At 68.3% G+C, this 230686-nt stretch carries 198 protein-coding genes and 1 tRNA gene (1 of these 199 cut by a window edge); 135 read left to right on the top strand and 64 right to left on the bottom strand.

All coding sequences use genetic code 11. From position 1 onward, the window contains the following. A protein-coding gene (trpS, locus tag J4H85_RS00995; protein WP_208236035.1) for a tryptophan--tRNA ligase crosses the window boundary here: on the bottom strand, window positions 1-272 show its beginning. 739 nt of this gene lie to the left of the window's left edge; the window shows 272 of its 1011 coding nt (coding positions 1-272); the start codon lies at window positions 270-272; its stop codon lies beyond the left edge, outside the window. 63 nt (window positions 273-335) lie between these two features. Continuing rightward, window positions 336-1190: an exodeoxyribonuclease III gene (locus tag J4H85_RS00990; protein ID WP_208236033.1), complete on the bottom strand. Its 855-nt coding sequence runs from the start codon at window positions 1188-1190 to the stop codon at window positions 336-338. Between the two features lie 161 nt (window positions 1191-1351). Here J4H85_RS00990 and J4H85_RS00985 point away from each other — a divergent pair, with 161 nt between their 5' ends. The 3 genes from J4H85_RS00985 (at window position 1352) to J4H85_RS00975 (ending at window position 3887) form a co-directional block, all read left to right on the top strand. Next, complete coding sequence (locus tag J4H85_RS00985; protein ID WP_208236031.1) at window positions 1352-2833, top strand: DHA2 family efflux MFS transporter permease subunit; 1482 nt, start codon at window positions 1352-1354, stop codon at window positions 2831-2833. 71 nt (window positions 2834-2904) lie between these two features. Next, window positions 2905-3237 (top strand): thiamine-binding protein, encoded by a 333-nt coding sequence (locus tag J4H85_RS00980; protein ID WP_208236029.1) that lies wholly within the window; start codon window positions 2905-2907, stop codon window positions 3235-3237. A 56-nt stretch (window positions 3238-3293) separates the two neighbouring features. After that, a complete protein-coding gene (locus J4H85_RS00975) occupies window positions 3294-3887 on the top strand; it encodes a short chain dehydrogenase (protein WP_208236028.1) in 594 nt (197 codons plus the stop codon). Window positions 3888-3904: 17 nt separating this feature from the next. Here J4H85_RS00975 and asnB read toward each other — a convergent pair whose 3' ends face one another. Then, window positions 3905-5413, bottom strand: a complete 1509-nt coding sequence (gene asnB, locus J4H85_RS00970) for an asparagine synthase (glutamine-hydrolyzing) (RefSeq protein WP_208236027.1) — start codon at window positions 5411-5413, stop codon at window positions 3905-3907. An 85-nt stretch (window positions 5414-5498) separates the two neighbouring features. Between asnB and J4H85_RS00965 the strand changes: the two genes are divergently transcribed. The 3 genes from J4H85_RS00965 (at window position 5499) to J4H85_RS00955 (ending at window position 7426) form a co-directional block, all read left to right on the top strand. After that, window positions 5499-6725, top strand: coding sequence for a pyridoxal phosphate-dependent aminotransferase (locus tag J4H85_RS00965; protein WP_208236026.1), 1227 nt, complete (start codon window positions 5499-5501; stop codon window positions 6723-6725). 115 nt (window positions 6726-6840) lie between these two features. Beyond that, window positions 6841-7116, top strand: coding sequence for a DUF7218 family protein (locus J4H85_RS13855; RefSeq protein ID WP_307863297.1), 276 nt, complete (start codon window positions 6841-6843; stop codon window positions 7114-7116). 61 nt (window positions 7117-7177) lie between these two features. Then, entirely contained in the window at window positions 7178-7426 is a 249-nt protein-coding gene (locus J4H85_RS00955; protein ID WP_208237404.1) for a hypothetical protein, read from the top strand. 40 nt (window positions 7427-7466) lie between these two features. Here J4H85_RS00955 and J4H85_RS00950 read toward each other — a convergent pair whose 3' ends face one another. After that, entirely contained in the window at window positions 7467-7772 is a 306-nt protein-coding gene (locus tag J4H85_RS00950) for a DUF7882 family protein (protein ID WP_208236024.1), read from the bottom strand. Window positions 7773-7806: 34 nt separating this feature from the next. Next, on the bottom strand, window positions 7807-8157 hold the full coding sequence (locus J4H85_RS00945; protein ID WP_208236023.1) for a DUF7882 family protein: 351 nt from the start codon (window positions 8155-8157) through the stop codon (window positions 7807-7809). Window positions 8158-8269: 112 nt separating this feature from the next. Between J4H85_RS00945 and rlmH the strand changes: the two genes are divergently transcribed. The 7 genes from rlmH to J4H85_RS00910 all read left to right on the top strand — a co-directional run bounded on the left by rlmH (window position 8270) and on the right by J4H85_RS00910 (window position 16046). After that, on the top strand, window positions 8270-8728 hold the full coding sequence (gene rlmH, locus J4H85_RS00940) for a 23S rRNA (pseudouridine(1915)-N(3))-methyltransferase RlmH (protein WP_208236022.1): 459 nt from the start codon (window positions 8270-8272) through the stop codon (window positions 8726-8728). Window positions 8729-8998: 270 nt separating this feature from the next. Then, window positions 8999-9235 carry a glutaredoxin-like protein NrdH gene (gene nrdH / locus J4H85_RS00935; RefSeq protein WP_208236020.1) on the top strand — a complete coding sequence of 79 codons (237 nt, stop codon included), beginning with the start codon at window positions 8999-9001 and terminating at the stop codon, window positions 9233-9235. Between the two features lie 73 nt (window positions 9236-9308). Then, on the top strand, window positions 9309-9710 hold the full coding sequence (nrdI, locus tag J4H85_RS00930; protein WP_208236018.1) for a class Ib ribonucleoside-diphosphate reductase assembly flavoprotein NrdI: 402 nt from the start codon (window positions 9309-9311) through the stop codon (window positions 9708-9710). A gap of 35 nt (window positions 9711-9745) precedes the next feature. After that, window positions 9746-11851, top strand: a complete 2106-nt coding sequence (gene nrdE, locus J4H85_RS00925) for a class 1b ribonucleoside-diphosphate reductase subunit alpha (protein WP_208237256.1) — start codon at window positions 9746-9748, stop codon at window positions 11849-11851. A gap of 72 nt (window positions 11852-11923) precedes the next feature. Then, on the top strand, window positions 11924-12901 hold the full coding sequence (gene nrdF / locus J4H85_RS00920; RefSeq protein ID WP_208236016.1) for a class 1b ribonucleoside-diphosphate reductase subunit beta: 978 nt from the start codon (window positions 11924-11926) through the stop codon (window positions 12899-12901). A gap of 103 nt (window positions 12902-13004) precedes the next feature. Continuing rightward, window positions 13005-14246 (top strand): Fic family protein, encoded by a 1242-nt coding sequence (locus J4H85_RS14125; protein ID WP_279591997.1) that lies wholly within the window; start codon window positions 13005-13007, stop codon window positions 14244-14246. 90 nt (window positions 14247-14336) lie between these two features. Then, window positions 14337-16046, top strand: coding sequence for a bifunctional 3'-5' exonuclease/DNA polymerase (locus tag J4H85_RS00910; protein WP_208236014.1), 1710 nt, complete (start codon window positions 14337-14339; stop codon window positions 16044-16046). 22 nt (window positions 16047-16068) lie between these two features. On the opposite strand, the gene J4H85_RS00905 is transcribed toward J4H85_RS00910, so the two are convergent. Beyond that, a complete protein-coding gene (locus J4H85_RS00905; protein WP_208236012.1) occupies window positions 16069-16758 on the bottom strand; it encodes a TetR/AcrR family transcriptional regulator C-terminal domain-containing protein in 690 nt (229 codons plus the stop codon). 183 nt (window positions 16759-16941) lie between these two features. On the opposite strand from J4H85_RS00905, the gene J4H85_RS00900 reads away from it, so the two are divergent. Both J4H85_RS00900 and J4H85_RS00895 read left to right on the top strand, forming a co-directional pair. Continuing rightward, window positions 16942-18408, top strand: coding sequence for an APC family permease (locus J4H85_RS00900; RefSeq protein WP_208236010.1), 1467 nt, complete (start codon window positions 16942-16944; stop codon window positions 18406-18408). After that, a complete protein-coding gene (locus tag J4H85_RS00895) occupies window positions 18405-20072 on the top strand; it encodes an amidohydrolase (protein ID WP_208236008.1) in 1668 nt (555 codons plus the stop codon). Before J4H85_RS00900 ends, J4H85_RS00895 begins: the two co-directional genes overlap by 4 nt. Window positions 20073-20128: 56 nt before the next feature. Here the strand turns inward: J4H85_RS00895 and J4H85_RS00890 are convergent, their stop codons facing one another. Continuing rightward, window positions 20129-20392, bottom strand: a complete 264-nt coding sequence (locus tag J4H85_RS00890; RefSeq protein WP_208236006.1) for a GlsB/YeaQ/YmgE family stress response membrane protein — start codon at window positions 20390-20392, stop codon at window positions 20129-20131. A 118-nt stretch (window positions 20393-20510) separates the two neighbouring features. Here J4H85_RS00890 and J4H85_RS00885 point away from each other — a divergent pair, with 118 nt between their 5' ends. After that, window positions 20511-21056 (top strand): TspO/MBR family protein, encoded by a 546-nt coding sequence (locus J4H85_RS00885; RefSeq protein WP_208236003.1) that lies wholly within the window; start codon window positions 20511-20513, stop codon window positions 21054-21056. A gap of 7 nt (window positions 21057-21063) precedes the next feature. Here the strand turns inward: J4H85_RS00885 and J4H85_RS00880 are convergent, their stop codons facing one another. Continuing rightward, window positions 21064-22215 (bottom strand): RsbRD N-terminal domain-containing protein, encoded by a 1152-nt coding sequence (locus tag J4H85_RS00880; RefSeq protein ID WP_208236001.1) that lies wholly within the window; start codon window positions 22213-22215, stop codon window positions 21064-21066. Window positions 22216-22370: 155 nt separating this feature from the next. Here J4H85_RS00880 and J4H85_RS00875 point away from each other — a divergent pair, with 155 nt between their 5' ends. The 6 genes from J4H85_RS00875 to J4H85_RS00850 all read left to right on the top strand — a co-directional run bounded on the left by J4H85_RS00875 (window position 22371) and on the right by J4H85_RS00850 (window position 30126). Continuing rightward, complete coding sequence (locus J4H85_RS00875; RefSeq protein WP_208235999.1) at window positions 22371-23702, top strand: MFS transporter; 1332 nt, start codon at window positions 22371-22373, stop codon at window positions 23700-23702. Between the two features lie 47 nt (window positions 23703-23749). Next, complete coding sequence (locus J4H85_RS00870) at window positions 23750-25456, top strand: thiamine pyrophosphate-dependent enzyme (protein WP_208235997.1); 1707 nt, start codon at window positions 23750-23752, stop codon at window positions 25454-25456. Beyond that, on the top strand, window positions 25453-27114 hold the full coding sequence (locus J4H85_RS00865) for an amidohydrolase (protein WP_208235995.1): 1662 nt from the start codon (window positions 25453-25455) through the stop codon (window positions 27112-27114). Before J4H85_RS00870 ends, J4H85_RS00865 begins: the two co-directional genes overlap by 4 nt. After that, window positions 27111-28397, top strand: coding sequence for a M20 family metallo-hydrolase (locus J4H85_RS00860; RefSeq protein WP_208235993.1), 1287 nt, complete (start codon window positions 27111-27113; stop codon window positions 28395-28397). Before J4H85_RS00865 ends, J4H85_RS00860 begins: the two co-directional genes overlap by 4 nt. After that, window positions 28394-28684, top strand: a complete 291-nt coding sequence (locus tag J4H85_RS00855) for a cupin domain-containing protein (RefSeq protein ID WP_208235991.1) — start codon at window positions 28394-28396, stop codon at window positions 28682-28684. Before J4H85_RS00860 ends, J4H85_RS00855 begins: the two co-directional genes overlap by 4 nt. 104 nt (window positions 28685-28788) lie before the next feature. Beyond that, the gene (locus tag J4H85_RS00850; RefSeq protein ID WP_208235989.1) at window positions 28789-30126 is read left to right on the top strand and encodes a M20/M25/M40 family metallo-hydrolase; all 1338 of its coding nucleotides are present in this window, start codon (window positions 28789-28791) and stop codon (window positions 30124-30126) included. A 45-nt stretch (window positions 30127-30171) separates the two neighbouring features. On the opposite strand, the gene J4H85_RS00845 is transcribed toward J4H85_RS00850, so the two are convergent. Next, entirely contained in the window at window positions 30172-30651 is a 480-nt protein-coding gene (locus J4H85_RS00845) for a TFIIB-type zinc ribbon-containing protein (RefSeq protein WP_208235987.1), read from the bottom strand. 168 nt (window positions 30652-30819) lie between these two features. Here J4H85_RS00845 and rplK point away from each other — a divergent pair, with 168 nt between their 5' ends. From rplK to J4H85_RS00795, 10 genes are all read left to right on the top strand, one after another. Beyond that, window positions 30820-31248 carry a 50S ribosomal protein L11 gene (gene rplK / locus J4H85_RS00840; protein WP_208235985.1) on the top strand — a complete coding sequence of 143 codons (429 nt, stop codon included), beginning with the start codon at window positions 30820-30822 and terminating at the stop codon, window positions 31246-31248. A gap of 11 nt (window positions 31249-31259) precedes the next feature. Beyond that, window positions 31260-31946 (top strand): 50S ribosomal protein L1, encoded by a 687-nt coding sequence (gene rplA / locus J4H85_RS00835; RefSeq protein ID WP_208235983.1) that lies wholly within the window; start codon window positions 31260-31262, stop codon window positions 31944-31946. A gap of 303 nt (window positions 31947-32249) precedes the next feature. Then, window positions 32250-33383, top strand: a complete 1134-nt coding sequence (locus J4H85_RS00830; RefSeq protein ID WP_208235981.1) for a serine/threonine-protein kinase — start codon at window positions 32250-32252, stop codon at window positions 33381-33383. Next, complete coding sequence (locus J4H85_RS00825; RefSeq protein ID WP_208235979.1) at window positions 33380-39409, top strand: Ig-like domain-containing protein; 6030 nt, start codon at window positions 33380-33382, stop codon at window positions 39407-39409. The genes J4H85_RS00830 and J4H85_RS00825 overlap by 4 nt, the downstream gene beginning before the upstream one ends. A 60-nt stretch (window positions 39410-39469) precedes the next feature. Further along, window positions 39470-40483 (top strand): AAA family ATPase, encoded by a 1014-nt coding sequence (locus J4H85_RS00820; protein ID WP_208235977.1) that lies wholly within the window; start codon window positions 39470-39472, stop codon window positions 40481-40483. Continuing rightward, window positions 40480-41856: a DUF58 domain-containing protein gene (locus tag J4H85_RS00815; RefSeq protein ID WP_208235975.1), complete on the top strand. Its 1377-nt coding sequence runs from the start codon at window positions 40480-40482 to the stop codon at window positions 41854-41856. Before J4H85_RS00820 ends, J4H85_RS00815 begins: the two co-directional genes overlap by 4 nt. Further along, entirely contained in the window at window positions 41853-44381 is a 2529-nt protein-coding gene (locus J4H85_RS00810; protein ID WP_208235973.1) for a transglutaminase domain-containing protein, read from the top strand. The genes J4H85_RS00815 and J4H85_RS00810 overlap by 4 nt, the downstream gene beginning before the upstream one ends. Continuing rightward, window positions 44378-44635 carry a hypothetical protein gene (locus J4H85_RS00805; RefSeq protein WP_208235971.1) on the top strand — a complete coding sequence of 86 codons (258 nt, stop codon included), beginning with the start codon at window positions 44378-44380 and terminating at the stop codon, window positions 44633-44635. The genes J4H85_RS00810 and J4H85_RS00805 overlap by 4 nt, the downstream gene beginning before the upstream one ends. A gap of 151 nt (window positions 44636-44786) precedes the next feature. Next, complete coding sequence (locus J4H85_RS00800) at window positions 44787-46283, top strand: DUF5684 domain-containing protein (RefSeq protein ID WP_208235969.1); 1497 nt, start codon at window positions 44787-44789, stop codon at window positions 46281-46283. Continuing rightward, entirely contained in the window at window positions 46280-47092 is an 813-nt protein-coding gene (locus J4H85_RS00795; protein WP_307863296.1) for a PP2C family protein-serine/threonine phosphatase, read from the top strand. The genes J4H85_RS00800 and J4H85_RS00795 overlap by 4 nt, the downstream gene beginning before the upstream one ends. Before the next feature lie 90 nt (window positions 47093-47182). Here the strand turns inward: J4H85_RS00795 and putP are convergent, their stop codons facing one another. Together putP and J4H85_RS00785 are read right to left on the bottom strand one after the other, a co-directional pair. After that, the gene (gene putP / locus J4H85_RS00790) at window positions 47183-48679 is read right to left on the bottom strand and encodes a sodium/proline symporter PutP (RefSeq protein ID WP_208235967.1); all 1497 of its coding nucleotides are present in this window, start codon (window positions 48677-48679) and stop codon (window positions 47183-47185) included. A gap of 185 nt (window positions 48680-48864) precedes the next feature. Continuing rightward, entirely contained in the window at window positions 48865-52434 is a 3570-nt protein-coding gene (locus tag J4H85_RS00785) for a proline dehydrogenase family protein (protein ID WP_208235965.1), read from the bottom strand. Between the two features lie 121 nt (window positions 52435-52555). On the opposite strand from J4H85_RS00785, the gene J4H85_RS00780 reads away from it, so the two are divergent. The 3 genes from J4H85_RS00780 (at window position 52556) to J4H85_RS00770 (ending at window position 55094) form a co-directional block, all read left to right on the top strand. Beyond that, window positions 52556-53491, top strand: a complete 936-nt coding sequence (locus J4H85_RS00780; RefSeq protein ID WP_208235963.1) for a LysR family transcriptional regulator — start codon at window positions 52556-52558, stop codon at window positions 53489-53491. Between the two features lie 14 nt (window positions 53492-53505). Further along, entirely contained in the window at window positions 53506-54306 is an 801-nt protein-coding gene (locus J4H85_RS00775) for an MOSC domain-containing protein (RefSeq protein WP_208235961.1), read from the top strand. Between the two features lie 80 nt (window positions 54307-54386). Beyond that, window positions 54387-55094, top strand: coding sequence for an endonuclease/exonuclease/phosphatase family protein (locus J4H85_RS00770; protein ID WP_208235959.1), 708 nt, complete (start codon window positions 54387-54389; stop codon window positions 55092-55094). Between the two features lie 4 nt (window positions 55095-55098). Here J4H85_RS00770 and J4H85_RS00765 read toward each other — a convergent pair whose 3' ends face one another. Together J4H85_RS00765 and J4H85_RS00760 are read right to left on the bottom strand one after the other, a co-directional pair. Then, window positions 55099-55698, bottom strand: coding sequence for a MarR family winged helix-turn-helix transcriptional regulator (locus J4H85_RS00765; protein WP_208235957.1), 600 nt, complete (start codon window positions 55696-55698; stop codon window positions 55099-55101). Then, window positions 55691-57394, bottom strand: a complete 1704-nt coding sequence (locus J4H85_RS00760; protein ID WP_208235954.1) for a DHA2 family efflux MFS transporter permease subunit — start codon at window positions 57392-57394, stop codon at window positions 55691-55693. Before J4H85_RS00760 ends, J4H85_RS00765 begins: the two co-directional genes overlap by 8 nt. 202 nt (window positions 57395-57596) lie before the next feature. Here J4H85_RS00760 and J4H85_RS00755 point away from each other — a divergent pair, with 202 nt between their 5' ends. Further along, window positions 57597-58742: a 5-(carboxyamino)imidazole ribonucleotide synthase gene (locus J4H85_RS00755; protein ID WP_208235952.1), complete on the top strand. Its 1146-nt coding sequence runs from the start codon at window positions 57597-57599 to the stop codon at window positions 58740-58742. 42 nt (window positions 58743-58784) lie between these two features. Here J4H85_RS00755 and J4H85_RS00750 read toward each other — a convergent pair whose 3' ends face one another. Both J4H85_RS00750 and J4H85_RS00745 read right to left on the bottom strand, forming a co-directional pair. Continuing rightward, window positions 58785-60401 (bottom strand): molybdopterin-dependent oxidoreductase, encoded by a 1617-nt coding sequence (locus J4H85_RS00750; RefSeq protein ID WP_208235950.1) that lies wholly within the window; start codon window positions 60399-60401, stop codon window positions 58785-58787. Between the two features lie 248 nt (window positions 60402-60649). After that, window positions 60650-61144 carry a hypothetical protein gene (locus J4H85_RS00745; RefSeq protein ID WP_208235948.1) on the bottom strand — a complete coding sequence of 165 codons (495 nt, stop codon included), beginning with the start codon at window positions 61142-61144 and terminating at the stop codon, window positions 60650-60652. Between the two features lie 643 nt (window positions 61145-61787). Between J4H85_RS00745 and J4H85_RS00740 the strand changes: the two genes are divergently transcribed. After that, a complete protein-coding gene (locus J4H85_RS00740; protein ID WP_208235946.1) occupies window positions 61788-63350 on the top strand; it encodes a sunset domain-containing protein in 1563 nt (520 codons plus the stop codon). A gap of 59 nt (window positions 63351-63409) precedes the next feature. After that, window positions 63410-63925 (top strand): 5-(carboxyamino)imidazole ribonucleotide mutase, encoded by a 516-nt coding sequence (gene purE, locus J4H85_RS00735; protein WP_208235944.1) that lies wholly within the window; start codon window positions 63410-63412, stop codon window positions 63923-63925. A 43-nt stretch (window positions 63926-63968) separates the two neighbouring features. Here purE and J4H85_RS00730 read toward each other — a convergent pair whose 3' ends face one another. Next, window positions 63969-65294: a glycosyltransferase family protein gene (locus tag J4H85_RS00730; protein ID WP_208235942.1), complete on the bottom strand. Its 1326-nt coding sequence runs from the start codon at window positions 65292-65294 to the stop codon at window positions 63969-63971. Window positions 65295-65450: 156 nt separating this feature from the next. Here J4H85_RS00730 and galE point away from each other — a divergent pair, with 156 nt between their 5' ends. From galE to J4H85_RS00715, 3 genes are read left to right on the top strand one after another with little or no spacing between them, the layout of a single operon-like run. Next, a complete protein-coding gene (gene galE / locus J4H85_RS00725; RefSeq protein WP_208235940.1) occupies window positions 65451-66464 on the top strand; it encodes a UDP-glucose 4-epimerase GalE in 1014 nt (337 codons plus the stop codon). Then, the gene (locus J4H85_RS00720; RefSeq protein ID WP_208235938.1) at window positions 66461-67861 is read left to right on the top strand and encodes an LCP family protein; all 1401 of its coding nucleotides are present in this window, start codon (window positions 66461-66463) and stop codon (window positions 67859-67861) included. Before galE ends, J4H85_RS00720 begins: the two co-directional genes overlap by 4 nt. A 4-nt stretch (window positions 67862-67865) precedes the next feature. Continuing rightward, window positions 67866-69416 (top strand): sulfatase-like hydrolase/transferase, encoded by a 1551-nt coding sequence (locus J4H85_RS00715; RefSeq protein ID WP_208235936.1) that lies wholly within the window; start codon window positions 67866-67868, stop codon window positions 69414-69416. A gap of 19 nt (window positions 69417-69435) precedes the next feature. Here the strand turns inward: J4H85_RS00715 and J4H85_RS00710 are convergent, their stop codons facing one another. The 3 genes from J4H85_RS00710 to J4H85_RS00700 are packed head-to-tail and all read right to left on the bottom strand — an operon-like array spanning window position 69436 to window position 72160. Then, complete coding sequence (locus tag J4H85_RS00710) at window positions 69436-70647, bottom strand: amidohydrolase (protein WP_208235934.1); 1212 nt, start codon at window positions 70645-70647, stop codon at window positions 69436-69438. Window positions 70648-70667: 20 nt separating this feature from the next. Beyond that, complete coding sequence (locus tag J4H85_RS00705; RefSeq protein ID WP_208235932.1) at window positions 70668-71393, bottom strand: hypothetical protein; 726 nt, start codon at window positions 71391-71393, stop codon at window positions 70668-70670. Window positions 71394-71410: 17 nt separating this feature from the next. After that, entirely contained in the window at window positions 71411-72160 is a 750-nt protein-coding gene (locus tag J4H85_RS00700) for a DUF5058 family protein (RefSeq protein WP_208235930.1), read from the bottom strand. A 203-nt stretch (window positions 72161-72363) separates the two neighbouring features. On the opposite strand from J4H85_RS00700, the gene J4H85_RS00695 reads away from it, so the two are divergent. The 3 genes from J4H85_RS00695 (at window position 72364) to J4H85_RS00685 (ending at window position 77138) form a co-directional block, all read left to right on the top strand. Beyond that, complete coding sequence (locus tag J4H85_RS00695; protein WP_208235928.1) at window positions 72364-73773, top strand: amidase; 1410 nt, start codon at window positions 72364-72366, stop codon at window positions 73771-73773. An 83-nt stretch (window positions 73774-73856) separates the two neighbouring features. Continuing rightward, window positions 73857-74834, top strand: coding sequence for an Lrp/AsnC family transcriptional regulator (locus J4H85_RS00690; protein WP_208235925.1), 978 nt, complete (start codon window positions 73857-73859; stop codon window positions 74832-74834). A gap of 69 nt (window positions 74835-74903) precedes the next feature. Continuing rightward, the gene (locus tag J4H85_RS00685; RefSeq protein WP_208235923.1) at window positions 74904-77138 is read left to right on the top strand and encodes an ATP-dependent Clp protease ATP-binding subunit; all 2235 of its coding nucleotides are present in this window, start codon (window positions 74904-74906) and stop codon (window positions 77136-77138) included. Window positions 77139-77183: 45 nt separating this feature from the next. Here J4H85_RS00685 and J4H85_RS00680 read toward each other — a convergent pair whose 3' ends face one another. Further along, window positions 77184-77915, bottom strand: a complete 732-nt coding sequence (locus J4H85_RS00680; protein WP_208235921.1) for a TetR/AcrR family transcriptional regulator — start codon at window positions 77913-77915, stop codon at window positions 77184-77186. Between the two features lie 19 nt (window positions 77916-77934). On the opposite strand from J4H85_RS00680, the gene J4H85_RS00675 reads away from it, so the two are divergent. The 8 genes from J4H85_RS00675 (at window position 77935) to J4H85_RS00640 (ending at window position 85858) form a co-directional block, all read left to right on the top strand. Further along, on the top strand, window positions 77935-79497 hold the full coding sequence (locus tag J4H85_RS00675; RefSeq protein ID WP_208235919.1) for an MDR family MFS transporter: 1563 nt from the start codon (window positions 77935-77937) through the stop codon (window positions 79495-79497). A 103-nt stretch (window positions 79498-79600) separates the two neighbouring features. Then, window positions 79601-80068 carry a hypothetical protein gene (locus J4H85_RS00670; RefSeq protein ID WP_208235917.1) on the top strand — a complete coding sequence of 156 codons (468 nt, stop codon included), beginning with the start codon at window positions 79601-79603 and terminating at the stop codon, window positions 80066-80068. Window positions 80069-80201: 133 nt separating this feature from the next. Continuing rightward, window positions 80202-81572, top strand: a complete 1371-nt coding sequence (locus J4H85_RS00665) for an LCP family protein (protein ID WP_208235915.1) — start codon at window positions 80202-80204, stop codon at window positions 81570-81572. A 128-nt stretch (window positions 81573-81700) separates the two neighbouring features. Next, window positions 81701-82663: an aldo/keto reductase gene (locus J4H85_RS00660; RefSeq protein ID WP_208235914.1), complete on the top strand. Its 963-nt coding sequence runs from the start codon at window positions 81701-81703 to the stop codon at window positions 82661-82663. A gap of 109 nt (window positions 82664-82772) precedes the next feature. Continuing rightward, on the top strand, window positions 82773-83408 hold the full coding sequence (locus J4H85_RS00655; protein WP_208235912.1) for a TrmH family RNA methyltransferase: 636 nt from the start codon (window positions 82773-82775) through the stop codon (window positions 83406-83408). Window positions 83409-83853: 445 nt separating this feature from the next. Then, window positions 83854-84396 carry a winged helix-turn-helix domain-containing protein gene (locus tag J4H85_RS00650; protein WP_208235911.1) on the top strand — a complete coding sequence of 181 codons (543 nt, stop codon included), beginning with the start codon at window positions 83854-83856 and terminating at the stop codon, window positions 84394-84396. Beyond that, window positions 84393-85478, top strand: a complete 1086-nt coding sequence (locus J4H85_RS00645) for a serine hydrolase domain-containing protein (protein ID WP_208235910.1) — start codon at window positions 84393-84395, stop codon at window positions 85476-85478. Before J4H85_RS00650 ends, J4H85_RS00645 begins: the two co-directional genes overlap by 4 nt. Beyond that, window positions 85475-85858: a hypothetical protein gene (locus tag J4H85_RS00640; RefSeq protein ID WP_208235909.1), complete on the top strand. Its 384-nt coding sequence runs from the start codon at window positions 85475-85477 to the stop codon at window positions 85856-85858. The genes J4H85_RS00645 and J4H85_RS00640 overlap by 4 nt, the downstream gene beginning before the upstream one ends. A 42-nt stretch (window positions 85859-85900) precedes the next feature. Here the strand turns inward: J4H85_RS00640 and J4H85_RS00635 are convergent, their stop codons facing one another. Continuing rightward, window positions 85901-87106: an ROK family transcriptional regulator gene (locus tag J4H85_RS00635; protein ID WP_208235908.1), complete on the bottom strand. Its 1206-nt coding sequence runs from the start codon at window positions 87104-87106 to the stop codon at window positions 85901-85903. Window positions 87107-87203: 97 nt separating this feature from the next. On the opposite strand from J4H85_RS00635, the gene J4H85_RS00630 reads away from it, so the two are divergent. The 7 genes from J4H85_RS00630 to J4H85_RS00600 are packed head-to-tail and all read left to right on the top strand — an operon-like array spanning window position 87204 to window position 95183. Next, on the top strand, window positions 87204-88316 hold the full coding sequence (locus tag J4H85_RS00630) for a Gfo/Idh/MocA family protein (RefSeq protein ID WP_243893291.1): 1113 nt from the start codon (window positions 87204-87206) through the stop codon (window positions 88314-88316). Further along, the gene (locus J4H85_RS00625) at window positions 88313-89854 is read left to right on the top strand and encodes a sugar ABC transporter ATP-binding protein (RefSeq protein ID WP_208235907.1); all 1542 of its coding nucleotides are present in this window, start codon (window positions 88313-88315) and stop codon (window positions 89852-89854) included. The genes J4H85_RS00630 and J4H85_RS00625 overlap by 4 nt, the downstream gene beginning before the upstream one ends. Continuing rightward, on the top strand, window positions 89851-90918 hold the full coding sequence (locus J4H85_RS00620; RefSeq protein WP_208235906.1) for an ABC transporter permease: 1068 nt from the start codon (window positions 89851-89853) through the stop codon (window positions 90916-90918). Before J4H85_RS00625 ends, J4H85_RS00620 begins: the two co-directional genes overlap by 4 nt. Then, window positions 90915-92027: an ABC transporter permease gene (locus J4H85_RS00615; protein ID WP_208235905.1), complete on the top strand. Its 1113-nt coding sequence runs from the start codon at window positions 90915-90917 to the stop codon at window positions 92025-92027. Before J4H85_RS00620 ends, J4H85_RS00615 begins: the two co-directional genes overlap by 4 nt. Window positions 92028-92046: 19 nt before the next feature. Beyond that, window positions 92047-93246 carry a substrate-binding domain-containing protein gene (locus tag J4H85_RS00610; protein ID WP_208235904.1) on the top strand — a complete coding sequence of 400 codons (1200 nt, stop codon included), beginning with the start codon at window positions 92047-92049 and terminating at the stop codon, window positions 93244-93246. Window positions 93247-93270: 24 nt separating this feature from the next. Next, window positions 93271-94173 carry a sugar phosphate isomerase/epimerase family protein gene (locus J4H85_RS00605; protein ID WP_243893290.1) on the top strand — a complete coding sequence of 301 codons (903 nt, stop codon included), beginning with the start codon at window positions 93271-93273 and terminating at the stop codon, window positions 94171-94173. After that, on the top strand, window positions 94170-95183 hold the full coding sequence (locus J4H85_RS00600; RefSeq protein ID WP_208235903.1) for a sugar phosphate isomerase/epimerase family protein: 1014 nt from the start codon (window positions 94170-94172) through the stop codon (window positions 95181-95183). Before J4H85_RS00605 ends, J4H85_RS00600 begins: the two co-directional genes overlap by 4 nt. A gap of 25 nt (window positions 95184-95208) precedes the next feature. Here the strand turns inward: J4H85_RS00600 and J4H85_RS00595 are convergent, their stop codons facing one another. The 4 genes from J4H85_RS00595 to J4H85_RS00580 form a co-directional block, all read right to left on the bottom strand. Further along, entirely contained in the window at window positions 95209-96030 is an 822-nt protein-coding gene (locus tag J4H85_RS00595) for an ABC transporter permease (RefSeq protein WP_208235901.1), read from the bottom strand. Further along, window positions 96027-96941 carry an ATP-binding cassette domain-containing protein gene (locus J4H85_RS00590; RefSeq protein WP_307863290.1) on the bottom strand — a complete coding sequence of 305 codons (915 nt, stop codon included), beginning with the start codon at window positions 96939-96941 and terminating at the stop codon, window positions 96027-96029. Before J4H85_RS00590 ends, J4H85_RS00595 begins: the two co-directional genes overlap by 4 nt. Window positions 96942-97046: 105 nt before the next feature. Next, entirely contained in the window at window positions 97047-97517 is a 471-nt protein-coding gene (locus tag J4H85_RS00585) for a tRNA (cytidine(34)-2'-O)-methyltransferase (protein WP_208235899.1), read from the bottom strand. A 22-nt stretch (window positions 97518-97539) separates the two neighbouring features. Continuing rightward, the gene (locus tag J4H85_RS00580) at window positions 97540-98055 is read right to left on the bottom strand and encodes a hypothetical protein (protein WP_208235897.1); all 516 of its coding nucleotides are present in this window, start codon (window positions 98053-98055) and stop codon (window positions 97540-97542) included. A 194-nt stretch (window positions 98056-98249) separates the two neighbouring features. Here J4H85_RS00580 and J4H85_RS00575 point away from each other — a divergent pair, with 194 nt between their 5' ends. The 5 genes from J4H85_RS00575 (at window position 98250) to J4H85_RS00555 (ending at window position 107508) form a co-directional block, all read left to right on the top strand. Continuing rightward, on the top strand, window positions 98250-99449 hold the full coding sequence (locus tag J4H85_RS00575) for a sensor histidine kinase (protein ID WP_208235895.1): 1200 nt from the start codon (window positions 98250-98252) through the stop codon (window positions 99447-99449). After that, on the top strand, window positions 99446-100051 hold the full coding sequence (locus J4H85_RS00570) for a response regulator transcription factor (RefSeq protein WP_307863289.1): 606 nt from the start codon (window positions 99446-99448) through the stop codon (window positions 100049-100051). Before J4H85_RS00575 ends, J4H85_RS00570 begins: the two co-directional genes overlap by 4 nt. 101 nt (window positions 100052-100152) lie before the next feature. Continuing rightward, window positions 100153-100806 (top strand): hypothetical protein, encoded by a 654-nt coding sequence (locus J4H85_RS00565; RefSeq protein ID WP_208235893.1) that lies wholly within the window; start codon window positions 100153-100155, stop codon window positions 100804-100806. A gap of 352 nt (window positions 100807-101158) precedes the next feature. Next, window positions 101159-107095 (top strand): CLIPPER-2 domain-containing protein, encoded by a 5937-nt coding sequence (locus J4H85_RS00560; protein WP_208235891.1) that lies wholly within the window; start codon window positions 101159-101161, stop codon window positions 107093-107095. After that, complete coding sequence (locus tag J4H85_RS00555) at window positions 107092-107508, top strand: FxLYD domain-containing protein (protein ID WP_208235888.1); 417 nt, start codon at window positions 107092-107094, stop codon at window positions 107506-107508. Before J4H85_RS00560 ends, J4H85_RS00555 begins: the two co-directional genes overlap by 4 nt. A gap of 9 nt (window positions 107509-107517) precedes the next feature. On the opposite strand, the gene J4H85_RS00550 is transcribed toward J4H85_RS00555, so the two are convergent. Then, window positions 107518-108141 carry a class I SAM-dependent methyltransferase gene (locus J4H85_RS00550; protein ID WP_208235885.1) on the bottom strand — a complete coding sequence of 208 codons (624 nt, stop codon included), beginning with the start codon at window positions 108139-108141 and terminating at the stop codon, window positions 107518-107520. Between the two features lie 187 nt (window positions 108142-108328). Here J4H85_RS00550 and J4H85_RS00545 point away from each other — a divergent pair, with 187 nt between their 5' ends. Together J4H85_RS00545 and J4H85_RS00540 are read left to right on the top strand one after the other, a co-directional pair. Next, window positions 108329-109807, top strand: a complete 1479-nt coding sequence (locus J4H85_RS00545) for an amino acid permease (protein ID WP_307863286.1) — start codon at window positions 108329-108331, stop codon at window positions 109805-109807. Window positions 109808-109887: 80 nt separating this feature from the next. Continuing rightward, complete coding sequence (locus J4H85_RS00540; RefSeq protein ID WP_208235881.1) at window positions 109888-110772, top strand: ankyrin repeat domain-containing protein; 885 nt, start codon at window positions 109888-109890, stop codon at window positions 110770-110772. A 9-nt stretch (window positions 110773-110781) separates the two neighbouring features. Here the strand turns inward: J4H85_RS00540 and J4H85_RS00535 are convergent, their stop codons facing one another. Both J4H85_RS00535 and J4H85_RS00530 read right to left on the bottom strand, forming a co-directional pair. Further along, the gene (locus J4H85_RS00535; protein WP_208235879.1) at window positions 110782-111408 is read right to left on the bottom strand and encodes a response regulator; all 627 of its coding nucleotides are present in this window, start codon (window positions 111406-111408) and stop codon (window positions 110782-110784) included. Further along, window positions 111405-112583 carry a sensor histidine kinase gene (locus tag J4H85_RS00530; protein ID WP_208235877.1) on the bottom strand — a complete coding sequence of 393 codons (1179 nt, stop codon included), beginning with the start codon at window positions 112581-112583 and terminating at the stop codon, window positions 111405-111407. Before J4H85_RS00530 ends, J4H85_RS00535 begins: the two co-directional genes overlap by 4 nt. 150 nt (window positions 112584-112733) lie before the next feature. On the opposite strand from J4H85_RS00530, the gene J4H85_RS00525 reads away from it, so the two are divergent. Both J4H85_RS00525 and J4H85_RS00520 read left to right on the top strand, forming a co-directional pair. Next, window positions 112734-113297, top strand: a complete 564-nt coding sequence (locus J4H85_RS00525) for a GlcG/HbpS family heme-binding protein (RefSeq protein WP_208235875.1) — start codon at window positions 112734-112736, stop codon at window positions 113295-113297. Between the two features lie 155 nt (window positions 113298-113452). Beyond that, on the top strand, window positions 113453-114109 hold the full coding sequence (locus J4H85_RS00520; protein WP_208235873.1) for an ankyrin repeat domain-containing protein: 657 nt from the start codon (window positions 113453-113455) through the stop codon (window positions 114107-114109). Here the strand turns inward: J4H85_RS00520 and J4H85_RS00515 are convergent, their stop codons facing one another. Next, a complete protein-coding gene (locus tag J4H85_RS00515; protein ID WP_208235871.1) occupies window positions 114110-114826 on the bottom strand; it encodes a YceI family protein in 717 nt (238 codons plus the stop codon). Window positions 114827-115002: 176 nt separating this feature from the next. Further along, window positions 115003-117120 (bottom strand): S1 family peptidase, encoded by a 2118-nt coding sequence (locus J4H85_RS00510; RefSeq protein WP_208235869.1) that lies wholly within the window; start codon window positions 117118-117120, stop codon window positions 115003-115005. A gap of 264 nt (window positions 117121-117384) precedes the next feature. On the opposite strand from J4H85_RS00510, the gene J4H85_RS00505 reads away from it, so the two are divergent. Continuing rightward, the gene (locus J4H85_RS00505; RefSeq protein WP_208235867.1) at window positions 117385-117837 is read left to right on the top strand and encodes an META domain-containing protein; all 453 of its coding nucleotides are present in this window, start codon (window positions 117385-117387) and stop codon (window positions 117835-117837) included. A gap of 9 nt (window positions 117838-117846) precedes the next feature. Here the strand turns inward: J4H85_RS00505 and J4H85_RS00500 are convergent, their stop codons facing one another. Then, window positions 117847-119196, bottom strand: coding sequence for a class I SAM-dependent RNA methyltransferase (locus J4H85_RS00500; RefSeq protein ID WP_208235865.1), 1350 nt, complete (start codon window positions 119194-119196; stop codon window positions 117847-117849). Between the two features lie 29 nt (window positions 119197-119225). Between J4H85_RS00500 and J4H85_RS00495 the strand changes: the two genes are divergently transcribed. From J4H85_RS00495 to J4H85_RS00465, 7 genes are all read left to right on the top strand, one after another. Next, on the top strand, window positions 119226-119363 hold the full coding sequence (locus tag J4H85_RS00495) for a hypothetical protein (protein WP_208235863.1): 138 nt from the start codon (window positions 119226-119228) through the stop codon (window positions 119361-119363). Window positions 119364-119376: 13 nt separating this feature from the next. Continuing rightward, window positions 119377-119997: a hypothetical protein gene (locus J4H85_RS00490; protein WP_208235860.1), complete on the top strand. Its 621-nt coding sequence runs from the start codon at window positions 119377-119379 to the stop codon at window positions 119995-119997. 56 nt (window positions 119998-120053) lie between these two features. Further along, window positions 120054-120728: a Maf family protein gene (locus J4H85_RS00485; protein WP_208235858.1), complete on the top strand. Its 675-nt coding sequence runs from the start codon at window positions 120054-120056 to the stop codon at window positions 120726-120728. Between the two features lie 4 nt (window positions 120729-120732). Then, window positions 120733-121680, top strand: a complete 948-nt coding sequence (locus tag J4H85_RS00480; protein WP_208235856.1) for a LysR family transcriptional regulator — start codon at window positions 120733-120735, stop codon at window positions 121678-121680. Between the two features lie 219 nt (window positions 121681-121899). Then, entirely contained in the window at window positions 121900-123309 is a 1410-nt protein-coding gene (locus J4H85_RS00475) for an MFS transporter (protein ID WP_243893289.1), read from the top strand. Between the two features lie 50 nt (window positions 123310-123359). Further along, the gene (locus J4H85_RS00470; protein WP_208235854.1) at window positions 123360-124649 is read left to right on the top strand and encodes a M20 family metallo-hydrolase; all 1290 of its coding nucleotides are present in this window, start codon (window positions 123360-123362) and stop codon (window positions 124647-124649) included. Continuing rightward, on the top strand, window positions 124646-126184 hold the full coding sequence (locus tag J4H85_RS00465; RefSeq protein ID WP_208235852.1) for an amidase: 1539 nt from the start codon (window positions 124646-124648) through the stop codon (window positions 126182-126184). Before J4H85_RS00470 ends, J4H85_RS00465 begins: the two co-directional genes overlap by 4 nt. 6 nt (window positions 126185-126190) lie before the next feature. On the opposite strand, the gene J4H85_RS00460 is transcribed toward J4H85_RS00465, so the two are convergent. Further along, a complete protein-coding gene (locus J4H85_RS00460; protein ID WP_208235850.1) occupies window positions 126191-127888 on the bottom strand; it encodes a PucR family transcriptional regulator in 1698 nt (565 codons plus the stop codon). Between the two features lie 159 nt (window positions 127889-128047). Here J4H85_RS00460 and J4H85_RS00455 point away from each other — a divergent pair, with 159 nt between their 5' ends. Continuing rightward, window positions 128048-129532 (top strand): CoA-acylating methylmalonate-semialdehyde dehydrogenase, encoded by a 1485-nt coding sequence (locus J4H85_RS00455; protein ID WP_208235848.1) that lies wholly within the window; start codon window positions 128048-128050, stop codon window positions 129530-129532. An 18-nt stretch (window positions 129533-129550) separates the two neighbouring features. Further along, window positions 129551-130942, top strand: coding sequence for an aspartate aminotransferase family protein (locus J4H85_RS00450; protein ID WP_208235846.1), 1392 nt, complete (start codon window positions 129551-129553; stop codon window positions 130940-130942). A gap of 284 nt (window positions 130943-131226) precedes the next feature. Here the strand turns inward: J4H85_RS00450 and J4H85_RS00445 are convergent, their stop codons facing one another. From J4H85_RS00445 to J4H85_RS00435, 3 genes are all read right to left on the bottom strand, one after another. Then, window positions 131227-132765: a hypothetical protein gene (locus tag J4H85_RS00445; protein ID WP_208235845.1), complete on the bottom strand. Its 1539-nt coding sequence runs from the start codon at window positions 132763-132765 to the stop codon at window positions 131227-131229. Window positions 132766-132931: 166 nt separating this feature from the next. Then, window positions 132932-133567, bottom strand: coding sequence for an Lrp/AsnC family transcriptional regulator (locus J4H85_RS00440; RefSeq protein ID WP_208235844.1), 636 nt, complete (start codon window positions 133565-133567; stop codon window positions 132932-132934). A 62-nt stretch (window positions 133568-133629) separates the two neighbouring features. Further along, on the bottom strand, window positions 133630-133941 hold the full coding sequence (locus J4H85_RS00435) for an Lrp/AsnC family transcriptional regulator (protein ID WP_208235843.1): 312 nt from the start codon (window positions 133939-133941) through the stop codon (window positions 133630-133632). A gap of 194 nt (window positions 133942-134135) precedes the next feature. On the opposite strand from J4H85_RS00435, the gene J4H85_RS00430 reads away from it, so the two are divergent. Both J4H85_RS00430 and J4H85_RS00425 read left to right on the top strand, forming a co-directional pair. Further along, window positions 134136-134591 (top strand): MarR family winged helix-turn-helix transcriptional regulator, encoded by a 456-nt coding sequence (locus tag J4H85_RS00430; RefSeq protein WP_208235842.1) that lies wholly within the window; start codon window positions 134136-134138, stop codon window positions 134589-134591. A gap of 203 nt (window positions 134592-134794) precedes the next feature. Then, window positions 134795-135979, top strand: coding sequence for an MFS transporter (locus J4H85_RS00425; RefSeq protein WP_372440176.1), 1185 nt, complete (start codon window positions 134795-134797; stop codon window positions 135977-135979). Window positions 135980-135993: 14 nt separating this feature from the next. Here J4H85_RS00425 and J4H85_RS00420 read toward each other — a convergent pair whose 3' ends face one another. Beyond that, window positions 135994-137193, bottom strand: coding sequence for a pyridoxal phosphate-dependent aminotransferase (locus J4H85_RS00420; RefSeq protein WP_208235841.1), 1200 nt, complete (start codon window positions 137191-137193; stop codon window positions 135994-135996). A gap of 248 nt (window positions 137194-137441) precedes the next feature. Between J4H85_RS00420 and J4H85_RS00415 the strand changes: the two genes are divergently transcribed. The 5 genes from J4H85_RS00415 to J4H85_RS00395 all read left to right on the top strand — a co-directional run bounded on the left by J4H85_RS00415 (window position 137442) and on the right by J4H85_RS00395 (window position 140676). After that, window positions 137442-137514, top strand: a tRNA-Trp gene (locus J4H85_RS00415). Window positions 137515-137556: 42 nt separating this feature from the next. Continuing rightward, the gene (secE, locus tag J4H85_RS00410) at window positions 137557-137829 is read left to right on the top strand and encodes a preprotein translocase subunit SecE (protein ID WP_208235840.1); all 273 of its coding nucleotides are present in this window, start codon (window positions 137557-137559) and stop codon (window positions 137827-137829) included. Window positions 137830-137888: 59 nt separating this feature from the next. Next, window positions 137889-138698 (top strand): transcription termination/antitermination protein NusG, encoded by an 810-nt coding sequence (gene nusG / locus J4H85_RS00405; RefSeq protein WP_208235839.1) that lies wholly within the window; start codon window positions 137889-137891, stop codon window positions 138696-138698. 470 nt (window positions 138699-139168) lie between these two features. Continuing rightward, complete coding sequence (locus J4H85_RS00400) at window positions 139169-140530, top strand: L-lactate MFS transporter (protein ID WP_208235838.1); 1362 nt, start codon at window positions 139169-139171, stop codon at window positions 140528-140530. Further along, window positions 140527-140676, top strand: coding sequence for a hypothetical protein (locus tag J4H85_RS00395; protein ID WP_208235837.1), 150 nt, complete (start codon window positions 140527-140529; stop codon window positions 140674-140676). The genes J4H85_RS00400 and J4H85_RS00395 overlap by 4 nt, the downstream gene beginning before the upstream one ends. Here J4H85_RS00395 and J4H85_RS00390 read toward each other — a convergent pair. Then, entirely contained in the window at window positions 140666-141859 is a 1194-nt protein-coding gene (locus J4H85_RS00390; RefSeq protein ID WP_208237238.1) for a 4-hydroxybenzoate 3-monooxygenase, read from the bottom strand. The genes J4H85_RS00395 and J4H85_RS00390 overlap by 11 nt on opposite strands. 220 nt (window positions 141860-142079) lie before the next feature. Here J4H85_RS00390 and J4H85_RS00385 point away from each other — a divergent pair, with 220 nt between their 5' ends. Further along, complete coding sequence (locus tag J4H85_RS00385) at window positions 142080-142850, top strand: IclR family transcriptional regulator (protein ID WP_307863282.1); 771 nt, start codon at window positions 142080-142082, stop codon at window positions 142848-142850. Window positions 142851-142859: 9 nt separating this feature from the next. On the opposite strand, the gene J4H85_RS00380 is transcribed toward J4H85_RS00385, so the two are convergent. Beyond that, the gene (locus J4H85_RS00380) at window positions 142860-144659 is read right to left on the bottom strand and encodes a sugar phosphate isomerase/epimerase and 4-hydroxyphenylpyruvate domain-containing protein (RefSeq protein ID WP_208235835.1); all 1800 of its coding nucleotides are present in this window, start codon (window positions 144657-144659) and stop codon (window positions 142860-142862) included. Window positions 144660-144798: 139 nt separating this feature from the next. On the opposite strand from J4H85_RS00380, the gene pcaH reads away from it, so the two are divergent. From pcaH to pcaC, 5 genes are read left to right on the top strand one after another with little or no spacing between them, the layout of a single operon-like run. Beyond that, complete coding sequence (gene pcaH / locus J4H85_RS00375; protein ID WP_208235834.1) at window positions 144799-145623, top strand: protocatechuate 3,4-dioxygenase subunit beta; 825 nt, start codon at window positions 144799-144801, stop codon at window positions 145621-145623. Next, window positions 145623-146198 carry a protocatechuate 3,4-dioxygenase subunit alpha gene (pcaG, locus tag J4H85_RS00370; RefSeq protein WP_208235833.1) on the top strand — a complete coding sequence of 192 codons (576 nt, stop codon included), beginning with the start codon at window positions 145623-145625 and terminating at the stop codon, window positions 146196-146198. The genes pcaH and pcaG overlap by 1 nt, the downstream gene beginning before the upstream one ends. Further along, window positions 146188-147579 carry a lyase family protein gene (locus J4H85_RS00365; RefSeq protein ID WP_243893287.1) on the top strand — a complete coding sequence of 464 codons (1392 nt, stop codon included), beginning with the start codon at window positions 146188-146190 and terminating at the stop codon, window positions 147577-147579. Before pcaG ends, J4H85_RS00365 begins: the two co-directional genes overlap by 11 nt. A 20-nt stretch (window positions 147580-147599) precedes the next feature. Continuing rightward, complete coding sequence (locus J4H85_RS00360) at window positions 147600-148379, top strand: alpha/beta fold hydrolase (protein WP_208235832.1); 780 nt, start codon at window positions 147600-147602, stop codon at window positions 148377-148379. Next, entirely contained in the window at window positions 148376-148783 is a 408-nt protein-coding gene (gene pcaC, locus J4H85_RS00355) for a 4-carboxymuconolactone decarboxylase (RefSeq protein WP_208235831.1), read from the top strand. Before J4H85_RS00360 ends, pcaC begins: the two co-directional genes overlap by 4 nt. 15 nt (window positions 148784-148798) lie before the next feature. Here pcaC and J4H85_RS00350 read toward each other — a convergent pair whose 3' ends face one another. Further along, entirely contained in the window at window positions 148799-149290 is a 492-nt protein-coding gene (locus J4H85_RS00350) for a MarR family winged helix-turn-helix transcriptional regulator (protein ID WP_208235830.1), read from the bottom strand. Window positions 149291-149389: 99 nt separating this feature from the next. Here J4H85_RS00350 and J4H85_RS00345 point away from each other — a divergent pair, with 99 nt between their 5' ends. The 6 genes from J4H85_RS00345 (at window position 149390) to J4H85_RS00320 (ending at window position 155034) form a co-directional block, all read left to right on the top strand. Beyond that, complete coding sequence (locus J4H85_RS00345; RefSeq protein WP_208235829.1) at window positions 149390-149842, top strand: MaoC family dehydratase; 453 nt, start codon at window positions 149390-149392, stop codon at window positions 149840-149842. 69 nt (window positions 149843-149911) lie between these two features. Beyond that, the gene (locus J4H85_RS00340) at window positions 149912-150916 is read left to right on the top strand and encodes an ABC transporter substrate-binding protein (RefSeq protein ID WP_208235828.1); all 1005 of its coding nucleotides are present in this window, start codon (window positions 149912-149914) and stop codon (window positions 150914-150916) included. Between the two features lie 77 nt (window positions 150917-150993). Then, on the top strand, window positions 150994-152520 hold the full coding sequence (locus J4H85_RS00335; RefSeq protein WP_208235827.1) for an acyl-CoA synthetase: 1527 nt from the start codon (window positions 150994-150996) through the stop codon (window positions 152518-152520). A gap of 33 nt (window positions 152521-152553) precedes the next feature. Next, window positions 152554-153405, top strand: coding sequence for an ABC transporter permease (locus J4H85_RS00330; RefSeq protein ID WP_208235826.1), 852 nt, complete (start codon window positions 152554-152556; stop codon window positions 153403-153405). Then, a complete protein-coding gene (locus J4H85_RS00325; protein ID WP_208235823.1) occupies window positions 153402-154178 on the top strand; it encodes an ABC transporter permease in 777 nt (258 codons plus the stop codon). The genes J4H85_RS00330 and J4H85_RS00325 overlap by 4 nt, the downstream gene beginning before the upstream one ends. Beyond that, window positions 154168-155034: an ABC transporter ATP-binding protein gene (locus tag J4H85_RS00320; RefSeq protein ID WP_208235821.1), complete on the top strand. Its 867-nt coding sequence runs from the start codon at window positions 154168-154170 to the stop codon at window positions 155032-155034. The genes J4H85_RS00325 and J4H85_RS00320 overlap by 11 nt, the downstream gene beginning before the upstream one ends. Window positions 155035-155051: 17 nt before the next feature. Here the strand turns inward: J4H85_RS00320 and J4H85_RS00315 are convergent, their stop codons facing one another. Then, a complete protein-coding gene (locus J4H85_RS00315; protein WP_208235819.1) occupies window positions 155052-156095 on the bottom strand; it encodes a DUF418 domain-containing protein in 1044 nt (347 codons plus the stop codon). Window positions 156096-156360: 265 nt separating this feature from the next. On the opposite strand from J4H85_RS00315, the gene J4H85_RS00310 reads away from it, so the two are divergent. Next, entirely contained in the window at window positions 156361-156927 is a 567-nt protein-coding gene (locus J4H85_RS00310; protein ID WP_208235817.1) for a recombinase family protein, read from the top strand. Here J4H85_RS00310 and J4H85_RS00305 read toward each other — a convergent pair. The 4 genes from J4H85_RS00305 to J4H85_RS00290 all read right to left on the bottom strand — a co-directional run bounded on the left by J4H85_RS00305 (window position 156896) and on the right by J4H85_RS00290 (window position 160778). Further along, window positions 156896-157558, bottom strand: a complete 663-nt coding sequence (locus tag J4H85_RS00305) for a DUF998 domain-containing protein (RefSeq protein ID WP_208235815.1) — start codon at window positions 157556-157558, stop codon at window positions 156896-156898. The two genes, J4H85_RS00310 and J4H85_RS00305, sit on opposite strands and share 32 nt — an antisense overlap. 134 nt (window positions 157559-157692) lie before the next feature. Continuing rightward, window positions 157693-158910: an acyl-CoA dehydrogenase family protein gene (locus J4H85_RS00300; protein WP_208235813.1), complete on the bottom strand. Its 1218-nt coding sequence runs from the start codon at window positions 158908-158910 to the stop codon at window positions 157693-157695. A 13-nt stretch (window positions 158911-158923) separates the two neighbouring features. Continuing rightward, a complete protein-coding gene (locus J4H85_RS00295) occupies window positions 158924-159808 on the bottom strand; it encodes an amidohydrolase family protein (protein WP_208235811.1) in 885 nt (294 codons plus the stop codon). 43 nt (window positions 159809-159851) lie between these two features. After that, the gene (locus J4H85_RS00290) at window positions 159852-160778 is read right to left on the bottom strand and encodes an SDR family NAD(P)-dependent oxidoreductase (RefSeq protein WP_208235809.1); all 927 of its coding nucleotides are present in this window, start codon (window positions 160776-160778) and stop codon (window positions 159852-159854) included. A 215-nt stretch (window positions 160779-160993) separates the two neighbouring features. Here J4H85_RS00290 and J4H85_RS00285 point away from each other — a divergent pair, with 215 nt between their 5' ends. The 13 genes from J4H85_RS00285 to J4H85_RS00225 all read left to right on the top strand — a co-directional run bounded on the left by J4H85_RS00285 (window position 160994) and on the right by J4H85_RS00225 (window position 174496). Beyond that, window positions 160994-162622, top strand: coding sequence for an ABC transporter substrate-binding protein (locus tag J4H85_RS00285; RefSeq protein WP_208235807.1), 1629 nt, complete (start codon window positions 160994-160996; stop codon window positions 162620-162622). Next, entirely contained in the window at window positions 162619-163578 is a 960-nt protein-coding gene (locus J4H85_RS00280; protein WP_208235805.1) for an ABC transporter permease, read from the top strand. The genes J4H85_RS00285 and J4H85_RS00280 overlap by 4 nt, the downstream gene beginning before the upstream one ends. Continuing rightward, window positions 163578-164465 (top strand): ABC transporter permease, encoded by an 888-nt coding sequence (locus tag J4H85_RS00275; RefSeq protein WP_208235803.1) that lies wholly within the window; start codon window positions 163578-163580, stop codon window positions 164463-164465. The genes J4H85_RS00280 and J4H85_RS00275 overlap by 1 nt, the downstream gene beginning before the upstream one ends. Beyond that, window positions 164462-166252, top strand: a complete 1791-nt coding sequence (locus tag J4H85_RS00270) for an ABC transporter ATP-binding protein (RefSeq protein ID WP_243893286.1) — start codon at window positions 164462-164464, stop codon at window positions 166250-166252. Before J4H85_RS00275 ends, J4H85_RS00270 begins: the two co-directional genes overlap by 4 nt. After that, entirely contained in the window at window positions 166233-167384 is a 1152-nt protein-coding gene (locus J4H85_RS00265; RefSeq protein ID WP_208235801.1) for a serine hydrolase domain-containing protein, read from the top strand. The genes J4H85_RS00270 and J4H85_RS00265 overlap by 20 nt, the downstream gene beginning before the upstream one ends. A gap of 53 nt (window positions 167385-167437) precedes the next feature. Then, window positions 167438-168322 (top strand): TetR family transcriptional regulator, encoded by an 885-nt coding sequence (locus J4H85_RS00260; RefSeq protein ID WP_208235799.1) that lies wholly within the window; start codon window positions 167438-167440, stop codon window positions 168320-168322. A 52-nt stretch (window positions 168323-168374) separates the two neighbouring features. Next, the gene (locus J4H85_RS00255; protein WP_208235797.1) at window positions 168375-169271 is read left to right on the top strand and encodes a beta-keto acid cleavage family enzyme; all 897 of its coding nucleotides are present in this window, start codon (window positions 168375-168377) and stop codon (window positions 169269-169271) included. Then, window positions 169268-170257 carry a 3-hydroxyacyl-CoA dehydrogenase NAD-binding domain-containing protein gene (locus tag J4H85_RS00250; protein ID WP_243893285.1) on the top strand — a complete coding sequence of 330 codons (990 nt, stop codon included), beginning with the start codon at window positions 169268-169270 and terminating at the stop codon, window positions 170255-170257. Before J4H85_RS00255 ends, J4H85_RS00250 begins: the two co-directional genes overlap by 4 nt. Continuing rightward, window positions 170254-170697 (top strand): thioesterase family protein, encoded by a 444-nt coding sequence (locus J4H85_RS00245; protein ID WP_208235795.1) that lies wholly within the window; start codon window positions 170254-170256, stop codon window positions 170695-170697. The genes J4H85_RS00250 and J4H85_RS00245 overlap by 4 nt, the downstream gene beginning before the upstream one ends. A gap of 397 nt (window positions 170698-171094) precedes the next feature. Continuing rightward, the gene (locus J4H85_RS00240; protein WP_208235793.1) at window positions 171095-171847 is read left to right on the top strand and encodes a 3-oxoacid CoA-transferase subunit A; all 753 of its coding nucleotides are present in this window, start codon (window positions 171095-171097) and stop codon (window positions 171845-171847) included. Beyond that, a complete protein-coding gene (locus tag J4H85_RS00235) occupies window positions 171844-172521 on the top strand; it encodes a 3-oxoacid CoA-transferase subunit B (protein ID WP_208235791.1) in 678 nt (225 codons plus the stop codon). Before J4H85_RS00240 ends, J4H85_RS00235 begins: the two co-directional genes overlap by 4 nt. Before the next feature lie 4 nt (window positions 172522-172525). Then, the gene (locus J4H85_RS00230; protein ID WP_208235789.1) at window positions 172526-173695 is read left to right on the top strand and encodes a thiolase family protein; all 1170 of its coding nucleotides are present in this window, start codon (window positions 172526-172528) and stop codon (window positions 173693-173695) included. Between the two features lie 27 nt (window positions 173696-173722). Further along, window positions 173723-174496, top strand: a complete 774-nt coding sequence (locus tag J4H85_RS00225) for an IclR family transcriptional regulator domain-containing protein (protein WP_208235787.1) — start codon at window positions 173723-173725, stop codon at window positions 174494-174496. Window positions 174497-174515: 19 nt separating this feature from the next. Here J4H85_RS00225 and J4H85_RS00220 read toward each other — a convergent pair whose 3' ends face one another. After that, window positions 174516-175169 (bottom strand): TetR/AcrR family transcriptional regulator, encoded by a 654-nt coding sequence (locus tag J4H85_RS00220; protein WP_307863276.1) that lies wholly within the window; start codon window positions 175167-175169, stop codon window positions 174516-174518. Window positions 175170-175334: 165 nt separating this feature from the next. Here J4H85_RS00220 and J4H85_RS00215 point away from each other — a divergent pair, with 165 nt between their 5' ends. Together J4H85_RS00215 and J4H85_RS00210 are read left to right on the top strand one after the other, a co-directional pair. Next, a complete protein-coding gene (locus tag J4H85_RS00215) occupies window positions 175335-176228 on the top strand; it encodes a shikimate dehydrogenase (protein WP_208235783.1) in 894 nt (297 codons plus the stop codon). Continuing rightward, a complete protein-coding gene (locus J4H85_RS00210; RefSeq protein WP_208235781.1) occupies window positions 176225-177547 on the top strand; it encodes an MFS transporter in 1323 nt (440 codons plus the stop codon). Before J4H85_RS00215 ends, J4H85_RS00210 begins: the two co-directional genes overlap by 4 nt. 250 nt (window positions 177548-177797) lie before the next feature. Here the strand turns inward: J4H85_RS00210 and J4H85_RS00205 are convergent, their stop codons facing one another. Next, the gene (locus J4H85_RS00205; RefSeq protein ID WP_243893328.1) at window positions 177798-178496 is read right to left on the bottom strand and encodes an IclR family transcriptional regulator; all 699 of its coding nucleotides are present in this window, start codon (window positions 178494-178496) and stop codon (window positions 177798-177800) included. 214 nt (window positions 178497-178710) lie between these two features. Here J4H85_RS00205 and J4H85_RS00200 point away from each other — a divergent pair, with 214 nt between their 5' ends. Both J4H85_RS00200 and J4H85_RS00195 read left to right on the top strand, forming a co-directional pair. Further along, window positions 178711-179418 carry a CoA transferase subunit A gene (locus J4H85_RS00200; protein WP_208237228.1) on the top strand — a complete coding sequence of 236 codons (708 nt, stop codon included), beginning with the start codon at window positions 178711-178713 and terminating at the stop codon, window positions 179416-179418. Next, window positions 179415-180077: a 3-oxoacid CoA-transferase subunit B gene (locus J4H85_RS00195; protein WP_208235779.1), complete on the top strand. Its 663-nt coding sequence runs from the start codon at window positions 179415-179417 to the stop codon at window positions 180075-180077. The genes J4H85_RS00200 and J4H85_RS00195 overlap by 4 nt, the downstream gene beginning before the upstream one ends. Window positions 180078-180083: 6 nt before the next feature. Here J4H85_RS00195 and J4H85_RS00190 read toward each other — a convergent pair whose 3' ends face one another. Beyond that, on the bottom strand, window positions 180084-181316 hold the full coding sequence (locus J4H85_RS00190) for a metal-dependent hydrolase family protein (protein WP_307863273.1): 1233 nt from the start codon (window positions 181314-181316) through the stop codon (window positions 180084-180086). A gap of 89 nt (window positions 181317-181405) precedes the next feature. On the opposite strand from J4H85_RS00190, the gene J4H85_RS00185 reads away from it, so the two are divergent. After that, window positions 181406-182260, top strand: coding sequence for a MurR/RpiR family transcriptional regulator (locus tag J4H85_RS00185; protein ID WP_208235777.1), 855 nt, complete (start codon window positions 181406-181408; stop codon window positions 182258-182260). A 76-nt stretch (window positions 182261-182336) separates the two neighbouring features. Further along, window positions 182337-183776: a sodium:solute symporter family protein gene (locus tag J4H85_RS00180; protein WP_208235775.1), complete on the top strand. Its 1440-nt coding sequence runs from the start codon at window positions 182337-182339 to the stop codon at window positions 183774-183776. 5 nt (window positions 183777-183781) lie between these two features. On the opposite strand, the gene J4H85_RS00175 is transcribed toward J4H85_RS00180, so the two are convergent. From J4H85_RS00175 to J4H85_RS00165, 3 genes are all read right to left on the bottom strand, one after another. Then, window positions 183782-185527, bottom strand: coding sequence for a thiamine pyrophosphate-binding protein (locus J4H85_RS00175; protein WP_208235773.1), 1746 nt, complete (start codon window positions 185525-185527; stop codon window positions 183782-183784). A gap of 178 nt (window positions 185528-185705) precedes the next feature. Then, entirely contained in the window at window positions 185706-186482 is a 777-nt protein-coding gene (locus J4H85_RS00170) for an SDR family NAD(P)-dependent oxidoreductase (protein ID WP_208235771.1), read from the bottom strand. Between the two features lie 34 nt (window positions 186483-186516). Next, the gene (locus J4H85_RS00165) at window positions 186517-187815 is read right to left on the bottom strand and encodes an MFS transporter (RefSeq protein ID WP_208235769.1); all 1299 of its coding nucleotides are present in this window, start codon (window positions 187813-187815) and stop codon (window positions 186517-186519) included. 95 nt (window positions 187816-187910) lie between these two features. On the opposite strand from J4H85_RS00165, the gene J4H85_RS00160 reads away from it, so the two are divergent. After that, a complete protein-coding gene (locus J4H85_RS00160; RefSeq protein WP_208235767.1) occupies window positions 187911-188897 on the top strand; it encodes a glycosyltransferase family 2 protein in 987 nt (328 codons plus the stop codon). Further along, entirely contained in the window at window positions 188897-189739 is an 843-nt protein-coding gene (locus tag J4H85_RS00155) for a glycosyltransferase (RefSeq protein ID WP_208235765.1), read from the top strand. The genes J4H85_RS00160 and J4H85_RS00155 overlap by 1 nt, the downstream gene beginning before the upstream one ends. Before the next feature lie 584 nt (window positions 189740-190323). On the opposite strand, the gene J4H85_RS00150 is transcribed toward J4H85_RS00155, so the two are convergent. Next, window positions 190324-190806: a pyridoxamine 5'-phosphate oxidase family protein gene (locus J4H85_RS00150; protein WP_208235763.1), complete on the bottom strand. Its 483-nt coding sequence runs from the start codon at window positions 190804-190806 to the stop codon at window positions 190324-190326. 132 nt (window positions 190807-190938) lie between these two features. Here J4H85_RS00150 and J4H85_RS00145 point away from each other — a divergent pair, with 132 nt between their 5' ends. Both J4H85_RS00145 and J4H85_RS00140 read left to right on the top strand, forming a co-directional pair. Beyond that, window positions 190939-191259, top strand: coding sequence for a hypothetical protein (locus J4H85_RS00145; protein WP_208235761.1), 321 nt, complete (start codon window positions 190939-190941; stop codon window positions 191257-191259). A 164-nt stretch (window positions 191260-191423) separates the two neighbouring features. Continuing rightward, entirely contained in the window at window positions 191424-193643 is a 2220-nt protein-coding gene (locus J4H85_RS00140; RefSeq protein WP_208235759.1) for an NADP-dependent isocitrate dehydrogenase, read from the top strand. Window positions 193644-193720: 77 nt separating this feature from the next. On the opposite strand, the gene J4H85_RS00135 is transcribed toward J4H85_RS00140, so the two are convergent. The 3 genes from J4H85_RS00135 to J4H85_RS00125 form a co-directional block, all read right to left on the bottom strand. Further along, the gene (locus J4H85_RS00135; protein ID WP_208235757.1) at window positions 193721-194629 is read right to left on the bottom strand and encodes a cation diffusion facilitator family transporter; all 909 of its coding nucleotides are present in this window, start codon (window positions 194627-194629) and stop codon (window positions 193721-193723) included. A gap of 87 nt (window positions 194630-194716) precedes the next feature. Further along, on the bottom strand, window positions 194717-195460 hold the full coding sequence (hemQ, locus tag J4H85_RS00130; RefSeq protein WP_243893284.1) for a hydrogen peroxide-dependent heme synthase: 744 nt from the start codon (window positions 195458-195460) through the stop codon (window positions 194717-194719). A gap of 51 nt (window positions 195461-195511) precedes the next feature. Continuing rightward, a complete protein-coding gene (locus J4H85_RS00125; RefSeq protein ID WP_208235755.1) occupies window positions 195512-197170 on the bottom strand; it encodes a stealth family protein in 1659 nt (552 codons plus the stop codon). A gap of 166 nt (window positions 197171-197336) precedes the next feature. Between J4H85_RS00125 and J4H85_RS00120 the strand changes: the two genes are divergently transcribed. After that, entirely contained in the window at window positions 197337-198950 is a 1614-nt protein-coding gene (locus J4H85_RS00120) for a CDP-glycerol glycerophosphotransferase family protein (protein ID WP_208235753.1), read from the top strand. Window positions 198951-199001: 51 nt separating this feature from the next. Here J4H85_RS00120 and J4H85_RS14215 read toward each other — a convergent pair whose 3' ends face one another. The 7 genes from J4H85_RS14215 to J4H85_RS00085 all read right to left on the bottom strand — a co-directional run bounded on the left by J4H85_RS14215 (window position 199002) and on the right by J4H85_RS00085 (window position 205904). Then, a complete protein-coding gene (locus J4H85_RS14215) occupies window positions 199002-200123 on the bottom strand; it encodes an ABC transporter ATP-binding protein (protein ID WP_208235751.1) in 1122 nt (373 codons plus the stop codon). Between the two features lie 4 nt (window positions 200124-200127). Next, window positions 200128-200994 carry an ABC transporter permease gene (locus J4H85_RS00110; protein WP_208235749.1) on the bottom strand — a complete coding sequence of 289 codons (867 nt, stop codon included), beginning with the start codon at window positions 200992-200994 and terminating at the stop codon, window positions 200128-200130. Beyond that, window positions 200991-201737 carry an acyl-ACP--UDP-N- acetylglucosamine O-acyltransferase gene (locus J4H85_RS14210; RefSeq protein ID WP_307863268.1) on the bottom strand — a complete coding sequence of 249 codons (747 nt, stop codon included), beginning with the start codon at window positions 201735-201737 and terminating at the stop codon, window positions 200991-200993. The genes J4H85_RS00110 and J4H85_RS14210 overlap by 4 nt, the downstream gene beginning before the upstream one ends. A 28-nt stretch (window positions 201738-201765) precedes the next feature. Then, window positions 201766-202749, bottom strand: coding sequence for a Gfo/Idh/MocA family protein (locus tag J4H85_RS00100; protein WP_208235747.1), 984 nt, complete (start codon window positions 202747-202749; stop codon window positions 201766-201768). A gap of 91 nt (window positions 202750-202840) precedes the next feature. Continuing rightward, window positions 202841-204781: a DUF6541 family protein gene (locus J4H85_RS00095; RefSeq protein ID WP_208235745.1), complete on the bottom strand. Its 1941-nt coding sequence runs from the start codon at window positions 204779-204781 to the stop codon at window positions 202841-202843. Beyond that, window positions 204778-205191 carry a DUF2304 domain-containing protein gene (locus J4H85_RS00090; protein WP_208235743.1) on the bottom strand — a complete coding sequence of 138 codons (414 nt, stop codon included), beginning with the start codon at window positions 205189-205191 and terminating at the stop codon, window positions 204778-204780. Before J4H85_RS00090 ends, J4H85_RS00095 begins: the two co-directional genes overlap by 4 nt. Window positions 205192-205199: 8 nt before the next feature. After that, a complete protein-coding gene (locus tag J4H85_RS00085) occupies window positions 205200-205904 on the bottom strand; it encodes a glycosyltransferase family 2 protein (protein ID WP_208235741.1) in 705 nt (234 codons plus the stop codon). 411 nt (window positions 205905-206315) lie between these two features. On the opposite strand from J4H85_RS00085, the gene J4H85_RS00080 reads away from it, so the two are divergent. Then, window positions 206316-208406, top strand: a complete 2091-nt coding sequence (locus J4H85_RS00080; protein WP_208235739.1) for an LGFP repeat-containing protein — start codon at window positions 206316-206318, stop codon at window positions 208404-208406. 24 nt (window positions 208407-208430) lie between these two features. Here the strand turns inward: J4H85_RS00080 and J4H85_RS00075 are convergent, their stop codons facing one another. Continuing rightward, entirely contained in the window at window positions 208431-208862 is a 432-nt protein-coding gene (locus J4H85_RS00075) for a DapH/DapD/GlmU-related protein (protein WP_208235737.1), read from the bottom strand. Between the two features lie 134 nt (window positions 208863-208996). On the opposite strand from J4H85_RS00075, the gene J4H85_RS00070 reads away from it, so the two are divergent. The 9 genes from J4H85_RS00070 (at window position 208997) to J4H85_RS00030 (ending at window position 222377) form a co-directional block, all read left to right on the top strand. Beyond that, entirely contained in the window at window positions 208997-209959 is a 963-nt protein-coding gene (locus J4H85_RS00070) for a dTDP-glucose 4,6-dehydratase (RefSeq protein WP_208235736.1), read from the top strand. Next, window positions 209959-211065: a DegT/DnrJ/EryC1/StrS family aminotransferase gene (locus J4H85_RS00065; protein ID WP_307863267.1), complete on the top strand. Its 1107-nt coding sequence runs from the start codon at window positions 209959-209961 to the stop codon at window positions 211063-211065. Before J4H85_RS00070 ends, J4H85_RS00065 begins: the two co-directional genes overlap by 1 nt. 82 nt (window positions 211066-211147) lie before the next feature. Continuing rightward, on the top strand, window positions 211148-212290 hold the full coding sequence (locus J4H85_RS00060; RefSeq protein WP_208235732.1) for a glycosyltransferase family protein: 1143 nt from the start codon (window positions 211148-211150) through the stop codon (window positions 212288-212290). An 84-nt stretch (window positions 212291-212374) separates the two neighbouring features. Further along, a complete protein-coding gene (locus J4H85_RS00055; protein WP_208235730.1) occupies window positions 212375-213487 on the top strand; it encodes a DegT/DnrJ/EryC1/StrS family aminotransferase in 1113 nt (370 codons plus the stop codon). Window positions 213488-213502: 15 nt separating this feature from the next. Continuing rightward, window positions 213503-214699, top strand: a complete 1197-nt coding sequence (locus J4H85_RS00050) for a glycosyltransferase family 4 protein (protein WP_208235728.1) — start codon at window positions 213503-213505, stop codon at window positions 214697-214699. After that, window positions 214696-216501, top strand: a complete 1806-nt coding sequence (locus J4H85_RS00045) for an ABC transporter ATP-binding protein (RefSeq protein WP_208235727.1) — start codon at window positions 214696-214698, stop codon at window positions 216499-216501. Before J4H85_RS00050 ends, J4H85_RS00045 begins: the two co-directional genes overlap by 4 nt. Window positions 216502-216567: 66 nt before the next feature. Beyond that, a complete protein-coding gene (locus tag J4H85_RS00040) occupies window positions 216568-218808 on the top strand; it encodes a glycosyltransferase (RefSeq protein WP_208235725.1) in 2241 nt (746 codons plus the stop codon). After that, on the top strand, window positions 218792-220096 hold the full coding sequence (locus J4H85_RS00035) for a glycosyltransferase (RefSeq protein ID WP_208235723.1): 1305 nt from the start codon (window positions 218792-218794) through the stop codon (window positions 220094-220096). Before J4H85_RS00040 ends, J4H85_RS00035 begins: the two co-directional genes overlap by 17 nt. 76 nt (window positions 220097-220172) lie before the next feature. Next, the gene (locus J4H85_RS00030) at window positions 220173-222377 is read left to right on the top strand and encodes a glycosyltransferase (protein WP_208235721.1); all 2205 of its coding nucleotides are present in this window, start codon (window positions 220173-220175) and stop codon (window positions 222375-222377) included. On the opposite strand, the gene wecB is transcribed toward J4H85_RS00030, so the two are convergent. Then, complete coding sequence (gene wecB, locus J4H85_RS00025) at window positions 222360-223436, bottom strand: non-hydrolyzing UDP-N-acetylglucosamine 2-epimerase (RefSeq protein WP_208235719.1); 1077 nt, start codon at window positions 223434-223436, stop codon at window positions 222360-222362. The genes J4H85_RS00030 and wecB overlap by 18 nt on opposite strands. Before the next feature lie 78 nt (window positions 223437-223514). Between wecB and J4H85_RS00020 the strand changes: the two genes are divergently transcribed. Both J4H85_RS00020 and J4H85_RS00015 read left to right on the top strand, forming a co-directional pair. Further along, on the top strand, window positions 223515-224657 hold the full coding sequence (locus tag J4H85_RS00020; RefSeq protein WP_307863266.1) for a glycosyltransferase family 4 protein: 1143 nt from the start codon (window positions 223515-223517) through the stop codon (window positions 224655-224657). A gap of 10 nt (window positions 224658-224667) precedes the next feature. Next, entirely contained in the window at window positions 224668-225963 is a 1296-nt protein-coding gene (locus J4H85_RS00015) for a nucleotide sugar dehydrogenase (RefSeq protein WP_208235714.1), read from the top strand. Between the two features lie 89 nt (window positions 225964-226052). Here the strand turns inward: J4H85_RS00015 and J4H85_RS00010 are convergent, their stop codons facing one another. After that, entirely contained in the window at window positions 226053-229088 is a 3036-nt protein-coding gene (locus tag J4H85_RS00010) for a cell wall-binding repeat-containing protein (protein WP_208235711.1), read from the bottom strand. A 346-nt stretch (window positions 229089-229434) separates the two neighbouring features. Between J4H85_RS00010 and J4H85_RS00005 the strand changes: the two genes are divergently transcribed. Beyond that, window positions 229435-230686, top strand: a 1252-nt coding sequence (locus J4H85_RS00005) for a nucleotide sugar dehydrogenase (RefSeq protein ID WP_208235710.1), incomplete at its 3' end; no start/stop codon positions are given.

The following is a 230686-nucleotide window of genomic DNA, read 5'->3' as shown; positions in this document are numbered from 1 at the left end:
GCGGGCACGTGCGACTGGATGAACAGGGTCGACTTGGCGGGGTCGATTCCGGCGGCGATGTACTGCGCGGCGGTGCGGCGGGTGCGCTCGGCGAGTGCCGCCGGATCCTGCGGCACGGTGATCGCGTGCAGGTTCACGACGCAGAAGTACGCGTCGAAGTCTTCTTGCATGCGTGTCCACTGCGACAGTGCGCCGATGTAGTTGCCGAGGTGCAGCGAGTCGCTGGAGGGCTGCATGCCCGAGAAGATGACGGGCGTACCGGTGGTGCTCACAGAGGTTCCTTGGTTCGGGGCAGTTGAGAGATCAGGATCGCGCCCTGTCGGGCGCTGTGCCGCTCAGACGCGGTAGTCGACGACGACGGGTGCGTGGTCGGACCATCGCGCGTCGTAGGAGGGGTAGCGGTCGACCCGGTAGTCGGCGACCCGTTCGGCGAGCGCCGGGGTGACGACGTGGTAGTCGATGCGCCAGCCCGTGTCGTTGTCGAACGCCTGTCCGCGGTTCGACCACCAGGTGTAGGGGCCCTCGACCTCGCCGGCCCACGTGCGCCCGACATCGACCCAGCCGAGACCTGTGCCTTCGGAGTCGTCGACGCCCTGCACCGTCTCGCCACGCGCTCCGAAGATGCGGTCGAAGTAGGCGCGTTCGCGGGGCAGGAACCCGCTCTTCTTGCGGTTGCCCCGCCAGTTCTTGATGTCGAGCTCGCGGTGGCCGACATTGAAGTCGCCCACGATCGCGACGTGCGCCGAGTCGCTGAGTTCGTGCATGCGCTCGGTCATCGCGTCGAGGAAGGCCCACTTGGCGTCCTGCTTCGGCGTCTCGGCCTCGCCCGAGTGGGTGTAGTTGCTGACGACCGTGATGGTGTCGTCGCCGAACGCGAAGTCTGCCTCGAGCCAGCGGCCGGCCGACTGGATGCGATCCTGAGCGTCGTCGGCGCCGAGACCGACCCGGTGCGCGAGCGGGGCGACCCGGCTCGCGATCGCGACGCCCGCGCGTCCCTTGGTGAGCGACGGTGCGTGCAGGATGTGCCAGTCGGCGCCGAGCAGCTCGTCGACGTGGGAATCGTCGGCGCGCACCTCTTGGAGTGCGAGCACGTCGACATCGCGTGCGTCGAGCCAGTCGGCCATGCCCTTGCGGTACGCGGCACGGATGCCGTTGACGTTCACGGATGCGACGCGCAGGGATTCAGCCATGCGCACCAGTCTACTTCGCACCACTGACATGTACGGGGCGGGGCTGGGAGTCCGCCCGTACCGGCGCACCCCAACGTCAGAGGCCGGGCGTATGCTGTCTGGGTCCCGGCGCTCGAGTCGGGCAGCGGGCCCGCCAGCGGCCCCGATGAGAGAGGTCGTCCATGTCAGTGAACAGCGCCCCCGTCAGGCCGTGGGCCGCACTTTGGGCGATGGTGATCGGGTTCTTCATGATCCTGGTCGACACGACGATCGTGTCGGTCGCGAACCCGTCGATCATGAGCGGGCTCGGGGCGTCGCTGACCGCGACGCTGTGGGCGACGAGCGCCTACCTGCTGGCGTATGCGGTGCCGTTGCTCATCACCGGACGCCTCGGCGACCGGTTCGGGCAGCGCCGGGTCTACCTCATCGGCCTGACGGTGTTCACGCTGTCGTCGCTCGCGTGCGGGCTGGCGGGCGAGATCACCACGCTGATCATCGCGCGCGTCTTCCAGGGACTCGGCGCCGCGCTCATGACACCGCAGACGATGGCGGTCATCACGCGCATCTTCGGGCCGCGCGAGCGCGGTTCGGCGATGGCGGTGTGGGGGGTCACTGCCGGTGTGGCGACGCTGGTCGGCCCGATCCTCGGCGGGTTCCTGCTCGACGGGTTCGGCTGGGAGTGGATCTTCTTCATCAACGTGCCGGTGGGCGTCATCGCCTTCGCGCTCGCGCTGAAGTACGTGCCGAAGCTCGAGACGAGTGCGCACCGGTTCGACGGACTCGGCGTGCTCCTGAGCGCCGTCGGCATGTTCCTGGTGGTCTTCGGTATTCAAGAGGGCGAGGCCTTCGAGTGGGGGCGCATCTGGGGGCCGGTCACGGTCTGGATGCTCATCGCGGCCGGCCTCGTCATTCTGGCGCTGTTCGTCGTGTGGCAGCGGGTGCAGCGAGGGGAACCGCTCATGCCTCTGGTCCTCTTCCGCAACCGCAACTTCTCCGTCGGATCGGCGACGATCGTGACCGTGGGCGCGACCATCACGTCGCTCGGACTGCCGATCATGTTCTACTTCCAGCTGGTCGAGGGGCTCTCTCCGACTCGTGCGGCGCTGATGCTCGTGCCGACGGCGGTCGTGTCGGTGCTCATGGCGCGGCCCGTCGGCACGTACGTCGATGCGCACGACTCCCGACGCGTCTCGACGATCGGGCTCGGGCTCGTCGCACTCGGCTTGCTCGGGTACGCGGCGATGATGTGGGCGCAGGTGCCGGTGCTCTGGATGCTCGTGCCGAGCGCTGTACTCGGCTTCGGCAACTCGTTCATGTGGGGTCCGCTCGCGTCGATCACGACGTTCAGCCTCGACCGCTCGCTCGCCGGCGCCGGATCGGGTGTCTACAACACCGGTCGTCAGGTGGGTGCGGTGCTGGGCGCCGCGGCGATGGCGGCGCTCATGCAGGGGCGGATCACGGCCCAGCTCGGCGCCGGCGCCGGCGGTCCGGGCGAGGCCGCCGGGCAGCTGCCCGAGGCGCTGCGCGAGGGGTTCGGGATCGCGATGGGTCAGTCGCTGATTCTGCCCGTCTCCGTGATCATCGTGGGGCTGCTGCTGACGCTGTGCTTCGCGCCGCGACCGACGCGGACGCACACCGAAGCCGTGGCGGTCGCCGCGAAATAACGATCTCGACCGGTGCGGGCGAGCTGCGCCTACGCTGGTGGCAAGATCGTCCGTGACTCGAAGGGATTCCCATGCTGCTCGCATTCTCTGTCGCCCCGTCAGGAACCGGCCGCGCGGACGGCTCCGTCCACGACGCCGTCGCCGCTGCCGTGCAGGTCGTCCGTGAGTCGGGTCTGCCGAACCGCACCGACGCCATGTTCACCACCATCGAGGGGGAGTGGGACGAGGTGTTCGCCGTCGTGAAGCGTGCGACGGACGCCGTCGCCCCGTTCGGATCCCGCATCTCGCTCGTGATGAAGGCCGACATCCGCCCCGGCTTCACCGGTGAGCTCGACGGCAAACTCGAACGCATGGAGGCGGCGATCGACGGGGAACGCGGCGATGCCGGCGTCCGCGACGACTGAGGCCGACGCTTCGCCCGAACCCCGCACGTGAACCCGACTCGAGACAGGGAGACCTCATGAGAATTCTGATCGTCGGCGCCAGCGGACACGTCGGCTCGGCTGCCGCGGCCGCACTCCAGTCGAAGCACGACATCGTGGCGGTGAGCCGCAGCACGGATCCCGCGATCAACCTGCTCGATCCGCAGTCCATCTCGGCAGTGTTCGAGCGTCTCGGGCGTTTCGACGCGGTGATCTCGGCGTTCGGCTCAGCGCCGTTCAAGCCCGCTCCCGAGCTGACCCCGGACGACCTGACCGCCGCGTTCACCGGGAAAGTCCTCAGTCAGCTGAACCTGCTGCGCATCGGCCTCGACTTCGTGAACGACGGCGGCTCGTTCACCCTCACGACCGGCATCCTCTCGCGAGAACCGATCCCCACGGGTGCGGCCGCGGCGATGGCCAACGGGGCCGTGGAATCGTTCGTGCGGTCCGCAGCGGGTGAGCTGCCCCGCGGGATCCGCCTGAACGCCGTCAGCCCCACAGTGCTGGCGTCCGCGACCGGGTACCACGACGCGTTTCCCGGGTTCGAACCCGTCTCGGACGAGCGGCTCGGCCTCGCGTTCGTGCGATCGGTCGAGGGGATCGTGTCCGGTCGCACGTACACGGTGGACTGACGGCAGGCGCCCGCCCGCTACGCCGTCGCGAACCTGCCGAGCACGCGCTGGTCGATGCCGGCGAGGTGGTCGGCGAACATGCGCTGGTAGGCGAGCTCTTCGCGGCTGCGCGGTGCGGCGAGCCGGCTCACGCGCTGATCCGCCCAGTCGTCCTCCGGCGCCAGTTCGGCGGCGCGCTCGAGCATCACGTCCGCCGTGCCGCTGCCGTCGCCGAACTGCTCCTTCGGCCGCCACAGCAGGTCGTCGGGCAGCCACCCGGTGAAGGCCTCGCGCAGGATCGCCTTCTCCTGCCCGAGTTCGCCCGGCAGTAGCCACTCGATGGGCAGGCGGCCAGCGAGACCGACGAGGTCGCGGTCGAGGAACGGCACGCGCGCCTCGAGACCGTGGGCCATGGTGACACGATCGCACCGCTGCAGGTTGAGGTTGTGCAACCCGGAGACGCCGTCGATCAGCGCTTCGCGCAGGTCGGGAGCGTCGACGATGTCGCGGAAGTGCGCGTACCCGGCGAACAGCTCGTCGGCGCCCTCGCCCGTGAGCACGACTTTCACGACGGGTGCGGTCGCCTCGGCGAGCAGGTAGTTCGGCACGGCGCTGCGCACCAGCGAGGGCTCGTAGGACTCGATCGACGCGACGACATCCGGCAGCACCGAGACGACCTCGTCGGCGTCGTAGACGCGCTCGTGGTGCTCGAGTCCGAGGTGCTCGGCGACGCGGCGGGCCGCGATGAGGTCCGAACTGCCCGCCGTCCCGGCGGCGAACGAGTGCACGGGGCCCGGCACCTCGTCGGCGAACGACGCCATGATCGCCGCGACGAGGCTGGAGTCGAGGCCGCCGGAGAGGAAGACGCCGACCGGCACATCGGCCATCATGCGCCGTCGCACGGCAGTGATCAGCGTCTCGCGGATCTGGGTGAGCGCGGCGTCGCGATCCGTGATCTGGGTGCTCGGCACGTGGAGGCTGCGGAACCGCACGAGCCCCTCCTCCGGGGTCCAGCGGTGACCGGGAGGGAACTCCTCGACACGGGTGCGCATCGCCGGATCGAACGCCACGAGTTCGGAGGCGAAGTACGTCGCGCCGTCGACCCGTGCCCAGTAGAGCGGCTTCACGCCGAGTGGGTCGCGGACCGCGGTGACCCGCCCATCGGGGTGCGCGACGACGAATGCGTACATGCCGCGGAGGTCGGCGAGCGCCTCCAAGTCCCCGGCGACGGCCGCGGCGAGCGCCGCCTCGCTGTCGGAGTCCGTCGCGGATGCGAAGTGCAGGCCGGAGACCGTGCGCAGCTCTCGGTGGTTGTAGATCTCCCCGTTGACGACGGCCCAGTGGTCATCGGCCGGTCCGAGCGGCTGATCACCCGCATCGAGGTCGACGATCGCGAGACGCACGTGGCCGAGCCAGGTCGGTCCGACCGCGCGCTCACCGCGTCCGTCGGGGCCGCGATGACCGATCCGGTCGAGCATGGCCCTGCCGAGATCGAGGTCGGGACCGGTGGCGGATACGGGGTCATGGACTGCGACGATTCCACACATACCGTTCGATCTTAGGCCGCGGACCTGGGTGTGGCGCATGATCGCGGGTTTCGACTGAACGGCCGGGGAGTGCCAGAATCAGTGCATGCGTCCGATTACTCAGTCACGGAAGCTCAGCGGGGTGCGCTACGACGTGCGCGGTCCGATCCTGCAGGAGGCCCAGCGCCTCGAACGTGACGGTCACGAGATCCTGAAGCTCAACATCGGCAACCCCGAGCCCTTCGGGTTCGAGGCGCCGGCAGAGATCGTCGACGAACTCCGTCGCGTGCTGCCCACAGCGCAGGGGTACAGCGACTCCCGGGGGATCCCGGCGGCGCGGCAGGCGGTGGCGCAGTTCTATGAGGATGAGGGCGTCACCGCCGTCACCGAGGACGACGTGTTCATCGGCAACGGCGTGAGTGAGATGATCTCGCTCGTGCTGCAGGCACTGGTGGACAGCGGGGACGAGATCCTGGTGCCGTCGCCGGATTACCCGCTCTGGACCGCGCAGGTTACGCTGTCCGGCGGTCACGCCGTCCACTACCCGTGCGACGAGTCGAACGGGTGGATGCCCGATCTCGAGGCGATCGAACGCCTCGTCACCGACCGCACCAAGGGCATCGTGCTCATCAACCCCAACAACCCCACGGGCGCTGTCTACTCGCCCGAGCTGGTGCGCGGGTTCGCGGCCCTCGCCGAGCGTCACGGCCTGGTGCTCATGGCCGACGAGATCTACGAGCAGATCCTGTACGACGGTGCGGTGCACGAGCACGCCGCGCTGCACGTGTCGGACACCCTGTGCCTGACGTTCAGCGGTCTCTCGAAGGCGCAGCGGATCGCGGGATACCGTGCGGGGTGGGTGGCCGTGAGCGGTGACCGCGATCGGGCACGCGACTTCCTGGAGGGGCTGACCCTGCTCGCGAACATGCGCATGTGCGCGAACGTGCCGGCGCAGTACGCGATCCCGATCGCGCTCGGCGCCGAGAGCGGGGGCAGCTCGATCGCGGAGCTCTGCGCGCCCGGCGGGCGTCTGCGGGAACAGCGCGACGCCGCGCACGGCCTGCTCACGCAGATTCCCGGCGTCGAGTGCACGCTGCCCGGGGGCGCGATGTACCTGTTCCCGCGACTGGATCCGGATCGCTACCCGATCGCCGACGACCAGGCGTTCGTGATCGACCTGCTGCGCGCCACGCACGTCCTCGTGACGAACGGGCGCGGTTTCAACCTGCCGACCCCCGATCACCTGCGCTTCGTGACGCTGCCCGCGGTGCCGGTGCTGACGGAGGCCATCGGCCGGATCGGGGAGTATCTGACCTCGGTGCGCGAGGACTGACAACGGCGGTTCGCGGAGAACCCGAAACCGAAAACAGTATCGGGATTCGATGCACCTGTCGAGGGGTGGTCGCACGCATTCCGATCTCGTACGTTGGGGATCTGGAGGTGGCAGCGTGCCGAAGCAGCAGCGAGACGAGAATCCGTCCATCAAGGACCCCGAACTCTACGAGCGACTGACCGAGGAGGGCGCTTCGAAGGAGAAGGCCGCCCGCATCGCGAACGCCGCCGCGCGCGACGGGCGCGAGAAGGTCGGCGAGCGCGGAGGCGAAGCCGAAGACTATGAGGAACGCACGGTTCCCGAGCTGCGTCAGCGCGCCAAGGAACTCGGGCTGAGCGGGTACTCGGACCTGCGCAAGGACGAGCTCATCCGGCGGCTGCGGCAGCACTGATCGAGCTCGTTCTCACCGCGCGAACCGCGCACCGTATTTCGCAATCGAAGCAGGAGGCATGATGAACGACCAGCAGCACGATCGTCGGGACCCTGACGCGACGAGCGACCCCGCACGGTCCGACGAGACCGGAGCGGACTGGGCCGATGAGGGCGGAGCGACCCCTGAGGGGCCGGCGACCGCCGAATCGGCAACCGAGAATTCCGGAAGCTCTGAGGGGCGTCCGGAGGATACGGGCGGGATCGACGCCGTCGCCGCGACGGCCGAGGAGATCCCCTCGACGCCCATCGCGTTCGACCCGCCCGCCTGAGGTCCGTGCGTGTTCGGGTGACGGAAGGCCGCCGCCCGGATTACGCCCGGGTGTTCAGCTCCGCGGCCGGTTCCGGCGTGAGGACGAGTCCGCCGCGCCCGTTGGCGAGCCCCATGAGGTGTTCGAGCCAGGCGTGGTTGATCTCGTGATTCTCGGTCGAGTCGAATTCGAACGTGACCGGGATCGATGGGTGTAGCCAGATGGTGCGGCGCGTCCCGTCCGCGTCCCAGGTGAAGACGATGCTCTCCTGCAGTGTGAGTTTGACGACCACCACGGAGCGCAGGTGCGCGAGCGTGCGATCGTCGAACTCGAACGTCTGCTCGTGTCCGTAGTGCAGTCTGCCCACTCGTGCCCTCGATTCTGTGGTATCGAGACTGAGACTACTCGAACTGCGGCTGTGTACCGTCCTGCGCACGCTGCGCGGCGTACGCCTCCGCCTCTTTCTCGCTGAGCAGAACGAGTCCGCGCGACGTGTTCGAGAGATCGTGCAGCACGTTGACCCAGGTCTGATTGAGCTCGGGAACGCGGCTGCCGGCGAAACGGAAGACGAGTGGGATGTTCGGCGACAACCAGATCGAGACGCGTCCACTGCCGCGGGAGACCGGGTTGGGCCAGCTGACGAAGAATGCCTCGCCGCGGCGGAGCTTCATGCCGATCGCGACTTTGGCGTGTGCGAGGGTGCGGTCTTCGATGTCGTACTCGATGCCGCTGCCGTAGATGAGGTGGCCCATGGGTATCAGAGTCCCACGGTGATGCCCGGCCCGTGTGCGGGCGCGCCGTGTCGAGCCGGGGATCCGGGCGACTTTTCGAGATCGGTCGACGCGCACCTGCGAAGATGGACGGGTGGCGGTCAGGATCCTCGCGGTAGGGAAGAAGCACGAGCGCTGGGTCGCCGACGGCATCGGCCGGTACGAGCAGCGGCTGCGCAAGCCCTTCGATGTGTCGTGGACGCTGCTGCCGCACTCCGCGCGCTCGGAAGAGGCGGCGCGCACCGAGGAATCGGATCGTCTGCTCGCGAAGGTCGACCGCGACGATGTCGTGGTGCTGCTCGACGAGCGCGGCGATAACCTGACGTCCCCCGGCCTCGCGCAGGCGCTGCAGCGAGCCTTCGATCGCTCAGCGCGAGTCTCACTCGTGATCGGAGGAGCGTACGGAGTGGACGAGCGGGTGCGCGCCCGGGCGGATCTCGTGTGGAGTCTGTCGCGCCTCGTCTTCCCGCATCAGCTCGTGCGGCTCATCGTCACGGAGCAGCTGTATCGCGCGCAGGAGATCTCGGCCGGGCGGCCGTATCACCACGAATAGGGGGTTTCACGCCGCCGCGAAGGCCTCGCTGGGCGACACGCCGGGAAGGGGCGGTGGAGGAAATTTCTTCACCCCTCCCGACGTTGTGGATAAGTGAGAGCGAGCGGCGAGAAATCGCCGAAAGTTGTCCCCAGAATGGAGCTCATCGCGGTGGATATCGCGTGAAAAACTACAGGGGTGTAACTACAGCATCTTGTGGTTGTCTCTCGTGTGGTTCACTATATGTAGTGCCTCGGATGGGGCATTAAGGTTTTGATCGAAGGGCGTGAAATGGCAACCACGGTGTACACGAAGCCGTCATGCGTGCAGTGCACGGCGACGTACCGAGCTCTTGACAGCAAGGGCATCGCGTACGACGTGATCGACCTCTCGGAGGACGAGACGGCGCTGGAGACGGTGAAGGGTCTGGGCTACCTGCAGGCACCCGTCGTGGTCACCGATGACGAGCACTGGTCGGGATTCCGCCCCGACAAGATCTCGGAGCTCGCCGGCCGCCTCGCCGACTAGTCCTGCTCCGGGAGACGATTCGATGCATCCGCATCTCGAGTCGCCTCCCGGTCTGGTTCGACCGGAGGTGCGAATGGCGGATCTCGTCTACTTCTCCAGCGCATCGGGCAACACCCATCGCTTCATCGAGAAGCTCGGGCGCCCCGCGGCGCGGATCCCGCTCTATGCGCGGGAAGAGCCGCTCCTGGTCGATGAACCGTTCGTTCTCGTCGTGCCGACCTACGGTGGCGGGCCTGAGACGAAGGCCGTTCCGAAGCAAGTGATCCGCTTTCTCAATGATGAGCGCAATCGTCGCCACCTCCGTGGCGTGATCGCAGCGGGAAACACGAACTTCGGGGACGCGTACGGCATCGCGGGAGACATCATCGCCCGCAAGTGCGAGGTGCCGCACCTCTATCGATTCGAACTCTTTGGAACACCGGACGACGTCACCGCCGTCCGAGAAGGATTGGAACAGTTTTGGAAACTCTCGTGAGTGAGCCGGGCCTCGACTCGTCGAAGGTCAGCGACATGGACTACCACTCGCTGAACGCGATGCTCAATCTGTACGACGCCGACGGCATGATCCAGTTCGACAAGGATCGCGAGGCCGCGCGGCAGTACTTCCTGCAGCACGTCAACCAGAACATGGTGTTCTTCCACTCGTTCGACGAGCGGATGCGCTACCTGCTCGACAACGACTACTACGAGCGCGAGCTCATCGAGCAGTACTCGGTCGACTTCATCGAGCGGCTCACGAACGAGGCGTTCGCGCTGAAGTTCCGCTTCCCGACCTTTCTCGGCGCGTTCAAGTTCTTCACGTCGTACGCGCTGAAGACGTTCGACGGCAAGCGGTACCTCGAGCGCTTCGAGGATCGCGTCGTGATGGTCGCCCTCGGTCTGGCCCGCGGCGATCAGAACCTCGCCCGCGGTCTCGTCCACGAGATCCTCTCGGGTCGCTTCCAGCCCGCGACCCCGACGTTCCTGAACCTCGGCAAGGCGCAGCGCGGCGAACTCGTCTCCTGCTTCCTCCTGCGCATCGAGGACAACATGGAGTCGATCTCGCGTGGCATCAACTCGTCGCTGCAGCTCTCGAAGCGCGGCGGCGGCGTCGCCCTGCTCCTCTCGAACGTGCGCGAGGCCGGCGCTCCGATCAAGAAGATCGAGAACCAGTCTTCGGGCATCATCCCCGTGATGAAGCTGCTCGAAGACAGCTTCAGCTACGCCAACCAGCTGGGCGCGCGTCAGGGCGCCGGCGCCGTCTACCTGTCGGCGCACCACCCCGACATCATGCGCTTCCTCGACACCAAGCGCGAGAACGCGGACGAGAAGATCCGGATCAAGACCCTCTCGCTCGGCGTCGTGATCCCCGACATCACGTTCGAACTCGCGAAGAAGAACGAGGACATGTACCTCTTCTCGCCGTACGACGTCGAGCGCGTCTACGGGGTGCCCTTCGGCGACATCTCGGTCTCCGAGAAGTATCACGAGATGGTCGACGACTCGCGCATCAAGAAGACGAAGATCAACGCGCGCCACTTCTTCCAGACCATCGCCGAGCTGCAGTTCGAGTCCGGCTACCCGTACATCGTGTTCGAAGACACCGTGAACCGTGCGAACCCGATCAAGGGCCGCATCAACATGTCGAACCTCTGCTCCGAGATTCTGCAGGTCAACACTCCCACCACCTACACGGAGGACCTGGGCTACGACCTCATCGGCAAGGACATCTCGTGCAACCTCGGGTCGATGAACATCGCGATGATGATGGACGGGGAGCACTTCAGCTCGAGCGTTGAGCTCGCCATCCGCGCCCTCTCGGCCGTGAGCGACATGAGCCACATCTCGTCGGTGCGCTCGATCGAGGACGGCAACGACAAGTCGCACGCGATCGGCCTCGGTCAGATGAACCTGCACGGGTACCTCGCTCGCGAGCACATCCACTACGGTTCGGAAGAAGGCATCGACTTCACGAACATCTACTTCTACACGATCCTGTTCCACGCGCTCCGCGCATCGAACGCGATCGCGAAGGAGCGCGGCGAGCAGTTCGAGGGCTTCGCCGACTCGAAGTACGCGTCGGGCGAGTTCTTCGACACCTACACCGACCAGGTGTGGGAGCCGGCGACCGCACGGGTCCGTGAGCTGTTCACCTCGTCGAACGTCGACATCCCGACCCAGGACGACTGGCGTGAGCTCAAGGCCAACGTGCAGCAGTACGGCATCTACAACCAGAACCTGCAGGCGGTGCCCCCGACCGGATCGATCTCGTACATCAACAACTCGACGAGCTCGATCCACCCGATCGCGTCGAAGATCGAGATCCGCAAGGAGGGGAAGCTCGGCCGCGTCTACTACCCGGCGCCGTTCCTCACCAACGACAACCTCGAGTACTACGAGGACGCCTACGAGATCGGGCCGGAGAAGATCATCGACACGTACGCGGCGGCGACGCAGCACGTGGATCAGGGGCTCTCGCTGACGCTCTTCTTCAAGGACACCGCGTCGACGCGCGAGATCAACCGGGCGCAGATCTACGCGTGGCGCAAGGGGATCAAGACGATCTACTACATCCGCCTCCGTCAGCTCGCGCTCGAGGGCACGGACATGGAAGAGTGCGTCAGCTGCATGCTCTAAGCTCCCCCCGGAGCTTCCGACACCGCAGCTGACCAGGCCCAGAGGCCGACCAGGCCCCAGAAGAAGGAAACGATGAACGCGCAGCCGCTGAAACTCGTCGACCACGTGCAGGCGATCAACTGGAACCGGATCCAGGACGACAAGGACCTCGAGGTCTGGAACCGTCTGGTGAACAACTTCTGGTTGCCCGAGAAGGTGCCGCTCTCGAACGACGTGCAGTCGTGGAACACGTTGACGCCTGAGGAGCAGCTGCTCACCATGCGCGTGTTCACGGGGCTCACGCTGCTCGACACGATCCAGGGCACGGTCGGCGCGGTGTCGCTGATCCCCGACGCGATCACCCCGCACGAGGAGGCGGTGTACACCAACATCGCCTTCATGGAGTCGGTGCACGCGAAGAGCTACTCCTCGATCTTCTCGACGCTCGCGTCGACGCAGGAGATCGACGACGCGTTCCGTTGGTCGATCGAGAACCCGAATCTGCAGAAGAAGGCGCAGATCATCATCGACTACTACACCGGTGAGGATCCGCTGAAGCGCAAGATCGCGTCGACCCTGCTGGAGTCGTTCCTGTTCTACTCGGGCTTCTACCTGCCCATGTACTGGTCGAGCCACGCGAAGCTGACGAACACTGCCGACCTCATCCGGCTCATCATCCGCGACGAGGCCGTGCACGGCTATTACATCGGCTACAAGTTCCAGAAGGGGCTCGAGAACGAGACCGAGGAGCGCCGTCAGGAGCTCAAGGACTGGACTTTCTCGCTGCTGTTCGACCTCTACGAGAACGAGGTGCAGTACACGCAGGATCTGTACGACGGCGTCGGCCTCACCGAAGACGTCAAGAAGTTCCTGCACTACAACGCGAACAAGGCGCTCATGAACCTCGGGTACGAGCCGATGTTCCCGAAGGAGATGACGGACGTCAACCCGGCGATCCTGTCATCGCTGTCGCCCAACGCGGACGAGAACCACGACTTCTTCTCGGGATCGGGCTCGTCCTACGTCATCGGCAAGGCCGTCGCTACCGAAGACGAGGACTGGGACTTCTAGGCCGCCCGCGCGGCCGCATCTGTACTCAACAAGCGCCGAACAACCGTGGGTTCATGAGCAGCTTACCCACACTTAGCGCGTGAAGTGTGGGTAAGCTGCTCACATGCCCTCAGGTCCTGATCGCGCCAGCGTCCCGATTGAGCCGGTCTCCTTCGAAACGCTCGATTGGCATCCTCGCGCGCCCGAGATGTATTCGCGGGCTGAAGTCTCGCGGCAGACCGGGCCGTATCGGGCGGCACTGCCGGCCCTGATCGGCGACTGGTCGCCGCGCTTCGACGTCGAGGATTCGTCTGACATCGAAGACGCGACACGTCGTCTGGTGGAATTCGACTCGCATGCGCAACGCCACCTCGGTACGGACAGCCCTGCACTGGGGCCGATGACCGCGATCCTGCTCCGCACGGAGTCCGCCTCGAGCTCGCAGATCGAACAGTTGACGACGTCGGCGAAGCAGCTCGCGCTGGCGGAGATCGACGAGGGTGCGAAAGCCAACGCGCTCACGGTGATTGGCAACGTTCGGGCCATGGAGGCAGCGCTGCGACTCGCCGACGAGGTGAGTGAAGAGTCGATGCTCGCGATGCATCGGGCGCTCATGCTCCACCAGCCCGGATTCGATCCTGCTGCCGCCGGACGCTACCGGGCGGAACTCGTGTGGATCGGGCCGGGTGATGCCGGACCCCGTACCGCCGACTTCGTCGCACCGCATCACGACCGAATTCACGATGCCATCCGGGATCTGGTGCACTTCTCACGGCGCGAGGATATGCCGGTGCTCGCTCAGGTCGCGGTCGCGCACGCCCAGTTCGAGACCATCCACCCGTTCCCCGACGGCAATGGTCGCACCGGGCGCGCATTGGCGCAGTCGATCTTACGGAACAAGGGCCTCGTCGGTTCGACGGCCGTGCCGATCTCGGCCGGCCTTCTCGTCGATATTCGCCGTTACTTCGCGGCACTCAACGCGTTCCGGGCGGGCGATGCGGGGCCCATCATCCGCGAGTTCGCGAACGCGAGTCGCGTTGCAGCGACGACCGGAATGCGGCTCGTCGACGAACTCGCCACGCAGCTGGCGGAGTCGAGAGATCGGCTCGATGGGCTCCGCTCTGATGCCGCGGCCTGGCGCATCCTTCCGGCGCTCGTCGCCCAGCCGGTGATCAACACGAAGTATCTCGTCCGAGAACTCGGGCTCGGCGAGATGGCCGCGCTGCGATCGCTCAGCGCACTCACCGAGCGCGACGTGCTGATCGAGACGACCGGTCGCGCGCGCGGCCGCGTGTGGCAGCACCGCGGCATCCTCGGGGTGCTCGACGCGTATGCGGCCGAGATCAGACGCATGTCGATGCAGTAGCACGCGGCACACGTCGGTGGTCGCCGCTACGGTGAAGAGGTGACCGCACCGTCTTCTCAGCGCTCAGGGCCTGCGCGCCCGAGGTGGTGCGTGCTCGGCACGGTGGCGGGCGGCGGCATCGGTGCGGTCGATGTGGGGTCCGACGGTGCGACCGGTGAACCGGTCGAGCTCACTCTCGACGCGCTGCCCGACTACGTGCGCGCGCAAGAGGCGTCGCACGCGCCCCGCTGGGTGTGGAGCGATTCCGCCCACTGGCTTCCGGGCCTCCTGACGAGCGGGGTCACTGTGGCGCGATGTCACGACCTGCGCCTCTGCCACGGGATCCTCGCGCGATCCGCGTACACGGGGGATCGCGCGCCGCTCGTCACCGCAGAGGAGTGGCGTCGGGCGGTTGAGGAGCCGGTGGTCGCATCGCCGACGGCGACGCTGTTCGACCTCGAGATCGAGCACGCCGACCGCGCCACCGTACCCGCCGACCTCCCCGCCGCACTCGCCGAGTTCGCCCGCCAGCGCGCCGCGCTCGACTCGAGCGGCGCGGACGGGCGGCGGCTGCGCATCCTGCTCGCCGCGGAATCTGCGGGGGCGCTCATCGCGGCAGAGATGCGCTCGGCAGGGCTGCCGTGGAGTGCCGAGGAGCACGACCGTCTGCTCAGCGAGGCGCTCGGCCCGCGGCCCGCGAGCGGCATGAAACCGGCCGGGATGGTCGCGCTCGCCGAGCGGATCGAGGGCGCGCTCGGGGTGCGCGGGCTCTCGATCGATTCCGCGCCGAAACTGCTGCAGGCGCTCCGCGGCGCGGGCATCGACGTGCAGTCGACCTCGCAGTGGGAGCTCATAGAGCACGAGCACCCCGCGATCGCGCCGCTGCTGCAGTACAAGAAGCTCGCCCGCCTCCTCGCGGCGAACGGGTGGTCCTGGATCGACGAGTGGGTGCGCAACGACCGCTACCGCCCGGTCTATGTTCCCGGCGGGGTCGTGACCGGGCGATGGGCGTCGAGCGGTGGCGGCGCACTCCAGATCCCGCGTCGCCTGCGCCCCGCGATCCGGGCCGACGCGGGCTGGACGTTCGTGTCGGCCGATGTCGCTCAGCTGGAACCCCGCGTGCTCGCCGCCATGTCGGGCGACCGTGCCATGGCGATCGCCGGGCAAGGGAAGGATCTCTACGCCGGCATCGTCGAGAGCGGTGCCGTACCGTCGCGGCAGGACGCGAAGATCGCGGTGCTCGGCGCCATGTACGGATCGACGAGCGGCGACGCCGGCCGCCTCGTGCCACGACTGCGCCGCATCTACCCGCACGCGATGCGCCTGGTCGACGACGCCGCCGCGACAGGGGAGCGGGGCGGCATCGTCTCGACCTGGCTGGGGCGATCCTCTCCGGCACCCGACCCCGAATGGTTCGACCTGCAGGCACGGGCGCAGGCGAACGCCGCCACGGCGGCGGATGAGTCCCGGGCCCGCCGCGCCTCCCGAGACCACGGACGCTTCACCCGCAACTTCATCGTGCAGGGCACGGCGGCGGAGTGGGCGCTCGCCTGGATGGCCGACCTCCGGCTGCGCCTCGCCCGTTTCCCGGAGACGAGCGGCGATCGGGCTCCGGCGTCCGGGTCGGCGTTCGAACGCCGTGCTCACTTGGCGTTCTTCCTCCACGACGAGGTCATCATTCACGCCCCGCTCGACCAGGCGGAGGCCGCGGCCACGGCCATCCGTGACGCTACAGCGGCGGCCGGCCGGCTGCTCTTCGGCGACGCCCCGGTGGAGTTCGCGCTCGACGTGGTGATCGGACGCACGGCGACGAAGGAGTGAGCGCGGGCTCGGTCCGCGCTCCCTACCTGTCGTGCGCCACGCGGGATGCGGCGCGCGCGCTCCGCTGGGCTTCCAGGCCGGCGATCAGCAGATTCAGGCCGGCCTCGAACGCCTGGTCGGCCGGGCCGGCGCCGCTGTCCGCGGTCCGCATGTCGCGCTCCGCGTACGCCGCGGAGAAGTGGGGGATATCCGCGCGATCGCCGGGAGACATCATGTCGGCGGGAGCCGCCGCGTCGAGCGCCGATCCGAGGATGAACGACTCCATCGCGACCAGGATGTTCAGCGCTTCGGCTCGCTCCCAGCCCTCCCGATACAGCACCTCGATGACCTGCTCGTACGTGCCGAAGATCTCGGAATCCGTCTCGAATGGCATGACCGCCAGCAGGGCGATGGTGGGCGGGTGGCTGGCGAACACTTCTCGGTAGGAGTGCGCCCACGTGATGAGCGCCTCGTCCCAGCGCTGCGTCACGAACGGGGCGACCGTGATGCGCGTGGCGATGACCTCGCGGATGCCCCGGAAGACATCGTCCTTGCTGGCGACGTGGTTGTAGAGCGCGGACGGGCGCACACCGAGGCGGCGCGCGATGTCGCGCATGCCGAACCCGTCGCGGCCGTGCAGATCGAGCAGGTCGAGCGCGGTCTCGACGATCAGCACGCGGGAGAGCACGTTCTCGTTCGGTCTGCCGACCCCTCGCTGCCGTTCGCCTGCCATCGGAGTCCTTCCGTGTGCTTCATCGTCACATGCTGAGAAAAGTGCGTGGAGAACTCGCGCTGAGCCCTCGTGAGACTTATCCTAGTGAAGCTAAAAAGAACATTGTTCATTTTGCCGGTGGGATCCAACGATGGATTCTGCTGCTCACTCCCGGCGTATGCCGCTGTATTTCAGGAGTTCCCTGTGAGCCAAGCAACCGGTGCGCACCTCAAGCGCACTCTCGGCGTCTTCACCCTGACCCTCTTCGGGTTGTCGTACATGGCGGTCGGAACCGTCTTCACCACCTACGGCATCGTCAACCAGCTCACCGAGGGCCACCTCGTCGATTCCTACATCGTCGCCCTCGTCGTCATGCTGTTCACCGCCGGAAGCTACGCGGCGATGGTGCGGCGCTACCCGGTCGCCGGATCCGCGTACACCTACTCGCAGCAGGCGTTCGGCGGCACCACCGGGTTCCTGACGGGGTGGGTGCTCATGCTCGACTACCTCTTCATCCCGATGATCAACTTCCTGATTCTCGGTCTCTACGTCGGCACCCAGTTCCCGAGCGTGCCGAGCTGGATCTTCACCCTCGCCGCCCTCATCGGCGTCTTCGTCTTCAACGTGCTCGGCATCTCGCTCGTCGGCAAGATCAACACGGTCATCGTGGTCGTCTCCGTCGCCGCGGTGCTCGTCTTCGCGATCCTCGCGATCAAGGCCGCGATCAACGACCCCAACGCTCCGTCGCTGCTCGAGCCCTTCATTCCCGGTTCGGTCGGGTACAGCCCCATCTTCACCGGCGCTGCGGTGCTCGCCCTGTCGTTCCTCGGCTTCGACGCCGTCTCCACTCTCTCGGAAGAGGCGAAGCACCCGCGCCGCGATATTCCCCGCGCCATCATGCTGACGACCATCGTCGGCGGACTGCTCTTCATCTTCGTCTCGTACGTCGGTGCGCGGGCGTACTTCCTCGCCGACTGGAGCACCGCATCCGATGACCTCATCAACGCCGCCGGAGCCGTGCTCTTCGCGCACGTCGGCGGCGAGGTGCTCGCCGTGATCTTCGTGATCATCACCGTTGCCGGCTGCTTCGGCTCCGGTCTCGCCGGCCAGGTCGCGGTGTCGCGCATCCTGTACTCGATGGGTCGGGACGGGATCCTGCCCAAACCGCTCGGCACGCTCTCGAAGCGCTTCGGCACGCCCGTCGTCGCGGCGACCACCGTCTCGGTCGTCGCACTCGCCAGCCTGTTCGTGAGCCTCGACCAGGCCGCCTTCATGATCAGCTTCGGTGCGCTGGCCGCCTTCGCGATGGTGAACTTGTCGGTGATCCGCACCTACCTCTTCCCGCAGGGCGGGCGCACCGAACCCGTGAGCGCGTGGGGGTGGTTCCGCTACGGCGTGCTGCCGCTCATCGGCTTCGGGCTGACGATCTGGCTGTGGACCTCGCTCGAGGGTCTGACCTGGGTCATCGGCGGCATCTGGGTGGCGATCGGTGTCGTGATCCTCGCACTGAAGACCGGGTTCTTCCGGAAGCCGGTACCGAAGCTCAACTTCTCGGAGGAGATCCCGTCGACCGAGACGATCGACGCCCTGTCGGCCGAGTACCCGCTCGACGCGCACGCCGCTGCGGCGTCGGCGCAGGTACCGGGTCGCGCGGACGGAGCACAGCGATGACCACGACGCTCTACCGCAACGCCGTCGTGTTCACTGCCGATGCGACGCCGGGCCAGCCGGCGCCGGTCGCCGAAGCGTTCGCGGTCGCGGCCGGGCGATTCGTCGCCGTCGGCTCGCTCGACGACGTGCGTGCGGCCATCGGCGCGTCCGGAGACGCGGCGGGATCGCCGGGCATCGTCGAGGTCGATCTCGACGGGCGATTCGTCGCGCCCGGGGTGATCGACGCGCACACTCACCTCGTCGGGTTCGGCGATGCCCTCGCCCGCGTGCAGTTGCGCGACTGCGGCTCGCTCGCCGAGATGCACGAGCGCCTCGCCGCCGCGAGAGCGGCGGATCCGACCGCGGAGCGCGTGCTCGGCAGCGGGTGGCTCTTCGACGCGGTCGATGGCGGGCAGCCCACCGCCGCGATGCTCGACGCCGTCCTCCCCGACGTGCCGGTCTACCTCGACGCCAACGACTTCCACTCGGTGTGGGTCAACTCCGCCGCACTCGCCGAGATGGGGGTCGACGCGTCGACGCCGAACCCGGTGGGCGGAGAGATCGTGCGCGACGCCGCGGGACGGGCGACCGGCCTGCTGCTGGAGACCGCGGGCACGCAGCTCGCCGGTGCGTTCCTGAGTGCGCAGGCGACCGAGGACGATGTGGTGGCGGCCCTCGACCGCGCCTTCGCCGCGTACCTCGCCGTCGGCGTCACCGGCGCCACCGAGATGTCGCTGAGCGCGCCGGAAGTCGCCGGGCTGCGCGCCATCATCGCGCGCGACGGCGGGCTGCCGTTCCCGATCACGGCCCACTGGATTCTCGAGCCGACCGGGGACACCGGTCGCGACCTCGCGGGTGTGGACGGCATCGTGGAGCTGCGCGACGCGCTCGCCGCGGGACCCGAAGCGGAGTGGATGCGCGTCGCCGGCGTGAAGTTCATCATGGACGGCACGATCGACGCGTGCACCGCGACGATGATCGCCCCGTACGCCAACGGGACGAACGCCGAGCCGATCTGGACGGCGGGACGGATCATGCCGGTCGCCGAAGCCGCCGACCGGGCCGGCCTGCAGATCGCCATGCACGCGATCGGCGATCGGACGAGTCAGATCGCGCTCGACGTGGTCGAGCACTGCGTGCGCGCCAACGGCCCGCGTGCGCGGCGCCATCGCATCGAGCACCTCGAGAGCGTGTCCGATGACACGATCGCGCGCATGGGCGATCTCGGTGTGATCGCGTCGATGCAGCCGGTGCACTGTGATCCCGCGGTGCTCGACAACTGGAAGGCGCAACTCGGCGACGAGCGTCAGGAACGCGGCTTCCCGTGGCAGAAGTTCCGTGCCGCCGGGGTGCCGATCACGCTCGGCACGGACGCTCCGACCGCACCGCATGAACCGCTGCCGAACCTGTACATCGCGTTGACCGGCGGGTCGGTGCTCGCGCCCGAGCGCGACCCGTATCACCCGGAACGCGCGTTCACCCCGGCCGAAGCGCTGACCGCGCTGACGGCGGGCGGCGCGTACGCGGGCGGCATGGACACCACGACCGGCCGCGTGCGTCCGGGGCTCAGCGCCGACTTCATCGTGATCGACGTGAATCCGCTCGAGTCGGACCCGACAGCGGTGCTGACGTCTCGGGTGCACCGCACGTTCGTGCGGGGCGCCGAGCGCCACCGAGCCGTCTGAGCGCCTGCCGCGAGTGCCGGCACCCGAACTCGGGCGCCGGCACTCGCGGCACCGTCTCAGGCCTTCTTGCGGCCGAAGAGCAGTCCCCAGATCAGCAGGACCACGAGCGACCCGCCGATGGCGAGCGCCCAGGTCTGCAGCGACCAGAACTCCTCGAGCGGTGCGTCGAAGAGCAGCGACCCGAGCCACCCTCCCACGACCGCGCCGACGACGCCGAGGATCAGGGTGACGATCCAGCCGCCGGCCTGCTTGCCCGGCATGATGGCCTTCGCGATCGCTCCCGCGATCAGGCCGAGGATGATGAATGCGAAGAATCCCATGGTGCCCTCCTCAAAGAAACCGGTCGAACACTGGTATTACACCTGTTGAGGTTCGCGGAGGTCAAGGAGTCGAGAGGCGTGTCCGCCGCTCGTATCGGTGCCGTACAGTGAAGCGGACATGACTGCATCACTCGCCACACCGTCGACCGTCACGCCCCCGCGTGGCCGGCAGATCCTCGTGCTCATCGCGATGATCGCGGCCGTCGCGCTCGTCTCCGTTCTGGGGTCGCTCGCGTCGACCGCCAACGTCGAGGGCTGGTACCAGGACGCGAACAAGGTGCCGTGGAACCCGCCGGGCTCCGTGTTCGGCCCCGCATGGGGCGTGCTCTACGCGGCGAACGCGGTGGTCGGTTTCCTGCTGTGGCGCTCCGGGTACCGGGGGGCGGGCGAGCCCAATGCGTCGCGACGCGCCCTCACCGTGTTCGGGGTGCAGCTCGGCCTGAACCTCATGTGGACGCCCACGTTCTTCGCCGGATACCCGATCGTCGGTGAGCCGGCGTGGTGGGGCGGTCTCGTCGTCATCACAGCGCTCATCGTCGCGGTGATCTGGCTCATGGTGCTCGCGAAGCGTCGGTCACTGACGGCGACGATCCTGCTCGTGCCCTACCTGCTCTGGCTGCTCTTCGCGTCGACGCTGAACATCGGCATCATCGCGCTCAACTGACGCCGGTTCACGCCCATCCGACCACGAGTCGGGCCGCCTGCTGCGGCACGAACGGGTCGATGCCGGTGAGTCGGGCGAACCGTCCGAGCCGGTTCGTGAGCGTGTTGCGGTGGCAGTAGAGGCGCGCGGCCGAGGCGCTCACGCTGCCGGTGATGAGGTAGTCGCGTACCGCGTCGACGAGCCGTTCCCGCTCCGCGGGGCCGCACGAGTCGAGGGCGCGCTCCACATCGGCGATCACGGGGTGGCCGGCGTGGGCGAGCCGCTCCTGCGCGACACGCGCCCATCCGCGCTCCCAGGTCATGGCGCGCGTGTCGTCGAGGTCGAGCGCTTGGGCGAGCACGCGCGCCGTGGCGGCGGACTCCTGCACGTCGACGAGTCCGCGCGGTGCGGCGCACGCGCCGACCCGGTGGTCCGCGATGCCGCGGAGGAAGGTGGCGATCCGGGATCCCGGGTAGTCGACCGAGCGGGTGAAGGCGATCAGCGTGTCGCCGAGGTGGTGCGTCAGGATCGTCGCCCCGGCGCGTTCGCCCTCGGCGATGAGCGCGCGGAGCGGAGGCATGTCGTCGCCGATCGCGGCCGCCACCAGCAGTGGGGCGTCATGGGGGAGGCCCAGGTCGCCCCCGATCTGTACGAGCTGCACGTCGGTGGGACTCGGGGATTGGAACAGTCGCGCGATGAGTCCTTGCCGCACCGATGACGCCTCCTCGCGGATGCGGTGCAGCTCGGTCATGTACGCGCTCTGCGCCTGCCCCGCGTACTCGTCGACTGCGGCCAGGACGACGCCGGCCTGCCGCACGAGGAGGCCGGCGTCCTCGGGTTCGGCGATCTCGGAGATCGCGTGCCAGAGCACCGTGAAGTCGAGACGGATCGCGGTCATCAGCGACGTGATCGGGATCCCGGCGCGCGCACGGGTCACACCGACATCGCGCGCGGCGGGCAGGAACTCGGCGACGTCCTCGGAGCGCAGACGGTCGAGCAGCGCGGCGAAGGTGAGGGTGCCGGTGCGGAGGACCTCGGTCATCGGCACGGGCGGAGGGTCGTAGTCGGGTACGGCGGGCAGGAGCGAGGTGAATCGGTCCGCGAGCACTCGGGCGTCGAGTCTGTCGACGAGCGCGCACCAGCGCTCGTGAGTCGCGGACGCGCGGAGATCGGCAGGCATACGGACAGGATATGTGCAGATGCACTGTTTCGGTGGAACATGTGGCGAAGAATGCCCGGTCCACCGGGGCGAAGTTCCACCTAGGCTCGAATGCGCGGGCACTGCAGTTCGCGCACGGAACCGACCACGCACGATCACGAACTCGACGGAGAGACATGACCGAGACGACCCCGACTGCGGCGATCGAGTACGACGCCGCACAAGAATTGACCGTGAAGGACGCCAACAAGGTCGCCGTGGGAGCGCTGATCGGAACGGCGCTCGAGTGGTACGACTTCTTCCTGTTCAGCGCGGCCGCCGCACTGGTGTTCAACGTGCAGTACTTCGCCAGCGAGAACGCGACGGCCGCCGCCCTCGCGTCGTTCGCCACGTTCGGTGTCGGCCTCGCCGCCCGCCCGATCGGCGGCATCATCTTCGGAGCGATGGGCGACCGGATCGGCCGCCGCAAGGTGCTGATGATCACGATCGTCGGCATCGGACTCGTCACCGGTCTCATCGGCATGCTGCCGACCTACGCCGCGATCGGGATCGGGGCGCCGATCCTGCTCGTGCTCATGCGCATCCTGCAGGGTCTCTTCGTCGGCGGCGAGTGGTCCGGAGCGATGACCATCGTGGTCGAGAATGCGCCGCTCCATCTGCGGGCGCGGTACGCGGCCATCCCGCAGATCGGCTCGCCGATCGGCACGATCCTCTCGTCCGGCGGATTCTTCGTGATGACGCTCCTCTTCTCGCAGGACAACTTCGACGCGTGGGGCTGGCGCATCCCGTTCCTCGTCGCGATCCCGATGCTGCTGATCGCCCTGTACATTCGCAGCCGCCTCGAGGAGTCGCCGGTGTTCCGTCAGCTCGAAGCGTCGGGCGAGGTCGAGAAGAGCCCCGTGCTCACGACGTTCAAGAACAGCTGGAAGCACATCATCATCGGTATGGCCGCCGCGCTCCTCGGCGTCGGCGGGTTCTACCTCGTCACGGCGTTCTGCGTCTGGTACGGCGTGAACGTGCTCGGCTACAGTTCGCAGCTCATGCTGCTCGGCAGCATGGTCGCCGCAGCGGTCGAGATCCCGGTGCTCATCCTGGGCGGCCGTCTGGGTGCCCGGTTCGGCGCGAGCAAGGTGATCATCTACGGCGGGATCGCATCGGCGATCGTCGCGTTCCCCGCGTTCATGCTGCTGGAGTCTGGCGTCTCGGTGCTCGTCGTACTCGGCATGACGCTCGCGGTCTCGGCACTCTCGTTCCCCTACGCCGCGTCGGGGACGGTGCTCACGGGCCTGTTCCCCGCGAAGACGCGGTACACCGGCGTCGGCATGGCGCAGAACGCCGCGGGCATGCTGTCGGGCTTCATCCCGCTGCTCGCCACCGGGTTCGTCGCCGCGGCCGCGAATCACTGGTGGCCCGCGGCGCTGATGCTCGTGCTGCTGTCGGCGTTCACGGCGTTCGCCGGCGTGGTCGCTCCGCGCATGAGCGTGAACCTCCCGGGCTTCAAGCACTGACGCCGCACCGACCCCACTCGTCACTCCTCTCCGAAAGCAGCTGAGCCATGCCCAGATCCGCCGGTCACCTCATCGTTCGCACCCTCGAGTCGCGCGGGGTGTCGCGCGTCTACGCCGTGCCGGGCGAGAGCTATCTCGACGTGCTCGACGGCCTCTACGATTCCGCGATCGAGACGATCGTGTGTCGTCAGGAGGGCGGGGCCGGATTCATGGCGCTCACCGAGGGGCGCCTCACCGGAGTGCCGGGCATCGCGATGGTGACTCGGGGTCCCGGCGCCGCGAACGCCATGATCGCGGTGCACACCGCCTGGCAGGACGCGACCGCGCTCGTGCTCTTCGTGGGGCTCGTGCCGGTGGCGGATCGGGCGCGCGACGCGTTCCAGGAATTCGATCTCGCCGGGTGGTTCGGGTCGACGGCGAAGCGGGTCATCACCATCGACGACGCCGACCGGGCGGGCGAACTCGTAGCCGAGGCGATGCGGATCGCCGCCAGCGGGCGGCCGGGACCGGTCGTCGTCGGGCTCCCCGAAGATGTCCTGGTGCGCGTCACGGACGCCGAGGTGCCGCGGGTGCTGGGGGGCGCGGCACCGGCTCCCGCGAGCGCACAGCTGGCCGAGGTCGCCGAGCGTCTCTCGGGCGCCGCCCGCCCGGCGTTCCTCGTCGGCGGCGACGGGTGGGAGAGCGGTGCCGGGGCCGACCTGCTCGACATCGCCGAGCGTGCCGGGATCCCCGTCTTCACCGACTGGCGCGCCTACGACGCGGTTCCGCACCGCGGTGGCGCGTGGGCCGGGTGGCTCGGGTACGGGCGCGCCGACGCCGTCGCCGCCGGATACGCCGACGCCGACCTCCTGGTCTTCGTCGGGTGCGGACGATCCGACGTGCTGAGCGACGGGTTCACGCGAGGCATGGAGACCGAGACGGTGCTGGTGCAGGCGGATCCCGACGCCCGCATGCACGCCGGCCGCCTCGATCAGCACCTCATTGCGACCCCGGCGACCTTCACCGCCGCGCTGCGGGGGATCGAATCCGACGCCCTGCGCGGCGAGCGCTCCGACGACTGGATGCGTGCGTGCGCCGCGCAACAGGAGCGTTTCGCGGCGCACCGCGCCGACCGGTCTGACGACGCGACGGCGTCCGACCCCGGGCGCGACCTGGGCGTCGATCTCGGCACGGCGTTCGGCGTGCTCGACGAGCGTCTGGCGGGTGACGCGACGCTCACCTACGGCGCGGGCAACGCGACGATCTGGCCGCACCGCTTCGTGCGACATCTGCGGCACGCGTCGCTCGTCGGTGCGCGGAACGGGGCGATGGGACTCGCGGTACCTGCGGCGGTCGCGGCGGCGCTCGTGCACCCCGAGCACCGGGTCGTCGCGGTGTGCGGCGACGGCGACTTCTTCATGAACGGTCAAGAGCTCGCGACCGCGTTCGCGCACGGCGCCGCCCCCCTCGTCATCGTGGTCGATAACGGCGTCTACGGCACGATCGTGCAGCATCAGCAGCGCCACTATCCGGATCGCCCGTCGGGCACCGCCATGACGAATCCCGACTTCGCGGCGTGGATGCGCTCGTTCGGCGGGTTCGGTGAGCTGGTCGAGCGCACGGACGCGTTCGCGGATGCCCTCGACCGGGCGCTCGCCGCCGAGGGGCCGGCGCTCCTGCACCTGCGGGTCGACGCCTCGGTGATGCCGCCGGCGTCCGATGAGATCACGCGCCCCGACTGGGCGACCACCGACGAGAACGGGGAAGACCGATGAACATCGACCTCATCATCCGAGCACGCGAGATCCTCACGCTCGACGACGCACGACCCGTCGCGACCTCGGTCGGCGTCCTCCACGGGCGCATCGTCGGCTTCGACGACGAACTCGCCGGGGTCGTCGCGGACCGGGTCGAGGATTTCGGCGACGCCTGCGTGACCCCTGGGCTCATCGACGCGCACTGCCACACGGCCTGGTGGGGGCTCGGGCTGACGGCGGTCGACCTCAGCGTGATCCGCGGCCTCGACGACCTCTACGCAGCCATCGCCGCGGAGGTGGCCCGTCTCGACGCGGCCGGTGACGCCGACGGGTGGGTGCACGGCACGGGCTTCAACCAGTCGCACCACGGCGGCGCGTTCCCCGACATCGCCCGTCTCGACGAGATCACCGGCACCCGGCCGCTGTACCTGCGCCACACCTCGGGGCACGCGTCGATCACGAACACGGCGACGCTGCGCCTCGTCGGTGCACTCGAGGACGGTTTCGCGGATCCCGTCGGCGGCGTCATCGTGCGCGACGCCGACGGGCGTCCGACCGGTCTCGTCGAAGAGGCGGCGCAGGGGCTCGTCCAGGCCCTGCTGCTGCCGTACTCGGTCGAGCGACTGGCGGACGCGCTCGAAGCCGCGACCGCGCGCTACGCGCAGCAGGGCATCACGAGCTTCACGGAGGCCGGAGTCGGCGGCGGCTGGATCGGGCACAGCCCCGTCGAAGCCGCCGCATACCGGGCCGCGGTGCAGCAGGACCGCCTGCACGCGCGGGCGCAGCTCATGCCGGCGCTCGACGCCCTGCGTCCGCTCACCGCGCACGCCGCCGACTTCCACGCCGCCGGCGCGGGCGCCGGACTCGACCTCGGGGTCGGGTTCGGGTTCGGCGACGACCGGGTGCGCTTCGGCCACGTCAAGGTCTTCCTCGACGGATCACTGCTCGGCGCCACGGCGGCGGTCACCGAGTCCTACTGCGGTCACGACCACCGCACCGGATATCTGCTCGACGCTCCCGAGACCTACCGGGAGCGGGCGCTCGCCGCATACCGGGCCGGGTGGCCCCTCGCGCTCCACGCCATCGGCGACGCGGCGATCGATCTCGCACTCGACCTCATCGAGGAAGCGCAGACCACGTACGGCGCTCTCGGGGTACCGTGCCGCATCGAGCACTTCGGCATCGCGCGACCCGACCAGATCGAGCGGGCGGCCCGCGTCGGTGTCGCAGTGACGCCGCAGGCGGGCTTCATCGGCCCCCTCGGCGATCAGATGGCGCGACTCGTCGGCGACGAACGCGAAGGCTGGCTCTACCGCGGTCGCTCAGTGATCGACGCCGGAGTGATCCTCGCCGGCTCCTCCGACCTGCCCGTGGCCGACAACGACCTCCGCCGCGGCATGCAGGCCGCCGTCGATCGCCGCACCGACTCGGGGGCGGTGCTCGGCGGTGCCGAGGCCATCACCCCGGCCGAGGCATTGCGCACCCACACCGTCGGCGCGGCGCAGGCGACCGGCCTCAGTGCCGACCGCGGTTCGCTGGAGCGCGGCAAGCTCGCCGACTTCACGGTGTTCACGGCCTCGCCGATCTCGGCGCCCCGCATCGATGCCCTCGGCATCGTCGCGACGGTCGTCGGGGGGCGGTTCACGCACGACGCTCGAGAAGGGATCACCGCATGACGCACCAGGACGAGGCGTTTCTCGCCGATTGGGCGGTGCACTCGCGGTTCGGCGCCGTTCCCGGCACCTCCGGTGTCGACCGGCAGGCCGCGTCGATCGCGGACGGCGAGCAGCGCGCCTGGTTCGCCCGGCTGCTCGAGTCGCACGGCTTCACCGTGGCGCGGGATGCCATCGGCAACCAGTTCGGGCTGCTCGAACTCGTTCCGGGTGCCCCGTACGCGGTGACCGGGTCGCACCTCGACTCGCAACCGACGGCCGGTCGCTTCGACGGAGCGTACGGCGTTCTGGCGTCGGCGCACGCGTGCTTCCGGGTCGCCGAAGAACTGCGTGTCGATCCGACGCGGGCGCGCTTCAACCTCGCGATCGTGAACTGGTTCAACGAGGAGGGATCCCGTTTCAAGCCGTCGATGATGGGCAGTTCCGTGTTCACCGGCAAGATGGCCCTCGCCGACGCGCTCGCGACCCGCGACTCGCAGGGTGTCTCGGTGCGCGAGGCCCTCGACGCCCTCGGCGAGCGGGGAGACCTCGACGGCCTCGATGTCGCCTCGTACGCCGAGATTCACGTGCAGCAAGGGCGGAGCATGGAGGAGGACGGCGTCACGATCGGGTTGGTCGAGGCGACGTGGGCCGCCCACAAGTTCGACTTCCGGGTGACCGGTGCGCAGGCGCACAGCGGTTCCGCCCTCATGGCCGATCGGCGCGACGCACTGCTCGGGGCGGCTCGTCTCGTGGTCGCCGCCCGCGAGCTCGTCGACGACTTCGCGGAGGGGGAGCTGCACACGGCGTGCGGCGAGCTGAACGTGTACCCCAACTCGCCGGTGGTCGTCGCGAGCGAGGTGCAGCTGCTGCTCGACCTGCGCTCACCGAGCGCCGAGGTCATCGCGCGTGCGCACGCGTCGCTCATGCGCACCATCGAGCGGGTGCAGCGCGACGATCGCGTCGAGATCGAGATCGTCTCCGAGCACAGCTGGGATCAGAATCCGTACCCCGAAGCCGGCGTCGAGCTCGCGCTCCAGGTGGCCGACGACCTCGGCCTCGCGCGGGATCGGGTCATGACGGTCGCCGGCCACGACTCCACGAACATGAAGGATCGGGTGCCGACGGTCATGCTCTTCGTCCCCAGCGTCGACGGCATCTCGCATAACCTGGATGAGTACACCCGCGACGAGGATCTGGTCGCCGGCGTCGATCATCTCACCGGGGTGGTGCGACGTCTCGCGGCTGGCGACCTCGTGGCGGACGCGGGAGACGCGCGGGAGCGCGAGGAGGCGAGGCCGATATGACGGGCGCAGCGCACGGCGAGGTGCAGGTCGAGAACGAACGGATGCGGGTCACCCGCTGGACGATCGAGCCGGGCGGCACGATCCCGATGCACCGGCACCATCACGACTACGCGGTGGTCCCGCTGATGACGGGCACCATGGTCGCCGTCGAACCGGACGGCACCGAGATCGTCGTCGAACTGGAGCAGGGTCGCAGCTACGCGCGCGAAGCCGGCGCCGAGCACCGGATGGAGCACCGGGGCGACGGGGAGCCCATCGTCTTCGTGGAGGTCGAGCGGCTCGACTGAGATCGGCAACCTCGGGCCGTGCGCTGGCGCGACCGGCTCCGGGGGTATCGTGGGGGTATTCGAGCGAGAGCCCGGCCCCTGTGCCGGAGCAGAAGGAGTGTGCGGTGGCTGACGATCGGGATCCCGGGACCCCCGAGGCGGTCGCCCTCCTCCAGGCGCTCATCCGTGAGGCGTGCGTGAACACGGGTGATCCGCAGTCCGGCCAGGAGATCCGCAGCGTGCGGGTGCTCCAGCGGTTCTTCGCCGAGGTGCCGGTCGAGATGCAGGTGCTCGAGGCATCTCCCGGTCGCGCGTCGCTCGTCGTGCGCGTGCGCGGCACCGAGCCGGGCGCGCCCGCGCTCGGCCTGCTCGGTCATCTCGATGTGGTCCCCGTCGACGTCGCCGGGTGGACCAGGGATCCGTTCGGCGGCGAACTCGTCGGGGACGACACGAACGGCGAGGTGTGGGGCCGCGGCGCCGTCGACATGCTCTACCTCACCTCGGTGTTCGCCTGCGTGGTGCGCGAGGTCGCGCTCGCGCCGACGCCGCCCCGCGGCGACCTCGTGCTCCTGGCCGTGGCCGATGAGGAGGCCGGCGGCGAGTTCGGGCTGCGCTGGCTGCTGCGCGAGCACTCGGCGGCGGTGCAGGTCACCGAGGTCCTGTCGGAGAGCGGCGGCATGCGCATGGGCGACCACGTCGCCATCGGCGTCGCCGAGAAGGGATCGGCCGGCCGGCGTCTCGTCGTCAGCGGAGTGCCCGGTCACGCGTCGATCCCCTACGGGGCGAAGAGCGCGGCGTTCGAGGTCGCCGAAGTGCTGCAGCGGTTGTCGGTGGTGCAGCCCGCCATCCAGTTCGGCGAGCTGTGGGCGCCGTTCGTCGCGGCGCGGGTCGAAGACCCCGAGCTCGCGGAGCGCCTGCTCGACCCCGTGCGCGTCGACGCCGCGCTCCCGCAGATCGGCGGGATCGCCGGTTACGCCCACGCCATCTCGCGCAACACCATCTCACCGACGGTGATCAGCGCGGGACAGGCGCACAACGTGATTCCCGGCGAAGCCACGATCGACCTCGACATCCGCACCCTGCCGGGTACGACCGATGACGAGGTCGACCAGCTGCTCACCGAGATGCTCGGCCCGCTGGCCGGAAGCGTGCGCATCGAGCACCTGCACGGGTGGGCGGCGAGCGGATCCCCGATCGACACCCCGCTCTTCGCCGCCATCGAACGCGCCGTGCGCGATGTCGCCGGAGCCGCCGTCGTGCCGAACCTCGCGGCGGGCGGATCGGACGCGCGACTCTTCCGCGATCGCGGGATCCCCGCCTACGGGTTCGGCCTGCTCGAACCCGACTGGTCGTACGAGCGCTACCGGGCGCACATCCACGGCAACGACGAGCGGATCAGCGTCGGCTCCGTCGACCTCGCGCTTCGAGCGCTCAGGCAGATCGTCGCCGACCGCATTGGCTGATCGGCGGGGTCGCGCGTGCGCGACCCCGCCGCCGTCCGTCGGCACTCAATCGAAGAGGTCGCTGAGCCAATCGTTCCGCTTCCGCTTCCGGTACCGCGGGTCGTACCCGCCGTCGTGCCCGCGTCGGTCACGATCGTCGTATCGCGGCTGCCCGTACCGGCGGTCGTCGGAGCCGCGATCCCCATAGCCGCGGTCGCCGTACCCACCATTTCCGTAGCCGCGCTGCTCGAACCGGGGATCGAACCGCGGATCCTGGCCTGGCGCCGGCGCGGGGGCCGGCGGCGGCTGCACCGGCGGCTGCATGGGCTGCGCCGGAGGAGCGACCGACGGCGGGGTGACCAGCGCCGGCTGCGCGGGAGCGGGCGCGGCTGGCGGATCCTGCTCCTCCTCGGCGCGTGCGCGATCCAGAATCTTATCGAGCTCGCCCCGGTCGAGCCACACGCCGCGGCAATCGGGGCAGTAGTCGATCTCGATGCCCTGGCGTTCGCTCATGAGCAGGGTGGTTCCGTCTGCGGGACACTTCATGGGAGTCACGGTACCGGCGTTCGCCGAGTGCACGCCGGGAGATTATCGCGTATGATGGTGTGGTTTGCGGCATTTCGTGCGCCGCGAACATCGCACCGCGTTCCGGAACGGCCGGAATCGCGGGAGAGCTCGTGCGGAACCGCACGCGTTCGAGGAAAGGAATCACTCATGGCGAAAGTCAAGAAGGTCACAGGTCTGATCAAGCTTCAGATCTCGGCCGGCGCCGCCAACCCGGCACCCCCCGTGGGTCCTGCGCTGGGTCAGCACGGCGTCAACATCATGGAGTTCTGCAAGGCCTACAATGCGGCGACCGAGTCGCAGCGCGGCAATGTGATCCCCGTCGAGATCACGGTGTACGAGGATCGCTCGTTCACGTTCGTGCTGAAGACCCCGCCGGCAGCTGAGCTGCTGAAGAAGGCTGCAGGCGTCCAGAAGGGCTCCGGCACGCCGCACACCGTCAAGGTGGCAAAGGTCACGACCGAGCAGGTTCGCGCGATCGCCGAGCAGAAGCAGGCCGATCTCAACGCGAACGACCTCGACCAGGCCAGCAAGATCATCGCGGGCACTGCTCGCTCCATGGGCATCACGGTCGAGTAAGGGGCAGAACAATGGCAAAGTCAAAGGCATACCGCGCCGCTGCCGCGAAGATCGAGGCCGGCAAGTACTACGCTCCCGCTGAGGCAGTCGCCCTCGCGAAGGAGACCGGTTCCACCAAGACCGACGCGACCGTCGAGGTCGCCGTCAAGCTCGGTGTGGACCCCCGCAAGGCGGACCAGATGGTTCGTGGCAACGTCAGCCTGCCCCACGGCACCGGTAAGACCGCCCGCGTCATCGTGTTCGCGAACGGCGCTCAGGCGGAAGCGGCCATCGCCGCAGGCGCCGACGAGGTCGGTGGCGACGAGCTGATCGAGAAGGTGGCCGCAGGCTACACCGACTTCGACTCGGCAGTCGCGACCCCCGACCTCATGGGCAAGGTCGGCCGTCTCGGCAAGGTGCTGGGCCCCCGTGGTCTCATGCCCAACCCGAAGACCGGCACCGTCACCCCGGACCCGGCGAAGGCCGTGTCCGACATCAAGGGCGGCAAGATCTCGTTCCGCGTCGACAAGCACGCCAACGTGCACTTCATCGTGGGCAAGGCGTCGTTCTCGGCAGAGCAGCTCGGCGAGAACCTCGCCAGCGTGCTCGAGGAGATCTCGCGTCTGAAGCCGTCGTCGGCCAAGGGCAAGTACGTGCTGAAGGGTGCGGTTTCGACCACCTTCGGCCCGGGCATCCCGCTCGACGTCGCGGGTCTCTGACTCGCAACCGCGGTTCATCGATGGGCCCTCGCGCTTCGGCGCGGGGGCCCATCGGCGTGTGCGGGGCAGCCCGACGTGGCGCGGCGGTTCAGCGGAGCGACGCGACTCGGGAGGACGCCCGACCGTTACGCGACGGTGACCCACGGCGTCGGGCGCGGGATACACTGGAGGGGTGTTTGGGTTCGGCTCCTTGAGGGGACGCGGGCGGTCGGACGGCACGCTGAGAAGAGCCGTCCACGTGCGTCGATTCGGCGCGCCCGGGGCTCACGCGGCCGCGGCGCTCAACCTGACTCGTGCGGCCCGATGAGCGCGCGCACGCCCAGCCCCCCGCGCATCTCGGGGTTCACCTATGTTCGGCCACTCGGGTCGGGCGGTTTCGCGCAGGTGTACCTGTACGAACAGGACATTCCGCGGCGCGTGGTCGCGGTGAAGGTGCTCGGCGGAGGTGCGACCGAGCCCGCGGCGCTGCGGTCGGCGTTCGAGAGCGAAGCCGATGTGATGGCGCGCTTGAGCAGCCATCCGTCGATCGTCTCGATCTTCCAGGCGAGCATTTCGCAAGAGGGGTTGCCGTACCTGGCCATGGAGTTCTGTCCGGCGTCGATGGGCGCGCAGACGAAGGGCAGGCCGGCGCCGCTCGAGCAGGTGCTCGACGCCGGGGTGCGCATCGCCGGTGCGCTCGAGACGGCGCACCGTGCCCGCGTGCTGCACCGCGATATCAAGCCGTCGAACGTGCTCATCACGACGCTCGGTCGACCAGTCCTCTCCGATTTCGGGATCGCCCTCGTCGCCGACCAGGCCGCAGCGGCCGATGCGCGTGCGGCGATGTCGATCCCGTGGTCGGCGCCCGAGGTGGTGCAGCTCGACAGCACCGGCAGCGTCTCGAGCGAAGTGTGGTCGCTCGGGGCGACGCTCTACTCCTTCGCCGCGGGCAGGTCGCCGTTCGAGAAGCCCGAGCGGGAGCAGAACTCGCGTGAGAAGTTGACCGCGCGGATCACGCGCGCCGCGTACACGCCGGTGCCCGATGCTCAGGGGTACGAGCCCATCGACGCTGTGCTGCGGCGGGCGCTCAGCGGTCGGCCCGAGCACCGGTTCGGCTCGATGGCAGAGTTCGGTGAGGCGCTGCAAGAACTGCAGCGCGGGTACGGGTTCGACGTCACGCCGTTGGAGGTCGTGGCGGACGGGTGGATCCCGAGGTCGACGCCCGCTGACAGCGGGGTGCGCGGCCCGGCGGTGAGCGAGGTGGCCGGTCGGCGTCGGCGCTCCGACGTGCGGGCCGAGCAGCGCGCACAGCAACTGACGACCGATTCCGATGGTGTAGTGTTCGAACGACCGCCGATCTCACCGATGCGCGCCGGACTCATCGGTGCCGCGATCGGCGCCACCGGTTCGGCACTGGTGCTCATCGGTCTCTGGGCGATGCTCGGCGGTCTGGCATGAGCGGCGGCGAGACGTCGGCAGCGCCCGGTGCGAAGCGACGACGACGCGCCGCCAGGGTGTGGATCGCGGGGGGCATCTCTGCGGCGCTCGTCGCGACGATCGCCGTGATCGCGAGCGGATACGACGCGCGTGAGGTGCCGCGCGCCGAACCGGGCGTCTGGGTCGCCCGAGACGCGGGTCAGTATGCGCGGGTGAACACCGATACGGGCGAGATCGATGCGGTCAAGCGCGTCGAGAACCCGAGTGGGCTCGTGCAGTCGGATGATCGCGCCGCTGTGCTCACTCACGGCAACGGTCGGGCCTGGCCCGTGGACGCCGCCGCGCCCGAGGACCTCGGCACCGACGACGCCGGCACCGACGACGCCGGCGCCGATGCTGATGCTGAGGCCGACGACGCCCCTGATGCCGGCTCGGACGCCGCATCGGTGTCGACACCGGCGGAGGGCGGCGACGGTGCCGTGAACCTGCCCCAGGGTGCGCGCGATGTGGTGACCGCCGGAGACTTCGTCGCGGTGAGAACCGAAGCCGGGCAGGTCTACGCCGGCACGCTGCACGCCGAGGACGGTGCCGACCCGATCGGCGGGAACGGCGACGACCTCGTGGTCGACGCCGAGCAGCATGCCGCAGACCTCGGCAGCCGCCTCGCGGGTCTCACCCCCGTGGACGCCGGGTCCGCCGATGCCGTCGCGGAACCGGAGGACGCCGAGGGCGAGGCGGCCGACGGGTACGGCGCCGCCGCCGTTACCGGCGAACCGTTCTCCGCCGACGCCGTAGCGGTCTCACCGGATGGCGTGCTGGTGACCTACGCCGCCGAGACCGGGGTCGTCTCCACCTTCACCATCGCGCGCAACGCTCTCGAGGACGAGCACGAGCTGCCGCCTGCCGCTCGGGGGATCGAGCGGCCGCAGCTCGCCGTGGTCGACGGCGACTGGGTGCTGCTCGACACGCAGAACGCCGTGGTGCATCGGGCGCGCGGCGGTGAGACCGCGCTCGAGACGACCGGTGAACCGCGGCTCCAGGCATCCGGATCGTCCGGCGGCGTGTACGTCGCCGACACGGCGGGACTCATCCGGCTCGGTGAGGACGGCTCCGGCGAGCGCGTCGCGAGTGCCGACGGCGCGCCGGCTCAGCCGGTCCCGGTGGACGGCTCGATCGCCGCGGCCTGGCTCGGTCAGCAGAGCGGGGCGCTCTGGACCGGCGCGGGCGACCCGGTGTCGCTCGACTACGACGACTCGCTTGACGATCCGGGCGAACTCGCCCCGGTCTTCCGGGTGAACGGGGCCCGCGCCGTGCTCTCCGAGATGGGCACGGGCATGCTGTGGACGGTGCCGGACGGCACCGCGATCCCGCTGTCCCAGTGGGACATCTCGGATCCGCCGAAAGAGGACGAGGGCATCGTCGTCGTGGACGAGGTCACCGAGCAGGTGCCGCCGACAGCGCAGGACGACGACTTCGGTGTGCGTGCCGGGGCGCCGGCCCAGCTGCCGGTGCTGCTGAACGACTTCGATGCGAACCAGCGCGATGTGCTCACGATCGTTCCCGAGTCGCTCGAAGCGTCACCGCTGCCCGACGACTTCGGGTCGGTGGAGCTGCTGCCCGACGGGCAGGGGATCGCCGCAGAGATCGCGGACGGAGCGTCGGGCTCGGCGTCGTTCACGTACCGGGTGACCGATGGGGGGCTCACCTCCGACGCGGCGACCGTGACTCTCACCGTCGCCGACGCCGCGTCGAACTCGGGTCCGCAGTGGTGTCCCGTTATGGGCTGCCAGCGCGAGTGGGGCGTGCCGGCCATCGCGCCTGGCGGCACCCTCGTCGCTCCGCTGCTCGATGGCTGGGTCGATCCCGAGAGTGACGTCATGATGCTCGCGGGTGTGCGGGTCGTCGATGCCGACGCGCCGGTCACCGCCATCGTGACGGGGGACGGGCGGCTCGCCGTCCGCCACACGGATCCGAATGCCGGTGCCGCGGAAACGACGCTCGAGGTCGCGGTGCGCGACAGTCGGGGCGAGGAGACGGCGCGCGAGTTGACCCTGCGGGTGCAGCCCGACGCCCCGCCCGTGATGACGGCGGCGGCGACCTCGGCGCAGGTGGATGAACCGGCCGAGATCCGTCCGCTCGCGCGGGTCATGGGTGGATCGGGCGCCTTCGAGGTCACCGACGCCGCCGCTCAGGGGTCAGGATCAGGTCTGTCGGTCGCGCATCGCAGCGACGTGGTCGAGGTGACCGCATCCGAGGCGGGGTCGTCGCTCATCTCGGTGACGGTGCGCGACGTCGTCACCGGTCTTGAAACGACGGGCACGGTGCGGGTCACCGCGACAACGGAGGCCCCCGAACTGGCGTTTCCGCCGATGCGCGCGTTCATCCGCCCGCTCTCCGACGCCGTGGTCGACGTGCTCGACGCCGTGCCCGGCAGTACCGCGCGCACCCTTTCGGTCGTCTCGGCCGATCCGGTGGACGGCGAGGTGGAGGCCGATGTCATCGGGCATGAGCGGGTGAGAGTCGCCGGGGCCACGCCCGACGGAGGTGCCGGCCGGGTCGGCGAGGTCGACGTCACGGTCACCGACGGCTCCGAACAGGTGAGCGGGCGTCTCACGGTCTTCCAGGTGTCGGATTCCGACGCGGGCGGTACCGTGGCCGTGGCCGACACCGCGACGGTGCGCGCCGGATCCGTCGTGGACATCCCGGTGCTGCGGAACGACGTCTCCGCCGCGGGCGATCGCCTGCTGCTCGACCCCGAGGTCGTCGGCTCGGGCACGGAGGGGGAACTCGCGTTCGCGTCGGGGTCCACCCTGCGCTATCTGGCCCCCGATGAACCGGGCACCTACCGACTGAGCTATACGACCTCGGGTGCGAGCCAGCCCGATGCGACCGATGTGGGCACCGTGCTCGTCACGGTCGTCGCCGAAGGCGCGAACCGCGACCCCGCGCCGGCGACGCTCACGGCGCGAGTGGCGCCGGACGAGCAGACCGACGTCGCGGTGCCCGTGTCGGGTGTGGACCCCGACGGGGACCGCGTGCGGCTCATGAGCGTGGATCCCGGGGCGGACCCGCGCATCTCGGCGACCGTCGGCTCCGACGGGGCGAGCATCAGCGTCGCCGCGTCGGGAGGCGCGGAGCCCGGCGTGCACGAACTCGAGTACGCCGTCCGCGACGACGCGGGCGGGGAGGGTACCGGACGTCTTCGGGTGGTCGTATCGGATGCGGACGGCCAGGGTCGATCCCCGGTCGCGGCGACGGATCACATCAGGATGCCGCCTGGCGGGGATCCGGTGACGATCCGTCCGCTCGACAACGACGTGGATCCGGCCAGGGGGGCGCTCGCGCTCACCGCGATCGAACCGAACGTCGCGGGCGGAGCGGACAGCGCGGAGTACCGCCGACTCGCCGAGCGTCTCGACGACGGGGAGCTCGCGGAGGGTCGCGTCGCGATCGCTCCGGGCGACGACCTGGGCACGGTCTCCTACCGCTACACCGTCCGGTCGAGCGAAACGTCGAGCACGGCAACCGGCCTGATCGTCGTCCACACCTCGGAGCGGGTGGGCACGCAGGCGCCCGCCGTGTCGGACTCGGTGCTGACCGTCGGCGATCGGGCGGCACTCGAGGGCGACGGCATCGACGTGCTCACGGGCAAGGTGCGCTGGGCGACGGGCGATCCCGATGCGCTGCAGCTCTCGCTCTGGGGGGAGAGCGCGGATCGCTACGACGTCGACGGTTCACGCATCTCGGGGGAGTACGACCCCGAGGGCGATCAGGTCGTGTTCCGCGTCACGGGCACCGATGCGACGGGTGCCGATGTCACGACGTACGGGCTGCTCGTCGTCCCCCCGCTCGATGAACTGCGCCTCACCCTGAAACCCGGAATCCGTCCCCTGTCCGTTCTGGAGCGGCAGTCCGCCGACATGCGCGTGGAGACGCTCGTCGAGGTCGCGTCGTCGGATCAGATCGAGGTGCGCTCGGGCGCGCTGCGGGTGGGCCGCGAGCAGGCCTCATGCGCGGCGGTTTCGGGCACGACGGTGCGCTACACGGCGGGCGCCGGAGCCCCGTGGGACGACGTCTGCGTCGTCGACGTGCGGCTCGACGGGCAGGAGCGCTGGAGCTCGCTGCCCGTGCCGATCGCGGTGGTGCCGCGCGAGCCGGTGGCGGAACTGCAGTCCATCACGCGCACCGTCGCCCCCGGAGCGAGCGAGGCGATCGATCTCGCCGACATGGTGGTCTGGCGGGGCGAGCGCGAAGGATCGCCCGCTGCGCTCCGCTTCGAGGCCGGTGGCAGCGGCGGCCAGTTCGACACCCGACTGGAGGGCGGCGTGCTGCAGGTGGCTGCGCGGGCGGACGCGACACCCGGCAGGCAGCAGGCCGTGACGGTGCAGGTCACCGGCGCCGGCGACGCGCGCGGTTCGCTCACGCTTCGGGTCGGTACGACGCCGCGCGACCTGCCCCGGGGCGGAACGGTCGCGCTGCAGTGCACCGTCGACAGCGACTGCCGCACCGACCTGGTCGGCGTTGCCGGCGAGCACGACCCGTTCGCCGGCAAGAGCGGTGGGGGCTTGGAGCTGGTCTCGGTGAGCGGCGGATCCTGCGCCGTCGGCACGCTCGCCCAGCAGGGCGACCGCGGCGTCCGTGTCGCGTGGGGCGATCGCACGACCGGCGGCACCTGCACTGCCGGCTTCACGGTGCGCGACGCGCAGAACCGGGTGGGCGAGGGCACGATCGAACTCGACGCGCAGGGCGTGCCCGACGCGCCGGCCAGCATCGCGCAGACCGGGTACGACGCGACGAGCGCGACCTTCACGGTGACGCTCGGCCCGCGGGCCGCGCACCCCGCCGTCTCCGGTGTCGAGCTGTCGGGCGCGGGCTCGACGAGCTGCGCACCGCGCGGCGGATCCGTGTACCAGTGCGTCGCCTCCGGACTGCGCAGCGGCGAGCAGCACCGATTCACCGCTCGGGCGATCAACGATGTGGGACGCTCCGCGGCCTCGAGTGCGGTGACGGCCTGGGCCTATGAGGCACCGCGCATCTCGAGTGTCGACGCCACCGCGGTCAAGAACGCCTCCAATGCGGATCAGAGCCGGGGCGGCGTGCGGGTCAGCGTCGTCGGCTCGAGCGACGCGGCGTCCTTCGAAGTGCGGCTCGGGGGGTCGGTGCTCGGCACGATCAGCGGGCCGCGCGGCAGCGAGACCTACTCCGGGATCCCCGTCGGCGGGCAGACGTTCACCGTCACCCCCGTCACGCGGCACCAGGTGCCGAGCATCGGCGGGTCGTCCACCGGATCTGCAGCGCAGGCGAGCGTCACGGTGATCGGTGCACCGCGACTCTCGGGTGCGACACTGGTTCCGGATGGGAACACCGGTGCCGTCGCGACTGCTCAGGGTGTGGGCGCGCACGCGGGCGAGGCGCTCAGGACGACGTTCGCGCTCGGCGCGGTCGATCAGTGCGGGACCGGGAACACGTCGGGTCGCTTCAGCGATCTGACGAGGTACCAGAAGTACCGCGCCACCGCCTGCGTGTCGAGCGAGTACGGCTTCAGCCGGGCCACGAGCTCCGAGGTGCGCGTCGGCGGCCGCCTGGAGGCACCAACGGTCGACCGGGGATACGAGATCGCCGTCGCACCGTCGTCGAGCGGGGGCACCTCGGCGACCTACGGGCTCGTGAGCGCACCGAACGTGAGCACCGAGTCGGGCGCGACTCTGCAGTACCGGATCGACGGACGAGTCAACGTGCCATTCGCGGTCTCGCCCGACCGCGTCTCGGATATTGCGGTGCGCCAGTGCTTCGATACCGAGGCGAGCTGCTCCGACTGGGTGGGGGTGGCACCGCATACCGCTCCGGCGTCGGTCGAAGTGAGCACCACCGGAACGTGCTTCACCGGCGACAACGCGGCCGACCTCGTGAACATCTCGGCCGCGGCGCGCCCGTACGCGACCGTCACCGCGGGGGAGCCGGACGGCGATACTGTTCTCGTGACGATCACCTGGGGTGGGCGATTCGGCATGCTGGAATCTGCCACGCTGACGGCGTGCACCGAATGACCCCGCTCGCCGTGCCGCACCCGACCCGCACCCGACCACCCAGATGAAGGAGCCTCGCGCATGAATCCCGAGCCGCAGCCGTCCCCGGCCGACGACACCGTCCGTCGCACGGTCATCACGCCCGACCAGGCGCAGTGGGTGGCGCAGGTCTTCGACGCCTGCGCCGATGCCATCGCCGAGGTGATCCACGGCAAGCGTCGCGTCATCGAGCTCGTGTTCGCGAGCGTGCTCGCGGGGGGGCACGTGCTGCTCGAAGACGTGCCAGGCACCGGCAAGACCGCGCTCGCCCGAGCGCTCGCGCAGGTCATCCACGGGTCGTCGTCACGCATTCAGTTCACCCCCGATCTGCTGCCCGGCGATGTCACCGGCATCTCGGTGTACGACCAGCGTGCCGGGCTCTTCGAGTTCCACGCCGGGCCGGTCTTCGCGAACGTGGTGCTCGCCGACGAGATCAACCGCGCCAGCCCGAAGACGCAGTCGGCACTGCTCGAGGTCATGGAGGAGGGGCGCGTCACCGTGGACGGCACCTCGCACGAGGTGCCGAACCCGTTCCTCGTCATCGCGACGCAGAACCCGGTGGAGCAGGCGGGCACCTACCGCCTGCCCGAGGCGCAGCTCGACCGCTTCATGATCAAGACGTCGATCGGATACCCCGATGAGGCCGCGATGATGCGGATCCTGCAGGGGGCTCGCGGTCGCAGCGAACCGCTCGAGCCGATCGCGTCGACGAACGTCATCGAGCAGGCGCAGCGGTTCGCCGCGACGACCCACGTCGGATCGCTCGTCGCGGACTACGCCGTGCGACTCGTCGAGGCGACGCGTCGCGCGAGCGAAGTGCGGCTCGGCGCGAGCGTGCGCGGCGCCCTCGCGCTCGTGCGCCTCTCATCGGCGTGGGCCGCGGCGCACGGCCGTCACTACGTCACCCCCGACGATGTGCGCGACCTCGCGGTCCCCGCACTCGCGCACCGCCTCATCCTCGAACCCGAGGCGGAGTTCGACGGCGTGACGGCCGAGCAGATCATCGGTCAGGTGCTCATGGACGTCGAGGTGCCCCAGGAGAACGGCGGGGTGTGAAGGCGAGAACCACTCGCGCACCGGTCTCCGCGACCGGAACGCGCGGCCGCACCATCGGGACGACCCGGTGGGGCGATACGACGCGCGCCGGCGCCCGAACGGCGGGCGCGCCGTCGCGACGCACCCGGATGCGACGCTGGTGGCGACGCACCCGCGTGCGCACCGAGCGTCGGGTGCGCCGAGTCACGCAGACGGTGACCGCGCCCGGATGGTTCGTGATCCTCGCGACGCTCGGGGCGACGATCGCCGGGCTCGGCGCCGGGTGGGTCGAAGCGGCGTTCGTCGCGGTGGTCGGCGGGGTGCTCATCATCACCGCGATCCCGTTCCTGGCCGGGAACCGCGCATACCTCATCAGGATCCGCCTCGATCGCGACCGGGTCGTCGTCGGCGACGACGTCACCGCGGTGATCGAGGTCGAGAACGGCAGCGCCCGCCCGGCGCTTCCCGCGACCGCCGATCTGCCGGTGGGGGAGGCGCTCCGCGAGCTCGCGATCCCCGTCATCGGCCCGCGCGGCATCGCGCAGCTCCCGGTCGAGATCGCGGCTCCCGCGCGCGGAGTCTTCGAGGTCGGACCGATCACGCTGTCGCGGCGCGACCCGCTCGGGCTGCTGCACCGCGAAGCGAAGTGGCGAGACCGCCACCTGGTGCACGTCCACCCGCAGACGGTGGCGCTGCCCACAGGGTCGGCCGGTCTCGTGCGCGACCTCGAGGGTGCCGCGAGCCGTCGCCTTACGGACGCCGACCTCTCGTTCCACGCCGTCCGCGAGTATGCGCACGGCGACGCGCGGCGCAACATCCACTGGAAGTCCACCGCGAAGACCGGCGTGCTCATGGTGCGCCAGTACGAGGAGTCGCAGACGGCGCGCACGGCGATCCTGTTCGATGCGGTGCGTGCGGGGTACGCGAGCAGCGCCGAGTTCGAACTCGGAGTGAGCGTGGCCGCGTCGCTCTCGCTGCAGGCCGTTCACGAGGGGCGCGAGCGGTTCATCGCATCGCAGTGGTCACCCGGCCGTGTGCGCCCGAGCGTCGACGGACTCGAAGAACTGCCGGCTCAGACCGCGCCCCTGCTGCTCGACGCCTGGGCCGAGCTCGCGCACGCCGACGAGGAGGCGCGTTCGATCGATGCCCTCACGCGGCAGCTCGCCCGGTCGCGCCGCCCGCTCTCCGTCGTCTTCGCGGTGACCGGGTCGGCGGCCGGTACGGCGCAGCTGCGCCGCGCCGCGACGGCATTCGACGCCGGCGTCGCGGTCGTCGCCATCCGGTGCGACCTGCTGGCCGACCCGCAGGCGCAGCGCGCGGACGCCTGCACGCTGCTCACCGTCGGCATGCTCAGCGATCTCCCGCGGCTTCTGCTTCGAAGGGCGGCCGCATGAGCGCGGACGACCTGCGCGGCGCAGAGGCCGTGCCACCAGACGCACCGCTCGCCGGTCTTCCGAGCCGGCGGACGCGCGTCCCGGGATCGCCCCTCGGCGCCGGGCTGCTGGTGATCGCGGTGATCCTGCTCGCCGGGATCGCTGCAGAGCCGCTGTATCGGTCCGACTTCCGGTGGGTCACCGCGGGGGCCGGCGGTCTGCTCGCGGCGCTCATCACCTGGGTCGGGATCAGATGGCGCTGGGGCGTCTTCACGATTCCCGCGCTCATCGTGGCGTTCGCGGCGGTGGTGGTTCCACTCGCCGTACCCGACACGCCGCTCGACGAGCCCGGCGCGATCCTGCGCGGACTGACCGACGGGCTCGCCGCGGTCGCACTCGGGTGGAAGCAGCTGCTCACCCTCGAACTGCCGGTGGGCACCTACCAGGCCGTGCTCGTGCCCCTCCTCGTCACCGTCATGGTGTCGGCGGCCGGTGCGACCGCGCTGGCACTGCGCGGCGGCAGAGCGGCACCGGTCGCGGCGGTCGGCGTGATCCTTCCCGTACTCTTCGGCACCGGGTTCGGGGCACCCGAGGTGAGTGCGCCGCTCGTGCTCCCCGGCGTATCGCTGCCCGCCCCGCGCGAGCTCGCCGTCTGGTTCGTCGCGGGCGCCGCGGCGACCGCGTGGGTCGCGTGGTCGGCGGGAGCCGCACGACGTCGGGCGCTCAGACTCGGCCGCGCCTCCGCCCGCGCGAGCTCGCGTGTCGCGGCGCGACGGGTGCGCGGCAACCGGGTCGCGCGCGGTGCGGCCGCGACAGCACTCGTGGTCGTGGCGCTCGCCGCGGGAGCGGCGCTCGCCCCCGCGGTCTCCGCCGATACCCGGAGCGTGCCCCGCGACCGGGTCGATCCCGAACTCGTGGTCCGCGAGCAGACCAGTGCGCTGGCGGCGTATCGCACCTGGAAGCGCGACGGGGCGTTCGACCAGTCGCTGTTCTCCGTCGCCGTCGACGGGACCGAGCCAAATCGTCTGCGCCTCGCCGTGCTCGACCACTTCGACGGTGTGGACTTCTCCGTCGGCGATGTCGCCGAGACGGGTCGGTTCACGCGCTTCCCGACCGGTGACGCGGTCGACGCGCCGACCGAGGTCGAGGTGCGCTTCGACGAGGGGTACCGCGGCATCTGGGTGCCGCTCGCACCGCCCCTCGCGGCCCCGCCCGAGTTCTCGGGACCCCGCGCCGCCGACCTCACCGACGGCTTCTACCTGAACCGAGCGGCCGGGAGCGGGATCGTCGTACCGAACGGGAGCGGTGTGCGTGCGGGCGACGCATTCACCGCTCCGATGAGCGCGGCCGGTGACGCCGAGCTCGACGATCGCCCCGCCCGCACCGAACCCGGTGTCGACCTCGAGGCGATGCCGCAGCTCGACCGCTGGCTCCGGGCGCAGGCGCTCCCCGCGAGCGGTGCGGGTCTCACCGAGGCGATCGAGCGACTGCGCGACCGCGGCTACCTCAGCCACTCCTTGACCGACGGGGAGGGCGAGAACGACTGGCTCGCCCCGCTCGCCGACGAGTACGGCACCCGCTTCATCACGAGTCCAGGCGGACACTCCGTGGCGCGCCTGGAGACGCTCTTCGAACAGCTCGCCGAGCAGCAGAGCGCCGCGGGCGACGGCGCGACGTCCGAGATGCTCGTCGCCGGCATCGGCGACGACGAGCAGTTCGCCGCGGCGGCCGCGCTGGTCGCTCGCGCCATGGGGTTCGACTCTCGGGTCGTCGTGGGCGTGCGTCTCGACGACGGGGTGCCCGGAGTCCCGGCGTGCGCGTCCGCCTGCACCGGTGAGCACGTCGGCGCATGGGTCGAGGCGCGGGGCGCCGACGGAGTGTGGGCTCCCATCGACGTGACCCCCCAGGTGGAGACGCCGCCGCGCACGCTCACGGAGGGTGAGCGCTACCCCGAGTTCGCCACGGTTCCGGAAGACCGTGATGCCTCCGTCAGCGACCCGCCGATCGGGGCCAGCGACTCCGACACGAGCGAGGCCGAACGCGAGGAGACGGCGGACTGGGCATCGCTGCTCGAGGCGTTGCGCATCGCCGGATTGTCCTTCGCGACGCTGCTGCTGCTCGCACTGCCGTTCATCTTCATCCTCGCGGTGAAGGCGATGCGTCGCGCGGCACGACGCCGTGCCGCGATCCCCGAAGTGCGCGCGCTCGGCGCCTGGGACGAGCTCGTCGACGGGCTGGCCGACCTCGGGCAGACGGGGACCGTCGCCGCGCGCGGCGAGACGAGGCGCGATGTCGCGCAGCGACTCGCGGTCACGGACGGGACGCGACTCGTCGCGGTCGTCGACCGGGCGGTGTTCGCGCCGGAAAGCGTGACCGCGCCCGAGGCCGATGAGCTATGGGCCGGCGTGACCCGCGAGCTCGCAGCGCGCCGGACGTCGATCGGTCGGTGGGGCCGGATCCGCGCCGCCTGCTCGCTCGCCTCGTTCGGTGTGCGGCGCCCCCGTCGACCGCGCGGCGAACCGGGCAGCGACGGGGGTGCGTCATGAAACCCGTCTACGGACCGCGCTCGCCGCAGGTCGATACCCGTCGGCTCGGATCCTCCGAGGGGATCGCGCGCATCGGGCCACCGCCGGCACCGGACGCGTTCGCGTCGCACCAGGTCTCCGTCGTTCGGCCCGCGCGTCCGACCCTGCGACGCCTCCGAGCGCGGTACCGCGTGATCGCGCTCGGCGGGGGCGTGTGCGTGCTCGCCGTCTCGATCGCCGGTCTTTGGACCGTCGGAACGCTCGCGTTCGGCTGATGCGCGCCGGTCGCGAATGACACGCTAAGATGGCAGCGTAATGGTTTCGTGATGTACCCCAGCCCGTGAGGAGCCGATGCCGTGATGAGTCGTGTGCGACGTCACCGGCGATCGATCGCGCGCGCCCACCCGGGACCCGTGGAGTGACGCGGTGAACCTCACCGGGGTGCTCGCGCCGATCCTGACCATCTGGTCCCTTGTCGGGATCGCCCTGCTGGTCTGGTATCTGTGGGCGCTCGCGCGGCTCTTTCCGCGCATCGGACTCCCGGCATCGGCGGGGTGGATCCCCATCTGGAACCAGTGGCGCCTGATCGACCGCGCCGGTCTGCCGGGATGGCTCGCCGTCCTCCTCGTCGTGCCGGTGCTCGCGATCGTTCCGTACGTCTGCTCCATCATCGCCATGCACCGCGTGAACCGGGCCGCAGGTGTCGGGGCGGAATACACGGTGCTCGGGGCGTTCCTTCCGCCGCTCTGGGCGACGCTGCTCGCCGCGGAGCTGAGCGCGGACGCGCCGCTCACGCAGCCGGTGGTGCCGCAGTCGGCCCCCGCAGCCCCTGCACCGGTCGCACCCACCTACGCGCGCGCCGGGGGCGGGGCGACCGCGCCGCCGAGTGCAGCTCAGACTGGGCTCCCGGCGCTGCCGCAGCCGCAGCCGCAGGGACACCCCGATGCCGTGCCGCAACCGTACCGGTCCCAGCAGAGTACGCCGCCTTCGGTCGCTCCCGCGTACTTCGGGCACGCCGATCCGGGCGCTGCGCCTGCGGCCGCTTCGAATACCCGGGCGACCGGTGCGCCGGCCGACGATGCCGGGGCGAGCGGCGCCGAGGACGAGCCCTGGCGGCAGCTCGGGCACGGGGATCTGCCCGTCGCCCCCGACTCCCTGCGCCCGGAAGCGGACCGCCGGGCGGCACGCGCACGGAGCGGACCGGCCGGGTCGGACGAGTGGTGGCTCGGACTGACGACCGAGCAGGAGTACGCGCGGCTCGCCTCGGAGGAGCAGAGCCCCCAGCAGGCACCGCTGCGACCCTCCGCGCCCCCGCGCGCGTTCGCGTGGCCGGGCCCGGAGCCGACGACGCCGCACGACGCGGATGCGGCCGCGCACGCCGAAGTCGTCCCGCCCCTGCACCCGGTGGCGGAGTCCGTGCAGCCGGCCGCGCCGACGGAGACCACGGATCCCTCACGACGGTTCCGACCCCCGGTCGCGGCACCGCAGTCGGACGCGTCCATGACCCCGGACGGCCGGGCGCACGGGGAGACCGAGGACCTCGGTGGACTCGACGAGGACCTGGAACGGACCGTCGTCGCGCGTCGGCCTCGCACCACCGGATGGGTCATCGAACTCGAAGACGGCACGACGATCCCGCTCGCAGCGGATGACATCGTGATCGGACGGAAGCCCGCGTCGGACGAGGCGCTCGCGGTCACGATTCCCGATGTGACCCGGACCCTGTCGAAGTCGCACGCTCGCCTGCGACGCACCGCAGACGGTTGGACGATCGAAGATCTTGACTCCACCAACGGCGTTGCGCTGGTGCACGAGGACGGCCGCGAAGCCGATGTCGCACCCCGGACCGCCACGCTCGCGACCCGACGGCTCATCATCGGCACGATGCGCATCGTGCTGACTCGAGAGAGCAGTGCCGAGTGAGCGAGCAGGAACCACGGGTCACCGCCGCCGCCCGGTCGCACGTCGGCATGCTCCGCACCGTCAACGAGGATTCCGTGCTCGCCGAGGATCCGTACTACCTCGTCGCCGATGGTCTCGGGGGGCACGAGGCGGGCGATCTGGCGAGTCAGGCAGCGATCTCGGTCTTCACCGAGCATCTCGGACGACCGGCCGAACTGCCGGCGATCGAGTATGCGATCGAGCGGGCGCGCGCGGCGGTCATCGAGATCTCGCGAACGACGTCGCGCGGAGCGGGGACCACGCTGTCCGGGGTGATCCGATGCGTCCACGAAGGCTTCCCCTGCTGGTACGTGCTCAACGTGGGCGACTCCCGCGGGTATCTGCTGCGCGATGGCGTGTTCACGCAGCTCACCACTGACCACTCCTTGTACGCCGAGCTCGAAGCGGCGGGGCGGTCCGACGCGGCGGACGTGCCGCGCAACGTGATCACGCGAGCGCTCGGCGCCGGCGATTCGCGGCATGACTCCTGGCTGCTGCCGATGCAGACGGGGGACCGGATCCTCATCTGCTCGGACGGACTCACCAACGAGCTCACCGATGAGGAGTTGCGCGGTGCGCTGACGGTCGGGGGCCGGCCCGAGTCCGTCGCCGACGAGCTCGTGCAGCGCGCCTGCGATGCGGGTGGTCACGACAACATCAGCGTCGTCGTGGTGGACACGCTGTTCGCCGCGGAACCCGCGACCGAAACCGGCGGCACCGCCGCGCAGTCGTGGGATTCGTCCGTGGTGGACACCGCCTCCGATCCGACGCGGGACGAGTCCCGCCGCTGACCCGACCCGCAGGAACGTCGAGAGCCCGCCCGGGCTCACGGCTCCGGGCGGGCTCTCGACCTGTCGACGGCGTCTCCGCCGGCGTGACGGCTACTTGCGCACGACGAGCAGGCTCTCCGTCTCGGTGAACTCGGTCTCGATCTGCTCATCTCGACGGTACGTCGCGAGGCTCACGACGACCGCGGTCAGCGTCGCGAGGATGAAGCCGGGCAGCAGCTCGTACAGGTCGAAGAGTCCGCCTTCCAGGTTGCTCCAGACGAACACGGTGACCGCGCCGACGATCATCGCCGCGAGGGCACCCCAGTTCGTGAGCTTGCGCCAGTACAGGCTCAGGATCACGATCGGCCCGAAGGAGGCGCCGAAGCCTGCCCAGGCGAAGCTCACGAGACCCAGGATCGAGTCGTTGGGGTTCACCGCGAGCAGTGCGGCGACGAGTGCGACGCCCAGCACGCAGAGGCGACCGAGCAGCACGAGCGTCTTCTCGGCGGGCGGCGTCTTCTTCAGCACCTTGTAGAGGTCCTCGACGAGTGCCGAGGAGCACACGATGAGCTGGCTCGAGAAGGTGCTCATGATCGCCGCGAGCACGGCCGCGAGTACGAGGCCGGCGACCAGCGGGTGCAGGAGCGTCTGCGACATCAACAGGACGACGGTCTCGGGGTCGGCGAGATCGATGCCTTCGCGCGAGATGTAGGCGATTCCGACCAGACCCGACAGCACGGCACCCGTCAGCGAGACGATCTGCCAGGAGATGCCGATGCGACGGGCGCTCTTCGCCTCCTGCGGGGAGCGGAGCGCCATGAAGCGCACGATGATGTGCGGCTGGCCGAAGTAGCCGAGGCCCCAGGCGAGACCCGAGAGCACGCCGATCACGGTGACGGAGGTGAGCCCAGTGCCCCCGAAGACGTCGAAGTGGTTCGGTCCGAGCTCGCGCACGAGCGAGACGGCCTCGCCGACGCCACCGACGGCGACGACCGCGGCGACCGGCACGATGATGAGTGCGATCACCATCATGAGTCCCTGCACGACATCGGTGAGCGACGCACCGAGGAACCCGCCGAAGAGGGTGTACGCCAGCGTGACGACGGTGACGATGATCATGCCCCAGAGGTAGTCGCCGTTGAAGGAGCTCTGGAAGAACACCCCGCCGGCTACCATGCCCGACGAGACGTAGAGCGTGAAGAAGATGAGGATGATGATGCTCGAGACGACCCGCAGCAGGCGAGACTTGTCGCGCAGGCGGTTCTCGAAGTAGCTCGGGATCGTGATCGAGTTCTGCGCCACCTGCGTGTACGCACGCAGCCGCGGCGCCACGATGAGCCAGTTGAAATACGCGCCCAGGGTGAGGCCGACGGCGATCCACGCCTCGATCAGCCCGGCGAGGTAGATGGCGCCGGGAAGTCCCATGATGAGCCAGCCGGACATGTCCGAGGCTCCGGCGCTCAGCGCCGCGACCCACGGCGGCAGGTTTCGCCCGCCGAGCATGTAGTCCTCGTGGCTGGCCGTCCGGCGGTACGCCAGGTAGCCGATGAGGAGCATCGCGGCGAAATAGATTCCGAGCGCGATGAAGAGCCAGACTTGATTGGACATCAATGTCCCCTTTCTGAGGGTCCGTCAGGTGCTGTCCGGTGCCCCACAGGTGTGAGCGGCACCACTAGCGTGCCAGGAACGGCGAGGATTTCGGATTCCTCGGACCACGGGAATCGAAATCGAGTCTGTTTCGTGATGCGGGAGGGGTGGCGCTGCGGCCACCCCTCCCGAGTGTGCGTGCGTGTCTAGAGCACCCCCTCCGAGATGCGGCTCGGCGTGCCGAAGCGGTGCGCCGTGATCGAGACGGCCTGCTCGTGCAGGTGCGGCAGCATCTCCACGCGACCCGCCGAGACGACCTCTCCGCCGTAGACGGCGATGTCTGGCTTGCCGTTCGCGGCGCGGAACACCTGCGCGACCTGTTCGGCGCGGGAGTCGCCCGCGACGACGCGGATGCGCTCGCTCGCGTGCGGCCCGTCCTGCGCGGCCATCCGGGTGACGCGCTGCTTCCAGGCGTTCTCGTCCTCGAAGTGGACGGAGACGTGCGCAGTGCTGAGCGCCTCGAGCACCGGTTGCGGCAACGCGATGGGCGAGCTGACGGTCGGCGTCGCTCCGGCGGCGAGCCCCGCCGCGATCGCGCGCAGCGTGTGGTGCAGCGGCGCATCGGCGGCGATTCTGATGGTGACGGGAACGGCACGGTAGCGCAGCAGGTTCCGCTCGAGTCCGAGCTGCGACGCGTCACGTGCGATGCCGAACTCGTCGTCCCACGCGTGCGCATCCGAGCTCGCTGCGGCGCGCAGCCACTCGAGCTCGGCACCGCTCACGCCGGCCTGTTGCGCGGCGACCACGAGCGGGGCCGCGGCACGGCGCGGCGCTCGGAGCTCGCCGCGCACCGGCGCGTCGGTCCAGTCACCCAGACCGTGCAGGTAGTTGGGGCCCCCGGCCTTGGTGCCCGCTCCGATCGCCGACTTCTTCCAGCCGCCGAACGACTGGCGGCGCACGATAGCTCCGGTGATCCCGCGGTTGACGTACGCGTTGCCGGCCTCGATGCGCTCGAGCCAGTGGGCGATCTCGGTGCGATCGAGGGAGTGCAGCCCGCTGGTGAGGCCGTACTCGATCTCGTTGACGATGTCGATCGCTTCGTCGAGCGTCTTCGCCGTCATGATCCCGAGGATCGGGCCGAAGTACTCGGTGAGGTGGTACTCGGAGCCGCGGCGCACCCCGGCGCGCACGCCGGGCGTCCAGAGCTTCGGGGTTCCGTCGCGATCCACTGACAGCGGTCCGCCATCCGTGACCGGCTTCGGCCGGACAACCCACGATTCGCCCTCGCCGAGCGTGGTGAGACCGCGCAGGAGCTTGCCCGACGGTGCCGCGATGATCGGACCCATCTGGGTTTCGAGCTGGTCGGGGGTGCCGACCTTCAGCGACTCGACGGCGTCGATGAGCTGCCGACGGAAGCGCTTCGACGTGGCGACGGACCCGACGAGGATCACGAGCGACGCGGCCGAGCACTTCTGCCCCGCGTGACCGAAGGCCGATTGCGCCACATCCTTCGCGGCAAGGTCGAGATCGGCGTCGGGGGTGACGATGATGGCGTTCTTACCGCTCGTCTCGGCGAGGATCGGCAGATCCTTGCGCAGCTCGCGGAAGTTGACCGCCGTCTCGTACGCCCCGGTCAGGATCAGTCGGTCGACCCGCTCGTCCGCCACGAGCTTCGAGCCGAGCTCCCGACCCGCGAACTGCACGTACTGCAGCACGTCGCGCGGAACGCCGGCTTCCCAGAGCGCCTCGATCATGACGGCACCCGTGCGGGCGGATGCCGACGCCGGCTTGAAGATGACCGACGAGCCCGCGGCGAGCGCGGCGAGCGCGCCGCCCGCGGGAATCGCGGTCGGGAAGTTCCACGGCGGGATCACCGCGGTGAGCTTCTGCGGCTGGTAGGTGGCACCGTCGACCTGCGTCACGGCCTGGCCGAGCGCGGCGTAGTAGTGCGCGAAGTCGATCGCCTCGCTCACCTCCGGGTCGCCCTGGTCGAGGGTCTTGCCGCACTCCGAGCCCATGACCTCGAGCAGGTCGGCGCGACGCTCTTCGAGCTTCTCGCCGGCGCGGTGCAGAATGCGCGCCCGCTCGTCCGCCGAGAGCGCCTGCCACTCGTCGGCCGCCGCGATGCCGCGGGTGATGGCGGCCTCGAGTTCCTGCTCGTCCGTGATCCGCGAGGAGTCGACGAGGTCGGAGCCGAGCGTCGATCCGACCATGCGGTTCGCGATCTCGCGTCCCCAGGCACGGTTGCCCGGCAGATCCGGGTCCGTGTCCGGGGTGTTCGCGAAGGCGTCGTACCCGCCCTCGGTGAGGGCGGCGATGCGCGCCTCGGCGCCGTCGGCGTCGTACGCGCGGCGATCCTGATCGCGATTCGGCCGCGGCACGGAGTAGTGCTCGCGGTCGCCGTCCGCGGTGATGCCCGAGAGATCCTCGAGGGAGGCGAGGAAGCGCTCGCGCTCGCGCTCGAACAGTTCGGTGCTGTCGTTCAGTTCGAAGACCGCCGACATGAAGTTCTCCTGGCTGGCACCCTCCTCGAGACGACGAATGAGATAGGCGATCGCGACGTCGAACTCTTCGGGGTGCACGACGGGGGTGTAGAGGAGAAGCGAACCGACCTCGCGCTTCACGGCCTCGGCCTGGCCGGTGGCCATGCCGAGGAGCATCTCGACCTCGATGCCGCTCTCCGCCCCGCGAGCCTTCGCGAGCAGCCAGGCGAGGGCGATGTCGAAGAGGTTGTGACCGGCGACGCCGATACGGACGTTCTTCACACGTTCGGGAGCGAGCGCGAAGTCGAGCACGGCCTTGTAGCTGGTGTCGGAGTCCTGCTTCGACCCCCAGGTCGCGACCGGCCACCCGTGGATCGCGGCGTCGACCTGCTCCATCGGCAGGTTGGCGCCCTTGACGACCCGCACCTTGATCGGTGCGCCGCCGGCGGCGACCCGCTCGGCCGCCCAGTCCTGCAGATGGATCATCGCACCGAGCGCGTCGGGCAGGTACGCCTGCAGCACGATGCCCGCCTCGAGTTTCTGGAACTCGGGGCGGTCGAGGATGCGCGTGAAGACGGCGATCGTGAGGTCGAGGTCCTTGTACTCCTCCATGTCCAGGTTGATGAACTTCTGCGGGCTCGCCTGCGCGGCCTTCGCGAACAGCGGCACGAGCTGTTCCTCGATGTGGTCGACGGCCTCATCGAATGCCCAGTGGTTGTGCGGTGCGACGGTGGACGAGACCTTGATGGACACGTAGTCGACGTCGTCGCGGTCCAGCAGGCGGTGGGTGCCGGCGAGTCGTCGCTCAGCCTCGTGCTCGCCGAGGATCGCCTCGCCGAGCAGGTTGATGTTGAGCCTGACGTCGTCCTTCGTGATCTTCGCGATGGCCGGGCCGAGCTTCGAGTCGGTGGCGTCGATGATGAGGTGGCTCACCATCTGACGCAGCACCTTCCGGGCGATCGGCACGACGACCTGCGGCAGCGGCCGGGCGAACGCTCCGCCGAGCCCGATGGCGCCGCGGAGCGGACCGGCCAGGAACTTCGGCGTGAGCGGGACCAGCTCGTTCAGCTTCTTCGCCGCCGCCTTCAGGTCCTCCGGGCGCACGACGCCGTCGACGAACCCGACGGTGAAATCGAGTCCGTTCGGGTCGCGCAGCACGCCGGCGAGGCGCTCGGCCGACGCGTCGGCGGGGATTTCTGCTGCCTCCGCCAGCCAGCGGCGCACCAGGGCGATCGCGTCGTCCGCGAGGTCTTGCGGGCGGATGTGGGTGGCAGTGGGGACAACGGTGCTCACGAGGGCCTCTCAAGCGTTGATACAGGGAATCACCCCAGTGTGGAACCTGCAAACCCTCAAGTAAAGTAACCGATACTGCCGACTAAGATGAAGATGAACTACACGATCGGGAGGAGTCTGCGTGCTCGAGATGCGTCGTCTGCGGCTGCTCTGGGAACTCGACGCACGCGGCACCGTCGCGGCGGTCGCGGAGGCGCTCAACTACACGCCATCCGCCGTGTCCCAGCAGCTCGGTCAGCTCGAGCGCGAAGCGGGGGTACCGCTCTTCCGGAAAGTCGGTCGCACGCTCGAGCTCACCCCGGCCGCCGCTGGGCTCGTGGCCGAGACCGCCGAGCTGCTCGCCGGTCTCGAGCGCGCCGAAGCCGCGTTGCACCGCGAGCACTCCGAGTTGTCGGGATCGATGCGGATCGCCGTCTTCCAGACCGCAGTCCTCGCGATCATGCCGCGAGCGCTGCGGATGCTCCGCGACGCCTACCCGGCGCTGCGGGTGGAGATGGTGCAGTACGAGCCGGAGACTGCGCTGCGCGAGACGTGGGCCCGCTCCTTCGACCTGGTGGTGGCCGAGCAGTACCCGCACCACGCGGCCGCGCACTTCGGCGGCCTCGACCGCAAGATCCTGACGACCGATCCGATCAGGCTCGCCGTCCCGCGGCACGGCACCGTGGGAGCGGAGTTCGACCGGGTGACCCGCATCGAGGAGGCGGCGGGGCTCCCGTGGGTCATGGAGCCGCGGGGAGCCGCGTCGCGTCATTTCGCCGAGCAGGCCTGCCGGAACGCCGGTTTCGAACCCGATGTGCGGTTCGAGACCGCCGACCTGCAGGCGCACGTGCGCCTGATCGAGTCGGGCAACGCCGTCGCGATCCTGCCGGGGCTCGTGCACGCCGGCGAGCACCCGCGGGTGCGGCTCATCGACCTCGCGGATCGACCCTTCCGCGCGCTGTTCACAGCGGCCAGGGAATCGAGCGGGGGGCACCCCGCGTTGGCCGCCGTGCGCAGTGTGCTCGAGGCCGTCGCCGCCGACCTCGAGGCGTGGGCGGAGTCCGTCGCCGTCGAGTAGGGCAGAATAGCGCCATGGCTCGTGTGACTGCGCTGTTCCGCTACCCGGTGAAGGGGTTCACCCCCGAGAAGCTTCCGACGCTCGAGGTGCAGGATGACGGGCGGATCAGGGGCGACCGAACGCTGGCGTTCCGCTTCGCCGATGCCGCCGAGCCCGAGGACCGCGACGGCCTCGACTACTGGCCGAAATCGCAGGGCCTCGCGCTGCAGGACTTCCCGGCACTCGCCGAACTGCGACTCGCCTACGACGATGAAGCGCAGCGCATCTCCATCCGCCGAGGTGCAGACACGCTCGTCGAGGCGGGCCTCGACGCCTGCGGGCGCGCCGAGCTCGTCGACGCCGTCACCGCTTTCGTGCGCGACTCGGCTCAGGCGCGGCGCGTCGAGAAGCCGGGACGACTGCCGCTCGCGCTCGTCGGCGACGGTGAGACTTCGCGGTTTCAGGACGACCCGCGCGGATACGTGTCCCTGCACAGCGCCGCGAGCGTCGACGCGCTCGCGGAGGCGATCGGCGACGAGCTCGACGATCGTCGCTTCCGGTCCAATGTGGTCGTCGACGGATGCTCGGCCTGGGAGGAGCTCGGCTGGGAGCCCGGACAGGAGATCCGGATCGGAGACGTGCGCTTCCGGGCCGACATCGACATCGTCCGCTGCCTCGCCATCCACGCCGATCCGGATACCGGTGAGCGGAACGCTCCCGTGCTCACGACGCTGACGCGACGGCTCGGTCAGCAGGAGCCGACGCTCGGCCGCATGCTCCTGGTCGCCGAACGCGGCGGAACGATCCGCGTGGGGGATACGGTCAGCGTGATCTGAGTGAATCCGCAGGCAAAACCGCGTAACGTGAAACTCAGCGCGGCCGGGAACGCCGGTCGTGGGAAGGAGCCAGACTCGCGATGAAGGTCATCAGCTACAACCTGCGAAAGAACCGCGCCGTTACGGAGATCGGGGCGCTCGCCGACGATCACGATGTCGATGTGCTCTGCCTGCAAGAAGCCGAGGCGGTCTCGCTACCGAGTCGACTCGGTCATCTCCGTCTGCTGCACGCCACCGAGAAGAACCGTCTCGGCCTCGCGATGTACGTGCGCGAGGACCGATTCCATGCCCGGACGGCGCACACGTTCCAGCTCAAGAAGTCCCTGCACGACCGCCTGCTCGCCCCGGCGCACGAGCGCTTGCTCGGCGCGAGGATCCATGATGCCGAACTGGAGCGCGACATCATCGTCGCGTCGTTCCACGCGGCGCCGCTGACCGCGCTGAACTCGCTGCGGCGCCATCAGATCCACGCGGCGCTCGCCGAGCTGAAGCTGCTCGGACCGGGGCTGCCGGCGCTCATGGTCGGCGACTACAACTACCCGGTCTACCAGTCGCGCCTCGGTCGGGAGATGCGCGAGACCGGGTACGACCTCTCGCTCAGCGACAAGCGCACGTACACCCGTTACAAGATGTTCCGCGGGCACTTCGACTTCGCGACCTCCGTCGGGCTCGACATCGGCAGCGTCCGCACTCTCGACCGGGGCAGCTCCGATCACCTGCCGATTCTCGTGTCGGCCGAGCTGCGCGGTGAGACGGTCCCCGAGGAGCCCGTCGCGGCGCTCGCCTGACTCGCTAGGCTCCCGGCGCTGCGTCGCGGTCGGCGGCGGAGTCTCCCGACTCGGTCTGACCGTCCGAGCGTCTGCCGCCCGCGGTTCCGCAGCGGTGCATCGGCCACGCCCGGCGCTCGCCCTCGTGCGCGGTGCCGTTGAAGCGGTGCAGGGCTGAGCGCAGCTGCTCGAGATCCGAGTCGCTCCACCCGGTGAACTGCTCCTGGTAGGCGTGCGCGATCCGGCCGCGGATGTCGTCGAGCGTGTGCGTCGCCTCGGGACTCACGGAGAGGCGCGTCACGCGACGATCCTCCGCAGAAGGTTCGGCATCGATGAGCCCGAGCTGGCGGAGCTTCGAGACCTGGCGGCTGACGACGGCCTTGTCCATATCGAGTATCTGGGTGAGGGCGGTCGCGGTGATCGGTCCCTTCCGCAGAATGGTCTGCAGCACCATCATGCCCACACCCTTGAGGTCGGGGTGCACCTCTTCCGCGTACCAGGCCCACCGGGTACGTGCGAAGGCGAAGACCTCGGAGAACTCGGCGATGATCTCGCTGATGGTGTGGTCGGCGTCGCCGCCGGGTGCCGCGATCGCATCGGCGGCACCCGGCTCACGTTCACCCATGTGTTTCATCGTAGCGGCGGCCGCGACCCGCTCCTGACGTGCGCGACCCGTCGTGCTCGGCGGGATCCACGACGGGAATGGTGCCCGTGCTCACCTCGAGGAGTTCGGCGGCCTGGCTCTCGACCTCGTTGCGCTCCTCCGACATCCGCTCAGCGTTCGTCTTCGTGCTGAGCGGCAGGTTCGGCAGGAAGGCGATCGCGATGAGCGCCACGACGGCGAGCGGCGAGACCGACAGGAAGACGTGGCCGATCGCCTCACCGTAGGCCGATTCCACGACCGTGCGCAGCGGTGCGGAGAGTTCGGCGATCTTCGGGATCGCGCCGCCCTGCAGCGCATCGGCCCCCGCGAGCGCGGCGGGGTTCGACTCGGCGAGCTTCGTCATGCCGTCGGTGATGAGGGTCTCCACCTCGTGAGCGAGGATGGTGCCCATGACCGACATGCCGGCACTGCCGCCGAGGGTGCGGAAGAACGTGACACCGGCGCTCGCGGCGCCCAGCTGGTTCGGCGCCACCGTGTTCTGCACCACCAGCACGAGGTTCTGCATCGTCATGCCGACGCCGCAGCCGAGCACGAACATCGAGACCTCGGCGATCCAGTACGGGGTGTCGTAGCGCAGCTGCCCCATGAGCAGCAGGCCGACGACCAGCAGCACCGATCCGACGACCATGTAGCTCTTCCACTTGCCGCGGCGGCTGATGAGCTGCCCGACGATGGTGGAGGACCCGAGGACGCCGAGCATCATCGGGAGGGTGAGCAGGCTCGACTCGATAACGGAGCGACCTCGCGCGAGCTGCATGTACTGGCTGAGGTAGACCACGGTCGCGAACATCACCATACCGACCGCGATGCTGGCGATCACGGACAGCGTGAACGTGCGGTTCTTGAAGAGCGTGAGGGGGATCAGGGGCTCTTGGGCCTTCAGCTCGACGAGGATCGCGACGAGGAGTGCGCCCACGCCCACGCCGACCATGAGGCCGGTCTGCCACGACCACCAGTCGAAGTCGGTTCCGGCGAGGGTGACCCAGATGAGCAGGCTCGAGAAGCCGACGGAGATGAACGAGGCGCCGGCGTAGTCGATCTTGACCTTCTGCTTCTCGGTGTGCAGATGCAGGGTGTACTGGAGCATCACGATCGCGACGATCGCGATCGGCACGGCGACGTAGAAGTTGTAGCGCCAGCCGATGGTGTCGGTGAGCAGTCCGCCGACGAGCGGGCCCGCCACGGTAGCGACGGCCATCACGGCGCCGATGATGCCCATGTACTTGCCGCGCTCTCGCGGGCTGACGATCTCGGCGAGGACGATCTGGCCGAGCGCGCCCATGCCGCCGGCACCGAGGCCCTGGAACACGCGGCAGGCGATGAGCCACGACGGATCCTGGGCCATACCGGCGACGATGGAGCCGACCGTGAAGATCACGAGCGACGTCTGTACGAGCACCTTCTTGCTCGTGAGGTCGGCGAGCTTGCCCCAGATCGGCGTGGAGATCGCGGAGGCGAGCGTGGTGGCCATGATCACCCAGGTGAACGAGGCCTGCGAACCGCCGATGTCGGCGATGATGATCGGCATCGAGGTACCGACGACGTTCATGGCGATCATCGTCACGAACATGCTGAGGAACAGGCCGGCGAGCGCGAGGTTTTTCGCGCGGCCGACGAGGAGGCCGCTGGGCGCGGCGTTCACGGAAGATGCGGTCATCTGCGGGTGGGATCCTTCGGGGGACGGGGTGGGGCGGCGCAGGAATGAGCGCGGCGCCGCGAATCGTTGACGAAGATCAACTATAGGTGATTGGTTGACGCGAATCAACTTTCTGTGTGCTTGCTCAGGATCCGTCTCGCCGCACCCGCAGCCATGCGGCAGAATGGGGGTGTCCAGGCGGGCGCACCACGAGAGGCGGAGCATGACGGAGACCGGTGTCATCAAGGTTGGCGTGATCGGCGGCGGGCAGCTGGCCCGCATGATGGTGCCTCCGGCGATCCACCTCGGACTGCGTATCAGCGTGCTCGCCGAGTCGGAGGGTATGAGCGCGGCACGGGCCGCCGACGCCGTGGGTGACTACCGCGACCCCGAAACGGTCTACGCGTTCGCCGAGAACGTCGACGTCATCACCTTCGACCACGAGCACGTGCCCGGCGAGATCCTCCGCGAGCTCGAGCGGCGCGGCACTGCTGTGCACCCGCGACCCGACGCGCTGCAGTACGCGCAGGACAAGATCCTGATGCGCGAGAAGCTCGCCGAGCTCGGCGTACCGATCCCGGCGTGGCGCGCCGTCGCCGACGAAGCCGACCTCGACGACTTCATCGCGCAGCACGGCGGCCGCGCGGTCGTGAAGACCGCGCGCGGCGGGTACGACGGCAAGGGCGTCCGGGTCGTGTCCGCGGCCGACGAGGTGCGCGACTGGTTCACGGCGCTCGCCGAAGACGGCCGCGGCGGGCAGATGCTCGTCGAAGAGCTCGTCGATTTCACCCGCGAACTCTCGCAGCTCGTGGCTCGACGCCCGTCGGGTGACTCGCGCACCTGGCCCGTCGTGGAGACGATCCAGCGCGACGGCGTCTGCGCCGAAGTGCTCGCGCCCGCCCCGGTCGCCGACCCGGCCACGCTCGACGAGGCCGCGCGCATCGGTGCGGCGGTCGCCGACGGAGTCGGAGTCACTGGCGTGCTCGCCGTCGAGATGTTCGAGACGAGCGACGGGCGCGTGCTCGTGAACGAGCTCGCCATGCGACCGCACAACTCCGGGCACTTCTCGATCGAGGGATCCGTGACGAGCCAGTTCGAGCAGCATCTGCGCGCCGTCACCGACCTGCCGCTCGGCGACACCTCCATGGCGGCCCCCGCCGTCGTGATGATGAACGTGCTCGGCGGCCCCGAGGAGGGTCCGATGCCGGTGCGGTACGCCGAAGTGCTCGCGGCGCACCCGCGCGCCAAGGTGCACAGCTACGACAAGCAGTCCCGGCCGGGGCGCAAGGTCGGGCACGTGACGGTGACCGGCGACGACCTCGCCGAGGTGCGCGCGGAGGCCGCCGCTGCTGCCGCGAAGTTCGACTGAGCGCTGCCCGCTCGGCACGAGCGGACGGTGACGAGGTGACGGTCAGGCAGTGACCGTCACGAGCACCCGCTGCCAACCGCTCGACCCGTCGGGGGCGATCGGTGCGCGCTCCTCGATCTGGGTCTCGCCGTTCTTGTTGATGGCCCGCACCTCGACGTAATGGGTTCCGGCGGTGGCCTCCCACGGCATCATCCACTGCACCCACGTGTCGGAGTTGATGGGATTCGAGAGGGTGGCGGACTGCCAGTCGCCGTCGTCGATCCGCACCTCGACGCGATCGATGCCGACGGTCTGGGCCCACGCGACGCCCGCAATAGGGACGGTGCCCGCCGCGACCGACTTTCCGGTACGAGGCGTGTCGACGCGCGAGGCGAACTTGATGGGCGCCTGCGCGGCGTAGCCGCGAGGCGTCCAGTACGCCTCGTCCGCGTCGAACGTCGTGACCTTCAGCTCGGTGACCCACTTGGTCGCCGAGACGTAGCCGTAGAGGCCGGGCACGACCATGCGCACGGGGAAGCCGTGCTCGAGGGGCAGCGGCTCGCCGTTCATCGCGACAGCGAAGATCGCGTCGAGCCCGTCATCGGTGAGCGACTCGAGCGGGGTGGATGCCGTGTAGCCGTCGACGCTGCGCGACAGCACCATGTCGGCTCCGGCTTGAGTCCCGGCCATCTTCAAGATGTCGCGGATGGGGACGCCCTGCCAGATCGCGCTGCCGACGAGCCCGCCACCGACCTCGTTCGACACGCACGTCAGCGTGATCGAATACTCGTCGAGCCCCATCTCGACGAGGTCGTCGAAACTCAGCTCCACCCGCTCGCGGACCATTCCGTCGATCACGAGCCGCCACGTGGAGGGGTCGACCGCGGGCACCGTCAAAGCCGTGTCGACGCGGTAGAAGTCGGAGTTGGGGGTGATGAGCGGCGACAGGCCATCGACATCGAGCTCGGCGCCGTTGGGGATCGTGACAGTCGTCCGCGGCTCAGGCAGCCGCAGCTCGCGGCGGGCGGCGTCGATGGAGGCGCTCGTGGCGTTGAGCATGCGAGACCCGATGCCGACCACCACGGCCGCCAATCCCACAGCGCCAGTGGCGATCAGGAACGACCGGCGGCCGACCTGGCCTGCTGCGGGTGTCTCGGCGTCGGGCGACTCGATCCGAGACGTGGAACCCGCGACCACCTCACCCGACCACACGCGCAGCCGGGTGATGAGCAGCACGAGCACGGCGCAGCCGACGAGGGTTCCCAGGACCGGCGGGGCGGCGGCGAGCACCGAGGCACCGGCACGGGTGACGACCGCGGCGGTCGAGAGCGCTCCGGCGACGGCGATGACGACGAGTCCGAACGGGCGCGCGAAGAACTGCAGGATTCCGCCGATCGCGGCGGCGATGGTGACCGCCAGGCCGAGACTGCAGAGCAGCACGACCTTATCGGCTTCACCGAAGGTCGCGATCGCGAACTCTTTGATCGGTTGCGGCACGATGTCGATCACGAACGACCCGACCGCGAGGATCGGGCTGCTCTCGGGGGCGACGAGCAGAGCGACGAGTTCGGCGACGGCGAGGAACGCCGCGGCGCTCACGATGCCGGCGAGCGCGCTCCACAGGGCCCAGACCCAGCGACGATGCTTCGACTGGGTCGCTGGTGCGGTCGATTTCGCCATCGTCGTCGCCTCTCGATCGGCAGATCATTTTTTACCGTACATAGTATGTTCGTCGCCGAGCGCGCAACGGATGGGATTTCCGCCACGCACGCTCTCCTGAGATCGCACCGACCAGGCACGAGGTGACGTTGCGCGGTCCACCCTCGCGCTGACAGCACCTTTTCGGCATCGGATGTCGATCGGGCTACGGGGACTCAGGCGAGGTTCCGCGGCGACGCAAGGTGCGTCCGAGGAGTTCTCTGAGGCGCTCAACCCTCCGGTTCGGGAAGGACGAGCGAGTCCTCGGTCAGCGGGGAGGACACCGCGAGTGCAGGATCGAACTCGATCACTGGCGCGCCTGTTGCATCGCACGCCCCACTGCCACCGACGATGTCGAAGAGCATCAGCTCGTCACCATCGCAGGAGAGGAGGTATGAAACGCGCTGACCATACGTCAGATCCAACTTCGGCTCATGGTCGGACGTCGCGAACCACTCTCCCGATGCGAGGCAACCGTCGACCTGCACGCCGCCACTCCCGAGCTTGGGGCGGTACGCATCGTCCGGCTCGCCGACCTCGTGTGGCAGCCACACGGCCGGACCGATCGGCACCCGCACCGCGTCATACCCGATCTGCGACTGCAGGCCGCGCAGAACGGCGTTTCGATAGCCCGGTTCGACGGTACGAACGAATGCAGGGAGCGTGAAGTCACCAGTGGCGCGCGCAAGAGCAACACCCAGATCACCACGGCGCGCAGCCTGCACTGCAGGATCTGCTTCGAGCGGTGACGTGCCCTCCGAGACGACTCGCGTCGACGGTGGAGCCACCTCCTCCCGACCCGCATCTGCGGGTGAGCATGCCGCGAGAGTGAGAAGAACTCCGAGACTCGAGCCAGCGCTGATCAGCATCTTCATCACGGCGCCGGGTCGACTCGTCCACAGCGGTACTGCATTCATCGCATGGCTCACGTCACGGGCTCACGATCGAAACTGAATCCCACAAGCCGCTTCCCACCGTCTCCCGCACAGAAGTCACGTTACCCGAGAGCCAGCCACACCGAGGAGTGTCGAACCGCCGACTGCAATGGGTCAGCCGGAATCGGTCGTTCTCGCTGTACTCGCGAAGGAGCGAGCGACACTCTCGAGATGTCGTGGATCTCGGTCAACCGAAGCCGTCAACCGAAACCCCTCTGACCCGAAACCCGCGATGTATTCGGTCCCGATTGATCTGGGAGGGTGTTAGGTGCTCATCAACTGGTCGCCGAGTATCGCTCGGCATCAGCGCGACATGCGCACCCTGAAGGCCACCAGGTGTGGCGCAGAGCGCTCTCCTGCCGCATACTGATGAGGCCGTGTTCGACTCGAGGCGGCGATTCCTCGTCGATCACGATGCTTCACGGAAGAACGCATGCTCAACTCTGCCGATCGCTCTGCCTCCACCTGGCAGCGACTTCTGTCCCTCTCGACCGCAGCGGTCCTGCTGCTCACCGCCCTCGCCGTCGGAGGGACCGCGCCGGCCGCAGCTGATGACAATACGGCCGTGAACGCGGCCGAGTCGCTGACGGAATCGGCGCCGACCCAGCGAGAGGCCCGGGACGACCGTGCCGTTGAAAGCGGTCAGGATCCGCGGATCACCGCCGAGCCGAAGCCCGAGGCTGGCCCGGAGCCGGAGCCGGAGCCGGAGACGGAGCCCGAGCCGCAGCCCCAGCAGCCGCAGCCCGAGCCCGAAGCGCTCGAGTTCACCGTCACCGTGACCGGGACGGCTCGTTTCGGAGCGACGCTCACGGCGTCCACCAGCGGGACCACGGAAACCGACCGCCTCACGTATCAGTGGTTGCGCGGCAGCGCGCCGATCGCCGGCGCGACCCGCGCCACCTACGTGCCGCAGGTCGCCGATGTGGGTCAGCGGCTGCAGGTGCGCGTGTCGGGCGTTCGCGGCGCGGACACGGTGGTGCGCACGTCGTCGGCGACGGCTCCGGTGGTGACGATCCCGCTCACGGCGACGAAGCCGGCGATCAACGGGTCTGCCATCGTCGGTTCGACGCTGACCGCGAAGCCGGGCACCTGGACCGTCTCGGGGGTGAAGTTCTCGTACCAGTGGTACCGGAACGGCGCTGCGATCCGGGGTGCGACGCAGGCGACGATGAAGCTCGGTGCCGCCGATGCCGGGCGAGCGATCTCCGTCCGGGTGACCGGCACGAAGCCGGGATACACCGCGGCCGCGTCGACCTCCGCGAAGACCGCGCAGGTGCTGCGCACGTTCTCGGCGTCACCGCCGAAGATCGGGGGGACCGTCAAGGTCGGTTCCACCGTGTCGGCGACCGTCGGCACCTGGAAGCCGAAGGCATCGAAGGTGACCTATCAGTGGAACCGCAACGGCTCGGCCATTCGAGGTGCGACGCAGGCGAAGTACCGGATCACCTCGGCCGATGCGGGCCGCAAGCTCACGGTCGCGGTGCGCGGCACGAAGCCGGGGTACGCAGCGGCGGCGAAGACGTCGGCAGCGAAATCGGTGCCCCGGGTGCTGCAGGCGGGCACGGCGACGGTCTCGGGACCGGCGAAGGTCGGGTCCACGCTGCGCGCCGGCGCCGGCGCATGGGGCCCGAAGCCCGTGACGCTGAAGTACCAGTGGAAGCGCAGCGGGAAGAACATCTCGGGTGCGACGAAGTCGACGTACCGTGTCGCGGCGGGCGATCGAGGCCATCGCATCTCCGTGACCGTGACTGGATCGAAGTCGGGATACACCACCGCGTCGCGCACGTCGGGCCAGACCGGCAAGGTGACGTACCCGAACCGCACCGCACCCTCGTCGTCGTGGAACTGCCCGGCCTGGGCGCCGATCAAGGGCAACGCCAGCTCGATGATCTACCACGTACCGGGCGGCGCCTACTACTCGCGCACCAAGCCCGAGGAGTGCTTCACGACCGAGAGCGCCGCTCGTCAGGCCGGCTACCGGGCATCGAAGCGCTGAGTATCGCGCCCGCGCGACGCATCGCATCACGCCGCGCCGCGCCGCGCTACGCTGGGGGCATGGCAGACCGCACCTCAGCGCCCCTCGTCGGCGTGATCATGGGTTCCGATTCCGACTTCTCGGTGATGAGTGATGCCGTGCAGGTGCTGCGCGAATTCGGTATTCCGCACGAGACGGAGGTCGTCAGCGCGCACCGCACGCCCGACAAGATGGTGCGGTACGCCCGTGACGCGGCGGACCGGGGCCTGCGGGTCATCATCGCGGGAGCGGGCGGTGCCGCGCACCTGCCCGGCATGGTCGCGTCGATGACGACGCTGCCCGTCATCGGCGTGCCGGTGCCGCTCGCGAAGCTCGACGGACTCGATTCGCTGCTCTCCATCGTGCAGATGCCCGGCGGCATCCCGGTCGCGACGGTGTCGATCGGCGGCGCGAAGAACGCCGGGTTGCTCGCCGCGCGCATTCTCGGGTCTCACGACGCCGAGGTCGCGGCGCAGTTGGACCGCTACGCCGCGGATCTCGAGGCGGCGGTCGAGCAGAAGAATACCGCTTTGCAGGAGCGGCTCGCCGCCGATTGACGCGCTCCGCGGATCGCTCGGCGGAGCGCTCCGCACGATCCGCTCAGAGATTCGCGTGCAGCTCCCAGAGGCTCCACGCCGTCCCGATCCAGCTGAAGGTGCGGCTGCGGTCCTCGGCGTACACGGAGAGACGCTCGAGTTCTGCAGGGTCGCCGATGAGCCGTGAGAACTCCGAGGCGAATGCCGTCTCGGTCTCAGCGCTCGTCCCGCCGTCGAGCACGAGCTCGGCGACGGCCTCGGCGCCGCCGTGCAGCGTCGGCACCCCGGCGGCCAGCGCGGCGAGCAGCGTGTAGCCACTGCCGGCGACCGACTGCGGCTGCAGCAGCAACTCGGCTGACGAGAGCGTCGCACCGATGTCGGCGAGGTCGTTCGGTGCGATGACCGTGACGCGGTCGCGCAGATCGGCGGGCACGGATGTCCAGGAACTCGCCGCGTGAGCCGTGCCGGATCCACCGTCCGCGGGTCCGATCGGTTCGGTCGTCTCTTCGACGGTCGTGGAGGCGCGCTCGCCGACGGTGGTCTCGCCGGAGGCGGAGCCGACGGCGGCACTCGACGCCCCCGCGGTTGCGGCGGCCGATGGGCTCGACCCGGTGGCGGCGGTTGACGCGCTCTGCTGTTCGCTCTTCGATGCGGCCGCGCGCGACTTCCGAGCGGAATCGGCCACGGTCGGGTCGAGCCCGGGCACGATGACGAGGTGCGGGATCGAACGATCGGCGCGCATGGCGGTGAAGATCCACTCGAGTCTGCCGTGCTCCGTGGCGGACGCGGTGGTCACGGCGTAGCGCTCGGGCAGGCCGAGCGCGCTCCGACGTTCGGCCGCGTCACTCGGGCGCAACAGCTCGGTCGGGGGTGCGAGCGGTATCACCTGCACGGGAAGCGCATCGCCGTAGTACTCGTGCAGCAGCGCTGCGACCGCGTATGTCGGCGTCACGAGCACATCAGCGTACTTCACTGCGCGGCGCACGAACGAGCGGTAGAGGCGCGCCTGCGACGAACCGAGCAGGTGCGGCGCCTCCCACGCGAGGGTGTGCGGCACCGTGACCGAGGTCTGCGTTCCGTCATCAGCCGGGCGCGAGCGCAACGGCATCATGGGGGTGAGGGCGTGCACGAGTTCGCCGTCGAGGGGACGCGCCGCTGCTCCGCTCTGCCAGAGCACGGGCAGCATGCCGGCAGCGAGGGGAAGCGCGTCGACGTGGGTCTTCGGCGAGGCGAACCGCGGTTGGGGCTTGCCTTTCGCGACGAGCAGCCGTGTCGAGCAGGCGCGAGGCGCGGTGCTCGCCAGCGCCGCGATCAAGTCGGCGGCCGCAGCCCGTTGCAGCTCTGATTCCCAGTCGGGAAAGGGTTCTCCCAGTACGGTGAGCGTGGTCATAGTCCCCCTCTCACACACCCCATCATCGGCTCCATCCTAAACGAACGGCTCCCGTCAATCGCCTGTGACCTGCACCCGGAACGGAGACGAAGGTCACAATCAGGACTCGCGGCGGGTCCACAGGCGCTCGCGAGCCCGGGGCGTACCCTAGTGGGCATGCGTGTTCTCCTCACCGGTGGTGCCGGCTACATCGGATCGCACACGGCGCTCGTGCTCCTCGAGCGCGGTGACGACGTGGTGATCCTCGACGACTTCTCCAACAGCAGCGTCGAATCGGTGCGCCGTGTCGAAGCGCTCACCGGTCGGTCGATCACGGTGCTCGACGCGGATCTCTCCGATCGCGATGCCGCCACTGCGGCACTCGCAGGTGTCGAATTCGACGCAGTCATCCACTTCGCCGGGCTGAAAGCGGTCGGCGAGTCGGTCGCCGAACCGGTCAGGTACTACCGCACCAACCTCGACTCGACGCTGGTGCTGCTCGATCTCATGCGTGAGCGCGGCGTGACGAAGCTCGTCTTCAGCTCATCGGCGACGGTGTACGGCGATCCGGAGCGGTCGCCCATCGACGAGGAGCATCCGGTCGGTGTCGGGGTCACGAACCCGTACGGCTGGTCGAAGTTCATGAACGAGCGCATCATCCGCGATGCGCAGGTCGCGCGGCCCGAGCTCGAGGGCGTGCTGCTGCGATACTTCAACCCGGTGGGCGCGCACCCGTCGGGCCGCATCGGCGAGGACCCGACGGGGATCCCGAACAATCTCATGCCGTTCATCGCGCAGGTCGCGGTCGGCAAGCGCGCGCGACTGAGCGTCTTCGGCGACGCGTACCCGACACCCGATGGCACCGGTGTACGCGACTACATCCACGTCATGGACCTCGCCGAGGGGCACGTCGCCGCCCTCGAGCGCCTGGTGCCGGGCGTCGTTGCCTACAACCTCGGATCGGGCGACGGCTCGAGCGTGCTCGACGTGATCCGCGCCTTCGAGGAGGCGTCCGGTCGCGAGGTGCCGTACGACATCGTGCCGCCGCGTGCGGGTGACGTGGCCACCGTGGTCGCCGATCCGTCTCGTGCGAACCGCGACCTGAAGTGGCGCACGAGCCGCAGTCTCGCCGAAGCCTGCAGGGACACCTGGGCCTGGCAGTCGGCGAACCCGAACGGATACGCCGGATGAGCGCAAGCGTGGACCTCGAACGGCCACTGCGCTATCCGGACGCCGAGTCCTCCCCGCTCATGACGAAGCGGGCCAGGTGGCTCGTCGTGCTCGGATTCCTCCTGCCGGGCAGCGCTCAGGTGGTGGCGGGCAACCGTCGCATGGGACGTTTCGGACTCATCGCGACGCTGTCGCTGCTGGTGCTGGCGCTCGTCGCGGTGATCGGATTCGGGGTCGCGCGCGTCGCGACGCTGTCGTTCTTCACGAACCCGATCGTGCTGCTCGTGGTCCAGTGGGTGATCGTGGCATACGCCGTCATGTGGCTCGTCTTCGGATTCAACACGCTGCAGCTCACGAAGCTCGTGCGCGTGTCGCCGAAGTGGCGGGTGCCCGTGGCGATGCTGTCGATCGTGCTGACGGTGCTCCCGGTCGCCGGCGCCGCATGGGCCGCGATGACGGTGGGCTCGGCGCGCGGGGCGCTGAGCGAGATCTTCGGCGGCGGCGCCGCCGCGGTCGAGCCGGTCGACGGGCGCTACAACATCCTGCTGCTCGGCACCGACGCCGGTGAGGACCGGGAGGGCATGCGCGCCGACAGCCTGTCGCTCATCAGCGTGGACGCCGAGACCGGGCAGTCCACCATCGTCGGGTTGCCGCGCGAGCTGCCGAACATGCCGTTCCCCGCCGACTCGCCGATGTATGCCGAGCACCCCAACGGCTTCGGGGTCGACACGGGCTGCAACGTCGGCCGCTGCTGGTTGAACGGCGTCTACGCCGAGGTGGAGTACTTCCAGCCCGAGCTGTACCCCGACGCCGTATCCCGGGGATCGACGCCCGGTATCGAGGCGACGAAGGACGCCGTGAGCGGCGCGACGGGTCTCGACGTGCAGTTCTACGTGCTCATCGACATGAAGGGCTTCGAACAGCTCATCGACGCCCTCGGCGGCGTCGACATCACGGTCGACGAGCGTCTGCCGGTCGGCGGCAACATCGACGAGTTCTCGGGCGAGCTCGTCAACGTGGACGAGTGGATCGAGCCGGGCGACCAGCACCTCGACGGATTCCACGCGCTCTGGTTCGCGCGCTCCCGCTACGGCTCGGCCCAGGGCGACTACGACCGGATGGAGCGCCAGCGGACCCTTCAGGGCGCGATCCTCGCCCAGATGAATCCGCAGAACGTGCTGCTGCGCTTCGAAGAGGTCGCGAAGGCCGGCGGCAACATCGTCGACACCGACATTCCGAACTCAATGCTCGGTCCGTTCGTTGATCTCGCGGGCAAGGCGCGCGAGTTCGATCCGGTGAGCGTTGAGCTCACGCCGCCGGAGGTCGACGCCGAGTACCCCGATTACGCGGTCGTGCAGCAACTCGTGCAGCAGGGCATCGCCGAAGCCTCGCCGCCCGACGAGGAGGAGACGGAGTAGCACCGTGTCCCGACGCGAGGGGCGCAGGGCTGGGAGCCGGGACGTCGGGCGCGCGGCGCTCGGGAGCCTGATCTGGCTCCTGGTCTGGGTCGGTGCCGTGCTCGCCGCGGCCGGGCTCTGGATCCGTGCCGCGTTCGGCGTGGTCTCGGTCGATCAGCTCCAGATGAACCTCATCGGAGCGGAGACGGGCGGCGCCGCGATCGTGTGGCGGGGCGTGATCTGGGTCGGGGTTGTTCCGACGCTCGTCGTCGGCGTGCTGATCGTGCTCGTGCACCTCTCGCGTCGTTCGCTCCGGGACGCCAGTCTCCTCGGCGCAGGAGCGCCACGGGTGTCACGGGTGATCGCCGGCGTGCTCGCCTGCGCGCTGCCGATCGCGGCATTGAGCGTGGGCGGCGCGCTCTTCGGGGGAGCGGTGCAGGTGCGCGACTACGCACGGTCCGTGGCGAGCGGTCTCGATCTCGGCGACTACGCGGTCGCCCCCGAGCTCGAGGGCGGTGAGCCGCGCAACCTGATCCTCGTGTACCTCGAATCCGTCGAGGACGCCATGGCCGACGACACCCGCTTCGAGGAGGACATGCTCGCACCCGTGTCGGCGGCGACGGCCGACTGGGAGCGGCTCGATGCGCTCACGCAGGCGCCCGGCGGCGGGTGGACGATGGCGGGTGTCGTGGCGACGCAGTGCGGGATCCCCCTGCGCTCCGCCACCGCGGCGACGGGATCGCAGATCCTGAACCAGGTGGGGGAGCAGCCGGGACGCTATCTGCCCGGCGCGACGTGCCTCGGCGACGTGCTCCAGGAGCAGGGGTACCGCAATGTTTTCCTGGGTGGCGCGGATGCGACGTTCGCCGCGAAAGAGCGGTTCCTGCGGGAGCACGGCTACGACGAGGTGCGCGACCTGCGCACCTGGCGCGACCAGGGGGAGCCCGAGTCGGCGATGCGCGATTGGGGGCTCGGCGATCGGCGGCTCCTCGAGCTCGCCGCCGATGAGGCGGCCGAGCTGCACCGCTCCGGCGATCCGTTCAACCTCACCGTGCTCACGCTCGACACGCACGAACCCGCCGTGGCGCCCGAGGGCTGCGATATGAATACGCGCGAGCCGATGACGGCGATCACGCGCTGCTCGATGACGGAGGTCGCCGGATTCGTCGAGGCGCTCGACGCCGAGGGGATCCTGGACGACACGGCGGTCGTGGTGATGGGCGACCATCTGAAGCAGGTCGCGAGCTGGGCGAGTTTCCACGACGAGCTCGGTCCGCTCGCGGACGCGGACGCGTCGCTCGCCCCGGGGCAGACCCCCGAGCGGACGATCTTCAACCGGGTCTGGAACCCCGAACCGCTGGCGTTCGCCCGCGAGCAGATCGACCAGCTGAGCCTGTATCCGACGCTGATCGAACTGGCCGGGCTCCGCCTGACGGATCACCGTGCGGGGCTCGGCGTCTCCGCGTTCGCGAGCGAGATCCCCGACGGATCGGCGCTCGCGCTCGACGCCGACGCGTACGACGCGCTGCTGCGCTCGCGCTCCGCGGATTTCTACCGAGATCTCTGGAGCGGGTGAGCGTCGCAGCGCGTCGGCGTCAGCCCCGTTCGAGGGCGCGCTGCAGCGTCGCGACGCCGGCGCGCACCGCGGTGCTGAGGGTCGGCTCCATGTCGGGCAGGAAGAACGGCGAGTGGTTCACCGGCGGGGCGGTGTTCTCGGCCGCGAAGCCGCCGAAGAACCAGAAGACGCAGGGGACGCCGATGCTGTCGGCGAGCCAGCCGAAGTCTTCAGATCCCATGGCGGGCGGCACCTCGACGATGCGGTCGTCGCCGAGCTCCGCGCGCAGCGCCGCGACGACCTGATCCGTCCGCTCGGGATCGTTGTACAGGCGGGGGAAGCGGTAGATCTCCTCGATCTGCGGCTGCGGGGCGGCAGACGCCTCGGCCTCGGCGTTGACGATGCGCGTGATCGCGGGGAGCACGCGGTTGCGGCTCTCCTCCGTGAGCGTGCGAATGTTCAAGGTGAACTCGGCGCGGTCGGGGATGATGTTCTCTTTGAGTCCCGCGTGGAACGTGCCGCACGTGACCACTGCGGGCTCCTGGGGCGACAGCTCGCGCGAGACGATCGTCTGCAGTCGCGTCACCATGTGCGCGCCGAGCACGATCGGGTCGATCGCGTTCTGCGGCTGGGACCCGTGCGACTGGGTGCCGAGGACCGTGACCCTCAGCGAGTCGGCCAGTGCCATCGCCGTGCCGCGGGAGACGGCGATGCTCCCGGACGGCACCGACGGGAAGACGTGCTGACCGAACACCACCTCGGGCTTCGGTGCCCGATCCCAGAGGCCGTCGGCGACCATGGCAGCTGCCCCGGCCGCGGTCTCCTCGCCCGGCTGGAAGAGCCACACGATCGTGCCCGACCAGCCGTCCGCTTGACGCGCCATGAGCGCGGCCGTGGCGAGCGCCGAAGAGACGTGGGTGTCGTGCCCGCACCCGTGCATCACGGGGACCGTCGTGCCGTCGGCGAGTCCGCCCGTGGCGGTCGACGCGTAGTCGGCTCCCGTGTCCTCCTGGATCGGCAGGCCGTCCGAGTCGGCGCGGAACCCGACCACCGGACCGTCGCCGTTCCGGTGGATCCCGACGACACCGGTGCCGCCGCAGCGGAAGTGCTCGATACCGATCTCGTCGAGCCGACGCTCGATGAACTCGGCCGTGCGATGCTCCTGCATGGAGAGCTCCGGGTTGCGGTGCAGGTGACGGTACGTCTCGTGGAGCTGGTCGCGCTCCTCGTCGGTGAGGGTGGTGCTGAGCATGATGTCCTTTCCGGTCGTTCCTAGTTGAGCGTGGAGCCCGATGTCTGCTTCCGGTCGCGCACGATCCAGGAGATCACGATCGTGGTGATCACGACGATGGCGGTGGCATAGGGCGCGATCGCCGGTGCGAGCGGGATGAGCCCGAACTGCACGAGGAGGGCGAGCGCGATCGCCACGATCGTGGGCCGCAGCTGCTTCATCGACACGATGCACTGCACGAGCACCGCCCCCATGAGCGAGGGGAGGATGTACAAGCGCGCGACTTCGATGAGATCCTCGGGAATGAGCGTGATGAGCCACGTGCCGAGCACGCCGACGAAGATGAGCAGGCTCAGCAGGTGCACCGTCGCCGCACCGCAGATCGCCATCACCGCTGCGATGTTGCCGCGACTCGTCCCCGGTTTCGCATCGATGCTCGACTGCGCGACGATGGCGGCGGGAAGCAGCTTGTTCGAGATGTTGCCGATCATGAACGCCTGGTACATGGCGGCGGGTCCGAGCACCGGGAAATAGGTCACGGGTTCGACGATCCAGAAGACGCCGAACGTCGCCGCGACCGCGACGAACGCGATCCAGATCGTCGACCACGAGAGATCCAGGCCGCCGAAGAACAGCAGGTAGAAGGGGCCGCCGAGGGAGAGGACGAGCCCGGCGATCATGGTGAGGGATCCGTACCGGGTCGTCTGCGCGTCGAAGCGCGCCATCGCTGACTCGGCGGTGAGGGCGGAATTCGTTGAGGTCGTCATGGGAACGCTGTGCTCCTTCAGGATCCGGTGTGGATCAGGTAGCCGACGGTGAGGGAGAGGATGATCGCGATGCCGAGGGCCCACTCCTTCAGCCACTTGGCATGCAGGAGTTTCGCGAGGAAGAGGCAGATGCCCATCACCGCGGCGGAGGTGAGGACGAGGATCAGGTGCACCGATGACTTCGGCATCTCGGCGATCGACAGCATCGAGAACGCACCGAGCAGGGCGGCGGTCGGGATCAGCGCCATCGCGGCGGGGTTCCGCTTGCTGAGCGTCGAGCTGCCGCGCTTCAAGATCGGCGTGAGGATCAACGTGCAGAGCATCCACATACCGCCGGAGAGGCTCATCGCCATGAAGGCGACGGCGAACACCTGCTGCGTGTAGTCGCCTCCGCCGAGCTCAGCGCCCATGGTGGCCGAAGCGATGCCGGCGGAGGCCGTCTCCGTCGCCGCGGAGCCGATGAGACCGATGCGCACGAGCACCGCGGGTGTGCCGAAGAGCGCCAGCAGCGCGATTGCGACCAGGACGACCGCGAGGGACGGGCCGATCGATGCGACGGCACCGGCGCGGAACGACTCCTTCACCTCTTTCTGCGGCATCTCGATACCGGGTGCGGCGGCGCGCGCGGCCCGAAGATACAGGAAGGTCTGCACGAAGATGACGGCGAACACGCCGATCGCGAAGACCCAGAGGATGGGCATATTGGCGAGGGACCAGATGTCGGTCGATGTGGGATCACCGACGGCAGGACGGGGTACGGGCGGCATGCTGTGCTCCTTTGACCATGCAAGCGCGAGATAAAGACTCTCTTTCACCTTCCGGGCGTTCACCGGCGTGCGCAAGCGCCTGCGGGATTCGGTCACGAAACTGGCGAAATCCCCCAATTCGGGCAGATCCACCGCATCCGCTTGGCCGTCGGCGCAAAGGCCGAGATGATTCTGACGGCAGTTCAGCGACGAAAGGCAGGCACATGAGCGGGATCCAGGATCTCTCGGCGACGCAGATGACGGGAGCGATTCGCCGGCGCGAACTCTCCGCCCGCGAGGCGCTCGAGAGCCACATCGCTGCGATCGAGCGGCACAATCCCGCGATCAACGCCGTGATCACGACCGACTTCGATCGCGCGGAGGCGCTCGCCGCCGAGGCCGACGAGCAGACGGCGCGCGGTGCGGCGCACGGTCTGCTCCACGGTCTGCCGATGACGCACAAGGACACCTTCAACACGGCGGGCCTGCGCTCGACGCAGGGATCCCTGGCGCTCGAGCACCACGTTCCCGAGGCCGACGACCTGCAGATCGCGCGACTCACCGCGGCGGGAGCGATTCGCACCGGCAAGACCAATGTTCCCGAGTTCGGGGCGGGCTCCCACACCTTCAACGACCTCTTCGGGACGACGGTGAACCCCTACGACACCCGGGTCTCGGCGGGGGGTTCGTCCGGCGGAGTGGCGGCCGTGATCGCCTCACGGATCCAACCGTTCGGCGACGGCTCGGACATGGGCGGGTCGCTCCGGATTCCTGCCGCGTTCTGCAACGTCTGGGGCTTCCGACCGTCGTACGGGGTGATCCCGATGGAATCGCCGGTGAACGCGTTCAGCTGGCTCGGTCGCTCGGGCCCCATGGCGCGCACCGTCGAGGATCTGTCGCTCTTCATGCGCGCCTCGGCCGGTCCCACTCGTGTCCCGAACCCCAGCCCGCTGCGTGCGCGTGATTTCGCGACGCCGGTCCCCGATCTGCGCGGCGTGCGCATCGGGTACAGCTTCGACTTCGGCATCGGACTGCCGGTCGAGCCCGAGATCATCGAGGTGCTCCGCGCCCAGTTGTCGGTCTTGGAGCAGGCCGGCGCGATCCTCGAGGAGGCGACCATCGACTTCACGGACGCCGACGAGGTCTTCCAGACGACGCGCGCCTTCGATTTCGCCACCGGTATCGGCCCGCTGCTCGAGCGCTTCGGCGACCGGATCAAGCCCGAAGTCATCTGGAACGTCGAACTCGGTCTGAACCTGACTGCGGCCGCGATCATCTCCGCGCACGCCGCACGCACCCGACTCGAGCGCGCGTCGCAGCAGTTCTTCGATCGGTACGACGCCTTTCTGAGCCCGGCTACGCAGGTGCTGCCCTTCGACGCGAGCTGGCGGTGGCCGCACGAGATCGCCGGCACGCAGGCGGAGACCTACCTCGACTGGATGCGATCCGCGTGCCTGCTCTCGGCGACGAGCCTCCCGGTGATCGCCATGCCCGGCGGATTCACCGAGGCCGGCCTGCCGGTCGGGTGGCAGCTCGCCGCGAATCACCACCGCGACGTCGATCTGCTGAACTGGGCCGCAGCCTACGAGCAGGCCACAGGCTTCGCTGCGCGCCCCCCGGCCATCCTCGCCTGACGCCTGACGCCTGACGCCGGGTGCGTCGCCCGGCACGCGCGGGTCACGTGCCCGCTCGTCGTGCGTGCCGGTACAGTACCCCCATGGCGCTGAAGACGGGTCGGACGGAACTGAGCGACCTGCACCTGCGCATCATCGCGGCTTTGCAGGTGGACGGCCGGGCGCCCTGGAGCCGGATCGCCGATGCGCTCGGTGAGCCGGAGCGCACGGTGGCACGCTACGGCGTCGAGCTGCTCGAAGAGGGCGTGGTCACGGTTGCGGCGATCCGCAGCCTCGCCAATCGCGTCATCGTCTCGTGCGAATGCACGCCGGGGTCGGCACGGCTCACCGCGCAGGCCATGACCCAGCAGGAGGGGACGATCTACAGTTACCTCACGACGGGCACGTCCGATGTCGTGACGGAGGTCGGGTACTCGGGCGACCTCGTCGACCTGCTCACGCTGCAGGTGCCCGCGACGCCGGGGATCACGCGATTCTCGGCGTTTCCGGTGCTGCGCTACTTCAAGACCGTGCGCGGGTGGCGCGTCGGGGCGCTGAGCCCCGCCGAGGAGCGGGCGCTCACCCCGAGAGCCGGATCGGATGATCTCGGGGCGTCGACCCTTGCCGCTCAGGGGCAGCACGACGACGAGATCATCGCCTGCCTCGAGGAGGACGGCAGGGCGAACATGGAGTCGATCGCGCGGCGCACGCAGGTGAGCGCGACCTCCGCCTCGCGACGCGTCGAGTGGCTCGTGGGATCGGGCCAGATCTCGATCCGCGCCCTCGTGGAGCCGGCCGCGATCGGATTGCCGGTGGAAGCGATGCTGTGGGTCGAGTCTCCACCCGATCGTGTCGAGGTGCTCGGCGCCTGGCTTCGCGAACGCACCGAGGTCAGGTATCTCGCCGCGATCGCCGGCGATGCGCAGCTGCTCGTCGACGTGACCGTGAGCACGCATGCGCAGCTGTACGCATTTTTGGCGCACGAGATGTGGAAGGGTGCCTCGCGGGTACGGACCGATCTCGTCGTCGAGGCGCGGAAGCGAGGTGGACGCGCACTAGCCGTGAACAGGGATTCGCGTTAAACTTGAGTCATTCACACTCAAGTTTCGACATTCGTGTCGATCAGGTCTGCTGAGCGGAAGGAGACCCACATGCAGGCGAATTGGCAGCCCGCCCAGGGCGAAGGCGAACAGAGCGCGCTCGAGCAGTTCGGCGTCAACCTCACCGAGGTCGCGCGTTCGGGCAAGCTCGACCCCGTCATCGGGCGCGACTCCGAGATTCGTCGAGTGAGCCAGGTGCTCACCCGACGCACCAAGAACAACCCCGTGCTCATCGGCGAACCCGGTGTCGGCAAGACGGCCGTGGTGGAGGGCCTCGCCCAGCGCATCGTCGCGGGTGACGTCGCCGAGTCCCTGAAAGACAAGGAACTCATCTCGCTCGACATCTCCGCCCTCATCGCCGGTGCGAAGTACCGCGGCGAATTCGAAGAGCGCATGAAAGCGGTGCTGCACGAGATCAAGGAGTCGGACGGCAAGTTCATCACCTTCATCGACGAGCTGCACACGCTCATGGGTGCCGGAGGCGGAGAGAGCTCGGTGGCGGCATCGCAGATGCTGAAGCCGATGCTCGCCCGCGGCGAGCTGCGCCTCATCGGTGCCACCACCCTCGACGAGTACCGCGAGTACATCGAGAAGGACGCGGCGCTCGAGCGCCGGTTCCAGCAGGTGTACGTCGGCGAACCCAGCGTGACCGACACCGTTGCGATCCTCCGTGGACTCAAGGAACGGTACGAGGCGCATCACAAGGTCACGATCGCCGACTCCGCGCTCGTCGCGGCCGCCGCGCTCTCGAACCGGTACATCACGGCCAGGCAGTTGCCCGACAAGGCCATCGATCTGATCGACGAGGCCGCGTCCCGCCTGCGGATGGAGATCGACTCCGCACCGCTCGAGATCGACGAGCTGCGCCGGTCCGTAGACCGGTTGAAGCTCGAAGAGCTCGCGCTGAAGAAGGAGAAGGACGCCGCGTCGAAGGATCGACTGGCCAAGCTCCGTGAGACGCTCGCCGAGCAATCCTCGGAACTCGACGTGCTCGAAGCGCGCTGGGAGCGCGAGCGCGCCGACCTCAACAAGGTCGGTGCCCTGCGCGAACAGCTCGACCAGTTGAACATGCAGGCCCAGGTCGCGCAGCGCGAGGGCAACCTCGAACGCGCTTCGAAGCTGCTGTACGGCGAGATCCCCGTGATCCAGAAGCAGCTCACCGAAGCCGAACAGGCCGAAGCCGCCGACGAGGTCGGCGGCGAACCGCGCATGGTCAACGAGCAGGTCACGGACGAGGACATCGCCGGAGTCGTCGCCGCGTGGACGGGCATTCCCGTCGGCCGTCTGCTGCAGGGCGAGACCGAGAAACTGCTGCACCTCGAGCGCGAGCTCGGTAAGCGCCTGATCGGACAGAGCGACGCCGTGACCGCGGTCGCCGATGCGGTGCGCCGCACACGTGCAGGCATCTCCGACCCGAACCGGCCGACCGGCTCGTTCCTCTTCCTCGGCCCGACCGGCGTCGGCAAGACCGAGCTCGCGAAGGCGCTCGCCGACTTCCTCTTCGACGACGAGCGGGCCATGGTCCGCATCGACATGTCGGAATACAGCGAGAAGCACTCGGTCGCGCGACTGGTCGGCGCTCCCCCCGGGTACGTCGGGTACGAGCAGGGCGGTCAGCTGACGGAGGCTGTGCGGCGCAGGCCGTACTCGGTCGTGCTGCTCGACGAGGTCGAGAAAGCCGACCCCGAGGTCTTCGACGTGCTGCTGCAGGTGCTCGACGACGGCCGGTTGACCGACGGACAGGGGCGCACCGTCGACTTCCGCAACGTGATCCTGATCCTGACCTCGAACCTGGGCAGTCAGTACCTCATCGATCCCGACATGCCCTGGTCCGAGAAGGAGCACTCGGTGCGCGAGACGGTGCGCCGTGCCTTCAAGCCCGAGTTCATCAACCGTCTCGACGAAATGGTCATCTTCTCGCCGCTCAGCGAGAACGATCTCGCCGCGATCGTCGACATCTCGATCGATCGACTGCAGCAGCGCCTCGCCGATCGCCGCCTCACCATCGGGGTCACCCCCGCGGCGCGCAGCTGGCTGGCCTCGCGCGGGCACGACCCGGTGTACGGCGCGCGGCCCCTGCGTCGCCTCATGCAGCGCGAGATCGAGGATCGCCTGGCGCGCGCCCTGCTCGGCGGCGACGTCCACGACGGCGACACGGTGCGCGTCGACGTTGCCGGCGACAGTGACGCGCTGACGCTCGCGAGCGAGGGGCCGACCCCGGCCCCGGGTGGCGCCTCCGGCCCGGCCGACGGCGACGTCATCGAGGCCGAGCTCCTCGACGACTGAGTCGCGCCGTGGAACGGGCGGACGGACGGCGTGCCCGTCCGCCCGTTATGCATGCGGGTCCCCGTCTCGGGCGTCCGTCCCGAGCTTCGGTGTTGAGTTCGTCGCGCCGTCGCTCGTGATGACGCAGTCGAGCGCGAAGTGCGTGGCCAGAGTGGATCGGATCTCCCGGTACAGCGTCACGGTATTCACGTCCTCTCCACCACTCATCCGGCGCGACCACTCGTCCAGCGTCAGGCGGAATGCGGTGCCGATCACGGTGATCACTGCCCGCGCCTGAGGTTCTGACAGCGATCCCTGTGCATCGGAGTGCAGCTCGGCCACGATGCGTTCCAGGACATCGGCGTCACGGGCGAGGGCGAGGGCGAGCAGCGATTGATGGGTGAGGACGAGCTCGCGGACGTGGAGGAATCGCTCCCGTTCGACGAGGGTCTGGCTGTCGAAATCGTGGAGGAGCTCCAGGTACGTCTGCTCGATCGCGTGCACTTTGGCACCCGGTGGTCCTGAGAGCCGATCGTGCGCGATGACCGCGGACAGGAGCCGGTCGGGCCCATCATCGGCGACGAATATCGCGTGCTCCTTCGTCGCGGCGTACCGGAAGAACGTTCTCGGAGACACTCCGGCCACTGCGGCGATCTGATCCGACGTGGTCTCATCCACGCCCTGTCTCGTGAAGAGATCGATCGCGGCTTCCCTGATCAGACGACGAGTCTCGTGGCGCCGTCGCTCACGAAGCCCTGGCTCGTCTGCGAGCGGTCGCTCGCCATCGGATTCGCTCATTCGTTCATTGTGGCATCGAATGTCAACTGGCAGTTTCTGCCATAATTGGAATCCGCAGTCCGATCCCGCGTCGACCCCTTCTCGCGCCCGTAGAAAGCCTCCTGTGACCCTGGAACACACGCCCGATACCGCCGCTCCGCCAGCACCCACCACCACACCCCCACGACCGGGCCCGGTCATCGCGTTGCTCGTCGCCTCGGCATTCGTCGTGGTGCTGAACGAGACCATCATGGGTGTCGCGCTTCCGCGCCTGATGGAAGACCTCGACATCACGGCTGCCACCGCCCAGTGGCTCACGACAGGGTTCCTGTTGACGATGGCGATCGTCATTCCGCTCACGGGATTCCTCCTGGCTCGATACCCGCTCCGCGGACTCTTCTTCAGCGCGATGTCGCTCTTCGCAGCAGGCACCCTGATCGCCGCCGTCTCGCCGGGCTTCGAACTCCTCCTCGTCGGACGGATCGTGCAGGCATCGGGCACCGCGGTCATGCTGCCCCTGCTGTTCACCACCGTCCTCAACGTGGTGCCCGCATCGCATCGCGGCCGCATGATGGGCGTGATCTCCATCGTGATCGCCGTCGCACCCGCGATCGGTCCCACGGTTTCGGGGATCATCCTCTCGGCACTCGACTGGCGGTGGATGTTCTGGCTCGTGCTGCCGATCGCGCTCGCCGCGATCGCTCTCGGCGCCGTGTGGGTGCGCAACATCACCGAGACGAGGCATGCACGATTCGACATCCTCTCGGTCGGGCTCTCAGCACTCGGGTTCGGCGGACTGATCTTCGGGCTGAGCTCCATCGGCGAGTCCGCCTCGGGGCATGCGCCCGTCCCGGTATGGATCCCGCTCGTCGCCGGATCACTCGCACTGGCACTGTTCGTGCTCCGCCAGCTCCATCTGCAGCGGTCTGACGCCGCGCTGCTCGATCTGCGCACGTTCGCGTCGCGATCCTTCAGTCTCGCCGTGGTCCTCGTCGTCGTGGTGATGTCCGCGCTCTTCGGCTCGTTGATCCTGCTCCCGCTCTACCTGCAGCAGGTGCTCTCACTCGATACGTTGACGGTCGGTCTGATGCTGCTTCCCGGCGGAGCACTGATGGGGCTGATCGCCCCACTCGTCGGCGCGCTCTTCGATCGGTTCGGCCCGACACCGCTCGTGATCCCCGGCATGATCGTCGCCGCGGGGGCGCTCTGGGGCATGACCACGTTCGGCGTGGACACCGGTGTCGCCTGGATCATCGTCGTCCACATGACGCTGAACCTCGGTCTGGGCTTCGTCTTCACCCCGCTGCTCACCTCCGCGCTCGGGTCACTGCCACGTGCCCTGTACTCGCACGGCAGCGCGACGATGAGCACGATCCAGCAGGTCGCCGGCGCCGCGGGTACGGCGCTGTTCATCACGCTGATGTCTCTCGGGACCGCGAGTGCGTCCGCCGCAGGCGCAGATCCGACCGTCGCGACCGCAGCCGGTGTGCACACCGCATTCCTCGTCGGGGCGTGCATTGCGTCCGCAGCCGTGGTGCTCGCGTTCTTCGTGCGGAAACCCGCCAGTCAGGAGAGCGCTGCGGAACTCGCCACCGAGCACTGACGTTCGTGAGGGTCTCTGCGTCGCAGGGGTGCGGGCGACAGAAATTTGCTAGCCTCGTCCAGGGCGGTTGCCGGGGTCCCGCCCGGCGAGTGAGGGAGGCGCGATGCGGTCAGGTCGTGCGCGCTCGATCCTGACGCTGCTGCTGGCCTTCGCGCTCTTCACGCCGACATTCTGGATCATCGATGCGATGCAGGAGGCATCGGCGTCCGCCGCTTCGGGCTCCGTCAAGTCCACGCTGCGCTTCGACGAGTCGCGGAGTGAGCAGGAGACGCTCGTCGAGCCGACCCTGCGCTTCGACGAGTCGCGCAGCGAGCAGCAGATCGTGCTCGACGACGGCAGCGATGACGCCGGTGTCGCCGGATCCGATGCCGACGACGCCGGTGAGCCGATCAGCGCGTCTCCGGTCGTCAAGCACCTCTCGTCCCTCGCGAGTCCACCGGGTGCGCGTGCGATGGTGGAGTTGCGCCTGCCGCCGCTGATGTCCGTCGACCGGGTGCGACTCTCGCGACTGCTGCTCCCCGAGCAGCCGCTCATGCGCGTGGCGACGCCACCGCCGTTACTGCCGGCCTGAGCGCCGGATCCGGCTCCGCCCCGTGAGTACCCGACCCCGATGCGGGCGGGTGCGGTGTCGAGCGTGTCCGCAGCGCGCTCACGACGACCCCGCACCAGCCGACAGGCACGCTCTCACCGGAACGGAACTCCTCATGCACACACCCCAACGACCCTCGCTTCCGCCCACCACGCAGTCGCCCACGACGATGAGTTCCTCGCGTCGGCGTCGACTGCTCGTGACGCTCGCCGTCGCCCTGGTGCTCGTGCTCGCGATCATCGCCGTCTTCGCCGCGTTCATCTTCCGTCACGTGGATGAGAACATCACCCGATCGGAGTTCGACCTTCCCGGCATCGACACCGCCGAAGACCCCGGCGAGATGAACGTGCTCATCATGGGGCTCGACAGTCGACTCGATCAGAACGGCGAGGCTCTGCCCGACGATGTGTACCAAGCGCTCCACGCCGGCGGAGCGGACGACGGCGGATACAACGCCAACACGCTGATCCTGCTGCATCTGCCCGAGGACCGCTCGCAGGCGGTCGGTATCTCGATCCCGCGGGACGACTACGTCGAGCTCGCGGGGGCGCCGCTCGGCGTCACCCACGGCAAGGTCAAAGAGGCCTACGGGCTCGCACTCGAGCAGCGGCTGGAAGAGCTGCGCGCGACGGGTGAGATCCCCGACGCCGATGAAGCGTACCAGGAGGCGCGTGCCGCCGGACGCCAGGCGCAGATCGAGACGGTGTCCCAGCTGCTCGGCGACGTGCGCATCGACCACTTCGTCGAGGTCACGATGGGCGGGTTCTTCCACATCGCCGACGCCGTGCAACCGATCGAGGTGTGCCTCAACCAGGCCACCGAAGACCTCTACTCGGGCGCCGACTTCGCCGCAGGCGTGCAGCAGCTCGATGCCGAGCAGGCGATGAGCTTCGTGCGGCAGCGACGCGACACCGGCGAGAGCGGGGTGTTCCTGACGGACCTCGATCGATCGCGCCGGCAGCAGGCGTTCCTCGTCGGGCTCGCCAACCGTCTGCGCGACACCGAGACTCTGACGCAACCGAAGACTGTGACCTCGCTCGTCGATGCCACGCAATCCTCCGTCGCGCTCGACGCCGAGTTCGAACTGCTCAGCTTTCTGAAGGTGGCGAAAGAGGTCTCCGACCACGGGCTCGAGTTCGTGACGCTGCCTATCGAGGAATTCGGCGTCGTCGACGGCAGCGACGTGAACCTCGTCGACGTGGACGAAATCCAGCGCATCGTCGCGGGTCTGCTCGCTCCGGCGGAGCCGGTGGACGAGACGGATGAGGCGGATGAGAGGGGCGAGGCGAACGCGTCGGGCGAGCCGGACGCGGATACCGCCGAGGGCGCCGGAGGCGGTGCCCCCACCGCTTCCGACACTCCCGATCCCGGCGCGCACGCGGAGTCGGATGGAGAGGCATTGGACGACGGTTCGGGCCCCGACGTCGAAGTGTACGAGTCCTGGGATCAGCCGATCGCCGCGGGCGCGATCCCCTGCGTGAATTGAGCGCCGAGCGCTCCGGTGCTCGATGGCCCCGCCTCCCGCGGATCTCGCGGGGAGCAGTGCTAGCGTCGAACCCGCACGGCTCTCACGCTCTGCGTCACCGCACCGCTCATCTCTGAATGGAGTTCTCCATGTCGCTCGATGTTCTTCGCACCCCCATCGGATCCTCGGATCTCGAGATCGCCGCCCTCATGCTCGGCGGCAACGTGTTCGGTTGGACCGCCGACCGCGACACCTCCTTCGACGTGCTCGATGCGTTCGTCGGAGGCGGGGGTGACGCCATCGACACGGCGGACGGGTACTCGCACTGGGCACCGGGCAACAGCGGTGGCGAGTCCGAGACCGTGATCGGGGAGTGGTTCGCCGCCCGTGGCTCACGCGATCGCGTCACCCTCGCCACCAAGGTCTCCACGCACCCCGAGTTCGCGGGGCTCGCCGCCGACAACATCCGAGCCGCAGCGGAGGCGTCGCTGCGCCGCCTGCAGACCGACCGGATCGACCTCTACTACGCGCACTTCGACGACCCCCAGGCACCCCTCGATGAGACGGTCGCCGCGTTCTCGCAGCTCGTGGACGAGGGGAAGATCCGGGCCATCGGCGTCTCGAACTACAGCGCCGAGCGCATCGCCGAGTGGTTCAGGATCGCCCGGGAGGGCGGCTACCACCTCCCGGTCGCACTGCAGCCCCACTACAACCTCGTCGAGCGCGACTACGAGTCGAACGGACTGCGCGACGAGGCCGTGCGCGAACACCTCGCGGTCTTCCCGTACTTCTCGCTGGCGAAGGGGTTCCTCGCCGGCAAGTACCGCGACGATTCCGACGCCACGGCCGAGGGGGCGAGCCCCCGAGCCGGGGAGGCCGCCGGGTATCTGACCACGCAGGGGCGCACGCTCCTGTCGACCCTCGACCGGATCGCCGCCGAGTACGACGCCCCCGTGGCGACGATCTCCCTCGCGTGGCTGCGCCAGCAGCAGACCGTCGCCGCCCCGATCGCGAGCGCGCGCACCCCGGAGCAACTGCAAGCGCTGCTCCGCTCGCTCACCGTGACGCTCAGCGACTCGGACCTGCTGCAGCTCTCCGTCGCCACGCAGTAGTCGACGCGGGCGCGGGGCGGTCGTTTCGTCGCACCGGCGCCCGCCGGCGCCCGCGTCAGTCCGGTGCGTGTGTCGGGCCGGCGCCCGCGTCAGCTGGGAGAATGGTCGGGTGACTGATCGCGATCCCAGCCTTCCCGGCGTCGGCCCGTGGCCCGGAGGGCGCGACGCCTGGCCCGAGGAACCGTTCTACGACCCCGAGCTCCTCGAACACGGGGACACCCGCAATGTGGTCGACCGATACCGGTACTGGACGATGGACGCGATCGTCGCCGACCTCGACGAGCAGCGCCATGCGTTCCACGTCGCCATCGAGAACTGGCAGCACGACATGAACATCGGATCGATCGTGCGCAGCGCCAACGCCTTCGCCGCCGACACCGTGCACATCGTCGGGCGGCGTCGCTGGAACAAGCGCGGCGCCATGGTGACGGACCGGTACCAGCACGTGCAGTACCACGCCGATGTGGCGGAGCTCGGGGAGTGGGCGCGCGCCGAGGGGATCCCGATCATCGCCATCGATAACGTTCCCGGGTGCGTGCCGCTCGAGACGTTCACCTGGCCGGAACGCTGCATCATGCTCTTCGGCCAAGAGGGACCAGGGCTCTCCGCCGATGCGCTCGCCGCCGCCGAAGCGGTCGTCGAGATCACCCAGTACGGGTCGACGCGCTCGATCAATGCATCGGCCGCCGCAGCGGTCTCCATGTACTCGTGGGTCATGCAGCACTCCGCGATGCGCCCGAGCTAGGTCGCCCGCGGGCGACGTTCGCGGGGAGGTCGGCCGGCGCCCGAACCGATGGCGTGTTCGGTGCGGGATTCTGTGCGTTATCCCGGCGAATAGAACACGAAATCCCGCGTCGAAGGGGCGGGCGGTGCGATCACCGATCGGGCCGGACCCCCGCCCCGCCTCGACGTCGTTCAGAGGAGGCTTCCGCACGGAATGGCGCCCGATTCCTGCGAAATCGCGCCTCCCGCGTGGTCGATGCGGCGGGGTCGCCGACGGCTCCATTCAGTGCGGGGTTCTGTGCGTTATCCCGGCGAATAGAACACAGAATCCCGCACTGAAGCCGCGAGGTGGCGGAGGTGGCGGAGGTGGCGGGGCGGCGGGGCGCGGTGGGGGCGGCGCGGCGCGGAGGCTTGTCGGCGCGCGTGACGTATTGCAAGAATTCCGTAATTGTTGATAGTTTACGGGTATGAGCGAGGAAGAGCACCGCGGGACGAGTGTCGAAGCGCGCCTCGCTGCACTCGAGGCGGCAGTGTTCGCGGACCGCGACGCCGGAGCGGACCGCGCCGAGAGGCACGACTCGGTCGACGACCGCCTGTGGATCCTGGAGGGCCTGAAGTCCAGGCACCCGGAGCACTCCGTCGTGGCGTACGCCGGTCATGTGGTGCCCGAGGATGATCGCGCACCTGGCCCGGTCGAATGGCAGTACGGGCTCGACTCCGGCACGATCCTGTCGCCGCCGTGGGAGGACACCGCGACCGCGGACGCGCTGGCCGCGCTCGCGAGTCCGCTCCGACTCCGGTTCGTGCAGGAGATGCTGCGGGGCACCGACACCCCGGCGGCGCTCGCCGAGCTCGACGGGGTCGGCACCGTCGGCCAGGTCTACCACCATCTGCAGCAGCTGCAGGCCGCGGGGTGGGTGCGTCAGGTGGCCCGCGGTCGCTACGGCGTGCCCCCGGAGCGGGTCGTGCCCCTGCTCACCATCGTGCTCGCATCGGGAGGGATCGCATGAAACTCAGCAGACTGACCGTCACCGCCGTCGCAGCGGCGCTGGCCACCGTGCTCGTCGGATGGGTCGCCATGCCGTCCGTGCCGCAGCTTTCCGACGAGCGCAGCGGTGATGCCGAGATCGCCGATCGCCTCATGGATCTCGCCGGTGACGGCGCCCACCACGAACTGACGGCGGCCGTCGTCACCCCGGAGGGGACGCGCTTCGCCGGCCTCGGCGCCGACGCGAACACCGAGGTGGAGATCGGCTCGATCACGAAGACCATGACCTCGCTGCTGCTCGCGCAGGCGGAAGCGGACGGGGCCGTCCGGGTCGATGATCCGGCGAGCGAGTTCGTGGACCTCGGCGCGCAGACGTTCACCCTCGAGGATCTCGCCTCGCACCGGTCGGGTCTGCCCCGTCTCGAGCCCGGCGTCCGCTCGTTCCTCGCGAGCTACTGGGCGCAGTTGCGGGCGGGGGATCCGTACACGAACGATGTGGACGAGGTGGTGGCCGCGGCGCGCAACGCCGACGTCGGCGATGTCGGCACGGTCGCCTACTCGAACCTCGGGGTGAGCGCGCTCGGGCAGGCGGTCGCCGCCGCGCGCGGCGAGTCGTATCGCGACCTGGTGGAGCGCGACGTGTTCGCCGCACTCGGCATGGCGCACACGTATCTGCCGGAGACGCCGGACGGGCTCGCCCCGGATGCGCCGCACGGGTACACGGCTTCCGGTCGGCAGGCGGCGCCGTGGACCCTGCATGCCGAGGCGCCGGCGGGAGGCGTGCGGTCCACGGCGGCGGACATCGCGGTGTACGCCGAGGCGCTGCTGACCGATAACACGGCGCTCGGGGTCTCCGCGTCGACGGTGCTCGACCCGCGGTTCGACGCCGGGGACGGCGAGTCGATCGGGCTCGCCTGGTTCACCTCCGAGTTCGATGGTCGCGAGGTGACGTGGCACAACGGGGGCACCGGCGGGTACAGTTCGATGCTCGCCATCGACCGGGAGGCGGGCACTGCCGTCTTTCTGGCGGGAGACACCGCGGCGTCGGTCGACGAGATCGCGCTCGCGCTGCTGGCCGAGACGACGGCGGGAGCGATGCGATGAACGTGTTCGACTGGATCATCCCCGCCGTCGCCGCGGCACTGCTGCTGCCGTACCTCTTCGCACTGCGGCCCCGGGCGCGCGCCGCGGAGCGGGAGCGGCAGCGCACGGATCGACTCGGGCTGCTGACCTCCGGGTTCGCCATCGTGACGATCGTGGTGGTGGCGCGTCAGATCGGCATGTGGACGACTCCGCTGCTGCCCGCCTGGTTCGCGCTGGTGGTCATCGCTGCGGCCGCGATCGCCGGCCTGGTGCTGCGATCGCGAGGGTTGGCGTGGATCCGGCCCGGCGCGCGTCCCGGACTCCGGATCGCCGGATTCGCGCTCGCCGTCGTGGCAGGTGGGGCGGTGATCGGGGTGCTCACGGTGCCGGGTGCGGCGTGACGCCGGTGCCGACCCAGGGATGACCCCGCCGCCGCTCCGGCGCTATGCGGAGAGGACGGCGACGCCGAGTCCGAGGGCGGCGGCGATGCGCTCGGGGGAGAGCGCCGCGTCGATCGCGAGCTGCGCGGCGCCGAGGATCGCGGCGTCGCTCGCCGCGCGTGAGGGCGCGATTGTGAGGTGCTCGGTCGACAGCGGAATCGAGCGCGCATAGACGACCTCGCGCACGCCGGCGACGAGGTGCTCGGCGGCCTGCGCCATGGTGCCCCCGATCACGATCACGGCGGGATTCATGAGGCTGACGCACGCGGTGAGCACCTCGCCGAGGTCGCGTCCCGCCTGGCGCACCGCCTGCACCGCCGTCACGTTGCCGCTCTTCACCAGAGCGATCACGTCGCTCGGCGTCTCGGCGGCAATGCCGTCGCGGGTGAGCGAGTGAGCGACGGCCTTGCCCGAGGCGATGGCCTCGATGCAGCCGCGGTTGCCGCACGGGCACGGGACGTCGCTGGCGCGGGCGAGCGCGATGTGGCCGATGTCGCCGGCGGCGCCCTGCGCGCCGCGACGCAGGGACCCGCCCGAGATGACGCCTGCGCCGATACCGGTCGCGACCTTGATGAAGATGAGGTCGTCCTCGTCCGCCCAGGCGACGGTGCGCTCGCCGAGCGCCATGATGTTCACGTCGTTGTCCACGAGCACGGGTGCGTCGAAGGTCTGGTGAATCGCGGCGGGGATGTCGAAGCGGTCCCACCCCGGCATGATCGGCGGGTTGATCGGGCGCCCGGTCGAGAACTCCACGGGCCCTGGCACCCCGATCCCGATGCCGGCGACGTCGGTCGGTACGTGCCCGGCGTCGTCGAGCAGCCGGAGCGCCGTGTCGGTGAGCCACGCGAGCGCGGCCTCCGGTCCATCGGCGATCGATCGCGGTTCGGCGTGCGCGGCGAGCATGGTGCCACCCAGATCGGTGACTGCGGCACGCGCGTGCGAGGCGCCGAAGTCCGCGGCGACGACGACGCGCGCGGTCGGGTTGAAGGCGAACTGCGATGAGGGGCGTCCGCCCGTCGACACCGCGTCGCCGACGGGGGCGATGAGGCCGAGTTCGAGCAGCTGATCGATGCGCTGCGCGACCGTAGGGCGCGACAACCCCGTCATCGTCACCAGCTCGGCGCGGGTGCGCGGCAGCCCGTCTCGGAGCAGCTGGAACAGTCCGCCGGCGTGCGGTGCCCCCAGGCTCTGCCCTGCGTGCGTCAACATTCCTTCAGTAAACCACATGATCGGAACTTGATAACGAAAAGATCTACTTATGAAGAATGCTTGACAAAAGACATGCATGTGTCGTCACAATGAGTGCATGGTCACATCGACACTGACGTCGTCGCCGCTTCGCGCCGGCATGCTGGGAGGCGGGTTCATGGCCCGCACCCACTCACAGGCCGCCCGACTCGCGGGCGCCGAACTCAGCGCGATCGCCGCATCCTCGTCCGAGTCGACCGAACGCATTCGCGGCGAACTCGGCTTCGGGCGCGGCCTGCAGGCGGACGATCTCGCCGGAGCGGGATTCGATGTCGTGCACGTGTGCACGCCGAACGAAACGCATGCGACGTTCACCCGGTCTGCGCTGGCAGCCGGTTCGCACGTCATCTGCGAGAAGCCGTTGGCCACGAGCGCCGCCGAGGCGCGCGAACTGGCGGACGCGGCGCGCGCGGCGGGTCTCATCGGGACGGTCCCGTTCGTCTACCGGTACCATCCGCTGGTGCGCGAGGCCCGCGCTCGCATTCGCGCCGGCGAGGCCGGGACGATCCTCACCGTGGACGGGAGCTACCTGCAGGACTGGCTGCTCGATGCCGATGACGTCAACTGGCGCGTCGACGCCGGGAGCGGCGGTCCGTCGCGCGCGTTCGCGGACATCGGATCGCACCTCGTCGATCTCATCGAGTTCGTGACGGGGGATCGCATCACTCGACTCGCCGCGACGACGCGCACGGTGCATCCGGAGCGGGGCAGCACTCCCGTGACGACCGAGGACACCGTCGCCGTCGCCGTGGAGTTCGCGGGCGGCGCGATCGGGTCGCTGCTCGTGTCGCAGGTGGCTCCGGGCCGGAAGAACGCGCTGGTCATCGAGGTGTCGGGGGATCGCGAGAGCGTCCGCTTCGCGCAGGAGCGTCCGGAGCAGTTGTGGGTGGGGCGTCGTCAGGGAAGTACGCTGATCGACCGCGAAGCGGACGCGCTGTCGCCCGACGCCGCGCGTCTGTGCCGGGTGCCGGCCGGGCACCCGCAGGGGTACCAGGATGCGTTCAACGCCTTCGTCGCCGACAGCTACGCACTGATGCGCGGCGACGGTTCCGAGGGCGGTGCTCCCGACGGTGTCCCGACATTCGCCGACGGGGTGCGGGCCGCCGTCGTGACGGAGGCCGTGCTCGCCGCGGCCGAGGCCGGGACCTGGGTGGAGGTGCCGCAGTCATGAGCGCCGCAGACGTCACCGCCACCTGGCACGGAACCGGCAGCGCGACCGCGGGAGCCCCGATCCTCACCGCCACCGGCATTCGCAAGCAGTTCTACGGTGTCGAGGTGCTGCACGGGCTCTCCATCGAGCTGCACCCGGGGCGTGTGCACGGGCTCGTCGGCGAGAACGGGGCGGGCAAGTCGACGCTCATGAAGATCATCGCGGGCGAGTACCGTCGCGATGGCGGGGAGCTGCGGCTCGACGGCCAGCTCGTCGACTTCGGGCATCCGGTCGAGGCCGCGGCCTCCGGCGTCGCCACCGTCTTCCAGGAGTTCAACCTGCTCCCGGACCGCACCGTCGCCCAGAACGTCTACCTGGGCCGCGAGCCGCGCAAGCGCGGACTCGTCGACGCCGCACGCATGCGGCGCGACACCGCGGAGCTCTTCCTGCAGCTCGGCATCTCGGGCATCGACCCCGGCCGACGCGTCGGGGGGCTGACGGTCGCCGAGCAGCAGCTCGTCGAGATCGTGAAGGCGCTCTCCGTCGATGCGAGGGTCATCTCCATGGATGAGCCGACGGCGGCGCTCGCGGAGCACGAGGTCGGCATTCTGTACGGCGTCATCGAGCGGTTGCAGGCGCGGGGTGTCGCGATCCTCTACGTGTCGCACCGGTTGAAGGAGATCTTCGATCTCTGCGACGACATCACGGTCATGAAGGACGGCGACCTCGTCTCGACCGGTCCCGCGTCGCGTCTCGATCACCTGGGGCTCGTCCGCGAGATGGTCGGACGCCCGATCAGCACGTTCTTCCCCGATCCGGAACCCGGAACCGAGATCGGTGCCCCGCGCCTCGAGATCCGGGGCGGAGGCAACGAGCAGCTCGACGGCATCGACCTGCTCGTCGGCGCCGGCGAGATCGTCGGCATCGCGGGCCTGCAGGGATCCGGACGCACGGAACTCGTCGAGGCGGTGTTCGGTTCGGCACCGTTCACCCGCGGCGAGGTGCGCATCGACGAACGTCGGCTCGCGATCCGCGGCCCGCGGCAGGCCGTGAAAGAAGGGATCGCGCTCATCACGGAGGACCGGAAGGGCACCGGGCTGGCGCTCGGTCAGTCGATCCTCGACAACGCTCTCCTCGCGATCCGCAGCGCCTTTCCCGGTCGTACCCGCGCCGCGAGAGCCCGGATGGACGGGGTGCTGTCGTCGCTCGAGGTGGTGAGCCGCAGCAACCGGCAGGAGGTGCGCGCGCTCTCCGGCGGCAATCAGCAGAAGGTGGTGCTCGCGAAGTGGCTCGCGACCGAGCCGCGGATCGTGCTGCTCGACGAGCCGACCCGTGGCATCGACGTGGGCGCGAAGGTCGCCGTCTACCAGCTGGTGCGGCAGCTCGCGCGCAGCGGCGTCGCCATCGTGCTCGTCTCGAGCGAACTCCCGGAGGTGCTCGGCATGTCCGACCGCATCGTCGTGCTCCGAGACGGCACCGTCGCCGGCGAACTTCCGCCCACCGCGTCCGAGGCCGACGTCGTCGCGCTCGGCACCGGAGCCGAGGAGGCATCCGCATGACCGCCCGCACCGCGACTCCGCGGCGACTCGACACCGTCGCGATCGTCTATCTCGCCCTCGTCGTCGTGCTCATCGTCAGCGCGATCCTCGTCGCCACCGTCGGCCGGAACCTGCTGAGCCCCGGCAGCATCCGCGACATCCTCACCGGCATGAGCGTGCTCGGGCTCGTCGCGATCGGGCAGACGCTCGTGATCCTCGGGGCGTCGCTCGACCTGTCGGTGCCGTACGTCGTCAGTCTCTCGAGTCTGGTGGCGGCGACGACGATGAACGGGTCGCCCGCCATGATCGTGCCCGCGGTCCTGCTGACCCTCGGGGTCTGCGCGCTGATCGGGCTCGCGAACGGCTTGATCGTCACGGTGCTCCGCGTGCACGGGTTCGTCGCGACGCTGGGCGTCGGGCTGATCTTGAAGGGGTACCTCGACACCACCTATCAGGGGACCGCGGGCACCGTGCCGCGCGAGTTCCAGCTCTTCGGCGCCACCGGCATCGGCCCGGTCCCGATCTCGACGATCACGATGCTCGTGCTCGCCGCCCTCGTGGCGCTGCTGTTGAGCCGCACCCGCTTCGGGCACCACCTGTTCGCCGTCGGCGGCAACAGCGAGGTCGCGCGGCTCTCGGGCGTCCGCACCCGGCTGCCGCTCATCGGCGCCCACATCGGCAGCTCGGTCTTCGCCGGGATCGCCGGACTGCTCCTCGCGAGCCGTCTCGGCGTCGGCAGTCCGACCGTCGGCCCGCAGGGCGGCTACGACCTGCTCTCGATCGCGGCGGTCGTGCTCGGCGGCACGTTGCTCATGGGCGGACGCGGATCGATCTGGGGCACCATCGGCGGTGTCGCGATCTTCGCGGTCCTCGACAACGTGATGAGCGTGCTGCAGGTGAACCCGTTCCTGAAGGACGTGGTGCGCGGCCTCGTCATCATCGTCGCCGTCGCGGTCTACGCGCGGCGCCGCATCATCACGAAGCACATCCGTTTTCCGGGCGGGCGGGGGTCCCCGACGGGATCCGGGGCCGCGCCGAGCGGACCGCAGACCGTATCGATCACGAGCGAGGGGGGATCCCGATGACCCGCACCGCCGCACCCGCGGGCGAGCACCGCGTCGCCGCATTCGCCCGCGCGGCGATCAGTCCGCGGTGGGCCGTCGTGCTGCTGCTCGTGGCACTGCTCATCGCGATCACGGCGCTCAACCCGAGCTTCGCCGATCCGAGTCAGTTCGTCCGTTTCATCCAGCGCGTCGCCCCGATCGCGATCGTCGCGATCGGCCAGTTCTTCGTCATCGTGAGCGGCGAGTTCGACCTCTCGATGGGCTCGCTCGTCACGGCGCAGGTCGTGATGGCGGGCACCCTCATCGGGCAGGACGACGCCAAGGTGATCCCGACCCTCATCATCATGGTGGTCGCCGGCGTGATCGTCGGTCTCGTGAACGGGCTCGTCACGACCCTGCTGAAAGTGCCGTCGTTCATCGTGACGCTCGGCACCATGCTCGCCATCTACGGCGGGGTCCTCTGGTGGACGGGCGGCGCCGCGACGGGCAACCCGGCCGAGTCGGTGCGGCAGATCGGCCGGAGCGGCATCACGGACCTGCCGATCGTGGGCACGCTGCCGTGGGCCGTGCTGATCCTCGCCGCCGTCACGGTGTTCGCGGTCTGGATCTCGTACCGTCCGTTCGGCCGCACCCTCATCGCGATCGGCGACAACGCCGCAGCGACGGCGTACGCCGGGGCACCCGTCTGGCGCACGAAGACGTTGGCGTTCGTCATCTCGTCGCTGTCGGCGACGGTCACCGGCATCCTGCTCGTCGGCTACGCCGGCGTGCACCCCTCGGTCGGGCAGGGCTACGAGTTCATCGCCATCACGGCGGTCGTGCTCGGCGGCGTCATGCTCGGCGGCGGCCGCGGCACCGTGCTCGGAGCACTCGCGGGCGCCTTCGCGCTCGAGTCGCTCTTCATGCTGCTGAACTTCACATCGGTGCCCTCGACGATGCGCGACGCGATCCAGGGCGCCATCATCATCATCGCCGTCGCCTATTCCGGCGTGGTCTTCGCGGCCAAGCGCCGCCGGCCGACGCTGCCCGAGCAGTCGGCGCCCAGCGCGCCGGACGAGGCGCTCGCAGACCCGGCGGGAGCTATCCCGTCGCCCCACCCCGATGCCGGCAGCGGTGCCGTGCGGGGATGACACGAAGGAGAAACCGATCATGAAACGATCGCTGAAGGCCACCGTCGGCCTCGTCGGTGCGGCATCGCTGATCCTCTTGGCCGGCTGCACCACCGATCCGTCGGTGGAGGCGCCCCAGGAGACCGGGGAGACCGCGGATGCGGAATGGTTCGACCAGGAACTCTACGACAAGCAGGACCAGGAGCGCGGCATCGAGCCCGAGGGTCCGGCCGACCAGCCGTACCTGCAGGCCATCGAACCCGTGATGGCCGACACCTCGGAGTACCAGGTCGACGGTGCGCAGAAGCTCTGCTTCGCCAACGCGTCGATCTCGAACCCGTGGCGGCAGACCGGGTGGATCACGATGAACGAGCAGCTGAAAGCGCTCCAGGATTCCGGGGTGATCTCGGAGATGGAGACGCGCGACGCGCAGGATAACGACGACACGCAGATCGCCGACATCGACTACTTCATCGCCGAGGGCAATTGCGACGGCTTCATCATCTCGCCGAACAGCACGGCGGCCATGACGCCGGCCGTCGAGCGCGCCTGCGAGACCGGCAAGCCCGTCATCGTCTTCGACCGCGGCGTGCAGACCGACTGCGCGGTCACGTTCATCCACCCCATCGGTGGATTCGCGTGGGGCATCGACACCGCCGAGTTCCTCATCGACAACCTGGAGGAGGGCGACAAGGTCGTGGCGCTGCGGATCCTGCCCGGCGTGGACGTGCTCGAGCAGCGGTGGGCCGCCGCCGAGAAGCTGTTCGACGAAGCCGGCATCGAGGCCGTCGACTACTTCACGGAGGGCGACCCCGCCGAGATCAAGAAGGTGATCTCGGACGAGCTCGCGACGGGCGACGTGCAGGGCGTCTGGATGGATGCGGGCGACGGAGCCGTCGCAGCGATCGAGGCCTTCGAGGAGGCGGGCGCCGACTACCCGGTCATGACCGGTGAGGACGAGCTCAGCTTCCTGCGCAAGTGGGAAGACACCGGGATGACGGCGCTCGCGCCGGTCTACTCGAACTTCCAGTGGCGCACGCCCCTGCTCGCCGCGGAGAAGATCTTCGCCGGCGAAGAGGTGCCCGAGGAGTGGGTGCTGCCGCAGTCCCCGATCACCGAGGACGAGCGCGCCGACTTCCTGGAGCGGAACGACGGCATGCCCGACGGTCACTACGCCAAGTTCGGCGGGGAAGACCTGCCCGGCTACCCGCAGATCTGGCAGGATCGCCAGATCCCGTAAGGGGTCTGGGGAGCGGAGGAACCGATGGGACCGGCGAGCGCGGAGAGCGCGCACGTGCGACGTGCACTGGGCGTCAACACCTGGGTGTGGGCGTCCCCGGTGACCGACGTGCGGCTCTCCGCCCTCGCCCCGCTCGCACGGGAGTTCGGGTACGCGATGCTCGAACTCCCGATCGAGCAGCCGGGGGACTGGTCGCCCGAGGCTGCCGCCGGGAACCTGGCCGAGCACGACATGGAAGCCCGGATCGTCGGCGCCATGGGTGCCGGACGCGATCTGCTCGACGACTCGAGCCGTGCGGCGACGCAGGACTATCTGCGCCACTGCGTGGACGTCGCCGTGACGCTCGGCTCGCCGACCGTCGCCGGACCGTTCACCGCCCGTACCGGGCGCGTGTGGCGCATGGATGCGGGGGAGCGGGTCGCCGCGATCCGGGATCTGCGGCTCGCCATCGCGCCGGTGGCCGCGTACGCGGCCGAGCGCGCGGTCACCCTCGCCATCGAGCCGCTGAACCGGTACGAGACGAGCCTGATCAACACGGTCGACCAGGCGCTCGACGTGCTCGACCCGTTGCTGGGCGACGGCACCGGGGTGGCGCTCGCACTCGACACCTACCACCTGAACATCGAAGAGCGCGATCCGGCCGCCGCGGTGCGCGCCGCCGGACGCCACTGCGCCGTGGTGCAGGTCTGCGGCAACGATCGCGGACCGGTGGGCGGGGACCACACCGATTGGAACGCGCTGCTCGACGCGCTCGACGACATCGACTACCGCGGTCCGTTGACGCTCGAGAGCTTCACGGCCGACAATGACACCATCGCGACGGCCGCCTCCATCTGGCGCCCGCTCGCCGAGAGCCCGGACGCACTCGCGCGGCAGAGCGCGGCGTTCCTGAACGATCTGCACGAGCAAAGGAGCCAGGCCAGATGACCACCGCTGCGCACCCCGTCACCCTGTTCACCGGACAGTGGGCCGACCTGTCCTTCGAGGAGGTGGCCCGTCTCGCCGCGGAGTGGGGGTACGACGGGCTCGAGATCGCCGCCTCGGGGGATCACCTCGACCTCGAACGCGCCGACACTGATGACGCGTACCTGCGGTCGCGTCTCGAGATCCTCGACCGGCACGGGCTCGGCGTCTGGGCGATCTCGAACCACCTCGCGGGACAGGCGGTGTGCGACGATCCGATCGATTTCCGTCACCGGGCGATCGTGCGTCCGTACGTCTGGGGCGACGGCGACGGCGAGGGGGTGCGGCAGCGCGCGGCGGACGACATGAAGCGCGCGGCGCGGGTCGCCCGCAAGCTCGGCGTCGACACCGTCGTCGGCTTCACCGGATCGCGGATCTGGCCCTACGTGGCGATGTTCCCACCGGTGCCGCAGAGCGTCATCGATGACGGATACGCCGACTTCGCCCGTCGATGGAACCCGATCCTCGATGTCTTCGACGGCGAGGGCGTCCGCTTCGCGCACGAGGTGCACCCGTCCGAGATCGCGTACGACTACTGGACGACGGTGCGCGCACTCGACGCGATCGACCACCGGTCGGCGTTCGGACTCAACTGGGATCCGAGCCACCTCGTCTGGCAGGGCGTCGACCCGATCGGCTTCATCAGCGACTTCGCCGACCGCATCTTCCACGTCGACTGCAAGGACACGCGGCTGCGCCCACCCACCGGACGCTCAGGGATCCTCGGCTCGCATCTGCCGTGGGGCGACCCGCGACGCGGGTGGGACTTCGTCTCCACCGGTCACGGAGACACCCACTGGGAGGACGCCTTCCGGGCGCTCGGTGCGATCGGATACACCGGGCCCATCTCTATCGAGTGGGAGGACGCAGGCATGGACCGCCTGCACGGCGCGGCGGAGGCGGTCGGCGTGATCCGGTCGCTCCTCTGGAAGCGGCCGGACGCGTCGTTCGACGCGGCGTTCTCGAACCAGTAGGGGGCTGAAGACGTCGGCGCGGTGCCTACGTGAGGTCGCGATTCCAGCGCAGCGCCCACCCGGCGAGCACGGCGATCACCGCGTAGGCGATGAGGACGAGCGCGCCGACGCCCATCGAGAGCGGTTCGACCGCTCCGTCCGATCCCGAGGTGAGGGTCATCGTGCTGGCACCGACCAGGGTGTCCGTCGCCGATCCGGGGAGGAACCGAGCGACGTTGGCGCTCCAGTCCCAGAAGCTCGCTGCGGCGCGCAGGAGTGGTTCGAGGAACTGGGTGAAGACGAGGGCGAGCACGATCGCGAGCGCCTGATTGCGCACGAGCACGCCCACACCGAAGCCGATGACCGCCCAGATCGCCATGGCCGCGATGATGCGGGCGAGGAGCGCCCAGGTGTCACTCGATCCGAGTGCGGCGTCGCCACCGGTCGCAGCGAGAGTCGTGGCTCCGGCCCCGACGCCGCCGATGATCCCGATCATGCCCAGCAGCGCGCCCATGCCGATGAGCGTCGTCACTTTGCCGAGCAGCACGATCCAGCGGGAGGGTTCGGCGATGAACGCCAACGCGAGGGTGCGATGACGCAGCTCGCCGGTGGCCGACAGCGCGCCGACGAGGAACGGCACGACGTATCCGTAGGTCGCGATGGCGGAGTACACCGTATCGGCGGTCTCCTGCACGCCGAGACCGGGGCCGGCCTCGCCGAGCTGATCGGCCATGGAGCCGAACAGGAACGCGAACGTCGCCGTCATCATGCCGGCGTAGAGACCGAGCACGATGCCCAGGATCCACCAGGTCTTCGTCGCGGTGAACTTCCGGGTCTCCGCGGAGACGCTCCGTCCGTACCGGCTCATGCGGATTCCCCCTCGCCGATGAGTGCGAGGAAGCGCTCCTCGAGTCCCGCTTCCTCCGTGCTCAGGTGCGAGAGCGGCAGCCCGGAGTCGAACGCGAGGTTGCCGACGGTCTCGGGGTCGCCCCCGGTCACCCGCATGACATCGCCGCGCGCGCCGTGCACTTCGAGACCGGCGTGCTCGAGCGCCTGGGCGAGACGGCGGTTGTTCGGGGTCGAGACGAGCACGACCCGGTCGGCTTCGCTCGGCTGGAGGCCGGTCAGGGGTCCGCTGTACGCGGCCTCGCCGCGACGGATGATGACAACGTCGTCGACGGTCTGCTGCACCTCGCTGAGCAGGTGAGACGACAGCAGCACGGTGCGCCCTTCGCTGGCGAGGTGCCTGAGCAGCTGGCGGATCCAGCGGATGCCCTCGGGGTCGAGACCGTTGATCGGTTCGTCGAGCACGATGACCTGCGGGTCGGGCAGCAGCGCCGCCGCGAGGGCGAGGCGCTGACGCATGCCGAGCGAGAAGCCGCCGGTCTTGCGGTGCGCCGAGTCGCGCAGGCCGACCATTTCGAGGGTTTCGCCGACGCGGTGCCGGGGCACGCCGATCGCGCGGCGCGCAATGTCGAGGTGCGCGGTCGCGGTGTGCGCGGGATGGAAGTCGGCGGAGAGCAGCGACCCCACCGCCATCGCGGGCTGTTCGAGGTCGGCGTACGGGCGACCGCCGACGGTCGCGGTGCCCGCATCGGGGCGGACGAGGCCGAGCAGCATCGAGAGCGTCGTCGTCTTGCCCGATCCGTTCGGACCGAGGAAGCCGGTCACCCGCCCGGGTTCGGCGGTGAAGGTGAGGCCGTTCACCGCGTGCACCCGTCCGAAGTGCTTCGTGAGACCGGAGACCTCGATGCGCGGGGCGGTCATCGGTGTCGTCACGTTGACCTCCCGCATGTGGCTTGATACATGTTCACACCATCTTGTCAGGAACCATGCGTCGGTGCACGCATCACCCGTGGTGCGTCGGCAGAATCCTCGGGTCCGTCACGCGAGGGTCGCGTCGCCCGGAAACCCCTGCTGCCGCCAGGCTTCGTACGTGGCGATCGCGGCGCAGTTCGCGAGGTTCATCGAACGGCGACCGTCGAGCATCGGAATGCGCAGTCGATCGGTCACCGACTCGTGGAAGAGGACCTCGTCGGGCAGCCCCGTCGGCTCGGGCCCGAACATGAGCACGTCGTCGTCGCGGTAGGCGATATCGGTGTAGAACCGCTCCGTGTGCGCCGTGTAGGCGAAGATGCGGGCGGGGAGCAGCGCTTCGAGTGCGGCCTCGAACGAGTCGTGCAGATGCACGACTGCGAGATCGTGATAGTCGAGCCCAGCCCGACGCAACTTCGTGTCCTCGAAGTCGAAGAGCGGATTCACGATGTGGAGCTCGGCTCCCGTGCCGGCGGCGAGCCGGATCGTGTTGCCGGTGTTGCCCGCGATTCGGGGCTCGAAGAACAGGATCCGGGTCACCCTCGCAGCCTACCCGACGTCCTCAGCCGGCGACGTTCGTCAGGAGGAGGTTGCCGAGGAGCGCGAAGAGCACACCCCACGCGATGATCGCGAGCCCCTGGAAGAGGAAGACCTTGCCGGGCCGGGCGCCGACGGCGATGAGCGTGGGTGCGGTGATCTGGCTGGCGACGAGCAGGGGCCCGAGGAAGCAGACGCCCGGCACGCCGTACTGGTCGAGCGCCTTCGCGACCTTGGCGCGGCGCTTCGACATCCGAGGTTCGGTGTCGGCACCGCCTCCACGGCGACTGAGTACGGCGCTGCGCGTCTTCAGTGCGGCGAACATGAGGGCGAACGTGCAGATCGCGTTGCCGACGATCGCGGCGATGACGGCGAGGACCGGCGGCACACCGGCGACGATTCCGACGAAGGTGCCGCCGTAGGACTCGACGAAGGGGATCGCTCCGAGCAGGACGACGAAGAAGCCCTGGAGCCACGCGTCCAGTCCCTGGGTGAACTGGGCGAGATTCGTGAGGAAGTCGCCGAGGAAGTCGAAGATCATGGGTCGAGCCTTTCTGCCGGTTGCCTGCTCTGTGTCATCATCCACACTGCCCGGTGCTCCGAGGCCGCCCCAGTGCCGCCTGTCACCGGTGCGTGTGACACGGTGTCACTGGCACCGATGCGACCTGTTCGGCCACACTGGGTGTGGGTCTCGCGCCGTCGGGTCGCGCGGGCCGCGGATCCGGGGAGGACGTCATGGCTGAGCAGGTGCAGATCGGCCCGCGCGTCTCGGATGCCGCTCCGCACGATCTCGAGGTCGAGGATCCGGAGCAGAGCTTCATCCACCGGCACCGCGTCTCATTCCTGGTGCTCTTCGGAATGATGATGGTCACCAGTTTCTTCGCGGGCCGCAGCGTGGTCGGCATGCTGATCGCGCTGCCGTCGCTCGCGCTGAGCGCGGTGCTCTTCGACGGATGGATCCGCGGTCGATCGGCTCGGGGCCTGTTCATCGCGACGGGGGTCGTGGCCGTGGTCACGCTCCTGGCGGCGTCGTACCTGCAGGACAACCCGTTCGGCGCGATCGCCTCCGGCACCGTCGCCGGCATCTGGATCGCCAGTCAACCGCACTTCCGCAAGCGGCTCATGATCTTCGCGACCGGTGCGATCGGGGGGCTGTCGTGCGTCGCTCTGCTCTCGGATCGGCCGTACGCGATGCAGATGATCCTGACATCGGTGGTGATCGCGGCGGTGTGGTTGTGGTCGATCGGAGACGTCGGGGAGCAGACCCGGTTGATTCGCGCGCTGACGCGCGCGAAAGACGCGGAGCAAGAGGCGTCGCTGCTGCGGCAGCGGAACCGGATCGCCGCCGACCTCCACGATATTCAGGGTCACACGCTGCACGTCATCAAGCTGAAAGCCGCGGTGGCGGCGCGCGTGCGAGAGTCGGATCCGGCACGCGCCGCCGAGGAGCTTGAGGCGATCCAGTCCCTCATCGCCGAGAGTATCGATCAGGGCCGGCAGCTCGTCAATGCGACACAGCGGCTCTCGCTCGCGAACGAGGCCGGCAGCGCCGTCGGTCTGTTCGAGGCGTCGGGCATCGCGGCGACCGTCACCGGCGCCGATGCGGCGCACGCCGACTGGGAAGCCGACGCGGCGCTCGTGCTGCGCGAGGCGACCACGAACATCCTGCGCCACGCGCACGCCGAGAGGGTCGAGGTGCGCGTCAGGCCGCGGTCGATCGAGATCCGGAACGACGGCGTGCCCGACACGCTCCGCCCGCAGCGCGGACTCGCGCGACTGGCTGAGCGGATCGCCGATCGCGGCGGCACCCTCGAGGCCAGCGTCGCGGACGGATGGTTCATCGTTCGGGCCGTCGGGGCGGCCGGGGACGAGTCGCCTGATCCCTTCGCCGATGCGTCCACTTCTCACGAGTCCACCCGAAAGGCAACGTTGTGACGGTATCCGTGCTCCTCGCAGACGATGAGGGTCTCATCCGCTCCGCGCTCGCCACCCTGTTGCCGCTCGAGGCGGACATCGAGGTCGTGGCCGAGGCGGACAACGGGGTCGACGCGCTCGCGCGCTATGAGGAGCTGCGCCCTGATGTCGCGGTGCTCGATCTGGAGATGCCCGGTCTCTCGGGCGTCGACGTCGCCACGAAGCTGCTCGCCGACGACCAGACTCGCGCGGTCGTGATTCTCACCCGGCACGCGCGGCCGGGAACCCTGCGGAGCGCGCTCCGGGTCGGCGTTCGCGGGTTCGTCGGCAAGGACGCCGATCCGAAACTCATCGCCTCGGCGGTGACCGATGTGGCTGCCGGTGGCCGGTACATCGATCCGAACGTCTCGGCGCAGGCGCTCATCGACGACTGCCCGCTCACCGAGCGCGAGATCGATGTGCTGCGGGTCGCGGTCGACGGGTATTCGGTGAGCGAGATCGCGGCGACGCTGCACCTCGCCGAGGGGACGGTGCGGAACTACCTGTCGAACGCGATTCAGAAGACGGGAAGTCGGACGCGGCACGAGGCCGCGCGCACGGCGCGGGAGCGGGACTGGCTGTAGCGGTCCGGGCCGTCGGTCGGGCCGAGATCGAATCGATGCTTGCTCCGAGGCCAGTGAACTGATCGTCTGATTATCGACACGTATCGTTGATAGGGGGCGCGATGACCGAGCACGAAGCGTACGGATCACTCGAAGCAGCGGTGCCGAAAGAGGTGGCCCCCGAGACGACGGGCGTCCGCCGCTCAATCGCTCCGGCCGTCGCGATGGGGGTGGCGATCGCCGTCGCGATCGCGTTCGCCGTGGGCGCCGTGGTGCTCACGGGGCCGTCGTCGCCGCTGACACGAGACCTTCCGGCCATGTTGCCGCCGTCCGTCCAGAACGCGGACGACTTCAGTCACCCGGCCTACGCGCTGTCGATGGAGTGCGACCAGGAGGTGCGTCCGATCTATGGGGATGACGAGATCACCGTGTGGGTGGGGGAGCAGCACGGCGGGTTCGGCGCGACCTCGGACTCGGACGTGTTCGCCTGCATGATGGTCGACGTGCTCGATCCGGAGAAGCCCGTCACCGGCGGCTCTGCGACCGCACCGGAACGCTTCAATACCCATGGCTTCGGACTGAGTATCACCTCGCTCGGCGAGATCATCGTGCTCCCCGCGAACGCGCCTCTGACGAAGGCGGAGTACGGGGGCATGCAGGCGCGCGGTGACCACGTGCTCGTCGCGCCGTTCGGGACGAGCTGCGATGCGCGCACCCGGATTCCGACGACGAACGGGCTCGGAGCGCTGCAGCTGCGTCCGATGTGCGGCACCTGATCGCCGCGAGCGCGCGAAGACCGGTCGGGTCTGATCCCTGCGCGATGCGCTCACCGTCAAGATCTCCTGCTCGAAGAAATGCCCCTTTGACGACATGCGCACACGGGAGATATGACGCGGTTGAGAGGGAACGTTACGCAAATAATATTCAATGCTTATGGTTATCGTAACTATCTGATAACGTCACCGTTCGCGACGCAGTTTCGCGGCGTGGCGGGTGTTCGCTCTCCCTACTGTGGAAGCGCCCATCGGACTGATGGGCACGTTTCGCAGTGAGTGAAGCTGGTGGTGCCCGTGCGTCTCCAGTTCGTGATGGGGATGCATGTTCAAGAGTTCTGCACGGCTCCGTGCCGTGAGGAAGTTCATCGGTGGCTTTGCCGCCGCCGCAGTTGTGGCGAGTGGCCTCGTCGTAGTCGGGGGCACCGCAGCCGCGCCGCCCGCGCAAGCGGCCCCGCCGGTGTTCTGCGACGGCAGCGGCATCTACGCGCAGAACCAGAGCGGGCAGGTGCTCGAGTTCGATGTCGCCGGATCCTTCGCACCGACCAGCCAGTTCAGCGTGTCCGCGCAGCAGAACAACGCGCTGGGCATCTCCGGTGACGGCCAATTGCTCTACACCGTTGCCAACGGGGGTGCCGCGGGCTCGACGAAGCAGCTCGCCATTCACAATCGGCTGACCGAGCAGACCCAGACGAAGAACCTCGGAGACCCGAACGCTCCCGCCACCATCATTCGCGGTGCGGTGAACCCCGTCGACGGGCTCTACTACTACGGCGGCGCCGGTTCGCCCGCCTACCTCGGCGTCTACAATCCCGTGACGCAGACCGCGTACCAGGTCGGCAGCATTCCGGGCATCGGCAACCAGAACGGCGACTTCGCCTTCACCGCGGATGGGCAGCTGATCCTCGTCGCGAACCGCAACGTGTACGCCGTGCAGGCGGATGTTCCGACGGCTCCCGGCAACGTCTCCCTGCCGCTGGGTGCGCCCATCGCCCAGCTGCCCGCAGGGTCGGAGGGCAACGGTATCGCGTTCGGCAACTTCGGAAACATCTACGTCTCCACGAGCACGACGCTCTTCGAGATCGACCTGGTGTCGGGTGCCATTGAAGGGCAGTACCCGAACCCGAATTCGGGGTCCGGCTTCACCGATCTCGCGAGCTGCGCCTACCCGAACACGGTGCAGTTCGTCAAAGACATCCAGCCGGACCGGTTCGGTCCGTCCGACCAGTTCGGGCTCGCCGTCACGGCCCCCGGTCGCGCATCGGGACCCGTCCAGCTCGGCCAGGCTCAGACGAGCGGCGGCGCGCCGGGCGTTCAGGCGTCGAACGCCGGCCCCTACGTCACCGGTAACGGTGAGACGCTCACGCTGACCGAGTCCGCTGCGGGAACTGCGAATCTCGACTATTACACCTCGCAGATGAACTGCGTCGATGCGGCGAACAGCAACGCGCCGGTGAACACTGCCGGCGACGGGCCCACCTGGTCGGTCGTGCAACCGGACAATCTTCGCGGGTCGAGCATGATCTGCACCGCCACCAACACCGCTCTCGAGCGCGGGCTCACGCTGACGAAGACCTCCGATCCCGCTTCGGGCTCCGCGGTCGACGCCGGAGACCAGATCACCTACTCCGTCACCGCGACGAACGACGGTGAGGTGCCGATGCAGGTCACGGTCACCGATGACCTGACCGATGTGCTCGCGTACGCCGCCGTCACCGAGGACGGGTTCACGGCGAGCGTGACCGATATCAACGGTACGACCACTGCCGCCGCTGCTCCTGAACTCGATGCGTCGAGCAACGTGCTCACCTGGGGCGGCAACCTGGGCGTCGGTGAGGCGGTCACTGTGACGTACACCGTGACCGTGAACGACGATGCCGCGGGCGACACCCTCACCAACGCGGCGAACGCGACCGCCACGCCTCCGGGCGGCGGCACGCCGCCGACCGATCCCCCGCAGGTCACCACCACGCACCCGGTGAACGAGCCCGGCTTCGCGCTCGAGAAGTCCGTCTCACCCGGCAGCGGCACCGCCGTCAACGCCGGCGACGAGCTGGACTACACGATCACCGCCAGCAACACCGGTCAGACTGCGCTGACGGACGTCGTCGTCACCGATGACCTCGCCGAGCTGCTCGCGCACAGCACCCTCGATACCGAGAGCGTGCGCGCCGAGATCAACGGGTCGCCCGCGGATCCCGCTGCGGAGCTCGCCGATGACGTGCTCTCGTGGACCGGCGACCTTGCCGCCGGCGAGACGCTCACCCTGACCTTCTCGGTCACGGTCGGTGCCGAAGCCGCAGGGACGACGCTCGCGAACAGTGTCAGCGGTGCAGCCACGCCCCCGGGCGGCGGCACCATCACCCCGCCTGAGCCCGAGGTGTCGAACCCCGTGAACGAGCCCGGCTTTGCGCTCACCAAGACGGCGAACCCGCCGAGCGGCGAGGGAGTCAACGCGGGCTCAGAGGTCACCTACACCGTGACCGGTCACAACTCCGGAGCGACACCGCTCACCGACGTCACCGTCGCGGACGACCTCTCCGACGTGCTCGAGCACGCCGAGCTCACCGCCGCACCGATCGCTACGATCGACGGCTCCGAGGTGCCCGGACTCACGTTCGCGGACGGCATCGCGACCTGGTCCGGCGACCTCGCGGCGGGTGAGCAGGTCGTCATCACCTACACGGTGCAGATCAATGCCGACGCGCAGGCGGCGACGTTCACCAACACGGCGACGGGGACCGCGACGCCTCCGGGCGGCGGCGACCCCATCGTGCCCGAGCCCCCGACGACCGAGCACACCGTCAACGACCCGCGGATCGAACTCGTCAAGGACGGCGACCTGAATCTCGCCGGACCATCGGCTCAGGTCGGCGACAGGATCGACTACCGTTTCACCGCGACCAACACCGGCAACGTCGTCCTCTCTGACGTCGTCATCACGGACCCGCTCGCCGGGCTCACCGACCTGACATACGACTGGTCGATGGCCACCGGCACGGGTACGCTCGCGCCCGGTGAGACCGTGACGGCGACGGGAACGCTCACGCTGACCCAGGCGCACATCGATCGCGGCCTCGTGGCGAACACCGCGACGGCGGCGGGCACGCCGCCTGCCGTGTTCAATCCGGAGGACCCCGAGACGCCGACCCCTCAGGATCCGGTCACCGATGATTCCACGGTGGTGACCCCGATCGTCGCGAATGCGGAGATCTCGCTCGAGAAATCGGGGCAGATGATCTCGGCAGACGAGCGACCCGTCGCGGGCGACAGCATCGAGTACACGCTGGTGGCCACGAACACCGGCAACGTCTCGCTGACCGACGTGTCGATCAGCGACGGCCTGCCCGGTCTGACCGACGTGACGCTCGACCGGTCGAACGCGACCGCTGAGGGGGTGCTCGCTCCGGGCGAGACGGTGACCCTCACCGGCACGTACGTGCTCACGCAGGCCGACGTGGACGCCGGAGCCGTCGTGAACATCGGCGGTACCGTCGGCACGCCCCCGAACGTCGCGGATCCCACCGATCCCGACGGCCCCGGAACGCCGGCGACGCCGGTGACCGATGAGGATCCGGAAACGGTCGTGATCGAGCGGAACCCGCAGATCGCACTCACCAAGCAGGTGCAGGGGGAACAGCGCTTCACCGCTGCCGGTGAGACGATCACCTACGAGTTCCTCCTCGCGAACACCGGCACCACGTCGCTCTCGGACTTGAGCATCGCGGACGCCATGCTCGGGGACGACGCGGAGTACACCTTCGACTGGGATGGGAGCGATGCGGCGGTCGCCGGCACGCTCGAGCCGGGGAACTCGGTTCGCGTGACTGCTGACTACACCCTCACCCAGGCCGATGTCGACCGCGGTTGGGTCGACAACACGGCGACGGCCGAGGGCACGCCGCCGCCGGCGTTCGATCCGGAGGACCCGGAGAACCCGACTCCGCAGGATCCGGTGCGGGACGATGACCGGCACGTGGAACCCATCGATCCCGATCCGTCGCTGGTCGTGACGAAGTCGAGCGATCTCGATGGTGCGGCCACTGTCGGCGAGACGGTGACGTACACGTTCTCCGCAGAGAACACGGGCAACGTGACGCTCACGGATGTCGTGATCGTCGACCCGCTTCCGGGCCTGTCGGAGCTCGACTACCTGTGGCCGGGGGAGACCGGTGTCCTGGCTCCGGGTGAGCAGGTCACGGCAACCGCGTCGTACACGCTGACGCAGGACGACGTCGACGCCGGGGTCGTCATCAACACGGCGACCGCGGAGGGCACTCCGCCGCCGGTCACGAACCCGGACGATCCGGAGAACCCCGAGCCTCAGGATCCGGTGGTCTCGCCGCCGACGGAGGAGGAGACGCCGTTGCCGTCGACGCCGGGTATCGAGCTGATGAAGTCGAGTGCGTTGAACGTCGCCGCGGGCGAGTTCGCCGAGGTCGGTTCGACGGTCGACTACACCTTCACCGCGACCAACACCGGCAACGTGACGCTCACGGATGTCGCGATCATCGATCCGATGGACGGTCTCACGGACCTGGTCTTCACCTGGCCCGGCGAAGCCGGCGTGCTCGCTCCTGGCGAGGACGTCACCGCGACGGCGACGCTGACACTGACGCAGGCGCATATCGATGCCGGATGGGTCGCGAACACCGCCGTCACGACGGGAACGCCGCCCGAGACCTACAACCCGGAGGATCCCGAGAACCCGGTGCAGCCCCCGAACCCCGAGGATGACGACCGCGAGGTCACCCCGATCGCGTTCAACCCGTCGATCGACGTTGTGAAAACAGGCGCTCTGGCGGGCACGTCGGCCGCCGGTGAGTTGGTGGACTACACGTTCCTCGTGACCAACACGGGCAACGTCACCCTGTCGGGTGTGAGTCTGGGCGACGACCTGCCCGGGCTGTCGGACATCACGTACGGCGAGTGGCCGGGCGAGACGGGTGTGCTTGCTCCCGGCGAGGACGTCACGGCAACGGCGACGTACACGTTGACGCAAGCCGATGTGGATGCGGGTGCGCTCGTGAACCTCGTCACCGCGACGGGTACGCCCCCCGCCGTCGTGAACCCCGACGACCCGGATGCGCCGTTTGTGTCGAGCGATCCCGTGAATAACGAGGATCCGGAAACCGTTCCCCTGGTTCAAGGACCGGCGATCCAGCTGGTGAAGTCCGGCGAGCTCACCGGCGCCGACGCTGCAGGATCGGTCATCGAGTACTCGTTCGTCGCGACGAACACCGGCAACGTGACCCTGAACGACGTGGTGATCGCCGATCCCCTCCCGGGCCTGTCCGATCTCGTCTACACCTGGCCGGGAGATGCCGGGGTGCTGGCGCCGGGCGACTCGGTGACCGCGACCGCGACGTACACGCTCACGCAGAGCGATGTCGACGCGGGGACCGTCGTGAACACCGCGACGGCGGAGGGCGTGCCGCCCACCGGCGACCCGGTGACGGATTCGGATACGCACACGGAGCCGGTTGCGGCCGCACCGAACCTGGTGATCTCGAAGACCGGAGCGCTCGATGGAGCGGCCGCCGCGGGTGAAACGGTGACGTACGCCTTCACCGCCGAGAACACCGGAAACGTGACGCTCAGCGACGTGGTGATCCTGGATCCCCTGCCCGGCCTCTCGGATCTGACCTACTCGTGGCCGGGAGCCGCGGGAGTGCTCGTCCCGGGCGAGCAGGTGACGGCGAGCGCGACGTACACGCTGACGCAGGCCGACGTGGACGCCGGGGCGGTGGTCAACACGGCGACCGCCGAGGGCACCCCGCCCGACGGACCCGACGTGGTGACGCCGCCGGTGGAGCACGAGATTCCGCTGGACCCGGCGCCCGGTATCGTTCTGGAGAAGTCGGCCGACCCGCAGGGCCCCGCGCGGGTCGGATCGACCGTCGAGTACGCGTTCACCGCCGCCAACACGGGCAACGTGACGATCACCGATGTGCGCATCAGCGACCGTCTGCCAGGACTCTCGGCGATCACCTACGCCTGGCCGGGTGCACCCGGTGTGCTGGCGCCCGGTGAGACGGTGACGGCGACCGCGTCGTACACGCTCACCCAGGCGGACGTGGACCGCGGTTCGGTGGAGAACACGGCGCTCATCACCGGAACCGACCCCGGCGGTACCCCGGTCACGGACTCCGACACTGTGACGGTGGATATCGAGGCGCTGGCGAACACCGGTGGATCGCCGGATGCGTTGCTCCTGCTGACCGCCGCCGGGCTCCTCCTGCTCGGCGCGGGGGTCGTGCTGACGGTGCGTCGCCGGAAGGAGCTGGTGTGAACCTCAGGTCGATGGTGATCGCCCCGGCAGCGCTGCTCGCCGCAGTGGCGCTCGTCGGGTGCACCGGCGGCGACCAGCCGGACGCGGTCGACGAAGCACCCGAGAAGGTCATCGAGGTGCAGGATCAACCCGGATCCGTCGAGGGTTACGTCGGCGCGTCCGATGATGCGGAGGTCACCTCCTGCGACATGCAGGACGGCGCACTCCGCGTCACCGGAACGGTGACCAACCCCGAAGCAGCGCCTCAGGAGTACCGGATCTACGTCTCCGCGCTCGACGCCGGAGACACGGTCGGACTGGTACAGGTCGACGTGCCGGAAGTCGCCGATTCGGAGACCTGGTCGACCGAGATCCCGTACGACGGGACCGACCTCGAGTGCGTCCTGCGCGTGGAGCGCTTCAGCGCAGAGTAAGCGCCGAGTTCACCGCAGGCGCGCGACCAGGTCCCCGTGGGGTCGTGCGCCGGGATCGTGCCGGGTGCGGGTGCTGAGCACCGCGAACCCGGCACGTTCGACGCGGTCGGCCAACGCCTCGACGGGCCACGTGATCGCCGGGGTCACCGCGTGCTCGAACTGCGCGATCCGAGGTCCGGTGAAGAACCCGATGCAGAGGCCGCCGTCGGAGGTGAGGACGCGCGCGAACTCGGCGAGCGCGTCGTCGAGACGCTCCGGCGCCGTGTGGATGAGCGAGTACCACGCGAGGATCCCGCCGATCGTCCCGTCTGCGAACGGCAGTTGTTCGGCGACGGCGTGGTGGAACCCGAGGTGCGGGTGCTGGCGCTCGGCGTGCGCCACGAACGGGACGGCGGGATCGACGCCGGCCACCGACGTGACGCGGGGGAGTCTCCCCGCGTCTCGCAGTCCATCGAGCCAGCCGGTCCAGTGGCCGGGGCCGCAGCCGACATCGAGTACGACGCCGTCGAGTTCTGCAGCCCACGCGCACACCCGCGCGCGGTCGAGGGCTGCAGTGGCGTCCATCGCGCCGAGCAGTCGTGTGTACTCGCCAGCTCGACGGGTATACGCGAAAGCCGCGGTCTCCGGGATCATGCCCCGATTCTGCCACCCGGTCCGCTCGGCGGGCTCGCGGGCGTGCGCGCGTGCAAGGCATCGCGGGCGGGCGATTTTATCGAATCGGGGCACAGCGGTCTATAGTGGTCCGGTGCCGCGCGCGCCGAAGAGGTGTGCGCGGTGAACTATGTGCGGCCCCTGCGGTCGCGTGAGAGAGGAACACCCCGTGCCCGAAACACCCTCAGACCGCGAGTCGAACGCCGCGTACGACCACCCCGTCTCGCCGCAGACCTCCGCCGGGCAGACGGCAGGGTCCCACACCAAGCTGCGCTCGCGGCACGTGATGATGATCACCTTGGGCGGCATCATCGGGGCGAGCCTCTTCGTCGGATCGGGCAACGTGATCCGGACGGTCGGCCCCGCCGCGATCCTCTCGTACCTCATCGGCGGACTCCTCGTCTTCCTGGCGATGCGCATGCTCGGCGAGATGGCGGCCGCGCGACCCACGATCGGCTCGTTCATGGAGTACGCGCGGGTGGGGCTCGGCAACTGGGCCGCGTATCTCGTTGGCTGGCTGTACTGGTACTTCTGGGTGGGCGTGCTCGCGTACGAAGCGGTGCTCGGCGGTGAGACGCTGCACGAGTGGTTCGCGTTCCTGCCGTCGTGGACGTGGTCGCTCGTACTGATCCTCATCTTCATCATCACCAACGCGATCTCGGTGCGCACCTTCGGCGAGGTCGAGTTCTGGCTCGCGAGCATCAAGGTGCTCGCGATCGTCGTCTTCTTGGGAGCTGGCCTGCTCTTCGCGCTGGGACTCTGGCCGAACACCACGATTTCGGTGTCGAACCTGTGGGAGCACGGCGGGTTCGCACCGAACGGCTACGGGATCGCGTTCACCGGCGTCGCCCTTGTGATCTTCTCGTACTTCGGCACCGAGATCGCGGTGATGGCCGCGGCCGAGTCCGAGGATCCGGCGAAGGGGATCCGCCAGGCGACGAGCACGGTGATCTGGCGCATTCTGCTCTTCTTCGTCGGCGCGGTGCTCATCATCGTCATGGCGGTGCCGTGGGATGAGCTGCCGGAGCCGGTGAACGTCGCCGCGGCACCGTTCACGTACGTCTTCTCGCTGCTCGGTTTGCCCGGCGCTGCGGTGGTCATGCAGCTCATCATCTTCACCGCCGTCATCTCGGTCCTGAACTCGGGTCTGTACTCGGCGTCCCGTATGTTCGCCGCCCTCGCGGATCAGGGCTTCGCCCCGAAGTTCGTCGCGAAGCGCTCGAAGAACGGGGTGCCGCTCTGGGCGCTCGTCGCGTCCACCAGCGGAGCGATCGTCGCGACGATCGTGAACTTCGCCGCACCCGACTCGGGCATCTTCGACTTCATCATGAACTCCGCCGGCCTGGTGGCGCTCTTCGTCTACGTCTTCATCGCGCTCACGCAGATGCGCCTGCGGCAGAAGATGTCGGCGGAAGAGGTGTCGGGCCTGCAGCTGAAGATGTGGCTGCATCCGTGGCTGAACATTCTGCTCATCGCGGCGATCGTCGGCGTGCTCGTCGTCATGCTGTCGAGCGAGGACGGGCGCACCCAGGTGTGGACGAGCCTCATCGCCACCGTTGTGCTCATCGTGTGTTGGCCCTTCGTGCGCCGCAACCTGGCGAAGCGCGACGCGCTGCGACCGGACGCGAAGATTCAATCGAACGGTTGAGGCGTTCGGGGTCGTCCCGAAATTAGCCTGTCGAAGGATCGAGCGACACGCGTTCGTCCGAGACTTCGAGGAGGGCTTCCATGCCGCCACGTCATCGTGCTCGGGGTGCCGCAGTTGGCCTCGCGATCGTCTGCTTCGCGCTGGTGGGGTGCGCGCCGGAACTCGATGTTCCCGCTCCTTCCGCCGCACCTGCGGACGTGCCTGCCGAGAACCCTGAGGCGAACCCCGAGGCTCCGCAAGCGGACGACGCCGCAGCTGAGAACCCCGGGCTGAGCCAGGGCGAGCTCGACGATCGGTTGCGCTGGGCGGCGTGGGGCAACGATCTCGACGCGGCCGAACAGCTCATCGGCTGGGGCGCGGACGTGAACGCGCAGGACGGCACGCAGCAGTCCGCGTTCCTCATCGCCGCGAGCGAGGGTCGGGATGACCTGCTGCGGCTGACCCTCGAGCACGGCGCGGACGTCGACGACCTCGACAGCTGGAACGGCACGAGCCTGATCCGGGCCGCCGAGCGCGGGCACTGGGACGTGGCGGGGAGCTTGATCCGAGCCGGAGTCGATGTGGACCACGTCAACCGCGTCGGGTATCAGGCGATCCACGAAGCGGTGATCTTCGGGCGCGACGATCCGACCTATCACGCCGCAGTCCGGGTGCTCGTCGCCGGGGGAGCGAGTCTCAGCACCCCCTCCGTGACCGAAGGGCAGACGCCGCTGCAGATGGCGCGGAGTCTGGGCTTCGCTCAGCAGATCAGAATCCTCGAGGCCCTCGGCCGCGCGGCACCCGCGGACCCGTCGGCCGCCCTCCTCGCATCCGCGGCCTCGGGCGACGCCGATGCGCTCGCACTCGCGCTCCGAGCGGGTGCCGCCGTGGACACCCGTGACGCGAGCGGGCGGACGGCGCTGGAGATCGCGGAGTCCGGCGGAAACGTCGCGGCGGCGACCGTGCTGCGCGCGCTCGGCGGGTGAAACCCCTGGTCAGAGCCGGATGAGTCCGCGTTTCACCGCGGTGGCGATCGCGGTCTGCCGGTTGTCGGCCCGCAGCTTGATGAACGCGTGATGCAGGTGCGTCTTGACGGTCGCCTCGCTCACGACGAGCGCGCGGGCGAGGTCGCGGTTCGACAGGCCAGACGCGGCGAGCTCGAGCACTTCCAGTTCTCGGTTCGTCAGTGCGTCGTCCGGCCGTTGCATGCGGTCGAGCAGTCGCGCGGCGATCGGTCCGGCGATCGCCGCGGATCCGGACGCTGCCGAGCGAATCGCACTGAACAGGGCAGCGGGCCGGCTGTCTTTGAGGAGGTAGCCGACGGCTCCGGCCTCGATCATGCGCACGATGTCGGCGTCGGAGTCGAACGCGGTGAAGGCGACGACGCGCGTGTCAGGTCGTGCGGCGAGCAGCCGACGGGTGGTGGCGGGGCCGTCTTCATGATCGGCGCCGAGATCGAGGTCGACGAGCGCCACGTCGGCCCGTTCGTGCACGGCCGCGGTGACGGCCTCCGTGGGGTCGCCGGTGTCGGCGACGACGACGAAGTCGGGTTGCGACTCGAGCAGGGCTCGTGTGCCGTGTCTCAGGACGGGGTGGTCGTCGAGCAGCAGGATCCGGATCACGATGCCTCCCGCGCGTTCGGCGCGACGGGCACCTCGGCCGCGATGACCGTTCCGTGGCCGGGGGAGGATTCGATCGTCAAGGTGCCGCCGAGGCTCTCGATGCGCCACGCCATCGCGCGGAGTCCGTAGCCGGTGGTGTCGGCGCGCACGTGATCCGGATCGAACCCCGTGCCGTCGTCGACGACATCGATGCCGACGGTCCGCCCGAAGAAGGTGATCGTGACCCGCGTCACCGAGGCGGCGGCGTGCCGGTGTGCGTTGATCAGCGCCTCTTGAGCGACGCGCAGCAGGGCGTGCGTGACCTCGGCATCGAGTTCGACTTCGGTACCGACCGCGGTGTGTTCGGCGCCGTGCGCGTCGGCGAGCGCGGCGATCTCCGCGGTGAGCGACGTGCGATCCTGCGGGCTCGCCAGGCCGTGCATGAGCTGTCGGGTTTCGATCAGCGCCTCGCGCAGGATCTCGCGGGCCTCCGACGTCGGAGCCGCATGGCGCGGCGGTGCTGCGTCGCCGGACTCCAGGAGCAGCAGCGCGCTCGCGGTGCGCTGCACCACGGTGTCGTGCAGCTCGCTCGCCATGCGGTGACGTTCCGCGAGCGCCCCGGCCTCGCGCTCGGAGCGGGCGAGCTGCGCTTGCGTGTCGAGGAGCTCGGCGTTCAGGCGGCGTCGGTTGTCGAGCGCCCGCTCGAGCGCGTCGACGGCGAAGGAGAGCATCAGGCCGCCGAAGAACGGGCCGAGCACGAGGCCGAGATCCTCGCCGTTCGACATGAAGAACAGTCCGGTGCTCACGGCCACGACGAGCAGCGCGCTGCCGATCACGGCTACCCGGCGGGTGAGCGAGCGGTGCAGGGCGAAGAAGAGGGGGAACGCGCACCAGCCGAACGACGGTGCCAGGACCGCGAGCGGCAACCACAGCAGTACGGTGATGACGATCCCGACGCGGCGTCGTTCCGGGGACGGTCGGGCGACCGCAGCGAAGGCGTACGCGATGCCGGACCCGATGCCGAGCGCGAGCACGATCGCGCCGATGGTGTCGAAGGGGTGATACGCGAAGTAGCGGAGACCACACACCACGAGCAGCACGGCGAAGCCGACATCGACCGACAGGTGCATCGCAGCGAGCGGGCGGTCCGGGGTGGCGGACGCCGCGTCGGCGGTGCGGTGCAAGGAATCGGTCATCCCCCTCAGTATCGGGCACCGCCGTCGTCGGCGCCTCAACCGATCGGTTGAGGGAGAAGGATCCATCGCGTTGATGTGTCGACACCCGGACGCGGCGAGGCTGGATGCGCATCACCCACGACCGCACGTTCACCTCTGAGGAGTCTCATCATGCCCCACTTCCGCACGCTCGTTCCCGCCGCCACCGTCATCGCTCTCGGGGGTGTGCTGGCGCTCGCGGGGTGCGCACCGCTCGCCGGAAGCGACGCTGCGACCGAGGACGCCGCGGACGGCGCCGCGGCGGTGGTCGACGTCGCCGAGCAGAACACCGTGAGCAGTCAGCGCTTAAGCGCAGCGACGGCCGCGACGGCTGCGCTCGCGCACTGCGCGGCCGATGACCTCGGGTCCGTCTCGGTGGCGGTCGTCGATCGACAGGGCGAGCTGCAGGCGTTCGTCCGGGGCGACAACGCGGCACAGCACACCGTGGAGGCATCGCGGCAGAAGGCCTACACCGCCGCAGCGTTCGGCGCCGACACCAGCGACCTCGTCGAACGAGCGGATGAGAACGGTCTGCACCGACTGCCTGGCACCCTCTTCATGCCCGGTGGCGTGACGGTGACGGTCGGCGACGCGTCCATCGCCGGGATCGGTGTGGGCGGGGCGCCCTCGGGCGTGGACGATCAGTCCTGCGCGGCCGCGGGGCTCGCCGCGATCGCCGACGAGATCGCGGGCTGAGTGTGTCGTCCTGCAATTCTCGAACCGGTACCGTCAGGGGGAGGCCGCGTGCCGCGCTGCCGGCACTGCTGGTGCTGTTGCCGCTGTGCGCGCTCAGTGCGATCCTCGTGGGGTGCGCGACACCCACGTCACCCGACCCGATCCAGGAGCGACCGATGAGTACGTCACCCGAATCAGGCACGCCGTCCCCCGAAGCGGTGAGCGAGGTCGATCGCGCCGCCGCGACGCTGGCCTTGCAGGACGCCGTCGGTGCGGGTGACCTCGAGGGCGTCTCCGCCGCGATCGCGCGCGGTGCCGACCTCGAGGTGCGCGACAGTGACGGCCGGACACCGCTCGTCGTGGCGACGAAGGCGCAGCGCACGGCCATCGCGCTGCGGCTGCTGGAGGCCGGCGCCGATCCCGATGCGCAGGACGATATGCAGGATTCCGCGTTCCTCTACGCGGGAGCCGAGGGACTGAACGAGATCCTGGCAGCCACCCTGGCGCGCGGGGCCGACGTGTCGTCGACGAACCGCTACGGCGGGACCGCGCTGATCCCGGCGTCCGAGCACGCGCACGTGCGCACGGTCGAGATGCTGATCGCCACGGGAGTGCCGCTCGATCACGTGAACCGCCTCGGGTGGACGGCGCTGCACGAAGCGATCGTGCTCGGCACGGGAGGCCCCGACCACGTGCGCGTCGTGCGCGCCCTCCTTGAGGCGGGGGCGGATCCGGAGCTCGCCGACGGCAACGGGGTTGCACCTCGGGCGCTCGCGGAGGCGTATGGTCACACGGACATCGTGGCCGAGTTCGACCGGATCGCCGGCACCTGATCAGCCTCGGGCGGCCACCAGCTGGAACTCGACGCTGCCCTCCGGTTCCACCGAGACGAAGCCGAGGTTCGGTGCTTCGACGCCGTAGTCGGCGAACGTGATCGGGATCGCGCCCGCGATCTGGGCGGTCTCACCGTCACTCGTGAGCTGGATCTGGGCGGTGACGGTCCGCGTCTCGCCGGCGATGGTGAGTTCACCCGTGGCCTCGGTCTCGACGACCTGGCCCGACTCGGGGGCGGTGTCAAAGGTGACCGGATCAGTGAGCATAAACGTCGCTTCGGGGAACTCGTCGGTGCGCAGTGCCTCGCCGCGGAAGTACTCGTCGCGGTTCTCGCTGTCGGTCGCGATGGAGGCGACGTCGACGGTGATCTCCGCGGCGTCGAGGGTGAGACCCGACTCGCCGATCGTGAGTGCGCCCGACACCTCGCCGGTGCGACCCGTGACGGTCACGTCCGTGCCATTCAAGACCTCGTCCACGCGATACCCGGCTTCAGACCCGTCGGTCACGTTCCATGTACCGACGAGGGCGGCCGGGTCGAGCGCGTCACCGCTCGAACCGTCGTCCGTCGACGGCGCAGGCGCCGTCACGGTCGGTGCCTCGGCGGCCGGTGCCACGACGAGGTCGCGGTAGACGATCGGCCCGGCGACGGCAGCCGCGACGCCGAGTACAAGAACACCCGCTCCGACGCCGATCCAGATCTTTTGGGACTTCTTCATGGTGGCTCCTCGGGTGGGGGCGTGTGCGGTTTCTCGATCCTGACACAAAGTTGTAGTTGCAACCGGAGAAGGGCCGACCGAAGTCCTGTGAATGTCGTGGGATACACAGCACAGCGGCGGGGCCCCGAAGGGCACCCGCCGCTGTCTCAGTGTCGGCTCAGCCGGACCGAGACTCCTTAGAGCTCAGCACCAGCCTGTCGGCGCTGGGCGATCAGGATCGCGCCACCGCCCGCAGCGAGGAGCAGCACGGCTCCCAGTGCGAAGGGAAGCATCGAACCTGCACCGGTGTTGGCGAGATCGCCATCGTCGGTGCCAGCCTCGTCGTCGCCGCCCGTGCCGTTGTCGCCACCGTCCGCTGCGCCACCGGCATCTGCTGCGCCGTTGTCGCCGCCGCCGCCGTTGGCGTCAGTGTCGTTCGGTGCTGCGAGCACCACGAAGGAGACGGTCGTCTCGTACGAGGCGACCTCGTTCTCGGTCTGAGTCACGCTGAGGTTGTAGGAGCCGGCCCCCACTGCGCCTTCAAAGTTGACGGACCAGGTGCCGTCTGGCTGGACATCCACTGTCTCGTTGGCACCGTCTACCATTGCCGAAGCAGTCTCAGACTGAGTCAGGTCGAGCGTTACCTTTGCGCCGGGGATGCCCGTGCCGCTCACACCCGCGGGGGCCTGTGCGTTTTCGAACTCCTGACCAGGCGCGATCGAGGTGATCTTGGGCTCGATCGGCCGGACGATCACGCTAGCGGTCTGCTCGTCCGAAGTCTCGCCGTCCGCCTCTTGGGTGGCGGTAACGGTGTACTCGCCGACCTCAAGGTCATAGTTCACGGACCAATCACCGTTCTCGCCCACAGTTGCGGTCTCGATCGTACCTTCCGGGTCGTCGATCGTGGCGGTTACCTGGGCACCCGGAACGCCGGTACCGGTCACGGTGACATCCGACGAGTCCTGGTCGACTGCATTAACCATCGGTTTTGCAAGCCCAACCTCGAACTCGTAGACGGTCGACTCAGAGCGATCGAAACCGCTATTCGCCGCGACAAGCTCGACCGAAGCGTCACCGTACTCCTCCGGCGCGACGAACGAGTACTGTCCGTTCTCGACCGGCCGCTCTTCGCCATCAACGAACACGCGCGTTGCCCCAGCCGGAGCTTCGCCGGTGATCGTTGCGCCTGCGCCTACCTTTGTCGCACTGGGTGCGCTCGGGGCGTCGATGTGGAGCTGGACAGCGTAACCATCTGTCTGACCGAGGGCGTTTTGGATGTCGGCGGCCCAAAGGATCTTGATCTCTTCGCCCGTGCCGTTGTTCCTAAGCGTGCCCTTGGCGCTCGCGATGCCGACGGCATTGCCGCCGCTCATCACCGCACCACCTGAGTCGCCGCCGTCGACAGGAATCTCCGCCGCGAAGCCGCGGACGTAACGGTTCCCAGCGTCATCCTCCACCGGCAGCCAATCGTTTGCGATGAGGACCTTACCGGAGTTGCCCCCGGTGGTGCGGCCGCTCTGCTGTACGGTGTCTCCCACGGCTACTGTGCCGACGCCGGTGACCTCAATAGCGCCCGCGGAAAGGTCATCTGAGCTCGCGGTGGACCAATCGGTGACTGCCGGCTTTAGGTCGAAGCTCTCGTTGATGTCATCGATCACAGCGACGTCCGTGCCGAGAGGGTCGCCGTCCTCGTTCGCGCCATTGACGCCTCCGAACTGGTAAGCACCGAAGTTTCCAAGAGGGGCTCCGTCCAGAAGTTCACCTCCGTCGCCGCCGTTCGCCGGGTCAGAACTGGGCGTGGAACGGGAGGTTGCCGGGCTGCTTCCCTCAGCGCAATGGCCAGCGGTCAAGAGCGCGGGGTCTCCCTCGGGGCTCCAAGCGGTGAAACCGATCGAACAAGCGGCGGCGCTTGTCGGAGTCTGGAACAGGTACCCAGCGCCACCCACGACGTCATTCTGAGCGATCGGCTCCAAAGGTCCGGTCAATTCAAAGAGCTCGTCGGCGCCTTCACGATTCAGAAGTTCCTCGATGGCTTCATCTGAACCTGCGTCCTCTGCAGCCTCAGTGGTGAAGAGCTTCACGCCTTCGGCGCTCGCGCTCGAGCCGAGGATGCGGTCGATGCCTGCCGCGTCGAGCAGCTCTGCATCGCTCATCTTCTGCGCGACAGCACTGCCGCTTTCCTGCGAACTGCCGACTTCCTCGGACTGGTCCGTGCCTGGTGCTGCGTCCTCGGCCAGCGCAGGCGCCGCGAAAAACAGGCTACCCAAGCCGATCGTAGCTGCTGCGCCAAGCGCAAGCGGGCGACGTTTCGTCACTCTTCCCCCAAATGAAATTGTGTGTGTGGTTATGGAGTGGGTACATCGCTCGCGAAACCGCCGGGCGAACCCACGTCAGGTGTGAGACCCGCTGGAAAGCCTAAGTTGGGAATTCGCTGACCGCAACATAAGTATGAGCTTCAAGTAATTCGATATGAAGTGAGTGTTCAGCCAGGTCACGCGACAAATTGCGACTTTCCCCCGGTCCGTGACCGTTTTGTAACCCTGAACACGCGCCCACGCCGAGTGGTTACTATGTGAGCCATGATGACCAAAGGTGGACCTGCCCGCTCTCGATCGAAAGTGTGGAGTGCTCTCGGCGGCGTTCTGTTGGTAGTTGGACTTTCTTCGTGTGCCGCGAACGCAGGTAACGAAGAGGAATCGCAGACCGAGGTAACGGAGGCACCGATGGATTTGGGTGAGCAGGTACTGGGAGATTGGGCCTCCGAGGAGAAGGGCCAGCCCCATTTGACGTTCGCCGAGGCAGGAAAGGTTTCGGGCTCGGACGGTTGTAATGGCATCGGTGGCGAGTACACCGTGAATGATGAAGACGTCACTGTCTCTCTCGGAGCGGCAACGCTCAAGGCGTGCCCCGGCGTGGACGACTGGCTGCGCGGGGTCGCTACGGTCACCGTCGACGGCGACACAATGCAGGTCATGAACGCCGACGGCGACGAGATCGGCCAGCTGCAGCGCAGCGACGCGGCCGCGGAGTAGGTCGCGCGCCTATTCGGCGCGTTCGAACACTGCGACCGTCTCGAAGTGGTGCGTGTGCGGGAAGATGTCGAACGCACGCAGCGCCGTGAGTTCGTATCCCGACCCGCGGAGCGTCCCGGTGTCGCGTGCCAGCGCAACGGGGTCGCACGCGACGTAGATCAGGCTGGCGGGCGCGAGCTCGGTGAGCTGGCGGATCACGTCGCCTCCGGCGCCGGAGCGCGGCGGATCCAGCACCACCGTCGCCTTCCGCATCCGCGTCCGCACCGTTTCCGGTGACGCGAGGAGGTCCGCGAGGTGCCGATCGACCCGCGCCGTGACGGAGAGCGCCCCGACAAGTTCTGACAGGTTCTCGGCGGCGTCTTCGGTGGCGTGCTCGTCCGACTCGACCGTGGTGACGCGCAGGGAGGGTCCCGCGGCTTCCGCCATCGCGGCCGCGAGCAAGCCGACGCCGCCGTAGAGATCGAGGTTCGTCGCCGACGGGTCGAATCGGTCGGCATCGATCAGATCGATGACGGCGTCGCGGATCGCAGAGAAGAGCAGTGCGGGAGCCTCGCGGTGCACCTGCCAGAACCCCCCGGCCCGGACGACGAAGCCGCGATCCTCGACGACTTCCTGCACGCGGTCCTGAGCGCCGACGCGCTTCTTCTCGCCCTGCATCGTCACGAGCGTGCGCGGGTCATCGGCCGACGGTGCGACGACATCGACGTTCGCCGCTTCGGGAAGCGCGTCGTACAGCGGCGCGATCTCGTTGACCACATCGGTGGCGAGGGGCAGCGCGTCCACATCGATGACGCGGCGACTGCGCGCCGCATAGGGGCCGACGAGACCCGTCTCCGGATCGACGTGCAGGCGCACGCGCGTGCGGTACCCGAGCCCGTTCACGTCGTCATCTCCGGGAGCGGCCTCGACGAGATCGGCGAGGGCGTCCTCGAGAGCTGCGTCTTCACCCTCGCCCTCTTCGGGCTCTGCGGCGAGTTCGATGCCGCCGAACCGCTGCATCGCGTCCGCGAGCACGTGAGCCTTCAGCAGCCGCTGGCGTTCGAGAGAAATGTGCCCGAACTCAGCGCCCCCGGCGCGATCCTCCGGTGCGCGATCGAGCGCGGCCGCGGGCCAGACGTGGTCTCGTCGATCAGGTGACGCGGTCAGCACCTCGATGGTGACCGCGCGGGCGAACGACTTCTTCTTCGCCTCGATGATCCGGGCGCGCACGCGCTCACCCGGAATCGTGTCGGCGACGAAGATCACCCGACCCTCGTACCTGGCGACGCAGACGCCACCGTGTGCGATGTTCGTGACATCGAGTTCGACCTCGTCTCCGACGGCGAGAACAGCAGTGGCGGAACGGGGATCGGCAGACATGACACCCATTCTCCCACGGGGCGTTGGTCATGTATGCGCAGGCAGTGTTCTCCGACGCGATCGGCATCGGAGGCGGTCTGCTGCTGATGGTGGCCCTCCCTGGGTTCGTGATCGGATCGATAGCGCTCGCCGTGCTCCTGGCCTGCTCGATGCGTGTGCGCCGCTGATAGCGTGCTGCACATGAGGGGACGCACGTGGGCAGGATCGACCGTGCTCGTGGGAATGCTGGCCGTCATGCTGACCGCCTGCGCACCGGAACCATCGGAAGACGCCAATCCGACCCCGACGCCCAGCGAATTCGCGACGTCGACGCCGACGCCGACGCCCACACCGACGCCGGAGCCGAGCGAGGATGAGGAGGTGTCGCTGCCGACGTGCGACGAGTATCTGGGGTCGCCGCTCATGCAGGGCGAGTTGATCGGAGCGCCGCTGCAGGTCTCGAAGGACAGCGACGAGGTGCTCCCCTGGATGGACCGGCTCGGCCCCGCAGCTCTGACAACGTTCGACGCCGCGGAGACGAGACGTGCATGCGATTGGGTCGCGGGTCAGAACGGAGCGAGCGGCATGTTCGCGGTTCTCGACGACGACCAGCGCGACACGATGATCCGTGCGCTCGAGGAGTCCGATTATGTCGTGTCAGAAGGCGACGATGCCACGTCGTTCGTCTACCCGGCCGACAGCAGCCGTGCGCAGATCTGGCAGGGGTTCATCGGCGACGCGTGGGTGGTGGCGACCGACGCCTCGCTGGGTCGCGATCTCGCGGCGACGCTCACCGAGTTGCGCCCCGAACTCGTCGACTGAGGCGCGGTGTGTCGGGTCACCCGAACGACGCGATGCGATCCTTGTAAGCTCCCATCATGCGTCTGATCCTCGCTTCGACCTCCCCCGCACGGCTCTCGGTGCTGCGCGCAGCGGGTATCGAACCACTGTGCTTCTCGCCCGAGGTCGATGAGGAGGCGGAGGTCGCGGCGCGCGAAGCCGCTGACGGTCGACGGTTGACTGCGCCAGAACTCGTGGAGTACCTCGGACGACTGAAAGCGGAGGATGTGGTGCGGCGCCACGGCGACGAGATCCGCGCGGCCGGGGGAGGCCTCGTGCTCGGCGGCGACTCGGCCTTCCTGCTCGACGGCGAGATCCTCGGCAAACCGCATCTGCCCGAGGTCGCGCTCGAGCGCTCGCGGCAGCATCGCGGGGCCACCGGGGTGCTCCACTCCGGGCACTGGCTGATCGATTGCACGGAGTCATCTGCAGAAACGAGCCCCGGCCTCGAGCGAGGCGTCGGCGCGGTCGACACCGCGACCGTGACGCTCTCCGCCGACGTCACCGACGCCGAACTCGAGGCGTACGTCGCCACGGGTGAACCGCTGAAGCTCGCCGGGGGGTTCGCGATCGACGGGCTCGCCGGCGCATTCATCGAGCGGATCGAAGGAGCCCCGAGTTGCGTGATCGGGCTCTCGCTGCCGGCGCTCCGGAGCCTGGTGCGCGAGCTCGGGCACGAGTACCCGGCGCTCTGGACCACGTCCGGAGCGTAGGGCCATGGTTGCGGCGAACTTCACCCTGGTGCAGCTGCGCTACTTCGCGGAAGCCGCTCGCGCCGGCAGCATGACGGTCGCCGCCCGCAAGCTGCACATCTCCCAACCCGCGCTGTCGACCGCCATTACGCAACTCGAACGCGAACTCGGGGTGACGCTCTTCGAGCGGGTACCGAGTGTCGGCATCCGGCTGACCGAGTCCGGTCGTGAGATTTACCTCGATGCGGCCGCGCTGCTCACGCAGGCGGAGAGCCTGTCGGAACGCGCCGGGGGTCTTGAGGGCACGCTCTCGGGCACGCTCCGGATCGGGATGTATCTGCCGATGGCCCCGTTCCGCGCTCCGACGCTCGTGCAGGCGGTCGCGCGCCGGCACCCCGAGTTGGTGCTGGAACTCATCGAGGCGAACCACGACGAACTCGTGCGTCTGCTCGATGATCGTGAGATCGATGTCGCGTTGGCCTACTCGATGGCGCCGTTCGAGGCGTACCGCAGCGAGGTGCTCGAGACCATTCCCCCGCACGCGATCGTGCCGCCGCAGCACCCGCTCGCCGGGTCGTCCGAGCCGATCGAGTTGCAGCGTCTCGCACGGGATCCGCTGATCCTGCTTGATCTGCCCCACACCGCCTCCTACTACCTGAACCTCTTCCGGTCGGTCGGGGTCGAGCCCGATGTCCGCTTCCGCGTGCACGGGTACGAGACGGTGCGCGGACTCGTCGGGCAGGGGTTCGGCATCTCGGTGCTGAACCAGCGCATCGCGCACCCGCGCACTTACAGCGGGGCGCGAACCGTCGTCGTTGAACTCGCCGACGAGCTCACCGGTCTCTCGGTGAGCCTCGTGCGCAGAACGGACGAAGAGTCGGCTCGGGTCGAGGCGTTCGCCGACGTGTGTCGACGACTGTACGGAGTGCCGTCGGGGCCGGGGTTCCCGCAAAATGCTGAGCCAGCCCTATAGCTTCAGATTATGAACGAGGTGACGCGCGAATCGCGGGGCTTCGGTCCGGCGGCCCGCCTACCCTGAGATTCCGCGGCGAGTAACGGCGCGTTTACGGGCTGGAAACAGGCGGGACATCGCTCATCACCCCTGTGGGACCCGCAGCTCCGCGACAGGTGCAGATCTCACTCCCATCTCGTCCATTGACAGAGTCTATGTGGGGCGTCCACGCTGTTCCCCATGGATAGCAACGAAGCTTCACCACCTCCCCACGCCCGAACCTCGACCGTCGCCGCCGGTGCGGACGCCCCCGCGTCCGCTGCCGGTGAGCGCGCCTCGCAGCCGGTCCGGCCGGGCATCACCTCGATGCAGAAGCGCGTGCTCGCCGGCGGCAGTGTCGGTCAGTTCATCGAGTTCTACGATTTCGCGTTGTACGGGCTCTCCGCCGTGGTGCTGTCCACGCTGTTCTTCCCCTCCGACAATCAGCTCGCCGGCCTGCTCGCGCTCTTCGCGACGTTCGGTGTCGCCTTCCTGATCCGCCCGCTCGGCGGGTTGTTCTTCGGTGCCCTGGGGGACCGCATCGGCCGCCGCGCAGTGCTCGTCATCACGCTGCTCACGATCGGTGTCGCCACCACCGCGATCGGGCTGCTCCCGACCTACGAGGTGATCGGGCCGCTCGCGCCGATCCTGCTCGTCCTCATGCGCCTCCTCCAGGGCTTCTCGGCGGGTGGCGAATCTGCCGGAGCCCCCTCCTTCGTCTTCGAACACGCTCCCGTGCACCGCCGCGGCCTCTTCATCAACATCACGCTGGCGGCGACGGCGCTGCCCTCGGTCGTGGCCGCGTTCTTCATCCTGGTGCTCTCGACCTCGATGTCCGATGAGTCCTTCACGTCATGGGGCTGGAGGATTCCGTTCCTCATCGCCCTCCCGCTCGCGCTCGTCGGGCTCTGGATCCGCGCGAAGACGGAGGAGTCGCCCGCGTTCAAGGAGATGATGGAGGAGCAGGAGGAGAAGATCGAAGCCGACGTCATCGAGAAGCACACCCCCGTGCGCGATGCGTTCCGCGAGAACTGGTTGCAGATGATCCAGGTCGTCTTCGTCATGGGCCTCACGGCGATGGGCTTCTACTTCCTCTCCGGCTACTTCGTCTCCTACGTCTCGACGACCGGTGGCCTGAGCCGCGATCAGTCGCTGATGCTGAACGGCGCCGCGATGCTCGCGTACACGATTCTGCTGCCGCTGACGGGCATGATCGGCGACCGCGTCGGCCGCCGCCCGATGATGATCGGCGGCGCGATCGCCATCGCGGTGCTCGCGCTCCCGGCGTTCTGGCTCGTGACGAGCGGCAGCGTCGGACTCGCCCTGCTCGGACAGCTCATTTTCGTGATCGCGATCTGCACCTACGGTGGCGGGTGCTACACCTTCTTCATCGAGGTCTTCGACACGAAGAGCCGGTTCACCTCGGCGGCGTTCAGCTACAACCTCGGCTACGCCGTGCTCGGCGGCACCGCCCCCTTCGTCGGCACCGCGCTCGTGAACGCGACGAACGTCCCGTTCTCGCCCGCCTTCTACGTCATCGCGATCGCGATCATGACACTGCTCGCGATGCTGATCACGAAGGTGCCCGAGACCCGCGGACGTCGGGCATGACGCCGCAGCCGATTCAGACTCCGCTCGACCCGCAGAAAGAGAACGCAGACATGACTGACCCCGCCTTCACCGACCGCTTCCTCACCGACTTCCACGAGGTCGCCCGCATCGGCGCGACCGAGCATCAGGGCGTCGAACGGCAGGCGGCGACCGATGAGGATCGCCAGACGCGCGACTGGTTCGTCGCGTTCGCGCAGCGGCACGGGTGGCGGGTCGACGTCGACGGCATCGGCAACGTCTTCGCGACCGTCGAGCTCGTTCCCGGCGCACCCGCGGCGGTGCTGACGGGTTCGCACCTCGACTCGCAGCCGCGCGCCGGACGGTTCGACGGCGCCTATGGTGTGCTCGCCTCGCTGCACGCCGCTGCCGAGGTCGAACGCCTCGTGCGGTCTGGTCATGCCGAAGCCACCCACAACCTCGTGGTCGTGGACTGGTTCAACGAGGAGGGCAGCCGCTTCGCGCCGTCGATCATGGGCAGCTCGGTGTACGCGGGCCTCATGGACCGCGAGGAGATTCTCGCCGTGCGCGATATCGCGGGCACGAGCGTTCGTGAGGCGCTGAGTTCGATCGGGTACCTCGGCGACGCCGCGGGCCCCACCGACCTTGCGGCCTACGCCGAGATCCACATCGAACAGGGGCGCATCCTCGAACGCGAGGGCATCGCGATCGGCGCGGTCGATTCGAGCTGGTACACGCAGAAGCTCGACGTCGAGGTGCTCGGCGAGCAGTCGCACACGGGGGCGACGGCGATGGAAGATCGGCGCGACGCACTCGTCGGCGCCTCCCGCGTCACCCTGCTCGTGCGCGACATCTGCGCCGAGTTCCCCCCGGGCACCCTCGTCTCGTCGGTGGGGCAGATGACGGTCGAACCGAACTCGCCGATCGTCGTGAACAGCCGTGTGCACCTCGTCGCGGATCTCCGCGCGAACGACCCGGCCATCGTGCAGGAGGCGCGCGACCGTCTCGTCGAGCGGATCGCGCGCGTGGCCGAGGAGGAGCGACTCGACATCACCGCCACCGACTTCGATGTGCGACCGAACCGCTACTTCCCGCAGGAGGGCATCGCGGTGCAGGAGCGGGTCGCGAACGCGCTCGGACTCAGCATGCGCCGCGTGCAGACCATGGCCGGGCACGATTCGGTGGCCTTGAACACCATCACCCCGTCCATCATGACGTTCATCCCGTCGGTCGACGGCGTCTCGCACTGCGAGCGCGAGTTCACCACGGACGAGGACATGGTGCAAGGAGTGCGCATGCTCACCGGCGTGCTCACCGAACTCGTCGGCGGGGCACTCGACGGGGTGTCGTATCCCGGCACGGCGCCGGAGGACGCGCGATGAGCGGAACGCACGCGCTCGCCGCCCTCGACACCGACCTCTGCGCGCTCGGTGCGGTGGAGGCCCTCGGACGATTCCGGTCCGGTGAGCTCTCACCCGTCGAGCTGCTCGAAGCGGTGCTCGCGCGCATCGACGCCGTGGACGGCGGGCGCAATACCGGGGCTGACGCGGTTGCGGGCGGTACGCCCCCGAGCGACACCGACATCAACGCCGTCGTGCAGATCCTCGACGGTGCGCGAGACGCGGCGCGGGATGCCGAGCAGCGCTACCGCACCGATGACGTGGAACCGTTCGGTCGCGGGTCCACGGCACTGCTCGGGCTCCCCGTCGCCACCAAGGAGAAGCACGGCATCGCCGGCGAGCCCCTCAGCCAGGGACTCGGCGCGCTGCGCGCCGAGCGCGCCGCAGCCGATCACCCCGTCGTCGAACGGATCACGGCGGCGGGCGGTGTCATCCACGCCCGCACCAGCTCACCCGAGTTCAGCTGCGCAACCGTCACCCACTCCGGACTCTGGGGCGTCACCCGCAACCCGTGGAACCCCGCGCTCTCACCAGGCGGGTCCTCGGGCGGGGCGGGGGCGGCGCTCGCCGCCGGGTACGCGCCGCTCGCGACGGCGTCGGACATCGCCGGATCCACCCGGATCCCCGCCGCGTTCTGCGGGGTCGTCGGGTACAAGGCGCCTTACGGCCGGATCCCCGGGCTCCCGCCCCTCGCCGCGGACTGGTACCGCGGAGACGGGCCGATGGCGCGCACCGTCGCCGACACCGCACTGCTCACGAACGTGCTCTCCGGCGTTCATCCTGTCGACCACGGCACCGTCCCGGGTGCGGGCGCGCTCCCCGTCGAGTTTCCCGATGCGGGCGATTGGCTCGCCGGGAAGCGCATCGCGCTCGCGGTGCGGCTCGGCGACTACCCGGTGCACCCGGAGGTCGAGCGGGCGGTGCGCGACACCGCGGCCCGCCTGGCGGCTGCGGGTGCGATCGTCGAGGAGGTGGTCCTGCCGTGGACGAGCGGACGCATCCGCGACGTGACCATGGGGCACTTTGGGCACATCCTCGGGCCCGCGATGGCGCAGCTCACCTCTGGCATGACCGATCTCGCCGCCTACACGCAGCGGTTCATCGCCGATGCCGCATCGGCCGCAGAACGCATGCCGCTCGTCGACACGCTCGCCGGAGAGGCAGCGCTGCAGGCCGACCTCGCCGCGGCGATGCGCGGGTGCGATGTGCTGATCGCTCCGGTCAACGCGATGGATGGACTGCGGGCCGACGGCGCCTACCTCGACGGCCTGGACCTCGCGGGGCCCGACGGCGCACCCGTGCACCTCGACCACTACTGGCAGGGGCACATGACGGTGCCCTTCAACGTGGCGAACCGCTGCCCGGTGCTCGCCGTGCCCGCGGGTCGGGCGTCGAACGGCGTGCCGATCGGGATGCAGATCGTGGGGCATCCGTATGCCGAGGCATCCGTGTTCCACGCCGGTGCCGCGGTGGAGGCGCTGCAGCCGTGGCAGCGGCTCGCACCACTTGAGGCCTGAGGTCGATCAGCCGCCGTCGATGGCGTCGCCGCGGGCGAGCTGCGCGACCGTCAGTGTCGCGATCGTCGCTCCGTCGGCGAGGTCGACGCCGAGCAGCTGCTCGATGAGGTCGAGCCGCTGATAGAAGACCGACCGCGACAGGCGTGCCTGCTGGGCGGCGAGCGACCGGTTGGTCGGGTGGGCGAGGTAGGCGGCGAGCACGCGCGACAGGTCGCCGCTGTGCCCGACGCCCGACGTGCGGTCGTGCTCGAGCACCGGACCCAGGGTGTCGTCGACGAACTCCTGCACCTCCGGTGTCGCGGCGAAACCGCGCACCAGGTAGGCGAGGGGCTGCCGTTCGGCCTGTTGCACCAGGATCCGGCCGATGCGCGCCCCGCTCGGCACGGCTCCGGCGGCACGCACCCGTTCGAGGGAGGTGATGAGCGCACGGGTGCCCCGGGCCGGAACCCCGAGACTGAGCCGCGCTTCCCACGCGGTCGGCGTGGTGGCGGGCAGGACGCCCTCGAGTTCACGGGCGAGCCGACGCGCGAACGCGAGTGTCTCGCCGTCGGACGACCGAGCCCCGTGGGCATCGGTCGCGGTCGGGGGGAACGAGAGGAGCGCGAGCAGCTGGGTCCCGTCGCGTGAGGACGCCCGCTCCCGGTCGGCTCCGATGAGCACGCGCCCCCGCGGTGCCGCGGCGCGCCTCAGCGCGGTCTCGAGATGCGCGCGTTCGAGCGACGAGTGGGCGCCGAACGGGCCCGACCCGGTGAGTGTCGCGCCGATCAGCACCCGGTCGTCCACCGGAAGACCGGCTGCCGAGAGCTGCATGGCCACGTCGGACTCCCGCCGATAGCGTCCGCTGAGCACCGTGTCGAAGAGCTGCTGCGCGCTGAGTCGCAGCCAGACGCCGCCGTCCGCATCCGAGAGCCGCGCGAGTGCCAGTGCGAAAGCCCCGAGCTCGAGAACGGTGCTGCGGCCGGCGGGGTGCGCGGGTCCCGGCAGGGCCGTGAGGCGGCCCCACCGCTCGCCCCGAGCTTCGACGGGCACCCGATCCCAGCGCGGCGGGAGTGCGAAGTCACGCCCCGGGCGGTCCGCCCATGCGGCCAGCACGGTCTCGGGGGCACCGGACTCGCGATCCGATCCACCGGCGGTCGCCCACGTGACCACATGGTGCGCCGCGTCCTCCAGCACGACCGGGGCGCCGAGCGTCGTCGACAGTCGCTCTACGACGTAATCCACCGGACTCCGGTTGAGTCCGAGTTCCGTGAGCATCGCGTGCACCTCGGCCCGAGCCTGCAGAGCTGCGGTCTGCGACGCCAGAATGAGCTGGTGCACGCGCTGCGTGATCTGCACGAATCGGGTCACCCGCCGCAGGGCGATGAGCGGGATGCCGAGCGCGGAGCATCCGGCCACGAGGGGGAGTGGGGCATCGGCGAAGGTCTTCCCGAGTTCGAGCACGACCGCGGCCGGGGCCGTCTGCAGCAGCTCGTCGACGATCGGCTGCAGCTCGGCGTCGTCGAGCGGCCACCCGGTGCCCGTGGTGAGGATCAGCTCGCCGCCGTCGATCAGGGCGGCTGCGTCCGGCCCGGCGACCACGTGCGCCCACCGGACACTCCGTTCGAGTCCCTCGGCGCCCGCGACGACCACGGGGTCGCCGGCGCGCATCTCGTCGAGCTCGAGAATGTCGCGCACGGACAACGGTGCAGCGGGGACCTCGGACATCGCCCCTCCGATACGTCCTCGAACATGATTCATACATAGTGTACGAGAATCGTGCCAGAATCCCATGATCTGACGGTTCTGATCGAAGCGGGTACCCGCGAGACTGGGGGAAACGGCGTGGTGACGCGCCGGACAGTCTGATCGAGAGGAACCAGGTTCATGGCATTGATCCCGCACTTCATCGCCGGCGAGCGCGTCGAGGACGCCGCCCGGACGCAGCCCGTCTTCAACCCGGCCACCGGTGCCGAGCAGCACGAGGTCGCCGTCGCTTCGGCCGAGACCGTCGAGCGTGCGATCGCCGCGGCGCAGCGGGCGCTGCCCGCGTGGCGCAAGACGAGCCTCACGAAGCGCGCGGACGTGTTCTTCAACCTGCGCCAGCTGCTGAAGCAGCGCACGCCCGAACTCGCCGCCATCGTGACGAGCGAGCACGGCAAGGTGCTCTCCGACGCTGCCGGCGAGATCGCCCGCGGACTCGAGAACGTCGAGTTCGCATCGGGGCTGATGCAGCTCCTCAAGGGCGAGCGCGACGAGCAGGTCTCGACCGGCGTCGACGTGCACTCGGTGAAGCAGCCCGTCGGCGTCGTCGCGGCGATCACCCCCTTCAACTTCCCGGTCATGGTGCCGCTCTGGATGATCGCGAGCGCGATCGCCTGCGGCAACACCGTCGTGCTGAAGCCGAGCGAGCGCGACCCCTCCGCCTCCCTCTTCATCGCGGAGCTCTTCCGCGAGGCCGGGCTGCCCGACGGTGTGCTCAATGTCGTGCAGGGTGACAAGGTCGCCGTTGACACGCTGCTCGACAGCCCCGTCGTCAAGGCGGTGTCCTTCGTCGGATCCACGCCGATCGCCCGCTCCATCTACCAGCGCGCCTCCGCGAACGGCAAGCGCGTCCAGGCGCTCGGCGGCGCGAAGAACCACATGCTCGTGCTGCCCGACGCCGACATCGACATGACGGCGGACGCCGCGGTCTCGGCCGCCTACGGTTCCGCGGGCGAGCGCTGCATGGCCGTCTCCGTCGTGGTGGCCGTCGGCGACTCGGCCGACCGGCTTATCCCGGCGATCCAGGACCGCATCAAGAACCTTACGATCGGCGACGGCACCGATCCCGCCTCGGAGATGGGCCCCCTCATCACCGCCGAAGCGCGCGAACGCGTCGCCTCCTACGTCGCCGGAGCCGCAGACGAGGGCGCCACCGTCGTCGTGGACGGCCGCGAGCAGCACTTCGACGGCAACGGATTCTTCATCGGCGTCTCGCTCATCGACCACGTGCAGGCGGACAGCAAGGTGTACCGCGACGAGATCTTCGGACCCGTGCTCGCCGTCGTGCGGGTCGATACCTACGAAGAGGGCGTGCAGCTCATCAACGATCACCAGTACGGCAACGGCACCGCGATCTTCACCCGCGACGGCGGTGCGGCGCGACAGTTCGAGTTCGAGGTCGAGGCGGGCATGGTGGGCATCAACGTGCCGATTCCCGTACCCGTCGGCTCGTTCTCGTTCGGCGGCTGGAAGGACTCGCTCTTCGGCGACACCCACATCTACGGCCCCGAGTCGGTCCACTTCTACACCCGATCGAAGGTCGTCACGACCCGCTGGCCGGATCCCGAGTCGTCGCAGGTCGACCTCGGCTTCCCCAGCAACCACTAGAGCAGGGGAGGCATCGACATGTCCGACTACACCGATCTCACCGGCACCGAGCGCAGCTTCGGCGACGCGGAAGCCGAACAGGCCGTTCGCCAGAACGACCGTCAGTACGTCTTCCACTCCTGGTCGGCGCAGGGCGCCATCGATCCACTGCCCGTCGCGAAAGGCGAGGGTGTGCGGTTCTGGGACTACGCGGGAACGGAGTACCTCGACTTCTCGTCGCAGCTGGTGAACCTGAACCTCGGTCACCAGCACCCGGGGCTCGTGCAGGCGATCCAGGAGCAGGCCGGTCGCCTGGCCACCATCCAGCCCGCCGTCGCGAACGACGTTCGCGGTGAACTCGCGAAACGCATCGTGGAGCACTCCTTCACGGGCGCCCGCTCGGTGTTCTTCACCAACGGCGGAGCCGACGCCAACGAGTACGCCGTGCGCATGGCGCGGCAGCACACCGGCCGGCAGAAGGTGCTCGCGCGCTACCGCTCGTACCACGGTTCCACCGCGACCGCGATCACGATGACCGGTGAACCCCGGCGCTGGGCGAATGGCGTCATCGACGCGAACGTCGTCCACTTCGAGGGTCCGTACGCGTACCGGTCGGCGTTCCACGCCGAGTCCCCCGAGCAGGAGACCGAGCGCGCACTCGCGCACCTCGAGCGCACGATCCAGTTCGAGGGGCCTGAGACCATCGCGGCCATCGTGCTCGAGACCGTGACCGGCACCAACGGTGTGCTCGTGCCGCCGCCCGGGTATCTGCCCGGTGTGCGTGAGCTCTGCGACCGGCACGGCATCTTGCTCATCTGCGACGAGGTCATGGTCGGCTTCGGGCGCATCGGCGAGTGGTTCGCCTACCAGGCGTTCGACGTGCGGCCCGACCTCGTGACCTTCGCGAAGGGCGTCAACTCGGGCTACGTGCCCATCGGCGGCGTCGTGATCTCGGAGGACATTCACCGGACGTTCGAGCAGCGCCCCTTCCCGGGCGGCCTCACCTACTCGGGGCACCCGCTGGCGTGCGCCACCGGTGTCGCCACGTTCGACATCTTCGAGCGCGAGGGCATCCTGGAACGGGTGCGCGATCTGGGATCGCGCGTCGTCGAACCGCGCCTCGCGGAGATGGCGGCGAAGCACCCGTCGATCGGCGAATACCGGGGTCGCGGACTGTTCTGGGCGCTCGACCTGGTGAAGGATCGTGAGACCCGCGAACCCCTCATCCCGTTCAACGCCTCCGGTGAAGCGGCAGCGCCGTTCACCGCCGTGGTGAACGCGTGCAAGGCAGCAGGGCTCTGGCCGTTCGCGGCAGGCAACCGGCTGCAGATCGCACCGCCGCTCATCATCTCGGAAGCGGACCTCGTCACCGGGCTCGACATCATCGACGCTGCCCTCGACGTCGCCGACGGGTACACCACCGGGGCCTAAGCCCGCGACGTGCCGCAGGATCGCGTCCCCGCGGGGGCGCGATCCTGCGGTTTCGCGATTCCGCGCGCTCCCGCCCCGCGGGCCCCTTCGCGCCCCTCGCGTCCGTCGGTCCCATCGGGCCCTCGCGCCCCTCGCGCCCCACGCGCCCCTGGCGCCCCACGCGCCCCTGGCGCCCCGCTACTGTGCGGGGTTCTGTGCGCTATTCCCGGCTGAAAGACACAGAACCCTGCACTGGAGCCTGGATGAGGTGCGCGGTGAGGTGTGGTGGTGACGAGCCGTCCGGACTACCTGTCCTGCGGACCCGAGGAGTCCGGGTCACTCGCGGCACCCGCGTCGTCCGTGTCGCCCGAGTCATCGGGGCGCGTGCGTCGAGACAGCAGCAACGCACCCACGCCGATCAGCACGAGCACGACGGCGCCGAGGATCCACGGCAGCAGCGAACTCGACCCGGTACGCGCCAACTCATCCCCGCTGGACGACGCGCCACCGAGCACCGTGAACATCGTCGACGCGAGTTCCATCTCGTTCTGCACCTCGATCTCGGTCTCCGAGAAGACGACGCCGGCGGTCACCAGGTAGGTGCCGGGCGCGATGGCGTCTCCGAAGTCCGCGGACCAGGTGCCGTCGGCGTTCACAACCACATCGGGCTGTGCATCCGGGTCGTAGACGACCGTGCTGCCGGTCCCGTTGAGGCTCACGCTGAGGCCGAGCCCGAGTTCAACGCTGCTCGCGAGCGTGGGGTCGAGCGTTCCCGTGATGACGGAGGGAGCCGCGTCTGCGGCGATGCTCTCTCCGTCCGACACCGATGTGATCGTGACGGGTTCGAAGAAGTAGGCGAAGACACCGCTCATGCCGACGAGCTCGCCGTCGATCAACTGACTGACGTAGGCGATGAAGAACTCAGACTGCACCGGTTGTGCGAGCTGCAGCTGCCACGAACCATCGGCTTCGACGGTCGTGACGTATTCCTTCTTCGTTGAGTCGTCGTCTGAGAACGGTGTCAGGCGCACTGTGAAGATCTCGAGAGCGGCACCGGGCTCCCCTGAGCCGGAGAGCGTGGTGAGTGGTCCGGTGTACCAGGCTCCTGACTCGATGTTGTCGATGGTGGGGTCAAGCTCCCCGGTCCATTCACCGAAGACGTAGAACATCACCTCGGCGGTGGAACTCGCTCCATCGACGATCTGCTGTGCGCTGACCCAGTAGGCGCCCTCGGGAAGTGGCTCGCCGTCGTCGGCAAGTGCAGCGCTCCAACCGCCGTCCACCTCGACGGTGTCTTCGACGGTCCGATCGGTCAACCAAGTGTCCTCGTCGGAGGCCTCCCAGTCGTACGAACGGACCGTGATGACCAGGGGAGCGTCGGGCTCGCCCGATCCTGAGATGTGTGCGGGGGAGTCTTCCGTTGAAAAGTCCGACTCGTCGGTGATCGAGGTGATGGAGACGGGCGCGACCGGAGCGTCGTCAGCGGGCGCATCGGCTTCGGGGGAGGGCGCCGGGTCCGCGGAACCCACGGCATCGGCAGACCCGCCGGAATCGCCGGACCCATCGGCCGCGCTGTTCACATCGCCGCTCGCACCGTCGTCGTCGGTGCCGTCGGCGCCGGACTCCGCCTCATTCGCGGGATCGGACGTGCCGCCGCCCTCGACCTCGTCCGCCGTAGTCGAATCATCGGCAGGCGCGGGCGGCGTCGGAGCCACGGGGTCGACGAGCTGCTGCTCGAGCGAGGGGTCGGCGATCGGCTCCGCCGAGGCGGGGCCGGTGATCCCGAGGCTCGCGACGCCGATGAGGAGTGCGACTCCCCAGGACAGTGGGCTTTTCGGCTTCATGATGCTCCTCGCGTGACCGGATCTTCGGGCCCGTCATGCCGCCGTACATCCGCTGCGATCGTTCCCCTGTGTGGAGCATACGCACAGAAAGTTCTCAGGGCAACGAAGGACTCGTGGTTTCTCATGCAGCGCGATCAGTGACGTCGAGCCATCACCGCGGAAACCATTACTCGTTGATGAGGACGCCCTGTGAAGACTGCACCGACCCGGACGCGCGCGAGTGCGCGCCGATGCGCTGGTTCATGTGCTTCACGGTGCGCAGCACGACAGACCGGTCACCGACCGCTGCATCGGGCAGTGCCCGTTCGAGATCTGCCTCGAACCGGCTGAGCTCGGAGATGTGGGACAGTCCGACCGACACGATCAGATTGCACCAGCTCGCCGAGGTCGCGGCGAATCGCACCTGGGGTACCGTCGCGATGCTGCGTCCTGCAGTGAGGACCGTTCGCCCGGGAGCCGAGATGAAATACCAGGCGTTCACCGGCCAATCGGAAGCCTCCCGGGCGATATCCGTGCGCAACGCGAGGGCGCCAGACCCGCGCAACGTCGCGATGCCGTCGGCGAGGCGCTGCGGCGCGATGCCCGTGCGCTCGGACATGTCGGAGACCTGCGCCCTCCCGTCGACCCAGAGTTCGCGCATGATGGCACCATCGACATCGTCGGGGACGCGGGTCGCTGCGCGCTGCCGTGGAGGTGCCGGAAGCGGGATGCGCTCGACCTCTGCGGGCTCGAGCGCGTGCAGTCGCCAATCCCGGTCGTGGATCAGTGTTTCACTCAGGAGGTGGCTGCGGATGGCGCGCACCCCCTCGAGGGTGTCGACCTCGAGTGTCAGGAATCGTGACGCGGCAGGGAGATCGTCGAAGGCTATGAGGGCGAGGAGCGTCCGGGCCCCGAGGCGAACTCGAGCACCTCGACCCGGGGATCCCGCGAAAGCTCTTTGGCGACGGCTTTGCTCAGCACGAGATCGCAGTCGATCTCGAGGAGAACGAGCTGGCCTCGCGTATCGAGGCCGGTGATCCAGGCGAAACCCTCCGTGGTGATCCGCTCCCACCGTCGCGCCAACGTGCTGGAGCCGACGCCGATGATCGGCGCGAGCTGATTCCAGGAGGCACGCGGCTCGACCTGGAGCGCGTGCAGCAGCCGGAGGTCCGTGCGGTCGAGGTCGGACGTGTTCACCGCGTCCCGCCGCTGCCGGTCTGAGAGATATGCACCATAGTCGTTATTATCTCCGGGTGAACCGTTCGAGGATACATTCCGCGCGGGGAGTCCGCCGCGTCGTGAGGGGTGAGTGCCCCGAGGGAACTGAGTGCGACACCGCGAGTCGCGAACATGCATAGGCGAACTATGTAAATAGTGATACGATCTTAGGCATGACGGCGACACATGGATCGGCAGGCGATCGGAACGACCGCACCGCCGTCGATCTCATCGTCGCCGCCAGCCGGTTCACCCGTCGGGCGGGTCGAGTCCCCGGATTCACCTATTCCTCTACCGCATGGCGTGTGCTCGCCGAGCTCGAACAACGCGGGGCGATGCGCATCAGCGACCTCGTCCACTTGCAGCGCATCACGCAGCCGACCATGACCGCGCTCGTGCAGCGACTGGAGGGAGAAGGGTGGGTGACCCGTGAACCCGACCCCGACGACGGACGCGCCACACTCGTCCGGCTCACCGAGCTCGGGGCCACCGCGCTCGGCGAGTACCGCCAGGCGGCGGCGACGCGCATCACGCCGTTGCTCGCGGAACTCACGGAGTTCGACCGCGCCACGCTGGTGCGTGCGGCCGAGCTGCTTGAGCGCATGAGCGACGATCCCGCGCTCTCCTGAGCCGCACCGCGCGAACGAACCGGTCGCTGACCACCGCACGCAATCGAGGAGCCATCACGAGCACCACATCCGAATCCCAGACCGCATCCCGACCCGTCTCGAGCGGCGAGCGGCACGTCGCGCAGACGACCGCAGCGCGGTCGTCGATCCTGAAGCAGCCGATCACGGTCTGGGCGATCGCGTTTGCCTGCACCGTCTCGTTCATGGGTATCGGGCTGGTCGATCCGATCCTGCCGGCCATCAGTCACGACCTCGGTGCGACGCCGAGCCAGACGATGCTGCTGTTCACGAGCTACCTGTTCATCACCGGTATCGCGATGTTCTTCACGAGTTGGGTCTCGAGTTGGATCGGCGTCCGATGGACGCTTGTCGCCGGGCTCGTGCTGGTCGTCGCGTTCGCCGCGCTCGCCGGAGCGTCGGGCACCGTGAATGAGATCATCGGATTCCGTGCAGGCTGGGGCCTCGGCAACGCGCTCTTCATCTCCACGGCACTCGCCGCAATCGTCGGGGCGGCCTCCGGGGGATCGCGACAGGCCATCGTCCTGTACGAGGCGGCGCTCGGACTCGGCATGGCGGTCGGGCCGCTCGTCGGCGGTGCGCTCGGGTCCGTGTCCTGGCGCGGACCGTTCTTCGGCACGGCCGCGCTGATGGCGATCGCACTGGTCGCGATCCTGGTGCTGCTGAAGTCGCCGAAGCGCGCAGCAGGTGCTCAAGCAACGGAGCGGTTGTCGCTCTTCGCCTCCATCCGTGCCCTGCGGCACCCCGCATTGCTCACCCTCGCGGTCGTCGCCGTGTTCTACAACTTCGGGTTCTTCACGCTCCTCGCGTACAGCCCGTACCCGATGGAGGCCGCTGCTGCGGCGTCGGGGGCAGAGTTCGGCGCGCATCAGCTGGGCCTCGTCTTCTTCGGCTGGGGCCTGGCTCTGGCGATCACCTCGGTGACGGTCGCGCCGGCGCTCACCCGACGGTTCGGGCTGCGGCCGGTGCTGTTCACGATGCTCGGCGGGCTCGCGATCCTCCTCGGTCTGCTCGGCGTCTTCGTGGATCGCCTGCCGGTCTTGATCGTCGTCGTCATCGCGGCGGGGCTGCTGCTCGGCATCATGAACACCGCGTTGACCGAGGCGGTCATGGAGGCCACTGATCTGCCGCGCAATGTCGCTTCATCGGCGTACTCGGGCGTGCGCTTCATCGGCGGGGCGATCGCTCCAGCCGTCGCGGGACCCCTGGCTGCGGCGCTCGGATCAGGGGTGCCGTACTGGGCGGGGGCGATCGCGCTCACGATCTCGATCGTCGCGCTGATCATCGGCGGGAGCCGTTTGGCTCACGTCGGTCAGCCGCACCAGGCGGAAGCAGAGGCCGCCGCGATCGGTCTCGGCGACGCCGACTGAGCGCACGGGAGGAACTACGCGAGCAGCTCCTGGATGCGTCGAATGCCCTCGACGAGCGCGTCGTCGCCCAGCGCGTAGCTGAACCGCAGGTAGCCGCTGGGGCCGAATGCCTCACCCGGTACCGCGGCGACCTCGGCCTCGGTGAGGATCAGGTCGGCGAGTTCGAGTGATGTCGTGGGCGTGACGCCGCGGACCTCGCGCCCGAGTGCCGCGGTCACGTCCACGTACGCGTAGAACGCGCCCTCCGGGGTCGGGCAGTTGAAGCCGGGAACCCGATTGAGTTCTTCCACGATCAGCTTCCGGCGTCGATCGAACGCAAGACGCATCTCTTCGATGGGCTCCTGCGGGCCGGTCAGCGCGGCGACCGCTGCGCGCTGCGCGATGTTGTTGATGTTCGAGGTCAGGTGCGACTGCAGGTTCGCCGCGCCCTTGATGATGTCGGAGGGCCCCACCATCCAGCCGACCCGCCAGCCCGTCATGGCGAACGTCTTGGCGACACCGTTCACCAGGATGGTGCGATCTTGCAATGCCGGAACCGCTTCGACGATCGACACGGCGCGCACGCCGTCGTAAGTGAGGTTCTGGTAGATCTCGTCGGCGATCACCCAGAGCCCGTGCGACGCGGCCCATTCGCCGATCACGCGGGTCTCTTCAGGAGAGTAGACGGCTCCGGTCGGGTTCGATGGCGACACGAAGAGCAGCACCTTGGTGCGGTCGGTACGCGCGGCCTCAAGCTGATCGACCGTGACCTTGTACCCCTGTTCGGCGCCGGCGAAGACATCGACGGGAACGCCGTCGGCGAGTGCGATCGCTTCGGGGTAGGTGGTCCAGTAGGGGGAGGGGACGATGACCTCGTCGCCCGGATCGAGCAGCACCTGGAACGCCTGGTACACGCCCTGCTTGCCACCGTTCGTCACGATGACCTGTGACGGCTCGACCGTCCAGCCCGAATCACGCGCCGTCTTCGCGGCAACGGCCTGACGAAGCTCGGGCAGGCCGACGGCTGCGGTGTAACGGAAGTTCTTCGGGTCGTCGAGAGCGGCGCGCGCCGCATCGACGATGTGCTCGGGCGTCGCGAAATCGGGCTCGCCCGCGGCGTAGCTGATCACGGGTCGGCCCTCGGCCTGGAGGGCTTTCGCCTTCGCGTCGACCTTGAGGGTCGCCGACTCGGCGATAGCGGAAATCTTCTGCGACAGGCGGCTCTCGATGCTCACCTGAACCAGCCTACGGCACGCGGGTGCCTCGGGGGAGTGCCGATCCTCCCGCGAAGCGCAATGCGTGGATAACCGGTGCGCGCAGAGGCTGGGGACGATCGCGGCGCGCGTGTCCCGGCGCCGGTTCGACAATGCAGGCGCGCATCCCCTACACTCTTTCGAGGTTGACTTCTGCCAAAATCTTCCATGCCCTCGCGCACTCGTTGCGCGGTCAGCATGCGATGAGAGAATAGGCGGCGGCAGCCCATAGGGCGGTGGCGCAATTGGTAGCGCAGCGGTCTCCAAAACCGCAGGTTGCAGGTTCGAGTCCTGTCCGCCCTGCCGAACCCCTCGCGATTGCGAGGGGCGATCGAAAGGACACCCGTGAGCAGCAACGAGATCGAAGAGTCCGGAGGCGGACTCGTCGAACGCGCCAAAGCTGACAGTGCCAAGCGTTCCTGGTTCGGCAAGATCATCCTGTTCGTGCAGCAGGTGTTCGCCGAACTGAAGAAGGTCGTCACCCCGACACGCAAAGAACTGGTCAGGTTCACGCTGGTGGTGCTCGCGTTCGTGGTCATCATGATGGCGATCGTGTGGGTCCTCGATCAAGCATTCGGTTGGGCCACGGTGTTCGTCTTCGGTACCCCACTGACGTAGCCCCTGAGCCGCACGCGGCTCATTCAGGCCCACCCTCACCCACGACCCAGAAAGTTCAGATGACGAGCGAGAACAGCAACACTCCCGAGGCCGATCTCGACGCGGCCCTCGACGCGCTGGCGCAGTCGACGGACCCCGACGTGGACGCCGCCGTCGAAGACGCGCTGCACATCGACACCCCCGAGGAGGCCGTCGCGGCATCGAACGCGATCGCCGACGAGCAGTCCGAGGAGGCGCCGGCCGAGGAACCCGATGAGGATCCCTACGCCGCCTTCAAGCGTGAACTCCGCCTGAAGCCGGGCAAGTGGTACGTCGTGCACAGTTACGCGGGCTACGAGCGCAAGGTGAAGTCGAACCTGTGGAACCGTCGCGAGACGATGGGCGCGGTCGACGACATCTACGAGATCCAGGTCCCCATGGAAGATGTCATGGAGGTCAAGAACGGGCAGCGCAAGATGGTGACCCGCGTGCGGATCCCCGGTTACGTGCTCGTGCGCATGAACCTCAACGAGAACTCGTGGTCCGTCGTGCGTCACACGCCCGGTGTCACCGGCTTCGTGGGCAACGCCCACAACCCGGTCCCGCTCCGCTTCAAGGAAGCGTTCGAGATGCTGAAGAGCACCGTGGAGCTCGAGCCGGTCGAGACCGCAAAGTCGAAGGCCGCCACGAACGCCGCATCGCAGGGCCAGTTCGAGATCGACTTCGAGGTTGGCGAGACCATCACGATCAAGTCGGGATCCTTCGAGGGCCTCCCCGGCACGATCAGCGAGATCAACGCGGCGAGCGGCAAGCTCACCGTCCTTGTCTCCCTGTTCGAGCGCGAGACGCCGGTCGAGCTCAGCTTCGACCAGGTCACCAAGATGATCTGACCTGCCCCGCAGGTTCGCAGAACGCCCCGTCGCATTGAGCGACGGGGCGTTTGTCGTGCGCCGCGCTCCGTGAGCGTCGGGTCGCCATCCTGCCCGCCCTCATGCCCCTCCCCGTCCCCATGCCCTCGAGATCGCAGTTGTGCTGGCTTCGCGCCGTTCGAAAGGTGTCTTTGCGAGCTCTCGGTGGGACGCCGCCGGGGGGTGAGGCGAGGCGGGGGTCAGGTCGGGGCGAACGCGGCGCTCCCGCCGGGAACCCCTGTCGAGGTCGCAGTTGTGCTGGCTTCGCGACCCTCGAAGGGTGCGTTTACGCGCTCTCGGCGAAGGCCCCCGCCCCCGCCCGCGCCGGGCGACCCGCGCCCCGCCGTTTCCTGTGAAGTCGCCCGAAGTATGCCACCATGGTCTGGGTGCGCGGCTAGGCCGCGCGAATGTGACAGCGACGGCGAACACCGACAGCAAGGACGCTCAACGATATGGCTTCGAGATTCGGACGCGAGGCGATCACCGCCCCGCCCACGTTCAACCGGTGGATGATTCCGCCGGCTGCACTCGCGATTCACCTCTGCATCGGTCAGGTGTACGCGTTCAGCGTGTTCAAGACGCCGTTCATGGAGCACTTCGATGCGCGTGAGGTGTCGATCGGTTGGATCTTCTCGCTGGCGATCCTGATGCTGGGGTTGTCGTCGGCGATCTTCGGCACGTGGGTGGAGAAGGTCGGCCCGCGCGCGTCGATGCTCGCCGCGGGCGCCTGCTGGGTGTCCGGCTTCTTCGTGGCCTCGCTCGGGATCGCGACGGGCCAGTTGTGGCTCGTGTACCTGGGCTACGGGTTCATCTGCGGCATCGGGCTCGGCATCGGGTACATCTCGCCGGTGTCGACGCTGATGAAGTGGTTCCCGGATCGTCCGGGCCTGGCGACGGGTCTTGCGATCATGGGCTTCGGCGGCGGCGCGCTGATCGCCAGCCCCATGTCGAACGCGCTCATGTCGTTCTACGGCGGCGGGGATGAGGCGAGCGATCTGGTGGCGGGTCTGACGCCGACGTTCGTGACGCTGGCGATCGTGTACGCCTTCGTGATCGCTGCGGGTGCGTTCGTGATTCGCGTGCCGCACCCGGATTGGCGCCCGAAGAACTGGGATCCGTCGAAGGACCGCGCGAAGCCGATGCAGACGAAGCGCAACGTGTCCGCGAAGAACGCGATCCGCACCCCGCAGTTCTGGCTGCTCTGGGTGGTGCTGTTCACGAATGTGACGGCCGGTATCGGCATTCTCGAGAACGCGGCTCCGATGATCACCGACTACTTCGGGATCGCCGCCGCCGCGGCCGCGGGCTTCGTCGGACTCCTCTCGCTGGCCAACATGGGCGGACGGTTCGTGTGGTCGACCCTCTCCGATGTGATCGGGCGCAAGAACACGTACATGATGTACCTCGGTGTCGGTGCGGTCGCGTATCTGCTGATCTCGATGTTCGGTGGCGGGTCCCTCGCGCTCTTCCTGGTCGCGACCCTGGTGATCATGTCGTTCTACGGTGGCGGGTTCGCGACGATCCCGGCCTACCTGAAGGATCTGTTCGGCACGATGCAGGTCGGCGCGATCCACGGTCGCCTGCTGACCGCATGGTCGGCGGCGGGTGTGGTGGGTCCGCTCGTCGTGAACTCGGTGGTGCAGAAGGGCGCAGACTCGGGGCTCGAGGGTCCGTCGCTCTACACGCCAGGACTGCTCATCATGGTCGGCCTGCTGGTGATCGGGTTCATCGCGAACCTGCTGGTGCGTCCCGTGAAGGAGAAGTTCGCCGAGCCCGAGGCTCCGGCGACGAACGAGGAAGGTGAGCAGCGATGAACGCGACTTCGGAATCCCCGGTGGGGAACGGCGCCACGGGACCGTACCGGGTGGTGGCGACCGCGCTCACCCTCGTGGTGGTCGGCGGACTGGGCTACGGATTGGTGCAGACCGCCATCAAGGCGGCGGCGATCTTCACCGGCTGAACGGCCACCCGGTGTACGCCTCGGCGAGGTAGGTCTTTCCGGCGTCCGACTCGACGACGGATCGCAACTCGCCGAGCTGTCGCTCGCGGTCGAACGCGCCGGCGTCGGGTGTGCGGTGGAGCATGCTCGTCATCCACCACGAGAAGTGCTGCGCCTTCCAGATGCGGTGCAGCGCGATGTCGGCGAAGGCGTCGATGCGATGCTCGTCGCCCTCGAGCACGAGGTCGCCGAGGGCGTCGGCGAGCAGCAGCACGTCGGCGATGGCGAGGTTCATGCCTTTCGCTCCGGTGGGCGGCACGGTGTGGGCGGCGTCTCCGATGATCGCGGCGCGACCGCGCCGCAGGCGGCCGGCGACGAAGCTGCGGAATCGCAGCACGTCCCGCTGGAAGATGGGCCCTTCGCGGAGGGTCGTTCCGGGCACCCGCGCCTGCAGGGTGTCCCAGAGCTCGGCTTCGCTGAAGCGTTCGGGATCGGTGTCGGGATCGCACTGGAAGTACATGCGCTGCACCGTGTCGGAGCGCTGGCTGATGAGTGCGAAGCCGGCGTCCGAGTTGCTGTAGATGAGCTCGTCCGCGCTCGGCGGCGCTTCGCAGAGCACGCCGAACCACGCGAACGGGTACTCGCGGTACCGGCTGGTCTCGCGGTCGGCGACCGCCTGCCTGACGACGCTGCGCGAACCGTCGGCGCCCACGACGAACTGGGCGGCGAGCTCGATCACCGTCTCCGGCACGACCTCTCCGTCGCCGTCGACCGCGTGCGCGCGCACCGCGGGGCGGTCGCCGTCGATCCCCGAGACCCCGGTGACCTCGTGCGAGAAGCGGATGTCCTGGCCCGCGGCCAGGCGGTCGGCGATGAGGTCTTTCAGGACCTCGTGCTGCGGGTAGAGCCAGACGCTGCGGCCGACGAGGCTCGGGAAGTCGATGCGGTGACCTTCGCCGGCGAAGCGGAGTTCGATGCCGTCATGGCGGTTCCCGTCGGTGAGGACACGACTGCCGGGGAGCGTCGACAGGATATCGACGGTGCCCTGCTCGAGGATGCCGGCGCGGATCGTCGATTCGATCTCTGTGCGCGTGCGCCGATCGAACACGACGGAGTCGATGCCGCGCTCGGCGAGGAGATGGGAGAGGAGGAGCCCGGCGGGGCCCGCTCCGACGATCGCTACCTGGGTGCTGGCGAGGGGCATGGGCTCTCCTGGGTCATCGTTGACTGCGGCATCGTCGACGAGGGTGTCTCCGACGAGGTGGCGCGCGGGACGACCGCGGACTGCACCGTTCTCGTCCAGCTTGCCGAGCAGGCGCACCGGTCGCCAACGCACTCTCACTGAGTGGGACTAAAGTGAGAGCAGCGTCGAGTCGGCAGCGCGCATGTGCCGCAGCCGAGTGCGTGATGGCGACGGAGGAGCGGTGGCAGAACCGGAACACGGCGAGGGCGTGCTCGATCGCGCGCTCCGGGTGCTGCACTGCTTCTCCGAGGACGAGCTCGAACTCACGGCGGCGGAGATCGGTCGGGTCACCGGGCTCGCCTCGTCGACCCTGCACCGCCTGCTCGCGACGCTGGTCGAGCGGGGGCTGCTCGCCAGAGTGCCCGGCAAGCGCTATGTGATCGGCACGCGGCTGTGGGAACTCGGCGAACTCGCGCCGGTCTCGGTGCGCCTCAGGGAGCGCGCGATCCCGCACCTGCTCCGCCTGTACGAGGCGACGGGCGAGAACGTGCATCTCGCCGTGCTCGACGGCCCGAGCCCGGCCCAGTCGACGGCGTTGTACGTCGGTCGCGTGACGGGTCGGATGTCCATCCCCACGGTGACGCGGGCCGGTGGTCAGGGGCCGCTGCACACGACCGGGGTGGGCAAGGCGCTGTTGGCGACCCGTGATGAGTCGTGGCTGGCGCAGTACTTCACGGCTCCGCGCCCGCCCGAGACGCTGCACTCCGTTTGCGACGAGGGCGCGCTGCGGCACGAGATCGTGCAGACGCGCGATCGCGGCTACGCGACGACGCGCGAGGAGATGACGCTCGGCAACATCTCGGTGGCGGTCGCGTTGCCGGTGCTCGACGGTCTTCCACCGGTCGCTCTCGGGCTCGTCGTGCACCTCGAGCGTGCGGACGAGCGACACCTCGCCCGTCTCGTCGCCCAGGCGGCGAGCGAACTCACGGCGGCTCTGCGCGACGCGCGCTGACCGTTCCGGTCAGAGCAGCGGTCCGCCGCGCTGCGCGGCGAGGCGCACGGGGGCGCTCGCGGCACCGTACCCGTCGTAGGTGCCGCGGCGTTCGACGACCTCCCAGAAGATGTCGCCGATCGTCGGGGTGTAGAAGTGGATGAAACTGCCCTGCTCGTCGCGGTCGTAGAGCAGGTTCAGTTCGCGCAGTTCCGCGAGGAAGTCGGGTTCGAGCCCGAACCGGGCGTCGAGATCGTCGTAGTAGTTGCTCGGCATGGGCAGGAACGCGAGTCCTCGCGCCCGAGCGCGGCGCGCCGCGGACACGGCGTCGTCGACGCGGATGGCGACGTGTCGCGGGAGTTCCGGTGCGGTGGGCGGTGCGAGGTTCATCGCGAGTCGCACTGCGCCGTCGGCGGTGCGCATCACCTGACTGCGCACGAGGCCGCGGGGCCCGGGGACATCCGAGGCGGGTTCGGCGTCGAGGGCGAGCACGCTCGTATTGAAGAGCACCGCCTCGTCGAACTCCTGCCAGGGGTAGGCGACGTTGAGGTGGTCGATGACGCCGTGCAGCGCGGTTTCGGCGGTGTCTTCGCCCAGCGGCACGCGACCCTCGAACTCGTCGAGCCAGGATTCGGCCGCGGTGCGCGAGTTCCAGTAGACCTCGGTGCCGTCTGGTGAGGCGACGGCGGGGAGTTCGTAGTCTCCGGCGTACGTGCGCCGGAAGACCTGGGGTGCGCCGATGGCGTGTGCGCGTCGTGCGGCCGCTGCGGCGTCGCCGACCTCGAAGCCGAGCCCGACGAGACGGGAACCGGGGGTGCGCACCTGTTCGTTGAGGATCACGCGAGCGTCGCCCGCTTCCCACAACCGCACCGCCTTCGTGCGGTGGCGTCCGCCGAACGTGAAGCCCAGCTGGCTGAGCGTGCGCTCGACGGCCGAGAGGTCTTCGCCCGACACCTCGACGAAGTCGATGGCGCACGGCGGTTGCGGGGCGTCGAGCTGGAGGTCGGTCCAGTCGTTCTGCGCCGCAGTCCGGTCGTAGAGCCAGTGCAGGGATCGGAGGGCGTGCGCCGCCGTGCGCGTCACATCGGTCTGCCGGAAGGTGTCGTTGAAGACCTCGAGCGAGAGCGGTCCGCGGTACCCCGCGAGGATCACGTGCGACAGGAAGTCGATGAGGTCGAAGTCGCCCTCACCGGGGAAGAGCCGATGGTGCCGGCTCCACGACAGCACGTCGAGGTCCATTCGGGGCGCGTCTGCGAGTTGCAGGAAGAAGAGCTTGTCGGGGTCGATCTCCGCGATTCCCGCCGGATCGTGGCCGCGCGAGAGGATGTGGAAGCTGTCGAGGCACACGCCGAGGTTCGCACGGTCCGCTCGCTGGACGATGTCCCAGGCGTCCCGGTAGTCGCTGACGTAGCGACCCCACGCGAGTGCCTCGTAGGCGATGTCGATGCCGTATTCGGCGGCGAGGTCGGCGAGCGCACCGATCTGCGTGGCGGCGATGTCGAAGTCGGGTGTCGTCGCGGTCGCGACGTTGCTGCAGAGCAGCATCATGTCGGCCCCGAGCCGTTGCATGACCTCGAACTTCGCCCGCGCGCGGCGCATGTTGTCGGCGAAGGTCGCCTCGTCCACGGCCTCGAAATCGCGGAACGGCTGGAAGAGGTCGATCGTGAGGCCGAGTCGATGGCAGAGCGCTCGAATCTCTTCGGGCGACTCGTAGGCCGCGATGAGGTCCGCGTCCATGATCTCGATCCCGTCGAAACCGGCTTCGGCGCAGGCGTGGAGTTTTTCGACGAGGCCACCGGACAGGCAGACCGACGCGATAGAGGTACGCATGCCTTTCAATCTAGGGGACGGGTGGGGCCTACTCTCCGGCGTTTCCCACTCAGTGGGAGGAATGGTGCGCGTCGACAGCGGAGGTGCCACGCTAGCGAGAGCCTTCGGATTCAGTTCACCGACGTCAAAGGAGACCAGAATGACAGCGGACGCTTCTGCCGCAGCGGCACCCGAATCATTGTTGGCGGCGCCCGACCAGGCATCGCAGCGACAGATCACCGATGAGATCGCGACCCTCCACGCCCGTGCGGCGGAGCGCGCTGCGGCGGGGCAGCAGCTGCCGCGCACGTTGGTCGATTTCCCGCCGTACCGATCGAGCGTGCTGCGGCACCCGACGAAGGACCCACGCATGACGGATCCCGAGACGATCGAGCTGTGGTCGCCGGCGTACGGGCAGCGCGACGTCGCCGCGATCGAGTCGGACCTCACTCTGCAGTCAGCGGGTGGCGAGCCGCAGGGCGAGCGGATCACGGTGCACGGCAGACTGCTCGATTCGTGGGGACGCCCGCTGCGCAACCAGCTCATCGAGATCTGGCAGGCGAACGCGGGTGGTCGCTACATCCACAAGCGCGATCAGCACCCCGCGCCCCTCGACCCGAACTTCACCGGGGCGGGGCGGGCGATCACGAACGGTCGGGGCGAGTACCAGTTCACCACCATCAAGCCCGGTCCCTACCCCTGGAAGAATCACGTCAACGCGTGGCGCCCGGCGCACATCCATTTCTCGGTGTTCGGGCAGTCGTTCACGCAGCGCATCGTCACCCAGATGTACTTCCCCGGCGATCCGCTGTTCGCGCTCGACCCGATCTACCAGACCATCCGCGACCAGAAGGATCGGGACCGCCTGATCGGCGTCTACGACCACGACCTGACCGTTCCCGAGTTCTCGATGGGGTACCGCTTCGACATCGTCGTCGACGGCCCGTCGGCGACCTGGTTCGAGCCTGAGGAGGGCGACCACTGATGACCGACCGCAGCGCATCCGTTCCCGCGAAGACGCACGAGCCGACGCCCGGACAGACCGTCGGGCCGTTCTTCGCCTTCGGCACCGACTTCGCGAAGAAGCACCAGGTCGCCTTCCCGCACTCGCCCGGCGCCATCGTGCTCGGCGGCACCGTGTTCGACGGGAACGGCTCGCCGATCCCCGACGCCATCGTCGAGATCTTCGGAGCAGACACCGACGGTACGGTGCCCCGTGCCCGCGGGACACTGCACCGCGACGATCACACCTTCACCGGATTCGGCAGGTCGTTCGTGAACGACGACGGTCGCTACGAGTTCTGGACACGCAACCCCGGCTCCGTGTCGGGGGAGGCCCCGTTCTTCGCGGCGATCGTCTACGCGCGGGGGCTGCCCGACAAGCTGCACACCCGCATCTATCTGCCGGAGGACGTGGACCGGCTGTCGTCCGATCCGCTCCTCGCGTCGCTCAGTGCCGATGATCGCGCTACGCTCGTGGCAACGCGAACGCCCGAGGGTTACCTCCATCACGACATCCACCTGCAGGGCGAGAAGGAGACCGTGTTCCTTGCCTACTGACCCGCACATCGGCGACACCGAGGAGCCCGACGCGATCGACGCCGGGCTCCTCTCGCCGGTGTCGGTCGGGCACGACGGCGCCGTCTCGGACGCCGCGATCGGCGGGGCGCTGATCGCGGCGGAGACGGCGCTGGTGCGGGCCTGGTCCGCAGTGGGTGCGGCGCCGCACGAGGTGGGCGAACTCGTCTCTCAGCACCTCGGGTGGCAGGGCGCGGGCCATCCGTGCGTGCTGCGCGGTTTTCCCCTCGCGCAGCTGACGGCCGACGCGGTCTCCGGTGGCAATCCGGTCATCCCGCTCGTCGCCGTGCTGCGCGAGCGCGTACCCGAATCGACGCGCTCGTGGGTGCACCGCGGCGCGACGAGTCAAGACATCATGGACTCGGCGCTGATGCTCACCGCGAAGCGAGCGGTCGCCGAAGTGCGGCTGCATCTCGACGAGACCTGCAGCGCGCTCCGCTCCTTCGCGCAGGCGCACCGCGACGAGGTCGTGGTGGCGCGCACCCTGACGCAGCAGGCCGTGCCGACGACCGTCGGACTGCGCGCGGCGAACTGGTGGCGCGGCATCGACCGCGCGACGCACCGACTGGACGAGGCCGCCTCCGCACTGCCCGCGCAGCTCGCCGGAGCCGGGGGGACTCTCGCATCGTTCGCGGAGATCGGCGGCATCGATGCCGCGCGCGCCCTCCCGGGCCGGTTCGCCGCGGAGCTCGGACTCCAGGAGCCCGAGGCGCCGTGGCACACGGAGCGCTGGCCCGTCACCGAGCTCGGCGACGCGCTCGTGCAGGTGATCGATGCGCTCGGCAAGCTGGCGGCCGACGTGACCACGCTCAGCCGCACCGAGATCGGCGAGCTCGCCGAAGGGGCGGGCGGCGGCTCATCCGCGATGCCTCAGAAGCGGAACCCCGCGCGCTCGGTGCTCATCCGTTCGGCGGCGATCCGGGCGCCGCACCTGGGCGCGACGCTGCACGCCGCGTCGGCGCTCGCCGTTGACGAGCGGCCGGACGGCGCGTGGCACGCGGAGTGGCCGGCGCTGCGCGAGCTGTTGCGCGCGGCGTTGGGGGCGAGTGCCCAGGCGCGCACCGTGGCGCACGGTCTGCGCGTCGACGCCGGCGCCGGTGCGCGGAACCTGGGGCGTTCCGGCGGTCTCGTGCTCGCCGAGCGGCTGAATCTCGTGCTCGGTCCCCGCATCGGGCCCGGGGCCGTCTCCGATCTCGTCGCCCGAGCGAGTCGCGGGGAAGACCTGCGGGCGATCCTCGCCGCTGATCCCGCGGTCGCTCAGGCCGGGGTCGATCTCGACGCCCTGCTGGATCCCGCGCAGTACACCGGGCTCGCTGCCGCGCTCGTCGACGAGCTGAGCGCCGACCGGTCGCGCACCGACTGACCGCCCACGAGAGGAACGCCATGAGACTTCCCGAGGTCCGCCTCACCGCACCCGTGGGCCGCGCCGACGCCCCGCTCGTCGTGCTCGGCCACTCGATCGGCACCGGCCCGCTCATCTGGGAGCAGGTGATTCCGCACCTCGCGGCGGAGTATCGGGTGTCGCTGCTCACCCTCCCGGGTCACGGCAGCGCACCCGTTCCGACCGACCCGTTCACCTTCGCCGAGCTCGCCGACGCCGTCGCCGAGGCGATCAGCGGTATCGCGTCCGCGCACGTGCGGTATGCGGGCGTATCGATCGGCGGAGCACTCGCCCTCGAGCTCGCCCTGCGGCACCCCGACCTCTGCGACGGTGTCGCGGCCATCGCATCGGCGGCGCAGCTCGGCGGAGCCGAGCACTGGACCGAGCGCGCGGCACTCGTACGGTCGCAGTCGACGTCGGCGCTCGTGGGGCCGTCGTCGCGCGTCTGGTTCGGCCCGAACTCGGTCGCGAACCAGCCCGACCTCTCGGGCCGGATCCTGCACGCGCTGCAGGACACCCCTGACGAGGGCTACGCGCGGTGCGCCGAAGCGCTCGCCACGTACGACGTGCGGAACCGTCTCGGCGAGATCCGCGTGCCCGTGCTCGCGATGGGCGGCGAGTTCGACACCGTCGGCCCTGAGGAGGCGCAGGACGAGATCGTCGCGGGCGTGGTGCACGGCCGCAAGTGCATGATCGCCGATGCGGCCCACCAGCCGCCGGCCGAGCAACCGGACGCCGTCGCGCGCGAACTGCTGTCGTTCTTCGCCGAGGTGGGGCGATGAGCCGCCCGTTCGGAGCGGGGCGGAGCGACGAAGAGCGCTACGACGACGGCATGGCGGTGCGGCGCGAGGTGCTCTCCGACGCCCACGTCGAGCGGTCCATCGCCGGCACCACCGACTTCACCGCGGGCTTCCAGGACTTCATCACGCGCACCGCGTGGGGCGACATCTGGTCGCGTCCCGGACTCGATCGACGGTCGCGCTCCGTGGCGGTGCTCACGGCGATGATCGCACTCGGACACCACGACGAGTTCGCGATGCACGTCGCCGCGGCGCGACGGAACGGGCTCACGGTCGAGGAGATCAGAGAGGTCATCCTGCAGGCGGGGCTCTACTGCGGGGTGCCCGCCGCCAACGTCGCCTTCAAGCTCGCGCAGCGCGTGCTCGAGGAGACGGGCGACCTGTGAAACCCGGCGACCCGATCAGGAGTCGTCTTCGGTGGTCGCGAGCTGCGCGAGCGCACGACCGAAGCGGTCGCGGATCTCTCGGGGCAGGTCGGCGAGCCAGGCCGACTCGGCGCGCAGCACCTGCTCGCGCGCCTCGGCGAACAGGGTGACACCCGCGTCGGTGGCGACCACGACGTTCGCGCGACGATCGCGCGGGTCGGGTTCGCGCCGCGCGAGACCGCGCGTCTGCAACTCGTCGACGAGCGACACGATCTGGCTCGGGTCGAGCCTCAGGAACTCGGAGAGCTCGCGCTGCGACGGACGCGTGTCGGCGGCGACGATGCCGAGGAGCGCGTAGGAGCGCACCTTGAGCCCGAAGGGTCCGAGGACCTGGCGGGTCCGCGCCATCGATACGGCGTTGGCGCGAGCCAGCAGAAAGGAGACGTCGTCGCTGATGGCGGAGTCCCACAGGCGAGTCGAGCTCGCCGCCGACGGCGAGACCGCTGTCGTGCTGCTGTCGAGTGCCATGGTGACACTGTAGTCGATAGATAGGGGCAAAGCTCAATAGTTGACTTTTTCAAGTGTTTGCGGTTTGATGATCAACAACTGACACGGGGAGGTGCGTCGATGACGACGACAATTGCGTTCGAGGAGCTGTCCACGCTGGTGGGCACCGATCTCGGTGCCACGGAGTGGCGCGAGGTGACGCAGGATCGCGTCAACACCTTCGCGGATGCGGCTGACGATCACCAGTGGATCCACACGGATCCGGAGCGGGCCGCCGAGGGTCCCTTCGGAGCGCCGATCGCACACGGGTTTCTGACGCTCTCGCTGCTGATCCCGATGTGGGTCGAACTGCTCGACGTCACCGGAGTCACCACGAAGGTCAATTACGGCCTCGACAAAGTGCGCTTCCCCGCACCGGTCAAGGTCGGGGACCGGATTCGCATGTCGGCGACGATCGCCGAGCTGAACGAGGTACCCGGAGGGGTGCAGATCGCGGTCGACGTGATCATCGAGATCGACGGCGGTGCCAAGCCGGCCGTCGTCGCGCGCAGCCTGCAGCGCTTCTACGCCTGACCCCGCGCAGGCATCGGGCGCGGCCACCCGGTCGGCCCACACCGCATCAGTTTCAAAGGAGATACTGACATGAAGAAATTCACCGTTTCGGCAATCGCGGCGGTCGGCGCCGCAGGCCTCCTGCTCACCGGCTGCTCGGGCGGATCGCTCAGCGGCGAGGAGAGCGGCGGCGAATCGGGCGGCGCATCGAGCGACCTGACGCCGGTGACCGTCGGCCTGCTGCAGATCGCGCCCTCGTCGGTCGTGCAGCTCGGCATCGACGAGGGAGTGTTCGAGGAGCACGGCCTCGACGTCGATGTGCAGATCGGTCAGGGCGGCGCAGCGCTGCTTCCCGCCGTGCAGAACGGCGACATCCAGTTCGCGGTCGGCAACCCGCAGTCGGTGCTCACCGCGGCCAGCCAGGGGCTCGATATGCGGATCATCGCGAACTACTCGCGCAACTCCGAGACCCCGGGTGACCCCGAAGAGAACGCACCGTCGGGACTCGTCGTCTCGGACGACTCGGGCATCGAGTCGTACGCGGACCTCGAGGGCAAGACCGTCGCGGTGAACACGCTGCAGACGCAGGGACAGCTCACCACGATGGAGATGGTCGAGCGCGACGGGGGCGACCCCGACAAGGTCGAGTTTACCGAGATCGCGTTCCCCGATCAGCAGGCGCAGCTCGAGCAGGGCAACATCGATGCGGCGTGGATCCCGGAGCCTTTCATCAGCGGGGCGAAGGCGACGGACGGCATCGAGCTGCTCGGCGATCCGCTCCGCGCGATCGACGGTCTGCCGACCATGGTCACGTTCACGTCCGGCGACTTCGCGGAGTCCGATCCCGAGACGACGGCGGCGTTCCGCGACGCGATCACCGAAGCGGCCGAGCTGGCGATGTCCGACGACGAGATGTACCGTCAGGCAGTCGTCGACTTCACCGGGATGGATGCCGCGGTCGTCGAGAACGTGAACCTCGAGTACATCAGCGGCGAGCTCGATCCGCAGGCGATCGAAGAACTGAACGATCTTGCGGTCCGGTACGGCATGCTCGAGAACCCCGCCGACCTCGACACGGTCATCACCACCGACTAGTCAGCCCCGCGCTCCGAGCGGGCCGGGGACGGTCACCTCGTCCTCGGCCCGCCGGATCCTCATCGAAGGGAGCAGGCGTGCAGAACACCGGCATCGGCCCGTGGATCGCCCGCAAAGCCTTGCGTCACGCCGATCGCGTCGCGATCGTGCACGGCGACGAGCGGATCACCTACGGCGTCTTCGCCGAGCGCGTCGCGCGCCTGACCGATGCGCTCGCTGCACGCGGCGTGGCGGCGGGCCAGCGGGTCGCCTACCTGGGCAACAACCACCCCTCGCTGCTCGAGGTCTTCTTCGCCACGGCCAGCCTCGGGGCGATCTTCGTCCCGTTGAACACCCGACTCGCCGGGCCCGAGATCGAGTTCATGCTCGAGAACTCCGCGGCGAAAACGCTCGTCTTCCAGTCGGATCTCCGTGATCTGGCTCGGGCCGGGAGCTGGTCGACCGGGGTGAGCCGGCACATCATGGTCGGCGGCACCGCAGAGCATCAGCTCGAAGACTACGAGACCGTCGTCGCCTCGGGACGCTCCGATGCGCCCGTCGACCTTCCCGTCGCTCTCGACGATCCGGCGCTGATCCTCTACACCTCGGGGACCACCGGCCACCCGAAGGGCGCCGTGCTCACGCACGGCAACCTGACGTGGAACACCTTCAACGTGATCGTGGACTACGGCGTGAGCCCCGGTGAGCGCGTGCTCCTCATCTCGCCCATGTTCCACGTCGCCTCCCTCACCAATGGCGCGCTGACGGTGCTGCTGCAGGGCGGCACCGTCGTGCTGCACGAGAAGTTCGATCCGGGTCGGGTGCTCGCGACGATCGAACGCGAGCGGATCACGATGCTCGCCGGTGTGCCGACGACCTACCAGATGCTGCAGGAGCACGAGGCGTGGGAGACGAGCGACATCAGCAGTCTCCAGCGACTCACGTGCGGCGGTTCGGCGGTGCCCGAGCGCACCATGGACGCGTACGCGGCACGCGGGCTCGGCTTCTCGATGGGGTACGGCATGACCGAGACCTCGCCGAGCGCGACGGCGCTCCCGGCGCATATGGCGCAGCACAAGATCGGCTCGTCCGGGATCGCGCACTTCTTCACCGATGTGAAAGTCGTCGGCGCCGACGGCGCGACGCTGCCGAGGGGTGAGGTCGGCGAGATCTGGATCAGCGGACCCAATGTCATCCACGAGTACTGGCGTCGTCCCGAGGCTACGAGCGAGGCGATCGTCGACGGCTGGGTGCGCTCGGGGGACCTCGGCTACTTCGATACCGACGGTTACCTCTTCGTCACCGATCGGTTGAAAGACATGATCATCTCGGGCGGCGAGAACATCTACTCGGCCGAGGTCGAGGCGGTCATCATGGAATTCTCGCAGATCGCCGGTACCGCCCTCATCGGCGTTCCGGACGAGAAGTGGGGCGAGGTACCGCTCGCGATCGTGCAGTTGCGCGAGCCCGAGAGCCTCGACGCCGAGGCGATCGTCGACCATCTCGCCACTCGACTCGCGAAGTACAAGGTGCCGAAGCGCATCGTCTTCGTCGACGAGTTTCCGCGGACGGCGAGCGGCAAGATCCGCAAGACCGATCTGCGACGCCAGTTCGCCGGGAGCTGACGTGCACCCGCACCGAGACGAAAGGAGGGACGCATGACGCACACCACTGCACCGGAGCAGACCGTCACCACCGTGGTCACCATCGCGAGAGCTCGCGAGCGCAGGCGCAGCTTCCGGCCGCGCAAGGCGGTGCTCGGCGTCGCCGGGATCGTCGCCCTGCTCGCCGTCTGGGAGGTAGCGGCGCGCACGAACCTCGTCGATCCCCGCTTCCTTCCGCCGCCGTCAGAAGTGTTGCCGCAGCTCGCCACCATCGTGACGTTCGCCGACTTCTGGGGGGCGATCGGCGACACCCTGACCGCCTGGGCGCTCGGACTCGCGATCGCGTTCGTGCTGGGAGCCGTGCTCGGCGTGATCGTCGGGCTGTCCCCGTTCATGAAACGGGCGACGCACTCCACGGTCGAGTTTCTGCGCCCCATCCCCTCGGTCGCGCTGATTCCGCTCGCCGTGCTGCTGTTCGGGGTGCGGATCGAGTCGAGCCTGCTGCTCATCGTCTACGCGTCCTTCTGGCAGATCTTCATCCAGGTGCTCTACGGCGTCGCCGACGTCGACCAGGTCGCCATGGCTACCGGGCGCAGTTACGGCTTCTCGACCTGGCAGCGGGTGAAGAGCATCGTGCTGCCGACCACGCTGCCGTACCTCATGACCGGGCTGCGGCTCGCCGCGGCGGTCGCGCTGATCCTCGCGATCACCGCGCAGCTCATCATCGGCACACCGGGGCTCGGGCTCGAGATCTCCCGGGCGCAGAACGGCGGTCAGTACGCCACGATGTACGCGCTCGTCGTGGCGACCGGACTGCTCGGCGTCGTGATCAATCTGGGGGCACGCTTCCTGGAGCGCCGCATGCTCGCCTGGCACGAATCGGTTCGCGGGGAGGTCGCCGCATGAAACGGACACTGACGGGCGTGCTGTTCACGCTCGGACTCCCGGTACTGCTCATTCTCATCTGGTGGATCTCGACCCTCGCGAACGACAGCTTCTTCGTGCCGACGCCGGGTGAACTGGTCGTGAAGTTCTGGGACACCTGGATCGGGCCGCGCATCTGGATCGATGTGCTGCCGAGCGTGCTCCGCTTCGTCGTGGGGATCGCGATCGCCATCGTCGGCGGAATCCTGCTCGGACTGCTCGTCGGCCTGAGCAGAAACCTGCGGGCGCTGACGGAACCGGTGTTCGAGTTCTTCCGCGCGCTGCCCCCGCCGGTGCTGATCCCGGTGCTCATGCTCGTCTTCGGACCCACGGACTGGATGAAGATCTTCATCATCGTGCTCGCGGCGATCTGGCCCGTGCTGCTCAACACGGTCGAGGGGGTGCGCGCGGCCGACTCGGTGCAGTCGGAGACGAGCCGCTCGTACGGCATCACCGGGTTCAACCGGGTGCGCTACCAGGTGCTTCCGTCGGCGACCCCGCAGATCTTCACCGGCATCAGGCAGAGCCTGCCTATCGGCCTCATGCTCATGATCATCTCCGAGATGTTCGCCTCGACCTCGGGTCTCGGGTTCTCCGTGATCCAGTTCCAGCGCAGTTTCGCGATTCCCGAGATGTGGTCGGGCATCCTCGTGCTGGGACTCCTCGGCTACCTCGTGGCCGTCATCTTCCGCTTCGTCGAACGACGTGTGCTCCGCTGGTACCACCGACTGAAGGATCTCGAGAATGCTGCCTGACACTTCGCCCCCGCTCGACACGCTCTCGTACGGGCGCACCCTCCCCGCAGCGGAGACGTTGCTGTCGGTGCGCGGACTCCAGAAGATCTACCGCACCGACGGCGGCGACATCGAAGCCGTGCGCGACCTCACGTTCGACCTCGGCAAGAACGAGCTCACGTGCCTCGTCGGCCCGTCGGGATCGGGCAAGACGACCCTGCTCAAGTGCATCGCCGGCCTGCTCGAGCCCACGAGCGGGGAGGTGGTGCTCGACGGCAAGACGGTCACGGCCCCGCCGAAGAAGATGGCCGTCGTGTTCCAGGAGTACGGGCGCTCGCTGTTCCCGTGGCTCCGGGTCGCAGAGAACGTCGAGCTGCCGCTCAAGAACGCCGGCATGCCGAAAGCCGAGCGCACACGGATCGTCGACGAGGCCTTGCGCAACGTCGGCCTCGACCACGTGCCGCGGTCGTACCCGTGGCAGCTCTCCGGCGGCATGCAGCAGCGGGTGGCGATCGCACGCGCGATCGCCTACCAGCCGGAGGTGCTGCTCATGGACGAGCCCTTCGCCGCCGTCGATGCGCAGACCCGGGCCGACCTCGAAGATCTGGTGCGCAAGGTCCGCCGAGAGCTCGGCATCTCCGTGCTGTTCGTGACGCACGACATCGACGAGTCCGTGTACCTCGCCGAGCGGGTCATCATGCTCTCCAGCTCTCCGACGATCGTGCAAGAGGACCTCGTGGTCGACCTGCCCGAGCAGCGCGACCAGCTGGAGACCCGGGCGCTGCCGCGGTTCACCGAGCTGCGGCACCACGTCTACGAGCAGATTCAGTTGGCGAAGCGGGGTTTCCGGGCGGACGGGGCAGACCAGGCCGCGTGAGGCGATCCCGCGACCGGTCAGTCGCCCGCCCGGTGCGGTGACCGGCGCAACGGTTGCGGCTTCCACCAGGTGACGGTGCGCCACACCCACTCCAGAGGACCGAAACGGAAGAAACGCAACCAGAGGGTCGAGAAGGCCCAGAGCAACGGAGCCGCCGCCGCCATGACGATATACCCGTACTCGGACAGCCACGGGATGCTCGGCGCATCGATCACGCATGCCAGTGCCAGGACCAGCGCGGTGGTGCACAGGTAGTTCGTGAAGGCCATCCGGCCGAGCGGCGCGAACAGCACGGTGAGCGTGCGAGCGGCGACGCTGCTGCGCATCAGCAGCATGACCCCGGTGGCGAGCGCGAACATCGTCAGCACACCAGCGATGCGCCCCGGCTTCGAGAACGAGCCGAGCGCGATCTCATCGAGCTGCAGCGCCGCGACGCTTCCGGCGGCGACCGTGAAGGCCCCGAACGCGGCGGCGAGGATGCCCGGGCGGCGCATCAGCACCGTGACGAGATCGTACTCGGCGATCGCCAGTCCCAGGAGGAACAGGCCAGGAATCAGCAGCGGGCCGCTGAACGGCGCGCCGGCGATCGTGAGCACGATGCCTCCGACGAGCGGCACCCAGCGCGGGAAGAAGCTGGCCGGGAGCAGGATGATCATCCCTCCCACCGCGTAGAACGCGAGTACTTCGCCCGGATACACGAGGTGATGCAGCACCCCGACGATCGCGAGGAAGACGAGGCGGCGCGTGAGCACGACGCGCGGGCGCGGGGTGCGCGTCCGCGTCGATCGCAGGAAGAGCGCGAAACCGATGCCGAACAACAGCGCGAAGAGCGGCATCATGCGGCTTTCGAAGACCAGTCCGGTGACGACGTCGATCGGTGACGGGTCATCTGGGCGGGGAGTGGGCGCAGTGTCGTACCCCCAGCGGGCGATGGCGGAGACGTTCACGGGAATGATGCCGATGATCGCGATGCCGCGCAGCACATCGAGGACCGCGATTCGAGGTGTGAGTCCGGGCGCGGGCTCAGATGTTCGCGGGGGTGCTGCGGTCGCGTGATGCATGTCTTCCTTCCCGGCGCTCTGCAGCGCCAGCGACGAATTCGGGGGACGGCGCACGGAGACGTGCGTGGTGGGCCGGCCCCGGGGCCGTCAAGGAGTCTAAAAGCGAGCGATCCGGCCCCGAGTCCTCCCGGGGTGCCTCCCGAATGGCACCCCGGTATGACGGTGCACCCATCCGGAAGCACGCGCGTGACGAAGCACCGGTGCAGGCACTGGTGCGGGACGACCGGCATGTCTGCAGTCTGTTCGCAACGGTGATGGAGCGCATGTGGTTCAGGTCGTAGGGTACGCCCGGCTGCCGCGGGGGTCGCGGTCCTCCGGCCAGGAGCGCGAACTCACTGAGGCCGGAGCCGCACGAGTCTTCGTCGATCGAGCCGCGTCGACGCGTCTCAGGGAACGACCGGAGTGGGCCCGCTGTCTCCGCTTCGTGCAGCGGGGCGATACGCTGCTGATCCGGTCGCTCGATCGCGTTGCGAGCGGTGAGACGACCGCGGTCCGGATCATTTCCGACCTGCACCGCCGAGGCGTTCACTTGCGGAGCCTCGACGCACCCGCCCTCGACACGACGACGGCTTCGGGGCTGGCGATCGCCGAGTTCGCCACTGCCCTGGGCGGGCTTCGCGAAGCCGCCGACCTCGATGATGACGGCTATCGCAGACGGTTCGAACGGATCCGCGGTCCAGTGGCTCGTCGGTCGCCGGTGATGACTCCCGAGCGACTGTCCGCGGCGCGCTGCCTGCGCCGACAGGGGCACACCGTCGCCCGCATCGCCGCCCTGCTCGGCGTGGGCGTCACGACGATCATCACCACATTCGCGAGAGACGCGCAGCGGTGAGCGGACGGCGTCGCGAGAGACGGCTCAGATGCCAGGCGAGCAGCGCGAGCCAGACGATCGCGATGGTGGTGGCGACGAACTCCAGCCACCCGCCGAACCAGGTGGGGCCGTCGAAGAGCGCGATCAGGGCACCCGTCGACGCGGTGACCAGAACCGCGAGCGCTCCTCCGAGGCTGACGGTTCTCACCCACCGCGAACGGCCGGCGAACCCGGTGATGACCATCGCCGCGAGCGCTGCGCCGAACCCCAGTACCGCACTCGCGATGTGGATGAAGTCCTGGACGGTCGATCCCGCCGTGAAGGGCACGGGGCACCCCTCGGTGCAGGTGACCGTCGCCGCGACCACGAACATCAATCCGCCGATGAGCAGCGCGCCCCCCAGTTGCGGAAGGAGGTGCGCGTGCACGACCGGATGCGCGTGCAGCGACCGTTCCACGAGGAATGCCGCCACGCCGACGAGCACCAGCGACAGATTGAAGACCGTCGCCATGGGTGCGCCCGCGGCTCCCATCTCGCTCACGTACGCGCTCTCAGAGGTGAAGACCCGAGACACCCAGATGCCCACGATCGCGGTCATCGCCGCGGCGGAGGCGATCATGCCGAGCGCGGGAGATGCCGGTCGGGAAGTCATACGTCTCCATCCTCACGACGGGCGTGGAATCTCGGCGGCGCGCTCGGCGAGCGGGGGCGGCACTGTCATGCGAAGCCTACCGAAACCTCGGCGACGCCTCATGCGCTGCGCGCACGACGCCGCGCGTGTCGCACTCACACGAACGCCGAGACTCCCGTCAGGGCGCGGCCCACGATCAGCGACGTGATCTCGTGCGTACCCTCGTACGAGTAGACCGCTTCGGCGTCGGCGAAGAACCGGGCCACGTCCGAGTCCACCACGATGCCGTTGCCGCCCACGAGCTCGCGGGCGAGTGCCGCGGATTCGCGCGCGTGGAGCGCCGTCCACATCTTGGCGAGCGATGAGCTGGCATCGCTGAACGCTCCGCGATCCTGCGCCGCCGACAACCCGGTCACCATGCCGAGCGATGCCGTGAGGTTGCCCAGGATCCGCGCGAGCTTCTCCTGCACCAGCTGGAAGCTCCCGAGCGGTCGACCGAACTGCTCGCGAGCGCGCGCGTGGCGCAGCGCGCCCTCGAGCGCACCGGCCTGCAGGCCGGTGGCGATCCACGCCACATCGGACCGGAGCGGGCGCATGATGGCGGCGACATCGCGCCAGGAAGCGATGCGCTGCAGACGTGCCGACTCCGGGACCCTGACGCCGTCGAGGGTGATGTGCGCGTTCTGCATGGGGCGCAGCGAGATCTTGCCGCCGATGACGTCGAGGGCGACCCCGGCGGCCGTGCGCGGCACCAGGAAGCACTTGACCTCGCCGTCCGCCGTGTCGCGGGCGAACACGGCCAGTCCGTCGGCGGCGGTCGCGCCGCCGATCCAGCGCTTCGCGCCGTCGATGATCCAGGTGTCGCCCTCGCGGGTGGCGGTGGTCGCGAGTCCGCCGGCGATGTCCGAACCGTGGTCGGGTTCGGTGAGGGCGAAGACCCCGCGGTAGGCGAAACTGCGGATCCGCGGATCGAGGTCGGCGACCTGCTCGGGAGAGCCGCCGAGGCGCACCGTGGAGCGGAAGAGACCCGACTGCGCGTTGAACATCGTCGCCACGGAGACATCGGCTCGGGCGAGGACGAAGTTGCGGAGGCCGCTGAACATCGTCGAGGCCGCCTCATCGGCATCGACTCCGTCGGGATCCATGAGGCGGAGCGGCGCGAGCGCGTCGATCACCGCGTCGGGCATGGTCGCCGTGTCCCACGCCGCGTTCATGAGCGGGACGACATCGCGCTCGAGTACCGTCTGCAGCTGCTCGAGCGCGGCGACCGCCGCGGGACTCAGGTGCGTGCGGGCGTAGCCGAGCGGATCGATGCCGAACGTGCGATCCGGGGTGAACTCGGGCTCGCGGGTGCGCTGCGTCGACGGTGACATGGACCCCCTCCGCTCAGTCGTCGAGGCCGAGCAGCCGCACGGCGTTGTCTTTCACGATTCCGGGCAACGCCTCGGGTTTGAGGTCCGTCAGCTCGATGTCGCGCAACCAGCGGTCGGGCGACAGCATCGGGAAGTCCGAGCCGAAGAGGACGCGGTCCTTCAGCAGCGTGCCCGCGTTGCGCACCAGTTGCGGTGGGAAGTACTTGGGGCTCCATCCCGACAGGTCGATCCAGGTGTTGTGCTTGTGCGTGGCGACCGAGATCGCCTCGTCCTGCCACGGAACCGAGGGGTGCGCCATGATGATCTGCAGATCGCCGAAGTCGGCGGCGACCCCGTCCAGCAGCATCGGGTTCGACAGTGCGAGCCGCAATCCGCGCCCGCCGCGCATGCCGGCTCCGATGCCGGTCTGCCCGGTGTGGAAGAGTGCGACGACTCCGGCTCGTTGCAGGGTCTCGTAGATCGGATAGAAGCGCTCGTCGCTCGGGTCGAAGCCCTGCACCGTGGGGTGGAACTTGAAGCCGCGCACCCCGCTCTCCTCGATCAGTCGCTCGACGCGGTCCACCGCATCCGGCAGGTTCGGGTCGACCGACCCGAACGGCACGAGCACGTCGGCGTTCGCCGCGGCGCCCGCCGCGATCTCCGCGCTCGAGATCGGCTCGTGGCCGAGATTCGTGGTGGCGTCGACGGTGAAGACGACTGCGGCCATGCGACGCTCGCGGTAGTAGTCCGCGACGGCGTCGAGCCGCGGCTGGAGCCCGCCGGTGCTGAAGTACTGCGCCGCTGCCGCCGCGAGGTCGTCGGGCAACGAGTTGTGGCCGTGCTCATCCATTTCGATGTGCACGTGCACGTCGATCGCGCTCAGGGACGCGACGTCGATGCGGGGCTCGTAGCGGGGCATGGCGTCTCCTTCGACTCCGGGTGGTGCAGTGCGGTGCGAGCGGTTATGCCTGCGGTGGCTGCAGCTCGTCGGGCAGCGGCGGGAACTGCTCGCCGACCGACTGCGGTGCCCCGCCGACGGCAGTGGGGAACTCGGCTGCGAGCGCCTCGGGCGTCCAGCCGCCGGCCTGGTATGCGCTGACGACCGGCTCGGGGTGCGACCACAGCTGCAGGCGATCGCCACCGACGCCGATGGCCTGACCGGTGACCTCAGCGGCGGCGTCGGAAGCGAGGTAGGCGATCAACGGGGCGACGTCTGCGGCGGTACCGAACCCGAGGGTGTGGCGGAAGAAGTCGGGCATCGGGTCTCCCTGCGCGTCGGCCTCCATGGCCGCGTGGAAGTAGGGCACCGTGGCCGTCATGGCGGTGGCCGCGACGGGAATGACCGCGTTCGCCGTGATTCCGGCGCGCTTCAGCTCGAGGGCCCAGGTGCGCACCATGCCGACGATGCCGGCCTTCGCGGCGGCGTAGTTGGTCTGGCCGAAGTTGCCGCGCTGGCCGGTGGGGGAGCCGATGCAGATGATGCGACCGCCCTCGCCCTGTTCGCGCATGCGCGTCGCCGCCTCGCGGACGCACGTGAAGGTGCCGCGCAGGTGCACGTTGATGACGGTGTCGAAGTCGTCGTCGCTCATCTTCCAGAGCACGGTGTCGCGCAGGACGCCGGCGTTGGTGACGAGGATGTCGAGACGGCCGTACGTGTCGAACGCGGTATCGACCAGCAGTTTCGCGGTCTCGGTGGGGCCGACGGGGGCGACGACGGCGGTCGCTCGACCGCCCGCCGCCTCGATACCGGCGACCGCTTCGGCCGCCGTCGCCTCGTCGACGTCGTTGATGACGACGGCGGCACCCTGCCGCGCGAGTTCGTGCGCGTAGGCGAGCCCGAGGCCTCGGCCCGATCCGGTGACGATGGCGACATTGCCTGCGAGTGTCATTGAGGCTCCTGACTGATCCGAATTGACTGCGCCTCCATTAGTTCAGATTTGATTGAAGAAGTCAATCATTGACGTTCTCACGATCCACGCCGGTCCGCTATCCGTCAGGTGCAGGACTTGCGATTCAAGCTGATCGCTGAACAGGATAGTTGCGATCAGCGCAATACCTGTCTAGGGTGAGGACGGACTGTTCGAGGGTAATGAGGGGCACCGGAATGACTCCAGAGGAACGAGCGAGGAATTCGAACGCCCGAGGGGGTGTACCGCGCACCGCGCACCGCGCAGCGCTGACCGCCACGCGACGGGCGGTGCTCGGCGGCGGTCTGGGCATCGGATTCATGACGCTACTGACGGCGTGCGGCGGCCGCGCGGTCGCCGGACCCCAGGTCGTGGTCGACGGACCGCCGCAGGAGGGCGGTGCGATCAGCATCGGCTTCGTCGGCGGCGGGGCCTCGGACACGCTGGACGGCGCCGTGGCGACGAACCTCGGCGACATCGCTCGGGCGGTGAACCTCTACAGCACCCTGCTCATGTTCGACCACGAGTACGCACTGCAGCCCATGCTCGCCACCTCGACCGCGCCGAACGACGACGCCACGGTGTGGACGGTGGAGCTGCGCGAGGGCGTGCGGTTCTCCGACGGCCGCGCACTCACCCCGCGAGACGTCATCGCGAGTTTCGAGCGCATCATCGACCCCGAGGATCCGAAGTCGGGCGCCGCGGCGCTCGCGCACCTCGACGCGATCGTCGAGACCGGGCCGCGCACCATCGAGTTCCGACTGTCGAGATCCGACACGGCGCTCGATCAGCAGTTCGCCATGTACAACAGCATCATCGTGCCGGCCGACTTCGACACCGCGAACCCCGTCGGCACCGGCCCGTTCATGCTCGAGAGCTTCACGGCGGCGCAGTCGACCGTGCTGCGGCGCAATCCCCACTACTGGGGCGACGACGGCCCGTACCTCGACGAGGTCACACTGCTCAACTTCAACGACACCGACGCGCTCATCAATGCGCTCCTCTCGAACCAGGTCGACGCCGTCGCCCAGATTCCGCCGGCCCTCGTCGACGTGCTCGAGGCCGACGAGCGCATCAACATCCTCGACTCCGAGACGGGTGCCTATCTGCCCTTCACGATGCGGGTCGACCGCGCGCCGTTCGACGATGCGCGCGTGCGCGAGGCCTTCCGTCTCGCCGTGGATCGCGAGGGCATGGTCGAACAGGTGCTGTCGGGTCGCGGAACCGTGGGCAACGACATGTACGCCGTCTTCGACGCCGCCTACCCCGCAGATCTGCCGCAGCGCACGCAGAACATCGCCGAAGCGCGGCGCCTGCTCACCGAGGCCGGGTACCCCGACGGCGTCGACGTCGAGCTCGTCACCGCCCCGATCCAATCGGGCGTGGTCGAAGCCGCGCAGGTCTTCGCCGAGCAGGTGGCCGAGGCAGGGATCCGCGTCACGATCAATCGCATGGACCTCACGGCCTACTGGACGGACTACCTGAACTACGACTTCTCGCAGACGTTCTGGTACACCCGCAGCTTCCTGCCGCAGACCATGGCGGGCATGATGCCCGACGCACCGTTCAACGAGACCGGATGGGACGACCCCGAGTTCATCGCGCTCGTCGATGAAGCCCGCGCCGAGACGGACGACGCGCGTCGCGATGCGCTGACCCGCGAGGCGCAGGAGATCCTGTACGACCGCGGCGGGTTGATCGTCTGGGGCTTCGCGAACCAGGTCGACGCCTATCAGAGCTACCTCGGCGGTCTCGTTCCGGATCGGAGCGGCCTCCCGCTCTCCGGCTTCAAACTGCACGAGGTGTGGATCGGAGACGTCGCATGATCCTCAGGCTCATCGTGCAGCGGCTCGCCGTCAGCATCCTCATTCTCCTGGCCATCTCGCTCATCATCTTCTTCGCGACGACCCTGCTGCCCGGCGATCCGGCCAAGGCGATTCTCGGCCAGCAGGCCACGCCCGAGCGCCTCGAAGCGCTGCGGGCGCAGATGCAGCTGAACGACCCGCCGTGGGTGCGTTACGGGGCCTGGCTGGCCGGCCTCGTCACCGGCGACCTCGGGGTGTCGGTCGCCTCGGGGCAGTCCGTCGCCTCCCTGCTCGGCGACCGTCTCGGCGCCTCCATCTTCCTGATGGCCGCAGCCGCGATCATCAGTATCCCCGCCGGGATCCTGCTCGGGATCTGGTCGGCGCTCCGTCGCGGGCGGGCGGCCGACACCGCGGTCACCGGCGTCTCGCTCGTGCTGGCGGCGCTGCCGGAGTTCGTGATCGGTATCGCGCTCGTGGCGATGTTCTCGACCACGGTCTTCCAGCTGCTGCCCGCCGTCACGATGGCGCCGCCGGGCACGCAGGTGTGGGACTTCCCGAGTCAGCTCATCCTGCCGACGCTCGTGCTCGTGCTCGTAGTGACGCCCTACATCGCCAGGATGATGCGGGCGACCATGCTCGAAGTGCTCGACTCCGGGTACGTCGAGATGGCGCGGCTCAAGGGAGTGCCCGAGCGGCGGGTCATCATGCGGCACGCGCTGCCCCACGCGATCGGCCCGGTGGCGCAGGTGGCGGCGATCCAGCTCGCGTGGCTCGCCGGCGGCGTCGTCGTCGTCGAGTTCCTCTTCCGGTTCCCCGGTGTCGGGCAAGCGCTCATCGACGCCGTGAACTACCGCGACGTGCAGGTCGTGCAGGCGATCACCATGCTCGTCGCCGTCGTCTACATCGTGGTGAACCTGCTGGCCGACATCGTCGGCATTCTGGCGAATCCGAAGCTGCGCACCGGAGGGGTCGAGTGATGTCCGAGATCAGTGTGAAGCCGCAGGCCGGCGGCGAGGCGCCCGTGGCGCGCAACACCGTCCTCACCCGCTTCTGGGCGCAGGGACAGGCCAAGATCGGGGTGATTCTCACCGCCCTCATCGTGGTCCTCGCCTTTGCGGGGCCCCTGCTGCTGCCGTGGGCGACGGGCTACTCGGCGACCGAGTTCGCGGCGCGACCCTTCCAGGTCGACGGCATCTTCGGCACCGACAACCTCGGTCGCGACGTGCTCTCCCGATTCCTCGCCGGGGGCACATCGCTGATCCTCTACTCGGTGCTCGCGACCGTCTTCGGCCTGCTCATCGGCGTGCTGTTCGGCATGGTGGCCGCGTACGTGGGGGGCTGGCTCGACTCCGTGATCATGCGCGCGAACGATGTGCTGCTCGCCATCCCGCAGCTCGTATTCGCGCTGCTCGCGATCACGGTGCTCGGCCCGCAGCCGTGGGTGCTGGTCACCGTGATCGCGGTGACGCACGCGCCCCGCATCGCTCGTGTCGCGCGATCCGCAGCGCTCGACGTGAAGGGCGAGGACTACATTCTCGCCGCCGAAATGTACGCGATGCCGAAGTCGCGCGTGCTCTTCCGCGAGATCCTGCCGAACATCACCGGCCCGCTCGCGGTCGAGGCCGGCCTCCGGTTGACGTACTCCATCGGCGCGATCGCCTCGCTGTCCTTCCTGGGACTCGGCATGCAGCCCCCGGCAGCCGACTGGGGTCTCATGATCAACGAGAACCGGATCGCACTCTCGATCCAGCCCTGGGGGGTCATGCTGCCGGTGCTCGCCATCGCCGTGCTCACCATCGGCACCAACCTCATCGCGGACTCGATCGCTCGAGCGTCCGCCTCGCGGAACGTAGGAGACGCATGATGACTCAAGCACCGTCCACGTCCACGTCCACGGCCGCGCGCACGGCGAGCGGCGCCCCCATGCTCGAGGGATCCGCCTGGCACGCGCAGGTCGCCGCAGGCGGCAACGTGCTCGAGATCGACGACCTCTGCATCGAGACCACGGCGGGGCGGCGCATCATCACGCACGTCGACCTCGACCTGCGCCCGGCCGAGATGCTCGCCCTTGTGGGCGAATCGGGATCGGGCAAGACGACCGTCGGGCTCACCGCTCTCGGCCGGATCAGGCCAGGGCTCGTGCACACCGGCGGCACCGTCACGCTCTACCCGTCGAACAGCGCCGAGGCGGCGGAGATGACCGGACTCGACGACCGCTCCGCGCGCCGCCTGCGCGGGTCGCGCGTGTCGTACATCCCGCAGGACCCGGCGCTCTCGCTGAACCCGAGCATGCGGGTCGGCGAGCAGATCCGCGAGGTGCTCGACATCCACGGGTTCGGTGCGAACCGGGACGAGCGCGACGAGCGCGTGCGCGGGGTCCTCCGCGAGGTCGGTCTGCCCGACGACGACGCGTACCAGCGACGGTGGCCGCACCAGCTCTCGGGCGGGCAGCAGCAGCGCATCGGCATCGCCATGGCGTTTGCCATGTACCCCGACCTGCTGGTGCTCGACGAGCCCACCACGGGCCTCGACGTGTCGACGCAGGCGCTCGTGCTCGACACGATCCGCGACATGACCGTGAAGAACAACGTCGCCGGCCTGTACATCACCCACGACCTCGCCGTCGTCGACGAGATCGCCGACCGAGTGGCGGTGATGCTGCAGGGCGAGCTCGTGGAGGAGGGGCCGACCGCCGAGGTGCTGCGCAACCCGAAGCACCGGTACACGAAGACGCTGCTCGCCGCGGTCCCCGACCTCGCCGGACGCAACCGCATCAGCCGGTTCGAGGAGACGAAGCAGAAGGTGGCCGAGGCGGGCACCGCCGAACTCTCGCTGCTCACACTGCGCCGCGAGGCCGGTGCGCCGATGACGGAGGCGATTCCGACGTTCGCGGCGGGGGAGTCGGTGCTCGAGGTGCGCGACGTCTCGGTCTCGTACGGCGCGAAGCGCGTGCTCGACGGCATCGACCTGACGCTCCGCACCGCCGAGTGCACCATGCTGCTCGGCGAATCGGGATCGGGCAAGACGACGCTGTCGCGTTCGATCGCCGGCCTCATCGATCGCTGGACCGGTGAGATCGGGTACCGGGGCGAGTCGCTCGCGCCCTCCACGCGCAAGCGCACGGTGCGGCAGCGTCAGGAGGTGCAGTACATCTTCCAGTCGCCGTTCTCGTCGCTGAACCCCCGGCGCACGCTCGGCGAATCGCTCGGCGTTCCGCTCGAGATGACTGGCGGACTGAGCGCGGCGCAGCGGCGCGAACGCGTCGAGGAAGCGCTCGACGCGGTGCGGCTCGGGCGCCGGTTCATCGACCGCAGGCCGGGCGACCTGTCGGGTGGCGAGCGGCAGCGCGCCGCTATCGCGCGCGCACTCGTGAACACCCCGAAGGTGCTGATCTGCGACGAGATCACGTCGGCGCTCGACGTCTCGGTGCAGGCGAGCATCATCGATCTCCTCACGCGGCTGCGGGAGGAACGCGGTCTGTCGATGCTCTTCGTCACCCACAACATCGCACTCGCGCGCCACGTCGCGAAACGGATCGCGGTGCTCAACCAGGGCGTCATCGTCGACGAGGGGCTCACCGACGAGGTCCTGCGACGGCCGACCCACGCCTACACGAAGGAGCTGCTCGCCAATGTGCCCACGCTCGAGTGACGCCGAGGCGCGTCTGCGCCGCGTCTTCGCCGATCACGTCGATGCCGGCGACGGCGGCATGTCGTTCGTGGCCTATCGGCACGGGGACACCCTCGTCAGCCTGCACGGCGGCAGCACGACGCGAGACGGCGACACCCCCTGGGGCGCCGACACGCTCGCGGTGCTCTTCTCGGGCACCAAGGGGATCACCGCGACCGTGGCCGGGATGCTCATCGACCGTGGACTGCTCGACCCGGATGCCCCCGTCGCCGAGTATTGGCCGGAGTTCGCCGCCGCGGGCAAGGCCGAGGTGCGGGTCGGCCACGTGCTCGCGCACACGGTCGGACTGCTCTTCGTCGACCCGGATCCGGCCGATGACGCGGAGCGCCTCGACAACCGCCTCATGGCCGACCGGCTCGCCGCCCAGCGTCCGCTGTGGGAGCCCGGTACGCGAGTCGCGTACCACGCGCTGACCTACGGATACCTCATGAGCGAGATCGTGCGACGCGCGTCGGGCGGAGCGACGGTCGGCGAGTGGATCCGGCGCGAAATCGCCGAACCGTTCGGGCTCGACCTGCACCTCGGCCTGCCCGCAGCCGAGGAGGCGCGTGTCGCCCCCGTCTTCCAGGCATCCGGCTACCGCATCTCGACGTTCCTCGAGAACGATCCGGAGCGCCGCGCGATCGTCGACCGCATGTACGGCAACGCGCTCACCGCGAGCGACTCGCCCTTCAACTCGCGCGCACTCCACGCGGCCGAGCTGTCCGCCGGGGGCGGCGTCGGCACCGCCGACGCGATGGCGCGACTCTACGCGCTCCTCATCGCCGATGACGCGCCGCTCGTCTCGCGCGCGACGCGCGAGCGGTCCACCCGCGAACGGTCGGCCGGCACCGACGCGATCAACGACCGTCCGGTCCGCTTCGGACTCGGGTACGAGCTCGACGACCCCATCGGCACCTACGGACCCGTGCGCCCCGCCTTCGGGCACACCGGCGCCGGCGGGGGCCTGCACGGCGCATGGCCCGAGCGCGGCATCGCCTTCTCCTTCCTCACCAACGAGATGCGCAGCGAAGACGTGGATCGACGCGCGAAAGACCTGCTCGCCGCGCTCGCGGCGCTCGACGACGCGCACCGGGAGAGCGGAGATGCCTGAGCGCCCCGCCCGTCGCGTTGCCGCCCCCGCGGACGCTGACTACGATGCAGACTGTGGCACGAGAGCGGCAGGAGTCCGAGACCTCCCGGGAGTTGCGGCTGCGAGTGCGCGACAGCATCGCCGACTCCGGCATCCCGCAGCGCGAGGTCGCGCGACGGGTCGGCATGGAGGAGACCAAGCTCTCGAAGTCGCTGCGCGGCACCCGGCGCTTCACACCGGACGAACTGATCGGCATCGCGACGGCGGCCGGCGTCACCGTCAACTGGCTGATGACCGGCTCGGACTCGGCCGACGGGCCCTCCGCCGCGCCGCACCCGGCGATCCTTCCCGGGCGCATCGCGGATACGCCGGACCGTGTGCAGAAGCGCCTCGAGATTCTCGACGCGGCCTGGCACCTCTTCGGCGAACGCGGGCTGCATGGCACGAGCATCGCGGAGATCGCGGCGCGGTGCGGGGTGAGCAGCGCTGCCGTGCACTACCACTTCGCGAGCAAGCGGGAACTCTTCGGCGAGTGCCTGCGCTACTCGGTGAAGCGCGCATTCGACCGGCAGGTCGCGACGCTCGCTCCGGGGGAGGCGCACGCCGATCGACTCAAACACCTCGTCGAGCTGCAGCTGCCGACCGGGGCCGAACTGACGACCGAGTGGGGCATCTGGCTGCAGAGCTGGAGCGCCGTGGTCGTCGGAGCGATGTCCGAAGAGGATCACGCGCAGGCGTACGGCAGGTGGTACCGCACCGTCGAGGACGTGCTGGCCGAGGGGCTCGATGCGGGAGCGTTCGCGTTCCCGTCGCTCCGCGACGCCGCGATGATGCTTACCGGGCTCATCGATGGATTCGGCATCAAGGTACTGGTCGGCCTGATCAGCGCCGACGAGATGCGCGACCAGGTGCACCGCTGCATCGACCGCACCATCGTCGCCCACACACCACCGGATTGAGGCAGACTTCCTCGATCCGATCGACCACCCGCATCGGAAAGGGGAAGACACCATGAGTCGTCCAGTCATCCTGACCTGCGCCCTCACGGGGGCCGGAGACACGACGGGCAAGAGCGAGCATGTGCCCGTGACGCCCGAGCAGATCGCCGCAGACGCGATCGCCGCGGCCCGAGCCGGAGCCTCGGTCGTCCACATCCACGTCCGCGACGTGGAGACGGGCCAGGGTTCGCGCGACAACGCGCTCTACCGCGAGGTCGTGCGCCTCGTCGGCGAGAGCGACGTCGATCCCGTCATCAACCTCACCGCCGGCATGGGCGGCGACCTCTTCGTCGACCCGTCGAACCCGACGACGCACCTGCCGGGTACCGACCTCGTGAGCGGCCTCGAGCGGCTGTCGCACGTGGAGGAGCTGCGGCCCGAGATGTGCACGATCGACTGCGGATCGCTGAACTTCGGCGAGGGCAGCCAGCTCTACGTGAGCACCCCGGACATGCTGCGCGAGGGCGCGGCCCGCATCCGCGAACTCGGGGTGAAACCGGAGATGGAGATCTTCGACACCGGTCAGCTCTGGTTCGCGAACGTCATGGTCGAGGAGGGGCTCCTCGCGCCGCCGCCGCTGTACCAGCTCTGCATGGGGATCCCGTACGGAGCGCCCGCCGACACGGGTCTGCTGCACGCGATGGTGAACCTGCTCCCCGAGGGCGCCGAGTTCACCTCGTTCGCGCTCGGACGCAACCAGATGAAGTGGGTCGCCCAGTCGGTGCTGCTCGGCGGCCACGTGCGCGTCGGACTCGAGGACAACCTGTACCTCAGCAAAGGCGTCAAGGCGACCAACGCGCAGCTCGTCGAGCGCGCCGCCGGCATCATCGGGGACCTCGGTGAGACGGTGGCGACGCCCGACCAGGCGCGCGACATCCTGCAGATCGAGCGCAACGGAGGACACCGATGACGACCGCAGCGAACCCCGCGGTGCTCGGCACCCCGCCCCCGCGCATGGACGACATCCGCACCGTCGCCTGCGTCGGCATCGGCACCATCGGCGGCGGCTGGGCCGCCTACTTCCTGGCGCGCGGCTACCGCGTGCGGGCGTGGGATCCGGCGCCGGACGCCGCGGAGCGGGTGCGGGCACTGATCGCCGCCGCGTGGCCGGCGCTCACCCAGCTCGGTCTCGCCGAGGGCGCCGACCCCGAGAACATCAGCGTGCACAGCGACCTCGCCGAAGCGCTCGACGGGGTGCAGTTCGTGCAGGAGAACGCTCCCGAAGTCCTCGAGATGAAGCGACGACTGCTCGCCGAGATCGACGCCGCGGCGCCGCCCGAGGCGATCATCGCCTCGTCCACGTCGGGCTATTCGATGACCGAGATGGCGCTGGAAGCGGAGCACCCCGAACGGCTCGTCGTGGGGCACCCGTTCAACCCGCCGTACCTCATTCCACTCGTCGAGGTCGTCGGCGGCGAGCGCACCGCCCCGGAAGCCGTGGAGTGGGCGTCGCAGTGGTACGAGCACATCGGCAAGTCCGTCATCACGATGGACCGCGAGGTGCCAGGGTTCATCGCGAACCGCCTGCAGGAGGCGCTCTGGCGGGAAGCCCTCCACATGATCGCGAACGGCGAGGCCACGGTCGACCAGATCGACCGCTCGATCGTCGACGGGCCGGGACTCCGCTGGCCTGCGCAGGGTCCGATGCTCACGTTCCACCTCGCGGGGGGTCCCGGGGGGATGGCGCACATGCTCGACCACTTCGGGCCGTCGTTGAAGTCCCCGTGGACCCGACTCGAGGCCCCCGAGCTCACGCCCGAGCTGCGCGACTCGGTCGTCGCCGGGTGCGACGATGAGGCCGACGGGCGGACCGTCGCCGACCTCGTCGCGGAGCGGGACCAGGCGATCATCGCGATCCGCAAGGTCATGCAGCACCTGGGCGGGAGCACCGCGTGACCGCCCTCCCCGTGTATCGCGCAGCGATCGTCGAGGACTGGATCGACTACAACGGGCACCTCTCCGAAGCGTTCTACGTGCTCCTCTTCGGATATGCGACCGACCAGGTCATGGACGGCATCGGTCTCGACGCCGACGCTCGTTCGCGCACCGGATCGTCGCTCTACACCGTGGAGGCGCACGTGAGGTATCTGCGGGAGGTCGCACTCGGCGCCGAAGTCGAGATCACCTCGACGATCGTCACCGCCGGTGCGAAGAAGCTGCACCTCGCGCATGAGATGCGGGTGGACGGTGAGCTCGTCGCCACCGAAGAGCTCATGTGTCTGCACGTGGCGGGGCAGCCGGCGGCGACTGCGCCGTTCCCCCACGATGTGGCGGGCCGCATCGCCGAGCTCTCCGGGACCCGCGCCCTCGAATGGGTGGGGCGCGCCATCGGCTGAGCGCCCCGGGGCGGGTCGGGGCGGGGCGGGCTCGTCCCGCCCTGCGTCCCGCCCTGCGTCCCGCCCTGCGTCCCGCCCTGCGTCCCGCCCTGCGTCCCGCCCTGCGTCCCGCCCTGCGTCCCGCCCTGCGTCCCGCCCTGCGTCCCGCCCTGCGTCCCGCCCCGCTTCACGTCGCCGAGATTGCAGTTCGTCTGGCTTGCGGAGGCACGAAAGGCGCGTTTGCGCGATCTCGGCGTGGTGCGGTGGACGGCGACCGGGGGACCGTCTCGGTGTTCGACGCGGCCCCCGCCGCCGTCGAGGGGTAGCCGCGTCGCATCCGCGCGTGTATCCTGATTTCGACAAGCGAAGTTGCTTTCGCAGAGCGAAATATTCGGGAGCACTCACCCGGGAGGTGCGGATGATCGACAAGACCGTCCCGTCAGAGGCCGAGGCCGTGGCGGGGATCCCCGACGGGGCCACGGTGATGATCGGCGGGTTCGGCCGTGCCGGTCAGCCCGTCGAGCTCATCGACGCCCTCATCGAACAGGGCGCCACCGACCTCACCATCGTGAACAACAACGCGGGCAACGGCGACGTCGGTCTCGCGGCGCTCCTCGCGAAGCGGCGCGTCCGCAAGATCATCTGCTCGTTCCCCCGGCAGAGCGATTCCTGGGTGTTCGACGGCCTCTACCGCGAGGGCGCCATCGAACTCGAACTCGTTCCGCAGGGCAACCTGGCGGAGCGCATCCGCGCCGCCGGTGCAGGCGTCGGCGGGTTCTTCACCCCCACCGGATACGGGACGGCGCTCGCCGCAGGCAAAGAGGTGCGCGAGATCGACGGCACGCACTACGTGCTCGAGTACCCGATCCGCGCCGACTACGCCCTCATCAGCGCCCGCACGGCCGACCGGTGGGGCAACCTCGTCTACCGCGAGACGGCCCGCAACTTCGGTCCGATCATGGCGACCGCGGCGACGACGACGGTCGCCCAGGTCGACGGATTCGTCGAGCTCGGCGACCTGGATCCCGAATCGGTCGTGACCCCTGGCATCTTCGTCGACCGGGTGGTCGCGGTCGGCGAGCGGCGCTGGCTGCGCGACGGCGCATTCGTCGGCGGCGTCGATCTCGAGGGCACCCCGCTCACCGACAACGCCGAGGAGGCGACGGCATGACGACCCGCATCACCCGCCAGGAGCTGGCGCAGCGCATCGCCGCGGACATCCCGGAGGGCGCGATCGTGAATCTCGGGATCGGCGCCCCGACGCTCGTCGCCAACTATCTCCCCGAGGATGAGGAGATCATCCTGCACACCGAGAACGGCATGCTCGGCATGGGGGGTGCGCCCGAGGCCGGGCTCGTCGATCCCGACCTCATCAATGCGGGCAAGCAGGCCGTGACCGCGCGCCCCGGAGCCGCGTACTTCCACCACGCCGACTCGTTCGGCATGATGCGCGGCGGGCACCTGGATGTCTGCGTGCTCGGCGCGTTCCAGGTCTCGGAGACGGGCGACCTCGCCAACTGGTCGACCGGTGCGCCCGGTGCGATCCCCGCCGTCGGCGGCGCGATGGACCTCGCGATCGGCGCGAAAGACGTCTATGTCATGACCGACCTGCTGACGAAGCAGGGGGAGTCGAAGCTCGTCGAGGCCTGCACCTATCCGTTGACCGGCGTGAGCTGCGTCTCCCGCGTCTACACTGACCACGCGATCTTCGACGTCACCCCCGACGGATTCGCGGTGCGCGAGCTCTTCGGCGACACGACGATCGACGCACTCGCGCAGCTCACCGGACTGAACCTGACCGACGCCACCGACGCGACCGGCACGACGACCGAGACGGAAGCATAGACCCATGACCGCAACCTTCATCTACGACGCCGTCCGCACGCCGTTCGGGCGCGGGGGCGGAGCGCTCTCCGGCGTCCGCCCCGATGACCTCGCCGCAACGGTGATGCGCGCGACCGTCGAGCGAACCGGTCTCGACCCGGCGCGCATCGACGATGTGATCTTCGGCGATGCGAACCAGGCGGGCGAGGACAACCGCAACGTCGCGCGGTTCGGCGCCCTGCTCGCGGGATTCCCGACCACCGTGACCGGTACGACCGTGAACCGGCTGTGCGCGTCCTCGGTCGAAGCGGTGATTCAAGGGTCGCGCGCGATCGAATCCGGCGATGCCGATGTGATCCTCGCCGGCGGGGTCGAGTCGATGAGCCGCGCCCCGTTCGTGGTCGAGAAGTCCGCGAAGCCGTGGCCGGCCGTCGGCAACCAGACCATGTGGAACACCTCGATCGGCTGGCGCATGACCAATCGGGCGCTGCCGCAGCACTGGACGATCTCGAACGGCGAGTCCGCCGAGAAGATCGCGCAGGAGTGGGGGATCGGCCGTGAGGCGCAGGACGCGTTCGCGGTGCGATCGCATCGCCTGGCTGCCGAGGCGTGGGCCGCCGGCCGCTACGATGCCGAGATCGTACAGGTGCCCGGGGTCGAGCTGGCCCGCGATGAGGGGATCCGCGACACTACGTCCATCGAGAAGCTCGCCGGGCTGAAAGCGCTGTTCGCCGCGGACGGCACGGTGACCGCGGGCAATGCGTCCTCGATCAACGATGGCGCGTCAGCGGTGCTGCTGGGAGGCGAAGGGGCGGTCGATGCCGAACCGCTCGCCCGCGTCATCGGTCGCGCGGCGCACGGTGTGGATCCGGACCAGTTTCCGATCGCTCCCATCGAAGCCGCGAACCGCGCCCTCGCGCGTGCCGGAAAGACGTGGGCCGATGTCGACTTCGTCGAGCTCAACGAGGCGTTCGCGTCGCAGTCGCTCGCGTGCCTCGCCGGATGGCCGGAGCTCGACCCGGAGCGGCTCAACATCCACGGCGGCGCGATCGCGATTGGGCACCCCCTGGGTGCCTCGGGCGGGCGCATCATCGGTCACGCCGCGCAGGAGCTGCGTCGTCGCGGCAGTGGTGTCGCGGTGGCCGCGATCTGCATCGGCGTCGGCCAGGGCCTCGCCGTCGTGCTCGAGCGGTAGGCGCGTGCGCCGTCAGGGGAGAGTCCGATGACCGAGGAGCCTCGCGACACGGACTTCGTGCAGTCGCTCGCGCGCGGCCTCGCCGTGATCCGCGCGTTCGACGCCGAACACCCGTCGCTCACGCTGAGCGAGGTGTCGCGCCGTGCCGAGGTCTCACCAGCCGCGGCGCGCCGCTTCCTGCGCACCCTCGAGTCGCTCGGCTACGTGCGTGCGGACGATCGCCGCTTCGCGCTCACGCCGCGGGTGCTCGAGCTCGGGTTCAGCTACCTGTCGGCCCTCTCGCTGCCCGAGACGATGCAGCCGCACCTCGAGCGTCTTTCGCGCGAGGTCGGCGAGTCGGTGTCGGCTGCCGTGCTCGCCGGGCCGGAGATCGTGTACGTCGCACGTGTGCCCACCCGGCGCATCATGTCGATCGGGATCACGATCGGCACCCGCTTCCCGGCCGCGGTCACGAGTATGGGCCGGGTGCTGCTCGCCCATCTGTCCGAGCGCGACGTGCGCGCGCTGCTCGCGGAGCACCCGCCGCACCCGCTCACCGACCGCACCACGACCGATGTCGAGACGATCATCGGGGAACTCGCGCGCGTGCGCGAACAGGGGTGGGCGATCGTCGATGGCGAACTCGAACTCGGACTCAGGTCCGTCGCGGTGCCCGTGCGCGGCCGTGACGGGAGCGTCGTGGCCGCGGTGAACGTCTCGATGAGCGCCACGCGCGACACCGTCGATCTCGTGCACGAGGTTCACCTGCCGCGTGCGCTCGCGACCGCCGCCGCGATCGAGGCGGACCTGCGGTTGCTCTGACCCGTCCGCGATTGGCGGTTCAGCGGGCGGCGGTGTCGACGCCCCGCGTCAGCCACGCGACGACGACGTCGCCGATGATCGCGCGCAGGTGGGGGCGACGATCCGGATCCTGCAGGTCGGTACCGAAGAGGTGGCCGAAGGTGTGCTGATTCGCGACCTGGAAGACGCAGTACGAGCTGATGAGCAGGTGGACGTCGAGGGCGCCGACATCGGTGCGGAAGTCGCCGGCCTCGCGCCCGCGCTCGAGCAGCTGGTCGAGCAGGTCGAGGGCCGGCGCATTGAGCTCCCGCAGCGATTCGATCTGACCGATGAACCTGCCGCGGTGAATGTTCTCGATGGCGACGAGGCGGATGAAATCCTCGTGGGCGAGGTGGTGGTCGTAGGTGAGCACTGCCAGGCGACGCAGTGCCTCGACGGGGGCGAGGCCGTCCACTTCGAGTTTCTGCTCCGCCTCGCGGATACCGCGGTACGCGTTCTCGAGGACCGAGAGGTACAGCTGCTCCTTGCTGCCGAAGTAGTAGTAGATCATGCGCTTCGTGGTGTTCGCGCGCTCGGCGATCTCGTCGACGCCCGTGCCCGTGTACCCGCCTGCGGCGAAGGCCGCCGTCGCCTCCGCGAGCAACTCGGCCCGGGTTCGCGCAGCGTCCCGCCGTTTCACGCCGTTCTCTGCCACACGGCCATCATTCCGGGTTGGTGGGGCGGGTGCAAGCGAGTCGTACTCCAGCCGCTCCATTTGACAACCGTTCGGAGCGATTGCATGATGTACGTACCGGTGAGTACATTACCGGATGGTTCGGAGTGCGACTGAGCACTGAAGACTCGCAATGACGGGAGCACGATGGCAGTGGAGCACGCGTATGCGATGGGGCTCATCGGCGACGGTGTGCTGCCGTCGCTCACCCCCGCGATGCAGATGGCCGAAGCCCGAGCCCACGGACTCGCGCTCGTGTACCGGCCGCTCGCACTCGACGCCCTCGGCCTCACCCCCGATGCGCTCCCCGACATGCTCGACTGGGCCGAGCGCCTCGGGTTCGACGCGCTCAACATCACGCATCCGTGCAAGATCGCGGTGATCCCGCTGCTCGACCGACTTGACGAGACCGCCTCGGCCGTCGGTGCCGTGAACACGGTCCGCTTCACCCCCGAGGGGCGCGTCGGGTCCAACACCGACACGACCGGCTTCGAGCACGCGATGCGCGAGGGCCTGCCCGGGGCGCGCACCGAGCGCGTCGTCCAAGTGGGTGCGGGTGGGGCGGGATCCGCCGTCGCCGACGCGCTCCTGCGCCTCGGCGCCCGCGAGCTCAGCATCATCGACGTCGATGCCGAGCGCGCCACCGCTCTGGCGGACGAGGTCGCAGCGCGGCACGGCGCCCACGTCGCGAGCGGCACGCCCGCCGAACTCCCGGAGCACCTCGCCGCCGCCGACGGTGTCGTGCAGTGCACGCCGATCGGCATGCACCAGCATCCGGGTCTGCCGTTCGACCCCGACCTCCTGCGCGAGACGCACTGGGTCGCCGACATCGTCTACCGGCCCCTCGACACCGCGCTGCTGGCGGCGGCGCGGGAGCGGGGGTGCCGCACCCTCAACGGCGGACGCATGGCCGTGGGTCAGGCCGCCGACACGTTCCGTCTCGTGACCGGACGCGAACCGGACATCGAGCGGATGCACCAGCATTTCCAGGGCCTCATCGAGGATGAAGGGGCCGATCACACCACGAAGGAGCGATCATGACCGACACCCGAACCGCGGAATCACTGGAGCCGCGCAAGACACCGGTGCGAGCGGCACTCGCCAGCTTCATGGGCAGCGCCGTGGAGTACTACGACTTCTTCATCTTCGGCACGGCCGCCGCACTGATCTTCCCGCGCATCTTCTTCCCGAGCGGAGACGACGCGGCGCTCGTCATGTCGCTCGCGACCTTCGGCTTCGCGTACATCGCCCGCCCGATCGGCGCCGTGATCCTCGGCCACTTCGGCGACCGGATCGGCCGGCAGCGCGTGCTCATGTTCACACTGGTGCTCATGGGCGTCGCCACCTTCCTGATCGGCTGTCTGCCGACGTTCGAGCAGATCGGCTGGCTCGCGCCGGGCCTGCTCGTGCTCTGCCGACTCATGCAGGGACTGTCGGCGGCCGGCGAGCAAGCCGGAGCATCGTCGCTCTCGCTCGAGCACGCTCCCGACAACCGGCGCTCCTTCTTCACGTCGTGGACCCTCACCGGCACGCAGGGTGGTCAGATTCTTGCCGCGTTCGCGTTCCTGCCCGTGACCCTGCTCGACGATGACAACCCGTTCAAGTACGAGTGGGCGTGGCGCATTCCGTTCTGGCTGAGCGCTGTGGTCGTGCTCGTCACCTTCTACATTCGCCGCACGCTCCACGAGACCCCCACCTTCCAGGATGCGAAGGCATCGGGCGAGATCGCGAAGATCCCGCTCATCCCGCTGATGCGCGACCACTGGCGCGATGTGCTGCGCGTCGTGCTCTGCGCGTTCGTCGCCGCGGTCTCCACCGTGTTCGGCAACCTCGCGATCGCCTACGGTGTCGCCGTCGGCCTCGCCGAGAGCATCACGCTCTGGCTCGTCGTCGTGGCGAACATCGTGGCGCTCGGCACGCAGCCCCTCTTCGCGATGCTCGCCGACCGGATCGGCCGCAAGCCCGTCTTCATCTACGGCGCGATCTCGTCCGCGGTCTTCATGCCCTTCTACATGCTGTCGATGACCGGCGACAATACGCTGCTCGTGTTCGTGCTCGCGGTGCTCACCTTCTCGTGCGGGTACGCTGCGGCGAATGCCGTGTGGCCCTCGTTCTACGGGGAGATGTTCACCGCGCGCGTCCGCTTCTCGGGCATGGCCATCGGCACCCAGCTCGGGTTCCTGATGGCCGGGTTCGCTCCCTCCATCGTCGCCGCGTTCGGCGGGGCGCAGGAGGGCGGATGGGTGCCGATCTCCATCTTCACCGGCATCATCTGCCTCGTCGTCACCGCTGCGGCACTCACGGCGAAGGAGACGAAGGACGTGCCGACCGAGACCCTCGGGGTGAAGGTCGTCGCGTAGGGCCCGGGCGGCGGTCGCGGGCGGCCGGGCCGGGCGGGGTGGCTCGGTTCTGCCCCGTCCGTCCCCTCCCGCCCGGCCCCGCCCCGCGCGCCCCTGACCCACTGCGGGCTCGGGGTGTGCGGGGTTTTGTGCCCTATCCCGGCGAATAGCGCACAGAATCCCGCACTCCAGGGCGGGAGCGGCAGGACACGGGCGGCGGACGCGGGCGGCCGGGTGTCGGGCGCCGAGCCCGCCGCCCGACACCGGGCGCTCACCGCCCGCGGAGGCGTTCTGTCAACCGGTGGGCGTGCTGCAGGAGCAGGCGTCCGAGCTCCCCGCGCCGTGCGGGGGTGAATCGGGATTCGATCCCGGTGAGACTGAGCGCCCACGCCGGTTTCCCGGCGGGGTCGAAGACGGCGGCGCCGAGGCCCCAGCTGCCTTCGACGATGAGTCCCGGGTTCACGGCGTAGCCGAGTCGCCGGGTTTCGGCGATGCGTTCCCGCACGGCGTCGGGGGCGTGCGCGGCGCCGTGCTCGGCTTCGAGTGGCGCGCGTTCCAGGTACTGTTCGATCCAGGCGTCTGACTGGAAGGCGAGCATCGCGGCGCCGGCCGAGGCGACGCCGAGCGGAAACCGCTTGCCCTCGTACAGGACGAACGATCGGATCGGGAAGCTGCCGTCCCGCCGCGACAGGCAGACGCTCTCGTCCCCGCGGCTCGCCGAGAGGAACGCGCTCTCGCCCGTGAGTTCGGCGAGCGACTGCAGGTGTTCGCGGGCGAGGTCGGTGATGTCGTAGCGGTCAGCCGCGACGGCGCCCATGAGGTACAGCTCGGGGCCGAGGAGCCACCGACCGGATTGCTGATCCCGGTCCACGAACCCTTCGGAGACGAGTGCGGTGAGCAGGCGGTGCGCGGTGGGACGGGTGATCCCGGTGCGGGATGCGACGGTCGTGGTCCCGGCGCCGTCGGGCATCGTCGCGCTGAGCGCGCGCAGCACCGCACCCACCTTGCTCACCACCTGCGTCCCGGCGTCCACATGGTGGACGATACCAGGATCGTTGCTCGCACAGCGAGCAGAACCGCTGCTCCGAGAGCCCCAGAACGCGCTGGCGGATACGCTCGAGCACGACGGAACACCGGCCCGCATGATGGACGCACTGATGCGGCGCACCGAGAGGAGGCCGATGATGGCCGAGAAGCTCAGAGCCAGCGCGGTCGATGCGCTCGACGGAATCGTGCGCGACGGCATGACGATCGCGGTCGGCGGGTTCGGTCTCTGCGGTATTCCGATGAACCTCATCCGCGCACTCCGCGACACGGGGGTGACGGATCTGACGATCGTGTCGAACAACATGGGCGTCGACGGGAAGGGACTCGGGCTGCTGCTCGAGAATCAGCAGGTCTCTCGTGTGCTCGCCTCGTACGTCGGCGAGAACCAGCTCTTCGCCTCGCAGTACCTCGATGGCACGCTGGCGGTCGAGTTCGTGCCGCAGGGCACCCTTGCCGAGCGGTTGCGCGCCGGGGGAGCCGGGATCCCCGCGTTCTACACCCCCACCGGAGTGGGCACGCCGATCGCCGACGGCAAGCCGGAGGCCGAGTTCGACGGTCGGCGCGCGATCCTCGAGCGCGGCATCGTCGCCGATCTCGCCCTGGTGCGGGCGCACGCCGGCGATGCCGAGGGGAACCTGCGGTATCGCCTCACCGCGCGCAACTTCAACCCGCTCGCGGCGATGTCGGGCCGCGTGACGGTCGCCGAGGTGGAGCACCTGCACGACGGCTTCCTCGACCCTGAGCGCATCGACACCCCAGGGGTGTTCGTGCAGCGCACGGTCGTGGTCGAGGATCCGGCGAAAGACATCGAGAAGCGCACCGTGCGTGAGCGGGAAGGGGCATGACCGTGTGGAACCGGGATGACATGGCCGCGATCGCCGCGGCCGAACTCGAGGACGGGCAGTACGTGAACCTCGGGATCGGGATCCCGACGCTCGTCGCGAATCATCTGCCGCCCGGGATGCACGTGCACCTGCAGAGCGAGAACGGGATCCTCGGCATGGGGGCGTTCCCGCTCGACGGCGACGAGGACGCCGACCTCATCAACGCGGGCAAGCAGACGGTCACCCTCGCGCCGGGCGCGAGCATCTTTGATTCGGCGACCTCGTTCGCCATGATCCGCGGCGGGCACGTGCAGACCGCGATTCTCGGCGCGCTGCAGGTCGCGGGCAACGGGGACCTCGCGAACTGGACGATCCCGGGCAAACTCGTGAAGGGCATGGGCGGCGCGATGGACCTCGTCGCCGGTGCTCCTCGGGTCATCGTCATCACCGATCACGTCGCGAAGGACGGCACCCCGAAGATCGTCGCGCAGTGCGAGCTGCCCCTCACCGGGGCGGGAGTCGTCGACCGCATCATCACCGATCGGGCCGTGTTCGACATCGTCGACCACGCGCTCGTCCTGCGACGCGTCGCTCCGGGACTCGACGCGGAGGACATCCGGGCGTGCACCGGTGCCCCGTTCAGCGTCGAGCTCGACGTGCCTCCGGATCCGGCCAGGTGACCGCGGTCAGGAGGCGACGACCGCGCCTCGGCTGATCACCCGGTGAATGCTGTCCTCCGGCCGTGCGAGGACCGTGACGTCGTCGAGCGGGTTCGCGTCGAGCAGCAGCAGGTCGGCGCGCGCGCCCTCGGCGAGCACGCCGAGTTCGCCCTCGGACTGGAGCAGACGCGCCGCCACCGTGGTCGCTCCCCGCAGGATCGCACCGGCCGACTGCACCTGTGCACGGATCTCGAACTCACGACTCTGGTGGTGCCACATCTCGCCGAGCAGATCGGAGCCGTACGCGATGTTCACCCCACCTGCGTCGGCGAGCTGCAGCGCGGCGAGTCCGGCGCCCAAGACGTCATCGACCTTCTGCTGGCTCGCCGGGGGCAGGCCGAGGCGCGCGCCGTCGGCCTTCAGCCGCTGGTAGGTGACGAGGGTGGGAACGAGGAAGGCGTCGTGCTCGACGAACAGTCTGACCGTCTCGTCGTCGAGCAGGTTGCCGTGCTCGATCGAGCGGACGCCGAGGCGCAGCCCGCGGTTGATCGCACGGGCCGTGTAGGCGTGCCCGAGCACGTACCGGTTCGCGGCCTCGGCCTCCTCGACGGCGGCGCGGATCTCGTCGTCGGAGAACTGGGTGGAGTCGACGCGGTCGGTGGGGGAGGCGACGCCGCCGGACAGCATGAGCTTCAGGTGATCTGCGCCGGTGCGGAACTGCTGCCTCGCACCCCGCCTGACCTCGTCGACGCCGTCGCAGACCATGCCGATGTGCGGGCAGCACTGGTGGTTGTCGACCACTGTCGCGCCGGGAGCCCGCATGTCTGCGTGACCACCGGTCTGCGAGAGTGATTTGCCGCCGAAGAACAGTCGGGGTGCGACGAACAGTCCCTCGGCCGCCGCCCGTGCGAGGCCGAAGTCGGCACCGCCGGCGTCGCGGAGCGTCGTGAACCCGCGCCGCAGTGCGCCCTGCATCGTGTTGATGGCGCAGGCGGTGAGGTACGCCGGCGATTCGTCGCCGAGGCTGCCGAGGTCGGGGGTGTTGGCGAGCACGTGCACGTGGCAGTCGATCAGCCCCGGCATCGCGATGCGTCCGCCGGCGTCGAGCACGTCGTCGCGATCGCTGCCGTCGCTGTCGCCGCCGATCGAGGCGATATGATCGCCGGATACGCGGATGGTCGTCGGTTCGGAGATGCGCTCGGTCTCCGGATCGAGGATCCGGACGTTGGTGATCGCTGACGTGGGGGCCTCGAGTTTCACTGCATCGCCTTTCGCTCATGCGCCGAGACGGGTGCCGTCCCTGGCGTTCACTTCACCACGGTAGGCAATTGCAAAGGACTTTGCAAAACATGACGGATGAACTCTCCCGCTGGATCGACGGTCTCGTCGACGGGCGCCGAGTGCCGCAGGCGACGGCGCGCATCGTCGAGGTGCTCCGCACGAACCCGCAGGTCGCCGCGTTCTCGACGGTGCAGGCGATGTCCGAACTCGCCGAGGTGAACATCGCGACCGTGACCCGGGCGGCGCAGTTCCTCGGGTTCCGCGGCTGGCCCGACTTCATCCTCGACTACCGCGGTCACTACCTCGCGCAGCTGGGGGCCGATGCCGTGCTCGCCCCCGACCCGCCGAGCGGTACTGCGGGCGGAGCCCGCTTCTCGGTGCAGCAGGATGCTCGGGCGCTGCAGTCGCTGGCGGAGACCCTGAACGAGGATCAGGTCGCGGGGGCGGCGTTACGACTGGCGTCATCACGGCGATCCGTCGTCCTCGCGACGGGCACGTACCTGGCCCCGGCGAGTGTGCTCGCGCACAACGGTCAGCTGCTGGGGTACGATCTCGAGCTGCCGTACGGTTCGGCGTCGACGCAGATGAACGCGGTGCGCAAGCTGGGGCCGCAGGACACGCTGGTCATCTTCAACATCTGGAAGACGGCGGCGATCGTTCCGCGGCTGGCGCGGTTCGCCCACGCCCGCGGGGTGCCGATCATCGCCTTCGCCGACCGGACGACTCCGGCGGTCGGCCTCGCCGACGTCGTCCTCACGGTGCCGAGCGAGGGGGCGCGGTACCTCCCGTCGTCCATCCCGGCGATCTCCGCCGTGCAGGCGGTGCTGAACGCGCTCGCCGACCGCGACCGTGATCGTGCGGAGCGCAGCCTGCGCGAAGCCGACGAGTTGTGGGGCGAGCTCGGCATCGTCGCCGGAGATTAATCTGCAAAATTCTTTGCATAACGGGCGTGGTCCAGACATACTGGGCACGACCCTGTCCCCTTCCTGAGGAATATTCATGTCCACGACCAACATCGTCGTTCTCGTGTCGTACATCGTCCTGATGATCGTCGTCGCCGCCTGGTTCTCGCGCAAGAAGTCCATGCAAGACGGCAGCGACTTCATCATGGCCGGCCGATCGCTCCCGACCTTCGTGCTCGGCGGCACCCTGCTCGCCACCTTCGTCGGCTCCGGATCCATCATCGGCGGGGCCAGCTTCGTCTTCTCGAACGGTCCGCTGCCCGGCATCTTCTTCTTCATGGGGACGTTCGTCGGCATCATCTTCCTCGCTCTGATGTCGCGGCGTATCCGCCAGAACTCGTTCAACACCGTGCCCGAGCTGTTCCGCGCCCGGTTCGGACCCGTCACGAGCGTCATCGGCACGGTGGTCGTGCTCGTCGCCTTCATCGGCATCGCCGCGTACCAGTTCACCGGCGCCGGGTACATCTTCAGTCTGATCACACCGATGAGCGAGGTGCAGGGGACGGTGGTCGCGCTCGTCCTCATCGGCTTCCTCGCGCTCTCGGGCGGACTGAAGTCGGTCGCCTGGACCGACTTCCTGTCGTCGATCCTGGTAGTGCTGGGACTGGGTGCCGCGCTCGTGTGGGTGTTCATCAACGATTTCGGGGGCATCGGCGGCTACGTGAACCAGTTGAACCCCGCGTTCACCACACTCACCGGCACGCTGAACCCCGTGCAGATCCTCGGGTTCTTCCTGCCGCTGTTCCTGCTGGTGCTCGGCGACCAGAACATGCATCAGCGGATCGGCGCGGCGAAGAACCCGGCGACCGCGTTCAAGGCGATCCTCGTGTTCTTCTTCGGCACCGCGCTCGTCGTCGCGCCGATCATCCTGCTGGCATCGGGAGCGACGATCCTCAACCCCGGCTCGGATCCCGACATGGCGATTCTCGGCCTCGCTGCGGGCGAGTTCACGCCCGCGATCATCGGCGCGGTGATCCTGACCGCCGCGCTCGCGATCATCGTGACCACCGGTTCCTCGTATCTGCTCACCTGCTCGGGCAACATCGTGTACGACCTGGTCTTCCGCCCCGGCACCGAACGTCGTGAGCGCCCCGGCGCCGAGCGCCGCGAGCTGCTCGTGAGCCGGGTGGGTGTTGCGGTCGTCGCGGTGCTCGGGTACGTGATGGTGCAGTTCTTCCCGTCGCTGCTCGCACTGCAGATGTACGCGTACACGATGTACGGCGCGGCCATCACCCCCGTCGTGATCGCGGCGCTGTTCTGGAAGCGGGCGACCGCAGCCGGCGCGATCGTCTCGATGCTCGCGGCGGGAATCACGACCATCGGCTGGGAGGTGTTCGGGCCCGGCGAGCAGGTCGCATCGGTCGTCGTGGCGCTTCCGGTGGCCGTGATCACCCTGGTGGTCGTGTCGCTGGTCACGCCGCGCCAGACCCCGGCGCCGAAGGTCGCAACGGAGACACCGGATTCGGCGCGGGTCTGACCGCGTTACCCGACGCCGTTCACCCGCTGGATCTCGCGCTGGTACGGGGCCACGACCGACCGTGAGATGCGGCAGTCGAGCAGGATCGTGCCGCGGGCGCCCGCAGCGGTCCAGCGGGTGAGCGCGTCGAGGTCGGCGAGCGAGGTGACGCGCACCCCGGTTGCGCCGAGCGCCGTCGCGACGCCGGCGAAGTCGGTGTCGGGGATGAGCATGGGGCCGTCATCGAGCCCCATCTTCCCGTACAGGTGCACTTCGGCACCGTAGGCGCCGTCGTTCCACACGACGATCACCCCGCTCTCAGCGGTGCGGATCGCGGTCTCGAGGTCGGCGAGCGCCATGAGCCCGCCGCCGTCGCCCGTGCTGAGCACCACGGTGGTGTCGGGTTTGGCGGCGGCGACGCCGGCGACCGTCGGAAACCCCAGACCGATGGTCTGGTACGCCGTGCCGACCATGATGAGCCGTTCCGGTGACGGGACCGGCCAGTACATGCTCGCCCAACCGAGAAAGTGCCCCCCGTCGGTCGTGATGTGCGCGTCGTCCGGCAGCATCGCGCCGATGCGTGCGGCGACGCAGCGCGGGTCGAGTCGTCCGTCGGGGCAGACGCCGTCGGCATGCTCGGCGAACCCGTCGGCGGGAGCACGACGCACCGCGAACGGCACGGCGTCGGCGAGCCGCTCCCGCCATCCGCTGCTCGGCCGAGCGGACTCGCGCACGGCTGCCGTCAAAGCGCGCACCGTGTCGGCCGCATCGCCGCGGAGGGTGCGCACATTGATGTCGTGGACGGTGCGCGGGGCGGCGACCGCGTCGACGTCGATGCGGATTACGGTGGCCCCCGCGCCGAACAGCTCGCCGAAACGCATCGTGAACTGGTTCAGGCCGGCCCCGACCACGAGCACGGTGTCGGCGTCGGCGACGACCTGCATCGCGGCGTCGCTGCCGAACCCTCCGGTCACTCCGAGGTCGTAATCCCGGCGCGGAAAGATGCCGCGAGCGAGTGCGGTCGTGGCCGTCGGGGCGCCGAGGAGCGCGGCGAGCTCGTCGAGGTCGTCGCCGATGGCCGGCGACGCGAGCGCCGCACCGTGCCCGGCGAGGATCAGCGGACGTTCGGCGGCGGCGAGCCGAGCCGCGGCGGCCGTGATCTCGGTGGCGTCGCCCCCGCCGAAGTCGACCCCGTCTTCGGCGACCCCGCCATCGGCGACGGACGGGTCGCCGGCGCGGTCGCGGCGGTTCTCCGCAGCACTGCGGGGCTCCGCGACTGCGGCGGCCGGCAGATCGTACGGGATGCCGATCACGACGGGACGGCGCGACCGCTCGGCCTCCGCGACCGCCTCGGCGACGGTCTCCGCGGCGGTGTCCGCAGCGACACGGAACGTCGACACCCCGAGCCCGGCGGCGATGCGATCCTGATCGATGTCCCACGGCCGCCCGCCCGTGGTCGGCACGTCGCCCACGACCAGCAGCAGCGGGGTACGCGCCTGTTCGGCCTCGGCGAGCGCGGTCAGGGCGTTGGTGAAGCCGGCGCCGTACGTCGTCGTCGCGATCGAGATGTGGCCCGACACGCGCGTGTACGCGTCGGCGGCGGCGACGGTTCCGGCCTCGTGACGGACGGCGGTGTACGCGACCCCCTCGCCGAGGAGGGCGTCGATGAGGTGGGCGTTGCCGTTGCCCATGAGGCCGAAGCAGTGGTCAGCGGTGGCGGCGAGGGCGCGTGCGAGCGCGCGCGCAACGGTCGGGGTGGTGGTGCGGAGCATCGATGATCCTTCGGAGAGACGGAATACAGCAGAACGGTTTCTGTGTATGTCTCGCCGACGCGGATGCGCCGTGGCAGCAGCACCCCTTTTTCGAGCGCCTTGTCGGCCGGTCTCGCTGAGGCGACCGAGCTGGACGATTCGAGTATATGTCAGGTCGCGCTCGGCTGCGACGCCCGGTTCACCGCGCGAGCGGGGCGTGGTCGCCCGCGGCCGAGATGCGCTCGAGCAGACGATCGGGCAGGATCCACGTCAGCGGGCGCGCCACGCGATACCGCCAGTCGGCGCTCACGACCGGCGAGCCGCGATACACGGCGCGGAGTCCCTCGCGGGCGACCCGTCGCGTGTCGGCGAACGCGAGCCGCGACAGCGCGGGCAGGTGCGGGCCCATGCGCTCGTGGAACTCCGTCTGCAGGAGTCCCGGGCAGAGCGCCGTGACGTGCACCCCCGAGTCGGCGTACCGCGCGTGGAGGGATCGCGACAGCGACACGACCGCGGCCTTCGCCGCTCCGTAGCTTCCCGTCGGAGTGAAGGCTGCGACGCTCGCAACGTTCAGGATCCAGCCGCGCCCCCGCCCGAGCATGCCGGGAATCGCGGCGTGCGACAGTCTGAGCGGCGCCCAGGAGAGGACCTCGTGGAGTCGGCGTTCCTCTTCCGCGTCGCTGCGCTCGAACGGAGCGAGCACGCCGAACCCGGCATTGTTCACGAGGATGTCGACGGGAGTGTCGTCGTCCGCGAGGCGTGCCGCCACCCGCTCGAGATCCGACGTCTCCGAGAGATCGGCGGCGAGCACCTCGACGCTGACGCCGTGAGAGCGACGCAACTGCATCGCGATGGCGTCGAGCCGACGCTCGGTGCGCGCGACGAGCACGAGGTCTACGCGCAGGGCGGCGAGCTGACGGGCGATCTCTTCGCCGAGGCCGGCCGAGGCGCCGGTGACGAGTGCGGTGTAAGACATGGGTGCAGTCTTCCAGCCGGACCCGTGCGTCGCCTCAATCCTCGAGCACGTACCGTTCTTTGCCGACCGCCAGACCGGCGGCGAACTGCGCACCCAGTGCGACGAGGACCAGCACCAGCGGCACGGTCCAGGTACCGCTCACGTCGTGCAGCGCGCCGAAGGCGAACGGCCCGATCGCGGCGAGCGTGTACCCGATCGACTGCGCCATGCCCGACAGCGCGCTGGCCCCCTCATGGTCGCGCGCCCGCACGGCCATCAGCGTGATCGCCGTGCTGAGCGATGCGCCCGAAGCGAGACCGCCGAGACCGATCCAGACCGGCATGCCCGCCGGGAGCAGGACGATGCCCGACGCCGCGATCGCGACGCACACCGGAATGAGCGCCGGGATCCAGCGGCGGAGGCGTCCCCGGAAGAGCACGGGGAGCAGCAGCGATCCGGCGACGCCGATCACCTGGTACAGCATCGTGTCGATGCCCGCGACGAGCGGGGTGCGCCCGTGCGAGATGCCGATCGGGGAGAGCCAGGTGGAGATCATGTAGAACGCGCCCGACTGGGTCCCCATATAGAGGGCGACGAGCCAGGCGAGCGGATCGCGCCAGATGCGGCGCCCGGCCGATCCGCGAGCGGGCGCCGCTGCCGGACGAGGTGTCGCGTCTATCGCATCGGTCGCATCGCGTGCGAAAGCCGCGGTGGCGACCGGCTCACCGCGACGCCGAGGCGCGCTCGCGATCACCCAGACCAGGATCGCCGGTGGCACCGCGAGCGCCGTGCAGAGGAGCGCGATTCGCCACCCCAGTTCCGTGCCCACACCCCACGCCCCGAGCGCACCCGACCCCGTATCGAGGTGCGCGATCGGCACGACGATGCCGGCGCCCACCGCACCGATACCGCCGAGCATCGCCGTGTAGACGCCCATCACGAGCGGAACACGGTTGCCGAAGTCCCGCTTGATCACGGCGGGCAGCAGTACGTTGCCGACCGCGAGCGATGCGCCGATCAGCGCGGTTCCCGCCCAGAGGTTCACCGGGCTGCCGGGCGTCGAGCGCCACAGCGTGCCGAGCGCGAGCGTCACGAGAGAGATCGTGACCGCGCGCGAGACGCCGAGCCGTGCCCCCAGTCCATGCACCAGCGGAGAGGTCAGGCCCCAGACGACGAGCGGCACCGAGGCGAGTGCGCCGAGCGCCGCCGAGCTCACGCCGCGGTCGGCGGCGATGTCGTCGAGCAGCGGGCCCACGCCGGTGATGGTCATCCGCATGTTCGCGGCGACGAGACACACCGCGACGAACATCAGAACCCACGAGCGAGGCGCAGCCGCGGGCGCCTGTGATGTCATCGATACCGAATCTACACCCGAAGCGCGCAGGGGTCGTGTCGGAGGTCTGTCCTACACTGAGGTGACCGCCGAACGGCGTTGAGAGGAGTGCCTGAATGCGTGTTACCGCCGTGCTGGTGGCGTACAACCGGAAAGAGCTGCTGCGCGAATCGCTGGAAGCGCTCGCCGCGCAGACGCGGCGTCCCGACCGGCTGATCGTCGTCGACAACGCTTCCGACGACGGCACCGATGCCGTGGTCGACGAGATGCTCGACGCCTGGGGTACCGATGGGCGCAACATCCGACTCGACAAGAACACGGGCGGTGCAGGCGGCTTCGCGGTGGGCATCGCCGCTGCGGTCGCCGATCCCGAAACGGACTGGGTGTGGGTCATGGACGACGACACCGTGCCGACCACCACCGCGCTCGAAGCCGCGCTCGACGCGCACGACCGGTACCGCGAGTCGGGTCGCGACGCACTCGCCGTCATGGGGTCGCGAGTCCTCTGGACCGACGGTCAGGATCACCCGATGAACACCCCGAAGTCCAAGATCCGCGCGTCGGCCGCCGAGCGGCAGCGCGCGCAGCGGACCGGGGGCATGGAGATCCGCTCGATCTCCTTCGTGTCAGCGTTCCTCCGCGCCGCGCGCGTGCGCGAGGTCGGACTGCCGATCGCCGACTACTTCCTCTGGAACGACGACTTCGAGTACTCGGCCCGCCTGCTGCGCGGCGCGCGCGGCCTCTTCGTGCCCGAGTCGGTCGTGACCCACAAGACGAAGATCCGCGGCTCGAGCGATCAAGATCCGGGGCCCCGCTTCTACTACGAGGTGCGCAACAAGATCTGGGTCTTCCGCTGCAGCGACGCGCTGCACGGGTGGGAGAAGGTGCTGTACATCGGGGCGACCGGTCGGCGCTGGCTGCGCACGCTGCTCGCCGCAAAGCACCGGGGCCAACTGCTCGACTGCTTGCGTCGCGGGTGGGTCGACGCGTGGGCCGCGAAACCCCGTCCGACGAAAGACGTGCTGCGGAACACCGGCGTTCCCATCGACGTCATGGTCGAACTCGAACGCATCACCGCGCGCGAGCACGCCAGGGTCGGCTGATGAGCGAGGCCGCCGAGTTCTCGCTGCTCCTTCCGGTGTACGCGGGCGACACCGCCGCACACGTGCGCCTGGCGTTCCACAGTTCGGTGGGGGTGCAGACGCTGCCCCCGTCAGAGGTCGTCATCGTGCAAGACGGACCCGTCGGTGACCCGCTCGCCGCCGCACTCGCCGAGCTCGAGGCCGAGAGCCCCGTTCCCGTGCACGTGATTCGGCTGCCCCGCAACGTCGGCCTCACCGAAGCGTTGAACGCGGGGCTCGCCGCGTGCCGGTTCCCGGTCATCGCGCGTATGGACGCCGACGACGTGTCCCTCCCCGATCGGTTCGAGCGCCAGTGGACACTCATCGCCGATGGCGCCGACCTCGTGGGCACCGGCATGGTCGAGTTCGAGAGCGACCCCGAGGTGCTCGGAGCCCGGCGCACACCGCCGGTCGGGCGCGAACGCATTCGGGATCACGCCCGCACCCACAACCCGTTCAACCATCCGACGATGATGTACCGCGCGTCCACCATCGCCGCGGTCGGCGGGTACGAGCCGTTCGGCAAGATGGAGGACTACTGGCTCGGCATCCGCGTGATCGCGTCGGGCGCCCGCGCCGAGAACATCCCCGAGCCGCTGCTGAAGTACCGCGTCGGGTCCGGAGCCTTCCAGCGCCGCGGCGGCCTCGCGGAAGCGCGCACCGAGTGGCGCCTGCAGCGAGCGATGCTGCGCATGGGATTCGTCACCCGCGGACAGTACCTTCGCAATGTCGTCGTGAAGGGCGCCTACCGGCTGATGCCGGCCGGCGTGAAGCGGGTCCTCTTCCGCAGGTTCATCGGCGGAGGGCTCCCCGGCGACAAGTAGCGCGCGCCCCGCGTCTGCGCGTCCTGCCCGCGTCCCCGCGGCGGCGTCCCGCGCCCGCGACCTGTCTGCGCCCGCGTCCCGCGCCCGCGTCCCGCTCCTGTGCGTCGCCGAGAGCGCAGTTTGTCTGGCTTCGCGGGGCTCGAAGGGCGACTTTGCGCAATCTCGATGCTGCGTCAGCCCCGCCCAGCCCGGTGGGCCCCGCCCCGGCCTCACCGAGAGCGCAATTTGTCTGGCTTCGTCGGGCTTGAAGGGTGAATTTCTGCAACCTCGGCGATCGCGAGGGGGCGTCTGTGCGCCCGTGAGCGCGAACCAGTTCGCCCGGCGCCCTACCCGCGCCGAGCCGCGAACCCCTGAGCCGCTCGGCGCGCCCGGCCTGCGCCGCTCGGCCGCTCTGGCCCGGGCACTCCAGCGCGCACCCTCGTCGAGAGCGCAAAAAGTCGCCCTTGGATGTGCCCGAAGGGCGACTTTGCGCAATCTCGAGGCCGAATCGGGTCGGGTCGGGCCGGGTCCGGGGTATGCCGTAGGGGCGTTTCCCCGGACGACCCCGCCACGGGGCACGACCCCGGACGACCCCCGCTCGCGGGCTAGAGCTCGGTGGTGCCCGACACTCCGGGACCGTCGACGCCGCGCACCTTGGAGGCGAGCATCTTGACGGCCGCGACAGCCTTGTTGCCCGGCACGCCCCAGTACTGGGCGGACTCGCCGGTCACGCGCAGCAGGCCGAGGTTCGGGTCGTCCTTGCCCGAGAAGTACGCTTCGACCTGGCCGTCCCACAGCTCGTCGACCTTGGCGCGGTTCTCGACGAACTCGGCGCGTCCGGCGACGGACAGCCAGGAACCGGTCTCGGCGAAGGCGAGGTTGACTTCGGGATTCTCACGGATCGCATCGGCCTGGTCGCCCTGCAGTCCGATGAAGAACCAGACGGACGCGTCGTCGGTGACCTCTTGCGGGGTCATGGGGTGCGACACGATCTTGCCGGTCTTCGTGGCGGTCGAGAGCATGACGAAGCGCTCGTCCCGCATGATCTCGACGACTTTCTCCTGCGTGAGTTCTTCCGATGTGCTCATGTAGTGCCTCCTCAGGTGTCGTTCCCGTGCCGACGATGGTTCGCGGGCACGGTGGGTGTGCCGAGCTTATCGGCGCGGATCCTGAGCGGGATACCCGGTGACAGCAGCCCGGTGGACTGGCACAATGACCCCATGAGTGGACACGAGCCTCCCCAGGATGTCGCCCGGGCGGCGCAGCGCGCCGTCGATTGGATCGCCGAGGGGAAGGCGGGCAAGGGGTTCACGGAGACCGGTGAGCATCGTGCGCACCAGCTTGCGGAGCGCCGTGCCGTGCCCGAAGCGGACATCAAGAAGATGCAGCAGTACTTCGCGCGCCACGTGGTGGATCGCGACGCCGAAGGGTTTCAGCAGGGCGATGAGGGGTACCCGTCTCCCGGTCGCGTCGCCTGGGACGCGTGGGGCGGGGACGCCGGACGCGAGTGGGTGGGTCGCGAGAAGTTCAGCGATCTCTGATCCGGCGGAGCCCGGAGCGTCGCGAGCGAAGCCCGGAGGCCCACGCACGGTACCCGATCCCAGATATCTCGACGTCGAGATAAAATCCGTGGAGGCTGTAGACTGAGCGGAGCGCTCTGCTGCGCTTCGACCCCGCCGCCAACACCCTTGGGAGATTACGAGACGTGACGGACTCCACGATTGTCTACACCCACACCGACGAGGCACCCGCGCTGGCGACGGCCTCGTTCCTGCCGATCGTCGAGGCGTTCACCGGGGCCGCCGGCGTCGCCGTCGAGACGCGCGATATCTCGCTCTCCGGCCGCATCCTCGCGGCGTTCCCGCAGCGTCTGCAGACCGATCAGATCGTGGGCGACGCTCTCGCCGAGCTCGGTGCACTCGCGACGGAGCCCGAGGCCAACATCATCAAGCTGCCGAACATCTCGGCGTCGATTCCGCAGCTGAAGGCCGCGATCACCGAGCTGCAGTCGCAGGGCTACGACATCCCCGATTTCCCCGACGAGCCGAAGAGCCTCGAAGAGAAGGACGTCCGGGCGCGGTACGACCGGATCAAGGGGTCCGCCGTGAACCCGGTGCTGCGCGAGGGCAACAGCGACCGCCGCGCGCCCCAGGCCGTGAAGAACTACGCGCGCAAGCACCCCCACGTGAACAAGCCGTTCGATGAGGGATCGAAGACCCGCGTCGCCACCATGGGCCACGATGATTTCTTCTCGAACGAGCAGTCGACGCTGATCGCCGATGACGACGTGCTCACGATCACTCACGTGGCGACCGATGGCACCGAGACCGTGCTGAAAGCGGAGGTGAAGGTGCTCGCCGGAGAGGTCGTCGACGCGACCTTCCTGTCGGCTTCGGCGCTCGACGCCTTCCTCGCCGAGACGATCGAGCAGGCGAAGGCCGACGATCTGCTGTATTCGCTGCATCTGAAGGCGACGATGATGAAGGTCAGCGACCCGATCATCTTCGGTCACGCCGTGAAGACGTTCTTCGCCGATGTGTTCGCGAAGCACGGCGACTCGCTCCGGGCCGCAGGCCTCACGCCCGACAACGGACTCGGATCGATCCTCTCGGGTCTCGACGCCGTCCCCGGCGGGCAGGTCATCGCCGATGAGATCGCTGCGGATCTCGAGCACGGACCGCGCCTCTCGTACGTGAACAGCGACAAGGGCATCACGAATCTCCACGTGCCCTCGGACGTGATCGTCGATGCGTCCATGCCGGCGCTCGTGCGCAACGGCGGCAAGATGTGGGGCTTCGACGGGGGAGAGGCCGATACGCTCGCCGTGATCCCCGACTCGTCGTATGCGGGCGTCTACCAGGCGGTCATCGACGACGTGAAGGCGAACGGCCCACTCGATCCGGCCACCATCGGCACCGTGCCGAATGTCGGCCTGATGGCTCAGAAGGCCGAAGAGTACGGCAGCCACGACAAGACGTTCGAGATCGAGTCGGCCGGTCGCGTGCAGGTGACGAACCGCGCGGGCGACGTGCTGCTCGAGCACACGGTCGCGCCAGGTGACATCTGGCGTGCCACGCAGGCCAAGGACATTCCGATCCGCGACTGGGTGAAGCTCGCGGTGACGCGTGCCCGTGCGACCGGATCGCCAGCCGTGTTCTGGCTCGATGCCGAGCGGGCGCATGATGCGCAGCTCATCACGAAGGTCGAGCAGTACCTCGAGGATCACGACACCGACGGCCTCACCATCGAGATCCTCGCGCCCGCTGAGGCGACGCGGTACTCGCTCGAGCGCATCCGCCGCGGCGAGGACACGATCTCCGTCACCGGGAACGTGCTGCGCGACTACCTGACGGACCTGTTCCCGATCCTCGAGGTCGGAACGAGCGCCAAGATGCTCTCGATCGTGCCGCTGCTCGCGGGCGGCGGACTGTTCGAGACCGGTGCGGGTGGATCGGCTCCGAAGCACGTGCAGCAGCTCGTCGAGCAGAACTACCTGCGCTGGGACTCGCTGGGCGAGTTCTTCGCGCTCGCGGCCTCGCTCGAGCACCTCGCGCAGTCGACCGGCAACGCGAAGGCTCAGGTGCTCGCCGATGCGCTGGACCGCGCGACCGGCACGTTCCTCGAGGAGGATCGCTCCCCGGGCCGCAAGCTCGGATCGCTCGACAACCGCGGCAGCCACTTCTACCTCGCCCTGTACTGGGCGCAGGAGCTCGCACGTCAGACCGAGGATGCTGAGCTCGCCGAGAAGTTCGCATCGGTGGCCGAGCAGCTCACGTCGCGTGAGCAGACCATCGCCGATGAGCTCATCGCCGTGCAGGGTTCGCCCGCCGACATCGGCGGGTACTACCGGCCCGATCCGGCGCTCGTCTCCGCTGTCATGCGTCCGTCGGCGTCGCTCAACGAGGTGATCGACGCGCTCGTCTGAGCGTCAAGCACGATGAGAACGGGGGTGGCTGCGGCCGCCCCCGTTCTGGTTCGTGCAGGCGTGATCCGGCTCGTTCCTCAGCGCGTCGAGAACGTGACCGTGACGAATCGATTCGGATCGTCACCGCGCAGCGCCTCGACCAGAGGAGCACGCAGGTCGTCCCACGCTTCGAGGGGCCGCGCCGCGGCTCCGACCGGCACGCGGATGAAGATCTGCACCTCGCGGCTGCGCCCCATTTTGGCGGTGTAGACCTCGGCGGAGTCGAACCCGTTCTCCTCGACGAGACGGGTGGCGTGCTCCTCGGCGTCGCGCTGCAGGTCTTGCGGTGTGACCATGAGCAGGTCGGCGAGCGCGGAGCGGAGGATACCGATCGGCACGGGCACGAGGACGACCGCGACGATGAGCAGCACGGTCGGATCGACGTACGGTGCGAACCATTCCGCCTCGGTGCCGTCGAGGAGCGATCCGACCGCGAACGCGATGAGCAGCGCGGCGGTGATGCCGCCGCTCATGATCCAGCCCTTGACGTCCATCGCGATGAGCGCAGACCCGATGTGCCGGTTCGCCCGGTACTCGACGATGGTGAGCGTGATGGTCAGCACGAGGATGATCACGGCGTAGATCATGGCCGGTCCGAATTCGACTTCGCGCCCGCCATCGAGGATCGACTGCACGCTCTGCACCGCCGCGTAGCCGGCGATACTCATCATGAGTACGGCGTTGACCGCGAGCAGAATGGGTTCGAGGTGCCAGAAGCCCCAGCCGAAGCGTCGCCGGGTGCGTGCGGAGAACGTGTTCGACGCCGATCGTGCGACGAGTCCCGCGACCCAGATCGACGCGAGCGACATGACGGCGTCCACGCCCGAGAAGACGCCGTCGAAGAGGATCGCTGAAGAACCGGCGATGAGGCCGAAGACGATCGCGACGACGGCGAAGACGAGAATCCCGACGAACGAGAGGCGGAGAACGTTCTGCTCGGTGCGCACGGGGCTCCTGGGTGGCTTGGCTCCGGCGAGGGCGACGGGTGTCGCCTCGCTGGTTCCAGCGTAGACGACACCGCGGTCACTCCATGGCTACTGCAGTACCTCGATGGCCTCGGCGGGCAGGATGCGGCGTCCGGTGAAGAACGGCACCTCCTCCTTGACGTGCAGGCGCGCATCGACGGCGCGGAGCGCTCGCATCATGTCGACGAGCTCGGTGAGGTCATCGGCCTCCATGGGGAGCAGCCACTCGTAGTCGCCGAGCGCGAACGCCGCGACGGTGTTCGCCACGACGCCGGTGTACTGGGCGCCCTCGCGGCCGTGCTCGGCAAGCATGCGGCCGCGCTCGGCCGGGTCGATGAGGTACCAGTCGGTGGACCGGACGAAGGGGTAGACGGCGAGCCACTGTCGCGCCTCGACGCCGCGCACGAAGCCCGGAACGTGCGCGCGGTTGAACTCGGCCTCGCGGTGCACGCCGACGGCGCTCCAGGTGCGGATGAGCGGCTTCACGAGTGCCGTACGGCGCAGCTGGCGCAGCGCCCACTGCAGATCCTCGGCCGAAGAACCGTGCAGCCAGAACATGATGTCGGCGTCGTGGCGCATGCCGCTGACGTCGTAGATGCCGCGCGTCACGACGCCCTCGTCGCCGATGAGGCGCACGACGTCTTCGAACTCTTCGACGATGCCGGGAACGTCGCGTCCGTCGAAGATCTCGGCGTGGCTCGAGCTCGTGCGGAAGACCGCGAACATGGTGAAAGCGTCAGTGGCCGCTTCGGGGGTCACTGCGGTATCGACGGATTCGGGTGCTGCGGCCTCGTGCTGGGCGTCACTACTCATACGTCAATCGTCCTCTCGTGTGCGCGGTCGCGCAAGTTGATGTGGCGGGGGTCAAGCGGATGCGGTGAACTCCCACGGGGCGGGCGTCGGGAAGTACGTCTCAAGCCAGTCCCTGAGGTAGGCGATGTTCTCGGCGCTGGCTTCCGGGTTGTCGTTGATGCAGAAGGTTGCGGCCTTCCGGGAGCGCAACTGGGCGGCGAGACGGGTGACGAAGTCGGGGTCGCTGAGATCGAAGTAGTTGTAGAGGATGTCGCCGGGCATCGTCTGCTTGCGCACGTAGCCGAAGTAGTGGTGCAGCCACCCGTTGATCTCGGTGTCGTCGGAGGAGCGGAGCTGATGCGACCACGTCGACGTGAAGACGTCGGGGAACTCCGTCTCGAGCTCGAACAGGAGGTGCCGGAGCTGCGGAATCGGCGTGTGGTAGAAGATGCGGGTGGCGGTCACGCCGTACTCGCGCTCGAGCAGGTCGACGGCGTTGCGGCGCGCGGACTCGTGCGTGAGATCGAAGGCGGAGGCGACGGGCAGCGTCGACTTCGAGAGGAAGAATCGGGCGACGCCGTTCGGTTCGAAGAACTGGTTGGCCTCGATGTCGTGCCCGATGAAGACGTCATCGTTGAAGATGAGGTACTGGTCTGAGAGTCCCTCGATGTGGTGGACGCGGCCGGCGATCGCGTGCGAATTGTAGGTGGGCAGGGATCCGGCGTCGCCGAAGAGCTCGCGGTGATCCACCATGCGAATGCGCGGGTGCGTGGTGTCGAGCCAGCTCGGCGTCTGACCGTCGGTGACCAGGATGATGTTGCGCACCCACGGGCAGTGCTGGAATACGGAGCGCATGGAGTATTTGAGCTCGCCGTTGTCCCGGAAGCGGGAGGGGTCGACGCTGTCCGCCGGTGCTGCTCCGGTGAGCTCTTCGATGACGCGGTCGCGCTTCGCGCTCCACTCGGCGTCTGCGCCGTCGACCCAGAGGAAGACCACGTCGATCGGCTCGCGGGTCTCGAACACCGTCGGCTGATCGAGCGGGGCGAACGTCGGTACATCGACCCCGTGGATCTCAGTGGTGGACGGCGTCATCGCCGTTGCGTCGATGGTCGTGGTCCGCGTGTTCTTCGCGGTGGTCTCGAGCGCGCCGTCGTCGGTGCGGATCCAGCGCTCGACGACGCTCGCCTCTGCGCGGCCCATGCGGCGCACGTGCTCGGGATCGATGAAGAATTCGAAGAGCTCGATGGTGCTCTGAGTGCGCAGTGCTCGCCGCGCGCGCGACGAATCGGAGCGGACGACGGATCGCCGCTTCTTGCCCGACGGGTTCAGCGTCTCGATGCCGAGGTGCAGGGTGCCGGCACCGGTGGCGTCGGCCGCCACGGCGTCGGCGAATCGCTGCCAGTGCTCGTGCTCGACCGCGATCGTCGCGTCGGTGCGGGTGGCGTTCGGCACCGCGAAGAAGGGCACATCGTGCTCGCTCAGCAGCGCGACGGTGTGCGCGAAGTTGCGACGACGCGCCTCGTGCTGGGTGATCCCGGGGGCGCGGCGGGCGAGCCAGACGCGCTCGTAGGCGTAGACGATGCCGAGGTCCGAGTCGCCGGCGACGGTGGACCGGAAGCGCGCGCTGAGGGCGCGACGACGCAGCCGCTCGGCGGGATCCTTCACCACGGTGAACGGGCCGCGCCGCAGCACGCTCAACAGCAGGCTGCGCGAGGGGGTCTTCACGGGCATCGGTTCGGCGTCCTTCGATCGAGTCTCACAGCTGGCCTCTTGCATTCCAGCATCTCACGCCCGCCTCGACCGAACCTCAAGGGCAGCCGACTACACTGGAGGGCGGAGATCACGGGTCGCGGAGTGCGCGACCCCGGCCGAGAACCAACTGCGGAGGCGGGTGCGTATGACTCTCCGGCATCGTGCGCTGTGGGCGCGACTGATCGGGGATCGGCTCTGGGTGCTCCTGTACGCCTACGACCATCGACAGCGGTCGGAATCACCCGCGACGGTCAGTGTCGCGGTCGGCGATTCGGCGCCCGGGCAGACGATCGATGTGCTGGCAGCCTCGCGTCAGCCGAAGTCTCCCCTCGCGCTGCTGCGCTGCATCCACCTCCTGCGGTTGCCGCTGCCTGACGGGAACGACGGCGAGGCGAACCACCGGGTGCGATTCACCGTGCAGACCGGCGAGGGGCGCAAGCGTCGCGGTGTCAGGTACCCGCGCCGGGATTCCGAACGTCAGCCGCGCCTGAACTATGCGCCGGTCTCGCCACGGTTCCGTGGCGGTTCGGCCGAGCACCTGCGTCGCACCGCGAAAGACCTGCTCGTCTTCGTGCGACGACCGATGGTGCCGATCGAGCGCACCGTGCGGTTCCGGCTGCGGGAATCCTGGCTCGTCTCCGCAGTGCTGTCACTCGCGACGGGCGCCGCTCGTCGCGCCGGGCGCCGAAGCGTGACCGTCTTCTACGAGAAGTTCGCCGCGCACGCCGACGAGGGCGCGTTCGAACTCTTCACGGAGTTCCAGCAGCGCGCGCCCCACAGCTTCTTCGTCATCGACGCGTCGAGTCCCGATGCCGCCCGCGTGCTGCGTCACCCGCACGCGATCCGGAAGTTCAGCTGGCGCTACTACTGGGCGATCTATCGCGCTGACACCTATGTCGGTACTGAGATTCCGACCCATCTGAACCTGCTGCGGTCGAACAACGGGTGGTTGCGCCGCCGCGTCTACACGACCCCGTACGTCTTCCTGCAGCACGGCATCATCTATCTCAAGAATCTGTCGCATTCACCCTTCGGTCACGGTCGCGAGGGCGAGTCGGCGTTCATCGTCGCGAGCAGCGCGAAAGAGAAAGACGTGATCGTTCGGGATCTCGGGCTGGCGCCCGACCAGGTGCTGGTCACGGGGCTCGGACAGTTCGGCCTGCTCCAGCCGGGCACCATCGGTCCGGCGACGGCGAACGTGATCACCGTGATGCCCACGTGGCGTGCCGAGGACGAGACGGTGAACGACTTCTCGGGGACGACCTACGTGCTGGTCATGCGCGAGACGGTCGACGCGATCCGCACAGTGGCTCCGTCTGCGCAGATCCGGCTCGTGCCGCACCCCAAGGTCGCCGAGCAGCTCGCCACGACCGAGCTCGCTCCCGACCTGTGGGCCGGCTCGGTCGCGGACGCGCTCACCGACACGAAGCTGCTCATCACGGACTACTCGTCGGTCGCCTACAACGCGTTCTACCGGGGATCAGCGGTGCTCTTCTACCAGCCCGACCTCGCCGCCTACGAGCAGCGGACCGGGCCCCTGATTCCGTCGCCCGACGAATACGTGGGGTTCCGCTCGTTCGACTCTGTCGGGTTGCGGGATCGGCTCAGCACCGGACTCTCCGCAGACGGCGACATCGACCTCGCGGTGTTCCGCACGGCCGAGCACGAACGGCAGTACGCACTCATCAACGAGTTCGACGACGGTCGAAACCTCGAACGCATCCAAACCGAGCTGCGCCGAGTGCTGCTTGGCGAGTGACGGTGTGACGCGGTCGCCGCGCTCGCCGCGGCGGGAAGGGCGCCGGTTAGCTTAGCGCGCCTCTGTAGTCCTTGAGAAGCTCATACCGTCATCAATGGTGTAGGTGGCTACGCCATTGCTGAACGGCATTGAACGAGGTTCGTCTTCCGAGATGTTGCCTGACGGACCTCCCGCAATGAACCCCCACGGGCCCCCCGCTGCGCCTCGCTTCTTGTAAGCGGCGAGGAAGATTCCCTTCGTCAGACCGATCGTCTCACTCGATCCGTCTGGCTTTGAATAGGAGGTGATGATCCCATTCTCGAACTCCTGAGAGAGCCCGCCCCCGTTTTCTAGCACGAGGATCTGCTCGCTCACGGGAGCACCGTAACGACTACGATGCTCGAAGTAGACATCGCCGATCGGTCCGCTCACAGGAAAGGGGAGGTCGGCCTTCTCGGGCTGGTTCAACGCCAACACCGCTTCATCGATCGGACCGTCGAAGACGACGCGACCCTTTTCAAGAACGATGCCGCGGTCGCAGAGCTTCTTCAGCTGGCCGGCGGCGTGGCTGACGATGAACATCGTCTTGCCCTGCTCGCGGAGCTCGAGCATGCGCTGCTCGCACTTCAACCGGAATTGCGCGTCGCCGACGGAGAGGACCTCGTCGACCAGCAGCGTTTCGAACTCGGTGTGCACCGCGACCGAGAACCCGAGACGTGCGTACATACCCGACGAGTAGCGCTTCACCTCCGTGTCGATGAAATCGCCGATCTCCGAGAACTCCACGATCTGCTCGAAGCGGGCCTCGGTCTCTTCTTTGCTCATGCCGAGGATCGCAGCGTTCAGATACACGTTTTCGCGACCGGTGAGGTCGGGGTGGAAACCGGCGCCGACCTCGATGAGGCCCGCGGTGCGGCCACGGGTGCGCACCCACCCGCCGTCGGGCAGAAGGACGCCGGAGAGCAGTTTGAGCGTCGTCGACTTGCCCGAGCCGTTGCGTCCCATGAGCGCAACAGATTGACCGCGCGGCACCTCGAACGAAACGTCGTCCACGGCGTTGAAGTGCGTCGAGAGCTCTTTGCGCTTCAACGATGCGATGAACGTCTCTTTGAAGGACTGGGTGTGGTTGATCTTGAAGCTCTTGCGCACATCGCTGAACACGATGGCCGGCTTCTCCTCGGACGTCGAGGACACAGGGTTAGAGTCGCTGGGCAAAGGAACCCTCCAACTTCCGGAAGACGAGCTGCCCGATGACGAGCGTGAAGATAGCGATGCCGAAGCTGATCAGCACGTGCGTGCCGAGGTCGGGCGGACGCGGTGAGTCCGGCGACAAGGGCAGCCAGAACGCATCATGGAAGAGCTCGACCGCTGAGGTCATCGGATTGACCATGTACAGGTGATAAAGCCATTCCGGCGCGCGCTGGTACACCATGTCCCACCCGTACAGAACGGGCGATGCCCACGTGGAGAACATCAGGATGATGTCGACGATGTTCTTCGCATCGCGGAACGCGACGTTGATCGACCCGAAGAAGAGACCGAGCCCCAGTGAGAACGTCAGTATCAGCACGATACCGCCGAGGAACGCGACGACCTGCAGCCATCCGAGCGTCCACCCGAAGAACAGCGCCACCACCAGCAGGAGCAGCGCTTGCGGGAGGAAGTGGATGAACCCGACCCCGACAGCTGCCACGGGGAACAGCTCGCGCGGCATGAAGATCTTCTTGATGAGCGACTTGTTGTCAACGAGCGCACTCGTGGTGTTGCGCAGGACCTCGCTGAACAGGTTCACGGCGACGATGCCCGAGAAGAGGTAGATCGGGAACAGTTCGATGCCGCGATTCTGACCGAGGATGACACCGATCACCAGGAAGTACATCAGGAACTGCGCCGCAGGACGGATGTACGACCACACCCACCCGAGCGCTGAGCCGTAGTAGCGAGTCGCGGTGCCCTTTCTCATCAGCAGGGATAGCAGGTACCGCTGCCGGAACAGACTGAAGAGGCCGCTGCTGCGACCTGGGGTGCGGTACTCGGGGTCGTTGAGGGCGGATGACGAGCTCACGAGCGCTTCTCCTCGCTCACACTCACGGGGCGAAGCCTTTCAACCTGACGCCAGGGCTCGAGCGCGGACGCGAACTCGTTGAGCGGTCCCTCTCGGCGCTCGTACTCGGTCAGCAGGTCCCCGGCGGCGTACGCGGTCTCGAGTGCGTCGATGGCGGCGTCCGAGTGCCCCGAACGACTCGCACCGACGCGGTTCACGCCCGCGAGACGCGGGGGAGTGCCGTACACCTTGGCGAACGGCGGCACATCACGGGTCACCGGCGTGCCCATGCCGACCATCGATCCGGCGCCGATGAATCGTCGCTGGTGCACTACGGCGTTCATGCCGATGTTCACCCGATCGCCGATGACGCAGTGCCCGCCGACGCTCACACCGGCTGAGACGGTCGCGTCGTCGCCGAGCAGCACATCGTGCGCCAGGTAGGCGCGGTTGAGCACCCAGCTGCGCTCGCCGACGGTGGTCTCACGGTAGGTGCCCTGGTGGATCACGGCCCCCTCGCGAATCACCGCACCCGCGCGCACGCGCACGCCGGCGTGCTGCAGGTCTCCGGCCCACGCCGCGTTCTGCGGCAGAGTCGCCATCTCCGGCGGAGCGCCGATCTGGGCGCCGGGCCCGATCCAGACGCCGTCTTCGATCACGCAGGGTCCGAGGATGACTGCGCCCGGCCCGATCGCGACGTTCTCGCCGATGTCGACGCCCTCGCCGATGATCGCCATCGGGCTGATGTGTGAACTGTCTTCCACGCGTATCCGTTCTTCGCTCGTGCGCTCGTTAGAGGTGCACCGTCTCGCCCGTCGAGGCCGACTCGATGGCCGACTCGGCGACGCGCAGCGTTTCCAGTCCCTCGCGCAGCGTCACTGCCTCGTTCCGGACGCCGAGGATCGCGTCGCGGAAGGCTTCGTGCTCACTTCTGAGCGGTTCGCGCTTGTCGAGCGCGTACCGCGTGATGGTCCCTTCGCTCACGCCGCGGAACGCGGTCATCGCGTCCCACGTGCCTTCGGTCGTGCCGTTCTCGAAGAACGAGAGATCTGCGGTGAGCGTGTCGGCGATGTACGCACCGCGCTCGCCCGTCACCACGGTCAATCGTTCCTTGAACGGGGTCAGCCAGTTGACGATGTGATTGACCATCGTGCCGTTCGCGAGCTTGCCGGTGATCGCGACCATGTCTTCATGCTCGCGACCGCTGCGGAACGCCGTTTGCGCCGACACCGAGGTGTAGGACGACTGGGCCAGCCAGGCGGTGAGATCGATGTCGTGACTGCCGAGATCCTTCACGACGCCGACGTCGGCGATGCGCACCGGGAACGGACCCTGGCGACGCGTCTGGATCTGGTACACGTCGCCGAGATCACCGTTCGCGATGCGGCCGCGCAGGCTCATGAGTGCCGGGTTGAACCGTTCCACGTGTCCGACCGCGGCGACGCGATCTGCTGCGTCGAACGCGTCGACGAGACGAGTGGCGGCTTCGAGCGAGTGCGCGACGGGCTTTTCGATGAGTGTATGCACACCGGCCTCGGCGAGTGCGAGCCCGACCTCCTCATGAAACTTGGTCGGCACGGCGACGACGGCGGCTTCGACCCCGGCCTCGATGAGCCCCTGAACCGAGTTGAGCAGCGGGGTGTCACCGGCGACATTGTGCGGGTCGCCCATCGCGTCGGCAACCGCGATCAGGTCGATGCCGTCGACCTCTCGCAGCAGGCGCGCGTGATGCCGCCCCATCATGCCGAGGCCGATCAGGCCGTACTTGATGCTCATATTTTTATCCTCACCGCTCGCGCAGTCTCCAGTTCGATCTGTCTCAGTGTATTGCCTGCTCTAACAACGTGTCTTGCAGCGCTCCCAGTCATCAGCAGCCTGTCACTTCGTAAAGTTTCGCTGGTCCTTCATGATCCACCTCTGTCAGCACGGATGATTCCTCGATCGCCGAGATGCCTTCGAACGGTTCCGCTCGAGGCGTGTCTTCGAAGACGTACTGGTCCCCGAAGTCGAGTAGATACCGAACATCGAGTTCGCGTGTCAGACGACAGGCTTCCGGAGTACCGGTTGCGAGCGCCGAGGTCATCTCGGTGATACGCGGGTCATAGGTGCCTCCCGTATGCGGCACGAGCACTTCATACCCTGCAATCGCGTAGGCGAGTGCTCCTCCGTTCCACGGATTATTAATGAGAACCTCACCTTCAGGCACACTATCCGGTAACCGCTCGATGAGCTGGCGTTCGTCCGGGCTCAACAGAGGGGAGGTGTCACTGAACTCGTACTTTGTGCTGACGTACTGTACGCCGGCGAAAGCTCCTGCGCCCTGGGTGACTGCGAGTAGAGAGAGAATGACGACAGCAGCAAAGACGTTAGTTCCGTGTGAGGCCGTATCCTGCTCCATCCGGGTGAACCTCAACGCCCCGACTCGTGCGATCGCGACAACGGCGCTCCCACCGATCGTTAAGAGGGGTACCGCTCCGAGCGGTACCAATGAAGCCAGTCGCCAGGGGTCGCTGTACCAAGGGCTGAGAAGGAGCGTTCTCCAGTCGCTAGACGGGAAGCCGAAAGCGATCACGAACGCAATCGCTAGGATTGCCGCACTTCCGAGCATCCACCGGCCGCCTGGTTTGCGCCAAGTCAGCGCGACACCAATGCAGATCAGAATGGTCACGCCCCAAGAATGACCCTCCAACCGTGGGGTGCTCCCGAACACATCGACGAGGGCCCCAAGAGGGGAACGCTGTCCCTCCCAGGGGTTATCGCCCGTCCTTCCAGCGACCCAGGCGAGAAGTAGCAGTCCGGAGTACAAGACGAGCATCACGATCGAGATGATCTTGCGCGAGGTGCCCCCCGGTTGTCCCTTGACGTAACGGACGAGTGCCGCTCCCACTGGGAAGACGCCCCAGAGCAGGATGACATGAAGTGCATTCGGGTGGGCGAGAATTGCGGCCCCGAGCGCGCCCAGGAACAGGAGATAACGGAGTGCCGGCCGTAACGGATCGCTCCTTCTGGCGAACCCCAGATCGAGTAACTGAAGCCCCGCGACAAGCACGAATGGCAGCAGACAAGTCGAGAGCAGGTTCGGATACAGTACTCCGTAACCGGCGAGAGCCAGAGGAAAACTCGGGAACGCAGCCGCAGCAATGCCGGCGACCACACTCACTCGACGGCTCGGGCCTGCAACTGCTCTCCCGAGCGCTACTACTCCGACGGGCCAGACGACGGAGCACGCAATGAAGAGTGCAGCATTCGTACTCAGAGGGATGCTTGCGCCGCTCACCTGCGCGATCAGCGCGACGAAGCCGTGCCAAACAGCGGGGTAGAAGACGCTCTGGCCGGGGGCGGAGAGGTCTAATGCGAACGGTGCCGCATTGCCGGTCTCGAGGATCTGGCGAACGGAATTGAGATGGAAGTTCGCGTCATATGTCTGAGAGATTGCGTCCGCGGTCTTCATGCTCATCACGAGAGTGACCGCAATCGCCGCTCCGCCGAGAGCCGCGGACAGTATGGGGGTGGAGAGGCGGTGAGGACGAGCGGAGCCGGAGGCATTGGCGCCGAGCCAGCGACGACATGGGAGTAACACGAGAGCGAGGAGGAAGCTCACGGCGACCGGTACGAGCGGTCCCCAAGGCAGCTTGAAAAGTGCGGCCAGAATGGGTGTTAGCGCAAGCACCGAGAAGGCGACCGGCAGCGCCACGATCGCGATCGCGAAGCCACGTAGCTTGAGCGCGAAGGTTGCAGGGAGGCCAAGGAGCGCAAGCAGTCCGATGCCCACCGCAAGAGGAGGCACAAGGGATAACCAGGTGCTCACGCGTGGTCTTCCCCGTCGTCATCGTTCGGCTTCGAAGGTTTTGTGGAACCCGAAGGCTCGTCAGCGTCGCGCATACGCTCCGTCAAACGCGCTTCGAGCAGTGCAACTGCGCGGGCGAGGTCGGTGACTCGGGCGTCACTGCGGGCTTTTGCGCGGACGGTCGCCACGGCGAACAGCAGCACCATGACGACCAGGATGTAGAGGAGTAGGTCGGCGCCGCGCCCGACGCCGACGAAGTTCGCGATCGTCGTGAGCGCATCAGGGAAAATGATCGCGAGCACTGCAGCGATCACAAAGAGCAGCGCGATGATGCGCTTGAGCGCGAGCGAGCGGTCCCCGGGCAGGAAACGGACGGCAGCGGTCGTAGCGATGACGATACCGACGATGAGGATGAACTGAATCAGGAACATGGTGGCGCCTAGCGGATCAGCAGATCGATCAGAATGTTCACGGAGTTGAGCAGCGACTGCCCTTTCGCCTTCGAGTAGTCGGTGTAGATGACCTCGACGGGCTCTTCGGCGTAGGGAAGCCCGGTGCGACCGAGACGGACGACGATCTCGGTGCCGTGGGCCATGCGATCCTGCTTGAGCTTGATGCGACTCAGGGCGTCTCTACGGATGACGCGCAGACCGTTGTGCGCGTCGGTGAGCTTCGTGTGAGTCGTGATATTCGTCACCCATACGGCCGTCTTCAGCACGATCTTCTTCAAGATGCCAGGTTTCGTGCGGTCATCGAGAAACCGGGAACCGAAAACGATCGCCAGATCTTCTTCACGTGCTCGTCCGAGCATCGCGAGCGCATCGATGACGCGGTGCTGGCCGTCGGCGTCGAAGGTGACCACGTACTCGGCACCGCGTTCGAGGGCGTACTCGAAGCCGGTCTGCAGCGCGGCCCCCTGCCCGAGGTTGATTGGATGCGACACGATGTGAGCGCCTGCAGTGCGGGCGATCATGGCCGACCCGTCGCGCGAGCCGTCGTCGATGCACACCACATTGTCGAAGAGGGGGGCGAGTTCGCACACCACATCACTGATCACAGTGGCCTCGTTGTAGAGCGGAATGACCACCCATGTGTCGGGGTTCCCCGAGCCCGTTGCGAGCGAAGCGGGCGTGACAGTCGTCATACTTCCATTCTTGCAGATCGCGGCGTGGGGTACCCTATGTGAGTGGAGCGTCCTGGGGAACGGGCTCCGCGAAGGAGCAGGGACGTCATGGGGCACACGCGCGAGCGAACCGAGAGATCAACCGTATGGAGCCTTTGCTGGGCAATATTTTTGTCGTGTGCATTGGCGGTTGGAATCAGCATCTCTCCGCATGGGGCGACTCCCTCTGAGGCTGCTCCCGTCACTGGTTTCAAGCCCGGCAACATCATCTCAGATGCGAACTTCTATAACGGGAGTGCGATGTCGACAAGTCAGGTGCAGCGTTTCCTGGAGCAGCGCGTTTCCCGCTGCACCATCGGAGATGCAGGGCGGAAGCCGGGCACGAAGTGGGGAAGCACGAAAATCGCGTCCAAATGCCTGCGGAACTTCACAATGAAGACACAGACGCGCGCAGCAAACGCATACTGCAAGGCATACCGTGGGTCAGTCAGCGAGAGCGCCGCTGCGATCATCGCGAAGGTTGGCCAGGCGTGCGGGATCAGCCCGAAGGTTCTTCTGGTTATGTTGGAGAAGGAACAGAGTCTCGTCACTGATACCTGGCCCACTGTGCGTCAGTTCGATGTGGCTATGGGATATGCGTGCCCCGACTCTGGCCCTGGAGGCTCTGCGAACTGTGATCCATCGCAGACGGGTTTCTACCAACAGGTGTACCGTGCGGCGTGGCAATTCAAGGTGTATCGCGCACACCCGAATAACTACAACTACAAGCCGTTTCAGAACAACCGGATCCAGTGGCATCCGAACACGTCATGCGGCACATCGACCGTGCGTATCGAGAACTGGGCGACGGCAGCGCTCTACATCTACACCCCGTACCGGCCGAACCAGGCAGCGTTGGATGCGGGCTGGGGGACTGGCAATTCCTGCTCATCATATGGCAATCGAAACTTCTACAATTTCTACAAGACCTGGTTCGGATTCGGTCCGAGTTTCCAGGTGCATGGAGATATCGCCAAGTACTGGAATGCGCGTGGCGCCGGAGAGGGTGCGTACGGTTTCCCGACGCGAGCACGGAGTCATTATGCGACCCGCTTCGCGGGGGGCGTTTGGTTTCAGCAGTTCGGCGGCGGCATCATCACCACAGAGATGAACACCGGCAAGACCGTTGGTATTCCGAATGGACGAGTCTTCAATCATTACAATGGCCAAGCGGGCGGCATACGCGGTCTGCTCGGTGCGCCAGTATCGGAACCTGCGCAATATGCCGCGAGCGGAGGCGGCACCTTGCAATGGTTCCAAGGTGGCTTCGTCGCCACGTCGACAGCGGCGAACACGACCACCAGCATGACCTACGGGCCGGTCTACGACCTGTACAACACTACTGCTGGGGGAATTTACGGCAAGCTCGGCTACCCGATATCAATGTGGCAGAGCTATACCGGAGGGAAGCTTCAAAACTTCCAGCGCGGTTTCATCGCGCAGGCGACGGCCCAGAGTACTCCAGTATTCATGGCCTCAGGGCCGATTCTTGATCGGTACAACGGTCAGCTAGGAGGCATCCGGGGGGAGCTCGGCTACCCGATCAAGAACGCAGAGTCTCTTCCGGGAGGAGTCGAACGGCAAGAGTTCCAGTGGGGGTTGCTCGTTAAGACCGGTGCAGGCGCCGTCGTGGAGATTGTGGGCGACGACTACACGGCTTACCGCGCCGCCAGCCAGTCAGGTAATGCGCTTGGGCTCCCCGTCGGTCCGAAGCGGTCCTACTCCGGTGGCGGCGGTGCCGATCTCACGCCATTCGAGTCGGGAGTCATCATCACCGACCGAACGACGCGATCAACCTCGTACGTGGCCGGAGCGATCTACCGTCACTACAACGAGCGTCTCGGCGGCATTTACGGCGTGTACGGGTATCCCACCGCCAATCCGCGAGTTTACGCTGTGAACGGCGGCGGCACGCTGCAGACCTACAGCAACGGGTTGATTGTTTCCTCGGGGAATCAGCGCATCGCCGGTATGCTCACCTCGAGCCCAATTTACAAGCGTTATAACACCCAGGAGGGTGGCATCTACGGTTGGCTCGGTTACCCGGTCGCTGATGAAGTCGCTCGTTCCGGCGGGGGGCGCTCCCAGGAGTTCCAGAACGGTGTAATCACGGTGGACGGTAGCGGCCGAACCGTTGCGCTCCCTCAGGCGACGGCAGCTCGGTACGCGGCGTCTGGCGGGGCTGCCGGCTCGCTCGGAGAGCAAGAAGGAACGCCCAGGCACTACTCGGCAAACGGGGGAGGCTGGCTGAGCGTCTTCGCAGGAGGCATCATCACTCAGGAGGATCGGACCGGAGTTGCCGCGACGCTACAGTACTCCAGCCCGATCTACCGTCATTACAACGAGAAAGCGGGGGGCATTTACGGTTCGCTCGGCTTCCCGGTCGGTGAGGAAACGAAGCAGGGTCAGGTTACGACGCAGAAGTTCCAAGGCGGGACGCTGAAGCTCGAGCGGGGTGTGGTGACAGTCGTCAAGAATCCGTAGGAAGTCGTGCCCGTGCGGCTCACGTCAGTGCGCTGAGAACTTTCGGGCGCCGTCCTCTATAACCACCGCAGGAACTCCCCGTAACAGACTGTACGGGGGTGCAACGGTATCTTCGGCGACCACCGCTCCCGCGGCGACGACGCTATGGTGGCCGACCGATGAGCCCATGAGTACCACGGCGTTCGCGCCAAAATACACGTGGTCGCCAATCTCCGTCGAACGGCGCTCGATAGGCCGTGATCCCTCAGAAACGCAGCGTGCAACGGTGGAGTGGGTGTAGATTTGCACGCCCGCGGAGAGGTTGCAACCGGAACCGATTACGAGCCCGCCGCTTCCATCCACCACGCAGAAGGCTCCGATCCAGCACCGGTCGCCAATCTCGGGCTCTCCAACGAACCAAGCGTGCGGATGGTAAGGGTTGGCAGGAAGCCCCCCGTGGCCATCTTGAGTATCCATTCTCGCTCCTCATTTCGCCGCACGACCCGTCGTGTAAACGAAGGTTCGGCGGGGTCGCCCTGCTAGCATAATGCGAGTCGAGGATCGTGCCTGAGCCTCGTCAGGCCAAGTGTAATTGCATGGAGGATCCCCGCGTGTCGATTCGTTCTCGTTCCGTTCTGGTTACCGGCGGCGCCGGATTTATCGGCAGTCATCTGGTCGATAGGCTCATCTCCGAGGGTGCTGGGAAGGTAGTCGTCGTAGACAACTTCTTTCTCGGCAACGAGCACAACCTCGATGCGGCCAAGGCGGCTCGGCCTGATCTCGAGGTCGTGCGTCTCGACGCCTCGAACCTGTCAGCGATGCAGGACGTGGTTGCCAAGCACCAGGTGGAAACCGTCTTCGATCTCGCCACGATCCCGCTGCCGACCTCTCTCAGCTACCCTCACTTCACTATGCAGACGAACATCGGGATCACGAGCGCGTTCTGCGAGATCGCCCGGAGAGGTTCGATTGAGCGTCTCGTGCACATGTCGAGCTCGGAGGCGTATGGGTCTGGCCGATATGTGCCGATGGACGAGGAACACCCGCACGACGCGCTCACCCCGTACGCTGCGGCGAAGTCCGCGGAGGACCATATCTTGCGCTCGTTCGTGAGTACCTTCGGTATCGACGCGACTATCATTCGTCCGTTCAATAACTACGGCCCACGACAGAACCCCGGTTCCTACGCAGGCATTATCCCGATCATCGTGAAGCGGGTGCGCGCCGGCGAGCCGATCTTAATTCACGGGGACGGTGAGCAGTCGCGCGATTTCACCTTCGTTCGTGACACCGTCGACTTTGCCGTGGCGATTCATGACGACCCCGCTTGCCGCGGACTGGAGCTGAACGTCGCAACCGGAGTCGGCACATCCATCAACACACTGGTCTCTCGCATGCTGGAGATCATGGGGAAGCCGAATCATCCCGTTGAGCACATCGCGGAGCGACCTGGAGACGTACGGCGCCATATGGCCGATGTTACGAAGCTGAAGACAATTATCGGGCGGCAGCCCGAGGTATTGAATGCCGATGCGCTCGCAGAGACCATCGACTGGTACGAAAGGACCCTTTAGTGCGACTGAATATCCCGTCGACCGGGCCGGAGGAACTGGACGCGATCGCTCGTGTGCTGGAGTCGGGCTATCTAACTCAAGGACCGCAAGCCGCGGAGTTCGAGCGGCTGGTCTCAAAGCACACCGGATCGAGATTCGGTTTCGCGACGAGCTCCGCGACGACTGGCATTCATCTCGCGCTTCACGCGGCCGGAGTCAAACCGGGTGACGAGGTCATCATCCCCGATTTCAGTTTTCCGGCGACTGCGAACGCCGTGATCCAGCAGGGCGCCGTCCCAGTATTCGTCGACATCGAGCTCTCGACGTTCAACCTCGACCCTCGTCTACTTCGAGAGGCCTTCACTACGCGAACGCGTGCCGTGATGCCGGTGCACGCCTTCGGTCTCCCCGCCGATATGGGCCCTATCAACGCCGTTGCTGCGGAATTCGGCGTTCCGGTGATCGAGGACGCTGCCTGTGCACTCGGCGGCAGCTACCGAGGGCGGGAGGCGGGAGCCCTTGGCGACGCTGGCGTGTTCTCCTTTCACCCGCGCAAGATCATCACTACGGGCGAAGGCGGCATGATCACGACGAGTGATGAGTCCCTCGCGGAACGCATCTCCGTGCTCCGCTCGCACGGCGCGGTCCGTGGTAGCCACTTCATGTCATTCGTGGACGCCGGGTACAACTACCGATTGAGCGATGTGCACGCTGCCATCGGGGTGGTCCAGATGGGTCGGCTCGCGAGCATCATGTCCGACCGCTGGCGGCTAGCCGACCGATACGCACTCGAGCTCGATGGCGTCGAGGGCGTGACAGCGCCGACGGTGCCCGATGGGTCTGTTCACGCCTTCCAATCCTATGTGGTGCTGCTTGATGATGCTATTGACCGCGACGCCGTCATCGACGGGATGCGGGCGAGGGACATCGAGACAACTCTCGGCACTTACTCAATGCACCTGCAGCCGTACTTCAGAGACCGCTTCGGCATCGCCGACGAGATGCTGCCGATGGCAACACGCGCGCATCGCTCCGCGCTGACATTGCCTCTGTACCCGCAGTTGTCCGATGAAGAAGTGTCGGAGGTTTCGGCGACGCTCGCTGACGTTATCGGTTCGCAGAAGTGATAACGTCAGCGCTCCGAGTAAGAGCGAGGGAAGGAGTGTGAGCGGACGCTTGGCCCATTTGCGTGCAGCTGCGCGTGCCCGCATGCAGCGTGCGCTTGTCGGCCTCTTCGACCTCTGGTTCCGCGCGCGCGGAACTAGAGCGCCACGAATCAGCTGGGTCATAGCACCGAACGAGGTCGCGGGCACCGCTGCTGCGCTCGCGCGGGCGCTCCCCAACGCGTTTACGTTCATGCGCACGAGGCACCCATTCTACGACTTTCAGTACGACTACATCCCTCCGGCCAATCAGTCCCCGTCCTCGAGGGCGAGACGGAAATGGATCAGTGAGCCGATGCTTTTCGCGCGGCTCGCAAACAGCGCCTCCGGCTTTATTTACCTCAGTCACATTCCGCTGCTCAGTTTCCAGCAGGATGAGCGTCGATTCGAGTTCAATTTCCTTCGCCGGCGTGGAGTTAAGATCGTGTTCTTCTTTACGGGTAGCGATGTGAGGTCGATGGAGCTCATGCATCAGCACGAACTCGAAACTGGTCTTCCGAATATCGCCACGTATCTCGGGCAGGTCGCCCCGAAGTTCCGTGAGCCCGCGTTCGAGAGGAAGCAGCGCGCTATAGGAATGGTGGCTGACGAGTTCGCCGACGAGATCTTCACGATGCGTGTTGACCAAAGAGCATATATCGATCGCGAAACGCAGCCATATCCGTACCTCCTACCGGACGACGAGATCTCGGAGGACCTCGAAAGGTTTGAAGCCGTCGAACGTCCGGTGATTCTGCACGCCCCATCATCGCCGATCATCAAGGGGACGCAGCTTGTGCGGGCCGCGGTCGAGGCACTGCGACGCGAGGGGTTCGATTTCGAGTACGTGGAGCTCAATAGGGTCCCGTATGAAGAGGTGAAAAGCCTTCTCGCGCGTTCCCACATCGTGTTGAATCAGTTCTACGCGCATGTTCCCGGAGTATTCGGTGTCGAGGCTATGGCCGCAGGATGCGTTGTGCTGATGAGTGCTGACGAACAGATTGAGCCTGACCTCCCGCGAGGTTCGAATCGGGCGTGGGTGGTGACTAAGCACTGGGAGGTCTACCATCAACTCAAGTCGCTACTCGAAGAGCCCGAGCGACTACGTCCCCAAGCCGAGGCAGGACTCGCTTGGATCAATGAACACGCTCGTGCAAGTGTCGCGGGACCGAAGCTGCAAAGTGTGCTTGATCGTTTGATCGAACCCTGAATCGGTGAGGCGATCAACACGCGGTATCCTTGACGTCGGAGTGCTCTCGAGGTGTCTTGAGCGCGATTGAAAGCAAGGAGCCGTATGTCGCTGGAATTCATCCCCCCTGCTAAGCCGATCATTGGCGATGCTGAAAGGGAGGCGGTTGACCGCGTACTGCGCTCGGGCATGATCGCCCAGGGACCCGAGGTCGCCGAATTCGAGCGCGAGTTCGCCGCCCACTTCGTGCAGGGCCGTGAGACGGTCGCGGTGAACTCCGGTACCAGCGGGCAGCATCTCGGGCTGCTCGCGGCCGGAGTCGGGCCGGGCGACGAGGTCATCGTGCCCTCCTTCACGTTCGCGGCGACCGGTAACTCGGTAGCGCTGACGGGTGCGACGCCGGTGTTCGTCGACATCGAACCCGACTACTACTCACTCGATCCGCAGGCAGTGCGCGCGGCCATCACGCCGAACACGAAGGGCATCATGCCCGTTCACCTCTACGGGCACCCCTTCCTCGTGGACCAGATCGAGGCAATCGCGCACGAGCACGGGCTGGCGATCTACGAGGACGCCGCGCAGGCGCACGGTGCGAGTTGGGGCGGTCGTTCCGTCGGCACCATCGGCGACTTCGCGATGTTCAGCCTCTACCCGACGAAGAACATGACCTCGGGCGAGGGCGGCATGGTTTCCTGCGCCAACGGTGACCTCGCGCGCAACGTGCGTCTGCTGCGCAACCAGGGCATGGAGACCCAGTACGAAAACGAGGTCGTCGGGTTCAACGCCCGCATGACCGACGTGCACGCCGCCATCGGCCGGGTGCAGCTCACCCGGGTGAACGGATGGACGGAACAGCGGCAGCGCAATGCCTCCGTCATCACCGACGGACTGGCCGGGGTGTCCGGAGTCACCGTGCCGCGGGTGGCTGACGGCGCCGTGCACGTCTACCACCAGTACACGATCCGGGTGGACGCAGACGAGCGCGAGCGCATGCGCAACGCGCTGAAAGACGAGTACGGCGTCGGCAGCGGGGTGTACTACCCGATTCCGAACCACCGGCTGCCGTCGCTCGCACATTACGCTTCCGAGCTGCACCTGCCCGAGACCGAGCGTGCAGCGAGCGAAGTGCTTTCCCTTCCGGTGCACCCCTCGTTGACCGAAAAAGATCTCGGTCGCATCGTCGACGCCGTCACCGCGGTCGCCGGCGCCGGCGCGTAGGCGAGAAGCTGCAGCGTGCGCGTCGCGATCACCAGTCGCATATTCGAGCCAGAACCGAGTGCGGCGTCGTTCCGACTCGCCGCGCTCGCGGATTCCTTCGTCGCAGAGGGCCACGAGGTGATGGTGCTCACTGTTCGGTCGGCCCGGGGACGGCGAGAAGCCGGCGCGGCGAACGACCACGACAGTGACGATTTCCGTCGGTACCGAGTGCAACGGTTCCCTGTTCTCCGTGATCGCACGGGTTATGTTCGCGGATACCTGCAGTACTTAAGCTTCGACGTCCCGCTCTTCTTCAGAATCCTGTGCGGACCGAAACGCGACATCATCGTGACCGAACCTCCTCCGACCACGGGCGTCTTCGTTCGCATCGCGGCTCGACTGCGTCGCACGCCTTACGCCTACTATGCGGCGGACATATGGTCGGATGCCGCTGAGTCGACTGGGGCCTTCGGCATCGTGGTCGATGCGGTCCGTCGCATGGAGCGTTTCGCGCTTTCGGGCGCTCACACTGTGCTGTCGGTCAACGAAGGCGTCAGCGCTCGAGTGCGCGAAATCGCTCCTCGCGCGACCGTTCGCACTGTCGGCAATGGCGTAGACACTGAGATTTTCCGTCCTGATGGAGCTAGAGAGGAGCGGGGAATCTATGCAATCTACTCGGGCACGGCATCGGAGTGGCAGGGTGCAGGAATCTTCATTGACGCACTCGAGCGAATACTCCCGGAGTTCCCGGACGCGCGCCTTGTCTTCCTAGGCCACGGCAGCGACTGGGAGTCGTTGCGCGAGCGCGCCGAGGGTCTGCCGGTGGGTGCTGTGAACTTCATCCGCACCGTGCCGCCGGACGAAGCCGCCGAGTGGATTCGCGGTGCCGTGGCCAGCGTCGCCTCGATACGCCCCGACGCCGGCTACAACTTCGCTTTTCCGACGAAGGTGTTCGCCTCATGGGCGTGCGGAACTCCGGTAGTCTTCGCGGGTGAGGGGCGCGTGCACGAGTTCATGCGTGAGCACGCCAGCGAGGCCGCACTCGGTAGCGCATGCGCCTACGATGTTGAGGCGGTCGCCGAAGCGATGCGCATAGCCTTCGGCAATGTGCCTGGGCTGGCAGCGCGCGAGGCCCTGGGATCGTGGGCAGAGCTCTCGGTCGGACTTCACGCGGTCGCCGAGCGCGTGGTTCGAGCGATTGGCGGGGGCGTAGAAGAGAGGGGTGCCTCATGAAGAACGGATGGAAGCAGCTCCGGCAGTTGTTCCCATATCTGCCCTCTGCGGCAAAAGGGTACATCAAGATCTACATCGCAATTGCCTGTCTGTTGTCGGTGCTCGATGTCGTAGCTTTGATGCTGCTCGCGCTGTCGCTCTCGGCCATGATGCAAGGGATTCCGGTCAACCTCCCTATCATCGGCACCATCCAACCTGAGCATTATGTTTGGTTGTTGCTTGGAGTTTCTTGCTTGGTGCTGCTGAAGTCCTTCCTCTCTCTCCTCCAAAACTGGCTCGCAACACGACGGTTCGCTGAGTACGAGCTGACTCTGGGTCTGCGCTTGTTCGATGCCTACATCAAGGCTCCATGGGTGGACCGCCTAAGCAGGACGACCTCGCAGCTCGTGCGGATGGCGGATGTTGGCGTGGCTGCGGCCGTGTCCGGGCTGATTCTTCCCTTGATGCAGCTCCCCCCGATGCTCACCTCTGCAGTGTTGATCCTGGGATCGCTGCTGTTCATCCAGCCAGCGACGGCGGTCGTCTGCATCGTCTACTTCGGCTTGATCGCTCTGCTGATGTCCAAAGTCCTCACGAAGCGGGCGGTTCAGGCGGGGCGGGTGAACCGCGACTACAGCTTCCGCGTCGCTTCCTTGATGACGGACATGGTCGGGGCGCTCAAGGAGGTTACGCTGCGGGACAAGCTCGACGAGGTCGCCGGAGTCGTCAAGTCAAACCGTACGCATGCTTCCCGTGCCCGTGCCAACATCCAGTTCCTCGCGAGCGTGCCGAAGTTTATTGTCGACAGCGCTCTGATCGGTGGGTTCCTGTTTGTGGGCGTTTTCGCCTACTTAATCGAGGGCAGCCTCGACGCGGCGATCGCCTCGATCGTCCTCTTCGCGGTTGCCGGCATGCGTCTGGTGCCCGCCATGACCACCTTCCAGTCGACGAACAATACCCTGAGCGCCAACCGTGCCCAGGTGGCCGCGGTCATCGCTGACATACACGCGGCGGAAGCGTATCTTGCGGCCTCGGAGCAGGTCGGCAAGGAACCGTTGCATCAGGAACCGAGCGTGCTCTCTCTCGAAGGAGTGAGTTTCACGTACCCGACGGGGGAGCAGCCGGCGGTGAGGGATGTCTCTCTGACCATCAGAATGGGGAGCAGTGTCGGCTTCGTCGGCGAGTCGGGCTCGGGGAAGAGCACGCTTGTCGACATCTTGCTCGGACTCCTGATTCCGCAGGAAGGAGCTATTCGCATAGACTCTCAGAACATTGAGGACGTCATGGCAGCGTGGCGGTCGAGGGTCGGTTATGTTCCGCAGGATGTCTCCCTCTTCGATGGCACCATCGCTCAGAACGTTGCTCTGTCCTGGCATGACGACGTCGATGTCGACAAGGTGATCGAGTGCTTGAAGCGCGCACAGCTGTGGGACGTCATCCGCGATCGACCGGGCGGGCTGAACGCGCGCGTCGGTGAACGAGGTATTGCGTTCAGCGGCGGTCAGCGACAGCGCCTGGGTATCGCGAGGGCGCTGTACACCGATCCCTACGTTCTGATTCTGGACGAGGCGACGTCGGCCCTCGACACGAAGACGGAGGCGAGAGTCTCCGAGGCGATCCACGGCCTCCGCGGCGAGGTGACGTTGATCTCCATTGCTCACCGCCTTTCGACGGTGAAGGACGTCGACGAGCTCTTCTATATGGAGTCCGGCCGAGTGCTCGCGCGAGGAACCTTCGAACACGTGATGAGCACGGTCCCGAAGTTCAAGGAGCAGGCCCGCCTTGCAGGCCTCGCAGCGAAAGACGAAGCAGGCGAGGGGTAGGTTGATGTATTCTCGCGATGCCCAGACTGATCTTGCCGTTCTTGACCCGATGGGAGCTCAACCAGCGTGAAGAGTGAGATCGTCGTTCCGGTTCATGATCGGGTCCGGCCAATCGCCCGTGCGGTCCGATCCGTGCTCACCGACCCCGAGTCGGGCGTCATCGTCGTTGCCCACAACATTGATCCGGCGGAGCTGGACATTCCCGACGACCCGCGAGTGAAGATCGTGCCGCTCGAGGGGGCCGCCGGGCGCCCTGGTGCGGCGTTCGACCACGGCATTGCGGCGGCTACGGCCGAGTGGGTCGGCATCATGGGCTCCGACGACTGGTTCGAAGCAGGCGCCCTGCGAGCGCTGAGAGCCCGAGGCGAGTCTGACCACGCCGACGGAGTCTTGGTCCCCCTTTTGCACCAGGGGGGCAGACGCGGCTTCAACCCGCGCACGCTGCGCCGGAAACATCTGCGGGCGGCCCGCGACGGGCTCTTCTACCGCACCGCCCCTCTCGGGCTCTTCCGCCGGAAGATTCTCCAGGCACCCGCGTACGCGTTCGGCGGAGTGTTCCCGGTGGGGTCGGACCTGCAGGTGAGTACACGGCTGTGGACATCCGGCCTGAGCATTTCTCACGATCCTGATGCACCGGCGTACGTCGTCGGCATGGACGCGAAAGAGCGCACGACGCTCAACCCCCGTCCACTGCATGAGTACGGAAGAGCGTGGCTCGAGATCTGGGATCAGCCTTGGGTCGCGGCGCTCGACGGGAGAACTCGGCACGCGCTGGCGGTCAAGATCCTCCGGGTCCACGTGCTCGGCGTCGTGGTCCGTCGCCCGGACCCTTCCGATTGGCACGACACAGATTTCGCCTGGCTGTCGGCACTGGTGCGTCGGATTCTCTGTGAGGACCCGAGTGCCCTCGCCCCGTTCCGCAGGGTCAGTGCGAGGACGCTCCAGGCGTTGGCTGAAGGGGATGCCGGTGAGGCGCTCGCGTCGAGCGCTGCGGAACGGCAAGGGGGCGTGACGGGCAAATTGCTGACGCACGGCATCGGCTCGCTGCTCGAGAGGGACGCGCCGCTGCGGTGGAATGGTGTCGGCGCAGTGCACGCGTTGCGCAGCAAGGTCGGCGGGCTGCGCCGTCGCGGGGTGGTGGACTCGGGAGCAGGCCAGGCCCGCCCCACAGCCGATGAGAAGCCGACGATTCTGATCTTCTCGTTCTCGCCTATCGTGGGTGACGCACGGGTGCTCAAACAGGTGAACCTCCTCCGCGACGATTACCGTGTCGTCACCTGCGGATTCGGAGATTCCCCAGCGGGAGTCGCAGAGCACATTGAGCTCTCCGCCGCGTTGCTCCCGTCGAAGCTCGACGGCCGCCTCATCACGCTTCGCGCGTATCGCGCGGCGTATTGGCGAGTCCCCGCCATTGATCGGGCCTGGCGTGCGCTGCGAGGGCGCACATTCGAGGCGGTCCTTGCGAACGACATCGAGACGGTGCCGATCGCTCTCCGCCTGCGACCTGTGCGAGGCGTGCACGCCGATCTTCACGAGCACTACCCGAGCATGCACGAGTACGACGCGGCATGGAAGCGGCGAATCAGTCCTTACTTCTCCTGGCTCTGCAAACGGTATGCCGCGCGCGCGCAGTCCACGACAACGGTGAGCGGAGGCCTTCGGAGAGCCTACGAGGAGCAGTTTGGGTTCTCTCCGGAGGTCGTCCCCAACGCCACTCCGTATGCGGACTTGGCGCCTTCGCCGGTCGGCGATCCGATTCGGCTCGTGCATTCGGGGGCGGGGCAGCGGAAGCGGCGGCTCGAGATCATGCTCGATGCGGTCCGCGGGACTCAAGCACCGATCACGCTCGACCTCTTTCTCACTCAGAACGATCCCGCGTATCTGGACGGACTGCGTGAGCGCTACGCGGACGAGCCGAGGATCACTTTTCACGATCCCGTGCCGTACGCGGAACTGGTGGCGAGGCTGAACACGTACGACGTCGGGGTGTTCGTGCTGCCGCCCCTTACGCTCTCGTACAAGTGGGCGCTGCCGAACAAATTCTTCGACTACGTCCAGGCGCGACTCGGCATCCTCATTGGGCCCTCCCCTGAGATGGCGGGCTACGTGAACGAAGCCGGCAACGGCGACGTGCTCTCGACGTTCGAATCCGCGGACCTGCGCGACGCGATCGACGGGCTCGCACCCGCCAAGGTCGAGGAGTGGAAGCAAGCCTCTGACGCTGCGGCGGCCGATCTCGCGGCCGGGGAGCAGTCGCGCGCTTGGGTGGATGCGATCGAGGCGCTTTTTGATGGCCCGCGACGGTAGCCCGGTGAGACGGCTGGGTCGTCCGGGTCGCGGGCATTCCTTCCTCGTGCTCATTACGGGGAGCTTTCCGGCCACGACCGGCGACTACTCGTTCATCCGGCACGAGATCGAAGAGCTCGCCTCGCGTTTCGACCGTGTTCTGATCTACAGCTTTCGGCCAGTAGAGGGGGCCACGGCCGAGCTACCGTCGAACGCGCGATACCTCGGGGCTCTGAGCCGTACGCCGAAGATCGGAATCATCGCGGCGCTGCTCTCGCCGCCGCGCCTCGCGGCCGCGGCGAGGGCTCTGCGGCGCGAGGCCCGGAGCGGCCGAATGCGCGGTCACGTGCCCCTGGTTATCGGGAACATCCTCACTGGCGAGCGGTTCGCACGGACGGTCGAGGGCGGGCTACGGCGCGCCGGCGCAAGCAGCGACAGCCGTGTGAGCGTGTACTCCTTCTGGGGCTCACACGGTGCCCTCGCGCTCCCGTTCCTCCCCAAACGCTTCCGCCGCGTCGCGCGACTGCACCGCTTCGATCTTTACGAAGGGGTCGGTGGCCGGCTTCCGCTCCGCGCCTCGATCTTCGGCTCCGTCGATGCTCTGCTCTCCATCTCCGAGAACGGCCGGCAGTATCTACTGGATCGCTTCGGTGCGCTCATCCCTGCTGGCGTTCTCTCCGTGCTTCGCCTCGGAACGGCCGATCACGGCGTCGGCCCGCAACCCACGCCCCTCACCGAACGCTTGGAGCATGAGCCCATCAAGGTGGTTTCCTGTTCGTCGGTGATCGACGTGAAGCGGGTGGACTCCCTCATCCCCGCACTCGAGCTGATCGCCCGCGACTATCGGGTGCACTGGACGCATTTCGGCTCAGGCCGGGACATGTCGGCGCTGGCCGAGGAAGTTCGTGCGGCCCAGTCGCGGACGCCCTGGCTAAAGGTCGACCTCCGCGGTCAGACCGAGAACAGCGATGTTCTGGCGTACTACCGGGAAACTGCCATCGACGTGTTCGTCAATGTCAGCGATTCCGAAGGGGTTCCCGTGTCGATCATGGAGGCGCTGTCGTTCGGCATTCCCGCAGTAGCGACGGACGTGGGCGGCACGGGGGAAATCGTCGGAGCCGAGCTCGGATCCGGAATCTTGCTGCAACCGCGACCCGATGCTGGGGAACTCGCCGAAGCGCTCCACTCCACGGTTCGGGACCGCGCATCTTTACATCCTCGGATCATCTGGGAGCGTCTGTCGGACGCGCGGGTCTCTGGGATGCAGATCGCTGACATGGTGGCACTGTGGACTGAAGAGTCCAGGTGAGCGAGCCCTCTGCTATCGTGTGCCTAGCAAAGCGCCTCCCATCGCGATTTTCGGGCGCCAGAAGAAAGGTTGGATCTTGCGGCGACTGCTGATCATCTCCTTCTCGAACATTACGCAGGACGCGCGGGTGTTGAAGCAGGTTCGCGAGTTCAGCTCTGATTGGGAGGTCTCGACCTGCAGCTACGGACCGAAGCCTGAGGGTTCGACTCACCACTATGCTGTCCCGGACGACGCGATCCACTGGGCGTACGATCGGAAGAGTCTGGTCTTGCGCCGCTACGAGCACGCCTACTGGACGAACGCGGCGATTGCGTCCGCCAGGGAGTTCCTGGATGGGGGTATGTGGGACGTCGTTCTCGCCGACGACCTGGACACGGTGCCGCTCGCCCTGTCGCTGAACCCCGTGTTCGGTGTCCACGCGGATCTTCATGAGTACGCGCCACGCGAGAAAGAGGACGTGCTCCGGTGGCGGATCTTCGTGAGCCCATTCAGGCGCTGGATGTGCGGCCGGTACCTCTCCAAGTGTGCATCGGTGACAACGGTGGGTGCAGCGCTCGCAAAGGAGTACGAGCGCGAGTTCGGCATAGAAGTCGGCGTCGTCATGAACGCCACTCCCTACGCTGAACTGCCGGTCAACCCGGTGGGCCGGCCGATCAGGGTCGTGCACTCTGGAGCGGGACGGAAAGGTCGCGCCCTCGAGGTAATGCTTGAGGCTGCAGCACGCACTGAAGCCGATGTTACGCTCGATATGTATCTCACCCCGAACGACCCCGAGTACGTACAGCAATTACGGCACCGCTTCGGTCATCACCCCAAGATCAGCATCAACGATCCGGTCCCCTACACCGAGCTGATCGACACGCTGAACCGCTACGACGTGGGCGTTTTCGTGCTGCCGCCCCGGACTTTCTCGTACCGCTGGGCACTCCCAAATAAGCTTTTCGACTTCATCCAGGCGCGTCTCGGGATTATTATCGGCCCTTCGCCGGAGATGGCCTCCATTGTGAAAGATCATCACCTCGGCGCCGTTGCCGGTGGGTTCGAAGCACGACACCTGGTAGAGGCATTCGACTGCTTGACACCCGAGGCGGTCGCCTCGTGGAAGCACAACAGCGCGCAGGTTGCGAGTGAACTCTCGGCGGCGCCTCAGAATGCGCTGTGGCGCGAGGCTGTCGAAAAGATCGTGGCGAGAGGGTCGCAGCGCGATACGGACTCGGCAAAGTCGCGGCCGGTCGAAATCATCATCGCCTGTCACGCACCCGAGCGTCGAGTGGATCGCGCAGTAGAATCTGTGGTCCTCGGTAACGGCGATGTGGCGACCGCGACTGTGGTGTGTCACAACGTCGCCAAGAACGTCATCGCTGAGCGGATTCCCGAGGGTGTTCGCGACCGTGTGAAGTTCATCGAACTGCAGGACGATCTCCCGTCCCCGACCGGACCGTTCATGCATGGCATTGAGCAGGCTACAGCACCCTGGGTCGGGATCATGGGTTCCGACGACTTCTATGAGGCGGGTGCGATCGCTGCCATGCTCGAGTTGGCCGACGAAAGGGAGGCTGTGATGCCCCGCCTCGGTCACGACAGTGGTGGAGCGGTGCGAACTCCCCCGGTGCGGTTCGTCCCTCGCGCCGACCGGGATGCAGTGCGCGATCGCCTCTACTACCGCAGCGCTCCGCTCGGGATCCTCCGCAGGGAGTTCCTGGCCGCGAACGATCTCGGGCTGGACGCGGGATTCAAGGTGGGCGGAGATCTGCGGCTTTCGACACTCCTGTGGTCTCTCGGGTCGGTCGCGGTGCAGCGCCGTGGGCCTCGGTACGTGATCGGCAGCGACGCCGCCGATCGGGTCACGATGAGTCTGCCCCCCGTCGCAGAGGAGATGCGACACATCGCTTCAGTTTGGGGTCAAGCGTGCCAGTCCCGCCTCACTATTCAGCAGCGGGAGGCACTCGGGACGAAGTACCTGCGCATCCACGTGTTCGGTGCGGCTTACTACCGTGCTGTGAGGAATGCCTGGCTGCCCGGGGACAGGGAGGCGCTCGCGGAGGCCGTCTCCCGAGTGCTCGAGGCGGCGCCGCTCGCCGCTGCGCCTTTGTCACGCGCAGATCATGCCCTGCTCGACGCGATCCTCGATCTCTCCGTTCCCGATGCAGCACTGAGCGCGTTTGCGTTGGCGAGAAGGAGGTTCGGGCGGCCGAGTACCATGATACCGGGGTCGTTGAAGCACCTGCTGCACCGTGAGGCACCCTTGCGGTTCATGGCAGCGTCACTCCTGGTTCGCTAGAGCTTCCCTGATCGCCTCGACCGCTCGTTCTGCGGCGTGACCATCGCCGTACGGTGCGGCATCGGTATGCGCGGGAGCAGGTCTCGTCAACGCCGAAGTGATCTGATCCGTCGTGTTGGCGAGTACGTTCCATCCGAGGTCGATCGTCTCCACCCACTCGGTCTCGTGTCGGACAGTGGTGCACGGGATGCGCAGGAGAAATGCTTCCTTCTGCAAGCCTCCCGAATCAGTGACGACTCCGGCACTGCCGAGCACCGCCGCGATCAGTCCAGGGTAGGGGAGCGGATCCCGGGTAACGAGCGCGCCGGTATTCAGAGGGATGCCGTGCTCTTCCGCTTTCGCGCGAACGCGGGGGTGAGCCAGGAGAATCACCGGTCGATCCGCCGCAGCGAGAGCTTCGACCACCTCGCGCAGGCGCTCGGGCTCGTTCGTGTTCTCGGCTCGATGGATCGTCGCGACGTAGTATCCGTGAGGCGCATCGAGGTCGTCGAGCGGGTTTACGGCGTCGGAGGCGAGCACGGCATCGCGAACCTGGAACAGGACGTCCGTCATCACGTCCCCGACGAGCACCGACCGGCCTGCGAGGCCCTCCGTCGAAAGGTGCTGCACCGCGACCTCGGTCGGAGCGAGACAGAGGTCTGCAGCATGGTCGGTGAGCACCCGGTTGTGCTCCTCGGGCATGGAGCGGTTGAACGACCGTAGGCCCGCTTCCAGGTGCGCCACAGGGAAGTGGAGCTTTACTGCGCTTACCGCGGCCGCAAGTGTCGAGTTTGTGTCCCCGTAGACGAGAACGCAGTCGGGCTTGAAGCGCTCGAGCACCTCGTCCATGTGAGCGAGCATCGCTCCCGTCTGAACGCCGTGCGAGCCTGAGCCGACCCCGAGGTGGGCATCGGGCTCGGGAATGCCGAGGTCGTGGAAGAACACGTCCGACAACATCGGATCGTAGTGCTGCCCGGTGTGGACGATGACGTGCTCGTGACCAGCGGTGATCAAAGCTTGGGCGATAGGAGCCAGCTTTACGAACTGCGGGCGCGCGCCGACAACGCTCATGATTTTCACACCCTCATCCTATGCAACGATTTGCTGTCGAGCCTTACGACCGGGTGGGGTGCCCGCCTGCGTCCGGTAGCCGATACCATGACGGGTATGCGCGTGCTGGTGGTGGTTCCCTGGTTTCCCAGTGATCTGGCTCCCGGATCGGGGATCTTCAATCTCAGAGACGTGCGGCTGCTCGCGCGGGAGCACGAGGTTACAGTGCTCCACCTGGTGCGGCCCGAGTTCGTATCTGCGGACGAGTCCTTCATCAGTGTCGCTGATGAGGGGTTCGGCATCGAACGAGTGCCGTACGGCATCGCGAGTCCCGCGACGCTTTTGCCTGCGGTGCGCCGTGTGAGAGAGATGCTGAACGAAGCGGACCTCGTGCACTCCATGGCCTTCTCGGCCCTCCCGGTCATGCGCCTCGCCCGCCCGCGAATCCCCTGGGTGCACACCGAGCACTATTCCCAGCTCATTGCTCCTCCGCGCTCGCGTGCGGAGGCAATCGCTCTCGGAGCGTTGAAACGCCTCTTCAGGTACCCGACTGAGACCGTCGCGGTGAGCAGTTCGCTCGCCGCCGTTATCGATCGTTACCGTCGAGTCCCCTCGACGGTGGTCGGCAACGAAGTGATGATGCCCGTGCAGAGGATCCTCGAGCACCGACCTGAGGCTATCGGCTCCACCCCCATGCGAGTGCGGCTCCTCGGCGTCGGCGGCGTCGTGGACCGGAAGGGGCCGATGCAGGCGGTGGAGGCGATGATCGAGATGCGTCAGCGAAGCATTGACGCCTCCCTGACCTGGGTGGGAGAAGGAGACCTCGCCGTCAAACTGCGGCGGAGGGTTGCCGCAGCGGGTGTCACAGATCATCTGCATTTGCCGGGCCATCTCCCGCCCGAGAAGCTCTCGGAGGAACTGCTCGACGCCGACGTGTTCCTCCTGCCCGTTGAGACCGAGACGTTCGGAGTCGCGATCGCGGAGGCCCTCGCGCACGGGTTGCCGGTCGTGGCCAGCGGAACAGGGGGTCACGAGGAGTTCTTACCCCCCGAGGCTTCGAGAGTGGTCGATGAGCGATCTCCTGGAGTGTTGGCGGACGCCGTGCTGGAGCTTCTCTCAGATCCGGAGCTGTGGACGAAGCTACGGATCTCGGACTACGCTGCTTCGCGGTTCTCCCCTGAGACGCGATCGGTAGAGTACCGCGGGGTGTACGATCGGGCGATTCGGGGATGGATGGCGCGACGACACTAGACTTGCCCACGTGAAGATTGCCGTAGTAGCTACAGGGAAAATCGGTCTGCCGCTCGCGACGCAGTACGCGTCGATGGGGCACGAGGTCGTCGGAGTCGATGTCAACCGTGCGCTGGTCGACTGCATCAACCGCGGTGAGGAGCCCTTCCCCGGTGAGGCCGGGCTGGCCGAGAAGCTCGCCGAGCAGGTGCCGTCGGGTGCGTTGCGCGCGACCACCGAGTACGCCGACGCGATCCCCGGAGCGGATGCCGTCGTGCTCGTCGTGCCGCTGCTCGTTGATGAGGAGAGCTGGCAGCCGGACTTCGGGTGGATGGATGCGGCCACGCGTTCGCTCGCCGAGCACCTGACACCCGGCACCCTCGTGTCGTACGAGACCACGCTTCCGGTCGGCACGACCCGCACCCGGTGGAAGCCGCTGATCGAAGAGGTCTCGGGGCTCACCGAGGGCGAAGACTTTCACCTCGTGTTCTCGCCCGAGCGGGTGCTCACGGGCCGCGTCTACGCCGATCTGAAGAAGTACCCGAAGCTCGTCGGCGGTCTGAACGAGGCGGGCGCCCAGAAGGCCATCGAGTTCTACGAGTCGGTGCTCACGTTCGATGCGCGCGACGATCTGCCTCGTCCGAACGGCGTGTGGGACATGGGCACGGCTGAGGCCGCCGAGATGGCGAAGCTCGCCGAGACGACCTACCGCGACGTCAACATCGGGCTCGCGAACCAGTTCGCGCGCTACGCCGACGTGGCGGGCATCGATGTCTACAAGGTGATCGAGGCCTGCAACTCGCAGCCGTTCAGCCACATCCACCGGCCCGGTATCGCGGTCGGCGGGCACTGCATTCCCGTCTACCCACGCCTGTACCTGTCGACGGATCCCGACGCCGACATCGTGCGAACTGCCCGCAACTACAACGCGACCATGCCCGCATACGTCGTCGATCGGGTGGCCGAGATCATCGGCGACCTCTCCGGAGTCCGGGTGACCGTTCTCGGTGCCGCGTACCGCGGCGGCGTGAAGGAGACCGCGGTCTCCGGCGTCTTCCCGACCGTCGAGGCGCTTCAAGCCCGCGGCGCGCAGGTGACGGTGCACGACCCGCTCTTCTCCGATGCAGAGCTGGCCGGTTACGGCTTCACCGCACACGCGATCGGCGACCCCGCCGACGTCGTGATCCTGCAGGCCGACCACGCGGAGTACCGCGACCTCGGCCCCGCCGACTTCCCGGGCATCAAGCTCTTCGCCGACGGTCGCAACGCGACCGACCCCGCGCGATGGACCGGTGTGCCCCGGATCGTGATCGGCGCCGGCAGCTGAATCGGTGCGGGGTCGGCGGGCCGAGTGGCCGTCCGATCCCGCACCGAGCAGGCTCGTGCCCGACAGGTCGTCACTGACCTTGCCGAGGCTTAGGACGCGCAGCGATCCCCGCGCTGCACCTGGCTGCCGAGTGCGCTCGAGGGTGCCACGAGCCAGATGCGCTTCGGTGACACCACCGTGATCGCGTCAGCGACTGGGCCGAGAATGCAGGTCGGCTGCGCGAACACGAGCGGGCTCTTGCGACTCCCCGCTGCCGCGGCTCCTGCCATCGCCTCCGGATAGGCCGAGGAGGAGGCAATGGAGATATCACCGCCGCGCGTGTGTTGGTTTCGCGCGAGACTCGCGGAAACCGCGGCAGAACTCGCACCGGAGTGTCTGGTGATCGATCGGCCGTCGCGAAGCGATCGTTCGATGCCGGAGGACACCCCTCCGCTACCGCCGGCGATGTCGATGCGTTTCACGCCAGCGTCCTTGAGCGCGCGCAGCGTAGTCGCGGGAGCCTGGGCGGCCGATCCGGGCACGAGGATCAGGGGAGCACCCGCCGATCCGGCTGCTGCGGACGCTGCAATGGGTTCGAGAAAACGAGTCCCCGAGGCCACGAATGCTCGCGATGTGCCGTTCGGCCACCCGCGTTTCATCACTGCGATGGACGTGGAGTATTGATCGTTGCCTGCGACACGCTCGATCGTTCGACCCGTCGCTTTCAACTCGTTCGCGGCGCGCTGACTGACAGCTCGCGTCGATCCGACCACGATGACGCGCTTCGGCTTCAGTCGATTCAGCTCGGTCTTCGTTGCGGCGGGCACGCGATTCTGCTCAACGAGGAGCAGCGGACCTTTGAGCTGCGTTGCGAGCGGAGCAGCACTCAGCGCCTCGGCGATGTTCGCGCCTACCGTGACGACCACGGTGCCGCCGGTGGTCTTCGGGAAGCTGTTCTTCGAAATGGCCGCCGCGCTCGCAAATCGGTCTTTCCCGGCAAACCGGGTGGTCGACGGGGCTTGCGGTGCAGAAGACACTTTCGTGGCTGCGGATTGCGAGCCCGCCCCGCTGATAAAGCCGGATGCGCTCGGAACGACTTTCACAGCGATTTGCTGCCCCGCGTCGGCGGTACTGAGCCGGTAGGTGCTCTTCGTCGCACCGGATATGGCCTTCCCGTTCCGCAACCATTGGTACGACTCGGTGATCTTCGTCGGCGTACCCAGCTGCGAGGTCCAACTGCCGGAGAGTGCTGCCTTGACATCCTTGCCAGGAGTCGCCGATCCACCGCCGACTACAGAGGTGGTCACTTTCTTTCCGCCGCTACGGAACCCCTTGAAGTCGATCCGGACGGTCGCAGTCGTCCGGGTGTTTGAAACATTGGTGACTCGGACGGTTGCCCCGTATGGGCCATTACCCTGTCCTGGTTTGATCGTATAGTGTTTTCCGGCATCGGGACCTGAGCGAACCGTGTGCGCAATGACCGAGGTGCGCAACTCACGGCCGCCCGACCAAGTCTCCGGGTAACCCTTGACGACACGCAGTCCAGTGCTGATGTACGTACCCTGTACGTTCGGGGTGTACCAAAGGTCGCCGTTCGACCAGGGCACACCGGAGTCTTGCCCTGCTCCCGATCGGTACTCGACATAAAAATCGCCACCGGAGGTCGGACTCTTCACCTTGAGGCCGCGCAGACCACTGCCTTGATCCAGGGAGCGCAGGGTAAAGGTCTGTGTCACTCCCGCAGAGGAACTGACGTTCTGCAACGAACCCGACTGGAGTACCCCGAGTGCCTCTCGCTGCGGGATCGTGAGGGACGGGCTCTTCGTCGTGCGAAGCGAGTTGTCGAAACCCATGGGACTCCAGTGATCCCCGTACTCGATATCCGAGCAGGGTGCGAGGGGCACCTGTCGGGTTCCGCCGGTACTCGGCCAGGACTTCGCTTGCGTCGCTGTATCGGTCCTGGCGCCCGAGCAGTGCCGTGCATGCGAGTGTCCAAGACCGAAGTTGTGCCCGAACTCGTGGTCGAGTGTCGGTTGTGCGCGCGACACAGCCGTGCCACCCGGACGAACCGCCAGGTCCACCCACACCATTCCACCGCTGTGCAGAGAGCCGAGCGTACCCATACCGGCCCACCCGCACCCTCCTGATTGCATGAACACGACGAGATGACGCGCGGCGTTTCTGCCCTGGTAGTCGTACGCGGTGCGGCCGAACTGCCGCGCGGCCGCATCCCATGCGCCCCAGTAATTGCAGCGATCCGCGTAAGTGAACGAGCGGGTGTTCGTGATGGAGAGGCCGTCGACGCTCCGCGACGTCTGTCCGCTCCAGTAACCGGATGAGGACCGTACCATGTTCTGCAGAGCCGTGTACCCCGGCGCGGATCCGCCGTTGACCCACGCGATGTCGACCAGGTGCTTCTTCGAGGCGGACGCCTGTGCGGCGGCCAGGGTCCCCGCGGCAGGCAAGTACTCCTCGGACGCGATCGCCACGCTACTCAGTGCCTCGAGCACCTCATCGTCACTCGGTGCCGCATCGCGATTCAATTCGTCGTCGACGGCTTCTTGAACGGAGTCGCTGAGCGTCACGGACCCGTCGAAGTCTGCTCCGGGTTCGAGCTGTCCCTCAATCGACGCGGGATCGATGGGAATGATGGGTCCCTCTTCAGTTGCGATGGCCACGCCGCCGCCGCTCTCGCTGAGCTCGTCGACGACGTCCTCGCTATGATGCGGCTCGTCGGGCGTCATCATGACGATGCCCGTCACATCGACCTCGTCCGAGACCTCGGCACCATTCTCGCTGGAATCCTCGCCACCGGATCCGTCGGGCTCAGAGGTGTCTCTCTCTTCGTTCGACTGTTCAGTCGGCTCAGGTTGTGCTGGCTCTTCAGTCGGAGGAGCGGTCGCGGGAGTGCTCTCCGACGACTCTTCGGCCGGCACATCGACTTCCGCCTCTTGATCGACGGCCGGATCCGGAGTTGTGGCGTCTTGGGCCCAGGCCGGCGACGCGCTCAATACGAGCAGCGCAGCGAGGGCAGCACCCATGAATGATCGACTTACTGCGCGCATGTTCTGTTTTCCCCTGTCTCGAACCCTCGTATATCGTAGACAGATTCTGTGAAAAGGCCAGAGAAAAATGTGAGATCGCAATTTTAGGACCTCAGTGCTGTTCCGCGGGGCGACGCGCCGTGCGCCCGCGCGAGTCGTGACAGGCGAATTCCCTGCCTGTGACGCGCGTCAGTTTGTCGGAGGGAAGACGCCTTCCCTGTACCGACCATGTCGTCAGACTCTCGAAGGCGACGCCGTGAAATGCTGCTCCAGAACCGCTACGGGTGCCGTCGCCGTAGGGAGCTTCGGAAGCGGGGCCGGCCGAGGCCGAGTCAGCGCGGTAAAGATCTCTTCGGGGGAGTTCGCGAGGAAATTCCAGTCGGCGTCTTGACCGTTCCAATGCCGGAGTGACCCCTTTCGCAGCATACGCCGGGCTAGACTTGCCCACGTGAAGATTGCCGTAGTAGCTACAGGGAAAATCGGTCTGCCGCTCGCGACGCAGTACGCGTCGATGGGGCACGAGGTCGTCGGAGTCGATGTCAACCGTGCGCTGGTCGACTGCATCAACCGCGGTGAGGAGCCCTTCCCCGGTGAGGCCGGGCTGGCCGAGAAGCTCGCCGAGCAGGTGCCGTCGGGTGCGTTGCGCGCGACCACCGAGTACGCCGACGCGATCCCCGGAGCGGATGCCGTCGTGCTCGTCGTGCCGCTGCTCGTTGATGAGGAGAGCTGGCAGCCGGACTTCGGGTGGATGGATGCGGCCACGCGTTCGCTCGCCGAGCACCTGACACCCGGCACCCTCGTGTCGTACGAGACCACGCTTCCGGTCGGCACGACCCGCACCCGGTGGAAGCCGCTGATCGAAGAGGTCTCGGGGCTCACCGAGGGCGAAGACTTTCACCTCGTGTTCTCGCCCGAGCGGGTGCTCACGGGCCGCGTCTACGCCGATCTGAAGAAGTACCCGAAGCTCGTCGGCGGTCTGAACGAGGCGGGCGCCCAGAAGGCCATCGAGTTCTACGAGTCGGTGCTCACGTTCGATGCGCGCGACGATCTGCCTCGTCCGAACGGCGTGTGGGACATGGGCACGGCTGAGGCCGCCGAGATGGCGAAGCTCGCCGAGACGACCTACCGCGACGTCAACATCGGGCTCGCGAACCAGTTCGCGCGCTACGCCGACGTGGCGGGCATCGATGTCTACAAGGTGATCGAGGCCTGCAACTCGCAGCCGTTCAGCCACATCCACCGGCCCGGTATCGCGGTCGGCGGGCACTGCATTCCCGTCTACCCACGCCTGTACCTGTCGACGGATCCCGACGCCGACATCGTGCGAACTGCCCGCAACTACAACGCGACCATGCCCGCATACGTCGTCGATCGGGTGGCCGAGATCATCGGCGACCTCTCCGGAGTCCGGGTGACCGTTCTCGGTGCCGCGTACCGCGGCGGCGTGAAGGAGACCGCGGTCTCCGGCGTCTTCCCGACCGTCGAGGCGCTTCAAGCCCGCGGCGCGCAGGTGACGGTGCACGACCCGCTCTTCTCCGATGCAGAGCTGGCCGGTTACGGCTTCACCGCACACGCGATCGGCGACCCCGCCGACGTCGTGATCCTGCAGGCCGACCACGCGGAGTACCGCGACCTCGGCCCCGCCGACTTCCCGGGCATCAAGCTCTTCGCCGACGGTCGCAACGCGACCGACCCCGCGC

Source organism: Leucobacter tardus, assembly GCF_017583045.1.
GTDB classification, from domain to species: domain Bacteria; phylum Actinomycetota; class Actinomycetes; order Actinomycetales; family Microbacteriaceae; genus Leucobacter; species Leucobacter tardus.
The sequence above is the reverse complement of the archived record's forward strand: the minus strand, read 5'-3'. Positions and strand labels throughout refer to the sequence as shown.

What these genes read in the sequence shown, in the direction of transcription:
- J4H85_RS00210 (WP_208235781.1), top strand. Translation starts at nt 176,225, where the DNA reads ATGACCGACACCCGAACCGCGGAATCACTGGAGCCGCGCAAGACACCG.
- J4H85_RS00280 (WP_208235805.1), top strand. Translation starts at nt 162,619, where the DNA reads ATGATCCTCAGGCTCATCGTGCAGCGGCTCGCCGTCAGCATCCTCATT.
- J4H85_RS00885 (WP_208236003.1), top strand. Translation starts at nt 20,511, where the DNA reads ATGACTGCATCACTCGCCACACCGTCGACCGTCACGCCCCCGCGTGGC.
- J4H85_RS00180 (WP_208235775.1), top strand. Translation starts at nt 182,337, where the DNA reads ATGTCCACGACCAACATCGTCGTTCTCGTGTCGTACATCGTCCTGATG.
- J4H85_RS00315 (WP_208235819.1), bottom strand. Translation starts at nt 156,095, where the DNA reads ATGCATCACGCGACCGCAGCACCCCCGCGAACATCTGAGCCCGCGCCC.
- J4H85_RS00670 (WP_208235917.1), top strand. Translation starts at nt 79,601, where the DNA reads ATGCGGTCAGGTCGTGCGCGCTCGATCCTGACGCTGCTGCTGGCCTTC.
- J4H85_RS00490 (WP_208235860.1), top strand. Translation starts at nt 119,377, where the DNA reads ATGAGGGGACGCACGTGGGCAGGATCGACCGTGCTCGTGGGAATGCTG.
- J4H85_RS00460 (WP_208235850.1), bottom strand. Translation starts at nt 127,888, where the DNA reads ATGTCCGAGGTCCCCGCTGCACCGTTGTCCGTGCGCGACATTCTCGAG.
- J4H85_RS00425 (WP_372440176.1), top strand. Translation starts at nt 134,795, where the DNA reads ATGGGTATCGGGCTGGTCGATCCGATCCTGCCGGCCATCAGTCACGAC.
- J4H85_RS00515 (WP_208235871.1), bottom strand. Translation starts at nt 114,826, where the DNA reads ATGAAGAAGTCCCAAAAGATCTGGATCGGCGTCGGAGCGGGTGTTCTT.
- J4H85_RS00990 (WP_208236033.1), bottom strand. Translation starts at nt 1,190, where the DNA reads ATGGCTGAATCCCTGCGCGTCGCATCCGTGAACGTCAACGGCATCCGT.
- J4H85_RS00060 (WP_208235732.1), top strand. Translation starts at nt 211,148, where the DNA reads ATGCAGCGTGCGCTTGTCGGCCTCTTCGACCTCTGGTTCCGCGCGCGC.
- J4H85_RS00880 (WP_208236001.1), bottom strand. Translation starts at nt 22,215, where the DNA reads ATGCCTGCCGATCTCCGCGCGTCCGCGACTCACGAGCGCTGGTGCGCG.
- J4H85_RS00540 (WP_208235881.1), top strand. Translation starts at nt 109,888, where the DNA reads ATGCCGCCACGTCATCGTGCTCGGGGTGCCGCAGTTGGCCTCGCGATC.
- J4H85_RS00475 (WP_243893289.1), top strand. Translation starts at nt 121,900, where the DNA reads ATGGATAGCAACGAAGCTTCACCACCTCCCCACGCCCGAACCTCGACC.
- J4H85_RS00760 (WP_208235954.1), bottom strand. Translation starts at nt 57,394, where the DNA reads ATGACCGCATCTTCCGTGAACGCCGCGCCCAGCGGCCTCCTCGTCGGC.
- pcaC (WP_208235831.1), top strand. Translation starts at nt 148,376, where the DNA reads ATGAGCCGCCCGTTCGGAGCGGGGCGGAGCGACGAAGAGCGCTACGAC.
- J4H85_RS00875 (WP_208235999.1), top strand. Translation starts at nt 22,371, where the DNA reads ATGACCGAGACGACCCCGACTGCGGCGATCGAGTACGACGCCGCACAA.
- J4H85_RS00255 (WP_208235797.1), top strand. Translation starts at nt 168,375, where the DNA reads ATGAGTCGTCCAGTCATCCTGACCTGCGCCCTCACGGGGGCCGGAGAC.
- J4H85_RS00620 (WP_208235906.1), top strand. Translation starts at nt 89,851, where the DNA reads ATGACCGCCCGCACCGCGACTCCGCGGCGACTCGACACCGTCGCGATC.
- J4H85_RS00975 (WP_208236028.1), top strand. Translation starts at nt 3,294, where the DNA reads ATGAGAATTCTGATCGTCGGCGCCAGCGGACACGTCGGCTCGGCTGCC.
- J4H85_RS00765 (WP_208235957.1), bottom strand. Translation starts at nt 55,698, where the DNA reads ATGGGTGAACGTGAGCCGGGTGCCGCCGATGCGATCGCGGCACCCGGC.
- J4H85_RS00100 (WP_208235747.1), bottom strand. Translation starts at nt 202,749, where the DNA reads ATGAGCATCAAGTACGGCCTGATCGGCCTCGGCATGATGGGGCGGCAT.
- J4H85_RS00685 (WP_208235923.1), top strand. Translation starts at nt 74,904, where the DNA reads ATGCAGGCGAATTGGCAGCCCGCCCAGGGCGAAGGCGAACAGAGCGCG.
- J4H85_RS00170 (WP_208235771.1), bottom strand. Translation starts at nt 186,482, where the DNA reads ATGTCTTACACCGCACTCGTCACCGGCGCCTCGGCCGGCCTCGGCGAA.
- J4H85_RS00470 (WP_208235854.1), top strand. Translation starts at nt 123,360, where the DNA reads ATGACTGACCCCGCCTTCACCGACCGCTTCCTCACCGACTTCCACGAG.
- J4H85_RS00830 (WP_208235981.1), top strand. Translation starts at nt 32,250, where the DNA reads ATGAGCGCGCGCACGCCCAGCCCCCCGCGCATCTCGGGGTTCACCTAT.
- J4H85_RS00705 (WP_208235932.1), bottom strand. Translation starts at nt 71,393, where the DNA reads ATGACGACCTCAACGAATTCCGCCCTCACCGCCGAGTCAGCGATGGCG.
- J4H85_RS00395 (WP_208235837.1), top strand. Translation starts at nt 140,527, where the DNA reads ATGAACGCGACTTCGGAATCCCCGGTGGGGAACGGCGCCACGGGACCG.
- J4H85_RS00270 (WP_243893286.1), top strand. Translation starts at nt 164,462, where the DNA reads ATGATGACTCAAGCACCGTCCACGTCCACGTCCACGGCCGCGCGCACG.
- pcaH (WP_208235834.1), top strand. Translation starts at nt 144,799, where the DNA reads ATGACAGCGGACGCTTCTGCCGCAGCGGCACCCGAATCATTGTTGGCG.
- J4H85_RS00905 (WP_208236012.1), bottom strand. Translation starts at nt 16,758, where the DNA reads ATGGCAGGCGAACGGCAGCGAGGGGTCGGCAGACCGAACGAGAACGTG.
- J4H85_RS00635 (WP_208235908.1), bottom strand. Translation starts at nt 87,106, where the DNA reads ATGTTGACGCACGCAGGGCAGAGCCTGGGGGCACCGCACGCCGGCGGA.
- galE (WP_208235940.1), top strand. Translation starts at nt 65,451, where the DNA reads ATGCGTGTTCTCCTCACCGGTGGTGCCGGCTACATCGGATCGCACACG.
- J4H85_RS00860 (WP_208235993.1), top strand. Translation starts at nt 27,111, where the DNA reads ATGACGCACCAGGACGAGGCGTTTCTCGCCGATTGGGCGGTGCACTCG.
- J4H85_RS00195 (WP_208235779.1), top strand. Translation starts at nt 179,415, where the DNA reads ATGACCGTGTGGAACCGGGATGACATGGCCGCGATCGCCGCGGCCGAA.
- pcaG (WP_208235833.1), top strand. Translation starts at nt 145,623, where the DNA reads ATGACCGACCGCAGCGCATCCGTTCCCGCGAAGACGCACGAGCCGACG.
- nrdE (WP_208237256.1), top strand. Translation starts at nt 9,746, where the DNA reads ATGGACTACCACTCGCTGAACGCGATGCTCAATCTGTACGACGCCGAC.
- J4H85_RS14125 (WP_279591997.1), top strand. Translation starts at nt 13,005, where the DNA reads ATGCCCTCAGGTCCTGATCGCGCCAGCGTCCCGATTGAGCCGGTCTCC.
- nrdF (WP_208236016.1), top strand. Translation starts at nt 11,924, where the DNA reads ATGAACGCGCAGCCGCTGAAACTCGTCGACCACGTGCAGGCGATCAAC.
- J4H85_RS00755 (WP_208235952.1), top strand. Translation starts at nt 57,597, where the DNA reads ATGACGGAGACCGGTGTCATCAAGGTTGGCGTGATCGGCGGCGGGCAG.
- J4H85_RS00870 (WP_208235997.1), top strand. Translation starts at nt 23,750, where the DNA reads ATGCCCAGATCCGCCGGTCACCTCATCGTTCGCACCCTCGAGTCGCGC.
- J4H85_RS00895 (WP_208236008.1), top strand. Translation starts at nt 18,405, where the DNA reads ATGACCACGACGCTCTACCGCAACGCCGTCGTGTTCACTGCCGATGCG.
- J4H85_RS00080 (WP_208235739.1), top strand. Translation starts at nt 206,316, where the DNA reads ATGAAGACACAGACGCGCGCAGCAAACGCATACTGCAAGGCATACCGT.
- J4H85_RS00145 (WP_208235761.1), top strand. Translation starts at nt 190,939, where the DNA reads ATGAGTGGACACGAGCCTCCCCAGGATGTCGCCCGGGCGGCGCAGCGC.
- J4H85_RS00955 (WP_208237404.1), top strand. Translation starts at nt 7,178, where the DNA reads ATGAACGACCAGCAGCACGATCGTCGGGACCCTGACGCGACGAGCGAC.
- J4H85_RS00805 (WP_208235971.1), top strand. Translation starts at nt 44,378, where the DNA reads ATGAAACCCGTCTACGGACCGCGCTCGCCGCAGGTCGATACCCGTCGG.
- J4H85_RS00275 (WP_208235803.1), top strand. Translation starts at nt 163,578, where the DNA reads ATGTCCGAGATCAGTGTGAAGCCGCAGGCCGGCGGCGAGGCGCCCGTG.
- J4H85_RS00445 (WP_208235845.1), bottom strand. Translation starts at nt 132,765, where the DNA reads ATGAAGCCGAAAAGCCCACTGTCCTGGGGAGTCGCACTCCTCATCGGC.
- J4H85_RS00250 (WP_243893285.1), top strand. Translation starts at nt 169,268, where the DNA reads ATGACGACCGCAGCGAACCCCGCGGTGCTCGGCACCCCGCCCCCGCGC.
- J4H85_RS00825 (WP_208235979.1), top strand. Translation starts at nt 33,380, where the DNA reads ATGAGCGGCGGCGAGACGTCGGCAGCGCCCGGTGCGAAGCGACGACGA.
- J4H85_RS00665 (WP_208235915.1), top strand. Translation starts at nt 80,202, where the DNA reads ATGCACACACCCCAACGACCCTCGCTTCCGCCCACCACGCAGTCGCCC.
- J4H85_RS00610 (WP_208235904.1), top strand. Translation starts at nt 92,047, where the DNA reads ATGAAACGATCGCTGAAGGCCACCGTCGGCCTCGTCGGTGCGGCATCG.
- purE (WP_208235944.1), top strand. Translation starts at nt 63,410, where the DNA reads ATGGCAGACCGCACCTCAGCGCCCCTCGTCGGCGTGATCATGGGTTCC.
- J4H85_RS00400 (WP_208235838.1), top strand. Translation starts at nt 139,169, where the DNA reads ATGGCTTCGAGATTCGGACGCGAGGCGATCACCGCCCCGCCCACGTTC.
- J4H85_RS00775 (WP_208235961.1), top strand. Translation starts at nt 53,506, where the DNA reads ATGGCTCGTGTGACTGCGCTGTTCCGCTACCCGGTGAAGGGGTTCACC.
- J4H85_RS00165 (WP_208235769.1), bottom strand. Translation starts at nt 187,815, where the DNA reads ATGACATCACAGGCGCCCGCGGCTGCGCCTCGCTCGTGGGTTCTGATG.
- J4H85_RS00695 (WP_208235928.1), top strand. Translation starts at nt 72,364, where the DNA reads ATGAGCGGGATCCAGGATCTCTCGGCGACGCAGATGACGGGAGCGATT.
- J4H85_RS00340 (WP_208235828.1), top strand. Translation starts at nt 149,912, where the DNA reads ATGAAGAAATTCACCGTTTCGGCAATCGCGGCGGTCGGCGCCGCAGGC.
- J4H85_RS00075 (WP_208235737.1), bottom strand. Translation starts at nt 208,862, where the DNA reads ATGGATACTCAAGATGGCCACGGGGGGCTTCCTGCCAACCCTTACCAT.
- J4H85_RS00265 (WP_208235801.1), top strand. Translation starts at nt 166,233, where the DNA reads ATGTGCCCACGCTCGAGTGACGCCGAGGCGCGTCTGCGCCGCGTCTTC.
- J4H85_RS00215 (WP_208235783.1), top strand. Translation starts at nt 175,335, where the DNA reads ATGGCAGTGGAGCACGCGTATGCGATGGGGCTCATCGGCGACGGTGTG.
- nusG (WP_208235839.1), top strand. Translation starts at nt 137,889, where the DNA reads ATGACGAGCGAGAACAGCAACACTCCCGAGGCCGATCTCGACGCGGCC.
- putP (WP_208235967.1), bottom strand. Translation starts at nt 48,679, where the DNA reads ATGTCCAATCAAGTCTGGCTCTTCATCGCGCTCGGAATCTATTTCGCC.
- J4H85_RS00495 (WP_208235863.1), top strand. Translation starts at nt 119,226, where the DNA reads ATGTATGCGCAGGCAGTGTTCTCCGACGCGATCGGCATCGGAGGCGGT.
- J4H85_RS00690 (WP_208235925.1), top strand. Translation starts at nt 73,857, where the DNA reads ATGGCGCTGAAGACGGGTCGGACGGAACTGAGCGACCTGCACCTGCGC.
- J4H85_RS00525 (WP_208235875.1), top strand. Translation starts at nt 112,734, where the DNA reads ATGCCCCACTTCCGCACGCTCGTTCCCGCCGCCACCGTCATCGCTCTC.
- J4H85_RS00485 (WP_208235858.1), top strand. Translation starts at nt 120,054, where the DNA reads ATGCGTCTGATCCTCGCTTCGACCTCCCCCGCACGGCTCTCGGTGCTG.
- J4H85_RS00380 (WP_208235835.1), bottom strand. Translation starts at nt 144,659, where the DNA reads ATGCGTACCTCTATCGCGTCGGTCTGCCTGTCCGGTGGCCTCGTCGAA.
- J4H85_RS00155 (WP_208235765.1), top strand. Translation starts at nt 188,897, where the DNA reads ATGAGCGAGGCCGCCGAGTTCTCGCTGCTCCTTCCGGTGTACGCGGGC.
- J4H85_RS00300 (WP_208235813.1), bottom strand. Translation starts at nt 158,910, where the DNA reads ATGTCACCGTCGACGCAGCGCACCCGCGAGCCCGAGTTCACCCCGGAT.
- J4H85_RS00985 (WP_208236031.1), top strand. Translation starts at nt 1,352, where the DNA reads ATGTCAGTGAACAGCGCCCCCGTCAGGCCGTGGGCCGCACTTTGGGCG.
- J4H85_RS00325 (WP_208235823.1), top strand. Translation starts at nt 153,402, where the DNA reads ATGAAACGGACACTGACGGGCGTGCTGTTCACGCTCGGACTCCCGGTA.
- J4H85_RS00650 (WP_208235911.1), top strand. Translation starts at nt 83,854, where the DNA reads ATGAGCGAGGAAGAGCACCGCGGGACGAGTGTCGAAGCGCGCCTCGCT.
- J4H85_RS00845 (WP_208235987.1), bottom strand. Translation starts at nt 30,651, where the DNA reads ATGAAGTGTCCCGCAGACGGAACCACCCTGCTCATGAGCGAACGCCAG.
- J4H85_RS00390 (WP_208237238.1), bottom strand. Translation starts at nt 141,859, where the DNA reads ATGCCCCTCGCCAGCACCCAGGTAGCGATCGTCGGAGCGGGCCCCGCC.
- J4H85_RS00205 (WP_243893328.1), bottom strand. Translation starts at nt 178,496, where the DNA reads ATGCCCGACGGCGCCGGGACCACGACCGTCGCATCCCGCACCGGGATC.
- J4H85_RS00820 (WP_208235977.1), top strand. Translation starts at nt 39,470, where the DNA reads ATGAATCCCGAGCCGCAGCCGTCCCCGGCCGACGACACCGTCCGTCGC.
- J4H85_RS00090 (WP_208235743.1), bottom strand. Translation starts at nt 205,191, where the DNA reads ATGTTCCTGATTCAGTTCATCCTCATCGTCGGTATCGTCATCGCTACG.
- J4H85_RS00720 (WP_208235938.1), top strand. Translation starts at nt 66,461, where the DNA reads ATGAGCGCAAGCGTGGACCTCGAACGGCCACTGCGCTATCCGGACGCC.
- J4H85_RS00575 (WP_208235895.1), top strand. Translation starts at nt 98,250, where the DNA reads ATGGCTGAGCAGGTGCAGATCGGCCCGCGCGTCTCGGATGCCGCTCCG.
- J4H85_RS00330 (WP_208235826.1), top strand. Translation starts at nt 152,554, where the DNA reads ATGACGCACACCACTGCACCGGAGCAGACCGTCACCACCGTGGTCACC.
- J4H85_RS00345 (WP_208235829.1), top strand. Translation starts at nt 149,390, where the DNA reads ATGACGACGACAATTGCGTTCGAGGAGCTGTCCACGCTGGTGGGCACC.
- J4H85_RS00580 (WP_208235897.1), bottom strand. Translation starts at nt 98,055, where the DNA reads ATGATCTTCGACTTCCTCGGCGACTTCCTCACGAATCTCGCCCAGTTC.
- J4H85_RS00605 (WP_243893290.1), top strand. Translation starts at nt 93,271, where the DNA reads ATGGGACCGGCGAGCGCGGAGAGCGCGCACGTGCGACGTGCACTGGGC.
- J4H85_RS00645 (WP_208235910.1), top strand. Translation starts at nt 84,393, where the DNA reads ATGAAACTCAGCAGACTGACCGTCACCGCCGTCGCAGCGGCGCTGGCC.
- J4H85_RS00240 (WP_208235793.1), top strand. Translation starts at nt 171,095, where the DNA reads ATGATCGACAAGACCGTCCCGTCAGAGGCCGAGGCCGTGGCGGGGATC.
- J4H85_RS00980 (WP_208236029.1), top strand. Translation starts at nt 2,905, where the DNA reads ATGCTGCTCGCATTCTCTGTCGCCCCGTCAGGAACCGGCCGCGCGGAC.
- J4H85_RS00565 (WP_208235893.1), top strand. Translation starts at nt 100,153, where the DNA reads ATGACCGAGCACGAAGCGTACGGATCACTCGAAGCAGCGGTGCCGAAA.
- J4H85_RS00055 (WP_208235730.1), top strand. Translation starts at nt 212,375, where the DNA reads ATGTCGCTGGAATTCATCCCCCCTGCTAAGCCGATCATTGGCGATGCT.
- J4H85_RS00625 (WP_208235907.1), top strand. Translation starts at nt 88,313, where the DNA reads ATGAGCGCCGCAGACGTCACCGCCACCTGGCACGGAACCGGCAGCGCG.
- J4H85_RS00520 (WP_208235873.1), top strand. Translation starts at nt 113,453, where the DNA reads ATGAGTACGTCACCCGAATCAGGCACGCCGTCCCCCGAAGCGGTGAGC.
- hemQ (WP_243893284.1), bottom strand. Translation starts at nt 195,460, where the DNA reads ATGAGTAGTGACGCCCAGCACGAGGCCGCAGCACCCGAATCCGTCGAT.
- J4H85_RS00020 (WP_307863266.1), top strand. Translation starts at nt 223,515, where the DNA reads ATGACGGGTATGCGCGTGCTGGTGGTGGTTCCCTGGTTTCCCAGTGAT.
- J4H85_RS00530 (WP_208235877.1), bottom strand. Translation starts at nt 112,583, where the DNA reads ATGACCGATTCCTTGCACCGCACCGCCGACGCGGCGTCCGCCACCCCG.
- J4H85_RS00630 (WP_243893291.1), top strand. Translation starts at nt 87,204, where the DNA reads ATGGTCACATCGACACTGACGTCGTCGCCGCTTCGCGCCGGCATGCTG.
- J4H85_RS00595 (WP_208235901.1), bottom strand. Translation starts at nt 96,030, where the DNA reads ATGAGCCGGTACGGACGGAGCGTCTCCGCGGAGACCCGGAAGTTCACC.
- J4H85_RS00505 (WP_208235867.1), top strand. Translation starts at nt 117,385, where the DNA reads ATGATGACCAAAGGTGGACCTGCCCGCTCTCGATCGAAAGTGTGGAGT.
- J4H85_RS00350 (WP_208235830.1), bottom strand. Translation starts at nt 149,290, where the DNA reads ATGGCACTCGACAGCAGCACGACAGCGGTCTCGCCGTCGGCGGCGAGC.
- J4H85_RS00200 (WP_208237228.1), top strand. Translation starts at nt 178,711, where the DNA reads ATGGCCGAGAAGCTCAGAGCCAGCGCGGTCGATGCGCTCGACGGAATC.
- J4H85_RS00035 (WP_208235723.1), top strand. Translation starts at nt 218,792, where the DNA reads ATGGCCCGCGACGGTAGCCCGGTGAGACGGCTGGGTCGTCCGGGTCGC.
- J4H85_RS00500 (WP_208235865.1), bottom strand. Translation starts at nt 119,196, where the DNA reads ATGTCTGCCGATCCCCGTTCCGCCACTGCTGTTCTCGCCGTCGGAGAC.
- J4H85_RS00770 (WP_208235959.1), top strand. Translation starts at nt 54,387, where the DNA reads ATGAAGGTCATCAGCTACAACCTGCGAAAGAACCGCGCCGTTACGGAG.
- J4H85_RS00235 (WP_208235791.1), top strand. Translation starts at nt 171,844, where the DNA reads ATGACGACCCGCATCACCCGCCAGGAGCTGGCGCAGCGCATCGCCGCG.
- J4H85_RS00730 (WP_208235942.1), bottom strand. Translation starts at nt 65,294, where the DNA reads ATGACCACGCTCACCGTACTGGGAGAACCCTTTCCCGACTGGGAATCA.
- J4H85_RS00175 (WP_208235773.1), bottom strand. Translation starts at nt 185,527, where the DNA reads ATGCTCCGCACCACCACCCCGACCGTTGCGCGCGCGCTCGCACGCGCC.
- J4H85_RS00660 (WP_208235914.1), top strand. Translation starts at nt 81,701, where the DNA reads ATGTCGCTCGATGTTCTTCGCACCCCCATCGGATCCTCGGATCTCGAG.
- J4H85_RS00640 (WP_208235909.1), top strand. Translation starts at nt 85,475, where the DNA reads ATGAACGTGTTCGACTGGATCATCCCCGCCGTCGCCGCGGCACTGCTG.
- J4H85_RS00125 (WP_208235755.1), bottom strand. Translation starts at nt 197,170, where the DNA reads ATGCCCGTGAAGACCCCCTCGCGCAGCCTGCTGTTGAGCGTGCTGCGG.
- J4H85_RS00480 (WP_208235856.1), top strand. Translation starts at nt 120,733, where the DNA reads ATGGTTGCGGCGAACTTCACCCTGGTGCAGCTGCGCTACTTCGCGGAA.
- J4H85_RS00085 (WP_208235741.1), bottom strand. Translation starts at nt 205,904, where the DNA reads ATGACGACTGTCACGCCCGCTTCGCTCGCAACGGGCTCGGGGAACCCC.
- J4H85_RS00855 (WP_208235991.1), top strand. Translation starts at nt 28,394, where the DNA reads ATGACGGGCGCAGCGCACGGCGAGGTGCAGGTCGAGAACGAACGGATG.
- J4H85_RS00615 (WP_208235905.1), top strand. Translation starts at nt 90,915, where the DNA reads ATGACCCGCACCGCCGCACCCGCGGGCGAGCACCGCGTCGCCGCATTC.
- J4H85_RS00600 (WP_208235903.1), top strand. Translation starts at nt 94,170, where the DNA reads ATGACCACCGCTGCGCACCCCGTCACCCTGTTCACCGGACAGTGGGCC.
- J4H85_RS00320 (WP_208235821.1), top strand. Translation starts at nt 154,168, where the DNA reads ATGCTGCCTGACACTTCGCCCCCGCTCGACACGCTCTCGTACGGGCGC.
- J4H85_RS00865 (WP_208235995.1), top strand. Translation starts at nt 25,453, where the DNA reads ATGAACATCGACCTCATCATCCGAGCACGCGAGATCCTCACGCTCGAC.
- J4H85_RS00150 (WP_208235763.1), bottom strand. Translation starts at nt 190,806, where the DNA reads ATGAGCACATCGGAAGAACTCACGCAGGAGAAAGTCGTCGAGATCATG.
- J4H85_RS00305 (WP_208235815.1), bottom strand. Translation starts at nt 157,558, where the DNA reads ATGACTTCCCGACCGGCATCTCCCGCGCTCGGCATGATCGCCTCCGCC.
- J4H85_RS00455 (WP_208235848.1), top strand. Translation starts at nt 128,048, where the DNA reads ATGGCATTGATCCCGCACTTCATCGCCGGCGAGCGCGTCGAGGACGCC.
- J4H85_RS00430 (WP_208235842.1), top strand. Translation starts at nt 134,136, where the DNA reads ATGACGGCGACACATGGATCGGCAGGCGATCGGAACGACCGCACCGCC.
- J4H85_RS00550 (WP_208235885.1), bottom strand. Translation starts at nt 108,141, where the DNA reads ATGATCCCGGAGACCGCGGCTTTCGCGTATACCCGTCGAGCTGGCGAG.
- rplK (WP_208235985.1), top strand. Translation starts at nt 30,820, where the DNA reads ATGGCGAAAGTCAAGAAGGTCACAGGTCTGATCAAGCTTCAGATCTCG.
- J4H85_RS00675 (WP_208235919.1), top strand. Translation starts at nt 77,935, where the DNA reads ATGTCAACTGGCAGTTTCTGCCATAATTGGAATCCGCAGTCCGATCCC.
- J4H85_RS00710 (WP_208235934.1), bottom strand. Translation starts at nt 70,647, where the DNA reads ATGCTCAGCACCACCCTCACCGACGAGGAGCGCGACCAGCTCCACGAG.
- J4H85_RS00290 (WP_208235809.1), bottom strand. Translation starts at nt 160,778, where the DNA reads ATGACACTCGCAGGCAATGTCGCCATCGTCACCGGATCGGGCCGAGGC.
- J4H85_RS00160 (WP_208235767.1), top strand. Translation starts at nt 187,911, where the DNA reads ATGCGTGTTACCGCCGTGCTGGTGGCGTACAACCGGAAAGAGCTGCTG.
- J4H85_RS00285 (WP_208235807.1), top strand. Translation starts at nt 160,994, where the DNA reads ATGACTCCAGAGGAACGAGCGAGGAATTCGAACGCCCGAGGGGGTGTA.
- J4H85_RS00890 (WP_208236006.1), bottom strand. Translation starts at nt 20,392, where the DNA reads ATGGGATTCTTCGCATTCATCATCCTCGGCCTGATCGCGGGAGCGATC.
- J4H85_RS00450 (WP_208235846.1), top strand. Translation starts at nt 129,551, where the DNA reads ATGTCCGACTACACCGATCTCACCGGCACCGAGCGCAGCTTCGGCGAC.
- J4H85_RS00360 (WP_208235832.1), top strand. Translation starts at nt 147,600, where the DNA reads ATGAGACTTCCCGAGGTCCGCCTCACCGCACCCGTGGGCCGCGCCGAC.
- J4H85_RS00465 (WP_208235852.1), top strand. Translation starts at nt 124,646, where the DNA reads ATGAGCGGAACGCACGCGCTCGCCGCCCTCGACACCGACCTCTGCGCG.
- J4H85_RS00185 (WP_208235777.1), top strand. Translation starts at nt 181,406, where the DNA reads ATGACGGATGAACTCTCCCGCTGGATCGACGGTCTCGTCGACGGGCGC.
- rplA (WP_208235983.1), top strand. Translation starts at nt 31,260, where the DNA reads ATGGCAAAGTCAAAGGCATACCGCGCCGCTGCCGCGAAGATCGAGGCC.
- J4H85_RS00750 (WP_208235950.1), bottom strand. Translation starts at nt 60,401, where the DNA reads ATGGCGAAATCGACCGCACCAGCGACCCAGTCGAAGCATCGTCGCTGG.
- J4H85_RS00965 (WP_208236026.1), top strand. Translation starts at nt 5,499, where the DNA reads ATGCGTCCGATTACTCAGTCACGGAAGCTCAGCGGGGTGCGCTACGAC.
- J4H85_RS00295 (WP_208235811.1), bottom strand. Translation starts at nt 159,808, where the DNA reads ATGCCCCGCTACGAGCCCCGCATCGACGTCGCGTCCCTGAGCGCGATC.
- J4H85_RS00680 (WP_208235921.1), bottom strand. Translation starts at nt 77,915, where the DNA reads ATGAGCGAATCCGATGGCGAGCGACCGCTCGCAGACGAGCCAGGGCTT.
- J4H85_RS00700 (WP_208235930.1), bottom strand. Translation starts at nt 72,160, where the DNA reads ATGCCGCCCGTACCCCGTCCTGCCGTCGGTGATCCCACATCGACCGAC.
- J4H85_RS00230 (WP_208235789.1), top strand. Translation starts at nt 172,526, where the DNA reads ATGACCGCAACCTTCATCTACGACGCCGTCCGCACGCCGTTCGGGCGC.
- asnB (WP_208236027.1), bottom strand. Translation starts at nt 5,413, where the DNA reads ATGTGTGGAATCGTCGCAGTCCATGACCCCGTATCCGCCACCGGTCCC.
- J4H85_RS00225 (WP_208235787.1), top strand. Translation starts at nt 173,723, where the DNA reads ATGACCGAGGAGCCTCGCGACACGGACTTCGTGCAGTCGCTCGCGCGC.
- J4H85_RS00810 (WP_208235973.1), top strand. Translation starts at nt 41,853, where the DNA reads ATGAGCGCGGACGACCTGCGCGGCGCAGAGGCCGTGCCACCAGACGCA.
- J4H85_RS00120 (WP_208235753.1), top strand. Translation starts at nt 197,337, where the DNA reads ATGACTCTCCGGCATCGTGCGCTGTGGGCGCGACTGATCGGGGATCGG.
- J4H85_RS00945 (WP_208236023.1), bottom strand. Translation starts at nt 8,157, where the DNA reads ATGGGCCACCTCATCTACGGCAGCGGCATCGAGTACGACATCGAAGAC.
- nrdH (WP_208236020.1), top strand. Translation starts at nt 8,999, where the DNA reads ATGGCAACCACGGTGTACACGAAGCCGTCATGCGTGCAGTGCACGGCG.
- J4H85_RS00045 (WP_208235727.1), top strand. Translation starts at nt 214,696, where the DNA reads ATGAAGAACGGATGGAAGCAGCTCCGGCAGTTGTTCCCATATCTGCCC.
- nrdI (WP_208236018.1), top strand. Translation starts at nt 9,309, where the DNA reads ATGGCGGATCTCGTCTACTTCTCCAGCGCATCGGGCAACACCCATCGC.
- J4H85_RS00740 (WP_208235946.1), top strand. Translation starts at nt 61,788, where the DNA reads ATGCTCAACTCTGCCGATCGCTCTGCCTCCACCTGGCAGCGACTTCTG.